The organism is Enterobacter sp. Crenshaw (assembly GCF_024734705.1).
GTDB classification, from domain to species: Bacteria; Pseudomonadota; Gammaproteobacteria; order Enterobacterales; family Enterobacteriaceae; genus Enterobacter; species Enterobacter asburiae_B.
Genome location: NZ_CP102932.1, coordinates 4,344,835 through 4,575,520, shown reverse-complemented (window position 1 = coordinate 4,575,520; position 230,686 = coordinate 4,344,835). Strand labels below are relative to the sequence as shown.

The 230,686-nt window shown below is 56.3% G+C and carries 193 protein-coding genes, 10 tRNA genes, 6 rRNA genes, 1 pseudogene and 1 riboswitch (2 of these 211 running past the window's edge); of the genes and pseudogenes, 132 read left to right on the top strand and 78 right to left on the bottom strand.

The window, feature by feature from the left end; genetic code table 11:
• Positions 1–1,249, top strand: the 3' end of a protein-coding gene (polA, locus tag NWV12_RS21805) for a DNA polymerase I (protein WP_048981038.1). The gene continues 1,544 nt to the left of window position 1, outside the view; the window shows 1,249 of its 2,793 coding nt (coding positions 1,545–2,793); its start codon lies off the left edge, out of view; its stop codon occupies positions 1,247–1,249.
• A gap of 311 nt (positions 1,250–1,560) precedes the next feature.
• Here the strand turns inward: polA and yihA are convergent, their stop codons facing one another.
• On the bottom strand, positions 1,561–2,190 hold the full coding sequence (gene yihA / locus NWV12_RS21800; RefSeq protein ID WP_029741470.1) for a ribosome biogenesis GTP-binding protein YihA/YsxC: 630 nt from the start codon (positions 2,188–2,190) through the stop codon (positions 1,561–1,563).
• A 577-nt stretch (positions 2,191–2,767) separates the two neighbouring features.
• Here yihA and yihI point away from each other — a divergent pair.
• The gene (gene yihI, locus NWV12_RS21795) at positions 2,768–3,283 is read left to right on the top strand and encodes a Der GTPase-activating protein YihI (RefSeq protein WP_032644299.1); all 516 of its coding nucleotides are present in this window, start codon (positions 2,768–2,770) and stop codon (positions 3,281–3,283) included.
• 188 nt (positions 3,284–3,471) lie between these two features.
• The gene (gene hemN / locus NWV12_RS21790) at positions 3,472–4,845 is read left to right on the top strand and encodes an oxygen-independent coproporphyrinogen III oxidase (RefSeq protein WP_048981036.1); all 1,374 of its coding nucleotides are present in this window, start codon (positions 3,472–3,474) and stop codon (positions 4,843–4,845) included.
• A gap of 72 nt (positions 4,846–4,917) precedes the next feature.
• On the opposite strand, the gene NWV12_RS21785 is transcribed toward hemN, so the two are convergent.
• The 4 genes from NWV12_RS21785 to glnA form a co-directional block, all read right to left on the bottom strand.
• Positions 4,918–5,028 carry a YshB family small membrane protein gene (locus tag NWV12_RS21785; protein WP_023333898.1) on the bottom strand — a complete coding sequence of 37 codons (111 nt, stop codon included), beginning with the start codon at positions 5,026–5,028 and terminating at the stop codon, positions 4,918–4,920.
• 111 nt (positions 5,029–5,139) lie between these two features.
• A complete protein-coding gene (glnG, locus tag NWV12_RS21780) occupies positions 5,140–6,552 on the bottom strand; it encodes a nitrogen regulation protein NR(I) (protein ID WP_023309765.1) in 1,413 nt (470 codons plus the stop codon).
• 11 nt (positions 6,553–6,563) lie between these two features.
• Complete coding sequence (glnL, locus tag NWV12_RS21775) at positions 6,564–7,613, bottom strand: nitrogen regulation protein NR(II) (protein ID WP_048981034.1); 1,050 nt, start codon at positions 7,611–7,613, stop codon at positions 6,564–6,566.
• Positions 7,614–7,784: 171 nt separating this feature from the next.
• Entirely contained in the window at positions 7,785–9,194 is a 1,410-nt protein-coding gene (gene glnA / locus NWV12_RS21770; RefSeq protein WP_023309763.1) for a glutamate--ammonia ligase, read from the bottom strand.
• 378 nt (positions 9,195–9,572) lie between these two features.
• On the opposite strand from glnA, the gene typA reads away from it, so the two are divergent.
• Entirely contained in the window at positions 9,573–11,396 is a 1,824-nt protein-coding gene (typA, locus tag NWV12_RS21765) for a ribosome-dependent GTPase TypA (RefSeq protein WP_023333895.1), read from the top strand.
• Positions 11,397–11,478: 82 nt separating this feature from the next.
• Here the strand turns inward: typA and NWV12_RS21760 are convergent, their stop codons facing one another.
• Together NWV12_RS21760 and NWV12_RS21755 are read right to left on the bottom strand one after the other, a co-directional pair.
• Positions 11,479–14,325, bottom strand: a complete 2,847-nt coding sequence (locus NWV12_RS21760; RefSeq protein WP_048981032.1) for an intestinal colonization autotransporter adhesin MisL — start codon at positions 14,323–14,325, stop codon at positions 11,479–11,481.
• A gap of 71 nt (positions 14,326–14,396) precedes the next feature.
• Positions 14,397–15,014, bottom strand: a complete 618-nt coding sequence (locus tag NWV12_RS21755) for a transcriptional regulator (protein WP_033146969.1) — start codon at positions 15,012–15,014, stop codon at positions 14,397–14,399.
• Between the two features lie 544 nt (positions 15,015–15,558).
• Between NWV12_RS21755 and NWV12_RS21750 the strand changes: the two genes are divergently transcribed.
• The 6 genes from NWV12_RS21750 to fabY all read left to right on the top strand — a co-directional run bounded on the left by NWV12_RS21750 (position 15,559) and on the right by fabY (position 19,752).
• Complete coding sequence (locus tag NWV12_RS21750) at positions 15,559–16,302, top strand: transcriptional regulator (protein ID WP_048981030.1); 744 nt, start codon at positions 15,559–15,561, stop codon at positions 16,300–16,302.
• Positions 16,299–16,769, top strand: a complete 471-nt coding sequence (locus NWV12_RS21745) for a hypothetical protein (RefSeq protein ID WP_033146967.1) — start codon at positions 16,299–16,301, stop codon at positions 16,767–16,769. Before NWV12_RS21750 ends, NWV12_RS21745 begins: the two co-directional genes overlap by 4 nt.
• An 88-nt stretch (positions 16,770–16,857) precedes the next feature.
• On the top strand, positions 16,858–17,457 hold the full coding sequence (yihX, locus tag NWV12_RS21740; protein ID WP_039264189.1) for a glucose-1-phosphatase: 600 nt from the start codon (positions 16,858–16,860) through the stop codon (positions 17,455–17,457).
• Positions 17,451–18,332, top strand: coding sequence for a virulence factor BrkB family protein (locus NWV12_RS21735; RefSeq protein ID WP_033146965.1), 882 nt, complete (start codon positions 17,451–17,453; stop codon positions 18,330–18,332). The genes yihX and NWV12_RS21735 overlap by 7 nt, the downstream gene beginning before the upstream one ends.
• Entirely contained in the window at positions 18,329–18,766 is a 438-nt protein-coding gene (dtd, locus tag NWV12_RS21730; RefSeq protein WP_008501836.1) for a D-aminoacyl-tRNA deacylase, read from the top strand. Before NWV12_RS21735 ends, dtd begins: the two co-directional genes overlap by 4 nt.
• A gap of 44 nt (positions 18,767–18,810) precedes the next feature.
• Positions 18,811–19,752: a fatty acid biosynthesis protein FabY gene (fabY, locus tag NWV12_RS21725; protein ID WP_039264191.1), complete on the top strand. Its 942-nt coding sequence runs from the start codon at positions 18,811–18,813 to the stop codon at positions 19,750–19,752.
• 8 nt (positions 19,753–19,760) lie between these two features.
• On the opposite strand, the gene NWV12_RS21720 is transcribed toward fabY, so the two are convergent.
• Positions 19,761–20,681 carry an alpha/beta hydrolase gene (locus tag NWV12_RS21720; protein ID WP_048981029.1) on the bottom strand — a complete coding sequence of 307 codons (921 nt, stop codon included), beginning with the start codon at positions 20,679–20,681 and terminating at the stop codon, positions 19,761–19,763.
• 223 nt (positions 20,682–20,904) lie between these two features.
• Here NWV12_RS21720 and NWV12_RS21715 point away from each other — a divergent pair, with 223 nt between their 5' ends.
• Together NWV12_RS21715 and NWV12_RS21710 are read left to right on the top strand one after the other, a co-directional pair.
• Entirely contained in the window at positions 20,905–21,123 is a 219-nt protein-coding gene (locus NWV12_RS21715) for a ribbon-helix-helix protein, CopG family (protein WP_249425976.1), read from the top strand.
• Positions 21,124–21,125: 2 nt separating this feature from the next.
• Entirely contained in the window at positions 21,126–21,497 is a 372-nt protein-coding gene (locus NWV12_RS21710) for a type II toxin-antitoxin system VapC family toxin (protein WP_080298642.1), read from the top strand.
• Positions 21,498–21,536: 39 nt separating this feature from the next.
• On the opposite strand, the gene fdhE is transcribed toward NWV12_RS21710, so the two are convergent.
• The 4 genes from fdhE to fdnG are packed head-to-tail and all read right to left on the bottom strand — an operon-like array spanning position 21,537 to position 27,060.
• Positions 21,537–22,466, bottom strand: coding sequence for a formate dehydrogenase accessory protein FdhE (gene fdhE, locus NWV12_RS21705; RefSeq protein WP_029741588.1), 930 nt, complete (start codon positions 22,464–22,466; stop codon positions 21,537–21,539).
• The gene (fdoI, locus tag NWV12_RS21700; RefSeq protein ID WP_010436852.1) at positions 22,463–23,098 is read right to left on the bottom strand and encodes a formate dehydrogenase cytochrome b556 subunit; all 636 of its coding nucleotides are present in this window, start codon (positions 23,096–23,098) and stop codon (positions 22,463–22,465) included. Before fdoI ends, fdhE begins: the two co-directional genes overlap by 4 nt.
• On the bottom strand, positions 23,095–23,997 hold the full coding sequence (gene fdxH / locus NWV12_RS21695; RefSeq protein WP_008501831.1) for a formate dehydrogenase subunit beta: 903 nt from the start codon (positions 23,995–23,997) through the stop codon (positions 23,095–23,097). Before fdxH ends, fdoI begins: the two co-directional genes overlap by 4 nt.
• Positions 23,998–24,009: 12 nt before the next feature.
• On the bottom strand, positions 24,010–27,060 hold the full coding sequence (fdnG, locus tag NWV12_RS21690) for a formate dehydrogenase-N subunit alpha (protein WP_094935278.1): 3,051 nt from the start codon (positions 27,058–27,060) through the stop codon (positions 24,010–24,012).
• 373 nt (positions 27,061–27,433) lie between these two features.
• On the opposite strand from fdnG, the gene fdhD reads away from it, so the two are divergent.
• Together fdhD and NWV12_RS21680 are read left to right on the top strand one after the other, a co-directional pair.
• Positions 27,434–28,270, top strand: coding sequence for a formate dehydrogenase accessory sulfurtransferase FdhD (gene fdhD / locus NWV12_RS21685; RefSeq protein WP_039264196.1), 837 nt, complete (start codon positions 27,434–27,436; stop codon positions 28,268–28,270).
• A 114-nt stretch (positions 28,271–28,384) separates the two neighbouring features.
• Entirely contained in the window at positions 28,385–28,597 is a 213-nt protein-coding gene (locus NWV12_RS21680; protein ID WP_033146958.1) for a DUF1471 domain-containing protein, read from the top strand.
• A gap of 39 nt (positions 28,598–28,636) precedes the next feature.
• On the opposite strand, the gene NWV12_RS21675 is transcribed toward NWV12_RS21680, so the two are convergent.
• Positions 28,637–28,960: an AzlD domain-containing protein gene (locus NWV12_RS21675; protein WP_033146957.1), complete on the bottom strand. Its 324-nt coding sequence runs from the start codon at positions 28,958–28,960 to the stop codon at positions 28,637–28,639.
• Complete coding sequence (locus NWV12_RS21670; RefSeq protein WP_048981027.1) at positions 28,960–29,619, bottom strand: AzlC family ABC transporter permease; 660 nt, start codon at positions 29,617–29,619, stop codon at positions 28,960–28,962. Before NWV12_RS21670 ends, NWV12_RS21675 begins: the two co-directional genes overlap by 1 nt.
• A 103-nt stretch (positions 29,620–29,722) precedes the next feature.
• Between NWV12_RS21670 and NWV12_RS21665 the strand changes: the two genes are divergently transcribed.
• From NWV12_RS21665 to NWV12_RS21650, 4 genes are all read left to right on the top strand, one after another.
• Positions 29,723–30,271 (top strand): helix-turn-helix domain-containing protein, encoded by a 549-nt coding sequence (locus tag NWV12_RS21665; RefSeq protein ID WP_033146956.1) that lies wholly within the window; start codon positions 29,723–29,725, stop codon positions 30,269–30,271.
• Positions 30,272–30,288: 17 nt separating this feature from the next.
• Positions 30,289–31,284: a LacI family DNA-binding transcriptional regulator gene (locus tag NWV12_RS21660; protein ID WP_048981025.1), complete on the top strand. Its 996-nt coding sequence runs from the start codon at positions 30,289–30,291 to the stop codon at positions 31,282–31,284.
• Positions 31,285–31,388: 104 nt separating this feature from the next.
• Positions 31,389–33,512, top strand: a complete 2,124-nt coding sequence (locus NWV12_RS21655; protein ID WP_048981024.1) for an alpha-galactosidase — start codon at positions 31,389–31,391, stop codon at positions 33,510–33,512.
• Positions 33,513–33,556: 44 nt separating this feature from the next.
• The gene (locus tag NWV12_RS21650; RefSeq protein ID WP_048981022.1) at positions 33,557–34,831 is read left to right on the top strand and encodes an MFS transporter; all 1,275 of its coding nucleotides are present in this window, start codon (positions 33,557–33,559) and stop codon (positions 34,829–34,831) included.
• Here the strand turns inward: NWV12_RS21650 and rhaM are convergent.
• The 5 genes from rhaM to rhaB form a co-directional block, all read right to left on the bottom strand.
• Positions 34,819–35,133 (bottom strand): L-rhamnose mutarotase, encoded by a 315-nt coding sequence (gene rhaM, locus NWV12_RS21645; protein ID WP_048976990.1) that lies wholly within the window; start codon positions 35,131–35,133, stop codon positions 34,819–34,821. The two genes, NWV12_RS21650 and rhaM, sit on opposite strands and share 13 nt — an antisense overlap.
• Positions 35,130–36,278 (bottom strand): lactaldehyde reductase, encoded by a 1,149-nt coding sequence (gene fucO / locus NWV12_RS21640; protein WP_101744699.1) that lies wholly within the window; start codon positions 36,276–36,278, stop codon positions 35,130–35,132. Before fucO ends, rhaM begins: the two co-directional genes overlap by 4 nt.
• A 41-nt stretch (positions 36,279–36,319) precedes the next feature.
• Entirely contained in the window at positions 36,320–37,150 is an 831-nt protein-coding gene (gene rhaD / locus NWV12_RS21635; RefSeq protein WP_048981019.1) for a rhamnulose-1-phosphate aldolase, read from the bottom strand.
• Between the two features lie 116 nt (positions 37,151–37,266).
• Positions 37,267–38,526, bottom strand: a complete 1,260-nt coding sequence (gene rhaA, locus NWV12_RS21630; RefSeq protein WP_048981017.1) for an L-rhamnose isomerase — start codon at positions 38,524–38,526, stop codon at positions 37,267–37,269.
• Entirely contained in the window at positions 38,523–39,992 is a 1,470-nt protein-coding gene (gene rhaB, locus NWV12_RS21625) for a rhamnulokinase (RefSeq protein WP_048981015.1), read from the bottom strand. The genes rhaA and rhaB overlap by 4 nt, the downstream gene beginning before the upstream one ends.
• A 301-nt stretch (positions 39,993–40,293) precedes the next feature.
• On the opposite strand from rhaB, the gene rhaS reads away from it, so the two are divergent.
• Both rhaS and rhaR read left to right on the top strand, forming a co-directional pair.
• Positions 40,294–41,130, top strand: a complete 837-nt coding sequence (rhaS, locus tag NWV12_RS21620) for an HTH-type transcriptional activator RhaS (RefSeq protein WP_048981012.1) — start codon at positions 40,294–40,296, stop codon at positions 41,128–41,130.
• 73 nt (positions 41,131–41,203) lie between these two features.
• A complete protein-coding gene (gene rhaR, locus NWV12_RS21615; protein WP_048981010.1) occupies positions 41,204–42,052 on the top strand; it encodes an HTH-type transcriptional activator RhaR in 849 nt (282 codons plus the stop codon).
• Here the strand turns inward: rhaR and rhaT are convergent, their stop codons facing one another.
• A complete protein-coding gene (gene rhaT / locus NWV12_RS21610) occupies positions 42,053–43,087 on the bottom strand; it encodes an L-rhamnose/proton symporter RhaT (protein WP_048981008.1) in 1,035 nt (344 codons plus the stop codon).
• 288 nt (positions 43,088–43,375) lie between these two features.
• On the opposite strand from rhaT, the gene sodA reads away from it, so the two are divergent.
• Both sodA and yiiM read left to right on the top strand, forming a co-directional pair.
• Positions 43,376–43,996 (top strand): superoxide dismutase [Mn], encoded by a 621-nt coding sequence (gene sodA / locus NWV12_RS21605; protein ID WP_004203668.1) that lies wholly within the window; start codon positions 43,376–43,378, stop codon positions 43,994–43,996.
• A gap of 71 nt (positions 43,997–44,067) precedes the next feature.
• On the top strand, positions 44,068–44,742 hold the full coding sequence (gene yiiM / locus NWV12_RS21600; protein ID WP_047059165.1) for a 6-hydroxyaminopurine reductase: 675 nt from the start codon (positions 44,068–44,070) through the stop codon (positions 44,740–44,742).
• A 53-nt stretch (positions 44,743–44,795) separates the two neighbouring features.
• On the opposite strand, the gene cpxA is transcribed toward yiiM, so the two are convergent.
• Positions 44,796–46,169: an envelope stress sensor histidine kinase CpxA gene (gene cpxA, locus NWV12_RS21595; RefSeq protein ID WP_023309731.1), complete on the bottom strand. Its 1,374-nt coding sequence runs from the start codon at positions 46,167–46,169 to the stop codon at positions 44,796–44,798.
• Positions 46,166–46,864, bottom strand: coding sequence for an envelope stress response regulator transcription factor CpxR (cpxR, locus tag NWV12_RS21590; RefSeq protein WP_006179159.1), 699 nt, complete (start codon positions 46,862–46,864; stop codon positions 46,166–46,168). The genes cpxA and cpxR overlap by 4 nt, the downstream gene beginning before the upstream one ends.
• A 150-nt stretch (positions 46,865–47,014) precedes the next feature.
• Between cpxR and cpxP the strand changes: the two genes are divergently transcribed.
• From cpxP to NWV12_RS21560, 6 genes are all read left to right on the top strand, one after another.
• On the top strand, positions 47,015–47,521 hold the full coding sequence (gene cpxP, locus NWV12_RS21585) for a cell-envelope stress modulator CpxP (RefSeq protein ID WP_032662714.1): 507 nt from the start codon (positions 47,015–47,017) through the stop codon (positions 47,519–47,521).
• Positions 47,522–47,673: 152 nt separating this feature from the next.
• On the top strand, positions 47,674–48,567 hold the full coding sequence (gene fieF / locus NWV12_RS21580; protein ID WP_023309697.1) for a CDF family cation-efflux transporter FieF: 894 nt from the start codon (positions 47,674–47,676) through the stop codon (positions 48,565–48,567).
• Between the two features lie 174 nt (positions 48,568–48,741).
• Entirely contained in the window at positions 48,742–49,704 is a 963-nt protein-coding gene (gene pfkA, locus NWV12_RS21575; protein ID WP_023309696.1) for a 6-phosphofructokinase, read from the top strand.
• A gap of 209 nt (positions 49,705–49,913) precedes the next feature.
• Complete coding sequence (locus NWV12_RS21570; protein WP_023309695.1) at positions 49,914–50,903, top strand: sulfate ABC transporter substrate-binding protein; 990 nt, start codon at positions 49,914–49,916, stop codon at positions 50,901–50,903.
• Between the two features lie 107 nt (positions 50,904–51,010).
• On the top strand, positions 51,011–51,754 hold the full coding sequence (locus NWV12_RS21565; protein ID WP_048981006.1) for a CDP-diacylglycerol diphosphatase: 744 nt from the start codon (positions 51,011–51,013) through the stop codon (positions 51,752–51,754).
• 73 nt (positions 51,755–51,827) lie between these two features.
• Positions 51,828–53,132, top strand: coding sequence for an SLC13 family permease (locus NWV12_RS21560; protein WP_048981005.1), 1,305 nt, complete (start codon positions 51,828–51,830; stop codon positions 53,130–53,132).
• A 99-nt stretch (positions 53,133–53,231) separates the two neighbouring features.
• Here the strand turns inward: NWV12_RS21560 and tpiA are convergent, their stop codons facing one another.
• On the bottom strand, positions 53,232–53,999 hold the full coding sequence (gene tpiA, locus NWV12_RS21555) for a triose-phosphate isomerase (protein ID WP_014172206.1): 768 nt from the start codon (positions 53,997–53,999) through the stop codon (positions 53,232–53,234).
• 111 nt (positions 54,000–54,110) lie between these two features.
• Entirely contained in the window at positions 54,111–54,707 is a 597-nt protein-coding gene (locus NWV12_RS21550) for a DUF1454 family protein (RefSeq protein ID WP_048978879.1), read from the bottom strand.
• 112 nt (positions 54,708–54,819) lie between these two features.
• On the opposite strand from NWV12_RS21550, the gene NWV12_RS21545 reads away from it, so the two are divergent.
• Positions 54,820–55,239, top strand: a complete 420-nt coding sequence (locus NWV12_RS21545; protein ID WP_023293600.1) for a DUF805 domain-containing protein — start codon at positions 54,820–54,822, stop codon at positions 55,237–55,239.
• Here the strand turns inward: NWV12_RS21545 and fpr are convergent, their stop codons facing one another.
• The 4 genes from fpr to NWV12_RS21525 all read right to left on the bottom strand — a co-directional run bounded on the left by fpr (position 55,240) and on the right by NWV12_RS21525 (position 59,623).
• On the bottom strand, positions 55,240–55,986 hold the full coding sequence (fpr, locus tag NWV12_RS21540) for a ferredoxin--NADP(+) reductase (RefSeq protein ID WP_048978880.1): 747 nt from the start codon (positions 55,984–55,986) through the stop codon (positions 55,240–55,242).
• Positions 55,987–56,082: 96 nt separating this feature from the next.
• Positions 56,083–57,093 carry a class II fructose-bisphosphatase gene (gene glpX / locus NWV12_RS21535; protein WP_032662725.1) on the bottom strand — a complete coding sequence of 337 codons (1,011 nt, stop codon included), beginning with the start codon at positions 57,091–57,093 and terminating at the stop codon, positions 56,083–56,085.
• A gap of 154 nt (positions 57,094–57,247) precedes the next feature.
• A complete protein-coding gene (glpK, locus tag NWV12_RS21530; RefSeq protein ID WP_023309688.1) occupies positions 57,248–58,756 on the bottom strand; it encodes a glycerol kinase GlpK in 1,509 nt (502 codons plus the stop codon).
• A gap of 21 nt (positions 58,757–58,777) precedes the next feature.
• On the bottom strand, positions 58,778–59,623 hold the full coding sequence (locus NWV12_RS21525) for an MIP/aquaporin family protein (protein WP_014885705.1): 846 nt from the start codon (positions 59,621–59,623) through the stop codon (positions 58,778–58,780).
• A 399-nt stretch (positions 59,624–60,022) separates the two neighbouring features.
• Here NWV12_RS21525 and zapB point away from each other — a divergent pair, with 399 nt between their 5' ends.
• A complete protein-coding gene (gene zapB, locus NWV12_RS21520) occupies positions 60,023–60,262 on the top strand; it encodes a septal ring assembly protein ZapB (RefSeq protein ID WP_010436935.1) in 240 nt (79 codons plus the stop codon).
• Positions 60,263–60,847: 585 nt separating this feature from the next.
• Here the strand turns inward: zapB and rraA are convergent.
• The 7 genes from rraA to priA all read right to left on the bottom strand — a co-directional run bounded on the left by rraA (position 60,848) and on the right by priA (position 68,813).
• Positions 60,848–61,333 carry a ribonuclease E activity regulator RraA gene (rraA, locus tag NWV12_RS21515; RefSeq protein WP_023309687.1) on the bottom strand — a complete coding sequence of 162 codons (486 nt, stop codon included), beginning with the start codon at positions 61,331–61,333 and terminating at the stop codon, positions 60,848–60,850.
• 92 nt (positions 61,334–61,425) lie between these two features.
• Positions 61,426–62,346, bottom strand: a complete 921-nt coding sequence (gene menA / locus NWV12_RS21510) for a 1,4-dihydroxy-2-naphthoate polyprenyltransferase (RefSeq protein WP_033146936.1) — start codon at positions 62,344–62,346, stop codon at positions 61,426–61,428.
• A gap of 68 nt (positions 62,347–62,414) precedes the next feature.
• Complete coding sequence (gene hslU, locus NWV12_RS21505) at positions 62,415–63,749, bottom strand: HslU--HslV peptidase ATPase subunit (protein ID WP_023309685.1); 1,335 nt, start codon at positions 63,747–63,749, stop codon at positions 62,415–62,417.
• A gap of 9 nt (positions 63,750–63,758) precedes the next feature.
• Positions 63,759–64,289, bottom strand: coding sequence for an ATP-dependent protease subunit HslV (gene hslV, locus NWV12_RS21500; protein WP_008501802.1), 531 nt, complete (start codon positions 64,287–64,289; stop codon positions 63,759–63,761).
• 94 nt (positions 64,290–64,383) lie between these two features.
• On the bottom strand, positions 64,384–65,379 hold the full coding sequence (ftsN, locus tag NWV12_RS21495; RefSeq protein WP_048978883.1) for a cell division protein FtsN: 996 nt from the start codon (positions 65,377–65,379) through the stop codon (positions 64,384–64,386).
• Positions 65,380–65,472: 93 nt separating this feature from the next.
• Positions 65,473–66,498 carry a DNA-binding transcriptional regulator CytR gene (cytR, locus tag NWV12_RS21490; RefSeq protein WP_023309683.1) on the bottom strand — a complete coding sequence of 342 codons (1,026 nt, stop codon included), beginning with the start codon at positions 66,496–66,498 and terminating at the stop codon, positions 65,473–65,475.
• 119 nt (positions 66,499–66,617) lie between these two features.
• Entirely contained in the window at positions 66,618–68,813 is a 2,196-nt protein-coding gene (gene priA, locus NWV12_RS21485; RefSeq protein ID WP_029739193.1) for a primosomal protein N', read from the bottom strand.
• A gap of 200 nt (positions 68,814–69,013) precedes the next feature.
• Here priA and rpmE point away from each other — a divergent pair, with 200 nt between their 5' ends.
• Complete coding sequence (gene rpmE, locus NWV12_RS21480; RefSeq protein WP_003862040.1) at positions 69,014–69,226, top strand: 50S ribosomal protein L31; 213 nt, start codon at positions 69,014–69,016, stop codon at positions 69,224–69,226.
• Between the two features lie 48 nt (positions 69,227–69,274).
• On the opposite strand, the gene metJ is transcribed toward rpmE, so the two are convergent.
• Positions 69,275–69,592, bottom strand: coding sequence for a met regulon transcriptional regulator MetJ (gene metJ, locus NWV12_RS21475; protein ID WP_007369220.1), 318 nt, complete (start codon positions 69,590–69,592; stop codon positions 69,275–69,277).
• Positions 69,593–69,868: 276 nt separating this feature from the next.
• Between metJ and metB the strand changes: the two genes are divergently transcribed.
• From metB to katG, 4 genes are all read left to right on the top strand, one after another.
• Positions 69,869–71,029: a cystathionine gamma-synthase gene (gene metB / locus NWV12_RS21470; RefSeq protein WP_048978884.1), complete on the top strand. Its 1,161-nt coding sequence runs from the start codon at positions 69,869–69,871 to the stop codon at positions 71,027–71,029.
• Positions 71,030–71,031: 2 nt separating this feature from the next.
• Positions 71,032–73,464: a bifunctional aspartate kinase/homoserine dehydrogenase II gene (locus tag NWV12_RS21465; protein ID WP_048976555.1), complete on the top strand. Its 2,433-nt coding sequence runs from the start codon at positions 71,032–71,034 to the stop codon at positions 73,462–73,464.
• Between the two features lie 226 nt (positions 73,465–73,690).
• Positions 73,691–74,578 (top strand): methylenetetrahydrofolate reductase, encoded by an 888-nt coding sequence (gene metF, locus NWV12_RS21460; protein WP_033146931.1) that lies wholly within the window; start codon positions 73,691–73,693, stop codon positions 74,576–74,578.
• Between the two features lie 147 nt (positions 74,579–74,725).
• Positions 74,726–76,906, top strand: a complete 2,181-nt coding sequence (katG, locus tag NWV12_RS21455; protein WP_033146930.1) for a catalase/peroxidase HPI — start codon at positions 74,726–74,728, stop codon at positions 76,904–76,906.
• A gap of 82 nt (positions 76,907–76,988) precedes the next feature.
• Here katG and NWV12_RS21450 read toward each other — a convergent pair whose 3' ends face one another.
• The 5 genes from NWV12_RS21450 to argE form a co-directional block, all read right to left on the bottom strand.
• Entirely contained in the window at positions 76,989–78,092 is a 1,104-nt protein-coding gene (locus tag NWV12_RS21450) for a glycerol dehydrogenase (RefSeq protein ID WP_008501794.1), read from the bottom strand.
• Between the two features lie 12 nt (positions 78,093–78,104).
• On the bottom strand, positions 78,105–78,767 hold the full coding sequence (gene fsa, locus NWV12_RS21445; RefSeq protein WP_048978885.1) for a fructose-6-phosphate aldolase: 663 nt from the start codon (positions 78,765–78,767) through the stop codon (positions 78,105–78,107).
• A 128-nt stretch (positions 78,768–78,895) separates the two neighbouring features.
• Positions 78,896–79,660, bottom strand: a complete 765-nt coding sequence (locus NWV12_RS21440) for an AraC family transcriptional regulator (protein WP_048978886.1) — start codon at positions 79,658–79,660, stop codon at positions 78,896–78,898.
• A 94-nt stretch (positions 79,661–79,754) separates the two neighbouring features.
• Positions 79,755–82,406: a phosphoenolpyruvate carboxylase gene (gene ppc, locus NWV12_RS21435; RefSeq protein ID WP_023309665.1), complete on the bottom strand. Its 2,652-nt coding sequence runs from the start codon at positions 82,404–82,406 to the stop codon at positions 79,755–79,757.
• 271 nt (positions 82,407–82,677) lie between these two features.
• A complete protein-coding gene (argE, locus tag NWV12_RS21430; RefSeq protein ID WP_008501790.1) occupies positions 82,678–83,829 on the bottom strand; it encodes an acetylornithine deacetylase in 1,152 nt (383 codons plus the stop codon).
• A gap of 88 nt (positions 83,830–83,917) precedes the next feature.
• Here argE and argC point away from each other — a divergent pair, with 88 nt between their 5' ends.
• The 4 genes from argC to oxyR all read left to right on the top strand — a co-directional run bounded on the left by argC (position 83,918) and on the right by oxyR (position 88,412).
• The gene (gene argC / locus NWV12_RS21425; RefSeq protein WP_032662767.1) at positions 83,918–84,922 is read left to right on the top strand and encodes an N-acetyl-gamma-glutamyl-phosphate reductase; all 1,005 of its coding nucleotides are present in this window, start codon (positions 83,918–83,920) and stop codon (positions 84,920–84,922) included.
• 6 nt (positions 84,923–84,928) lie between these two features.
• A complete protein-coding gene (gene argB, locus NWV12_RS21420) occupies positions 84,929–85,705 on the top strand; it encodes an acetylglutamate kinase (protein WP_090420882.1) in 777 nt (258 codons plus the stop codon).
• Between the two features lie 78 nt (positions 85,706–85,783).
• Positions 85,784–87,157 (top strand): argininosuccinate lyase, encoded by a 1,374-nt coding sequence (gene argH, locus NWV12_RS21415; protein ID WP_101744698.1) that lies wholly within the window; start codon positions 85,784–85,786, stop codon positions 87,155–87,157.
• A 337-nt stretch (positions 87,158–87,494) separates the two neighbouring features.
• Positions 87,495–88,412 (top strand): DNA-binding transcriptional regulator OxyR, encoded by a 918-nt coding sequence (gene oxyR, locus NWV12_RS21410; RefSeq protein ID WP_023309664.1) that lies wholly within the window; start codon positions 87,495–87,497, stop codon positions 88,410–88,412.
• On the opposite strand, the gene sthA is transcribed toward oxyR, so the two are convergent.
• Positions 88,395–89,795, bottom strand: coding sequence for a Si-specific NAD(P)(+) transhydrogenase (gene sthA / locus NWV12_RS21405; RefSeq protein ID WP_008501785.1), 1,401 nt, complete (start codon positions 89,793–89,795; stop codon positions 88,395–88,397). The two genes, oxyR and sthA, sit on opposite strands and share 18 nt — an antisense overlap.
• Positions 89,796–89,991: 196 nt before the next feature.
• On the opposite strand from sthA, the gene fabR reads away from it, so the two are divergent.
• Together fabR and NWV12_RS21395 are read left to right on the top strand one after the other, a co-directional pair.
• A complete protein-coding gene (fabR, locus tag NWV12_RS21400) occupies positions 89,992–90,630 on the top strand; it encodes an HTH-type transcriptional repressor FabR (protein ID WP_008501784.1) in 639 nt (212 codons plus the stop codon).
• Between the two features lie 9 nt (positions 90,631–90,639).
• On the top strand, positions 90,640–90,999 hold the full coding sequence (locus tag NWV12_RS21395) for a YijD family membrane protein (RefSeq protein ID WP_008501783.1): 360 nt from the start codon (positions 90,640–90,642) through the stop codon (positions 90,997–90,999).
• Positions 91,000–91,079: 80 nt separating this feature from the next.
• Here the strand turns inward: NWV12_RS21395 and trmA are convergent, their stop codons facing one another.
• Complete coding sequence (trmA, locus tag NWV12_RS21390) at positions 91,080–92,180, bottom strand: tRNA (uridine(54)-C5)-methyltransferase TrmA (RefSeq protein WP_048978888.1); 1,101 nt, start codon at positions 92,178–92,180, stop codon at positions 91,080–91,082.
• Positions 92,181–92,284: 104 nt separating this feature from the next.
• Positions 92,285–92,461, top strand: a riboswitch (cobalamin riboswitch).
• A gap of 65 nt (positions 92,462–92,526) precedes the next feature.
• On the opposite strand from trmA, the gene btuB reads away from it, so the two are divergent.
• The 9 genes from btuB (at position 92,527) to NWV12_RS21345 (ending at position 100,882) form a co-directional block, all read left to right on the top strand.
• The gene (gene btuB, locus NWV12_RS21385; RefSeq protein ID WP_048978889.1) at positions 92,527–94,374 is read left to right on the top strand and encodes a TonB-dependent vitamin B12 receptor BtuB; all 1,848 of its coding nucleotides are present in this window, start codon (positions 92,527–92,529) and stop codon (positions 94,372–94,374) included.
• Complete coding sequence (gene murI, locus NWV12_RS21380; RefSeq protein ID WP_023309660.1) at positions 94,319–95,170, top strand: glutamate racemase; 852 nt, start codon at positions 94,319–94,321, stop codon at positions 95,168–95,170. Before btuB ends, murI begins: the two co-directional genes overlap by 56 nt.
• Positions 95,171–95,553: 383 nt before the next feature.
• A 16S ribosomal RNA gene (locus tag NWV12_RS21375) occupies positions 95,554–97,093 on the top strand.
• A gap of 70 nt (positions 97,094–97,163) precedes the next feature.
• Positions 97,164–97,240: transfer RNA gene (locus tag NWV12_RS21370), tRNA-Ile, on the top strand.
• A 42-nt stretch (positions 97,241–97,282) separates the two neighbouring features.
• Positions 97,283–97,358, top strand: a tRNA-Ala gene (locus NWV12_RS21365).
• A 171-nt stretch (positions 97,359–97,529) separates the two neighbouring features.
• A 23S ribosomal RNA gene (locus NWV12_RS21360) occupies positions 97,530–100,435 on the top strand.
• Positions 100,436–100,505: 70 nt separating this feature from the next.
• Positions 100,506–100,621 (top strand): 5S ribosomal RNA (rrf, locus tag NWV12_RS21355).
• The 16S, 23S and 5S rRNA genes sit together here with 4 tRNA genes alongside, the layout of an rRNA operon.
• A gap of 55 nt (positions 100,622–100,676) precedes the next feature.
• A tRNA-Asp gene (locus NWV12_RS21350) sits at positions 100,677–100,753 on the top strand.
• A 53-nt stretch (positions 100,754–100,806) separates the two neighbouring features.
• A tRNA-Trp gene (locus NWV12_RS21345) sits at positions 100,807–100,882 on the top strand.
• Between the two features lie 97 nt (positions 100,883–100,979).
• Here the strand turns inward: NWV12_RS21345 and hdfR are convergent.
• Positions 100,980–101,801 carry an HTH-type transcriptional regulator HdfR gene (gene hdfR / locus NWV12_RS21340; protein WP_023309659.1) on the bottom strand — a complete coding sequence of 274 codons (822 nt, stop codon included), beginning with the start codon at positions 101,799–101,801 and terminating at the stop codon, positions 100,980–100,982.
• A 118-nt stretch (positions 101,802–101,919) separates the two neighbouring features.
• Here hdfR and NWV12_RS21335 point away from each other — a divergent pair, with 118 nt between their 5' ends.
• Positions 101,920–102,258 carry a DUF413 domain-containing protein gene (locus tag NWV12_RS21335; RefSeq protein WP_023309658.1) on the top strand — a complete coding sequence of 113 codons (339 nt, stop codon included), beginning with the start codon at positions 101,920–101,922 and terminating at the stop codon, positions 102,256–102,258.
• A 30-nt stretch (positions 102,259–102,288) separates the two neighbouring features.
• On the opposite strand, the gene NWV12_RS21330 is transcribed toward NWV12_RS21335, so the two are convergent.
• Positions 102,289–103,809, bottom strand: coding sequence for a YifB family Mg chelatase-like AAA ATPase (locus tag NWV12_RS21330; RefSeq protein ID WP_039264268.1), 1,521 nt, complete (start codon positions 103,807–103,809; stop codon positions 102,289–102,291).
• A 341-nt stretch (positions 103,810–104,150) separates the two neighbouring features.
• Here NWV12_RS21330 and ilvL point away from each other — a divergent pair, with 341 nt between their 5' ends.
• The 7 genes from ilvL (at position 104,151) to ilvA (ending at position 110,701) form a co-directional block, all read left to right on the top strand.
• A complete protein-coding gene (gene ilvL / locus NWV12_RS21325; RefSeq protein WP_001311244.1) occupies positions 104,151–104,249 on the top strand; it encodes an ilv operon leader peptide in 99 nt (32 codons plus the stop codon).
• Positions 104,250–104,335: 86 nt separating this feature from the next.
• On the top strand, positions 104,336–104,386 hold the full coding sequence (gene ilvX, locus NWV12_RS21320) for a peptide IlvX (protein WP_166792073.1): 51 nt from the start codon (positions 104,336–104,338) through the stop codon (positions 104,384–104,386).
• Between the two features lie 2 nt (positions 104,387–104,388).
• Positions 104,389–106,035, top strand: coding sequence for an acetolactate synthase 2 catalytic subunit (gene ilvG, locus NWV12_RS21315; protein ID WP_045889364.1), 1,647 nt, complete (start codon positions 104,389–104,391; stop codon positions 106,033–106,035).
• The gene (gene ilvM / locus NWV12_RS21310; RefSeq protein ID WP_024907956.1) at positions 106,032–106,295 is read left to right on the top strand and encodes an acetolactate synthase 2 small subunit; all 264 of its coding nucleotides are present in this window, start codon (positions 106,032–106,034) and stop codon (positions 106,293–106,295) included. The genes ilvG and ilvM overlap by 4 nt, the downstream gene beginning before the upstream one ends.
• An 18-nt stretch (positions 106,296–106,313) precedes the next feature.
• A complete protein-coding gene (gene ilvE, locus NWV12_RS21305) occupies positions 106,314–107,243 on the top strand; it encodes a branched-chain-amino-acid transaminase (protein WP_023309654.1) in 930 nt (309 codons plus the stop codon).
• A 60-nt stretch (positions 107,244–107,303) separates the two neighbouring features.
• The gene (gene ilvD / locus NWV12_RS21300; RefSeq protein ID WP_033146918.1) at positions 107,304–109,154 is read left to right on the top strand and encodes a dihydroxy-acid dehydratase; all 1,851 of its coding nucleotides are present in this window, start codon (positions 107,304–107,306) and stop codon (positions 109,152–109,154) included.
• Positions 109,155–109,156: 2 nt separating this feature from the next.
• Complete coding sequence (gene ilvA, locus NWV12_RS21295) at positions 109,157–110,701, top strand: threonine ammonia-lyase, biosynthetic (RefSeq protein WP_024907958.1); 1,545 nt, start codon at positions 109,157–109,159, stop codon at positions 110,699–110,701.
• On the opposite strand, the gene ilvY is transcribed toward ilvA, so the two are convergent.
• Complete coding sequence (ilvY, locus tag NWV12_RS21290) at positions 110,698–111,588, bottom strand: HTH-type transcriptional activator IlvY (RefSeq protein WP_023333829.1); 891 nt, start codon at positions 111,586–111,588, stop codon at positions 110,698–110,700. The two genes, ilvA and ilvY, sit on opposite strands and share 4 nt — an antisense overlap.
• A gap of 152 nt (positions 111,589–111,740) precedes the next feature.
• On the opposite strand from ilvY, the gene ilvC reads away from it, so the two are divergent.
• Positions 111,741–113,216 carry a ketol-acid reductoisomerase gene (gene ilvC / locus NWV12_RS21285; RefSeq protein WP_023333828.1) on the top strand — a complete coding sequence of 492 codons (1,476 nt, stop codon included), beginning with the start codon at positions 111,741–111,743 and terminating at the stop codon, positions 113,214–113,216.
• A gap of 93 nt (positions 113,217–113,309) precedes the next feature.
• On the opposite strand, the gene ppiC (NWV12_RS21280) is transcribed toward ilvC, so the two are convergent.
• Positions 113,310–113,591, bottom strand: a complete 282-nt coding sequence (gene ppiC, locus NWV12_RS21280; RefSeq protein WP_023309650.1) for a peptidylprolyl isomerase PpiC — start codon at positions 113,589–113,591, stop codon at positions 113,310–113,312.
• Positions 113,592–113,641: 50 nt separating this feature from the next.
• Entirely contained in the window at positions 113,642–113,923 is a 282-nt protein-coding gene (gene ppiC, locus NWV12_RS21275; protein ID WP_101744696.1) for a peptidylprolyl isomerase PpiC, read from the bottom strand.
• Positions 113,924–114,035: 112 nt separating this feature from the next.
• Here ppiC (NWV12_RS21275) and rep point away from each other — a divergent pair, with 112 nt between their 5' ends.
• Entirely contained in the window at positions 114,036–116,060 is a 2,025-nt protein-coding gene (gene rep / locus NWV12_RS21270) for a DNA helicase Rep (protein WP_101744695.1), read from the top strand.
• A gap of 59 nt (positions 116,061–116,119) precedes the next feature.
• On the opposite strand, the gene gppA is transcribed toward rep, so the two are convergent.
• Positions 116,120–117,604: a guanosine-5'-triphosphate,3'-diphosphate diphosphatase gene (gene gppA / locus NWV12_RS21265; protein WP_048975637.1), complete on the bottom strand. Its 1,485-nt coding sequence runs from the start codon at positions 117,602–117,604 to the stop codon at positions 116,120–116,122.
• A gap of 6 nt (positions 117,605–117,610) precedes the next feature.
• Positions 117,611–118,879 (bottom strand): ATP-dependent RNA helicase RhlB, encoded by a 1,269-nt coding sequence (rhlB, locus tag NWV12_RS21260; RefSeq protein WP_023309646.1) that lies wholly within the window; start codon positions 118,877–118,879, stop codon positions 117,611–117,613.
• A 144-nt stretch (positions 118,880–119,023) separates the two neighbouring features.
• Here rhlB and trxA point away from each other — a divergent pair, with 144 nt between their 5' ends.
• The 17 genes from trxA (at position 119,024) to NWV12_RS21175 (ending at position 134,184) form a co-directional block, all read left to right on the top strand.
• Entirely contained in the window at positions 119,024–119,353 is a 330-nt protein-coding gene (gene trxA / locus NWV12_RS21255) for a thioredoxin TrxA (protein ID WP_006179218.1), read from the top strand.
• Positions 119,354–119,698: 345 nt separating this feature from the next.
• Positions 119,699–120,958 carry a transcription termination factor Rho gene (gene rho, locus NWV12_RS21250; RefSeq protein WP_008501566.1) on the top strand — a complete coding sequence of 420 codons (1,260 nt, stop codon included), beginning with the start codon at positions 119,699–119,701 and terminating at the stop codon, positions 120,956–120,958.
• Between the two features lie 242 nt (positions 120,959–121,200).
• Complete coding sequence (gene wecA, locus NWV12_RS21245; RefSeq protein ID WP_048979296.1) at positions 121,201–122,304, top strand: UDP-N-acetylglucosamine--undecaprenyl-phosphate N-acetylglucosaminephosphotransferase; 1,104 nt, start codon at positions 121,201–121,203, stop codon at positions 122,302–122,304.
• A 13-nt stretch (positions 122,305–122,317) separates the two neighbouring features.
• Positions 122,318–123,364 carry an ECA polysaccharide chain length modulation protein gene (gene wzzE / locus NWV12_RS21240; protein WP_033146914.1) on the top strand — a complete coding sequence of 349 codons (1,047 nt, stop codon included), beginning with the start codon at positions 122,318–122,320 and terminating at the stop codon, positions 123,362–123,364.
• Between the two features lie 56 nt (positions 123,365–123,420).
• Positions 123,421–124,551: a non-hydrolyzing UDP-N-acetylglucosamine 2-epimerase gene (wecB, locus tag NWV12_RS21235; protein WP_065419804.1), complete on the top strand. Its 1,131-nt coding sequence runs from the start codon at positions 123,421–123,423 to the stop codon at positions 124,549–124,551.
• Positions 124,548–125,810 carry a UDP-N-acetyl-D-mannosamine dehydrogenase gene (gene wecC, locus NWV12_RS21230; RefSeq protein WP_033146912.1) on the top strand — a complete coding sequence of 421 codons (1,263 nt, stop codon included), beginning with the start codon at positions 124,548–124,550 and terminating at the stop codon, positions 125,808–125,810. The genes wecB and wecC overlap by 4 nt, the downstream gene beginning before the upstream one ends.
• A complete protein-coding gene (gene rffC / locus NWV12_RS21225; protein ID WP_033146911.1) occupies positions 125,807–126,484 on the top strand; it encodes a dTDP-4-amino-4,6-dideoxy-D-galactose acyltransferase in 678 nt (225 codons plus the stop codon). The genes wecC and rffC overlap by 4 nt, the downstream gene beginning before the upstream one ends.
• 4 nt (positions 126,485–126,488) lie before the next feature.
• A complete protein-coding gene (rffA, locus tag NWV12_RS21220) occupies positions 126,489–127,619 on the top strand; it encodes a dTDP-4-amino-4,6-dideoxygalactose transaminase (protein ID WP_048979294.1) in 1,131 nt (376 codons plus the stop codon).
• 1 nt (position 127,620) lies between these two features.
• Positions 127,621–128,871 (top strand): lipid III flippase WzxE, encoded by a 1,251-nt coding sequence (wzxE, locus tag NWV12_RS21215; protein ID WP_048979293.1) that lies wholly within the window; start codon positions 127,621–127,623, stop codon positions 128,869–128,871.
• The gene (locus NWV12_RS21210) at positions 128,868–129,947 is read left to right on the top strand and encodes a TDP-N-acetylfucosamine:lipid II N-acetylfucosaminyltransferase (RefSeq protein WP_048979292.1); all 1,080 of its coding nucleotides are present in this window, start codon (positions 128,868–128,870) and stop codon (positions 129,945–129,947) included. The genes wzxE and NWV12_RS21210 overlap by 4 nt, the downstream gene beginning before the upstream one ends.
• Complete coding sequence (gene wzyE / locus NWV12_RS21205) at positions 129,944–131,296, top strand: ECA oligosaccharide polymerase (RefSeq protein ID WP_033146908.1); 1,353 nt, start codon at positions 129,944–129,946, stop codon at positions 131,294–131,296. The genes NWV12_RS21210 and wzyE overlap by 4 nt, the downstream gene beginning before the upstream one ends.
• A gap of 12 nt (positions 131,297–131,308) precedes the next feature.
• Entirely contained in the window at positions 131,309–132,049 is a 741-nt protein-coding gene (gene wecG, locus NWV12_RS21200; RefSeq protein ID WP_029739560.1) for a lipopolysaccharide N-acetylmannosaminouronosyltransferase, read from the top strand.
• 197 nt (positions 132,050–132,246) lie between these two features.
• Positions 132,247–133,632 (top strand): amino acid permease, encoded by a 1,386-nt coding sequence (locus NWV12_RS21195; RefSeq protein ID WP_023309635.1) that lies wholly within the window; start codon positions 132,247–132,249, stop codon positions 133,630–133,632.
• Between the two features lie 102 nt (positions 133,633–133,734).
• Positions 133,735–133,811 (top strand) — tRNA-Arg (locus tag NWV12_RS21190).
• 67 nt (positions 133,812–133,878) lie between these two features.
• Positions 133,879–133,954, top strand: a tRNA-His gene (locus NWV12_RS21185).
• A gap of 22 nt (positions 133,955–133,976) precedes the next feature.
• Positions 133,977–134,062 (top strand) — tRNA-Leu (locus tag NWV12_RS21180).
• Between the two features lie 45 nt (positions 134,063–134,107).
• Positions 134,108–134,184: transfer RNA gene (locus NWV12_RS21175), tRNA-Pro, on the top strand.
• A 507-nt stretch (positions 134,185–134,691) separates the two neighbouring features.
• On the opposite strand, the gene NWV12_RS21170 is transcribed toward NWV12_RS21175, so the two are convergent.
• The 5 genes from NWV12_RS21170 to hemC all read right to left on the bottom strand — a co-directional run bounded on the left by NWV12_RS21170 (position 134,692) and on the right by hemC (position 140,185).
• The gene (locus tag NWV12_RS21170) at positions 134,692–135,903 is read right to left on the bottom strand and encodes an MFS transporter (RefSeq protein WP_048980557.1); all 1,212 of its coding nucleotides are present in this window, start codon (positions 135,901–135,903) and stop codon (positions 134,692–134,694) included.
• Between the two features lie 172 nt (positions 135,904–136,075).
• Positions 136,076–137,275, bottom strand: a complete 1,200-nt coding sequence (gene hemY / locus NWV12_RS21165; protein WP_039264255.1) for a protoheme IX biogenesis protein HemY — start codon at positions 137,273–137,275, stop codon at positions 136,076–136,078.
• Between the two features lie 2 nt (positions 137,276–137,277).
• Positions 137,278–138,486, bottom strand: a complete 1,209-nt coding sequence (gene hemX, locus NWV12_RS21160; protein WP_048980558.1) for a uroporphyrinogen-III C-methyltransferase — start codon at positions 138,484–138,486, stop codon at positions 137,278–137,280.
• Between the two features lie 20 nt (positions 138,487–138,506).
• Positions 138,507–139,247 (bottom strand): uroporphyrinogen-III synthase, encoded by a 741-nt coding sequence (gene hemD, locus NWV12_RS21155; RefSeq protein ID WP_047059115.1) that lies wholly within the window; start codon positions 139,245–139,247, stop codon positions 138,507–138,509.
• Positions 139,244–140,185 carry a hydroxymethylbilane synthase gene (gene hemC / locus NWV12_RS21150; protein ID WP_048980559.1) on the bottom strand — a complete coding sequence of 314 codons (942 nt, stop codon included), beginning with the start codon at positions 140,183–140,185 and terminating at the stop codon, positions 139,244–139,246. Before hemC ends, hemD begins: the two co-directional genes overlap by 4 nt.
• A gap of 350 nt (positions 140,186–140,535) precedes the next feature.
• On the opposite strand from hemC, the gene cyaA reads away from it, so the two are divergent.
• Entirely contained in the window at positions 140,536–143,079 is a 2,544-nt protein-coding gene (cyaA, locus tag NWV12_RS21145) for a class I adenylate cyclase (protein WP_023309629.1), read from the top strand.
• A gap of 95 nt (positions 143,080–143,174) precedes the next feature.
• On the opposite strand, the gene cyaY is transcribed toward cyaA, so the two are convergent.
• Positions 143,175–143,495 (bottom strand): iron donor protein CyaY, encoded by a 321-nt coding sequence (gene cyaY / locus NWV12_RS21140; RefSeq protein WP_023333807.1) that lies wholly within the window; start codon positions 143,493–143,495, stop codon positions 143,175–143,177.
• Between the two features lie 135 nt (positions 143,496–143,630).
• Between cyaY and NWV12_RS21135 the strand changes: the two genes are divergently transcribed.
• The 8 genes from NWV12_RS21135 to corA all read left to right on the top strand — a co-directional run bounded on the left by NWV12_RS21135 (position 143,631) and on the right by corA (position 150,591).
• Complete coding sequence (locus NWV12_RS21135) at positions 143,631–143,834, top strand: lipoprotein (RefSeq protein ID WP_014885650.1); 204 nt, start codon at positions 143,631–143,633, stop codon at positions 143,832–143,834.
• Positions 143,835–143,869: 35 nt separating this feature from the next.
• The gene (gene dapF, locus NWV12_RS21130) at positions 143,870–144,694 is read left to right on the top strand and encodes a diaminopimelate epimerase (protein WP_008501545.1); all 825 of its coding nucleotides are present in this window, start codon (positions 143,870–143,872) and stop codon (positions 144,692–144,694) included.
• Complete coding sequence (locus NWV12_RS21125) at positions 144,691–145,398, top strand: DUF484 domain-containing protein (protein ID WP_023309626.1); 708 nt, start codon at positions 144,691–144,693, stop codon at positions 145,396–145,398. The genes dapF and NWV12_RS21125 overlap by 4 nt, the downstream gene beginning before the upstream one ends.
• The gene (gene xerC, locus NWV12_RS21120) at positions 145,395–146,297 is read left to right on the top strand and encodes a tyrosine recombinase XerC (protein WP_033146901.1); all 903 of its coding nucleotides are present in this window, start codon (positions 145,395–145,397) and stop codon (positions 146,295–146,297) included. The genes NWV12_RS21125 and xerC overlap by 4 nt, the downstream gene beginning before the upstream one ends.
• Positions 146,297–147,013 (top strand): 5-amino-6-(5-phospho-D-ribitylamino)uracil phosphatase YigB, encoded by a 717-nt coding sequence (gene yigB, locus NWV12_RS21115; protein WP_033146900.1) that lies wholly within the window; start codon positions 146,297–146,299, stop codon positions 147,011–147,013. Before xerC ends, yigB begins: the two co-directional genes overlap by 1 nt.
• A gap of 107 nt (positions 147,014–147,120) precedes the next feature.
• On the top strand, positions 147,121–149,283 hold the full coding sequence (uvrD, locus tag NWV12_RS21110) for a DNA helicase II (RefSeq protein ID WP_033146899.1): 2,163 nt from the start codon (positions 147,121–147,123) through the stop codon (positions 149,281–149,283).
• A 149-nt stretch (positions 149,284–149,432) separates the two neighbouring features.
• Entirely contained in the window at positions 149,433–149,489 is a 57-nt protein-coding gene (ysgD, locus tag NWV12_RS21105) for a YsgD/CorL family protein (protein WP_212743980.1), read from the top strand.
• 151 nt (positions 149,490–149,640) lie between these two features.
• The gene (gene corA, locus NWV12_RS21100) at positions 149,641–150,591 is read left to right on the top strand and encodes a magnesium/cobalt transporter CorA (RefSeq protein ID WP_008501540.1); all 951 of its coding nucleotides are present in this window, start codon (positions 149,641–149,643) and stop codon (positions 150,589–150,591) included.
• Positions 150,592–150,668: 77 nt separating this feature from the next.
• On the opposite strand, the gene rarD is transcribed toward corA, so the two are convergent.
• Positions 150,669–151,565, bottom strand: coding sequence for an EamA family transporter RarD (gene rarD, locus NWV12_RS21095; protein WP_023309622.1), 897 nt, complete (start codon positions 151,563–151,565; stop codon positions 150,669–150,671).
• Between the two features lie 51 nt (positions 151,566–151,616).
• The gene (gene yigI, locus NWV12_RS21090) at positions 151,617–152,084 is read right to left on the bottom strand and encodes an acyl-CoA thioesterase YigI (protein WP_048980561.1); all 468 of its coding nucleotides are present in this window, start codon (positions 152,082–152,084) and stop codon (positions 151,617–151,619) included.
• Between the two features lie 163 nt (positions 152,085–152,247).
• Between yigI and pldA the strand changes: the two genes are divergently transcribed.
• From pldA to rhtC, 3 genes are all read left to right on the top strand, one after another.
• A complete protein-coding gene (pldA, locus tag NWV12_RS21085; RefSeq protein WP_023333803.1) occupies positions 152,248–153,117 on the top strand; it encodes a phospholipase A in 870 nt (289 codons plus the stop codon).
• A gap of 90 nt (positions 153,118–153,207) precedes the next feature.
• A complete protein-coding gene (gene recQ, locus NWV12_RS21080) occupies positions 153,208–155,037 on the top strand; it encodes an ATP-dependent DNA helicase RecQ (protein WP_048980564.1) in 1,830 nt (609 codons plus the stop codon).
• Positions 155,038–155,098: 61 nt separating this feature from the next.
• Entirely contained in the window at positions 155,099–155,719 is a 621-nt protein-coding gene (gene rhtC / locus NWV12_RS21075; protein ID WP_048980565.1) for a threonine export protein RhtC, read from the top strand.
• Here the strand turns inward: rhtC and rhtB are convergent.
• Positions 155,716–156,336, bottom strand: a complete 621-nt coding sequence (gene rhtB / locus NWV12_RS21070) for a homoserine/homoserine lactone efflux protein (RefSeq protein ID WP_008501533.1) — start codon at positions 156,334–156,336, stop codon at positions 155,716–155,718. The genes rhtC and rhtB overlap by 4 nt on opposite strands.
• 110 nt (positions 156,337–156,446) lie before the next feature.
• Between rhtB and pldB the strand changes: the two genes are divergently transcribed.
• The 3 genes from pldB (at position 156,447) to NWV12_RS21055 (ending at position 159,253) form a co-directional block, all read left to right on the top strand.
• Positions 156,447–157,439 carry a lysophospholipase L2 gene (gene pldB, locus NWV12_RS21065; protein ID WP_033146896.1) on the top strand — a complete coding sequence of 331 codons (993 nt, stop codon included), beginning with the start codon at positions 156,447–156,449 and terminating at the stop codon, positions 157,437–157,439.
• A 31-nt stretch (positions 157,440–157,470) separates the two neighbouring features.
• Positions 157,471–158,271 carry a sugar/pyridoxal phosphate phosphatase YigL gene (yigL, locus tag NWV12_RS21060; RefSeq protein ID WP_029741831.1) on the top strand — a complete coding sequence of 267 codons (801 nt, stop codon included), beginning with the start codon at positions 157,471–157,473 and terminating at the stop codon, positions 158,269–158,271.
• Between the two features lie 82 nt (positions 158,272–158,353).
• Positions 158,354–159,253 carry a carboxylate/amino acid/amine transporter gene (locus tag NWV12_RS21055; protein WP_048980567.1) on the top strand — a complete coding sequence of 300 codons (900 nt, stop codon included), beginning with the start codon at positions 158,354–158,356 and terminating at the stop codon, positions 159,251–159,253.
• On the opposite strand, the gene metR is transcribed toward NWV12_RS21055, so the two are convergent.
• Positions 159,141–160,094: an HTH-type transcriptional regulator MetR gene (gene metR, locus NWV12_RS21050; protein ID WP_023309616.1), complete on the bottom strand. Its 954-nt coding sequence runs from the start codon at positions 160,092–160,094 to the stop codon at positions 159,141–159,143. The two genes, NWV12_RS21055 and metR, sit on opposite strands and share 113 nt — an antisense overlap.
• Positions 160,095–160,209: 115 nt before the next feature.
• Here metR and metE point away from each other — a divergent pair, with 115 nt between their 5' ends.
• Positions 160,210–162,471 carry a 5-methyltetrahydropteroyltriglutamate--homocysteine S-methyltransferase gene (gene metE, locus NWV12_RS21045; protein WP_048980569.1) on the top strand — a complete coding sequence of 754 codons (2,262 nt, stop codon included), beginning with the start codon at positions 160,210–160,212 and terminating at the stop codon, positions 162,469–162,471.
• 46 nt (positions 162,472–162,517) lie between these two features.
• Here metE and NWV12_RS21040 read toward each other — a convergent pair whose 3' ends face one another.
• Positions 162,518–163,324: a dienelactone hydrolase family protein gene (locus NWV12_RS21040; RefSeq protein WP_023333795.1), complete on the bottom strand. Its 807-nt coding sequence runs from the start codon at positions 163,322–163,324 to the stop codon at positions 162,518–162,520.
• 255 nt (positions 163,325–163,579) lie between these two features.
• Here NWV12_RS21040 and udp point away from each other — a divergent pair, with 255 nt between their 5' ends.
• The 9 genes from udp to tatD all read left to right on the top strand — a co-directional run bounded on the left by udp (position 163,580) and on the right by tatD (position 171,490).
• The gene (udp, locus tag NWV12_RS21035; protein ID WP_003860792.1) at positions 163,580–164,341 is read left to right on the top strand and encodes a uridine phosphorylase; all 762 of its coding nucleotides are present in this window, start codon (positions 163,580–163,582) and stop codon (positions 164,339–164,341) included.
• 139 nt (positions 164,342–164,480) lie between these two features.
• On the top strand, positions 164,481–165,938 hold the full coding sequence (rmuC, locus tag NWV12_RS21030; protein ID WP_048980571.1) for a DNA recombination protein RmuC: 1,458 nt from the start codon (positions 164,481–164,483) through the stop codon (positions 165,936–165,938).
• A gap of 66 nt (positions 165,939–166,004) precedes the next feature.
• Positions 166,005–166,760, top strand: coding sequence for a bifunctional demethylmenaquinone methyltransferase/2-methoxy-6-polyprenyl-1,4-benzoquinol methylase UbiE (ubiE, locus tag NWV12_RS21025; protein ID WP_023309612.1), 756 nt, complete (start codon positions 166,005–166,007; stop codon positions 166,758–166,760).
• A gap of 13 nt (positions 166,761–166,773) precedes the next feature.
• Positions 166,774–167,379, top strand: coding sequence for a ubiquinone biosynthesis protein UbiJ (ubiJ, locus tag NWV12_RS21020; RefSeq protein WP_032644779.1), 606 nt, complete (start codon positions 166,774–166,776; stop codon positions 167,377–167,379).
• Complete coding sequence (gene ubiB / locus NWV12_RS21015) at positions 167,376–169,016, top strand: ubiquinone biosynthesis regulatory protein kinase UbiB (protein ID WP_048980573.1); 1,641 nt, start codon at positions 167,376–167,378, stop codon at positions 169,014–169,016. Before ubiJ ends, ubiB begins: the two co-directional genes overlap by 4 nt.
• 76 nt (positions 169,017–169,092) lie before the next feature.
• Entirely contained in the window at positions 169,093–169,347 is a 255-nt protein-coding gene (tatA, locus tag NWV12_RS21010; protein WP_024908000.1) for a Sec-independent protein translocase subunit TatA, read from the top strand.
• Between the two features lie 3 nt (positions 169,348–169,350).
• A complete protein-coding gene (gene tatB, locus NWV12_RS21005; RefSeq protein ID WP_048980574.1) occupies positions 169,351–169,893 on the top strand; it encodes a Sec-independent protein translocase protein TatB in 543 nt (180 codons plus the stop codon).
• Positions 169,894–169,895: 2 nt separating this feature from the next.
• Positions 169,896–170,666, top strand: coding sequence for a Sec-independent protein translocase subunit TatC (tatC, locus tag NWV12_RS21000; protein WP_023309607.1), 771 nt, complete (start codon positions 169,896–169,898; stop codon positions 170,664–170,666).
• A gap of 41 nt (positions 170,667–170,707) precedes the next feature.
• Positions 170,708–171,490 (top strand): 3'-5' ssDNA/RNA exonuclease TatD, encoded by a 783-nt coding sequence (gene tatD, locus NWV12_RS20995; RefSeq protein ID WP_048980576.1) that lies wholly within the window; start codon positions 170,708–170,710, stop codon positions 171,488–171,490.
• On the opposite strand, the gene rfaH is transcribed toward tatD, so the two are convergent.
• Positions 171,487–171,978, bottom strand: coding sequence for a transcription/translation regulatory transformer protein RfaH (gene rfaH, locus NWV12_RS20990; protein WP_033146887.1), 492 nt, complete (start codon positions 171,976–171,978; stop codon positions 171,487–171,489). The genes tatD and rfaH overlap by 4 nt on opposite strands.
• A 173-nt stretch (positions 171,979–172,151) precedes the next feature.
• On the opposite strand from rfaH, the gene ubiD reads away from it, so the two are divergent.
• Entirely contained in the window at positions 172,152–173,642 is a 1,491-nt protein-coding gene (ubiD, locus tag NWV12_RS20985) for a 4-hydroxy-3-polyprenylbenzoate decarboxylase (protein ID WP_161496003.1), read from the top strand.
• 42 nt (positions 173,643–173,684) lie between these two features.
• A complete protein-coding gene (gene fre, locus NWV12_RS20980) occupies positions 173,685–174,386 on the top strand; it encodes an NAD(P)H-flavin reductase (RefSeq protein WP_008501516.1) in 702 nt (233 codons plus the stop codon).
• A gap of 182 nt (positions 174,387–174,568) precedes the next feature.
• Here the strand turns inward: fre and fadA are convergent, their stop codons facing one another.
• Positions 174,569–175,732: an acetyl-CoA C-acyltransferase FadA gene (gene fadA, locus NWV12_RS20975; RefSeq protein WP_008501515.1), complete on the bottom strand. Its 1,164-nt coding sequence runs from the start codon at positions 175,730–175,732 to the stop codon at positions 174,569–174,571.
• A 9-nt stretch (positions 175,733–175,741) separates the two neighbouring features.
• Positions 175,742–177,931 carry a fatty acid oxidation complex subunit alpha FadB gene (gene fadB, locus NWV12_RS20970; protein WP_048980578.1) on the bottom strand — a complete coding sequence of 730 codons (2,190 nt, stop codon included), beginning with the start codon at positions 177,929–177,931 and terminating at the stop codon, positions 175,742–175,744.
• Positions 177,932–178,121: 190 nt separating this feature from the next.
• Between fadB and pepQ the strand changes: the two genes are divergently transcribed.
• The 12 genes from pepQ to NWV12_RS20910 all read left to right on the top strand — a co-directional run bounded on the left by pepQ (position 178,122) and on the right by NWV12_RS20910 (position 190,661).
• The gene (pepQ, locus tag NWV12_RS20965; protein WP_033146884.1) at positions 178,122–179,453 is read left to right on the top strand and encodes a Xaa-Pro dipeptidase; all 1,332 of its coding nucleotides are present in this window, start codon (positions 178,122–178,124) and stop codon (positions 179,451–179,453) included.
• Positions 179,453–180,067 carry an IMPACT family protein gene (locus tag NWV12_RS20960; RefSeq protein ID WP_029739673.1) on the top strand — a complete coding sequence of 205 codons (615 nt, stop codon included), beginning with the start codon at positions 179,453–179,455 and terminating at the stop codon, positions 180,065–180,067. The genes pepQ and NWV12_RS20960 overlap by 1 nt, the downstream gene beginning before the upstream one ends.
• Before the next feature lie 41 nt (positions 180,068–180,108).
• Complete coding sequence (gene trkH, locus NWV12_RS20955) at positions 180,109–181,560, top strand: Trk system potassium transporter TrkH (RefSeq protein WP_023309600.1); 1,452 nt, start codon at positions 180,109–180,111, stop codon at positions 181,558–181,560.
• A gap of 10 nt (positions 181,561–181,570) precedes the next feature.
• Positions 181,571–182,116, top strand: a complete 546-nt coding sequence (gene hemG, locus NWV12_RS20950) for a menaquinone-dependent protoporphyrinogen IX dehydrogenase (protein WP_048980580.1) — start codon at positions 181,571–181,573, stop codon at positions 182,114–182,116.
• 354 nt (positions 182,117–182,470) lie between these two features.
• Positions 182,471–184,012: ribosomal RNA gene (locus NWV12_RS20945) — 16S ribosomal RNA — on the top strand.
• 69 nt (positions 184,013–184,081) lie between these two features.
• Positions 184,082–184,158 (top strand) — tRNA-Ile (locus NWV12_RS20940).
• Between the two features lie 42 nt (positions 184,159–184,200).
• Positions 184,201–184,276, top strand: a tRNA-Ala gene (locus tag NWV12_RS20935).
• A 171-nt stretch (positions 184,277–184,447) separates the two neighbouring features.
• Positions 184,448–187,353 (top strand): 23S ribosomal RNA (locus tag NWV12_RS20930).
• 71 nt (positions 187,354–187,424) lie between these two features.
• Positions 187,425–187,540 (top strand): 5S ribosomal RNA (rrf, locus tag NWV12_RS20925).
• 124 nt (positions 187,541–187,664) lie between these two features.
• Positions 187,665–188,693: a UDP-N-acetylmuramate dehydrogenase gene (gene murB, locus NWV12_RS20920; protein WP_048981467.1), complete on the top strand. Its 1,029-nt coding sequence runs from the start codon at positions 187,665–187,667 to the stop codon at positions 188,691–188,693.
• Complete coding sequence (gene birA, locus NWV12_RS20915) at positions 188,690–189,652, top strand: bifunctional biotin--[acetyl-CoA-carboxylase] ligase/biotin operon repressor BirA (RefSeq protein WP_033146880.1); 963 nt, start codon at positions 188,690–188,692, stop codon at positions 189,650–189,652. The genes murB and birA overlap by 4 nt, the downstream gene beginning before the upstream one ends.
• A 16-nt stretch (positions 189,653–189,668) precedes the next feature.
• Complete coding sequence (locus NWV12_RS20910; protein WP_048981466.1) at positions 189,669–190,661, top strand: glycosyl hydrolase family 8; 993 nt, start codon at positions 189,669–189,671, stop codon at positions 190,659–190,661.
• Between the two features lie 48 nt (positions 190,662–190,709).
• On the opposite strand, the gene bcsG is transcribed toward NWV12_RS20910, so the two are convergent.
• From bcsG to bcsE, 3 genes are read right to left on the bottom strand one after another with little or no spacing between them, the layout of a single operon-like run.
• Positions 190,710–192,389: a cellulose biosynthesis protein BcsG gene (gene bcsG, locus NWV12_RS20905; RefSeq protein WP_033146878.1), complete on the bottom strand. Its 1,680-nt coding sequence runs from the start codon at positions 192,387–192,389 to the stop codon at positions 190,710–190,712.
• A complete protein-coding gene (gene bcsF, locus NWV12_RS20900) occupies positions 192,382–192,579 on the bottom strand; it encodes a cellulose biosynthesis protein BcsF (protein WP_024908822.1) in 198 nt (65 codons plus the stop codon). The genes bcsG and bcsF overlap by 8 nt, the downstream gene beginning before the upstream one ends.
• A complete protein-coding gene (bcsE, locus tag NWV12_RS20895) occupies positions 192,573–194,135 on the bottom strand; it encodes a cellulose biosynthesis c-di-GMP-binding protein BcsE (RefSeq protein WP_033146877.1) in 1,563 nt (520 codons plus the stop codon). The genes bcsF and bcsE overlap by 7 nt, the downstream gene beginning before the upstream one ends.
• A gap of 175 nt (positions 194,136–194,310) precedes the next feature.
• Between bcsE and bcsR the strand changes: the two genes are divergently transcribed.
• The 9 genes from bcsR to NWV12_RS20850 all read left to right on the top strand — a co-directional run bounded on the left by bcsR (position 194,311) and on the right by NWV12_RS20850 (position 210,175).
• On the top strand, positions 194,311–194,499 hold the full coding sequence (gene bcsR / locus NWV12_RS20890; protein WP_008503237.1) for a cellulose biosynthesis protein BcsR: 189 nt from the start codon (positions 194,311–194,313) through the stop codon (positions 194,497–194,499).
• Between the two features lie 11 nt (positions 194,500–194,510).
• Positions 194,511–195,263 (top strand): cellulose biosynthesis protein BcsQ, encoded by a 753-nt coding sequence (gene bcsQ / locus NWV12_RS20885; protein ID WP_023333774.1) that lies wholly within the window; start codon positions 194,511–194,513, stop codon positions 195,261–195,263.
• The gene (gene bcsA / locus NWV12_RS20880; RefSeq protein ID WP_029740462.1) at positions 195,260–197,875 is read left to right on the top strand and encodes a UDP-forming cellulose synthase catalytic subunit; all 2,616 of its coding nucleotides are present in this window, start codon (positions 195,260–195,262) and stop codon (positions 197,873–197,875) included. The genes bcsQ and bcsA overlap by 4 nt, the downstream gene beginning before the upstream one ends.
• A gap of 10 nt (positions 197,876–197,885) precedes the next feature.
• Positions 197,886–200,306 (top strand): cellulose biosynthesis cyclic di-GMP-binding regulatory protein BcsB, encoded by a 2,421-nt coding sequence (gene bcsB / locus NWV12_RS20875; protein ID WP_045143092.1) that lies wholly within the window; start codon positions 197,886–197,888, stop codon positions 200,304–200,306.
• 6 nt (positions 200,307–200,312) lie between these two features.
• Positions 200,313–201,419, top strand: a complete 1,107-nt coding sequence (bcsZ, locus tag NWV12_RS20870; protein WP_033146873.1) for a cellulose synthase complex periplasmic endoglucanase BcsZ — start codon at positions 200,313–200,315, stop codon at positions 201,417–201,419.
• On the top strand, positions 201,401–204,883 hold the full coding sequence (bcsC, locus tag NWV12_RS20865) for a cellulose synthase complex outer membrane protein BcsC (RefSeq protein ID WP_048976746.1): 3,483 nt from the start codon (positions 201,401–201,403) through the stop codon (positions 204,881–204,883). Before bcsZ ends, bcsC begins: the two co-directional genes overlap by 19 nt.
• A gap of 119 nt (positions 204,884–205,002) precedes the next feature.
• Entirely contained in the window at positions 205,003–207,009 is a 2,007-nt protein-coding gene (gene hmsP / locus NWV12_RS20860; protein ID WP_048981465.1) for a biofilm formation regulator HmsP, read from the top strand.
• 159 nt (positions 207,010–207,168) lie between these two features.
• Entirely contained in the window at positions 207,169–208,455 is a 1,287-nt protein-coding gene (locus NWV12_RS20855; protein WP_023309587.1) for a dicarboxylate/amino acid:cation symporter, read from the top strand.
• 226 nt (positions 208,456–208,681) lie between these two features.
• A complete protein-coding gene (locus tag NWV12_RS20850) occupies positions 208,682–210,175 on the top strand; it encodes a pitrilysin family protein (protein ID WP_033146870.1) in 1,494 nt (497 codons plus the stop codon).
• Positions 210,176–210,238: 63 nt separating this feature from the next.
• Here NWV12_RS20850 and NWV12_RS20845 read toward each other — a convergent pair whose 3' ends face one another.
• Positions 210,239–211,168 (bottom strand): sugar kinase, encoded by a 930-nt coding sequence (locus NWV12_RS20845; RefSeq protein WP_048981464.1) that lies wholly within the window; start codon positions 211,166–211,168, stop codon positions 210,239–210,241.
• A 229-nt stretch (positions 211,169–211,397) separates the two neighbouring features.
• On the opposite strand from NWV12_RS20845, the gene pdeH reads away from it, so the two are divergent.
• Together pdeH and NWV12_RS20835 are read left to right on the top strand one after the other, a co-directional pair.
• On the top strand, positions 211,398–212,171 hold the full coding sequence (gene pdeH, locus NWV12_RS20840) for a cyclic-guanylate-specific phosphodiesterase (RefSeq protein WP_023309584.1): 774 nt from the start codon (positions 211,398–211,400) through the stop codon (positions 212,169–212,171).
• A 65-nt stretch (positions 212,172–212,236) separates the two neighbouring features.
• Complete coding sequence (locus NWV12_RS20835; protein ID WP_048981463.1) at positions 212,237–214,279, top strand: AsmA family protein; 2,043 nt, start codon at positions 212,237–212,239, stop codon at positions 214,277–214,279.
• Between the two features lie 60 nt (positions 214,280–214,339).
• On the opposite strand, the gene NWV12_RS20830 is transcribed toward NWV12_RS20835, so the two are convergent.
• The 3 genes from NWV12_RS20830 to NWV12_RS20820 form a co-directional block, all read right to left on the bottom strand.
• Complete coding sequence (locus tag NWV12_RS20830) at positions 214,340–215,662, bottom strand: MFS transporter (protein WP_023309582.1); 1,323 nt, start codon at positions 215,660–215,662, stop codon at positions 214,340–214,342.
• Between the two features lie 260 nt (positions 215,663–215,922).
• Positions 215,923–216,948: an inner membrane protein YhjD gene (gene yhjD / locus NWV12_RS20825; protein ID WP_048981470.1), complete on the bottom strand. Its 1,026-nt coding sequence runs from the start codon at positions 216,946–216,948 to the stop codon at positions 215,923–215,925.
• A gap of 52 nt (positions 216,949–217,000) precedes the next feature.
• Entirely contained in the window at positions 217,001–217,900 is a 900-nt protein-coding gene (locus NWV12_RS20820; RefSeq protein ID WP_033146867.1) for a LysR family transcriptional regulator, read from the bottom strand.
• Positions 217,901–218,019: 119 nt separating this feature from the next.
• Here NWV12_RS20820 and NWV12_RS20815 point away from each other — a divergent pair, with 119 nt between their 5' ends.
• The gene (locus tag NWV12_RS20815; protein ID WP_048981462.1) at positions 218,020–218,778 is read left to right on the top strand and encodes an SDR family NAD(P)-dependent oxidoreductase; all 759 of its coding nucleotides are present in this window, start codon (positions 218,020–218,022) and stop codon (positions 218,776–218,778) included.
• A 97-nt stretch (positions 218,779–218,875) separates the two neighbouring features.
• Here the strand turns inward: NWV12_RS20815 and NWV12_RS22140 are convergent.
• Positions 218,876–218,974, bottom strand: a pseudogene (locus NWV12_RS22140) (lysozyme); the annotation flags it as partial.
• Positions 218,975–219,045: 71 nt separating this feature from the next.
• Positions 219,046–219,585, bottom strand: a complete 540-nt coding sequence (locus NWV12_RS20810) for a GNAT family N-acetyltransferase (protein WP_047059898.1) — start codon at positions 219,583–219,585, stop codon at positions 219,046–219,048.
• 148 nt (positions 219,586–219,733) lie between these two features.
• On the opposite strand from NWV12_RS20810, the gene NWV12_RS20805 reads away from it, so the two are divergent.
• Positions 219,734–221,323 carry an STY4199 family HEPN domain-containing protein gene (locus tag NWV12_RS20805; RefSeq protein WP_032662140.1) on the top strand — a complete coding sequence of 530 codons (1,590 nt, stop codon included), beginning with the start codon at positions 219,734–219,736 and terminating at the stop codon, positions 221,321–221,323.
• Between the two features lie 120 nt (positions 221,324–221,443).
• Here the strand turns inward: NWV12_RS20805 and NWV12_RS20800 are convergent, their stop codons facing one another.
• From NWV12_RS20800 to NWV12_RS20790, 3 genes are all read right to left on the bottom strand, one after another.
• Entirely contained in the window at positions 221,444–223,093 is a 1,650-nt protein-coding gene (locus NWV12_RS20800; protein ID WP_045355923.1) for an alpha,alpha-trehalase, read from the bottom strand.
• 182 nt (positions 223,094–223,275) lie between these two features.
• Complete coding sequence (gene gorA, locus NWV12_RS20795) at positions 223,276–224,628, bottom strand: glutathione-disulfide reductase (protein ID WP_029740254.1); 1,353 nt, start codon at positions 224,626–224,628, stop codon at positions 223,276–223,278.
• A gap of 71 nt (positions 224,629–224,699) precedes the next feature.
• The gene (locus NWV12_RS20790) at positions 224,700–225,542 is read right to left on the bottom strand and encodes a 23S rRNA (adenine(2030)-N(6))-methyltransferase RlmJ (RefSeq protein WP_032640380.1); all 843 of its coding nucleotides are present in this window, start codon (positions 225,540–225,542) and stop codon (positions 224,700–224,702) included.
• A gap of 214 nt (positions 225,543–225,756) precedes the next feature.
• Between NWV12_RS20790 and prlC the strand changes: the two genes are divergently transcribed.
• Both prlC and rsmJ read left to right on the top strand, forming a co-directional pair.
• On the top strand, positions 225,757–227,799 hold the full coding sequence (gene prlC, locus NWV12_RS20785; protein ID WP_048976969.1) for an oligopeptidase A: 2,043 nt from the start codon (positions 225,757–225,759) through the stop codon (positions 227,797–227,799).
• 7 nt (positions 227,800–227,806) lie between these two features.
• Positions 227,807–228,559: a 16S rRNA (guanine(1516)-N(2))-methyltransferase RsmJ gene (gene rsmJ, locus NWV12_RS20780; RefSeq protein WP_047059892.1), complete on the top strand. Its 753-nt coding sequence runs from the start codon at positions 227,807–227,809 to the stop codon at positions 228,557–228,559.
• Between the two features lie 97 nt (positions 228,560–228,656).
• Here rsmJ and uspA read toward each other — a convergent pair whose 3' ends face one another.
• Positions 228,657–229,094, bottom strand: a complete 438-nt coding sequence (gene uspA, locus NWV12_RS20775) for a universal stress protein UspA (protein ID WP_003861223.1) — start codon at positions 229,092–229,094, stop codon at positions 228,657–228,659.
• Between the two features lie 282 nt (positions 229,095–229,376).
• Between uspA and uspB the strand changes: the two genes are divergently transcribed.
• On the top strand, positions 229,377–229,712 hold the full coding sequence (gene uspB, locus NWV12_RS20770; protein ID WP_003861224.1) for a universal stress protein UspB: 336 nt from the start codon (positions 229,377–229,379) through the stop codon (positions 229,710–229,712).
• Positions 229,713–229,766: 54 nt separating this feature from the next.
• Here uspB and pitA read toward each other — a convergent pair whose 3' ends face one another.
• On the bottom strand, positions 229,767–230,686 hold the 3' portion of the coding sequence (pitA, locus tag NWV12_RS20765; RefSeq protein WP_023309552.1) for an inorganic phosphate transporter PitA. The gene runs 580 nt beyond the window's last position; 920 of the gene's 1,500 nt are visible here — the last part of the coding sequence; the start codon falls outside the window, past its right edge; it ends in the stop codon at positions 229,767–229,769.

Sequence of the window (230,686 nt, the reverse complement as noted above, 5' to 3'; positions counted from 1 at the left end):
GCCAAAACTGCAGAAGCATGAAGGTCCGCTGAACGTGTTCCAGCATATCGAGATGCCGCTAGTACCCGTTCTGTCCCGCATTGAACGCAACGGCGTGAAGATTGACCCAACGGTGCTGCATAACCACTCCGGGGAGCTGGCGCAGCGTCTGACCGAGCTCGAGCAAAAAGCGCATGAGCTTGCAGGCGAGCCGTTTAACCTCTCTTCGCCGAAGCAGCTGCAAACCATTCTGTTTGAAAAGCAGGGCATCAAGCCGCTGAAGAAAACTCCTGGCGGCGCGCCGTCAACCTCTGAAGAGGTGCTGGAAGAGCTGGCGCTGGATTACCCGCTGCCAAAAGTGATTCTTCAGTACCGTGGCCTCGCGAAGCTGAAGTCTACCTACACCGACAAGCTCCCGCTGATGATCAACCCGAAAACGGGTCGTGTGCACACGTCGTACCATCAGGCTGTCGCGGCGACCGGTCGTCTCTCATCAACCGATCCCAACCTGCAGAACATCCCGGTACGTAACGAAGAAGGCCGCCGTATTCGACAGGCTTTCATCGCACCAGAGGATTATCTGATTGTCTCTGCTGACTACTCGCAAATTGAGCTGCGCATTATGGCGCATCTGTCCCGCGACAAAGGCCTGCTGACCGCGTTTGCTGAAGGGAAGGATATCCACCGGGCAACTGCGGCGGAAGTCTTCGGCTTGCCGTTGGATAGCGTGACCAACGAGCAGCGCCGCAGTGCTAAGGCGATCAACTTCGGTCTGATTTACGGCATGAGTGCATTTGGTCTTTCGCGCCAGCTCAATATTCCGCGCAAAGAGTCGCAGAAGTATATGGATCTCTACTTCGAGCGTTATCCGGGCGTGCTGGAATACATGGAACGCACCCGCGCGCAGGCGAAGGAAAAAGGTTACGTCGAAACCCTGGATGGCCGCCGCCTCTACCTACCGGACATCAAATCCAGCAACGCGGCGCGTCGCGCTGGCGCAGAGCGTGCGGCGATCAACGCCCCGATGCAGGGTACTGCGGCGGACATTATTAAGCGTGCAATGATCGCCGTTGATGCCTGGCTGGAAAAAGAGAAGCCTCGCGTGAAGATGATCATGCAGGTACACGATGAACTGGTATTTGAAGTGCACAAAGACGACCTCGACGCCGTGTCGAAGAAGATCCACGAACTGATGGAAAGCAGCATGACGCTTGACGTGCCGTTGCTGGTGGAAGTGGGAAGTGGCGAAAACTGGGATCAGGCTCACTAAGGGTTCTTCGCATAACGCGCTTTTTATGTAAGTTTGCAACATAACAACGCGCGTTTTGTGACAATCATTAGAATTCCCTATGTAAAGAATGAAAAAAAACTACAAAAAGTGCTTTTTCTGCAGCACAAAAAGGGGTAGAGTTGTCGGCGTAGGGTACAGAGGTAAGATGTTCTATCTTTCAGACCTTTTACTTCACGTAATCGGATTTGGCTGAATATTTTAGCCGCCCCAGTCAGTAATGACTGGGGCGTTTTTTATTGCGTCAAAGAAAAATTCAGGCAAAAAAAACGCGGCTATCGCCGCGCTCGGTATTACTCTTCTTCCGCTTCCGTCGCGGGTTCCAGCTCGCTAAACCAGGTATCGAGCTTCTGACGCAGCTTGTCCACGCCCAGCTTTTTCAGCGAGGAGAACGGCTCAACCTGCACATCACCGTTGAATGCCAGCACCGCTTCGCGAACCATGTTCACCTGCGCTTTACGCGCGCCGCTCGCCAGCTTATCGGCTTTCGTCAGCAGCACCAGCACGGCGATATCGCTTGCTACAGCCCAGTCGATCATCTGCTGATCCAGATCTTTCAGGGGATGGCGAATATCCATCAGCACCACCAGACCTTTCAGGCACAGGCGTTTTTCCAGGTATTCACCCAGCGCACGCTGCCACTTGATTTTCATCTCTTCCGGTACCTGCGCGTAACCGTAGCCCGGTAAGTCGACCAGGCGTTTGCCCTCTGCGACTTCAAACAGGTTGATCAGCTGGGTACGGCCAGGTGTTTTTGAGGTGCGCGCCAGGCTCTTCTGATTGGTCAGCGTATTCAGGGCGCTGGATTTCCCCGCATTGGAGCGGCCAGCAAATGCCACTTCAATACCGGTATCAGAAGGAAGGTGGCGAATATCGGGCGCACTGGTGACAAAATGCGTCTGTTGGTAGTTCCAGGTAGTCACGTGGTCGTCTCCAAAATCGTAATCTGAAGGGGATTATACCCGAATGCAGCCAAAAGGCTTTTCTGATTGCTATGAGCTGTAGGCGAATGCCCCAACCGGTGTGAGAGATCGGCCAGTGATGCTATGGGAGATTTCAGAGAATTCGCAGGCGTCAAAAAAGCCAAACTGTTTTAAATCATAAGCTTATTTCCGGGTAATTGTCTGAAAAATCCTTTTTGTACCGTTTCGTTGCTTGTTAGTTTAACGGAACAAGGTAAAGTGTGCGTCAGGGCGAGGAAGCCAACAGGAAATCGACTTAAGGATTAGGGTCAGGAGCGCCAGGAGGCGAAGACGCAGGATTGTCAGGATGACCAACGCCTGGAGGCGTTTTAAAAGGAAATGGAACCGTATCACGGACGGTATTAGCCAAGGGATAAACAGGGTTTGTTGTTGGCAAACACGGAAAGTCTGACCCGCTAAGGGTTGTGAGTCAGGAAAAAAGGCGACAGATTGCTCTGTCGCCTTTTTTCTTTGCTTGCTTTCTGCTAGATTTCGCCGCAATTCTATACTGAAGAAAACGACTTAAAGATAAAACATCATGAAAAAACCAACCTCCGCTGCGGGCGCGAAACGCCCTGCAAAAGCACGCCGCAAAACGCGCGAAGAACTGAACCAGGAAGCGCGCGATCGCAAACGCGACAAAAAACATCGCGGTCACGCTGCGGGTAGCCGTGCCAACGGTGGTGGTGCAGCGGGTGCTTCTGCAAAAGGCAAACAGCAGAAAGACCCTCGTATCGGCAGTAAAACTCCCATTCCACTGGGCGTGACAGACACCCCGGTCACTAAGCAGCACAAACCAAAGAGCGAGAAACCTATGCTTTCACCGCAGGCTGAGCTGGATTTGCTGGAGAACGATGAGCGCCTGGACGCGCTGCTGGAACGTCTTGAAGAGGGTGAAACCCTGACCGCTGAAGAGCAGTCATGGGTGGATGCCAAACTGGATCGTATCGATGAACTGATGCAGAAGCTGGGCCTGTCATACGACGATGACGAAGATGAAGAAGAAGACGAGAAGCAGGAAGATATGATGCGTCTTCTGAAGGGTGGAAACTAACATTTGCACCCGGCAGGCACGATAGTCCTGCTTATAACCCTTCCGGTTATATGTTATCTGGTGTGGTTATTCGTTAAACTACGGCGGTTGTCGCGGCGACAGAAGTGGCTGCGCACCCGAATGATGGCCCGCGATGGGGCCAGAACGGGCCGCCGTATACGAACGCGACACCAACGGAAGGAGTGAGCATGTCAGCACCAACTATCGACTGGGATTTGGCCCTAATCCAGAAATATAACTATTCCGGGCCGCGTTATACGTCATACCCCACCGCGCTGGAGTTCTCCGATGCCTTCGGCGAGGCTGATTTCCAGCAGGCTGTCGCGCGCTATCCTGAGCGTCCGCTGTCGCTCTACGTCCATATTCCGTTCTGCCACAAGCTCTGCTACTTCTGCGGCTGCAATAAAATCGTTACCCGTCAGCAGCACAAAGCCGACCAATATCTTGATGCGCTTGAACAAGAAATTGTGCATCGCGCGCCGCTTTTTGCTGGCCGTCACGTCAGCCAGCTGCACTGGGGCGGCGGTACGCCAACCTATCTGAATAAAGCGCAAATCAGCCGCCTGATGACCCTGCTGCGCGGCAATTTCAGTTTTAACGCCGACGCTGAAATCTCGATCGAAGTCGATCCGCGTGAAATTGAGCTGGATGTACTGGATCACTTACGCGCCGAAGGCTTCAATCGTCTGAGTATGGGCGTGCAGGATTTCAATAAAGAGGTTCAGCGTCTGGTGAACCGCGAGCAGGACGAAGAATTTATCTTTGCCTTACTCAATCACGCGCGCGAGATTGGTTTCACCTCGACCAATATTGACCTGATTTACGGCCTGCCAAAGCAAACGCCGGAAAGCTTCGCCTTCACCCTGAAGCGCGTGGCCGAACTCAACCCGGACCGCCTGAGCGTCTTTAACTATGCGCATCTGCCGACGCTCTTTGCCGCTCAGCGAAAAATCAAAGATGCCGATCTTCCTTCTGCCCAGCAGAAGCTGGATATCCTGCAGGAAACCATTACCTCGCTGACCGAAACCGGCTATCAGTTTATCGGGATGGATCACTTTGCCCGTCCGGATGACGAGCTGGCGATTGCGCAGCGTGAAGGTGTTCTGCACCGTAACTTCCAGGGCTACACAACCCAGGGCGATACCGATTTGCTGGGGATGGGCGTCTCCGCTATCAGCATGATTGGCGACTGTTACGCGCAGAACCAGAAAGAGCTGAAGCTTTACTACCAGCAGGTTGATGAAATGGGCAACGCGCTGTGGCGCGGCATTGCGTTAACGCGCGACGACTGCATCCGACGCGATGTGATTAAGGCGCTAATCTGCAATTTCCGTCTCGATTTCAGCGACGTTGAGTCGCAGTGGGATCTGCACTTCAGCGATTATTTTGCGGAAGACCTGAAGCTGATTGCACCGCTGGCGAAAGACGGGCTGGTGGATGTGTCGGAGAGCGCGATTGAGGTCACGCCGAAAGGGCGTCTGTTGATCCGTAATATCTGCATGTGCTTTGACGCGTATCTACGTCAGAAAGCGCGACTGCAGCAGTTCTCGCGGGTGATTTAAGGCGCATTGCAAAATGCACAAAACGTAGGCCGGGTAAGGCGAAGCCGCCACCCGGCTTTTACGTTCAACTCGCTAGCTAAACAGCCCCACCAACGCCGCACACAACATGGCCGCAACGGCTGTCTGTGGCGTGTGGCTTTCAGCGGCTCCGCTAGAGAGCATATTCACGATTGTTTCCAGCATGATGTTCACCCCCAATTTCCGGGCACGATCATACAAAACTCATCGGAACAGTAAAGCGCAAAATAACGGCAATTTGCGCTCAATGAATAACCTTTACACAGCGGCGTGCGATCACTCCATTCCCAGCTCTTTAAGCTTGCGCGTCAGGGTATTACGTCCCCATCCCAGCAGGCGAGCGGCTTCCTGCTTATGGCCCTGCGTATGACGAAGCGCGGTGGTTAACAGCGTACGCTCCATCTCTGGCTGAGCTTCAGACAGCAGGTTTTGATGACCGGAACGCAGCGCGCGGTCGGCCCACTGCGCCAGCAGCGTCGCCCAGCTGTCCGGCAGCGCGTGCCCGGTACTGCTTTCAGGCGCGGTCGCTTCAAACAGCTCGGCCGGTAAATCCTGAATCAGCACTTCCTGCCCGGCGGCCATCACGGTTAACCAGCGGCAGGTATTTTCCAGCTGACGCACGTTGCCCGGCCACGCCAGACGCGTCAGAGCGGCATCGGTTTCCGGGTGAAGCTGCTTGGCTTCCACACCCAGCTCGCGGGCGGCCACCTGCAGGAAATGACGCGCCAGGCGGGGAATATCTTCCCGACGCTCACGCAGCGGCGGCAGATGAACGCGGATGACGTTCAGACGGTGGAATAAATCCTCACGGAATTTTCCTTCCTGCACGCGTTGCTCCAGGTTCTGGTGGGTCGCGGCGATAATACGCACGTCCACCTTCACTGGCGCATAGCCGCCCACGCGATAAAACTGCCCGTCGGCCAGCACGCGCAGCAGGCGTGTCTGGACATCCAGCGGCATATCGCCAATTTCATCCAGGAACAGCGTACCGCCGTCAGCCTGTTCAAACCGCCCCTGGCGAATGGTATTGGCGCCGGTAAATGCCCCTTTTTCATGGCCGAACAGTTCGGACTCAATCAAATCCTTCGGGATCGCCGCCATATTCAGGGCGATGAACGGCGCTTTTGCCCGCGGGCTGTGGCGGTGCAATGCATGCGCCACAAGCTCTTTACCGGTTCCCGACTCACCGTTAATCAATACGCTGATGGACGAGCGGGACAAACGACCGATAATGCGAAACACGTCCTGCATCGCCGGCGCTTCACCGATGATATCTGTCGTTGGCCCAAAATCGGGTGCGTGGCGCGGCTGTTGCTGCTCCTGATAATGGCTAATCGCGCGCTCAACCAGCGCCACCGCTTCGTCGATATCAAAGGGTTTGGGCAGGTAATCAAACGCCCCTTGCTGATAGGCGCTCACTGCGGCATCCAGATCGGAGTGCGCAGTCATTATGATGACCGGAAGCATAGGGTGGCGTTGTTTGATCTGCTTTAACAGCGCCAGCCCGTCCATGCCCGGCATACGAATATCCGAAAGCAGAACATCTGGCGTTTTGGTGGTGAGTGCGTCGAGCACTTCGCTGCCGCTCTCAAACGTCGTGCAGCTTAATCCTGCCCCAGTGAGCGCGCGTTCAAGCACCCAACGGATGGAGCTATCGTCATCGACTACCCAGACTATCCCTCGTTGCATAAACGTCACCTTTATTTTTTAATCGGCAGGAAAACCGAAAACTCGGTATGTCCCGGCCAACTGGTAAATTCAATTTTCCCGGAGTGTTGATCGATCAAACTGCGGGCAATGGATAAGCCCAGGCCGGTCCCGCCTTCGCGACCGCTTACCATCGGGTAGAACAGGGTGTCCTGCAAATGCGATGGAATGCCGGGCCCGTTATCCTCAACGTCGATACGGGCCGCCAGCCGGTAGCGCACGCCGTGTAACGTGAGCTGGAAGGCGGTGCGGGTGCGTAAAATAATCTCGCCGCCTCCAGGCCCAAGCGCCTGCAGGGCATTGCGCACAATATTCAACAGGACCTGCTCAATCTGGTCCGGGTCATGGGCCAGTTCCGGCAGGCTTGGATCGTAATCACGTACCAGCGTGACGTTCTCCGGCAGCTCCATTGAGACGAGCTTCACCACCCGCTCAGCCACTTTATGGATGCTTTCAGTAACGTGCATTCCCGGCTGCTGCGGGCCGAGAAGACGGTCTACCAGATTCCGCAGACGGTCCGCCTGCTCAATGATGACGTTGGTGTACTCCGCCAGCGCGGGATCGGGCAGCGCCTTGGTCAGAAGCTGCGCCGCGCCGCGTAATCCACCCAGCGGGTTTTTGATTTCATGCGCCAGACCGCGCACCAGGTCACGGGCGGCTATCTGCTGCGCGTGCTGAAGCTGCTCCTGGCTCAGTCGACGCTGATTATCCATCGGCGCCATTTCCAGCAGGATCAGGCCTTCGGGAAGACGTTGCGCGGTTAGCGACAGAATGTGCGAGCGCCCGTCGATCACCAGCGTCACTTCGTTATCGGTAAACCCCTGGCCGGCCTGCAAACTTTCCTGCATCAGGCCAATATTCAGTGAAAAATAGCTCAGGAGTTCAGGAAGCGGGGTGCCGAACAGTTTACGTGCGCTTTGGGCGAGCAGCTGCTGCGCGGCCGGGTTGGCGTAATGAACGGCCAGCTCGTCATCGACCAGCAATATGCTGTTAATCAAAGAATTGAGGATCTGCCCAGCATCGGGCAGCGTGCCAGTTGCCATTCAGCAGTCTCCTGGAGTCGTTTGCACTAATTTAGTGCAGTATAGCGTTTTCGGCGTAAAAAGCGCGTGAGATCAGGTTGTTGGTGGAGAAAAAAGCCCATCCGGAGATGGGCTAAAAGTTTCCACGGCAACTACCCCCGGCGCTTATCACGCCGGGTAAAACAACTTTAATTAAACGCTGTAGTACAGCTCGAACTCTACCGGGTGTGGCGTCATACGCACGCGGTCGTTCTCTTCCATACGCAGGGCGATGTAAGCATCGATAGCGTCGTCAGTGAATACGCCACCTGCAGTCAGGAACTCGCGGTCTGCGTCCAGCGCCTGCAGGGCTTCTTCCAGAGAGCCAGCAACCTGTGGGATCTCTTTCGCTTCTTCTGGCGGCAGGTCGTACAGGTTTTTGTCCATCGCTTCGCCCGGGTGGATCTTGTTCTTGATACCGTCCAGACCGGCCATCAGCAGTGCTGCGAAGCACAGGTATGGGTTAGCCGCTGGGTCCGGGAAGCGAACTTCGATACGACGTGCTTTAGGAGAAGCCACCACCGGAATACGGATAGAAGCAGAACGGTTACGTGCAGAGTAGGCCAGCATCACTGGCGCTTCGTAGCCCGGGACCAGACGCTTGTAGGAGTTCGTGGTTGGGTTCGCCAGGGCGTTGATCGCTTTAGCGTGTTTGATAACACCACCGATGTAATACAGCGCCTGCTCGGACAGACCGGCATATTTGTCGCCAGAGAACAGGTTGGTACCGTTCTTGGACAGAGACATGTGGCAGTGCATACCGGAACCGTTATCGCCAAACATTGGTTTTGGCATGAAGGTCGCGGTTTTACCGAAACGGTGCGCAACGTTGTGCACAACGTATTTGTAGATCTGAATTTCGTCCGCTTTTTTGGTCATGGTGTTGAAGCGGGTTGCCACTTCGTTCTGACCAGCAGTCGCCACTTCGTGGTGGTGAGCTTCAACAACCAGGCCCATCTCTTCCATCACCAGACACATAGTGGAACGAATGTCCTGTGCAGAGTCGACCGGAGGAACCGGGAAGTAACCGCCTTTCACGCCAGGACGGTGACCTTTGTTACCGCCTTCGTATTTGGTGGAGGAGTTCCATGCACCTTCGATGTCGTCGATAGCCACGTGGGAGCCAGAAATAGAGGCACCGAAACGGATGTCATCGAACAGGAAGAATTCTGGCTCTGGCCCGAACAGAACGGTGTCTGCGATGCCGGTAGAACGCAGGTACTCTTCAGCGCGTTTCGCGATAGAACGTGGGTCGCGGTCGTAGCCCTGCAGCGTGCCTGGCTCGAGGATGTCGCAACGGATGATCAGGGTTGGTTCTTCGAAGAACGGATCAATGACCGCAGTGGTCGCGTCTGGCATCAGAACCATGTCGGATTCGTTAATGCCTTTCCAGCCACCAATGGAGGAGCCGTCAAACATTTTGCCTTCTTCAAAGAATTCGGCGTTCACCTGATGAGCAGGGATTGTGACGTGCTGTTCTTTACCTTTGGTATCGGTGAAGCGCAGATCAACAAACTTCACTTCATGTTCGTTCAGCATCGTCAAAACGTGTTCAGCGGACATACTTAACTCTCCAGATTGGTCATTGTCGTCGTGGTAACGAGGTCTTCAATTTCTGTTTGTACTGGCTGGTGCCATGTATTTTTTATAAAGCGAAATCTGTGCCAACTTTTAAATCACCCCAAAAAGGCGTTATCATGCGCACCATAGTGCAAAAGGGCTGCACCACAATGGATTTGTTGCACCAGTATAGTGCTTCAATGTGAACATTGAGCACCATATTGGTGCAATTTACGTTAAAGTGCCCTTTTACCGCTCCGTGAAAGCGATCACAAAGCATCTCTGCAATACTTGTTTGCGGGGGATGTTTGTGATCCTGTTTTGTAGTGCGATTAATCCGTGTACAATAACGCGCTATTTCTAAATGCCTGAGGCAAAGTTGTGATCGAAAATTTGCGTAACATCGCCATCATCGCGCACGTTGACCATGGTAAAACTACCCTGGTCGACAAGCTGCTGCAGCAATCCGGTACGTTTGATGCGCGTGCCGAAACCCAAGAACGCGTGATGGACTCCAACGATTTGGAGAAAGAGCGTGGGATTACCATCCTCGCGAAAAACACCGCGATTAAATGGAATGACTACCGTATCAACATCGTTGATACCCCAGGGCACGCCGACTTCGGTGGTGAAGTTGAACGTGTAATGTCCATGGTAGACTCCGTTCTGCTGGTCGTTGACGCAATGGATGGCCCAATGCCACAGACGCGCTTCGTGACCAAAAAAGCTTTTGCCCATGGTCTGAAGCCAATCGTTGTTATCAACAAAGTTGACCGCCCTGGCGCGCGTCCTGACTGGGTTGTTGACCAGGTCTTCGACCTGTTCGTTAACCTCGACGCGACCGACGAGCAGCTGGACTTCCCTATCGTTTACGCCTCTGCGCTGAACGGTATCGCAGGTCTGGACCACGAAGACATGGCTGAAGACATGACCCCGCTGTATCAGGCGATTGTTGACCGTGTTCCTGCACCAAACGTCGATCTCGACGGCACCCTGCAGATGCAGATCTCTCAGCTCGACTACAACAACTACGTTGGCGTAATCGGCATTGGTCGTATCAAGCGCGGTAAAGTGAAGCCTAACCAGCAGGTTACTATCATCGATAGCGAAGGCAAAACCCGTAACGGTAAAGTCGGTAAAGTACTGACTCACCTGGGTCTTGAGCGTATCGAGAGTGACGTTGCGGAAGCGGGCGACATCATCGCTATCACCGGTCTGGGTGAACTGAACATCTCCGACACCATCTGCGATCCGCAGAACGTCGAAGCGCTGCCAGCCCTGTCCGTTGATGAACCAACCGTATCCATGTTCTTCAACGTCAACACCTCTCCGTTCTGTGGTAAAGAAGGTAAATTCGTTACCTCTCGTCAGATCCTTGACCGCCTGAACAAAGAGCTGGTGCACAACGTTGCGCTGCGCGTTGAAGAAACCCAGGATGCTGATGCATTCCGCGTTTCTGGTCGTGGTGAGCTGCACCTGTCTGTTCTGATCGAAAACATGCGTCGTGAAGGTTTCGAAATGGCGGTTTCCCGTCCGAAAGTAATCTTCCGCGAAATCGACGGCCGTAAACAAGAGCCGTTCGAAAACGTAACGCTGGACGTTGAAGAGCAGCACCAGGGTTCTGTGATGCAGGCTCTGGGTGAGCGTAAAGGCGACCTGAAAAACATGAATCCAGATGGCAAAGGCCGCGTACGTCTCGACTACGTGATCCCAAGCCGTGGTCTGATCGGCTTCCGTTCAGAGTTCATGACCATGACCTCCGGTACCGGTCTGCTGTACTCCACCTTCAGCCACTACGACGACGTTCGTCCGGGCGAAGTGGGCCAGCGTAACAACGGCGTGCTGATCTCCAACGGTCAGGGTAAAGCGGTTGCGTTTGCGCTGTTCGGTCTGCAGGATCGCGGCAAGCTGTTCCTGGGTCACGGTGCTGAAGTTTACGAAGGCCAGATCATCGGTATTCACAGTCGTTCTAACGACCTGACCGTAAACTGCCTGACCGGTAAGAAACTGACCAACATGCGTGCGTCCGGTACTGACGAAGCAACGGTTCTGGTTCCACCGATCAAGATGACTCTGGAGCAGGCTCTGGAATTCATCGATGATGACGAACTGGTAGAAGTGACTCCACAGTCAATTCGTATCCGTAAACGTCACCTGACCGAGAACGATCGTAAACGTGCTATGCGCGGTGCGAAAGAAGAGTAATACGGTCAATCCGTAGGCCGGGTAAGCGTGAGCGCCACCCGGCAACTAAAAAGCCGCTGATCTCTCAGCGGCTTTTTTATTGTTATTTGAAGCTGTATTTCACCCCCAGCATCCCCTGGGTATCGCTGTAGCCTGTGTCGCCTATCTGCTGAGCCACATTGCCCCAAACGCTAAGCTGCGGCGTAATCTGCCCCTCTACGCCCGTCTTTAACTCGCCGATATTGCGAGCACCGCGCAGTTCATTGCTGACGTCATCCATGCGGATGCGCGTGGTCTGGGTATTGTGGATCCAGTTCGCCTCGATAAACGGCTGGAAGGTACGGGATTTACCGTCGTCAATCGCGTTATGTCCGCTGATATAGGCCTTCACGCCGAGACGTGTCATCAGGTTCCCCTGAGTCTCGTCTTTCACCCGCGTGCCGTTGCGTTCGCGATGGTCATCAGCCTGTACGTCCATCCAAACGGCCTGCGCTTTCGGCTGGATCCAGTAGCTGTTGCGGCCGCTTTCGCCCACCTTAACGCTATAGCCAGCTTCTACAGAGGCGGTTACGCCGCTGGAGCGATAATTCTCAGTCGCCTGATCCTGCCCCATCACCTTATTGTCGAACCAGTTATACAGCATCCAGCTATCAACGTAGGTTCCACTTTTATCCGCGTCGTTTGCGTACCAGGTACCGTACAGACCGACGCTATAGCCATTCACTTCGCCACGCGAGTGGTATCCGGTCAGACTGGAAATGCTCCGGCTCTGACTGTTGCCGTAGCCCGCCATCAGGCCGAGATGCCACCGATCCAGGCCGTCGGTGCTCCACTGGGCGACATCACCACCCAGCTGCAGCACGTAGCGGTTGGCGGTCGTTTTTAACTGGCCGCTGCCGTCTCTGAAACGCGTATGGCCACCGACGTTACGCATCCACAGGCTCGTCACTTTTTGCTCGCCGGTGAGCAGGTCGGTGTACTGCGTTTCACCCAGACGGTCGTGCAGGCGGGTCATAAACAGCGTATTTGCCGCATAGCTGTTCGCCTGATAGCTACCAAATTCAGGGCGATACTGATGCTCGCTTTTCGGTGGTGCAGCAGGGGGGACCGGTTCCTGCGGCGGAATCACCGGGTCGACGGGCGGGTCCACAGGGTCAACAGGTGGGTCTACCGGGTCGACCGGCGGGTCAACGGGCTCAACCAGGCTGGTCAGAAACCAGTTTTTACCTTTTTGCACAACGTTATAGTCATAACCCCCCGCCACGATACGGCTGGCCTTCTCAAACGTCCCGTCAGAGTTGCCGCCAACGCTGACGATTTCTATCCCTTCAATGGTTTGTGCGCCAGTACCGCCAATGTTGTTCACTTCCACCCCGGTATGGCCGGAGGTGTTGCCTTCAACGATCAGTTTGTCCGTTTCCGATGTGTCGTCAAACAGCACGGTATTGAAAACCAGCTTGCCGCCGTTGCCGATAAAATCGTCACTGATGGTCAGGGTTTGCCACGCCGCATCATCAGCATGCTGGAAATTAATCGTACCGCCCGCATTCAGCGTCAGGCTGGTCAGCGTGGAGCTGTCGCGCATATTCCACACGGCATCATTCATCGTAAGCGCGATAGTCCCGGTACCGTTGGCGTTGCTCTCAATGTAAGACGCCCCGTTCCAGAGAGAGTTGTCCTGCATGGTGAGCGCGATCGCGCTGTTTTGCGCTGCGGCAGTGCTGGTGGCCGCGACGCCGCCAGCGGAGAGGATGTCACCGTTGAGGGTGAATTTTCCGCCCGCGGAGGCATCAATCACGCCACCGTTGCTGGCGTTCAGGGCATAGCTACCGCTGTCGCGCTGGCCTGCGGTGGTAATGGTTGCGCCACCCCCGAGCGTTATCACGCCGCGTGACCAGGCATACATCCCGTGCGGCGCTTGCGCGGAGCTGCTGGTTTTCTCGCTGCTGTTGACCGCAATGGTGACGTTATCACCAAGATTCACCGCGCCTGTGTACGCATAGACGCCATGCGCACTGGCACCGTTGGTGGTGATGGTCGCGCCTTCATCAAGGGTGATGGTTGACGAGCCGGTAGAATACACCCCGGAGGCGCTGGCCGCGTCGGTGGTAATCGTCGCGTTTTTTCCCAGCTCAATTTTGGATGCAGAGCCCGCATACAGGCCGTAGGCCGATGTGCCGTACGTTTCGATGGTGGCCTCACTCCCCAGACGAACATAAGAGCCGCTCTGGTTGGTACGAATCCCCTCGGCGTAGGTACCACGCGTCACAATATGCGCACGATCGCCGACGATAACGTTATTTTGGGCCTTTGAAGCATCATTCAATGCATAGGCGCTAATGCCGCGACCGGTACTGCCGATGGTTTCAATATAGAGATCGTCACCCACATAAATATTGGCGGAGCCAAGAGAGCCCTGGCTGAAGGAGCTGTACCCGGCATTGATGCCGTCACCGCTTTGGCCATTAACGTAAATGTGGGTGCGGTCTCCGGTAATAATAAACACCGGGTTGTCCGGCGTGTTCATACCATGGGTACGAATGCCGTCGACGTCTTTACCATTATTGGCAGCCACTTTTGACTGGGTGCGAATAGTCAGATCGTCACCAAATATTACCCCCGGGCTGCCGGACGTGGAGTTCTGAATAACGGTGACTGAATGCTCAAAGGCTTCCGCCCCCGGTCCTTCGAGGGTGATCCCATCTCCGTAGATCGGGATATTACCCGGGCTGTACTGGTAGACATAGTTAGGATCGCCGGTATTTTTGCTAAAGTTCGCGTTTGCCGTTGCAGGAATTAGCGCCTGTATTTCTGCAGGCAACTCCGTTACTGCTCCGGAGGCAGGTAAATTAGCAAAATCTATTACCGCTGCATGCGCGGTAAATAACGCTGACGATAACGCCAGTGAAATCGCAACTGCGACAGGTGAGTGTTTCATTAAATATGGCATGACTGCCCCCTTTCTTTCAGGCGTAGAACATCCTCCACGCGATTAATTGTGGGTATGCTAAGAGGTTGAAATTACAAAATAGAAACGAGAATTTTATGAATGCTGGTACCTAACTTCCTCTCAAGTCGTATTTTATGAACATAAATTTTTTTAACATCAATGCTGTCTGTTTTTATAATCTCCTGGAGGCATGCTCCTGATAAAAACCTGTTAAGCAAAGTAAATTCGACAGCATTCAACTTACTTCCACGTCTGCTATTTACCCGTCTTCCGGAAAAAAGGTGGTTGATTTTATCCTGCAATATAACGTCATTATCGTCTGAATAAATAACTCCCTTTATTTCACTGTGGTGAGTGAGTAAGTAATTAGCCAATGCCTCTAGTTTACGGTCCGAGATTATAACGATGTTCATGTTAGTTATCGCCAGGCGTTCAATCCATTGCGGATCGGCCAGTACGCGCAGGTTGTACATCGAAAAGTCTACAAAAATAAACCCTCGTGACAGGTGATTCTTGTTCCTGCGTAATATTTTATTTACAACTGCAATCTGCAGGAAATGATTACCAACCGGCCAAACTGCGAACGAGGCATTACCACAATATTGTGATCGTACTGCGTTATCTGGAAATAACTGACAGGACAATTCACAGCTTATACAGCGGGCAACTGTTTTCGACGATGTTATCATCCAGTCCACTCCTGTCTTTTTTCATTGTCAATATTTCATTGCCGTTCAAATGTGTCAATCTTGAAACATATCCAGTTATCCTGTCTTGTTTATGAAAAAGAGTATCAGGGAAATAAATTCCTGGGCTTATCTATTCAGTCAGTCCGTCGTCATAGCGAAAAATATCACCTGGCAGAAGTGCTCCAGGAATATTTGTCACTCCTTTAAGATTATTCGGCAAAAAAAATCCAGGAAGGAGGTACACGAAATAGCACTAATAGCTAAAGATTCGTTTCCTCAGTCTGCCGCAACGTCAGTCTTTTCTCTGGTTGCGGCTCAATATAATTATTTGGGCTGGAGAAGTGTAATGAAATCTCATTATGTCGTTTTAGATGAGGTAAACCTAAGAAAAGCGCCTTGTAACCAATTGAAAAATAATATGTTGTTTTTAATCTTAGATGGGGCGGTATCGCGTCCTAATCCATCTGACCTATACTGTTGTTAAATATACGTATATGTTTTTGGTGTATAGAGTTATGTATTGTTATTTCTGAGGAAAGGAAAATTGTATCTCATTAACAAGTTGGTCGAGTATGACCCAGAAAACAAAACCCTGGTAAATCATATTACCGGGCGAACGATACAATTGCAGCTTCCTGCCAATCTCTGTTTTCTTTATCTCATCACCCATCCTGGAAAAATAATTTCGCAAAATAAGTTAATGGTGGTGGGATGGGGGGAGCGCAATGACGTCACAACACCGAATACCTTTTACCAGGCCATTTTGACATTACGCAATGCGCTTGCTGAGGTGGGGTTGCCGCGCGATACGGTAAAAACGATTTCTCGCCGCGGGCTTACGCTTTCCGAAGCCACCCAGGTTGAAGTATTTACCCCAACCGCTGAGCCCGTGATGGTTAATAACGAGGCGGAAATAGCTGATGATACCGCGATGCAGATGCCGGTCTGGTTGATAATAACCACCGCTGTGCTTTTGCTGATCGCGCTTATCAACGGGGGGATATTATATAAGCATTACCAGAACATGCCGTTTAGCCACTACATGCCACTTTCAACGGGCAGTACGAACAACGCCTGCCAGCTTTTTTATGCACCTAATGAACCTGTTCAGGATCATTACTTGCGCCTGTTAAAAAATCATCCCGGTCTGTGCGCCGAAAAAAGATACGTTTTTCTGATCGGCTATAGTAAAACGGAGCGAATCGCGGCGTTTGTCTGTAATAACGATGCGCGACGGGATGCGGCAGCATTATGTACCACGCATTATTTTTGGGCGCATGAGCAATGAAGACATTCCGGAACCGTATTATTTTTCTGGCGGCGTTTCTGGGGGCCGCTATCACCAGCGGCTGGTTAGCGTATTCGCATTTCTCGAGTTCGCCGATACGCTGTACGGGGGATGTGGAATGGACGATTGGTAAAAACCGATTTGTGGGTACGGTCTCCTGGCGGATGCAGCATCGGGAGGGATCCACCGTCATTAACGGTAAATTATTTGGTCAGACGGTTTCTGAAGTTAACCGGACCATCTATTTTCACTACAGCTATCATCAGAACGCGCGCGTATTAAATAACGATCGTATTGTTAAAACCTTCGCCGATAATGCGGATGAGGCTGATATCAACGCCACGCTGCCGGGTTTTTATCGCACGCCGGGAAGAGAGCTGAGCCTGATGATCGATGAGTATCGGGGGGCCTGGCTTTTTGCCGCGTCAAACGTCCCTTCACTTTACTGTCGTAAAAGCGCGCCGTAGAAATCGATCGCACACCTTAGACAGCACGCATAGTCAAATCTCTTTATTCCCGCTACAGTTATCTCTCCACGGCGAGCAGGAGATAAACATGCTTTATATCTTTGATTTAGGAAACGTAATCGTCGATATCGATTTTAATCGCGTGCTGGGTGCATGGAGCGACTTTAGCCGCGTTCCGCTGGCGACACTGAAGCAGAATTTCGCGATGGGCGAGACCTTCCATCAGCATGAACGCGGCGAGATCGGTGATGAAGAATTCGCTGAACGTTTCTGCCAGGAGATGGACCTACCGTTAAGCTACGAGCAGTTTTCTCACGGCTGGCAGGCAGTATTTGTCGCCATCCGGCCTGAAGCGATCGACATCATGCATAAGCTCCGCAAGCAGGGCCATCGGGTCGTTGTGCTGTCAAATACCAACCGTCTGCACACCACGTTCTGGCCTGAGGAATACCCTGAAGTTAAGGCGGCGGCCGACAAGATTTATCTTTCGCAAGAGATGGGGATGCGTAAGCCTGAAGCGCGAATTTATCAGGCTGTTCTCCAGTCGGAAGGATTCACCGCGGCCGATGCGGTCTTTTTTGACGACAACGCCGATAATATAGAGGGAGCTAACCAGTTGGGTATTACGTCAATTCTGGTGACCGGAAAAGAGACGATACCAAACTACTTTGCGAAGCAGCTATGCTAAAAACCGTTCATCAAAAAGCCACGCATCATACTCGCCCCCTGAGGGCCTGGCTGAAACTGCTCTGGCACCGTATTGATGAGGACAACATGACCACGCTGGCGGGTAACCTCGCCTACGTGTCGTTGCTCTCATTAGTGCCGCTTGTGGCGGTCATCTTTGCCCTGTTTTCCGCCTTTCCGATGTTTGCGGACGTCAGCCTGCAGCTTCGTCATTTTGTCTTCGCGAATTTCATCCCTGCAACCGGGGATGTCATCCAGAACTACATTGAGCAGTTTGTTGCCAATTCCAGCAAGATGACGGCAGTGGGGGCGTGCGGTCTTATCGTTACCGCGCTGCTGTTGATGTACGCCATTGATAATGCGCTGAACACTATCTGGCGGAGTAAAAAAGCGCGGCCAAAGGTCTATTCCTTTGCCGTGTACTGGATGATTCTTACGCTGGGGCCGCTGCTGGCCGGGGCGAGCCTGGCGATCAGTTCGTATCTTCTCTCCTTGCGCTGGGCGAGTGATTTAAACGGCGTAATTGATAATGCGCTTCGCATCTTTCCGCTGATCCTGTCGTGGCTTTCTTTCTGGCTGCTCTATAGCGTCGTGCCGACCACGCGCGTACCTAACCGCGATGCGGTTGTGGGAGCGCTGGTGGCGGCGTTGCTTTTTGAGCTCGGTAAAAAAGGATTTGCCCTCTACATCACCATGTTTCCGTCCTATCAGCTGATTTACGGCGTGCTGGCGGTGATCCCCATTTTGTTTGTCTGGGTCTACTGGACCTGGTGTATCGTCTTGCTTGGTGCCGAAATAACTGTCACTCTCGGTGTGTACCGCGAACTTAAAAAAGCAGCAGAAGCTGAAAAACAATTAGAAGCAGACCAACCATGATTGCATTGATACAGCGCGTAACCCGTGCCAGCGTCACCGTGGAGGGAGAGGTGACGGGTGAAATTGGCCCAGGACTTTTGGTGTTGTTAGGTGTCGAAAAGGATGACGACGAACAAAAAGCCAACCGCTTGTGTGAGCGAGTGCTGGGCTACCGTATTTTCAGCGATGCGGAAGGCAAGATGAACCTGAACGTCCAGCAGGCGGGCGGCAGCGTGCTGGTGGTTTCCCAGTTTACGCTGGCTGCGGATACCGAGCGCGGCATGCGCCCGAGCTTCTCCAAAGGTGCCGCGCCGGATCGTGCAGAAGCACTTTACGAGTACTTTGTTGAGCGTTGTCGCCAGCAGGAAATGAATACGCAAACCGGACGATTCGCTGCAGATATGCAGGTTTCGCTGGTGAACGATGGCCCCGTCACATTCTGGCTCCAGGTATGAGCCAACTGGCGGCGTGGCCGCGGGTAACAAGAGAGAGTACAGCTATGTATCACCTTCGAGTACCGCAAACGGAAGAAGAGTTAGACGCTTATTACCAGTTCCGCTGGGAAATGCTGCGCAAGCCACTGCATCAGCCAAAAGGATCGGAACGCGACGCCTGGGATGCGATGGCCCACCATCAGATGGTGATGGACGAAGAGGGTAACCTCGTCGCCGTCGGGCGCTTGTATATCAACGCCGATAACGAAGCGTCGATTCGCTTTATGGCGGTTCATCCCTCCGTTCAGGACAAAGGTCTGGGAACGCTAATGGCGATGACCCTTGAGTCCGTCGCCCGTCAGGAAGGCGTTAAGCGCGTTACCTGTAGCGCCCGCGAAGATGCCGTAGATTTTTTCGCCAAGCTCGGCTTTGTGAATCAGGGGGAAATCACGACCCCACAAACCACGCCGATTCGTCATTTTTTGATGATCAAACCCATCGCCACGCTGGATGATATTCTTCATCGCGCCGACTGGTGTGGACAGCTGCAGCAGGCCTGGTATCAGCACATTCCGCTCAGCGAAAAAATGGGCGTGCGCATTCAGCAGTACACCGGACAAAAATTTATTACCACCATGCCGGAAACCGGCAATCAAAACCCGCACCACACTCTGTTTGCCGGAAGTCTGTTTTCCCTCGCGACGCTCACCGGCTGGGGCCTCATCTGGCTGATGCTTCGCGAGCGCCATCTGGGCGGCACCATTATTCTTGCTGATGCTCACATCCGCTATAGCGCACCGATAAGCGGCAAGCCGAGCGCCGTGGCCGATCTGGGGTCACTGGGCGGCGATCTGGACCGCCTGGCGCGCGGCCGCAAAGCCCGCGTACAAATGCAGGTTGAACTGTTTGGCGATAAAACACCGGGTGCGGTGTTTGAAGGCACCTACATTGTTCTTCCAGCGAAGCCCTTCGGCGCGTATGAAGAGGGTGGGAACGAGGAGGAGTAATCTTCTGTTCACTCTCCTCGGGCGTGGTTAATCCGCCCGGCGATATCCCGCATAACGTCTCGCGCTGACTGGCTGACGCCGCCAAGCTGAAAGAAGCCATGGATGACGCCCAGCCAGCGCTGAGCGGTACACTTCACACCCTGCTCAGTCAGATGCTGATACAACATTTCTCCCTCATCGCACAGCGGATCGTACTCTGCTGTAATGATATGCACTGGCGGAAGCCCGTAAAAATCATCGCGCCACAGCGGGCTGGCTTCCGGATGCTGGCGGTCAGTCTCTGCAAGATACATTTCATACCCGCTGAGCAGGGTATCGCGGGTGATAATATAATCCGTGCCATTGAGAGCATAGCTTTCAAAACTGGCGGTGGCGTCGAGCATGGGATAGATAAGAATAAGCTGTACAGGTTGCCACAGCCCTTTAACCTTAAGCCTCAGCGCCGTTACCAGCGCCAGATGCCCTCCTGCGCTGTCTCCACAGAGGGTGAGCCGGTTCTTATCCACGCCTAATTTGTCCGCATACTTCCAGACCAGATCTGCACCTCTTTCAGCATCGTCATGTGCGGCGGGGAAGGTATGCTCCGGCGCCAACCTGTACTGAACCGCGATCACCCGGCAATTGCCGTAGCAGGCTAACTGACGGAGTTGGTTGTCATGGGTATCAAAGCCGCCGCTGATAAAGCATCCGCCGTGATAGTAGATGGCAGCAGGCAATATTTCAGGGGCATTAAGAGGTGAAAATACCCGAATGGTAAGGCCCTCAAGCACTAGCGCTTCTACCTGAACGCGCGTTTCTGTCTTCCCGGCAAGCCCCGTGCTGGCAATGTACCCTGCTCGTCGTACCTCAATGGTCTGTCGACGTGACGAAGGCCGGCCTGCAGCGATAAATCCCTGAACCAGCTGCGCAATACCCTGTTCCAGTGCCATGAAAACTCCCTTTAACTGTATGGATATACAGCTTTATAACCTGGTTTGATTCAAAAGAAAATAAGAAAATTGTCGAGGACTAAAAATCTGGAAAGCGCTTCGCAAATAGCAGGAAAACTATAGCTACGGGCTTTAACCCTTCTGAATGAAAGCGTATGTTGCCTTGAAAATAGACAATAGTGATATACTAAGGTGATATATAAGTCTTTCCGCGGATCTTGATATGGGCAGAATTCTGATCGATTTGTCTGATGACGTAATTCAACGACTGGATAATCTGAAGCAGCTGCGTAACCGTCCTCGTGCCGAATTGCTTCGGGAAGCCATTGAGCAATATCTCGACCAGCAGAGTTCATCGGTTATCCGCGATGCGCTTGGCTTGTGGGGAAACCAGCAGGAAGATGGGCTTGAGTATGAACGCAAGCTGCGTGAGGAGTGGTAATCATGGAGCACATGGCAGTGTTCGATACCAATATACTCATCGATCTTTTTAATAATCGCGTTGAGGCTGCGGATGCAATTGATCGCACAGCTTCTCATCGAGCCATTAGTCTGATCACATGGATGGAAGTCATGGTGGGGGCCCGCAAACATGGTCACGAAGCGAAAACTGCGACAGTGATGGGCGTATTTGAGATTATTGATATCACCCGAGATATCGCTGAAAGAAGTGTAATTCTGCGCGAGAAGCATGGAATGAAACTGCCTGATGCTATCATTCTGGCCACAGCTCAGAGCAGAAATTGTCCGTTGATTTCTCGAAACACGAAAGACTTTTCGGGCATTACTGGAGTCGTTTCACCTTACCAACTATAGGCCGGGCAAGCTTACGCCGCCCGGCACTGTCAGAGGGAATTACTCCCCTTCGCCCGGGAACAGGAACGGGTTGATCGAGCTGCGGGCAAAGCCCTCCTGCTCCATCTTCGCATCCAGAATCAGCGAGGCGAGATCGTCGGCCACGGCTTCGACTTTCGGGTCTTTTTCCTGATAAAGAATCTTCAGGTAAGTGCCGCAGTCGCCGCAGCTTTCGGCTTTCACCGCCGCTTCTTCATTTTCCAGCGACCAGTAGTTCAGATCGCGGGTCTGCTCGCAGTTGCTGCACTTGATGCGCACCACGTGCCACTCGGTTTCACACAGGTTGCAGTGCAGGTAGCGCAGCCCCTGAGTGGTGCCGATTTGCACCATGCTCGATACCGGCATGGAGCCGCAGACCGGGCAGAACTGGCGCGCCTCGCCGTATTCGGCGCGGGCTTTACCGGGGATCAGGCTTGCCATTTGCGCCCAGTAGAGCGACAGCGCGGCCCAGATAAACGGCGCTTTATCGCTGCTCACCAGAGCGAAGTCGGAGGCAAACAGCGCGCTCGCCATCTCTTCCAGCTCAAGTTCGGACGCTTTTTCCAGATTCTCAATGACCGCCAGCGCGGTGCCGCTCATCTCCGGCTTCAGCTCGGCAATCAGCGAATGCAGTAGTTTTTGCCAGTGCTTGTCGCGCGGCAGGACGTGAATGTCCAGCGGCGGCTTGCCCTGCGCGTTGGCTTCTTTGATGCGCGCGGTCAGATCCATTTGCAGCGGGTGGTCGTACAGCACCACTTCCTGCGCGTGGGCAACCAGCGCGGCAAAGCGCAGAAAATCACCCAGCGGGTTGTTCTCTGCCAGCTCGCGCAGACGCTCTGCGCGGCGGTTGTAGAGGTTCTTGAGTCTGGGGAATAACAACGGCGGAATATAATCCGCCGTGCGTTTCTCGCTCGACCCCAGCTCATCTTGCGGGATTATGCGAATACTCATTCAGATGACTTTTCCTGTTTCTGGCGGACTTCACGGTACCAGCGCGGGTGATGTTTCTTCGCCCACGTACTGGTTACCCATCCTTCCACCATCGCGGTAATGGTGCCTTTCACCCAAAGGGCGGCGTAGATATGCACCATGATAACCACAATTAACGCCACTGCGGCAAATGAATGCAGCATCAGCGCAAATCGGATCACCGGGATTGAGAAAGCAGGCGCAAAGTACGGACGCCAGATGATCACGCCGCTCACCAGCAACAGGACCAGGAAGATAATCGCCGCCCAGAATACGCATTTCTGGCCGAAGTTATAACGCCCGGTATCACCCACTTCCTCGTTGACGACGATCTTACGAATATTCTTCGCCCAAAAGATATCATCCCGATTGATTAGGTTATGGTGCCAGTAGCGGAAAAACATGATGATAAACGAGGCAAACATCACCACACCCACGAACGGGTGAAGGATGCGCGCCAGCTGTGGCGTACCCAGTACCTGCATCAGCCAGTTGAAGGACGGGAAGAAGAACCCCAGCCCGCTTATCGCCGCCAGCATGAAGCAGAAGGCGGTGACCCAGTGGTTGATGCGTTCCGGCGCGGTGTAGCGCACGATGGTGTCACGTTTTCTCATTTGCGCACCTCGTCTTTCTCTTCATGCAGGTTGTCGTCTTCCTCTTCCGCGCGGTTCGGACCAACGCCGACGTAGTGGAAGATGCTCGCTGCGAAGGTGGCAGCAAAACCGACCGCTGCCAGTGGTTTCCAGATGCCTTTCCAGAACTTCACGGTGGCGCTGATTTCCGGGTTCTCCGGCAGGCCGTGATACAGGTTCGGCTTGTCGGCGTGGTGCAGCACGTACATGACGTGCGTACCGCCAACTCCGGCCGGATCGTACAGGCCCGCGTTGTCGTAACCGCGGGTTTTCAGCTCGCCCACGCGCTCTGCCGCCAGCGTTTTCATATCCTCTTTGGAGCCAAAGTGGATTGCGCCGGTTGGGCAGGTCTTCACGCACGCTGGCTCCTGGCCGACGGTGACGCGGTCAACGCACAGCGTGCATTTGTAGACGCGGTTGTCTTCCGGGTTCAGGCGCGGTACGTCGAACGGGCAGCCCGCGATGCAGTAGCCGCAGCCGATGCACTGTTCAGACTGGAAGTCGACGATGCCGTTGGCATACTGAATGATAGCCCCTTCTGACGGACATGCCTTCAGGCAGCCCGGATCCGCACAGTGCATACAGCCGTCTTTGCGGATAAGCCATTCCAGTTTGTCGTTCTGCTCAACTTCCGAGAAACGCATCACCGTCCAGGACTTGGCGGTCAGGTCCGCCGGGTTGTCGTACACCCCGACGTTGTGACCCACTTCGTCACGCAGGTCGTTCCACTCCGAGCACGCCACCTGACAGGCTTTACAGCCGATACAGGTGGTCACGTCGATAAGCTTCGCCACTTCCTGCTGGTGGTCCCGCGCCTGAGGCGCGGGCGTGAAACCGTTTGTCGCGGAACGACGGATAATGTCTTGAGATTGATAAGCCATAAGTCGTCTCCGTTACACCTTTTCCACGTTCACGAGGAAGGCCTTAAACTCCGGCGTCTGCGTGTTCGCATCGCCGACGAACGGCGTCAGGGTATTCGCAATGAACCCTTTCTTCGCCACGCCCTCATAGCCCCAGTGGATCGGAATACCGATGGTATCCACCTGCTGACCGTGAACGTTCAGCGTGCGAATACGCTTGGTCACCACCGCCTTGGCCTTGATATAGCCGCGGTTAGAGGAGACCTTCACGGTATCGCCATGGGCAATGCCGAGCTTGCCCGCCAGCTTCTCGCCGATCTCCACAAACTGTTCCGGCTGCGCGATGGCGTTAAGCAGCGCGTGCTTGGTCCAGTAGTGGAAGTGCTCGGTCAGACGGTAGGTGGTGCCCACATACGGGAACTTGTCCTTTTTACCCAGCGCTTCGAAATCGCCCTTGAAGATACGGGCTGCCGGGTTAGAGACCACGTTCGGGTGCAGCGGGTTGGTACCCAGCGGCGTCTCAAACGGCTCGTAGTGTTCCGGGAACGGACCTTCCGCCATCTTATCGATAGCAAACAGACGCCCCATCCCTTCAGGCTGCATGATAAACGGCCCAACGTCGCTGCCCGGTGCGGCAGTGCTGTAGTCCGGAATATCCACGCCGCCCCATTTCGCGCCGTCCCACTTCAGAAGCTGACGCTTCGGATCCCACGGGTTACCCTGCGGGTCAGCGGATGCGCGGTTATAGAGGATACGGCGGTTGAGCGGCCACGCCCATGCCCAGCCCAGCGTATTGCCAAGGCCCGACGGGTCGGCGTTGTCGCGGTTGGCCATCTGGTTGCCTTTTGGCGTCCAGCTACCGGCAAAGATCCAGCAGCCGCTTGACGTGGTGCCGTCATCGCGCAGGTGCGCGAAGGTGCTGAGCTGATCGCCTTTCTTCGCCAGCACGGTACCGGTGGCCGGGTCGATAACGTCTGCCAGCGCCTTACCGTTGCTCTCCATCGCCACTTCTTCCGGCGCAGGGTTTTCCGGCGTCGAGTAGTTCCAGGTCATGTTCAGCACCGGTTCCGGGTTCGCGCCGCCTTCCTCCGCATACATCTTACGCAGGCGTAAGAAGATACCGGCCAGGATCTCGCCGTCGTTCATGGCGATGCCTGGGGCGTCCGCACCTTTCCAGTGCCACTGCAGCCAGCGTCCGGAGTTGACGATAGAACCGTTCTCTTCCGCGAAGCAGGTCGACGGCAGACGGAACACTTCGGTCTGAATCTTCGACGGATCGACGTCGTTCGATTCACCGTGGTTCTGCCAGAAGGTTGAGGTCTCGGTATTGAGCGGGTCAATCGTCACCAGGAACTTCAGCTTCGACAGAGACTCAACAACCTTGTTCTTGTTCGGGAACGAGGCAACCGGGTTAAAGCCCTGGCACAGATAGCCGTTCACTTTGCCCTGGTGCATCATCTCGAAATACTGCAGAACGTCGTAACCTTTGTCCCACTTCGGCAGCCAGTCAAAGCCCCAGCTGTTTTCAGCCGTCGCTTTGTCGCCGAAGAAGGCTTTCATCATCGAGACGAAGAACTTCGGATAGTTGCCCCAGTAGTTTACCTGGCCTTCGAGCAGCGGTTTAGGCGTGCTGGCCGTCAGGTAGGTTTGCAGGTCGGTCTGTTTCTCGCTTGGCAGGTTCATGTAACCCGGCAGGCTTTGAGACAGCAGGCCGAGGTCGGTCAGACCCTGAATATTGGAGTGACCGCGCAGGGCGTTCACGCCGCCGCCTGCCATCCCCATGTTGCCGAGCAGGAGCTGAACCATCGCCATGGTACGGATGTTCTGCGCGCCGATGGAGTGCTGCGTCCAGCCGAGGGCGTACAGGAACGACGCGGTTTTATCTTTCGCGCTGGTCTCGGCGATAAGCTCGCACACCTTCAGGAAGTCTGCCTTCGGCGTACCGCAGATATTCTCAACCACCTCCGGCGTATAGCGGGAAACGTGCTCTTTCAGCAGGTTCCACACGCAGCGCGGATGTTGCAGGGTGGTGTCGCGCTTCGCAAAGCCTTTTTCATCCAGCTCGTAGTTCCAGCTGGTTTTGTCGTATTTGCGTTTTTCGGCGTCGTAACCGCTGAACAGGCCATCTTCGAAGTGGTAATCCTCACGCACGATCAGGCTGGCGTTGGTATAAGCTTCGGTGTATTCGCGGTTATATTTTTCGTTGGTCATCAGGTACAGCAATACGCCTGACAGGAAAGTGATGTCAGTACCTGAACGAATTGGGGTGTAGAAATCCGCCACTGACGCAGTACGCGTAAAGCGGGGATCGATCACAATCAGTTTCGCACCGTTGTGGATTTTGGCTTCCATCGCCCAGCGGAACCCGACAGGGTGCGCTTCAGCGGCGTTACCGCCCATCACCACGATGAGGTTGGCGTTCTTGATGTCGACCCAGTGGTTGGTCATCGCACCGCGACCAAATGTTGGAGCAAGACTTGCTACCGTTGGTCCGTGTCAGACACGCGCCTGGTTGTCGACCGCGAGCATACCGAGTGCGCGCGTAAATTTCTGGGTTAAATAACCGGTTTCGTTGCTGGAAGCAGAGGCACACAGCATCCCGGTGGAGAGCCAGCGGTTGACCGTGACGCCGTCGGCGTTCTTCTCAACAAAGTTGGCATCGCGGTCTTCTTTAATGTGTTTTGCGATGCGGTCGAACGCCTCTTCCCAGCTGATTTGCTGCCATTTATCGGAGCCAGGTGCGCGATATTCAGGGAACTTGAGGCGGCTTTCGGAGTGGATAAAGTCCACCAGACCGGCCCCTTTCGGGCACAATGCGCCGCGGTTGACCGGATGATCCGGGTCGCCTTCGATATGGAAAATAGACGCTTTGGCGTTTTTAGCACCGTCGCCGAGGCTATACATCAACAGCCCGCAACCGACAGAGCAGTACGTGCAGGTATTACGGGTTTCACGGGTGCGCAGCAGTTTATACTGCCGCGTTTCCGCCAGCGCTACGCCGGGCGCAAAGCCCAGTGCCGCTGCCGTGGTGCCTGCCATACCGCCAGCGCAGATCTTAAAGAACTGCCTTCTGCTGACCTGCATGGGTCACTCCTTGTTTCGACATTGCTTACATATGTAGTTTTAACTTCGCGGTTGAGAATTGACCGCAAAGGAGAAAAATTTGCGTTAATCCCTCAATTCCACGAGGGATATCATCAGAATACCACAATGTCGGTACAGCTGTTCTAATGGCGTTAATACAAAGTGAACGTATTATCACCCTGTTGACTATAAAGTGTGATATTAATCACATTATTAACCCCGCATGTTAAAGGGGTGTAGCATGCGTTTTGTTGTACCTCTCACAAGTGAGTAGGTAAACTTGATGCTGAAAAGTTGATCCATACTATGCGTAAGCCCTGTTGTTTGTGATGCAATAGCAGGCTCACCTCCGTGGTTGTTCAGGAATACCGCTGTGTCTAAACAAAACCGTGCTCCCCACTCGTCCCCCCTGCCTGCGGGCATTGTGGAACTGTCGGTACACAGACCGCCCCACATTACCCATGCCACGCCGGATTTTCTGGCGGAAGAGGTGCCCGTTGCGCTCGTTTACAACGGTATCTCCCATGTGGTGATGATGGCTTCGCCGAAAGATCTCGAGCTGTTCGCCATCGGTTTTTCCCTCTCGGAAGGCATCATTGACCATCCGCAGGAGATCTACGGCATGGACGTGGTGCAGGCTTGCAACGGCCTTGAAGTGCAAATCGAACTCTCCAGCCGCCGCTTTATGGGGCTGAAAGAGCGCCGCCGCGCGCTGGCCGGGCGTACCGGCTGCGGCGTGTGTGGCGTTGAGCAGCTCAATGATATTGGCAAACCCGTTGCGCCACTGCCGTTTACTCAGACCTTTAATCTGGCTCACCTCGACCATGCGCTCGAGCACCTGAACGATGTACAGCCCATCGGCCAGCTGAGCGGCTGCACGCACGCGGCGGCATGGGTGTTGCCGTCGGGCGATATTGCCGGGGGCCACGAGGACGTGGGCCGCCACGTGGCGCTGGACAAGCTGCTCGGTCGCCGTGCGCGTGAAAGTGATGTCTGGATGCAGGGGGCTGCACTCGTTTCCAGTCGCGCCAGCTATGAGATGGTGCAAAAATCGGCGATGTGCGGTGTGGAAATTCTGTTCGCGGTGTCGGCGGCGACCACGCTGGCGGTGGAGGTGGCGGAACGCTGCAACCTGACGCTGGTGGGCTTCTGCAAGCCGGGAAGGGCGACGATTTATACCCATCCGCAGCGATTAATTGTTAATCAATAATTTTGAATGATAATAGCAAATCCTTCCGCTTTTAGTTGTTCGAGATGAGGTCTAGTATTTATCTCATCAAGGCACGGTGCCTTACCTAAACAACTTAATGAAAGGGTTTATATCATGAAAAGCATCAAAACTTTTGTCGCTGTAATCGCTCTGGCTACTTCTTTCGGTTCTTTCGCTGCACAGACCGTGACCGCTACCGCCTCTACCATTGATGGCGCAGAAGCTAAAATCGCGGCTCAGGCTCAGGATGCTGGCGCATCATCTTACAAAATTACCCAGGCGTTCTCAGGTAACCGCGTACACATGACTGCTGAACTGACTAAATAAGCTGTCACACCGTCGAAAGAGCGCCCCCGGGGCGCTTTTTTAGTTTATGCCCGCCACGCGCAGCAGCGCGGTTACCACTGCCGCCGCCACGATCACCACAATTAACGGCATCTTTCGCCAGGCCAGAAATACCGCAAACGCCACGCCCAGCACGCGCGCCATGCCGGCAAAGTGGTCACCTTCATAAAACGTGGTCGCCAGCGCCACGGAAAACAGCAATACCGTTGCCGCATCTGACAGCAGCGCCTGTGAACGCTCTGACAATGCCAGCCTGCTGCCCAGTTTCGCCCCGCCAAGACGCATCAGATACGTTCCCGCAGACAAAATGGCGATACCGAGAATAAAAAACGTCATATTTCCCATTATTTTTTCCTCGCAGCGAGACCCAGTAAGGAGAGCAGCACCGGTAATCCCACCGGGGCAAACGGCACGGCGGCCAGTGACAGCGCGGCGCCGCTGCAGGCGCGGATCAGCGTGGTACGGTTTTTAAACGCGGGAACCACCAGCGCCAGCAATATGGCCGGGAATACCGCATCCAGCCCGATGGTTTCCGGATCCGGCAGCAGCTTGCCGACCATGGCGCCCAGCAGGGCCCCCAGCGGCCAGACAATCGCCACGCCTAAACCACATAGCCAGTACGCCGCTTTGCGCTGTTCGGGCGTTTTTTGCGACAGGCCAAACACCACGCTTTCGTCATTCATGATGTGGCAGCCCAACAGGCTCAGGCCGCGTTTGCCGACCAGCTCACGCACCGTCACGCCAAACGGCACGTGCCGCGCGTTGACCAGCAACCCCGCGGCTGCGGCCGCCAGCGGGTTACCGCCGCTTGCCACGATGCCAATAAACATAAACTCTGACGCGCCCGCGAGTACGGTGATGGAGAGTAAAAACGGTACCCAGACCGGGAAACCGTAGGCCATCGCCAGGGAGCCGTATGACATCCCGACCACGCCGACCGCGAGGCAGACCAGGATGATTGCTTTTATGGTGTCGCCTTTCAGGCAAGAGAGATGATGCTTCATACATTTTTAGCCATATCGAACGGGTATCCATTATAATGAACGCAACAGAAGTGTTTTTCAAGATGAACGATTCGTTCGATTTAAAGAACAAAGAGGCCGTTTTATGACGCAGCCAATCAGCGTAATCGCCAAAAGCCTGGTGCGAGAACGCCTGCGAACCGGGCTTTCACTGGCGGAAATCGCTCGCCGTGCCGGGATCGCAAAATCCACGCTTTCTCAGCTAGAGTCAGGCAACGGTAACCCGAGCCTCGAAACGCTGTGGTCGCTTTGCGTGGCGCTGGATATTCCTTTTGCCCGCCTGCTTGAACCACAGCAGCCTACCACTCAGGTGATCCGTCGTGGTGAAGGTACGAAGGTCGTTGCCGGACAGGCCAACTACGAGGCGATACTGCTGGCGGCATGTCCGCCTGGCGCGCGACGCGACGTATACCTCCTGCTTACCCAGCCGGGCGCAGACCGCATTTCCCAGCCGCATCCGCCGGGGTCCGTTGAACACATTATTGTGACGCAGGGGCGCGCGTTAGTCGGCCTGATCGACGCGGCGGAAGAACTCGGCCCGGGAGATTACATCTGTTATCCCGCCGATCTGCCGCATATCTTTAAGGCGCTGGAGCCGGATACGCACGCGCTGCTGGTGGCGGAACAAAACTAACAGAGATACGGAAACTCATGTCGCTTAAAGCCATTGCTAAAGAACTGGGGCTGTCAGTCACTACCGTCAGCCGCGCCCTCAACGGATATGACGACGTCTCCGCCGAGACGCGCGCACGCGTGGAAGCGGAGGCTCAGCGCCGTGGTTACCGACCAAACACCTTTGCCCGCCGCCTGAAGATGGGCAAAATTGACGCCGTCGGGCTGGTGTTTCCCGTACATCCTGTTCCGCTCAATAACAGCGTATTTATGGACATGGTCGGCGAAATTAGCCATGAACTGGCGCGACATGAGATCGACTTATTGCTCATCGCCGACGACGATCTGGCGGATAAGCACAGCTATATGCGCATGGTGCAAAGCCGACGCGTCGACGCGCTGATCGTGGCGCACACGCTGGATCACGATCCGCGTCTTGTGCAGCTTCAGGCCGCCGGTTTTCCTTTCCTGGCGCTTGGGCGCAGCCACCTCCCGCAGCCGTATGCGTGGTTTGACTTCGACAACTATGCCGGTACCTGGCAGGCGACCCGCTGGCTGATCGAGAAAGGCCATCAGCGTATCGCGCTACTTGGCGAGAGCAACAATCAGGCGTTTATCACCCAGCGCCGTCAGGGTTATCTCGACGCCCTGCGGGAAGCCGGGCTTTCCAGCGAATGGCTGCGCGCCATGCCGCCTTCGCGCCGCGTCGGGTATGCCACCACGAAAGAACTGCTTGCCCTGCCGCAGCCGCCAACGGCCATCATCACCGACTGCAACACCCACGGTGACGGCGCGGCGATGGCGCTGGCGCAGCTGGGGCGTTTATCCGGCGACAACGCCGTCTCGCTGGTGGTCTATGACGGCCTGCCGCAGGACAGCATCGTTGATATTGAGGTGGCGTCGGTGATCCAATCCACCCGTCAGGGCGTCGGGAAACAGATTGCCGATATGGTGCGTCAGCTGATTAACGGCGACGATATTGAACAGCTTCAGGTGCTCTGGCAGCCTGAATTCTCTCCGGGCCAGACGGCCTAAATACCGCAAAATTTTAAACCCGATCACAGAACCGAAACGTTTTGGTTTGTATCCGAAACGTTTCGGATCAACACTCAGATCATCCCGATGACAGGAGATGTCTGATGCAAGATCCCGTTTTACGACTCGAAACCACGACGGTAGACGTGGTGATCAAAACCCATCCGTTCGCCGAAATTCTCTACTGGGGGCCTCACCTTCAGCACTTTTCGCCGCAGGATGTTGCTATGCTCGCACGTCCTGTTGCCAACGCCAGGCTTGACGTCGACTCCCCGGTCACGCTGATGGCCGAGCTGGGGCATGGTCTGTTTGGTTCGCCTGGCATTGAGGGTCATCGCCAGGGGCTGGACGGTTCCCCGGTGTTCAAAACCACGCAGGTGCATCAGGACGTAAACACCCTGACCATTACCGCCGAAGATGAGCATGCGGGCTTGCGCCTGACCAGCGAGCTGGTGCTGGATGCCAGCGGCGTGCTGGTGGTTCGTCACGGTTTAACGAACCTGAAAGCGATCCCCTGGCAGGTGGACCGTTTCGCCGTCACGCTGCCGGTGGCCGAGCGCGCGCAGGAGGTGATGGCCTTCCACGGACGCTGGATCAGGGAGTTTCAGCCGCACCGCGTTAAGCTTGAACACGACGGCTTCGTGATTGAAAACCGTCGGGGTAAAACCTCCCACGAGCACTTCCCGGCGCTGATTGCCGGTACGCCGTCGTTCAGCGAAATGCAGGGCGACGTCTGGGGCGTGCATCTGGGCTGGAGCGGTAATCACCGCCTGCGCGCGGAAGCGAAAACCGACGGTCGTCGCTATCTTCAGGCCGAAGCGCTCTACCTGCCGGGTGAAATGGCGGTTGAGGAGGGCGATACGCTCTGGACGCCGCGCCTGTACGCCAGCTACTCCACGCAGGGCCTGAACGGCATGAGCCAGCCGTTTCATCGCTACCTGCGCAACAACGTCATCCGCTTCCCGGAAAACAAACCGCGCCCGGTGCACCTCAATACCTGGGAAGGGATCTACTTCAACCACGATCCGGACTACATTAAGCGCATGGCCGACGAGGCTGCCGCGCTGGGCGTGGAGCGTTTCATCATTGATGACGGCTGGTTCAAAGGCCGTAACGACGACCATGCCGCGCTGGGCGACTGGTATCTGGACGAGAAAAAATACCCGAACGGCCTGACGCCGGTGATCGACCACGTCAAACGGCTCGGCATGGAGTTTGGCATCTGGGTTGAGCCGGAGATGATCAACCCGGATTCAGATTTGTACCGTGCGCATCCTGACTGGGTACTGGCGCTGCCGGGCTATCCCCGGGCGACCGGACGACACCAGCTGGTGCTCAATCTCAGCATCCCGGAGGCCTTTGATTACCTGGTAGAGCGCATGAGCTGGCTGCTGGGCGAGCATGCGGTCGACTACGTAAAGTGGGACATGAACCGCGAGCTGGTGCAGCCTGGACACAACGGTAAAGCCGCCGCCGACGCCCAGACCCGTCAGTTTTACCGCCTGCTGGACGTGCTGGGCGAGCGCTTCCCGCATATTGAGTTTGAATCCTGCTCCTCCGGCGGCGGTCGCATTGATTATGAGGTACTGACCCGCAGCCACCGCTTCTGGGCGTCCGACAACAACGACGCGCTGGAGCGCAGCACCATCCAGCGCGGCATGAGCTACTTCTTCCCGCCGGAGGTGATGGGCGCGCATATCGGTCATCATCAATGCCACGCCACCTTCCGCCAGCATAGCATCCAGTTTCGCGGGCTGACGGCTCTGTTTGGCCATATGGGGCTGGAGCTGGATCCGCTCACCGTGGACGCACGGGAGCGCGAAGGCTATCGCCATTACGCCGCGCTGCACAAGCAGTGGCGGGAGGTCATTCATCGCGGCACCCAGTGGCGAATTGATATGCCGGACGCCACCACGCTGGCGCAGGGTATTGTTAGCGAAGATAAGGCGCAGGGGCTGTTTATGGTCAGCCAGCTCGCGATGCCGGACTACAGCCTGATGATGCCGCTGCGCATGGCGGGGCTGGAGGCCAGCGCGCGGTACCGCGTCACGCTGCTCGATCACCCGAATATTCAGATTACGGGCGAGGGAGGGCACACCATGCGCAAGCTGCCGGCGTGGATGGAAACGCCGCAAACGGTGAGCGGCGAGTGGCTGATGCAGGCGGGCATTGCGCTGCCGATTCTGGATCCGGAAACCGCCATTCTGATTGGCGTTGAACGCGTGTAAGGGTGACGGGCCGGGCAGTCGGCCCTCCGTTGAGGATAAAAATAATGAACACAACAACCTGTACCCACAAAGACAACCCTAACTTCTGGATCTTTGGACTGTTCTTCTTTCTCTACTTCTTCATCATGGCCACCTGCTTTCCGTTCCTGCCGATTTGGCTGTCGGACATCATCGGCCTGAATAAAACCCACACCGGGATTGTCTTCTCCTGCATCTCGCTGTCGGCTATCGCCTTCCAGCCAGTGCTGGGCGTAATTTCGGACAAGCTGGGGCTGAAAAAACACCTTCTGTGGATCATCGCGGTGCTGCTGTTTCTGTTCGCGCCGTTCTTCCTGTACGTCTTCGCGCCGCTGCTGAAAGCCAATATCTGGCTGGGCGCGCTGAGCGGCGGGCTGTATATCGGTTTTGTATTTTCGGCCGGATCGGGGGCGATTGAAGCCTACATTGAGCGCGTGAGCCGCAACAGCTTCTTTGAGTACGGCAAGGCGCGGATGTTTGGCTGCCTCGGCTGGGGCTTGTGCGCCTCAACGGGCGGCATCCTGTTCGGCATCGATCCGTCGTACGTTTTCTGGATGGGATCGGGAGCGGCATTGCTGCTGATGCTGCTGCTGGTGGTGGCGAAGCCAAAGCCCAACCAGACGGCGCAGGTCATGGATGCCCTGGGCGCGAACCAGCCGCAAATCACCGCCAAAACCGTGTTCAACCTGTTCCGCCAGCGCAGAATGTGGATGTTTATCCTCTATGTGATTGGCGTGGCCTGCGTGTATGACGTTTTCGACCAGCAGTTTGCCACCTTCTTTAAAACCTTCTTCGCCACGCCGCAGGAAGGGACCCGCGCCTTTGGTTTCGCAACGACTGCGGGGGAAATCTGTAACGCCATCATTATGTTCTGTTCGCCGTGGATCATTAACCGCATCGGCGCGAAGAACACGCTGCTGATCGCCGGGGTGATTATGGCGACGCGCATTATCGGCTCCTCGTTCGCCACCACCGCCGTGGAGGTGATTGCCCTCAAGATGCTGCACGCGCTGGAAGTCCCGTTCCTGCTGGTGGGCGCATTTAAGTACATCACCGGGGTGTTTGATACCCGACTGTCAGCGACTATCTATCTGATCGGCTTCCAGTTCGCCAAGCAGTCGGCGGCCATTTTCCTCTCCGCTTTTGCCGGGAATATGTATGACCGGATCGGCTTCCAGGAGACGTATCTGATGCTGGGCTGTTTCGTACTGGCGATTACGGTGGTGTCGGCGTTTACGCTGAGCAGCAGGCAGGAGATCGCCGCCGCGGGGGCAGCAGCGTTAACACATCAGTCCAGGTAAAAGACCTCTTTCAGCTCGGTACTCACCGGGCTGTTATCCGGGTTCGACGGCATGACGTCGCCCATATGTTTCCACCAGCGCTGGCAGACGTCGGTATTCGCTACCGCGCTCCAGCGCTCCTCCGATTCAATCTCTACGGTCGCGAACAGCAGGCTGCGGGCCCTATCGAGATAAATGGCGTAGTGGTGTGCGCCGTGGTCTTTCAACACCTTTTCCAGCTCCGGCCAAATTGGATTGTGGCGGCGCGCGTACTCCTCGTGCGCGTCCGGGTTTACCTGCATCATAAAGGCTTTGCGGATCATAGTGCCTCCAGGTACAGCTCGCGGACCTCATCACGGCTGGCGGCGCGCGGATTGCATGGCGCACACGGATCGGCGAGCGCTTTATCCAGCCAGCCTTCAATATCGGCTTTGGTCACGCCGAGCTGGCTAAAGCCCGCAGGGATGCCGACGCGAGCGCTCAGGTCGCGAATCGCCTGAATGGCGGACATGCTGGCGGCTTCATCGCTCATGCCGCGGGTATCGACGCCCATCGCCTGCGCCACGCGGGCAAAACGCGCGACCGCGTTCGGGCGGTTAAAGCTTTCGACGATCGGCAGCAGGATGGCGTTGCATACGCCGTGCGGCAGGTTGTGCGTCGCGCCCGGCTGGTGCGCCAGGGCATGCACAAGGCCGAGACCCGCACTGTTAAACGCCATGCCCGCCAGATACTGACCAAATGCCATCTGCTCGCGCGCCTCAAGGTTATGACCGTCTTCGACCGCTTCCGGCAGCCACAGGTTGATCAGGCGAATTGCTTCCAGCGCGTTGGCGTCGGTCAGCGGGTGCGCGCCAACGGACACGTAGGCTTCAATGGCGTGGGTCAGGGCATCCATACCGGTTGCGGCGGTCACGGAGGCGGGAATATCGAGCATCACGCTGGCATCGTCTACGGCGATGTCCGGGATGATGTTCGGGTCGATAATCACCTCTTTCACCTGCCGCGCGGAGTTGATGATCACCGCATTGCTGGTCATCTCCGCCGCGGTGCCTGCGGTGGTATTAATTGCCACCAGCTGCACGCCCGCATTTTTCACCTTGCCGACGCCGGAATAATCGGTTGAGGGGCCGGGGTTGGCGGTGAGGATTTTGATCGCCTTGGCGGTATCAATCGGGCTGCCGCCGCCGAAGGCAATCACGTAATCACACTCCGCGTCCCGGTAAGCCGAAATTCCTTTTTGCACAAGCGCTTCCGTCGGGTTCGGGAACACCTCATCGAACAGGTGATACGACATCTGATGGGCGTCCAGCGCGGTAAACAGGCTGTCGAGCAGGCCCAGCTTCACCAGCTGGCCGTCGGTGACAATCAGCGCTTTTCCCCACTGCTTGTTCGCAACCAGGTTAACCATATCGCCGATTGCGCCCGCGCCGTGAAGGCTGATTTTTGGAAGTGCCAACATAAAGCTCATGATAATTCTCCTTAACGATCAACGTTTGTCCTGCGAAGGCGTTATGCGTACAAATCCAGCGCGGATTGCAGCGGGCTCACGCCAAAGCGCTTGCCGAGGGCGATGAGTTCTTCCTGGGAAATGGTCTGCTTCATGCCGCCCATGGAGTACACCTTCACCAGCACTTCCGCTGATTTCTCAGCGGTGTCGATCAGGCCAAAGGTTTCATCCAGCGTTGGGCCGCTGCCGAACACGCCGTGGAACGGCCACAGCACCAGAGTATGTTTTTGCATATCAACGGCGGTTGCCTGGCCGATTTCGTCGGTACCCGGCACCATCCACGGCAGAATGCCCACGCCGTCCGGGAACACCACCAGACACTCGGTACTGCCTTCCCACAGCTTGCGGGTGATGAAGTCGGCGCTGTTTTCCAGCACGTAGGTCAGGGCGATCAGGTTGGTGGCGTGGCAGTGCATGATCACGCGGTCTTTGCCGTTCGTCGCCCTGATGCGCTCGCAGTGGGAGAGGAAGTGAGCCGGCAGTTCGGAGGTGGGCACCGCCTCGTCGGTCAGGCCCCAGAGAATGTGGTAGCCCGCGCCGTCGCTGTCCACTTTCACCACGCCGAGGTTGGCCTCCGGGTCGAGCTGGACGTTACGGAAGAACTTGCCGGAACCGGTGACGATAAACGGCGTGTTGGCGAGCAGCGGCATCGGCTGGCTCAGCGCGATATAGCGCGGCTTCTGGTGGAAATCGGCCGCGAACGGTTCAATATCCACGTCGTCCAGGCGCAGCGTCAGGTTGCCGCCGTTGCGCTCGTCCCAGCCTTTCAGCCAGGCGTCGGAGGTGGCTTTGATCATGCCCTGGACGAACCAGGAAGTGGTGATGGTCTGCATAGTCTTCATTTTCCAGTTATCGCGGTGAGGTTGAACCCTCACCCCGGCCCTCTCCCACAGGGAGAGGGGGTAAAAGTTCCCTCTCCCTGTGGGAGAGGGTTAGGGTGAGGGCAAAATTACCCGCGCTGACTCAACACGTCTTTCTCGTATGCCCGCACGTTGTCCAGCCACTGGCTGCCCGCCGGGGCGTCGTTACGCTGGCAGTACATCTCCCACACCGCCTGCCACGGCAGGGATTTCTGCTCTTCCAGCAGCGCCAGACGCGCGGTGTAGTCGCCGTTAGCCTCCAGCTGTTTCAGCGCGGCGACAGGCTCCAGCAGCGCGCGCAGCAGGGCTTTCTTCATGTTGCGGGTGCCGATAACCCACGCTGCGATGCGGTTGATGGAAGCATCGAAGAAGTCGAGGCCGATGTGTACGCGCTCAAAGAGGTCGTGACGGATGATTTCGCTGGCAATCGCCTGGGTTTCGTCATCCAGCAGCACCACGTGGTCGCTGTCCCAGCGCACCGGACGGCTGACGTGCAGCAGCAGGCGCGGCACGTAGAGCATGGCGGCGGAGATTTTGTCGGAGATCACCTCGGTTGGGTGGAAGTGGCCGGCATCCAGACACAGCGCAGTCTGGCGGCTGGTGGCGTAACCCATGTAGAATTCGTTCGAGCCCACGGTGTAGCTCTCGGCGCCAATGCCGAACAGCTTGCTCTCTACGGCGTCGATGTGGTACGCCGGGTCCAGCTTCTCGCTGATGGCCTCATCCAGCGCGGCCAGCAGGCGCTGGCGCGGGGCCAGACGGTCGACGGTGATATCCTTCATGCCGTCCGGGATCCAGATGTTCATCACCGACGGCGTGCCGAGCTGCTCGCCGAAATAGGCCGAAACGCGGCGGCTGGCCTTCACGTGGTCGATCCAGAACTGGCGGATGTCGTCGTCCGCGTGGGCGAGGGTAAAACCGTCCGCGCTCAGCGGATGTGAGAAACAGGACGGATTAAAGTCCAGGCCCAGCCGGTTGGCTTTGGCCCACTCCACCCAGTTCTTAAAGTGTTCCGGTTTGATTTCATTGCGCGCCACCGGCTCGTCGGATTCGAGGTAAATCGCATGCAGGTTCAGGCGTTTTGGCCCCGGGATCAGGCTCAGCGCCAGCTCCAGGTCGGCGCGCAGTTCGGTCGCGTTACGCGCTTTGCCCGGGTAGTTACCGGTGGCCTGAATACCACCCGTCAGGGAACCGCCTGGGTTCTCGAAACCGGCGACGTCATCGCCCTGCCAGCAGTGCATGGAGACGGGCAGACGGTCGAGCTGGCGCAGCGCCTCTTCGACATCCACGCCGACGGCGGCGAAACGCTGTTTAGCCAGGCCCCAGGCTTGTTCTAATTGAGTTGTCATGCGCAAAGCTCCTTAGTCAGTCGGTTTTGCTGAAACTGCGCCCGAAAGCGAGCAATTTCACGGCAGGGATTGGGGGGGAAGGTGGTCAGGCTGGCGTTAGCCGCCACCACCGAACGGAAGTCGTCAACGCTGGAAAGTTCGTCCAGGGTCATCAGCTGAATGCCGATATTCCCGAGCGTGGAGGCCTCCACGGGACCCGCCACCACGGTGATACCGCAGGCATCGGCGCAGAGCTGGTTCAGCAGCTGGTTCTGGCAGCCGCCGCCCACGATATGCAGCTGGCTAAACGGTTTTCCGCGAAGGCTCGCCAGCTCGCTGAGGATGTCGGCATACAGCAGGGCGAGGCTGTCAAAAATGCAGCGCGCCAGTTCGGAAGGGCTCGACGGCACCGGCTGCCCGCCCTCGACGCAGGCGGCCTGAATTTCGGCGCTCATGTGCGCCGGGTTGATAAAGCGGTCATCGTTCGGGTTGATCAGGAACGTACAGGCCTTCAGCTTCTCGGTTTCGGCGATAAGCGCGGGCAGGTCGGTAACGTTCTGCTCTTTCAGCACCCGCTGGAGCAGCCACAGCCCCATGATGTTTTTCAGTACTCGGTAGCGGCCTTCGGCACCGCCTTCGTTGGTAATATTTGCCGCCATCGCGGCATCGCTGGCGTACGGGGTTTTGCTCTCAAAGCCCATCAGCGACCAGGTGCCGGACGAGAGGTAAGCCGCGTCTTTGCTTGCAAGTGGGGACGCTATTACCGCGCTGGCGGTATCGTGGCTGGCGACGGCAACGACAGGGATTGCGTTCCCCTGGGGGCAAATCCAGTGACCGATCACGTTACCCGGGTGGGTGGGTGTGCCGAACCAGGAAGGCGACGCCCCCGTCCAGGCCAGCAGATGTTCATCCCAGCTATCCGAGTTGATATTGACCAGCTGCGTGGTGGTGGCGTTGGTATATTCCCAGTTCATGTTGCCGGTCAGGCGATAGCTCAGGTAGTCCGGGATCAGCAGCGCATGGGCCACGTCCGCGACCAGCTCCGGCTGTTGCTCGACCAAAGCACGCAGCTGATAAAGCGTGTTAAACGGCAGAAACTGAATGCCGCTGCGCCCGTAGATGTTGTCCTTGCCAAGCTGGGCGATCGCGTTCGCCATCAGGCCGTCGGTGCGGCTGTCGCGATAAGAAACCGGCAAGCCGACGCGCTCGCCATGGCTATCAAGCAGAACGAAGTCCACGCCCCAGGTATCAATGCCGATGCTGTCGATGCGAATGCCATCGTTGCAGACGTTGTTCAGTCCGGTACGGATCTCTGCCTCCAGGGCATCGATATCCCAGGTATCAAAACCGTCCTGCTTTTGCAGGCAGTTGGCGAAACGGTGCATTTCGCGAAGCGAAAGCGCGTGCTGCTCACGGTCCCAGCTCGCGAGCATTACGCGGCCGCTGGATGCGCCTAAATCGACAGCCACACAATGGCGAAAAGTCATGGTCGGGTCCTTTCTTAAGTCATTAGCGGTGAGTGTAAAAAAGGGAAGAAAAAGTCACCTTCTCACCACTGACAGGCCAAATCTCGCGCTGGCAAGAAAGCAAAGGTGAATGTGAGGGCGTTCACAGTTTCCAGCAGTGACGGGATGCTCAGGCAGTGTGACGCTGAGCGCATTTCCCGATCTTTCCCCCTGTTTCTTGAAAAATGGACAGCTTTTGCGAGGTTTACTGCCAAAAATTGAAGGTGAGTGTGGGAGGCCTTAATTACTATTTTGAGAACATTTTTCATTGGTGGGGGCCGTTATGACCGTACTGCACTGCGTGGATTTTTTTCCTTCAGGAGGTTCGCCTGTCGCGATTGAGCCACGGCTTCCTCAGGCTGCGTTCCCGGAGCATCATCATGATTTTCACGAAATTGTGATTGTTGAGCGCGGGACGGGTATTCATGTTTTCAATGGCCAGCCTTATACCATCAGCGGCGGTACGGTGTGCTTCGTGCGCGACCACGACCGGCACCTGTATGAACATACCGACAACCTGTATCTGACGAATGTGCTTTACCGTTCCCCGGACGCGTTCCAGTTTCTTTCGGGGCTGAGCCAGCTGTTGCCCCAGGAGCAAGACGGACACTATCCGTCGCACTGGCGGGTGAATCAGTCCATCCTGCAGCAGGTGCGTCAGCTGGTGAGCCAGATGGAGAAGAGCGAGGACTGGCAGGAGACGCACGCCATTGCCACGCGCGAACTGCTGTTTATGCAGCTTCTGGTGCTGCTGCGCCGCAGCAGCCTGGTGGAAGGGCTGGAAGATAACAACGCGCGCCTGAACCATCTGCTGGCCTGGCTGGAAGATCATTTTGCCGAGGATGTCTGCTGGGAAACCCTTGCGGATGATTTTTCCCTGTCGTTGCGTACCCTGCATCGCCAGCTTAAACAGCACACCGGACTGACGCCGCAACGCTACCTTAACCGTCTGCGCCTGATCAAAGCGCGTCATCTTTTACGTCATACCGACGATAGCGTCACGGATATTGCCTATTGCTGCGGTTTTGGCGACAGCAATCACTTTTCAACGCTGTTTCGCCGGGAATTTAACTGGTCTCCGCGCGATATTCGCCAGGGAAAAGACGCGATGCTTCAGTAACGCGAGGGCAGTCACCGTTTTATTTCCGCAAAAAAGCTAATAGTGTCAGGTTATTCGGCGTAGAGGTCGTGGTGTGGCTGCTCAGTTAATTCTTCGCAAAGATGATTTTTTTGCCTCCGCGAGTCAGGCCGTCACGGTGGCCGATCGCTACCCGCAGGACGTCTTTGCCGAACATACCCACGAGTTTTGCGAGCTGGTGCTGGTTTGGCGCGGTAACGGCCTGCACATCCTCAACGACCGTCCCTACCGCATCACGCGCGGAGACCTGTTCTACATTCGCGCGGATGATAAACACTCCTACGCCTCGGTTAACGACCTGGTGCTGCAGAACGTTATTTACTGTCCGGACAGGCTCAAGCTTAACGTGGACTGGACCGCGAGCATTCCGGGCTTTCTTGATGCTAAGTGTTCTCCGCACTGGCGCTTAAGCAGTAGCGGCATGGCTCAGGTACGGCAGGTTATTTCTCAACTGGAGCAGGAGAGCCAGAAGAACGACCCCGTTGCTAACCAGCTGGCGGAGTTGCTTTTCGCCCAGCTGGTGATGACGTTGAAGCGCCATCGTTACGCCACTGATAACCCCTCCGCCACAACGCAGGAAGCGCTGCTGGATAAGCTCATCACCCGGCTTGCGGGCAGCCTGAATAAAAACTTTGTACTGGAGAAATTCTGCGAGCAGGAACAGTGCAGCGAGCGCGCGTTGCGCCAGCATTTCCGCACCCTGACCGGGATGACGGTGAACCACTACCTGCGCCAGCTGCGCATCTGCCATGCACAATATCTCCTCCAGCATACGGAGTGGATGGTCAGTGATGTGGCGATGCGCTGCGGCTTTGAGGACAGTAACTACTTTTCAGTGGTGTTTAACCGCGAGGTGGGGATGACGCCGGTACAGTGGCGTCATCGCAGTCGAAAGGGGGCGTAATCAGTTTGCCATGCCGAGGCCGACGATATTGGCAGCGATAATAATCACCACGCAGCCGAGGCTTAGTACGCCAACCGGACGACGTCCGGCGTTCGTCCACTCTTTCAGCACCAGCCCAACCAGCCCGCCGCAAAGTACGTAGAAACTCATGTGCAGCATCCAGCTTATATAGTCGTATTGCGCCGGAATGCTGGCGTGGCCCCAGGCGTAGAAGAAGAACTGCAAATACCACATCAGGCCGCCCAGAGCGGAGAGCAGCATGTTGGTGATGATGAGCGATGTTGCCAGCGAGAAATCGGTTTTTACCGACAGGTTTTTTACTTTTGCCAGACGAATGGAGCAGAAGCCCAGGTTAACCATCGCGCCGCCACCCATAATCACGACATAGCTTGGCAGCGCAACGTACAGCGGATCGACGCCCAGCGCGGCAGCCGCTTCGTGCATCGGTTTGGCGGCGTTCATGGCGAACGACATGCCGGCCGAGAAAATGCCGCACATCACCGCCAGCAGCAGACCTTTCTTCAGGTTAAAATCTTCAGCTTTAATGCCCATCTTGCGCTCTTTCAACTGCCCCGCGCGCGTCACAATTCCTACACCAATGACCGCCACCAGCACGCCCAGGAGCGTCATCCGCCCACCCTGAGTATTAATAAGCACGTCGAAGTTGCCGTTGAGAATTGGCGTCATCAGGGTACCGACGATCAGCGTGATGCCAATCGCGATACCAATCCCCATCGACATGCCGAGATAACGCATGGTGAGGCCATAGTTGATGTTGCCGACGCCCCACATCGCGCCGAACAGGAACACCGGCAGCAGGGTGGCGGCGCTGAAGGAGGAGAAGTAGCCCCAGAAATCGGGCAGCAGCATGGCGCTAATGGTCCAGGGCAAAATCAGCCAGGACACGATACCGCCAACGGACCACATGGTTTCCCATGACCAGCCTCTCACTTTTTTAAACGGAGCATAGAAACAGGCTGCACTGGCAGCGCCTATCAAATGCCAGAAGATACCCATCGTAATCGCATGATTCATTTTTACACCCTCATCGTTTTTATTGTCAGTGGCTTCCCACCGACTTGAGGAGTGTAAAAATTAGGCGGTTTGGGGACCTTCAGAAGGTTGCCGCAGATGTGTTCTGGATGGCAATCAGCACGTTAACCGCGTGAGCAGACTCACAATTTCGCGATTAATCGAAAAACGAATAACCTTATAAAAACTACGGCATTGATAATCATTTTCAATATCATTTAATTAACTATAATGAACCAACTGCTTACGCGGCATTAACAGCTGTGCCGCCCGACAATAATGGAGAGGATTATGAGTTATACACTGCCATCCCTGCCGTATGCCTACGACGCACTGGAACCGCATTTCGACAAGCAGACGATGGAAATCCATCACACTAAACACCACCAGACCTATGTGAACAACGCGAACGCCGCGCTGGAAAGCCTGCCAGAGTTCGCTAACCTGTCTGCTGAAGAGCTGATCACCAAGCTGGACCAGCTGCCAGCGGACAAGAAAACCGTTCTGCGTAACAACGCTGGCGGCCACGCTAACCACAGCCTGTTCTGGAAAGGCCTGAAAACCGGTACCACCCTGCAGGGCGACCTGAAAGCGGCTATCGAGCGCGACTTCGGTTCCGTTGACAACTTCAAAGCGGAATTCGAAAAAGCCGCTGCAACCCGTTTCGGCTCTGGCTGGGCGTGGCTGGTTCTGAAAGGCGACAAGCTGGCGGTGGTTTCTACTGCTAACCAGGACTCCCCGCTGATGGGTGAAGCGATTTCTGGCGCATCCGGCTTCCCAATCCTGGGTCTGGACGTGTGGGAACACGCTTACTACCTGAAATTCCAGAACCGTCGTCCGGACTACATCAAAGCCTTCTGGGACGTGGTGAACTGGGACGAAGCAGCAGCGCGTTTCGCCGCTAAAAAATAAGGTTGCATAGACACCTGTGAGAAGCGAGTCTTATGACTCGCTTTTTTTGTATCTGCGTAATGGAGGCAGCAATGCATTACCCGGTGAACGTGTTTACAGGCAAGGTAAGGGAGTACGACGGCAGCCGCCCAAGTGCCATCGCCAAAATTCAGGTCGACGGTGAGTTGACGTTAACCGACCTCGGGCTTGCGGGTGACGAGCAGGCCGAAAAGAAAATCCACGGCGGGCCCGATCGCGCGCTGTGCCACTACCCGCGTGAACACTATCAGCACTGGAAAACCGAGTTTCCCGAGCAGGCGGACCTCTTTGTTGCTCCCGCGTTTGGCGAGAATCTCTCCACCGAAGGGCTCACCGAAAAGAACGTGTTTATCGGTGATATCTACCGCTGGGGCGATGCCCTGATTCAGGTGACGCAGCCACGCTCGCCGTGCTTCAAGCTCAACTACCACTTCGGTATTCAGGATATGTCGGCCCAGCTGCAAAAAGCGGGTAAAACCGGCTGGCTGTATCGCGTGGTGCTGGCTGGGCAGGTTTCAGCGGACGCGCCGCTTGAGCTGGCGTCGCGCCTGAGCGATGTGTCTGTTTATGACGCCTGCGCCATTGCCTGGCATATGCCGTTTGACGACGAACAGTATCACCGCCTGCTGTCGGCGGCGGGATTATCCATCAGCTGGACAAGAACGATGCAGAAGCGGCGTTTAAGCAGCAAGATCGAGGATAATTCGCGGAGATTGTGGGGGAAATAGTCCTCCGCAGAAAGTAGGCCGGGTAAGGCGAAGCCGCCACCCGGCACTAACGTCTACGAACGCTTATACAACGGTAGCCACAGCGTTAAACGTAGTCCACCCAGCGGGCTGTCGTCGGCTTTCACCCAGCCACGGTGCTGCTGCATGGCCGTTTCAACAATCGCCAGACCCAGTCCCGTGCCGCCCGATTCCCGGTCGCGCGCCTCATCGGTACGATAGAACGGACGGAAAATCTGCTCGCGGTCTTCCGGGCTCACGCCTGGGCCGTCATCATCGACAATGACGGTGATCCCGTCTTTATCCACCGAGAACGCCACCTCAATCTTCGTATGCGAGTAGCGCAGGGCGTTACGCACGATGTTCTCCAGCGCGCTTTCCAGCGTGTTGGGGTTTCCGTACAGCGGCCACGGGCCCGGCGGGAAGTTGACGGTAAAGGATTTACCCATCTGTTCCGCTTCGAACGCCGCGTTGTCCAGCACCTCGTGCCAGAGGTGATTCGCTTTCACCGTTTCGCTGACCAGCGCGTTTTTCTGCTGATTGCGCGACATGACCAGCAGGTCGTTGATCATGCTGTCCAGGCGGTGCGCTTCCGTTTCAATACGCTCCAGCTCTTTGCTCTCACCGCTGCGGCGGCGCAGCAGCGCGGTGCCAAGCTGCAAGCGCGTAAGCGGGGTACGCAGCTCGTGCGAGATATCCGACAGCAGACGTTGCTGTGCGGTCATCATACGATCGAGGGCGCTCACCATCTGGTTAAAACTGGTTCCGGCGGCAAGGAACTCCTGCGGACCTGCTTCCAGTTCAGGGTGTTGTCGCAGGTTACCCTGCGCCACTTCATCGGCGGCATTCTTTAGCTTACGCGCCGGTTTTGCCAGGCTCCACGCCAGCCATAACAGCAGCGGTGAGCTGACCAGCATGGTGACAATCAGCAGCAGGAGAGGGCGGTCAAACAGCAGGTTGATAAAATCAGACTGGGAGTTGCTCGCCGGACGGATCAGGTAGAGCTGATAATTATCCTCTCCGTCTCTGACGGAGAAAGGCCCCACCATCTCTACGCGGCCATATTTCTTCTTCTGGGGATGATCGGCGTTATCCGCCTGGCCAATGAAGTTGCGGATAATCTGCATTTCATTGCGATCGGCCCCAATGACGCGGCCTTCGCTGGTCACCAGCAGCAGGCGTTGTCCGGGCGGCGCCCACTTGTCGATAGCGCGAAACAGCCTGCGCCACCACATTAAATCGTTTGGCGGATCGTTTGCCAGCTCGGCTTCCACGTGCTGCTCGATCATCACGCCCTGACGTTGCTCGCTGTCGAGAAGCTCCGTCATCTGGCGTGAGTCGAGTTTTGGCAACATCAAAACGAGCATTAAAACCAGTGCCAGCGTCAGCCAGAAGATGGCGAAGATGCGGGCGGTTAAGCTTCCTATCATGAAGCGGAAACCATCAGATAACCGCGACCACGCAGGGTTTTAAACCATGGGTGACCATCTTTACGCTCCGGCAGCTTACGGCGCAGGTTAGAGATGTGCATGTCGATGGCGCGGTCAAACGGGGTGAGGCGTTTGCCCAGCACTTCCTGGCTTAGATGTTCACGCGAAACCACCTGGCCGAGGTGCTGCGCCAGCAGATACAGCAGGGTGAACTCCGTGCCGGTCAGTTCCAGCGTCTGGCCATCAAAGCTTGCTTCCTGACGGCCCGGGTTGAGGCTCAGGGAGTCGACTTCAAGGGTGGGTGAGCTGTTGTCGGTATTTTGCTGCTGCTCGCTCCAGTGGGAACGACGCAGGATAGCGCGAATACGGGCAACCAGTTCACGGTCGTTAAACGGCTTGGGTAAATAGTCATCCGCGCCCAGCTCAAGGCCGAGTACGCGGTCAAGTTCGCTGCCGCGCGCGGTCAGCATAATAACGGGAGTCTGGTGTGTCTGGCGAAGCTCTTTCAACGTATCAATACCGTTTTTCTTCGGCATCATCACGTCGAGCAAAAGTAAATCGATGCTGTCGTCAAGGAGACTCAGCGCCTGCTCGCCATCATGGGCAACCAGGACGTTGAAACCTTCCATGTCGAGCAACTCCTTTAAAAGGGATGTGAGCTCTCGGTCATCATCAACTAACAGGATTTTATTCATTGTTTAAATACCTCCGAGGCAGAAATTACGACATCAAGGCTGTCTAATCCATGACTTTACGTTGTTTTACACCCCCTGACGCATGTTTGCAGCCTGAATCGTAGACTGTCTCTCGTTGAATCGCGACACGAAAGATTTTGGGAGCAAGTGATGCGCAAAGTTACCGCTGCCGTCATGGCCTCAACGCTGGCGTTCAGTGCGTTTAGCCAGGCTGCTGAAGCTATCATCAGCGATAACAGTCCCTTACAAGAGGGCGCAACGCAGAACAGCAGCCAAAGCCATATGTTTGACGGCATAAGTTTAACCGAACATCAGCGTCAACAGATGCGAGATCTGATGCAGAGGGCACGACACGACCAGCCCCCTGTTAATGTTAGCGAAATGGAGACAATGCATCGCCTTGTCACCGCAGAAAATTTTGACGAAAGCGCTGTTCGCGCTCAGGCCGAAAAAATGGCACAGGAACAGGTTGCCCGCCAGGTAGAGATGGCGAAGGTCCGCAACCAGATGTTCCATCTGCTAACGCCCGAGCAGCAAGCGGTTTTGAATGCCAGACATCAGCAGCGAATGGACCAGCTGCGTGAGGTTGCACGGATGCAGCGAAGCTCAGAAACGACGTTTTTCAGTAGCAATAGCAGTACCCGTAGTAACCAGTAAACCCTGTTTTCCTTGCCATAGACACCATCCCTGTCTTCCCCCACATGATGTGGGGGTTTTTTTTGCCCCGCATCCGCGCTGTTAACCGTTTATTCATCCTTAGACTCCCCATGCTTCCGTTATACTAGCGGCATGACATGACAGGAGCGTTTATGAATCAATCCTATGGAAGACTGGTAAGCCGGGCCGCCATTGCGGCGACCGTCATGGCCTCCAGCCTGTTACTGATTAAAATCTTTGCCTGGTGGTATACCGGCTCGGTCAGTATTCTGGCGGCGCTGGTGGACTCGCTGATGGACATTGCCGCCTCGTTGACCAACCTGCTGGTGGTGCGTTACTCGCTGCAGCCAGCGGATGAAGAGCACACATTTGGGCACGGCAAAGCGGAGTCGCTGGCCGCGCTGGCGCAAAGTATGTTCATTTCCGGCTCTGCGCTGTTCCTGTTTTTAACCGGCATTCAGCATCTCGTTTCGCCGACACCGATGAACGATCCCGGCGTGGGCGTAGTTGTGACGATCGTTGCGCTTATATGCACACTTGTTCTGGTAACGTTCCAGCGCTGGGTTGTTCGCAAAACGCAAAGTCAGGCTGTACGGGCGGATATGCTTCATTATCAATCTGATGTTATGATGAATGGGGCTATTCTTATTGCGCTCGGTCTGGCCTGGTATGGCTGGCATCGCGCCGATGCGTTATTTGCGTTAGGGATTGGTATCTATATTTTATATAGCGCCCTGCGGATGGGGTATGAAGCGGTGCAATCACTGCTTGACCGCGCCCTCCCGGACTCAGAACGTAATGAAATTTTTTCTATCGTGACCTCCTGGCCCGGCGTCAGCGGTGCACACGATCTTCGAACGCGGCAGTCAGGGCCGACCCGCTTTATTCAGATTCATATTGAAATGGAAGACAACCTGCCACTGGTTCAGGCTCACGTTATTGCTGAGCAGGTCGAGCAGGCGATTTTGCAGCGTTTTCCTGGTTCAGACGTCATCATTCACCAGGATCCCTGCTCGGTTGTACCCGGTCATGTTGGGCTTTCGTAATTCGTTGTAAAAAAGTGAGCCAGGCCAGCATTTTGTGTATAAATTACCGCCGTTTGGTCTGACCTGAATCAATTCAGCTGGAAGGGATTGATATACTATTTGCAGTATTCGTTGGTCGATAAGTTTCTTCCGGCAACAGATTTCAATTTTGCATTCCTAAGTTCAGAGGTAGTCATGATTAAGAAAATCGGTGTGTTGACAAGCGGCGGTGATGCGCCGGGCATGAACGCGGCAATTCGTGGTGTTGTCCGTGCAGCGCTGACGGAAGGCCTGGAAGTTTTTGGCGTTTATGACGGTTATCTGGGCCTGTATGAAGATCGTATGGTTCAGCTCGACCGTTACAGCGTGTCTGACATGATCAACCGTGGCGGTACTTTCCTCGGCTCTGCACGCTTCCCGGAATTCCGTGATGAACACGTTCGTGAAGTGGCTATCGAAAACATGAAGAAACGCGGCCTGGACGCCTTGGTGGTTATCGGCGGTGACGGCTCCTACATGGGTGCAAAACGTCTGACCGAAATGGGCTTCCCGTGCATCGGTCTGCCGGGCACCATCGACAACGACATCAAAGGTACTGACTACACTATCGGCTTCTTTACTGCACTGGGTACCGTTGTTGAAGCGATTGACCGTCTGCGTGACACCTCTTCTTCTCACCAGCGTATCTCTATCGTTGAAGTGATGGGCCGTTACTGCGGCGACCTGACGCTGGCGGCAGCCATTGCGGGCGGTTGTGAATTTATCGTCGTGCCAGAAGTCGAATTTAGCCGTGAAGATTTGGTGGCTGAAATCAAAGCGGGCATCGCGAAGGGTAAAAAACACGCGATCGTGGCTATCACCGAGCACATCTGCGACGTTGACGAGCTGGCGAAGTACATCGAAGCCGAAACCAAACGCGAAACCCGCGCGACCGTACTGGGTCACATCCAGCGCGGCGGTTCCCCAGGCCCTTACGACCGTATTCTGGCGTCCCGTATGGGCGCGTATGCTATCGATCTGCTGCTGCAGGGTCACGGCGGCCGCTGCGTCGGTATTCAGAACGAAAAACTGGTTCACCACGACATCATCGACGCGATTGAAAACATGAAGCGTCCGTTCAAAGGTGACTGGCTGGACTGCGCGAAAAAACTGTACTGATCGGTTCTGTTGCCCGGTGGCGCTGCGCTTACCGGGCCTACAAAAGCACGACTCGTAGGCCGGGTAAGGCGTAGCCGCCACCCGGCTTTTTTATGCGCGCACGCTTTTTTATTCCACTACGTTATAGCCAATCTTTTTTTATTCTTTAATCCTCGATTCGCTTTCTGGCACGCTGCATTCATCAAAACACTACACAAGAGAGCTGGGCGATGAATAAATGGGGCGTGGGTTTAACATTATTGCTGGCATCGACCAGCGTTCTGGCTAAGGATATCCAGTTACTGAACGTGTCATACGACCCGACGCGTGAACTGTACGAGCAATACAACAAAGCGTTTGCGGCACACTGGAAACAGGAAACCGGCGACAACGTGGTGGTTCGTCAGTCGCATGGCGGCTCCGGCAAGCAGGCGACGTCCGTGATAAACGGTATTGAAGCCGACGTGGTAACCCTGGCGCTGGCCTACGATGTTGACGCGATCGCCGAGCGTGGCCGCATCGACAAAAACTGGATCAAACGCCTGCCGGATAACTCCGCGCCATACACCTCGACCATCGTCTTCCTGGTGCGTAAAGGAAATCCGAAACAAATTAAAGACTGGAACGACCTGATCAAACCGGGCGTTTCTGTGATTACCCCGAACCCGAAAAGCTCCGGCGGCGCTCGCTGGAACTACCTGGGCGCGTGGGGTTATGCACTGCATCACAACAATGGCGACCAGGCCAAAGCGCAGGAATTCGTGAAGGCGCTGTATAAAAACGTTGAGGTGCTGGACTCCGGCGCGCGTGGCGCCACCAACACCTTCGTCGAGCGCGGGATTGGCGACGTGCTGATCGCATGGGAAAACGAAGCCCTGCTGGCCACCCACGAGCTGGGCAAAGACAAATTTGAGATCGTGACCCCGAGCGAATCGATTCTGGCTGAGCCGACCGTTTCCGTGGTCGATAAAGTGGTTGAGAAGAAAGATACCAAAGCGGTGGCGGAAGCCTACCTGAAGTATCTGTACTCGCCAGAAGGCCAGGAAATTGCGGCGAAAAACTTCTATCGTCCACGCGATGCGGCGGTCGCCAAGAAATACGAAGGGGAGTTCCCAAAACTGAAGCTATTCACTATTGACGATGTGTTCGGCGGCTGGACGAAAGCGCAGAAAGAGCACTTCTCCAATGGCGGTACCTTCGACCAAATTAGCCAGCGCTAACCATTAGCCTGTGACACGGTGACCCGGCGTGAGAAATCCGCCGGGTTTTTTATTTGGTCATCATTTTGCGTTACTCTTTTGCCTCTACTGAAAACAGGGAACGCGTTGTGAAAAAAATTATCTTATTGCTCCTCATTGTCATCGCCCTTGCTGCTGGCGGCGTGTACTGGATGAAGGCGGGTAATCCGAATACGTTGCGACATATCGTTCTCGACCAGTGTGTGCCGAATCAGATCCAGAACCGTAACCCTGCACCCTGTGCGCAGGTGAAAACGGATGCAGGCTATGTGGTATTTAAAGATCGCAACGGGCCGCTGCAATACCTGCTGATGCCGACATATCGCATCAACGGCACCGAGAGCCCGCTGCTGACCGAAGCTCATACGCCGAACTTTTTCTGGCTGGCGTGGCAGTCGCGCAGCTTTATGACCCTGAAGCGTGGATCCGAGGTGCCTGACAGCGCCATTTCGCTGACGATTAACTCCCCGACTGGCCGCACGCAGAACCATTTTCATATTCATATCTCCTGCCTGCGCCCGGACGTGCGCGAGAAGCTCAACGCGGCACAGGGAGAAATCAGCACCCAGTGGCTGCCTCTTCCCGGGGGGCTGGAAGGACATGAATATCTTGCTCGTCGCGTAACGGAGAATGAACTGGTCAAGCGCAGCCCGTTTATGATGCTGGCGGAAGAGCTGCCGGAAGCGCGCGACCATATGGGGCGTTTCGCGCTGGCAATGGCGCAGCAGTCGGATGGCTCTTTTGTTTTGCTGGCGACCGAGCGTAACCTGCTCACGTTTAACCGCGCGTCCGCGGAGGAACTGCAGGATCATCAATGCACTATCCTGAAGTAACCCCACCATAAATCGCGTTTACTCGGGCTGCCTGTCACCGTAGACTTGCTGAAAAATTCTACAGGAGACAGGTATGTCGCTCTGGTTAACGCATCCTCTGCTGCTGCCCTCACTGATCGTTGGCGTCACCATCGTGCTGTGGGCGACGTCGTTATTGCCGGAATTTATCACCGCGCTGCTGTTCTTCACGGCGGCGATGACCGCCAGAATCGCCCCGCCGGAGGTCATCTTCGGCGGTTTTGCCTCGTCTGCTTTCTGGCTGGTATTCAGTGGCTTTGTGCTTGGCGTGGCGATCCGTAAAACCGGACTGGCGGACAGGGCCGCCCGGGCGCTGTCGGCAAAGCTCACCGACTCCTGGGTGTTGATGGTGGCGAGCGTGGTGCTGCTGAGCTACGCGCTGGCGTTTGTGATGCCGTCGAACATGGGACGTATTGCGCTGCTGATGCCGATTGTCGCGGCGATGGCAAAACGCGCCGGTATCGCCGACGGCTCCCGCGCCTGGTTCGGGCTGGCGCTGGCGGTGGGGTTCGGGACTTTCCAGCTTTCGGCGACGATCCTGCCTGCAAACGTCCCCAATCTGGTGATGAGCGGTGCGGCGGAAGGCTCGTACGGCATCCATCTGAACTATGTCCCGTATCTGCTGCTGCACACGCCGGTGCTCGGTATCCTCAAAGGCCTAATTCTGATTGGCCTCATCTGCTGGCTATTTCCCGGCAGTCCAAAACCGCCGAAGGAACAGGCGCCGTCTGAGCCTATGGGGCGGGACGAAAAACGTCTTGCCTGGCTGCTGGCGGTGGTGCTGGGGATGTGGGTCACGGAGAGCTGGCACGGCGTGGGGCCGGCGTGGACGGGGCTGGCGGCGTCGGTCATCGTTATGCTGCCGCGCATTGGCTTTATCACCGGGGAAGAGTTTTCTGCGGGGGTGAACATGCGCACCTGTATTTACGTCGCGGGTATTCTCGGTCTGGCGATCGTGGTGACGCAAACCGGTATCGGAACGGCCGTGGGCGAGGCGTTGCTTCGCATTATGCCGCTGGATGCAGACAGGCCGTTCACCAGTTTCCTGGCGCTGACCGGTATTACCACGGCGCTCAACTTCATTATGACCGCCAACGGCGTTCCGGCGCTGTACACCACCCTGGCGCAGAGTTTTTCGGACGCGACCGGTTTTCCGCTGCTGTCGGTGATCATGATTCAGGTGCTGGGCTATTCCACGCCGCTGCTGCCGTATCAGGCGTCGCCGATTGTGGTAGCAATGGGGCTCGGGAAGGTGCCTGCAAGGGCGGGGATGGTGCTCTGTCTGGCGCTGGCTATCGCAACGTATCTGGTACTGCTGCCGCTGGATTATCTGTGGTTTAGTTTGCTGGGGAAAGTGTAGTTCGGTGCGAGGTGTTTCCCCTCACCCCCCCCCTCTCCCTAAGGGAGAGGGGGGAGAAGAGCGGCGGGTAAGCGCAAGCGCCACCCGCCACAAAGGCAATTACGCCTGTTTAGCCGCTTCTGCTGCCTTAACGATCACCGCGAAAGCGTCAGCTTTCAGGGATGCACCGCCAACCAGCGCGCCATCGATGTCTGGCTGGGTGAACAGCTCAGCAGCGTTGGAGGCGTTTACGGAACCGCCGTACTGGATAATCACTTGCTCAGCGACTTTCGCGTCGGCTTTAGCAATGTGGTCACGAATGAATTTGTGAACCGCCTGAGCCTGCGCAGGGGTTGCAGATTTGCCGGTACCGATCGCCCAGACTGGCTCGTATGCGATTACTGCGCCTTCGAACGCTGCCGCGCCCTGGGTTTTCAGCACTGCGTCGATCTGACGTGCGCACACTTCTTCGGTTTTGCCCGCTTCGTTTTCCGCTTCGGTTTCACCGATGCACAGAACCGGGATCAGACCCTGCTCTTTCAGCACGGCAAATTTCTTCGCGATGAACTCGTCGGATTCTTTGTGATAGGTGCGACGCTCGGAGTGGCCGATGATGATGTATTTCGCGCCGATATCTTTCAGCATTTCAGCGGAGGTTTCACCGGTGAATGCGCCAGACAGGTTAACGTCAACGTTCTGCGCGCCCAGAATGATGTGGCTGCCGTCAGCGGCGTGTTTAGCCAGATCCAGGTACATATCCGGCGGAGCGATAGCAACCGCGCAGCCCGTCACGCCAGCCAGCTCTTTACGCAGGTTCGCAACCAGTTCGTTTACCATGTGGCGGCTGCCGTTCAGTTTCCAGTTACCCATCACTAAAGGATGTCGCATTTCAATTCTCCACGCTAAATAAGCGAATTAAGGAATATGGCCACCCTGTCGGGCAGCATGGTCTGTGAATCAGTATAGAGATTTTCCCTCGAAAGGCTTTGCTTTTTGTCATTAATTCGCCCCGCCGAGAGTGTCAGATAGTGCCAGCTTAATCGGTTCAACAGCGAAGGTCAGTCCTTTTTCGCCGTTGTCCGCCACAACATAGCGGATTGCGCCTTCGGTATCAGCGTAGTAACGCTTGTTTTTCCCGGCGGTAAGGAGTTTTTGCAGCTTTTGCTGGCTTTGCTTTTTCGTCAGCGCAGGGGTAAAGGCCTGCAGTACCGCGCTCATGTACTCCAGCGCTTTCGCCTTAGCGGCTTTCTGCTCTGGCCCCTGTATCGGCAGCCAGGTGATTTGCATGCTTTTGATTTTTAACGTACCGCGCTCCAGCGCCGTGGAAGCATACAAATTCTCGTTAATCTTGCTTGCCGCACGGGTCAGTGTGGGGGTATCGCGTGAGCCATCAATGGCGCGAAACTCATCCAGCGGCAGCGTGGGGTTGGTCTGATTAAAGGTTTCACGAAACTGGCTGATGGACTGATCGAAGGACGGTGCGCCCGCCAGCAGATACGGTGCTGTGGTCGGGGCTGTGGTTTCGGCGGCGTGCAGGGGATAACCCGCGCTGACCAGCGCTAAACACAGTAAAAGAGAACGTGCCGAACTTTTCATCAACATTGCCCCTGGCCGTAAGTGCTCATGATTAAAACGATATCTGGTCGGCTTGTCAAAAGGTCACAACTCCAGGGTAAAATGCGCGCTATACGATAATAAGGAACCTTACATGACCATACAGCAGTGGCTGTTTTCATTCAAAGGGCGTATTGGACGCCGTGATTTCTGGATCTGGATGGTGACGTGGGTTGTCGCCATGCTGCTTTTGTTTTTCGTGGCTTACAACGCCTGGCTGAGCACGCAAACGGCGGCCTTCGCGCTGGTCTGCCTGCTATGGCCAACGGCGGCGGTTGTCGTAAAACGGCTGCACGATCGCGGACGTTCCGGCGCGTGGGCATTTCTGATTATTCTGGCGTGGATGCTGGTGGCGGGAAACTGGGCGATGCTGCCGTCCATCCTGCCGTGGGTTGTGGGCAGGCTGCTGCCGTCGGTCATCTTCGTGATGATGATTGTCGATCTGGGCGCGTTTATTGGCACCCAGAGCGAAAACAAATACGGTAAAGACACCGTTGAGGTGAAATACCGCTGATCACCAGTAGTGTTCGGCGGTCATATGGCCCGGCCGGCGGCGAAGATGTTTCGTCATCTGCCGGGTATCCTTCAGGAGCTGCTGCGTGTCACGTACCATCTGCGGGTTGCCGCACAGCATGACGTGGCTGGTTTCAGCGTTCAGCGGCAAACCTACTGCCTCTTCCAGGGCTCCACTCTCAATTAACGCCGGCACGCGGCCGGTAAGCGCTCCTGCTACGGTTTCGCGGCTGACAACCGTCTGAATCTTTAGCTTTCCGCCGTACTGCTGCTCCAGCGCCTGCATTTGCGGCAAATAGCTCAGGTCTGCAGCGTAGCGCGCAGCGTGAACCAGCACGATGTTTTTAAAGCGCTCCAGATCTTTGCCGTACTGCAAAATAGAGAGATAAGGGCCGATGGCCGTACCGGTTGCCAGCATCCAGAGCGTGTCGCAGTCAGGGATCTCTTCGAGCACAAAGAAGCCTGCCGCTTCACTCACAATTTGCACCTCGTCGCCGGGCTTAAGGGCGGCAAGGCGCGGGCTGAGCTTACCGTCAGGAACGGTGACCAGATAGAACTCGAGGTCCGGGTTATCAGGCGCGTTAACGTAAGAGTAGGCGCGCTGCACGCGCTCGCCGTCGACGTCCAGCCCCAGCTTCGCAAATTGCCCGGCTTTAAACGGGTGAACGGGAGCATGTACGGTGAGACTAAATAGCGCATCGGTCCAGAACTGTACCTTTGTGACTTTACCTGTTACCCAGTCCGCCATGATCTTCTCCTGTGCTGTTTCTCTGTTCTATCTTCCGTACTTGTGGTGACAATTTCCAGCCCGTCAGGGCCGGAAAGCTCTATCGATCAAACGGTTTTACAGAATGTGCGTCTGCACGTCCGGGTCTTTGCGGTCGAGATAGTGGATAGACTGGATGCGGCGAATGGTGCGTGATTTACCGCGGATCAGCAGGGTTTCAGTGGTGGCCATATTGCCCTTGCGGGTGATGCCGTCCAGCAGATCGCCTTTGGTGATGCCGGTCGCCGAGAAGACAACGTTATCGCTACGCGCCATCTCGTCCAGAGCCAGCACTTTATTGGCCTCGATGCCCATCGCTTCGCAGCGCGCCAGCTCGTTTTCCCCGATACGGCGGTTCTCTTCGCTGTCGCCTTTCACCTCATGGCGGGGCAGCAGACGGGCCTGCATATCGCCATCCAGCGCGCGGATCACTGCCGCGGAGACCACACCTTCCGGCGCGCCACCGATGCCGTACAGCACGTCGACTTCGCTGTCCGGCATGCAGGTCAGGATCGAGGCGGCAACGTCACCGTCAGGGATAGCAAACACGCGCACGCCGAGCTTTTGCATTTGCGCGATAGTGGCGTCGTGGCGCGGTTTCGCCAGAATGGTGACGGTGAGTTCGCTAAGGGGTTTGCCCAGGGCTTTGGCGATGTTGTGCAGGTTCTCTTCCAGCGGCAGGCTAAGGTCGATTGCGCCCTTCGCGCCTGGACCGACAATCAGCTTTTCCATGTACATGTCCGGCGCGTTCAGGAAGCAGCCCTTATCGCCGACGGCCAGCACCGCTAACGCATTGGCCTGACCCATCGCCGTCATGCGGGTGCCTTCGATCGGGTCAACCGCGATATCCACGGCATCGCCTTTGCCGGTACCGACTTTTTCACCGATGTAGAGCATCGGCGCTTCGTCGATCTCGCCTTCGCCGATCACGATGGTGCCGTCAATGTTGACCTGGTTAAGTACAATACGCATGGCATGGACGGCTGCGCCGTCTGCGGTATTTTTGTCGCCACGGCCCAGCCATTTATAGCCTGCAAGTGCGGCCGCTTCGGTGACGCGGGAAAACTCGATAGCAAGTTCACGTTTCATGAGGTACTCGTGCAATCAAAAGGAATTGCACGAAGTTTATCACAGAGTGGGTAAGGTGCGGTCTGTACTCCCCTCACCCTAACCCTCTCCCCAAAGGGGCGAGGGAACTTAAAACACCCTCTCCCCTTTGGGGAGAGGGCTGGGGTGAGGGGGATTACTCTTCGTGCTCTTCCCACGCCAGGGCGCGTTTCACCGCTTTTTTCCAGCCGCTGTAGCGGAAGTTACGCTCGGTGGTTTCGATGCCCGGGCGGAATTCGCGTTCGATAACCGCTTTTTCCTGCAGCTCGTCCAGGTTCTGCCAGAAGCCTACCGCCAGACCGGCAAGGTATGCCGCGCCCAGCGCCGTCACTTCACGCACTTCAGGGCGCTCAACGCGGGTGCCGAGAATGTCGGACTGGAACTGCATGAGGAAGTTATTCGCTACCGCACCGCCGTCCACGCGCAGGGCGTGCAGACGAATGCCGGAGTCAGCCTGCATCGCTTCCAGCACGTCGCGCGTCTGGTAGGCGATGGATTCGAGAGTAGCGCGAATAATGTGGTTAGAGTTCACACCGCGCGTCAGGCCGAAAATTGCGCCGCGTGCATACGGATCCCAGTACGGTGCGCCCAGACCGGTGAACGCAGGCACCACGTACACGCCGTTGGTGTCTTTCACTTTGGTCGCGAAGTACTCGGAGTCAAACGCATCGCTGATCAGCTTCATCTCGTCGCGCAGCCACTGAATGGATGCACCCGCCATGAACACCGCACCTTCCAGGGCATAGTTCACTTCGCCGCGCGGGCCGCAGGCGATGGTGGTCAGCAGGCCGTTTTCTGATTTCACCGCTTTCTCGCCGGTGTTCATCAGCATAAAGCAGCCGGTGCCGTAGGTGTTCTTCGCCATCCCTTCCTTGACGCACAGCTGGCCGAACAGCGCCGCCTGCTGGTCGCCGGCGATACCGGCGATAGGAATACGGGTGCCGCCTTTACCGCCGATGTTGGTCTGGCCGTATACTTCTGAAGACTTACGCACTTCAGGCAGCATCGCGCGCGGAATGTCCAGCGCGTCCAGCATCTTGTCATCCCACTCCAGGGTGTTGATGTTGAACAGCATGGTACGCGAGGCGTTGGTGTAGTCGGTCACGTGAACGCGTCCCTGGGTCATCTTCCAGATAAGCCAGGTATCGACGGTACCGAACAGCAGCTCGCCGCGTTTAGCACGCTCGCGTGAACCTTCTACGTGGTCGAGGATCCATTTCACTTTGGTGCCGGAGAAATACGGGTCAACCACCAGACCGGTGGCGCTGCGCACGTACTCTTCCATACCGTCACGCTTCAGCTGTTCGCAGATCTCGGATGTACGGCGGCACTGCCAGACGATAGCGTTGTAAATGGGCTTACCGGTTTCGCGTTCCCAGACAATCGTCGTTTCACGCTGGTTGGTAATACCAATCGCGGCAATCTCGTCGGAACTGATATCGGCTTTCGCCAGCACTTCGACCAGCGTGGAGCTTTGTGACGCCCAAATCTCCATCGGGTCGTGTTCTACCCAGCCTGGACGAGGATAAATTTGCTCAAATTCGCGCTGTGACACGCTGACGATGTTCGCGTCATGATCCATTACGACAGCGCGGGAGCTGGTAGTGCCCTGGTCGAGCGCAACGATATATTTTTTTTCGGTCATGGTATGTGTCCCGTAGTCAGATTACAGCGAAGCTTTTTGTTGTGCGGTAGAAGTCGTTTCCTTCTCCTCTTCCACACAGGTGTCGCACGGTAAGTGGCGACCAATTAATTTGCGGTAGCTAAATGCACCCAGCGCAGCCCCGACAACCGGCGCAAACAGCGGTACCAGGAAGTAAGGAATGTCTTTGCCACCGGTGAAGGCGACGTCGCCCCAGCCAGCGATAAAGGCGAAGGCTTTTGGTCCGATATCACGTGCTGGGTTCATCGCGAATCCGGTCAGCGGGCCCATGGATGCGCCAATCACCGCAATCAGCAAACCAATCAGCAGGGGTGCCAGCGGGCCGCGCGGAATGCCGTTTCCGTCGTCGGTCAGCGCCAGGATAACGCCCATCAGAATAGCGGTAATCACCATTTCAACTGCGAACGCCTGCACAAAATTAATATGCGGGTTAGGGTAGGTTGAGAAGATACCTGCCAGATCCAGACTTTCGACACTGCCGCGTACCATATGATGCGTCTGTTCGAAGTCGATGAAAAGATTGTAATAAAGCCCGTAAACTAACGCCGCTGCGCAAAACGCGCCGGCAAACTGAGAAAGAATGAAAGGAACAACTTTGCGTCCGTCAAAGCACGCGAACAGCCACAGTGCGATTGTCACCGCCGGGTTAAGATGTGCACCAGAAACCCCTGCAGTCAGGTAGATGGCCATCGCCACGCCCAGACCCCAGATGATACTGATTTCCCACTGACCAAAACTGGCACCCGCCACTTTCAGTGCAGCGACACAGCCCACTCCGAAGAATATCAACAACCCGGTACCAAGGAACTCGGCAATGCACTGGCCTTTTAAGGTTGATGTCTGACTCATAATCGGAATCCTGAAGAAATTGATGTTTATTGTTAGCATGGCCGCCCGTGACAGCCACGATGCCCTGTAGACATAGTGTTAATTTATCGTTAACGAGCAAAAACGAGAAATATCGAAATCAAAATGTGTGGTCTGTGTCAATAAAATGAGCGTTTTCGCGCCATAAAGCACATTTTTGCATCAGTACAGGAATGTGAGCTGAATCATTTCATTAACGAATCAGTTAACAATTTAGGGGTATATGACGCGAACACACCAGGACCAGACCTAAAAGTGTTGCAAACCGCGATCTGCGCGGTGTGTCGCTGGACACAGAGCGCCGCGCTCCATACAATCGACGGTATATGTCGTGCGCGTTTATGTTAAAGCGTCGCCTTGCAATTCAGGAGAGGTAGCATCATGTCTTTAGAAGTGTTTGAGAAACTGGAATCGAAAGTACAGCAGGCGATTGACACCATCACCCTGCTGCAGATGGAAATTGAAGAGCTGAAAGAAAAGAACAACAGCCTGGCGCAGGAAGTTCAGAACGCTCAGCACGGCCGCGAAGAACTGGAGCGCGAAAACAACCAGCTGCGCGAACAGCAGAACGGCTGGCAGGATCGCCTGCAGGCGCTGCTGGGACGTATGGAAGAGGTCTAATTCCCTACGGGATGAATTGAACAGGCCGGGTAAGGCGAAGCCGCCACCCGGCTTTTTTATGATTTGATGTCAGTCGGCGATCACCATAAAAAAGGCCGCCAAAGGCGGCCTTAACGCTACTTGTCCTGCGCTGTCATAGCAAAAGCAACGAACACATTGGGTTCATCACTCTTTACAACGAGTACGCTGGCGACAATGAACGCGATACATAAATAGCGTTTCATTATGCGGTCCCTGCAGCTAACCGCTCCACCGTTCACCACCGGTGATAAGCCGGTGGACACAAGCCCTGGTATTAGCCTGCTTTACGGTAGTGAATACACCTTTCCCTGGACCGATGCCCATTTGCGAGATGGCGGAAAGGGACGCTTCATCATAATGAGCATCAACCGTGGAGTTAAGGTATTCATAGACAATTAGGATTTTATAAAGGTTCTGAGGGGTTGCCCAAGGCTTGGACGAGAGTATGATGAAACTCCCTGGTGTTAGTCTGCAAAACTTCCCAACGGACCGCGAATCCTGAGGGGACAAAAAAACCGCCACATTGCTGTTGGCGGTTTTTTTATGGTTCTCGCTGACTTTTTACTACTCGATATCCAGCGGGTCTTCGGACAGGATAATGCCGGTATTATCGGCGTAGAGATGGTCCCCGGAGAAGAAGGTCACGCCGCCGAAATTGACGCGCACGTCGCTTTCGCCGATGCCGTCACCCGCCGCCCCTACCGGTATGGCCGCGATGGCCTGAATCCCGATATCCAGGTCTTCCAGATCGTCCACCTGACGTACGGAACCATACACCACAAGGCCTTCCCACTCATTCTGAACGGCAATGCCGGCCAGTTCAGCATCAATTAATGCACGGCGCACGGAACCGCCGCCGTCGACCACAAGAACGCGGCCGCGGCCATTCTGTTCGAGCAGATCGTACAGCAACCCGTTGTCCTCGAAACATTTCACCGTGACGATTTGACCGCCAAACGACGACCTCCCACCAAAGTTGGAGAACAGCGGTTCAACGACGTTGACATCTTCCTGGTAGATGTCACAAAGCTCGGAGGTATCGTATTTCATAGGTTTAACGCTCAGTTGCTGCGAATGTGTTCAGTATATCGTGCGAAATGCGTTGTTGGCAAAATCATCAATTGTTAATTGATATTTGTCAGCTAACGCAGCGTCTGGCTTAAAACAATCCCGATGACGAACAACAGGTTAGTCAGCAACGCGCCTTTTACCGTGCGCTCCAGCATTGGCGGCATGGCGGACGGGCTGAGTTCACGCATCACAAAGCGGGCCTGCTTAATCAGCAGCGGCGCGGCAAGCACAAACAGCCAGCCCCACAAGCTCTGCAAGGAAATCAGGTTAAACAGCGCCAGGCAAACCAGCGCGCCAATGAGCAAACAGGCGTGATAGCGGCGCGCATTGACCGGCCCCAGACGAACCGCCAGGGTGTTTTTGCCGTTCTCGCGATCGCTGTCGATGTCGCGCAGGTTGTTGATGTTGAGCACCGCCGTCGCCAGCAGACCGCAGGCGGTCGCGGGCAGGAACAGGGCAGGGATCACCGTATGCGCCTGCAGGTACCAGCTTCCCATCACGCTCAGCCAGCCGAAGAACACCAGTACGGAGATATCCCCGAGCCCAATATAACCGTAAGGACGCGTGCCGACGGTGTAGGTGATGGCCGCGATAATGGCCAGTAAACCCAGCACCAGGAAGCCAATGAAATCGCTGGTGGTCTTAGACGCCACCGTCACCAGCGCCAGGCCGGATACGCAGATCAGCACCACGGTGATAATCAGCGCGCGTTTCATCTGCGCCTGGGTAATCACCCCTTTCTGCATTCCGCGCAGTGGCCCTATGCGGTCCGGCTTGTCGCTGCCTTTTACCGCGTCGCCGTAGTCGTTGGCGAGATTAGAGAGAATTTGCAGCAGGCCGGCGGTAATCAGTGCCAGCGCGGCGACCAGCGGATCAAAATAACCCTGCCACCAGGCAAGGGCGGTGCCGACGATAATTGCGGCAAAGGCCAGAGGAAGCGTTTTAGGGCGCAGACTTTCGAGCCACGCCTGAGTACGGCTGATGTCAGTCATAAGTATTTAGCCAATAAAAATGGGGGCATTAGCCCCCATTAAACGTGATGAGAATCCAGTAACCGCGATTATAGGATAAAACGGCTCAGATCTTCATCTGCCACTAACGCATCCAGATGTTTACTCACATATTCTGCGTCAATGGTAACGGTTTGGCCGTTAAGGTCGCTCGCGTCATAAGAGATATCTTCTACCAGGCGTTCCAGCACGGTATGCAGGCGACGCGCACCGATGTTCTCGGTGGTTTCGTTGACCTGCCATGCGGCTTGGGCAATACGCTTGATACCGTCTTCGGTGAACTCGAGGTTCACGCCTTCGGTCGCCATCAGCGCTTTGTACTGTACGGTAGCAGAGGCGTTTGGCTCGGTCAGGATACGTTCGAAATCTTCGGTAGTAAGCGCCTGCAGCTCAACGCGGATAGGCAGACGCCCCTGCAGTTCGGGGATCAGATCCGACGGGCTGGCAACCTGGAACGCCCCTGAAGCGATAAACAGGATGTGGTCCGTTTTCACCATGCCGTGCTTGGTGGAGACTGTGCAGCCTTCAACCAGCGGCAGCAGGTCGCGCTGAACGCCTTCGCGGGACACGTCCGGGCCGGAGCTGTTGCCGCCGCGCTTACAAATTTTGTCGATTTCGTCGATAAACACGATACCGTGCTGCTCAACCGCGTCGATAGCGTCCTGCTTCAGCTCTTCCGGGTTTACCAGCTTCGCCGCTTCTTCTTCAATCAGCAGCTTCATCGCGTCTTTAATTTTCAGCTTACGCGCTTTCTGCTTCTGGCCGCCCAGGTTCTGGAACATGGACTGCAGCTGGCTGGTCATCTCTTCCATGCCCGGAGGTGCCATGATTTCCACACCCATTGGCGCGGCAGCGAGATCGATCTCAATCTCTTTGTCGTCCAGCTGGCCTTCACGCAGCTTCTTGCGGAATGCCTGGCGCGCCGCAGAAGGTTCCGCCTGCTGCTCTGCCTGGCCCCAGTTGTTTTTTGCCGGTGGGATCAGCACGTCGAGAATGCGCTCTTCGGCCATCTCTTCCGCGCGATAGCGGTTTTTCTCGATCGCCTGGACGCGCACCATCTTGATCGCCGAGTCGGTCAGATCGCGGATGATGGAGTCCACTTCTTTACCCACATAGCCCACTTCTGTGAACTTGGTGGCTTCAACTTTGATGAACGGCGCGTTAGCCAGCTTCGCCAGGCGACGGGCAATTTCGGTTTTACCGACGCCGGTCGGGCCGATCATCAGAATGTTTTTTGGCGTCACTTCGTGGCGCAGCTCTTCGTCAAGCTGCATACGACGCCAGCGGTTACGCAGGGCGATGGCCACCGAACGCTTGGCGTTATCCTGGCCGATAATGTGTTTGTTCAGTTCGCTGACAATTTCGCGTGGGGTCATTTCAGACATGGGAGATCCTTACGCTTTGGAGGTCAATTCTTCGATGGTGTGGTTGTGGTTGGTATAAATGCAGATATCACCTGCAATATCCAACGCCTTCACCGCGATATCACGCGCGTTCATGTCGGTATTCTCCAACAGCGCGCGGGCTGCAGCCTGGGCATAAGGGCCGCCAGAGCCGATGGCAATCAGATCATTTTCCGGCTGAATGACGTCACCGTTACCGGTGATGATCAGCGAGGCGGTTTCATCGGCCACGGCCAGCAGCGCTTCGAGCTTGCGCAGCATGCGGTCGGTACGCCAGTCTTTCGCCAGCTCAACGGCAGCTTTCACCAGATGACCCTGGTGCATTTCCAGTTTGCGTTCAAACAGTTCAAACAGCGTGAAGGCGTCCGCCGTGCCGCCTGCAAAACCGGCGATCACTTTGTCGTTGTAGAGGCGGCGCACTTTCTTCACGTTGCCTTTCATGACGGTATTACCCAGCGTGGCCTGGCCATCACCGGCGATTACCACATGGCCGTTACGGCGTACACTTACTATTGTTGTCACAAGCAGACCCCCTGGTTACAGAATCGGGAAACAGAAGCCCTGAGCCTGTGCTCAGGGCTGAATTAAATGATAGATGGGGGGGATTTCGGGGGTTTCAACCCCCGGAGGCGAGTCGAATGCAGTTTGTATGGCCGGCGATTTTCAAACGAGAAATGGTGCCATCGGCATTTTCTTTGCCTTTGACCGGACCAATCACCACGCGATTCCAGCCGTTATTGGTGGTAATACGCGAATCAAACCCTTCAAAGGCCAGCTGAGCACGTACCGTTTCCGCCTGCTCTGCGCCTTTGAACGAACCGCACTGTACCATCCAGCGGCGCTCGTCTTTTTTCTCAGCCGTCTGCTTCGGCGCTTCGGTCTCTTTGGTCACCGGCGCGGCCTGCTGCGTTTTCGGCTGCTGCGCGGTGGTATGCGCTGGCGTCTGGAGCAGATCCTGATACGGCTGAGCGGCCTGTTTCTGCGGCTGCGTTTTCGGCTGCTGCTGGACTGGCTGAGACTGCGCCGTACGCGTCGGCTGCTGGTATGGCTGTTCCGTTACCCGCGGCTGTGCTTTCGGCTGCTGCACCGGCTGGGTTTGCGCCCACTGCTGCTGTTGTTGCTGCTGGATCTGCTGTTGCGCCTGACGTCGCTGCAGCGTTTGCTGGCGCTGAGCCGGCGTCTGCTCATTCCACGGCACTTCGTTCAGCTGCGTAGGCTGCTGGCGCATATCGGCCTGCATTTGGGCCAGCAGCTGACGCTGTTCATCCGTCAGCTGATTCGCATTCTGCACTTCACCACCCGCAGAAGGTTCGGTTGGCGCACGCACCCCGGGCTGGCGGCTTTCCAGCTCTTTGATATAGCGCCAGCGCTCTTCAGGCTTCGGAGGAAGGCCATTTCCGGCAACTTTACTGGCCTGAAGCGCCTCAGACTCTTCTTTTTTATGGTGCGTGATAAAGTACAGGCCACCAATAAAGGCGACGACTACAGCCGCAGCAATAGCGACCATTGCTGGCGAGACAGCAGGCAGGTTACGTTGCTTTTTCCTTGAGCTACTCTTTTTGCGTCGCGAAGGTGCCGGCTGGCCGCGACGTACATAATCTCGTTGTGCCACTATCGTTTCGCTGTATTTATTCGTTCGTCAGTCCGCCATGTTACTTAAGCGGCGGGGCTTTGACCAGATAAGGGTATCCGAAAGACGTTTACTTTAAGTCAATGCCTGGGTAGTGCCGCGGACAATCAGTTCACAGTCCAGCAACCGCGAGCCGCTGCTAACTGTTTGACCGTGAAGCTGATCCAGCAGAAGCAGCATCGCTTCGCGGCCGATTTGGTAGCGCGGCTGAGCGACCGTTGAGAGCGGCGGATCGCAAAATTCTGAAAGCGAAATATTGTCGAATCCGATGATCGATAAATCTTTCGGTATCCGCAGGCCGCGGCGTTTGGCGTAAGATAATGCGCCCAGCGCCATCACGTCGCTGTGACAAAATACGGCGGTTGGCGGTTCAGGCAGGTCCAGAAGTTTCTCCAGCGCTTGTCCACCCGCGGCGAAGGTAAAGTCACCGCGCGCAATGTAGTGCGGATCGACGGTGACGCCGGTACGGCGCAGCGCTTGAACGTAGCCCTGTAAGCGATAGTGACACAGCGGCATCTCTTCCGGCCCGGCAATACAGCCAATGCGCTTGTGCCCCAGTTCCTGGAGATAGTTTACGGCGTTGAACGCGGCGGTGAGGTTATCAATGTGGACCGTCGGCAGCTCCAGCTCCGGCGCAAACTCGTTCGCCATCACCATCGGCGGTAAATTACGCTGCTCTTCAATGCTGGCATCAAACGGCAGGCGAGAGCCAAGCAGCAGCATGCCGTCGATCTGCTTGGTGATAATGAGATCGATGAAGGTTTTTTCCTGCTGGTTCTGATGAGCACAGTCGCCAATCAGCACCAGGTAACCCTGTTCCGCTGCGGTGACTTCAATACCGCGGATAATCTCGCTGAAGAAGGGGTCGCAGATATCCGGCACAATCACCAGAATGGTGCGCGACTCATTGCGTTTGACGTTACGCCCCATCGCCTGTGGGAAATAGCCCACTTCAAGCGCAGCCTGCTCTACCCGGTTACGGGTCGCCTGGGAGACTTTATCCGGGTTCATTAATGCGCGGGATACCGTTGCCGTAGAGACTTGTGCTTTCTGGGCAACGTCTTTCATGGTCGCCGGTGCAACCTCTTTCCTGGACTTCAACGTCTTCTCCTCGCCTGAACACCGAACTTCTGACATCACCATTTTTACAGATAGTTAATGGAATCGGTTACAGAATTTTCATAAAAAGTGTGAGGAGCGTTAAATTTTTCGATCCGTCTTCAGCCTTCGATGGGATCGACGTCCAGTACCCACTTCACTTTTCGCGCTTCCGGCAGCGTGTTGATGAGCGCCAGCGTGCCGCTGACGATATGCTGCAGGCGAACACGTGAGGGGTGCTGAAGTAAGATTTGCCAGCGGAAACGTCCGCCGCGCTTTGGTGCGAGTGCCGGCACCGGGCCCAGGATCCACAGCTGATTATCCACCAGCGGGCTGGCCTGCAGGAGGTTTCTCAGCTGCTGCAGGAAAAGCGGCGCCTGCTGGTTATTGTGATCTTCCGCGCGGATGATGACGTGGCTGGTCCACGGCGGCAGCTGCATAGTCTGTCGTTCGGCCAGCGCCTGCTCGGCAAAAGCGTCATAGCCTTTATGAAGCAGGGTTTGCAGCAGCGGATGCTCAGGGTGGTGCGTTTGCAACACCACTTCGCCCTGTTTACCGGCGCGACCGGCACGCCCTGCCACCTGGGTATATAGCTGGGCGAAGCGCTCGGCTGAGCGGAAATCTGCCGAGAACAACGCGCCGTCCACGTCCAGCAGGGCGACAAGCGTGACGTCCGGGAAGTGGTGGCCTTTCGCCAGCATCTGCGTACCAATCAGGATGCGCGCGCCACCGCGATGCACTTCCGCCAGCTGTTGTTCCAGCGCGCCCTTGCGGCTGGTGGTGTCCCGGTCGATACGCGAAATAGGCACGTCCGGGAAGAAAGGGCCAAGCGCCTGTTCCAGCTGTTCCGTCCCCAGACCGACCGGCACGATATGCGTTGAGCCACACGACGGGCACTGGCGCGGCACCGGGCGCTGGCTGTCGCAGTGGTGGCAGCGCAAATGCCGCTGGGCCTGGTGGAAGGTATAGTAGTGGTCGCAGCGCGGACACTCGGCAATCCAGCCGCAGTCGTGGCACAGCAGGGCGGGGGCGAATCCGCGGCGGTTCAGAAACAGAATGACCTGATTCCCCGCCTGCAAATGCTGGCGCATGCGGGTGATCAGTGCAGGCGCAAGCCCGGCCTGAACCTGCTGACCTTTCAGATCCAGCACGTGCTGAATGGCCGGACGGGCATTCCCCGCCCGACGGGTCAGGCGCAGCATGTGGTATTTGCGCTGGCGCACGTTGTGCAGCGTTTCGAGCGCCGGCGTGGCGGAGCCGAGAATAATGGGAATTTGCTCGCTGTGCGCGCGATAGACCGCCAGATCGCGGGCATGGTAGCGCCAGCCCTCCTGCTGTTTATAGGAGCTGTCGTGCTCTTCGTCGATCACGATAACGCCAAGATTTTTAAACGGCGTAAACAGCGACGAGCGGGTGCCGATCACAATCGCCGCTTCGCCGTTTTTCGCTTTCAGCCAGGCGCTGAGGCGTTCGCTGTCGTTCAGGCCGGAGTGCAGCACCTCAACCGGCGCGTTAAAGCGCTCGCGGAATCGGGCGATGGTTTGCGGCGTCAGGCCAATTTCCGGCACCATCACCAGCGCCTGTTTGCCCTGAGCCAGCACGTTTTCCAGCACGCTCAGGTAGACTTCGGTCTTGCCGGAACCGGTGACCCCCGCCAGCAGCCAGGCAGAGAAATGATCGGAGGCGCTATGAATCGCGCCCACGGCGGTGGCCTGCTCGGTATTCAGACGCAGGCGATCCCCTGAAACAGAGAAACTCTCCCGCCAGTCGTAAAGAGCGGGGGCTTCGCTAGCCAGTTCGCTCAGCCCTTTCTTTCTTAAGGCCTGTAGCGCCGTTTCGCTGACCTCAAGCTCGTCGACCTGATGTCGCCAGATTTTTCCCTGACGCAGCGCCGCCAGCGCCTGCTGCTGTTTCTGCGATCGCTTCAGGCTGTTGATGTCCACCGCCTGGCCCTGCTCGGTGGCAAACCAGTACCACATCGGCGCGTGGCTGGCGCTTTTGCCCTGGCGCAGCATGATCGGCAGGGCGTGGAACAGCACGTCGCCAATCGGGTGATGATAATAATCCGCCGCCCACAGCAGCAGTCGCCAGGTGCTGGTGGAGTAAACCGGCTCGCTGTCCAGCACCTCAACGACCGACTTCAGCTCGTTAAGCGGTAATTCGCTTTTATCGCTGACGGAGACGACGATCCCCACGCGCTGCTGTTTGCCAAACGGCACGGTCACGCGGCAACCCGCTTTGGCGCTCATGCTGTCGGGCAGCAGGTAGTCAAAGGTGCGGGGAAGCGGAACGGGCAGGGCAACGTGAGCGACGGGCATCGAATCTTCCTGACTTGAAAAGTGGCGCGTTAGTATACACATTAGTAAAAGCGGCGTGCGGATCAGTTTGCATACGTTGGTCAAATTCTGTATGATTCGCCGCCTTTGGTGTACTTTACGCCAAAGAACTTACAATCAACATCGCGTGGTGTCTGGCGTTAGGGCTGGAAGAGCGACGCGGCCTTAACTGAGGTTCTCCCATGAAAAAAGATATTCACCCGAAATACGAAATGATTACTGCAAACTGTTCTTGCGGTAACTCTATCCAGATCCGCTCTACCGTGGGTCACGATCTGAACCTGGACGTGTGCGGCAAATGCCACCCGTTCTACACTGGTAAGCAGCGTGACGTTGCAACCGGTGGCCGTGTTGACCGCTTCAACAAGCGTTTCAGCATCCCGGGCGCTAAATAAGTTTCCCGAAAAAAAGGCACCGCAAGGTGCCTTTTTTGTATCCGCTTCTCAGTATTCCCACGTATCCGGGTCAATACCCAGTTCACGCATGATCACCTTCGCCTCTTCCGGGATTTCATCACTGCGCTCTTTGCGCAGATCTTCATCGTTCGGCAACGGTTGACCGGTAAACGCATGCAGAAACGCTTCGCACAGCAGTTCGCTGTTGGTCGCGTGGCGCAGGTTGTTCACCTGACGACGCGTACGTTCATCGGTGAGGATCTTCAACACCTTCAGAGGAATGGAAACCGTAATTTTCTTTACTTGCTCACTCTTCTTACCGTGCTCAGCGTATGGGCTGATATATTCGCCGCTCCATTCAGCCATGAGATACCTTTAATCCTCTCAGTCATTTATTTAAAGGTGCAAAACCTGTAACCACCCGTTTTGAACCGCAATCTTGTCTAGTTTACCGTAGAGACGATACCGTGGCACGGATATTGCCGCTGCAGCGTGCACTAAAGCATATAATTTTAACGGCTATTTGAGCATTGCTCAATCTATACGCAAAGAAGTTTAGATGTCCAGATGTATTGACGTCCATACTTTCAGTGTTTACTCTGGTGCCTGACTTTTCACCTCATTCGCCAGGAAGCCCTCACCATGACGCGTAAACAGGCCACTATTGCAGTGCGTAGCGGATTAAATGATGACGAGCAGTACGGCTGCGTTGTCCCGCCGATTCATCTTTCCAGTACCTATAATTTCACCGGATTTAATGAACCCCGCGCGCATGATTATTCGCGTCGTGGCAACCCTACGCGTGACGTGACCCAGCGCGCGCTGGCCGAGCTGGAAGGTGGCGCAGGTGCAGTATTAACCAATACGGGGATGTCCGCCATTCACCTGGTGACCACGGTGTTCCTGAAACCGGGCGATCTGCTGGTCGCGCCGCACGACTGCTACGGCGGCAGCTATCGCCTGTTTGACAGCCTGGCGAAACGCGGCTGCTATCGCGTGCTGTTTGTCGATCAAAACGACGAACAGGCGCTGAAACAGGCCCTGGCAGAGAAACCGAAGCTGGTTCTGGTGGAAAGTCCAAGCAATCCATTGTTGCGCGTTGTCGATATTGCGAAAATTTGTCAGCTCGCAAGGGATGCGGGAGCGATAAGTGTAGTGGATAATACGTTCCTCAGTCCGGCCCTTCAGAACCCACTCGCACTGGGTGCCGATCTGGTATTGCATTCATGCACTAAATATCTGAACGGCCATTCTGATGTGGTGGCGGGCGTGGTGATTGCCAAAGATCCCGACGTTGTCACCGAACTGGCATGGTGGGCCAATAATATTGGCGTCACCGCGGGGGCCTTCGACAGCTATCTGCTGTTGCGCGGCATCCGCACGCTGTCGCCGCGCATGGACGTAGCGCAGCGCAATGCCCAGGCGATTGTCGATTTCCTGAAAACCCAGCCGCTGGTGAAAAAGCTTTATCACCCGTCGCTGCCGGAAAATCAGGGGCACGAGATTGCCGCGCGTCAGCAGAAAGGGTTTGGCGCGATGTTAAGTTTTGAACTGGACGGTGACGAGCAAACGCTGCGTCGCTTCCTGGGCGGGCTGTCATTGTTTACGCTGGCGGAATCCTTAGGTGGGGTTGAAAGCTTGATCTCCCACGCCGCGACCATGACGCACGCAGGTATGGCACCGGAAGCTCGTGCCGCCGCCGGAATTTCTGAGACGCTGCTGCGTATCTCAACCGGCATTGAAGATTCTGAAGATTTAATTGCCGATCTGGAAAATGCCTTCCGGATCGCAGCCAAGGGGTAATCATGAGTGTGATAGCGCAGGCAGGGGCGAAGGGTCGTCAACTGCACAAGTTTGGTGGTAGTAGTCTTGCTGATGTGAAATGTTACCTGCGCGTTGCAGGGATCATGACGGAATATTCACAGCCGGGTGACATGATGGTTGTCTCGGCGGCGGGCAGCACCACCAACCAGTTGATTAGCTGGCTGAAACTGAGCCAGACCGATCGCCTTTCTGCGCATCAGGTGCAACAGTCCTTACGCCGTTACCAGAGCGAGCTGATTGCCGGCCTGCTGCCTGCGGACGTGGCGGACGGGCTGATCGGCGCCTTTACGCATGACCTTGAGCGTCTGGCTGCCCTGCTGGACAGCGGAATTACCGACGCGGTGTATGCCGAAGTGGTGGGCCACGGTGAAGTGTGGTCCGCGCGCCTGATGGCCGCCGTGCTGCAACACTTGGGCGTGGAAGCGGCCTGGCTCGACGCGCGTGATTTCCTGCGCGCCGAACGCGCCGCGCAGCCGCAGGTGGATGAAGGGTTGTCCTACCCGCTGCTGCAACAGCTGCTGGTGCAGCACCCGGGCAAACGTATTGTCGTCACCGGCTTTATCAGCCGCAGCAACGCGGGCGAAACCGTGCTGCTGGGCCGTAACGGTTCGGACTACTCGGCAACGCAGATTGGTGCCCTGGCGGGCGTGTCCCGCGTCACCATCTGGAGCGACGTGGCCGGTGTGTACAGCGCGGACCCGCGTAAAGTAAAAGATGCCTGCCTGCTGCCGCTGCTGCGTCTCGACGAAGCCAGCGAGCTGGCGCGTCTGGCCGCGCCGGTACTGCACGCGCGCACGCTGCAGCCGGTTTCCGGCAGCGATATCGACCTCCAGCTGCGCTGCAGTTACACCCCGGATCAAGGCTCTACGCGTATTGAACGCGTGCTGGCGTCCGGTACCGGGGCGCGTATTGTCACCAGCCACGACGACATCTGCCTGATTGAGTTCCAGGTGCCTGCGGGCCAGGACTTCAAGCTGGCGCATAAAGATATCGACACGATCCTCAAACGCGCCCAGGTGCGTCCGCTGGCCGTTGGCGTGCATAACGATCGCCAGCTGTTACAGTTCTGCTATACCGCGGAAGTGGCGGACAGCGCGCTGAAAATTCTGGATGAAGCGGGCCTGCCGGGCGAGCTTCGCCTGCGTCAGGGGCTGGCGCTGGTGGCGATGGTGGGCGCGGGCGTCACCCGTAACCCGCTGCACTGCCACCGCTTCTGGCAGCAGCTGAAAGGCCAGCCGGTGGAGTTCACCTGGCAGTCGGAAGAGGGCATCAGCCTGGTCGCCGTCCTGCGCAAAGGGCCAACCGAGAGCCTGATTCAGGGTCTGCACACCTCCCTGTTCCGCGCGGAAAAGCGCATCGGCCTGGTGCTGTTCGGGAAAGGCAACATCGGTTCCCGCTGGCTGGAACTGTTTGCCCGCGAACAGGTGACGCTCTCGGCGCGTACCGGATTTGAATTCATTCTCGCGGGCGTGGTGGACAGCCGCCGCAGCCTGCTGAACTACGAAGGGCTGGACGCCAGCCGCGCGCTTGCGTTCTTTAATGATGAAGCGGTAGAGCAGGATGAAGAGTCGCTGTTCCTGTGGATGCGCGCGCACCCGTATGACGATCTGGTGGTGCTGGACGTTACCGCCAGCGAACAGCTTGCGGATCAGTATCTGGATTTTGCCAGCCACGGTTTCCACGTCATCAGTGCGAACAAGCTGGCAGGGGCGAGCAGCACTGATAAATACCGCCAGATCCACGACGCGTTTGAAAAAACGGGGCGCCACTGGCTTTATAACGCCACCGTTGGGGCTGGCCTGCCGGTTAACCACACCGTGCGTGACCTGATTGAAAGCGGCGACAGCATTCTGGCGCTGAGCGGTATCTTCTCCGGCACGCTCTCCTGGCTGTTCCTGCAGTTTGACGGCACCGTACCGTTCACCGACCTGGTGGATCAGGCGTGGCAGCAGGGCTTAACCGAGCCCGATCCGCGCGTTGACCTTTCCGGCAAAGACGTGATGCGTAAGCTGGTGATCCTGGCGCGTGAAGCCGGTTATGACATCGAACCGGATTCCGTACGCGTCGAATCGCTGGTGCCTGCCGGCTGTGAAGAAGGTTCTGTGGATCATTTCTTTGAAAATGGTGAAGAGCTTAACGAGCAGATGGTACAGCGTCTGGAAGCGGCGAACGAGATGGGGCTGGTACTGCGCTATGTGGCGCGTTTCGAGGCCAACGGAAAAGCGCGAGTCGGCGTCGAGGCGGTGCGTCCTGAACATCCGCTGGCGGCGCTGCTGCCGTGCGATAACGTCTTCGCCATCGAAAGCCGCTGGTATCGCGATAACCCGCTGGTGATCCGCGGGCCTGGCGCGGGTCGCGATGTCACCGCTGGAGCCATTCAGTCCGACATCAACCGTCTGGCTAAGCTGCTGTAAAGCCTGAATTTCCCTCTCCCTGTGGGAGAGGGTTAGGGTGAGGGCATCAGACCGCACTCACCCTCATCCTGAATTTCCCTCATATTCCCTGAGCAAACCTCACCGTTATTGTTGATTATTTATGTTGACGTCCCTCCGCTTTTCCGTCATTTTTACATCTGGACGTCTAAACGTATAGAAGTTCACAACACAACAAATAACGACATGCGATTGATAGAGGTAAGGTATGAGCTTTTTTCACGCCAACCAGCGGGAAGCACTGAATCAGAGCCTGGCCGAAGTAAACGGCCAGATTAACGTCTCTTTTGAATTTTTCCCGCCGCGCACCAGTGAAATGGAGCAAACTCTGTGGAGTTCTATCGATCGTCTCAGCAGCCTGAAGCCGAAGTTCGTCTCCGTGACTTACGGTGCTAACTCCGGCGAGCGTGACCGTACGCACAGCATCATTAAAGGCATCAAAGATCGTACCGGTCTGGAAGCGGCGCCGCATCTCACCTGTATCGACGCCACCCGCGACGAGCTGCGGGCCATCGCTCAGGATTACTGGAATAACGGCATTCGTCATATCGTCGCTCTGCGCGGTGACCTGCCGCCGGGCAGCGGTAAGCCGGACATGTATGCCGCCGATCTGGTCGCGCTGCTGAAAGAGGTGGCTGATTTTGATATCTCCGTTGCCGCTTATCCTGAGGTGCATCCGGAAGCGAAAAGTGCCCAGGCCGATCTGCTGAACCTCAGGCGTAAAGTGGACGCCGGCGCGAACCGTGCCATTACCCAGTTCTTCTTTGATGTGGAAAGCTACCTGCGATTCCGTGACCGCTGCGTCTCCGCGGGCATCGACGTTGAAATTATCCCGGGTATTCTGCCGGTCTCTAACTTCAAACAGGCGAAGAAGTTCGCCGATATGACCAATGTCCGCATTCCGCTGTGGATGTCCAAAATGTACGAAGGGCTGGACGATGACCCGGAAACCCGCAAGCTGGTGGGGGCCAATATCGCGATGGACATGGTGAAAATTTTAAGCCGTGAAGGGGTGAAAGATTTCCACTTCTATACGCTGAACCGCGCGGAGATGAGCTACGCCATTTGCCATACGCTGGGTGTTCGTCCGGCGTAATAAGCACAAAGCCCTCGTATCACGAGGGCTTTTTAGTTACGCGAATAGTTAAAAGGTATTAGCTATCGAATCTGTGGATTAATTCAACTATAACTTATTGCTAGTGGTGTATATCGTAACGGTAACACTGTAAAAGGGAGCATAGCGATGAGCACGTCAGACGAGACCAATAAAGCGGCATCGGTCGGCAAATGCCCGTTCCACCAGGGCGGCGTCGATCACAGCGCGGGGGCAGGTACAGGCAGCCGCGACTGGTGGCCAAAACAACTCCGCATCGATCTTCTTAATCAACATTCCAATCGTTCGAACCCGCTGGGTGAAGACTTCGACTACCGCAAAGAATTCAGCAAACTTGATTACTCCGCCCTTAAAGGCGACCTCAAAGCCCTTTTAACCGACTCTCAACCGTGGTGGCCTGCCGACTGGGGCAGCTATGCGGGCCTGTTTATCCGTATGGCCTGGCACGGCGCGGGGACCTATCGCTCCGTTGACGGGCGCGGTGGCGCAGGCCGCGGTCAACAGCGCTTTGCGCCGCTGAACTCCTGGCCGGATAACGTGAGCCTGGATAAGGCGCGCCGTCTGCTGTGGCCCATCAAGCAAAAATACGGCCAAAAAATTTCCTGGGCTGACCTGTTTATCCTCGCGGGTAACGTGGCGCTGGAGAACTCCGGCTTCCGTACCTTTGGTTTCGGTGCCGGGCGTGAAGACGTCTGGGAACCAGACCTGGACGTGAACTGGGGAGATGAAAAAGCCTGGCTAACCCACCGTGACCCGGAGGCGCTGGCGAAGCGACCGCTGGCCGCCACCGAAATGGGCCTGATTTATGTGAACCCGGAAGGGCCAAACGCCAGCGGTGAACCTCTGTCTGCTGCGGCTGCCATTCGTGCCACCTTCGGCAACATGGGGATGAACGACGAAGAGACCGTTGCGCTGATCGCGGGCGGCCACACCCTTGGCAAAACCCACGGCGCGGGTGAAGCCACGCACGTCGGCACCGACCCGGAAGCCTCGCCGATTGAAGCGCAGGGCCTGGGCTGGGCCAGCACGCACGGCACGGGAATTGGCGCAGATGCCATTACCTCCGGTCTGGAAGTCATCTGGTCGCAAACCCCGACCCAGTGGAGCAACTACTTCTTCGAAAACCTGTTCAAATACGAATGGGTGCAGACCCGCAGCCCGGCGGGGGCGATTCAGTTTGAAGCCGTGGATGCGCCGGAAATCATGCCCGATCCGTTCGACCCGTCGAAAAAACGCAAACCTACCATGCTGGTCACCGACCTGACGCTGCGTTTTGATCCGGAATTCGAGAAAATTTCCCGCCGCTTCCTGAACGATCCGCAGGCCTTCAACGAAGCCTTCGCGCGCGCGTGGTACAAGCTGACCCACCGCGATATGGGGCCAAAATCGCGTTACCTTGGCCCGGAAGTGCCGAAAGAAGATCTGATCTGGCAGGACCCGCTGCCGCAGGCGGTCTTCAATCCGTCGAAAGAAGACATTGAAAGCCTGAAGGCGGAAATCGCTGCCTCTGGCCTCTCCGTGAGCGAACTGATTTCCGTTGCCTGGGCGTCAGCGTCGACCTTCCGCGGCGGCGACAAGCGCGGCGGCGCCAACGGCGCGCGTCTGGCGCTGGCCCCTCAGCGCGACTGGGATGTGAACGCCGCAGCGGTTCGCGCGTTGCCGGCTTTGGAAGCTATCCAGCGCACCACCAACAAAGCCTCTCTGGCCGATATCATCGTGCTGGCGGGCGTCGTGGGCGTTGAGCAGGCGGCGAAAGCGGCAGGCGTTTACGTCAACGTTCCGTTTACGCCAGGGCGCGTGGATGCACGTCAGGATCAGACGGATATCGAGATGTTTAACCTGCTCGAACCGATTGCCGACGGCTTCCGCAACTACCGTGCGCAGGTGGATGTGTCCACCACTGAGTCGCTGCTGATCGACAAAGCCCAGCAGCTGACGCTGACCGCGCCTGAGCTGACGGTGCTGATCGGTGGCCTGCGCGTGCTGGGTGCAAACTTTGATGGCAGCAAGAATGGCGTGTTTACCGACCGCGAGGGCGTGCTGAGCAACGATTTCTTCGTGAATCTGCTGGACATGAACACCCAGTGGAAGGCAACCGACGAATCTAATGAACTGTTTGCCGGAAGCGATCGCGCCAGCGGTGAAGTGAAATACACCGCCACCCGCGCCGATCTGGTCTTCGGTTCTAACGCCGTCCTGCGCGCGCTGGCAGAGGTTTATGCCAGCAGCGATGCCAGCGAGAAGTTCGTCCGCGACTTCGTTGCCGCATGGGCGAAGGTGATGGATCTGGACCGGTTTGACCTGCAGTAACCGTTGTGCCGGGGGGCGCTAAGGCTTACCCGGCCTAGGGCAAAAAAATCCCCGCTGATGCGGGGATTTTTATTCACGCTATTTACTCCCACTCCTGCAGGAACCGCTGCCCATACTGGTCGGCCACCAGCAGCGCCGCATATACCTGATCCGGCGTTACGCCGCCGGGCATGTTGTGGATAGTTTCCCCTTCGGCACAGGAGGCTTCCGCGATCAAACGCATTTTGGCCGGAATATCCTCTTTGATATTTAGCTGTGCCAGCGTGATCGGCAGCCCAACGCTGTGACAAAGCGCGGCGACGGTCTCTATTTCTTCTACCGGCGCGTTTTCCAGCACCAGCTGCGTGAGCGTGCCAAACGCCACTTTTTCACCGTGATAGAAGTGGTGCGCGTCCGGTACCGCCGTCATTCCGTTATGAATAGCGTGTGCCGCCGCCAGCCCGCCGCTTTCAAAGCCTACGCCGCTGAGATAGGTGTTGGCTTCGATAATGCGTTCCAGCGCCGGTGTAACCACATGCTGTTCCGCGGCCAGCATGGCTTTTTCACCCTCTTCAACCAGCGTGTTGTAGCACAGCTCGGCCAGCGCGAGTGCAGCCTGCGTACATTTGCCGCCCGCCATGGTGGTTGCGCCGCTGCGCGAGCAGGCGCGTGCTTCAAACCAGGTTGCCAGCGCATCGCCAATCCCGGCGGCCAGCAGGCGTGCCGGCGCGCCCGCGACCACTTTGGTATCGACGATTACCATGTTCGGGTTGTGCGGCAGCATCAGGTAGCGATCGAACTCACCGCTGTCGGTGTAAATGACCGAAAGGGCGCTGCACGGCGCATCGGTGGAGGCGATTGTCGGGGCAATAGCGACCGGCACGTCCATAAAATGGGCCAGCGCTTTGGCGGTATCGAGCGTTTTACCACCGCCGATACCCAGCACCGCCAGGCAGTCGGCGCTGTCTGCCAGCTTTTTCAGCCGATCGATTTCATTTTGTGAACATTCGCCGCCAAACGGCGCGATTTCGGCGTGCAGTTCGGCTTTTTTAAAACTCTGACGCAGGGTCTCTTCGGCAAAACCCAGCACAAATTTATCGCCGACGACCAGCCAGCGATTGGCCAGGGGTTTCAGATAGTCGCCGAGACGGGTAAGCACATCAGCGCCCTGGATATATTTTCCCGGCGATTGAATGATACGGTCCATAACAGTTCTCCCTTAGAGGTTGAGGTTACCAAACGCGTTTTTCCAGTCCTGCTCGAACTTCTCTATGGCTGACTCTACCGCTGGCGTGCCGAGCATTTGTTGCGCTACGTCTAAGGGAAGCGTGATTGCCTCGCATCCCGCCAGCAGGCAGTCCAGCGCCTGCCGCGGCGTTTTGAAGCTGGCGGCCAACACTTTGCTTTCCGGCGCGTGCAGTTCCAGCAGGGATTGCAGCTCCTGGACCATGCGAATGCCGTCACCGCCCTGCGCGTCAACGCGGTTTACGTACGGCGCCACATATTTCGCGCCTGCCAGCGCGGCGAGCAGGCCCTGTGCCGCGCTGTAAACGGCGGTCCCCAGCGTGGTAACCCCCTCTTTTTTCAATGCCTTAATCGCGATGAGCCCCTGAGCCGTCACCGGGATTTTCACCACGATGCCCGGGACGGCGTTACTCAGACGTTTGGCCTCCGCCACCATCCCTTCGGCATCGCGGCTCATGGTTTGAGCAAACAGCGTGCCTTCCGGCCCGATGGCTTTTTGCAGACGCGGCAGCACGTCCCAGATGGATTCACGGCTGGCGGCAACGATGCTCGGATTGGTAGTGACGCCCGCAATGGGGAAGACCCGCGCCAGGCGTTCAACTTCCGCCACGTTGGCGGTATCCAGGTACAGTTCCATTATTTTTCCTTAAGTCAGAAAGGTTGAACAAAGGATAAGGCGCGGGCGAGCAGGGCGGATACAGGCCAATTTTGCCAAATACTGGACAAATGTAATGTCCTTAGCGAAGTGCGAGAGCGATCACAATGCTATTTTTTGGCGGTCAGCTCGCTGTGATACTGGCGACGATATTCGGAAGGAGAGCGTTCGGTGTGCTTGCGAAAGAGACGGCAGAAGTAATTGCTGTCTGTAAACCCACAGCGTGCGGCGATATCTTTGATTTTAAGATCGTAGCCTTTGAGCAGCTGGCGCGCGTGTTCGAGTCGCGTTTGCGTCAGGTATTCGTTGAACCCCACGTTGCCAATCTTCTGAAAGAGGTGGGAAAGGTAGTTCGGCGAGACGTAGAACGCCTGCGCGACGGATTCACGGGTTAACGCCGAAGCGTGATGTTCTTCGATGAATCGGCGAATAGCCTCAAACAGGGCGCGGCTGCGGCTGGCGGTGTGGATATCGCTGCCAAGCAGATCCCGGCAGTGGCTGAGCAAGCTTAATACCACCAGTATCGCGGTCTCTTGCTCATCCGGCTGCATCTGTAATTCGGTTAGCGTCTCCAGAAGAAAAGCACCCGTTCGCGGACCGCGGCGGGCAACCTGGAGCTGCTGCACAAGCGTATTGTCATGCTGTAACTCGATAGTCAGCAGCTGCTTACCGAAATGCATGCTCAGGGCGTTAGACGATGGATGCGTTAAGTGTCCAAAGGATGAAAATATCGCCTCACAGGGGGCATCAAGGGTAATGACGAGGCAGGGAGATGTTCGGGAATGCTGTTCAGACAGCGCTGAGAAATGAATCTGGCCCAGCGGTAGCGTACGGTTTACCAGGTCTGCCAGGATTCGGGTGATATCGGAATGCATGAGAAGACTACCGAAATGTGCCGGGTGGCGCTAACGCTTACCCGGCCTACCAGTCACAGGTCCGGGCAAGCGCGGCGCCGCCGGGCATAGAGTATTAGCCGGTGTTACGCATTCCCGCAGCAACGCCCGCAATCGTCACCATCAGCGCCTGTTCAACGCGCGGATCCGGCTCTTTACCTTCTTCTTCCGCCAGACGCGAACGGTGCAGCAGCTCTGCCTGCAGGACGTTCAGCGGGTCGGTGTAGATGTTACGCAGCTGAATAGACTCGGCAATCCACGGCAGGTCCGCCATCAGATGTGAGTCGTTGGCGATGTCCAGTACCACTTTGATGTCGCCTTCCAGCAGTTCGCGCAGCTCTTTACCCAGCGCCCACAGCTCTGGTTTCACCAGACGCTGGTCGTAGTATTCCGCCAGCCACAGGTCAGCTTTCGAGAAGACCATCTCCAGCATGCCCAGACGGGTAGAGAAGAACGGCCAGTCGCGGCACATGGTTTCCAGTTCGTTCTGTTTACCGTCTTCCACCACTTTTTGCAGCGCGGCACCGGCACCCAGCCAGGCGGGCAGCATCAAACGGTTCTGCGTCCAGGCGAAGATCCACGGTATCGCGCGCAGAGACTCTACGCCACCGGTCGGGCGACGCTTCGCAGGACGTGAGCCCAGCGGCAGTTTACCCAGCTCCTGCTCAGGCGTGGCCGAGCGGAAGTAAGGAACGAAATCTTTGTTTTCACGCACGTAGCCGCGGTACAGATCGCAGGAGATATCAGACAGTTCGTCCATGATATGGCACCAGGATGCTTTCGGCTCCGGCGGCGGCAGCAGGTTTGCTTCCAGGATCGCGCTGGTGTAGAGCGACAGGCTGCTGATGGTCACTTCCGGCAGACCGTACTTGAAGCGGATCATCTCGCCCTGCTCGGTGACGCGCAGGCCGCCTTTCAGGCTTCCCGGCGGCTGTGAAAGCAGCGCTGCGTGTGCAGGTGCGCCGCCACGGCCAATCGAGCCACCGCGTCCGTGGAACAGGGTCAGCTCAATACCGGCTTTCTCGCAGGTTTTGATCAGTGCGTCCTGCGCCTGATACTGCGCCCAGGATGCCGCCATCACGCCCGCATCTTTCGCGGAGTCGGAATAGCCAATCATCACCATCTGTTTGCCCTGAATAAAGCCGCGGTACCAGTCGATATTCAGCAGCTGGGTCATGACGTCGTTGGCGTTGTTCAGGTCGTCGAGGGTCTCAAACAGCGGGGCGACCGGCAGAGCGTAGTCGATTCCCGCTTCTTTCAGCAGAAGGTGAACGCCCAGCACGTCGGACGGGGTCTTCGCCATGGAGATCACATAGGCGGCCACCGATCCTTTCGGTGCGTCCACGATCGCTTTACAGGTGTTGAGCACTTCGCGGGTTTCGTTGCTTGGCTCCCAGTTGCGCGGCAGCAGAGGGCGCTTCGAGTTCAGCTCGCGGATCAGGAAGGCCTGTTTGTCGGCTTCGGACCAGCTTTCATAGTCGCCGATGCCGAGATAGCGGGTCAGTTCGCCCAGCGCTTCGGTATGACGGGTACTTTCCTGACGTACGTCGATACGCACCAGCGGCACGCCGAAACACTTCACGCGGCGCAGGGTGTCGAGCAGTTCGCCGTTAGCGATGATGCCCATCCCGCAGGCCTGCAGTGATTTATAACAGGCATACAGCGGCTCCCAGAGCTGTTCGTTCTGGCTGAGCAGACCTTCTGGTTTTGGCAGGCGCTGACCTTTCAGACGCGCTTCCAGCCAGGCCTGAGTGGCCATCAGCTGACCACGCAGTTTCTTCATCAGGAAACGGTACGGCTCGCTGGCGCCTTCTTCTCCGGCCAGCGCGCGCAGTTCCGGCGTCGCTTCAACCATCGACAGCTCGGAGATCAGCACCTGAATGTCTTTCAGGAACAGGTCGGTCGCTTTCCAGCGGCTCAGCAGCAGGACGTGACGGGTAATTTCCGCGGTCACGTTCGGGTTGCCGTCGCGGTCGCCGCCCATCCAGGAGGTGAAGCGGACCGGAACGAAGTCGACCGGCAGGCGGTAGCCGAGGTTCTCTTCCAGCTGTTCGTTCAGCTCGCGCAGATAGTTAGGCACCCCTTCCCACAGGCTGTTTTCCACCACTGCAAAGCCCCATTTGGCTTCGTCGACCGGGCTTGGGCGATGCTTACGAATTTCATCGGTGTGCCAGGACTGGGCAATCAGCTGGCGCAGACGGCGCATCAGCTGGTTACGTTCGTAGTCGGCAATATCTTTATTATCCAACTGCTTCAGACAGTTGTTCACTTCCACCATTTTGTGGATCAGGGTGCGACGGGTAATTTCAGTGGGGTGTGCGGTCAGCACCAGCTCCAGCGAAAGCGACTCCACCGCTTTTTTGATGGTGGCTTCGTTGAGGTCTGGCTGGTCTTTCAGTTTACGCAGGGTGCGGGCAATGACTTCCGGGTTGCTTGCCGCTTCGCCGTTTGGCGAAATGCTGTGGTATTGCTCAGCGGTGTTAGCCAGGTTCAGGAACTGGCTGAATGCGCGTGCAACGGGCAGCAGCTCATCGTTAGAGAGGTTCTGCAAGGTGGTGAGCAGCTCCTGACGACTGGCCTCGTTACCGGCACGGGAAGATTTAGACAGCTTGCGGATGGTTTCAACGCGGTCGAGGATGTTCTCCCCCAACGCGTCTTTGATGGTATCTCCAAGCACTTTGCCGAGCATACTGACATTACTACGCAACGCGGAATATTGTTCGTTCATAAAAACCCAGTCACCCCATCATTTTTGTTTATGCCCAGGCGAAAATCATCTGGACATTATTTTGTCATCTCCCTTTATAAAGCCACGTAAAACCCCCGTCGTCAATTGCTGCGAAAACGGTTCAGCAAACGAATAAATGCGGGCAATTTACGAAATTTAATTCGCATTGCGTCAGATAAGAGATGCTTATGGGAATGTGACGGAGATCATGCGATTTGTTGGCCTCACCCTGACCCTCTCCCACTGGGAGAGGGGACTCTTCGGTGCGGTTTTAATGCCAGCAGAAGTGATGCACAACCTGGGTAATCAGTTCGCGGGTTGGCTTGATGAAGCGGGTTTCCAGATATTCATCAGGCTGGTGGGCCTGGTTGATGGAGCCGGGGCCCAGGACCAGCGTAGGGCAAAGCGTCTGAATAAACGGCGCTTCGGTGCAGTAGTTCACCACGTCGGTTTTCTCACCGAGCAGCTTTTCCACCACCTCAACCAGCTGATGATCCGGCGGGCATTCGTAACCCGGGATCGGCGGATGCAGTTCGGAGACCGTCAGGCGGCCCGGCCAGCGCTCGCTCACCGGAGCCAGCGCTTCATTCAGCAGGCCGTCGAGATCGCTCAGCGTCATGCCCGGCAGCGGGCGGATGTCCATATGCAGTTCGCAGCAGGCGCAGATGCGGTTGGAGGCATCGCCGCCGTGCAGGCTGCCGAGGTTAAGCGTCGGATACGGCACGGTGAACGCCTCATAGTGATAGCGTTCTTTCAGATCGTCGCGCAGGGTCATGATGCGGCCGATGGCGTCATGCATCAGCTCGATGGCGTTCACGCCGCGCGCCGGATCGCTGGAGTGGCCGGACTGGCCCAGCACGCGCACGGCGGTAGAAATATGGCCTTTGTGCGCGCGAATCGGCTGCAGAGACGTCGGCTCGCCGATGATCGCGCAATCCGGGCGAATCGACGTATTTTCAGAGAAGTAGCGTGCGCCCGCCATGCTGGTTTCTTCGTCGGCGGTCGCCAGAATGTAGAGCGGTTTTTTCAGCTTCGTCACGTCCACGTCACGCAGCGCGTCGAGGATAAAGGCGAAGAAGCCTTTCATGTCGGCGGTGCCCAGACCATAGAGCTTGTTGTCGTGCTCGGTCAGGGTGAACGGATCGCGCGTCCAGCGGCCATCGTCAAACGGCACGGTGTCGGTATGGCCGGCCAGCAGCAGGCCGCCCGCACCGGTTCCGGTGCTGGCGAGCAGGTTAAATTTGTGGCGTGTTCCGGGAACGGGCTGAACCTCAACGTTAAACCCAAGATCGCTAAACCAACCCGCCAGCAGATTGATTAAAGACTCATTGCTCTGATCCAGCGCTTCTTCCGTTGCGCTGATGGACGGAGTGGCAATCAGGGCGCGGTAGATCTCGATAAATGGCGGTAAGTTCATTTTCATTGTTGACACACCTTAGGTCGTGATAGTATCAATATTCATGCAATAAATGTGAATAAAAATACATTAACGTTGAGCATAAAGGAACCCGATGTTGAATACGCTGATTGTAGGCGCTAGCGGTTATGCGGGCGCAGAGCTTGTAAGCTACGTGAATCGCCATCCACATATGACCATAACCGCTTTGACCGTGTCAGCGCAAAGCAATGATGCAGGAAAGTTAATTTCCGATTTGCATCCGCAGCTTAAGGGTCTTGTCGATCTGCCGCTGCAGCCCATGTCTGACATCAGCGAGTTTACCGACGGCGTCGACGTGGTGTTTTTAGCCACCGCGCACGAGGTCAGCCACGACCTGGCGCCGCAGTTCCTGGCGGCTGGCTGCGTGGTCTTTGACCTTTCCGGCGCGTTCCGCGTGAACGACGGTGCGTTTTACGAAAAATATTACGGTTTCACCCATCAGCATCCGGATCTGCTGGAAAAAGCGGTGTACGGACTGGCGGAGTGGAGCGCAGATAAACTGAAAGAAGCGGACCTGATTGCCGTTCCGGGCTGCTACCCGACGGCGGCGCAGCTTTCCCTGAAGCCGCTGATCGACGCAGGCCTGCTGGATCTGAGCCAGTGGCCGGTGATCAACGCCACCAGCGGCGTGAGCGGTGCAGGACGCAAGGCTGCTATCTCCAACAGCTTCTGCGAAGTGAGCCTTCAGCCGTATGGCGTGTTTAATCACCGTCATCACCCTGAAATCACGACGCATCTGGGCGCGGACGTCATTTTCACCCCGCATCTGGGCAGCTTCCCGCGTGGGATCCTCGAAACCATTACCTGCCGCCTGAAACCGGGCGTGACCAAAGAGCAGGTGAACGAGGCCTTCACGCAGGCGTATGCGGATAAACCGCTGGTGCGCCTGTACGATAAAGGCGTGCCGGCGCTGAAAAACGTGGTCGGCCTGCCGTTCTGCGACATCGGCTTTGCCGTGCAGGGCGAGCATCTCATCGTTGTCGCCGCAGAAGATAACTTACTCAAAGGCGCTGCCGCACAGGCAATGCAGTGTGCAAATATTCGTTTCGGTTTCCCGGAAACGCAGGCTCTTATTTAAGGTGTGATGATGAACCCATTAATTATCAAACTCGGTGGTGTACTGCTGGACAGCGAAGAAGCGCTGGAGCGTCTGTTTACCGCGCTGGTGAACTATCGCGAATCACACCAGCGTCCGCTGGTGATTGTGCACGGCGGCGGCTGCGTGGTGGATGAGCTGATGAAAGGGCTCAACCTGCCGGTGAAAAAGAAGAACGGCCTGCGCGTCACGCCTGCTGACCAGATTGACATCATTACCGGTGCGCTGGCGGGTACGGCGAACAAAACGCTGCTGGCGTGGGCGAAGAAACACCACATCGCGTCCGTCGGCCTCTATCTGGGCGATGGCGATAGCGTAAAAGTGACCCAGCTCGACGAAGAGCTCGGCCACGTTGGACTGGCGCAGCCGGGTTCGCCTAAGCTGATTAACACGCTGCTGGAAGGAGGTTTCCTGCCGGTGGTGAGCTCTATCGGCGTGACCGAAGAGGGCGAGCTGATGAACGTCAACGCTGACCAGGCGGCGACGGCACTGGCGGCAACGCTGGGTGCGGATCTGATCCTGCTCTCCGACGTGAGCGGCATTCTGGACGGCAAAGGCCAGCGCATTGCGGAAATGACGGCTGAGAAAGCCGAGCAGCTGATTGCCCAGGGCATTATTACCGACGGCATGATTGTTAAAGTGAACGCCGCGCTGGATGCCGCACGCACGCTGGGCCGCCCGGTGGATATCGCCTCCTGGCGTCACGCGGAACAACTGCCGGCGCTGTTTAACGGCACGCCGATTGGCACGCGTATTCTGGCGTAATCGATTTAATGTTTTGTAGGCCCGGTAAGCGCAGCGCCACCGGGCAATGAAATTCAAAGATATTTAAGGAAGCATGTTATGGCACTTTGGGGTGGGCGTTTTACACAGGCAGCGGATCAGCGGTTCAAACAGTTCAACGACTCTTTGCGCTTCGACTACCGCCTGGCCGAACAGGATATTGTCGGCTCTGTGGCCTGGTCCAGGGCGCTGGTGACGGTGGGCGTACTGACCGTAGATGAACAATTACAGCTGGAAGAAGCGCTGAACAACCTGCTGGAAGAGGTGCGTCTTAACCCGCAGCAGATCCTCGAAAGCGATGCTGAAGATATTCACAGCTGGGTGGAAGGCAAACTTATCGACAAAGTCGGCCAGCTGGGTAAAAAGCTGCATACCGGCCGCAGCCGTAACGACCAGGTCGCCACCGATCTGAAGCTGTGGTGCAAAGATACCGTTGGCGAACTGCTGACGGCTAACCGTCAGCTGCAGAGCGCGCTGGTGGAGACCGCGCAGAACAACCAGGACGCGGTGATGCCGGGTTATACCCACCTGCAGCGCGCGCAGCCGGTGACCTTCGCGCACTGGTGTCTGGCCTACGTCGAGATGCTGGCGCGTGACGAAAGCCGTCTGCAGGATACCCTGAAGCGTCTGGACGTCAGCCCGCTGGGCAGCGGCGCGCTGGCCGGTACGGCGTATGAAATCGACCGTGATCAGCTGGCAGGCTGGCTGGGCTTTGCTTCCGCCACCCGTAACAGCCTGGACAGCGTGTCCGACCGCGACCACGTGCTGGAGCTGCTCTCCAATGCGTCTATCGGGATGGTGCACCTGTCGCGCTTTGCCGAAGACCTGATCTTCTTTAACTCTGGCGAAGCGGGCTTCGTCGAGCTGTCCGACCGCGTGACCTCAGGCTCCTCCCTGATGCCGCAGAAGAAAAACCCGGACGCGCTGGAGCTGATCCGCGGCAAGTGTGGTCGCGTGCAGGGCGCGCTGACCGGCATGATGATGACCCTGAAAGGGCTGCCGCTGGCGTATAACAAAGACATGCAGGAAGACAAAGAAGGGCTGTTCGACGCGCTCGACACCTGGCTGGACTGTCTGCATATGGGCGCCCTGGTGCTGGACGGCATTCAGGTGAAACGTCCGCGCTGCCAGGAAGCGGCGCAGCAGGGCTATGCGAACTCTACCGAACTGGCGGATTATCTGGTGGCGAAAGGCGTACCTTTCCGTGAAGCGCACCACATTGTGGGTGAAGCGGTGGTGGAAGCCATTCGTCAGGGTAAACCACTGGAAGATCTGGCGCTGGCAGACCTGCAGAAGTTCAGCGCGGTTATCGGGGATGATGTGTATCCGATCCTTGCGCTGCAGTCTTGTCTGGATAAACGTGCCGCGAAAGGCGGCGTGTCGCCGAAGCAGGTGGCGCAGGCGATAGCGGATGCGAAAAACCGGTTGGTTTGATTTGGTTTGAACAGTGCGGGCTGGTGCCCTCACCCCGGCCCTCTCCCACGGGGAGAGGGAGCAAACACTAAAAATGGCAACTTCGGTTGCCATTTTGCTTTTATCCCCGGGCTCTTTTACGCAAAAAAAAAGCGGACCACGGGGTCCGCAAAAGTTCACGTTGGCTTTAGTTGTTCGAGTTTTGAGAGAAACTCGCTGACGGTGCGGGGACGTCAAGGGTCAAACACGTGCCGCCTCGTCTATGTGGTGTATTATTCAACAGAATGCTTGATAGGGATAATCGTTCGTTGCTATGCTATCTATCGCCATGAACTATCGTGGCGACGGAGGATGAATAATGAATATTCGTGATCTTGAATACCTGGTAGCGTTAGCCGAGCATCGTCACTTTCGCCGCGCGGCAGATTCCTGCCACGTCAGCCAGCCCACGCTGAGCGGTCAGATCCGCAAGCTGGAAGACGAGCTGGGCGTGATGCTGCTGGAGCGCACCAGTCGTAAGGTTCTGTTCACACAGGCAGGTCTGCTGCTGGTGGATCAGGCGCGCACCGTGCTGCGCGAGGTCAAAGTGCTCAAGGAAATGGCAAGCCAGCAGGGGGAGGCGATGTCCGGCCCGCTGCATATCGGCCTGATCCCAACCGTTGGCCCGTACCTGTTGCCGCACATCATTCCGATGCTGCACCAGACGTTCCCGAAACTCGAAATGTACCTGCATGAAGCGCAAACCCATCAGCTGCTGGCGCAGTTAGACAGCGGCAAGCTCGACTGCGCCATTCTGGCGCTGGTGAAAGAGAGTGAAGCCTTTATTGAAGTGCCGCTGTTCGATGAGCCGATGATGCTGGCGATCTATGAAGATCACCCGTGGGCGAACCGCGATCGCGTACCGATGGCCGATCTGGCCGGTGAAAAGCTGCTGATGCTGGAAGATGGCCATTGCCTTCGCGATCAGGCGATGGGCTTCTGCTTCGAAGCGGGTGCGGATGAGGATACCCATTTCCGCGCAACCAGCCTGGAAACGCTGCGTAATATGGTCGCGGCGGGAAGCGGTATTACGCTGCTGCCTGCGCTGGCCGTGCCGCGCGAGCGTAAGCGTGATGGCGTGGTTTATCTGCCGTGCATTAAGCCGGAGCCGCGTCGCACTATCGGCCTGGTGTATCGTCCGGGTTCACCGCTGCGCAGCCGCTATGAGCAGCTGGCAGAGGCCATCCGTGGTTCGATGGATGGCCATTTCGACAGCGCGTTAAAACAGGCGGTTTAAGCCGTTCAGCGCAGCTACCCGATAGGCTTCCGCCATGGTCGGGTAGTTAAAGGTGGTGTTAACGAAGTACTCAATGGTGTTACCACCGCCTTTCTGCTCCATTATCGCCTGGCCGATATGAATGATTTCCGCCGCGCGTTCACCAAAGCAGTGAATGCCGAGGATCTCTTTCGTTTCGCGATGGAACAGGATCTTCAGCGTTCCCACGCTCATCCCCACGATTTGCGCCCGCGCCAGATGTTTAAACTGTGCGCGACCCACCTCGTAAGGCACCTTCATTGACGTCAGCTGCTGCTCGGTTTTGCCGACTGAACTGATTTCCGGGATGGTATAGATCCCCGTCGGAATATCTTCGATCAGGTGCGCCGTCGCTTCGCCTTTTACCAGCGCCTGTGCGGCGATGCGTCCCTGGTCGTAAGCGGCTGAGGCCAGGCTTGGGTAGCCAATCACGTCGCCGACCGCGTAAACGTGCGGCAGGGCGGTCTGATACATGCTGTTGACCTTCAGCTGACCGCGGCTGTCGGTTTCAAGCCCGATATTTTCCAGCTGCAGTGAATCGGTGTTGCCGGTACGACCGTTGGCGTACAGCAGACAGTCTGCTTTCAGCTTCTTACCGGACTTCAGGTGCATGATCACCCCGTCGTCGCAGCCTTCGATCTTCTCGTACTCTTCGTTGTGGCGAATCACCACGCCGCTGTTCCAGAAGTGGTAGGAGAGAGAGTCCGACATCTCCTGATCGAGGAACGCCAGCAGGCGGTCACGGGTGTTGATCAGGTCAACTTTGACGTCCATTCCGCGGAAGATCGACGCATATTCGCAACCAATGACCCCTGCGCCATAGATAATGACGTGGCGAGGCTCATGGTGCAGGCTCAGAATCGAGTCGCTGTCGTAAACGCGCGGGTGCGAGAAGTCCACGTCGGCCGGATGGTAAGGGCGTGAGCCGCAGGCGATCACAAATTTTTCAGCCGTGATGGTTTCAACCGAACCGTCGTGGCATTCGAGTGCCAGGGTGTGTTCATCCACAAAATGCGCGTTGCCCTGCAAAATTTCACAGTGGTTACGCTCATAAAATCCCTGACGCATGCGTGTCTGCTGGTTAATAACGGTATCCGCATGATTCAGTATGTCAGCAAAGGATGAACGAAGAAGTCGGGAGTGGTCGCTGTAAAGAGGGTTCTGGTTAAATTCGATAATGCGGCTAACGGCGTGGCGGAGGGCTTTCGAAGGGATGGTGCCCCAGTGGGTGCAACCGCCGCCGACATTATGGTAGCGCTCGATGACCGCTACTCTGGCTCCCTGTTTCACCAGACCCATAGCAGCACCTTCGCCGCCGGGGCCGGAACCAATAACTATTGCGTCGTAATCGTAGGAATGTGGCATGGTAAGGCTTACCTGTTCTTATACATAAAAGCAACAGAATCATAACATCATTGCCAGAGTAACCCAATTATCGTTGTGCTTTTTTCGGGCAGTGGAGCACAAACCGCACGTAAACAATCATTCACAAAGCCAGGCAAACAGATTAATTTTATTCTCTGGTATAGTGCCATCAGGCCTTTGGAAGGATTCAACTATCGTGATGGGCGTAAGAGCACAACAAAAAGAGAAAACCCGGCGTTCGCTGGTGGAAGCCGCATTCAGTCAACTGAGTGCTGAGCGGAGTTTTGCCAGTTTGAGCCTGCGCGAAGTCGCACGCGAGGCCGGGATTGCGCCAACGTCCTTCTATCGTCATTTCCGTGATGTGGATGAACTGGGCCTGACCATGGTCGACGAGAGCGGTCTGATGCTGCGCCAGCTGATGCGCCAGGCGCGTCAGCGTATCGCCAAAGGGGGCAGCGTGATCCGCACCTCCGTATCGACCTTTATGGAATTTATCGGCAATAACCCCAACGCGTTTCGTCTGCTTCTGCGCGAGCGTTCGGGCACATCGGCGGCGTTTCGTGCCGCCGTCGCGCGTGAAATTCAGCACTTCATCGCGGAACTTGCCGACTATCTTGAACTCGAAAACCATATGCCGCGTGCGTTTACTGAAGCACAGGCCGAGGCGATGGTGACGATTGTTTTCAGCGCGGGTGCCGAAGCGCTGGATGTCAGCATTGAACAACGCAAGCAGCTCGAAGAGCGACTGGTATTGCAGCTCAGGATGATCTCCAAAGGCGCGTACTACTGGTATCGCCGTGAACAAGAGAAACTGGCACATCAAACCGAAGAGTGAAGGTGAGTAATGAAACAGTCAGGTCAGGATAAAGGGACGCTGTTGCTGGCATTGATCGCTGGCTTATCCATTAATGGTACGTTTGCCGCTATTTTTAGCTCAATTGTTCCATTTTCGATTTTCCCGCTTATTGCGCTGGTGCTGACGGTTTACTGCCTGCATCAACGTTACCTGAACCGCACCATGCCGGTGGGGTTACCGGGGCTGGCCGCTGCCTGCTTTATTCTGGGCGTATTGCTGTATAGCACGGTGGTTCGCGCGGAGTATCCGGATATCGGCTCTAACTTCTTCCCTGCGGTACTGTCTGTGGCGCTGGTGTTCTGGATTGGCTCGCGCATGCGTAGCCGTAAGAGCCAGTTACCGGAGTAATGAATTTATTTGTAGGGCAGGTAAGCGAAGCGCCACCTGCCAAAAACGCCGGATGGCGCTACGCTTATCCGGCCTACAGATCACCGTGCGGTAAGTAAAACGCCGCACTCCATATGGTGCGTATACGGGAACTGATCGAACAGCGCCAGACGTTCAATCTTGTGCGTCTGGCCTAATGTTTCGAGGTTCTTGCACAGCGTCTCCGGGTTGCAGGAGATGTACAAAATACGCGGGTACGCCTGCACCATCTTCTCGGTTTCGCTGTCCAGGCCACTGCGCGGCGGGTCGACAAAAATCGTCTCACACTGGTAGCTTTTCAAATCGATCCCTTCCAGGCGGTTAAACTGGCGAACGCCGTTCATGGCCTGCGTGAACTCTTCCGCGGCCATACGAATGATCTGCACGTTATCGATATGGTTAGCGGCAATGTTGTACTGCGCGGCAGCCACCGACGGCTTGGCGATTTCCGTTGCCAGAACGCGATCGAAATTACGCGCCAGCGCCAGCGAGAAGTTGCCGTTACCGCAGTAGAGCTCAAGCAGATCGCCCGTTGACCCTTCCGTCGCCTTCAGCGCCCACTCCAGCATCTGCACGTTCATCGCAGCGTTTGGCTGGGTAAAGCTGTTCTCGACCTGACGATACACCATCTCTTTACCTGCCACCGGCAGGCGCTCGTCGATGTAGTCCTGATCCAGCATGATTTTGGTTTTTGTCGCGCGGCCAATCAGGTGAACGTTGATGTTCTGCGCGCGCAGCGCATCGCGCAGCGCTTCTGCCTGCTCGCGCCACTCGTCATTGAGCGCTTTGTGGTACAGCAGGGAGACAATCGCCTGATTGCTTTGCGTGGTCAGGTAGTCAATCTGGAACAGCTTGTTACGCAGTACCGGATTGTTGCGCACGCCGTCCATTATCAGCGTCATCAATTGGTTAATGAGCTCGCTCGCCGCCGGAAAGCTGTCCACGCGAATACGGGATTTCGTCTGCTGATCGAAAATGATGTGGTACAGGTCGTCGCCGTCGTGCCAGATGCGGAATTCGGCGCGCATGCGGTAGTGGCTGACGGGAGAGCGGAACACCTCGGGAACGGGCGCGTTGAAAGGCGTCATCATACTTTGCAGGCGGACGACTTTCTCTGCCAGCTGCGCGTCGTACTGTTCTGTCGGGAGGTGTTCTGGGGTCATGATGCGTCCTGAGTGATAAAGAATTACGCGGGGATTGTAGGCATTGTTCAGGGGATGTCCAGATTTAATGGGCAATAGCTGTCTGGACATCCATACGTGTCTAATTGTAGCATTCTGTTTCCGGTCTCCTGAGAGTGAAAAGGGAATCCAGTGTAAATCTGGAGCTGACGCGCAGCGGTAAAGTCTGGCGGGATGAGTGTTGTAGACACTGTGAAAATGGGAAGTCTTCATCCTTATATAGCCACCTAGCCCGAAGACCTGCCGGGATCACGTCGCATTTGGTTTCATCATCGCGTGCTATCGATGAGGCCTGCGGCATCCTTCTTATATTGTGGATGCTTTAACAATGATTAAAAAAGTATCGCTGTTGACGGCGTTGTCCGTCACGGCATTTTCGGGCTGGGCGCAGGATAGCGCCGACTCGTTGGTGGTGACGGCAAATCGTTTCGAACAACCTGAAAAAACTATTCTGGCTGCAACCTCCGTTGTTACGCGTGCCGATATTGACCGTTGGCAATCAACCTCAGTCCTTGATGTTATGCGTCGCCTGCCCGGCGTGGATACGGCGCAAAATGGCGGGATGGGGCAACTCTCTTCTCTCTTTATACGTGGCACCAACTCCAGCCATGTCCTGATCCTTGTTGATGGGATCCGCCTTAACCAGGCGGGCGTTACGGGGTCGTCCGATCTCAGCCAGTTCCCGATCTCCCTGGTGCAGCGTATCGAATATGTTCGTGGACCGCGTTCGGCGGTATACGGCTCGGACGCGATTGGCGGAGTCGTAAACATTATTACCACTCGCGCGAAGGACGGTACCACGCTGAATGCAGGTGTAGGGTCGCATGGTTACCAGAATTATGGCGGCAGTACTCAGCAAACATTGGGCGACAGCACGCGCGTCACGCTTGCGGGTGATTACACCTATACCAAAGGGTTTGATGTGGTTGCGGACGGCAACAATGGTGGCCTTGCCCAGACCGATCGCGACGGCTTTATGAATAAAACGCTCTATAGTGCACTGGATCACGCATTCTCGGAGCAGTGGAGCGGATTTGTTCGCGGCTTTGGCTACAGCAACCGTACTGCCTACGACGGTTACTACAGTTCATTTACCCCTGACGTACTGGTCGATACCCGCCAGCTCTATAGTCAGACCTGGGATGCAGGATTGCGCTTCAACGATGACATCTTCCATTCACAGCTGCTCACCAGCTATAGTCACAGCAAGGACTATAACTACGACCCAAATTTGGGCCGCTACGATTTGACAGCCACACTGGATGAAATCAAGCAGTACAACGTCCAGTGGCTGAACTCCGTTGATGTTGGCCATGGAAACATTGGCGCGGGCGTTGACTGGCAGAAGCAGAGCACCGAGCCGGGTACAAACTACGTGACCAACGGCTACGACCTGCGTAACACCGGCGTTTACCTGACCGGGTTGCAGCAGTTTGGTGACTTCACTCTGGAAGGAGCGGTTCGCAGCGATGACAACTCTCAGTTCGGTCGCCATGGCACCTGGCAAAGTAGTGCGGCCTGGGAGTTCGTGGAGGGTTACCGCTTCGTTGCTTCTTATGGTACGGCCTATAAAGCACCGAATCTGGGTCAACTCTATGGTTTCTATGGCAATGACCATCTTGATCCCGAAGAGAGCAAGCAGTGGGAAGGTGCGTTTGAAGGCCTGACGGCCGGCGTGAGCTGGCGCGTCTCCGGCTACCGTAATGACGTCGATAATCTCATCGACTTCGATAATAACCTTCAGCAATATTACAACGTCGGTAAAGCGCGCATTAAAGGTGTGGAAGCGACAGCATCGTTTGATACGGGTCCGTTGACGCATACTGTAGGCTACGATTATGTGGATGCCCGCAATGCCGCAACCAACGAACTTCTGGACCGTCGTGCTAAACAGCAGGTGAAATATCAGCTCGACACGCAGATCTATGATTTCGACTGGAGCCTGACTTATCACTATCTCGGTACGCGTTACGACACTGACTTTGGTGCTTATCCGTCTGAGAAAGTAAAAATGGGCGGTGTCAGCCTGTGGGATGTCGCAGTTTCGTATCCTGTCACCTCACATCTCACAGTTCGTGGTAAAATAGCCAACCTGTTCGATAAAGATTACGAGACAGTTTATGGCTACCAAACTGCAGGACGGGAATACACCTTGTCTGGCAGCTACACCTTCTAATCCGCGTCCCACCGTGCTGGTGTTTGATTCCGGCGTCGGTGGGCTTTCGGTCTATGATGAGATTCGGCATCTCCTGCCGGATCTCCATTACATCTACGCCTTCGATAACGTCGCTTTCCCGTATGGGGAAAAGAGCGAAGATTTTATTGTTGAGCGTGTGGTTGAAATCGTCACCGCGGTACAAAAGCGCTATCCCCTTGCGCTGGCCGTCATCGCCTGTAATACGGCGAGCACCGTTTCTCTTCCCGCCCTGCGTGAAAAATTCCAGTTCCCGGTTGTGGGCGTCGTTCCTGCAATAAAGCCAGCCGCGCGCCTGACGGCGAACGGCATTGTGGGTCTGCTGGCAACGCGAGGCACGGTAAAGCGTCCTTATACCCGCGAACTGATCGACCGTTTTGCCAACGAATGCCAGATTGCGATGCTGGGTTCGGCTGAGCTGGTGGAGATGGCTGAAGCGAAGCTGCATGGAAAGGCGGTATCACTCGACGAGCTGCGTCGTATTCTCCGTCCGTGGCTGCGCATGCCTGAACCCCCGGATACCGTTGTGCTGGGCTGCACCCACTTCCCGCTATTACAGGAAGAGCTATTAGAGGTATTGCCGGAGGGGACGCGCCTGGTGGATTCCGGTGCGGCTATCGCTCGTCGTACGGCCTGGCTGCTGGAACATGAAGCGCCGGATGCGAAATCTACCGATGCGAATATCGCGTTTTGTATGGCCATCACGAAAGAGACTGAGCAACTTTTACCCGTTTTACGCCGTTATGGCTTTGAAACGCTCGAAAAACTGGCGCTGTAGCACGGTTTTGAGCAAAAAAGAGACGGTTGAAAGTTTTTTTTAAAAGAGGGGTTGTCAACGTCTGAGAACTCCCTATAATGCGCCTCCACTGACACGGAACAACGGCTTACAGGCCGCCGGGTTAGCGGGGTTCAGAGATGAACGCCGGCAGAGAAAAGCAAAAATAATCGCTTGACTCTGAATGAGGAAAACGTAATATACGGGACCTCGCAACGGTGAGCTTAACGCCGCGTTGCAACTGCTCTTTAACAATTTATCAGACAATCTGTGTGGGCACTCAAAGTGACATGGATTCTTAACGTCGCAAGACGAAAAATGAATACCAAGTCTCTGAGTGAACATACGTAATTCATTACGAAGTTTAATTCACGAGCATCAAACTTAAATTGAAGAGTTTGATCATGGCTCAGATTGAACGCTGGCGGCAGGCCTAACACATGCAAGTCGAGCGGTAGCACAGAGAGCTTGCTCTCGGGTGACGAGCGGCGGACGGGTGAGTAATGTCTGGGAAACTGCCTGATGGAGGGGGATAACTACTGGAAACGGTAGCTAATACCGCATAACGTCGCAAGACCAAAGAGGGGGACCTTCGGGCCTCTTGCCATCAGATGTGCCCAGATGGGATTAGCTAGTAGGTGGGGTAACGGCTCACCTAGGCGACGATCCCTAGCTGGTCTGAGAGGATGACCAGCCACACTGGAACTGAGACACGGTCCAGACTCCTACGGGAGGCAGCAGTGGGGAATATTGCACAATGGGCGCAAGCCTGATGCAGCCATGCCGCGTGTATGAAGAAGGCCTTCGGGTTGTAAAGTACTTTCAGCGGGGAGGAAGGCGATAAGGCTAATAACCTTGTCGATTGACGTTACCCGCAGAAGAAGCACCGGCTAACTCCGTGCCAGCAGCCGCGGTAATACGGAGGGTGCAAGCGTTAATCGGAATTACTGGGCGTAAAGCGCACGCAGGCGGTCTGTCAAGTCGGATGTGAAATCCCCGGGCTCAACCTGGGAACTGCATTCGAAACTGGCAGGCTAGAGTCTTGTAGAGGGGGGTAGAATTCCAGGTGTAGCGGTGAAATGCGTAGAGATCTGGAGGAATACCGGTGGCGAAGGCGGCCCCCTGGACAAAGACTGACGCTCAGGTGCGAAAGCGTGGGGAGCAAACAGGATTAGATACCCTGGTAGTCCACGCCGTAAACGATGTCGACTTGGAGGTTGTGCCCTTGAGGCGTGGCTTCCGGAGCTAACGCGTTAAGTCGACCGCCTGGGGAGTACGGCCGCAAGGTTAAAACTCAAATGAATTGACGGGGGCCCGCACAAGCGGTGGAGCATGTGGTTTAATTCGATGCAACGCGAAGAACCTTACCTACTCTTGACATCCAGAGAACTTTCCAGAGATGGATTGGTGCCTTCGGGAACTCTGAGACAGGTGCTGCATGGCTGTCGTCAGCTCGTGTTGTGAAATGTTGGGTTAAGTCCCGCAACGAGCGCAACCCTTATCCTTTGTTGCCAGCGGTTAGGCCGGGAACTCAAAGGAGACTGCCAGTGATAAACTGGAGGAAGGTGGGGATGACGTCAAGTCATCATGGCCCTTACGAGTAGGGCTACACACGTGCTACAATGGCGCATACAAAGAGAAGCGACCTCGCGAGAGCAAGCGGACCTCATAAAGTGCGTCGTAGTCCGGATTGGAGTCTGCAACTCGACTCCATGAAGTCGGAATCGCTAGTAATCGTAGATCAGAATGCTACGGTGAATACGTTCCCGGGCCTTGTACACACCGCCCGTCACACCATGGGAGTGGGTTGCAAAAGAAGTAGGTAGCTTAACCTTCGGGAGGGCGCTTACCACTTTGTGATTCATGACTGGGGTGAAGTCGTAACAAGGTAACCGTAGGGGAACCTGCGGTTGGATCACCTCCTTACCTTAAAGAACCTGCCTTTGTAGTGCTCACACAGATTGTCTGATGAAAAAACAGCAGTAAAAATCTCTGCAGGCTTGTAGCTCAGGTGGTTAGAGCGCACCCCTGATAAGGGTGAGGTCGGTGGTTCAAGTCCACTCAGGCCTACCAGACTCCTTTTAAAGGATGAGCGGTACAGAGATTGCAAACGATGGGGCTATAGCTCAGCTGGGAGAGCGCCTGCTTTGCACGCAGGAGGTCTGCGGTTCGATCCCGCATAGCTCCACCATCTTTTACTGCGAACACAAGAAAACTTCAGAGTGAACCTGAAAAGGTGCACTGCGAAGTTTTGCTCTTTAAAAATCTGGATCAAGCTGAAAATTGAAACGACACATCTTTAATGGTGTGTTCGAGTCTCTCAAATTTTCGCAATCAGAAGTGAAACATCTTCGGGTTGTGAGGTTAAGCGACTAAGCGTACACGGTGGATGCCCTGGCAGTCAGAGGCGATGAAGGACGTGCTAATCTGCGAAAAGCGCCGGCGAGGTGATATGAACCTTTGACCCGGCGATGTCCGAATGGGGAAACCCAGTGTGATCCGTCACACTATCGTTAACTGAATACATAGGTTAACGAGGCGAACCGGGGGAACTGAAACATCTAAGTACCCCGAGGAAAAGAAATCAACCGAGATTCCCCCAGTAGCGGCGAGCGAACGGGGAGCAGCCCAGAGTCTGAATCAGCTTGTGTGTTAGTGGAACGGTCTGGAAAGTCCGGCGATACAGGGTGACAGCCCCGTACACGAAAGCACACAGGTTGTGAACTCGAAGAGTAGGGCGGGACACGTGGTATCCTGTCTGAATATGGGGGGGACCATCCTCCAAGGCTAAATACTCCTGACTGACCGATAGTGAACCAGTACCGTGAGGGAAAGGCGAAAAGAACCCCGGCGAGGGGAGTGAAAAAGAACCTGAAACCGTGTACGTACAAGCAGTGGGAGCACCTTCGTGGTGTGACTGCGTACCTTTTGTATAATGGGTCAGCGACTTATATTCTGTAGCAAGGTTAACCGTATAGGGGAGCCGAAGGGAAACCGAGTCTTAACTGGGCGTTAAGTTGCAGGGTATAGACCCGAAACCCGGTGATCTAGCCATGGGCAGGTTGAAGGTTGGGTAACACTAACTGGAGGACCGAACCGACTAATGTTGAAAAATTAGCGGATGACTTGTGGCTGGGGGTGAAAGGCCAATCAAACCGGGAGATAGCTGGTTCTCCCCGAAAGCTATTTAGGTAGCGCCTCGTGAACTCATCTTCGGGGGTAGAGCACTGTTTCGGCTAGGGGGCCATCCCGGCTTACCAACCCGATGCAAACTACGAATACCGAAGAATGTTATCACGGGAGACACACGGCGGGTGCTAACGTCCGTCGTGAAGAGGGAAACAACCCAGACCGCCAGCTAAGGTCCCAAAGTCATGGTTAAGTGGGAAACGATGTGGGAAGGCACAGACAGCCAGGATGTTGGCTTAGAAGCAGCCATCATTTAAAGAAAGCGTAATAGCTCACTGGTCGAGTCGGCCTGCGCGGAAGATGTAACGGGGCTAAACCATGCACCGAAGCTGCGGCAGCGACGCTTATGCGTTGTTGGGTAGGGGAGCGTTCTGTAAGCCGTTGAAGGTGTGCTGTGAGGCATGCTGGAGGTATCAGAAGTGCGAATGCTGACATAAGTAACGATAAAGCGGGTGAAAAGCCCGCTCGCCGGAAGACCAAGGGTTCCTGTCCAACGTTAATCGGGGCAGGGTGAGTCGACCCCTAAGGCGAGGCCGAAAGGCGTAGTCGATGGGAAACAGGTTAATATTCCTGTACTTGGTGTTACTGCGAAGGGGGGACGGAGAAGGCTATGTTAGCCGGGCGACGGTTGTCCCGGTTTAAGCATGTAGGCGGAGGTTCCAGGTAAATCCGGTACCTTTTAACGCTGAGGTGTGATGACGAGGCACTACGGTGCTGAAGTAACAAATGCCCTGCTTCCAGGAAAAGCCTCTAAGCATCAGGTAACATCAAATCGTACCCCAAACCGACACAGGTGGTCAGGTAGAGAATACCAAGGCGCTTGAGAGAACTCGGGTGAAGGAACTAGGCAAAATGGTGCCGTAACTTCGGGAGAAGGCACGCTGATATGTAGGTGAAGCCCCTGCGGGTGGAGCTGAAATCAGTCGAAGATACCAGCTGGCTGCAACTGTTTATTAAAAACACAGCACTGTGCAAACACGAAAGTGGACGTATACGGTGTGACGCCTGCCCGGTGCCGGAAGGTTAATTGATGGGGTTAGCGGCAACGCGAAGCTCTTGATCGAAGCCCCGGTAAACGGCGGCCGTAACTATAACGGTCCTAAGGTAGCGAAATTCCTTGTCGGGTAAGTTCCGACCTGCACGAATGGCGTAATGATGGCCAGGCTGTCTCCACCCGAGACTCAGTGAAATTGAACTCGCTGTGAAGATGCAGTGTACCCGCGGCAAGACGGAAAGACCCCGTGAACCTTTACTATAGCTTGACACTGAACACTGGTCCTTGATGTGTAGGATAGGTGGGAGGCTTTGAAGCGTGGACGCCAGTCTGCGTGGAGCCGACCTTGAAATACCACCCTTTAATGGCTGGTGTTCTAACGTAGACCCGTGATCCGGGTTGCGGACAGTGTCTGGTGGGTAGTTTGACTGGGGCGGTCTCCTCCCAAAGAGTAACGGAGGAGCACGAAGGTTAGCTAATCCTGGTCGGACATCAGGAGGTTAGTGCAATGGCATAAGCTAGCTTGACTGCGAGAGTGACGGCTCGAGCAGGTGCGAAAGCAGGTCATAGTGATCCGGTGGTTCTGAATGGAAGGGCCATCGCTCAACGGATAAAAGGTACTCCGGGGATAACAGGCTGATACCGCCCAAGAGTTCATATCGACGGCGGTGTTTGGCACCTCGATGTCGGCTCATCACATCCTGGGGCTGAAGTAGGTCCCAAGGGTATGGCTGTTCGCCATTTAAAGTGGTACGCGAGCTGGGTTTAGAACGTCGTGAGACAGTTCGGTCCCTATCTGCCGTGGGCGCTGGAGAATTGAGGGGGGCTGCTCCTAGTACGAGAGGACCGGAGTGGACGCATCACTGGTGTTCGGGTTGTCATGCCAATGGCACTGCCCGGTAGCTAAATGCGGAAAAGATAAGTGCTGAAAGCATCTAAGCACGAAACTTGCCCCGAGATGAGTTCTCCCTGACCCTTTAAGGGTCCTGAAGGAACGTTGAAGACTACGACGTTGATAGGTCGGGTGTGTAAGCGCAGCGATGCGTTGAGCTAACCGATACTAATGAACCGTGAGGCTTAACCTTACAACGCCGAAGCTGTTTCGGCGGATGAGACAGAGACGATTTTCAGCCTGATACAGATTAACAGAATTTGCCTGGCGGCTTTAGCGCGGTGGTCCCACCTGACCCCATGCCGAACTCAGAAGTGAAACGCCGTAGCGCCGATGGTAGTGTGGGGTCTCCCCATGTGAGAGTAGGGAACTGCCAGGCATCAAATTAAGTAGTAAGCCGGTGCATAAATCCGGTGGTTACAGCAGTCTTCGGTGGAGCGGTAGTTCAGTCGGTTAGAATACCTGCCTGTCACGCAGGGGGTCGCGGGTTCGAGTCCCGTCCGTTCCGCCACTTATTAAGACATTAAGCCTGCCTTGTTGGCAGGCTTAATGGCAAAAAACTTTAGGGGCGTAGCTCAGTTGGTAGAGCACCGGTCTCCAAAACCGGGTGTCGCGAGTTCGAGTCTCTCCGCCCCTGCCATATAGAATCCTTTGCTTCGGCAAAGGATTTTTTTTGCCTGAAACACGGCAGATAATTCTCTTCTTAATTTCAGCCAGCATCCCTGCTGGCTGATGCATCAATCCATTACATTGATTTTTAAAAGATCTTTTATCTGAGATTGCTTATCACTGTTTTGCAGCCAAATTGCATACAGCGGCCTGGTAAGCGTGGTGGAATCCATCACGGTGTGCAGCCCTGCTTTAGTGTCTGCCCAGCGAACAGGTAACCAGGTACAACCTTTCAGCAGAGGCAGCTGCTGACAGGCGATCTCTGCCGAGCTGGTCGTTAACTGCGGAACATCATCAGGTGCAATCAGTCCCGTCTCGTGCTGCTGAAAATCCGGTCCCCATTCCAGGCGTAAATAAGTCAGGTCTGCCTTCATCATCGAAGGTTCGGACGCATAAAGTGCCAGGCCAAACTGGCCCACAATCTGGCTGCTAAATTCGTCCATCTTGGGGGCTTCGGTTGTGATCAGAAGATCAAGCTGGCGCTCATGAAGTTGCTTAACCAGCGACTGCCGTTGCGCAATCCTGGCTTCAAATTGCAAGTGGCCATGTGAATGATACAGCCGGGTAAGCCACTGACTTAGCATGCATTCCCACAGAGAAGCGCTTGCCCCTATCGAGAACTCATTATGCCTCGAAGTATGTGCCACCTCTTTACGTGCCGCCTGCCAGGTATTCATGAGCGTTTCTGCGTACGGCAGCAGTTTCTCACCGGCAGGCGTTAAGCGAATATTGTTGCGATGGCGGGTAAAAAGATTCACACCCAGTTGATTTTCCAGCTGTCGAATACGAAAACTGACTGCTGACTGCGTCAGGTAAAGGGCTTCAGCTGCTCGCCCAAAGTGGCGTGTTCTGCTCACTTCAAGGAAAGTTTTAAGCAATTCCGTATCCACATCTTTCTCCGCAAAATTATTTGTCGTTATGATTTAAATGTTTTGTTTTACACTCTGTCAAGCGTAACTAATACTCCGCGCCATAAATAGCTCGGCCAAAGAATTAGGAGCGTGTAGGATGGCGGAAAGCTTTACGACGACTAATCGTTTTTTCGACAATAAACATTATCCGCGCGGGTTCTCTCGTCACGGCGATTTCACCATCAAAGAAGCTCAACTGCTTGAGCGCCATGGTTATGCCTTTAACGAGCTGGATCTGGGGAAGCGTGAACCTGCTACCGAAGACGAGAAACAGTTTGTTTCTGTTTGCCGTGGTGAGCGTGAGCCGGAGTCTGAAGCGGAACGCGTATGGATTAAGTACATGGCGCGCATTAAGCGTCCAAAGCGCTTCCATACGCTGTCTGGCGGCAAGCCGCAGATGGAAGGTGCAGAAGACTACACCGAGTCTGATGACTAAAATGAAGAGAAGGGGCTACGGCCCCTTTTTTTATGCCAGCAATTTCTGCAAATGCAGCAGCAAACGATCGATAGCGCGGTAGCTCAGCGCCTCCTGCAAATGTTTCCTCTCAATGTCATTGCACCCCTCTACGTCAGCAATAGTTCTGGCCACCTTCAGCAAACGCTGCCACGCACGTATGGACAGCCCGAACCGCGTTAACGTCTCCTCCAGCCATCCCGCATCCTCAACGTTAAGTGAACAAAACTGCCGGATCCCGGCATTATCCAGCCGCGCATTCAGCCTGTTCTGACGAGCGTACTGCCGCGTCTGAGCAGCAATCACCCGTTCGCGTACCTCCGCTGAGCTTTCACCCGTTATGCCCGTTTGCCTGAGCAGACCCGGCGGGGGAAGGGGAATTTCGAGGGATAAATCGAAACGGTCGAGGAACGGGCCGGATAACTTACCCAGATAGCGCAACGTTTGCTCTGGTGTACAGCGGTTATGGTTGCCCTGGTAGTGACCCGTCGGGCTGGGATTCATCGCCGCGACCAGCTGAAACTGTGCGGGATAGCTTATTTTGGCTCTCGTGCGTGAGATATGTATCTCACCGGATTCAATGGGCTCCCTCAGTGCATCCAGCACACGGCGCTCAAATTCAGGCAGTTCATCAAGAAACAGAATGCCATTGTGTGCCAGCGAGATCTCTCCCGGCCCCGGAATCGCCCCGCCGCCGACCATTGCCGTCAGTGAAGCGCTATGATGCGGGGAACGAAAAGGACGACGGCGCCACTGTTTTTGCAACGACGTCGAACTGATAAGGCTATATATGGCGGCACTTTCCAGCGCTTCATGATTATTGAGCGGTGGAAGTAACCCACTCAACCTGCTTGCCAGCATGGTTTTACCCGTACCTGGCGGCCCAATTAACAGAAGATTGTGTCCACCTGCAGCCGTAATCTCCAGCGCCCGTTTCCCTTGCTCCTGTCCCATAATCTCGCTGAGATCCTCTGGAGCATCCGCTATAACATCATCACACTCCTCCGGCTCGGACAGTTCATGTCGTCCTTCCAGCCAGGCACAAACTTCCTGTAAATGCCCCGCGACGAGACACCCCTTCTCGGCGATAAGACTCACTTCTGATGCGTTTTCATTGGCGACAATGATTTGCCGCCCTGCTCGTATGGCTTCCAGCGCTCCCGATATCGCACCGGGAACGCCTCTTAACGCGCCTGTAAGCGCGAGTTCGCCAACGAACTCATACGAGCCTAGCCGTGTCGTATTAAGCTGCTCAGAAGCCGCGAGAAGGGCAATTGCGATAGGTAAATCGTATCGTCCCCCCTCTTTAGGCAGATCGGCGGGGGCAAGGTTGATGGTGATCTTCTTCGCGGGGAAGGTATAACCGCTATTTATTATTGCGCTGCGAACGCGATCCCTGGCCTCTTTAACCGTCGTTTCAGGTAACCCGACAAGCGTGAGTCCGGGTAGCCCATTGCTCAAATGAACCTCGACGGAAATAAGCGGTGCCTTTACCCCGAGAGCCGCACGCGTATAAACAACTGACAGTGACATTTGCACTACCTCCTGGTGTGACTATGCCATCACCTGTTTTGTCTGTTTAGCGTCATTTTGCGAATTTACACCGCCTGTTCAGGGATTTTAAGCGCACACTGAAACCCTTGCATAACCGTGGAAGCCTCCTCGCAGAATGTAAAAAGCCCCGTTTTGACGCTAAGAACCGCAGTGAAAAAATGAAAAATATTCATTTTCTAATTTCCGTATATAAAACAACGGTTTTAAGAAATATGATTCGCGGCCTAATCAAATCCGTCATAAATAAATCTTGTGTTTGATTTAAAAACTGTGATAACTCTTTAGGTATTCCTTCGAACAAGATGCAAAAAGAACTGAAAATGACAGCCCTTCTACGAGTGATTAGCCTGGTCGTGATTAGCGTGGTGGTGATTATTATCCCACCGTGCGGGGCTGCACTTGGACGAGGAAAGGCTTAGAAATCAAGCCTTAACGAACTAAGACCCCCGCACCGAAAGGTCCGGGGGTTTTTTTATGACTAAAAAACGTAAATGAGGAGCAGAGAATGACGACTAGCACAAAATTCTGTTTCTCCCGATTTATGACGGGGAACTAACTATGAATGGGGCACAGTGGGTAGTACATGCGTTGCGCGCGCAGGGAGTCGAAACCGTATTCGGTTATCCGGGTGGCGCAATTATGCCGATTTACGATGCACTGTATGACGGCGGCGTGGAACATCTCTTGTGCCGACACGAGCAGGGCGCAGCGATGGCAGCCATCGGTTATGCCCGCGCGACCGGTAAAACCGGCGTGTGTATGGCGACTTCAGGCCCGGGCGCAACGAACCTGATCACCGGCCTGGCTGACGCGCTGCTGGATTCCGTTCCCGTTGTCGCCATCACCGGGCAGGTGGCGTCTCCGTTCATCGGTACCGATGCTTTCCAGGAAGTTGACGTCCTCGGTTTATCGCTGGCCTGCACCAAACACAGCTTCCTCGTCCAGTCTCTGGAAGAGCTGCCGCGCGTAATGGCAGAAGCGTTCGATGTGGCAAACTCCGGTCGTCCCGGTCCGGTTCTGGTTGATATCCCGAAAGATATCCAGGTGGCACTCGGCGATCTGGAACCGCACTTCTCTACCGTTGAAAGCGACGATGCCTTTCCGGAAGCGGAAGTTGAAGAGGCCCGTCAGATGCTGGCCCAGGCGAAACAGCCGATGCTGTACGTCGGCGGTGGCGTAGGCATGGCGCAGGCCGTTCCTGCCCTGCGCGAATTTATCGCAACAACGCAGATGCCAGCGACCTGCACGCTGAAAGGTCTCGGTGCAGTCGACGCGGATTACCCCTACTATCTGGGCATGCTGGGGATGCACGGCACCAAAGCGGCAAACCTGGCGGTGCAGGAGTGCGATCTGCTCATCGCCGTAGGTGCCCGTTTTGACGACCGCGTCACCGGCAAGCTGAATACCTTTGCGCCGAACGCCAAAGTCATCCATATGGATATCGACCCGGCGGAGATGAACAAGCTGCGTCAGGCGCATGTCGCCTTGCAGGGCGATCTCAACGCGCTGTTACCGGCATTGCAGCAGCCGCTGGATATCAACGCATGGCGTCAGCACACCGCAGATATGCGCGCCGAGCATGCCTGGCGTTACGACCACCCCGGCGAGGCCATCTACGCGCCGCTGCTCTTGAAGCAGTTGTCGGACCGTAAACCGGCTGACAGCGTCGTCACCACCGACGTAGGCCAGCACCAGATGTGGTCCGCGCAGCACATGACCTACACCCGCCCGGAAAACTTCATCACCTCCAGCGGGTTAGGAACGATGGGCTTCGGTCTGCCGGCCGCCGTTGGCGCGCAGGTTGCCCGCCCGAACGATACCGTTATCTGTATCTCCGGTGACGGCTCCTTCATGATGAACGTTCAGGAGCTCGGCACCGTTAAGCGCAAGCAATTACCGCTGAAGATCGTGTTGCTCGACAACCAGCGTTTAGGAATGGTTCGCCAGTGGCAACAGCTGTTCTTCCAGGAGCGCTACAGCGAAACGACTCTCACCGATAACCCCGATTTCCTCACCCTGGCCAGCGCCTTCGGCATCCCTGGTCAGCACATCACCCGTAAAGATCAGGTTGAAGCGGCGCTCGACACCATGCTGAACAGCGATGGGCCTTACCTGCTTCATGTCTCAATCGACGAACTCGAGAACGTCTGGCCGTTGGTACCGCCTGGTGCCAGTAACTCACAAATGATGGAGAAATTATCATGATGCAGCATCAGGTCGCCGTACAGGCTCGCTTCAACCCGGAAACCTTAGAACGCGTTTTGCGTGTGGTGCGTCATCGTGGTTTTCAGATTTGCTCTATGAATATGGAGACGGCCACTGACGCCCGGAATATCAGTATCGAATTAACCGTTGCCAGCCCGCGGTCGGTCGACTTACTGTTTAGTCAGTTATCAAAGCTGGTAGACGTTGCCCATGTTGCCATCTGCCAGAGCACAACCACATCACAACAAATCCGCGCTTAAGCGTGACAGGACGAAAAAATGACGACAAAAAAAGCTGATTACATTTGGTTCAACGGTGAGATGGTTCGCTGGGAGGACGCGAAGGTCCACGTGATGTCCCACGCGCTGCACTACGGTACCTCCGTATTTGAAGGCATCCGCTGCTACGATTCTCACAAAGGGCCAGTGGTGTTCCGCCATCGCGAACACATGCAGCGTCTGCATGACTCAGCCAAAATTTATCGTTTCCCGGTTTCTCAAAGCGTTGACGAGCTGATGGAAGCCTGCCGCGACGTGATCCGTAAAAACAACCTGACCAGCGCCTATATTCGTCCGCTGGTGTTCGTGGGCGATGTCGGCATGGGCGTGAACCCGCCAGCTGGCTATACCACAGATGTGATCATTGCCGCGTTCCCGTGGGGTGCTTACCTGGGTGCAGAAGCCCTGGAGCAGGGGATCGACGCAATGGTCTCTTCCTGGAACCGCGTGGCGCCAAACACCATCCCGACCGCCGCGAAAGCAGGCGGTAACTATCTCTCCTCATTGCTGGTCGGTAGCGAAGCGCGCCGCCACGGCTATCAGGAAGGTATCGCCCTCGACGTAAATGGCTACATCTCAGAAGGTGCGGGTGAAAACCTGTTTGAAGTGAAAGACGGCATTCTGTTCACGCCGCCATTCACCTCGTCCGCGCTGCCGGGCATCACCCGTGACGCCATCATCAAGCTGGCGAAAGATCTGGGTATCGAAGTGCGCGAGCAGGTACTGTCCCGCGAATCCCTGTATCTGGCGGATGAAGTGTTCATGTCCGGTACCGCGGCTGAAATCACGCCGGTACGCAGCGTGGACGGTATCCAGGTGGGCGAAGGCCGCTGTGGCCCGGTCACCAAACGTATTCAGCAAGCGTTCTTCGGCCTCTTCACCGGCGAGACAGAAGATAAATACGGCTGGTTGGATCAGGTTAATCACTAAGCATAAATTTGGGACGGCACGCACCGTCCCATTAAATAGTCAGACGGGAGTCAATAAAGCATGCCTAAGTATCGTTCAGCCACCACCACCCACGGCCGTAATATGGCGGGAGCCCGCGCGCTGTGGCGCGCCACCGGAATGACCGACGCCGATTTCGGCAAGCCGATTATCGCCGTGGTGAACTCCTTCACCCAGTTTGTACCGGGCCACGTGCACCTGCGCGATCTCGGTAAGCTGGTTGCCGAGCAAATCGAAGCCTCCGGCGGCGTGGCAAAAGAGTTCAACACCATTGCGGTGGATGACGGTATCGCGATGGGGCACGGGGGCATGCTCTATTCACTGCCGTCGCGCGAGCTGATCGCCGACTCCGTAGAATATATGGTTAACGCCCACTGCGCCGATGCGATGGTCTGCATCTCCAACTGCGACAAAATCACCCCGGGGATGCTGATGGCCTCCCTGCGCCTGAACATTCCGGTGATCTTCGTCTCCGGCGGCCCGATGGAAGCGGGGAAAACCAAGCTCTCCGACAAAATCATCAAGCTCGACCTGGTCGATGCGATGATCCAGGGCGCGGACCCGAAAGTCTCTGACGAGCAGAGCGATCAGGTGGAACGCTCCGCGTGTCCGACCTGCGGCTCCTGTTCCGGTATGTTCACCGCCAACTCTATGAACTGCCTGACCGAAGCGCTGGGCCTGTCTCAGCCGGGCAACGGTTCGCTGCTGGCGACCCACGCCGACCGTAAGCAGCTGTTCCTCAACGCCGGTAAGCGCATCGTTGAGCTGACCAAACGCTACTACGAGCAGGACGACGCCAGCGCGCTGCCGCGCAACATCGCCAGCAAAGCCGCGTTCGAAAACGCGATGACGCTGGATATCGCCATGGGCGGCTCCACCAACACCGTTCTGCACCTGCTGGCCGCCGCGCAGGAAGCCGAAATCGACTTCACCATGAGCGACATCGATAAGCTCTCCCGCAAAGTCCCGCAGCTGTGTAAGGTCGCGCCGAGTACCCAGAAGTACCATATGGAAGACGTACACCGCGCGGGCGGCGTGCTGGGCATTTTGGGCGAGCTGGATCGCGCCGGGCTGCTGAACCGTGACGTGAAAAACGTGCTTGGCCTGACGCTGCCGGAGTCGCTGGACCAGTACGACGTGATGCTGACCAAAGACGACGCGGTGAAAAAGATGTTCCGCGCCGGTCCTGCCGGGATTCGCACCACCCAGGCATTCTCGCAGGATTGCCGCTGGGACACTCTGGACGATGACCGCGCCGAAGGCTGCATCCGCTCGCTGGAACATGCCTATAGCAAAGACGGCGGTCTGGCCGTGCTGTACGGTAACTTCGCGGAAAACGGCTGCATCGTGAAAACCGCAGGCGTGGACGACAGCATCCTGAAATTCACCGGTCCGGCGAAGGTATACGAAAGCCAGGATGAAGCGGTAGACGCCATCCTCGGCGGCAAAGTGGTGGAAGGCGACGTGGTTGTCATTCGCTACGAAGGGCCGAAAGGCGGTCCCGGCATGCAGGAGATGCTCTACCCAACCACCTTCCTGAAATCCATGGGACTCGGTAAAGCGTGTGCGCTGATCACCGACGGGCGTTTCTCCGGCGGTACTTCCGGCCTCTCTATCGGCCACGTTTCGCCGGAAGCGGCAAGCGGCGGCAACATCGCCATCATCGAAGACGGCGACCTGATCGAAATCGACATTCCGAATCGCGGCATTCAGCTGAAGCTGAGCGACCAGGAAATTGCGGCCCGTCGTGAAGCGCAGGAAGCCCGCGGCGACAAAGCCTGGACGCCGAAAGACCGCCAGCGTGAAGTCTCCTTCGCCCTGCGCGCCTACGCGAGCCTTGCCACCAGTGCAGATAAAGGCGCGGTGCGCGATAAATCTAAACTTGGGGGCTAATGATGGCCGAGTCACAACCCTTATCCGCCGCCCCTGAGGGGGCGGAATACCTGAGAGCGGTGCTACGCGCGCCGGTCTATGAAGCCGTGCAGGTCACGCCCCTGCAGAAAATGGAAAAACTCTCTTCGCGCCTCGACAACGTCATTCTGGTGAAGCGCGAAGATCGTCAGCCGGTGCACAGCTTTAAGCTGCGCGGCGCCTACGCGATGATGGCCGGGCTGACCGACGAGCAGAAAGCGCGCGGCGTGATTACCGCGTCTGCGGGCAACCACGCCCAGGGCGTGGCGTTCTCGTCTGCCCGTCTGGGGCTGAAAGCGCTGATCGTGATGCCGGTCGCTACCGCAGATATCAAAGTCGACGCGGTGCGCGGTTTCGGCGGCGAAGTGCTGCTCCACGGCGCCAACTTTGACGAAGCCAAAGCCAAAGCGATTGAACTGGCGCAGCAGCAGGGCTTTACCTGGGTGCCGCCGTTCGACCACCCGATGGTGATTGCCGGGCAGGGCACGCTGGCGCTGGAACTGCTGCAGCAGGATGCCCATCTCGACCGCGTCTTCGTCCCGGTAGGCGGCGGTGGCCTGGCCGCAGGCGTGGCGGTGCTGATCAAACAGCTGATGCCGCAGATCAAAGTCATTGCCGTTGAAGCGGAAGACTCTGCCTGCCTGAAAGCGGCGCTGGATGCCGGGCATCCGGTGGACCTGCCGCGCGTCGGGCTGTTTGCCGAGGGCGTGGCGGTGAAGCGCATTGGGGACGAAACCTTCCGCCTGTGCCAGGAGTATCTCGACGATATCGTTACGGTTGATAGCGACGCCATCTGCGCGGCGATGAAGGATCTGTTCGAGGATGTGCGTGCGGTGGCGGAACCGTCAGGCGCGCTGGCGCTGGCGGGGATGAAAAAATACATCGCGCAGCACAACATTCGCGGCGAGCGCCTGGCGCACGTGCTGTCTGGAGCGAACGTGAACTTCCACGGTCTGCGCTACGTTTCCGAGCGCTGCGAGCTGGGTGAACAGCGGGAAGCGCTGCTGGCGGTGACGATTCCTGAAGAGAAGGGCAGCTTCCTGAAGTTCTGCCAGCTGCTGGGCGGCCGTTCGGTGACGGAGTTCAACTACCGTTTTGCCGATGCCAAAGACGCCTGCATTTTTGTCGGCGTGCGTCTGAGCCGCGGCGTCGAGGAGCGCAAAGAGATCCTCAACCTGCTGCATGAGGGCGGCTATAGCGTGGTCGATCTTTCTGACGATGAGATGGCGAAGCTGCACGTGCGCTACATGGTCGGCGGGCGTCCATCGAAGCCGCTCAGGGAACGTCTGTTTAGCTTCGAGTTCCCGGAATCACCGGGCGCGCTGCTCAAGTTCCTGCACACGCTGGGCACGCACTGGAACATTTCCCTGTTCCACTACCGCAGCCACGGCACCGACTATGGCCGCGTGCTGGCGGCGTTCGAACTGGGCGAGCACGAGCCGGATTTCGAAACGCGGCTGAACGAGCTGGGCTATGAGTGTCACGACGAAACCCATAACCCGGCCTTCCGCTTCTTCCTGGCAGGCTAGTGGTTCGGCAATATCGTCCAGAACGCATCAATAAGCGGCTCATGCAGCCGCTTTTTTTGTGCGCACACGCCAAGCTCAAACGGCGTCTTCTCGTCGCTGCGCTCCAGAATCATCACGCGATTGCGCACCGGTTCCGGGCTGTTCTCCAGCACCACTTCCGGCAGCAGCGCCACGCCGCAGCCCAGCGCCACCATCGACACCATCGCCTCGTGGCCACTGACCGTGGCGTAAATCGACGGATTGCTGATTTTCTGACGGCGGAACCACAGCTCTATGCGGCGGCGCACCGGCCCCTGATCGGCCATGATAAACGGCACCGTCGACCAGTCCGGTTTTTCCACCGACACCTGGTTACGCACCGGGCAGGGCAGCGCCGGGGCAATCAGTACCACCGCCAGATTCTCCAGCATTGAGAATGCCACCGCGCCCGGCAGGGTTTCGGGTTTCCCTGCTATGGCGAGATCCGCTTCGCCCGTCACCACTTTTTCCATTGCGTCGGAGGCGTCGCCGGTGGTGAGCTTAATTTCAACCGACGGATGCGCCGCGCGGAAGCGGTCAAGGATGGGCGGCAGATGGCTGTAGGCGGCGGTCACGGAGCAGAAAATATGCAGCTCGCCGGAAAGCGACGGCCCCTGCTGGTCAATTGAGTGTCGCAGCTGCTGGTACTGTAGCAGCGTCTGCTGGGCAAAAATGCGCAGCTCTTCACCCGCTTCCGTGAGGGTGACGGTGCGGTTATCGCGCACGAACAGCGGCTGGCCGAGGTCCTCCTCAAGGCGCTGGATCTGGCGTGAAAGCGTGGAGGGGCTAACGTGCATCGCCCGGGCGCTGCGGCCAAAATGGCGGCTTTCCGCCAGGTGCAGGAACATTTTCAGATCGCGTAAATCCACCGATTCCACTCCCTCTTTTTACATTGCAAAAATTGCAATATGACGTTGTGAATATATCAATTTCCGCAATAAATTTCCTGTTGTAATGTGGGTACATTCTCGCTGAAACGCGAACCGAACAATAAGACACACAACATCACGAGGTATCACCCATGGCTAACTACTTTAATACACTGAACTTGCGCCAGCAGCTGGCGCAGCTGGGCAAATGCCGCTTCATGGCGCGCGATGAATTTGCCGATGGCGCGAGCTACCTTCAGGGTAAAAAAGTGGTCATCGTCGGCTGTGGCGCACAGGGTCTGAACCAGGGCCTGAACATGCGTGACTCCGGTCTGGATATCTCCTATGCCCTGCGTAAAGAAGCGATTGCCGAGAAGCGTGCTTCCTGGCGTAAAGCGACCGAAAACGGCTTCAAAGTGGGCACCTACGAAGAGCTGATCCCGCAGGCGGATCTGGTGGTTAACCTGACCCCGGACAAACAGCACTCTGACGTAGTGCGTTCCGTACAGCCGCTGATGAAAGACGGCGCCGCGCTGGGTTACTCCCACGGCTTCAACATCGTTGAAGTGGGCGAGCAGATCCGCAAAGACATCACCGTGGTGATGGTGGCACCGAAATGTCCGGGTACGGAAGTACGCGAAGAGTACAAACGTGGCTTCGGCGTGCCGACGCTTATCGCAGTTCACCCGGAAAACGATCCGAAAGGCGAAGGCATGGCGATTGCCAAAGCGTGGGCAGCGGCGACCGGCGGCCACCGTGCGGGCGTTCTGGAATCGTCCTTCGTTGCCGAAGTGAAATCTGACCTGATGGGAGAGCAGACCATTCTGTGCGGCATGCTGCAGGCCGGTTCTCTGCTGTGCTTTGACAAGCTGGTGGAAGAAGGCACCGACCCGGCCTACGCGGAAAAACTGATCCAGTTCGGCTGGGAAACCATCACCGAAGCGCTGAAGCAGGGCGGTATTACGCTGATGATGGACCGTCTGTCCAACCCGGCAAAACTGCGTGCTTACGCGCTGTCTGAACAGCTGAAAACCATCATGGCACCGCTGTTCCAGAAACATATGGACGACATCATCTCCGGCGAATTCTCTTCCGGCATGATGGCGGACTGGGCGAACGACGATAAAAACCTGCTGACCTGGCGTGAAGAGACCGGTAAAACCGCGTTCGAAACCGCGCCACAGTACGAAGGTAAAATCGGCGAGCAGGAGTACTTCGATAAAGGCGTACTGATGATCGCCATGGTGAAAGCAGGCGTTGAGCTGGCGTTCGAAACCATGGTGGATTCCGGCATCATCGAAGAGTCCGCGTACTACGAATCTCTGCACGAGCTGCCGCTGATCGCGAATACCATCGCCCGTAAGCGTCTGTACGAAATGAACGTGGTTATTTCTGATACCGCAGAATACGGTAACTACCTGTTCTCTTACGCCTGCGTACCGCTGCTGAAAGAGTTTATGACCACTCTGCAGACGGGCGATCTGGGTAAAGCGATTGCGGAAGGTGCCGTGGATAACGCGCAGCTGCGTGATGTGAACGAAGCGATTCGCAGCCACCAGATCGAGAAAGTGGGTCACAAACTGCGTGGCTACATGACCGATATGAAGCGTATTGCGGTAGCGGGTTAACACCTGGTGCGGGCTGATGCCCTCACCCCGCCCCTCTCCCACGGGGAGAGGGTGCAAACATTCAAGGCCTTCTCTAAGAGAAGGCCTTGCTGTTTATTTCCGATACAGTACTTTAATAATGTGGTAGCCGAACTGCGTGTGCAGCGGGCCGGTTGGCTCCAGCACCGGGCAGGAGAACACCACTTTATCGAACGCCGGAACCATCTGGCCCTGGCGGAACTCACCCAGATCGCCGCCGCGTTTGCCTGACGGGCAGATGGAGTGCTTCTTCGCCAGCTTGCCGAAGTCGGCACCGTTTTTAATCTGCTCCAGAAGGTCTAAAGCCAGTTTCTCTTCTTTAACAAGGATGTGCACTGCTGCTGCTGTTTTTGCCATGATCGTGCCTTGAATAGGTTGAAATAAATCGGGGCGCAATATACCACGCGTCAGCGGCGATAAAGCACCTTAATGATATGGTAGCCAAATTTGGTTTTTACCGGGCTGTAGGGCTTCAGGAGAGGGCAGCTAAAGACCGCCCGATCGAACGGGCCGACCATCGCACCTTGTTGAAACTCGCCGAGATCCCCGCCATTGCGCCCGGACGGGCATTTAGAGTAACGCTTCGCCAGATGATCAAAGCTGATGCCGCGCTCCAGCTTGACCAGGATCTCCTGAGCCAGTTTCTCTTCTTTTACCAGAATATGCAGGGCTGCTGCGGTCTTTTTCATGGTTCTGCTCTACGGGTTAAACGCGATTTCTCCACTTTATCATTAGCCGGTAAATCTGCGCCCGGCTTTCTGCTACAATCCACACCCCGTTCGAAGATTGAGCAACACTCCCATGCGTTTAAACCCTGGACAACAACAAGCGGTCGAATTCGTTACTGGACCATGCCTGGTGCTGGCAGGGGCCGGTTCGGGTAAAACCCGCGTGATCACCAACAAAATCGCCCATTTGATCCACAACTGCGGATATCAGGCGCGACACATTGCGGCGGTCACCTTTACCAATAAAGCGGCGCGCGAGATGAAAGAGCGCGTCGGCCAGACGCTGGGCCGTAAAGAGGCGCGCGGCCTGATGATCTCCACCTTCCACACCCTGGGGCTGGATATCATCAAACGCGAGTATGCGGCGCTGGGAATGAAGTCCAACTTCTCGCTCTTTGACGATACCGATCAGGTGGCGCTGCTCAAAGAGCTCACCGAGGGGCTGATCGAAGATGACAAAGTGCTGTTGCAGCAGCTGATCTCGACGATCTCGAACTGGAAAAACGATCTGATGACGCCGGCCCAGGCCGCGGCGATCGCCAAAGGCGAACGGGATCGGATTTTCGCCCACTGCTACGGTCTGTACGATGCGCATATGAAAGCGTGCAACGTGCTGGACTTTGACGATCTGATCCTGCTGCCCACGCTGCTGCTGCAGCGCAATGAAGAGGTGCGCGAGCGCTGGCAGAATAAAATCCGCTACCTGCTGGTGGATGAATATCAGGACACCAACACCAGCCAGTACGAGCTGGTGAAGCTACTGGTGGGGCAGCGCGCGCGTTTCACCGTGGTAGGCGACGACGACCAGTCGATTTACTCCTGGCGCGGCGCGCGCCCGCAAAACCTGGTGCTGCTGAGCAAAGATTTCCCGGCCCTGCAGGTGATTAAGCTGGAGCAGAACTACCGCTCCTCCGGGCGTATCCTGAAGGCGGCAAACATCCTGATTGCCAATAACCCGCACGTGTTTGAGAAGCGTCTCTTCTCCGAACTGGGCTACGGCACGGAGCTGAAAGTGCTCAGCGCCAACAATGAGGATCATGAAGCGGAGCGCGTGACGGGCGAACTCATCGCTCACCACTTCGTCAACAAAACCGAATATAAGGATTACGCGATCCTCTATCGCGGCAATCACCAGTCGCGCGTCTTTGAAAAGATGCTGATGCAGAACCGCATTCCGTACAAAATCTCGGGCGGCACGTCGTTCTTCTCGCGGCCAGAAATCAAAGATCTGCTGGCCTATCTTCGCGTGCTCACAAACCCGGATGATGACAGCGCGTTTCTGCGCATCGTGAATACGCCTAAACGCGAGATTGGCACGGCGACGCTGCAAAAGCTCGGCGAGTGGGCGATGACCCGCAACAAAAGTATGTTCACTGCCAGCTTCGACATGGGGCTGAGCCAGACGTTAACCGGACGCGGGTATGACTCGTTAACCCGCTTCACCCACTGGCTTGGCGAAGTGCAGCGTCTCGCGGAGCGCGAGCCGGTGGCGGCAGTGCGCGATCTCATTCACGGCATCGACTATGAGTCCTGGCTGTATGAAACCTCAGCCAGCCCGAAGGCGGCTGAGATGCGCATGAAAAACGTTAACCAGCTCTTCAGCTGGATGACCGAAATGCTGGAGGGCTCTGAAATCGACGAGCCGATGACCCTAACGCAGGTGGTCACCCGCTTTACCCTGCGCGACATGATGGAGCGCGGCGAGAGCGAAGAAGAGGCCGATCAGGTTCAGCTGATGACGCTGCATGCGTCAAAAGGGCTGGAGTTCCCGTATGTGTATCTGGTCGGCATGGAAGAGGGATTGTTGCCGCACCAGAGCAGCATTGATGAAGACAACGTCGACGAGGAGCGCCGTCTGGCCTACGTGGGGATCACCCGCGCGCAGAAAGAGCTGACGTTTACGCTGTGTAAAGAGCGCCGCCAGTACGGTGAACTGGTTCGCCCGGAGCCGAGTCGTTTCCTGCTGGAACTGCCGCAGGATGACCTGATCTGGGAACAGGAGCGCAAAGTGATTACCGCAGAAGAGCGGATGCACAAGGGACAGGCTAACGTGGCGAACATACGCGCTATGCTGGCAAAAGCCAAAGAAAAAGGATGAGTCCGGAGGGACCTGTTGGCCGGGTAAGGCGAAGCCGCCACCCGGCACTGTTCAGCGTATTACTTTACTTCCAGCACCCAGTGCACATAGCTCTGCCACTGGCACTCCTGCTCGATCATTTCAGCCCCTAATGGGTGACGATCAATCCAGTTCTCCGGCAGCGTCAGCGAAAGCTTCTCGTCATCGGCCACCAGATTAATGGCCGGCAGCAAATCATCGCGGCGGCGGCTGGCAAACAGAATCGCCAGACGCAGCAGGCGGCACAGATGCTCGGCCACGCGCGGCGGTACGGCGTTTTGCTGATGCAAAGAGGAGAGATCGACGGCGTTGGTCTGGTTCAGCAGCAGCGTGGCCAGCAATTTTTTCTGTGCAGGCGTATAGCCCGGTAAATCCAGGTTTCGCACCAGATACGCTGCATGAGCCGGTGCCTGCTTAAAATCAATGCTCAGCCCCACTTCATGTAGCGCACAGGCGCTCAGCAGTAAATCCCGGCTCAGATGGTCAAGATCCCAGACGTTAGCAACCTGATCGGCGAAGCGTGACGCCAGCTGCGATACGCGTCCTGCCTGATCGATATCAACCAGAAAACGACGCTGAACGTTGCGCAGGGTACGACTGCGGATATCCTGATCGACCGACAGATGTAACATCCCGTAGACCAGACCTTCGCGCAGCGCGCCGCCGGCCAGGGTCATACACTGGATGTTCAGCTCGGTGAAAATGGCGATAAGAATAGCCAGTCCGCTCGGGAAGACCAGCGCGCGTTCCAGCGTCAGGCCTTCAATTTCCAGCTCTTCCAGGCGTCCGCACTGAATGGCGCGCTGTTTCAGCTGCTGAAGTTTGGCAAGCGTAATCCGCTCGTCCATTCCCTGCGCCATCATGATTTCCTGCAGAGCCTGCACGGTACCCGAGGCACCCACGCAGACTTTCCAGCCGTGATAGCGCAGCTCGTCCATCACCGGGCGTAATACCTCGCGCGCGGCGTTTTCTGCCTCGTCGAAGTTCTCTTTCGCCAGGTTCCGATCGGTAAAGTAGCGCTCAAGCCAGGTCACGCAGCCCATCGACAGGCTGAACAGCGACGTTGCCTGCGCGCCCGTGCCGGTCACAAGCTCGGTACTGGCACCGCCGATATCCACCACCAGACGACGATCGTCACCTCCCGTGGTGTGCGCAACGCCCTGGTAAATCAGGCGAGCCTCTTCTTCACCGCTGATAACCTGTACCGGACAACCCAGAATTTCCTGCGCTCTGGCAATGAAATCCACGGCGTTGACCGCCAGGCGGAGTGTCGCAGTGGCGACCACGGTGATTTGGGCGTGCGGGATATCCTGCAGACGTTCGGCAAAGAGCCGCAGACACTGCCAGCCACGTTCCATGGCTTCAGGGGAGAGGTGATTATCGCTGCTCAGGCCCGCCGCGAGGCGGACCTTGCGCTTGATGCGCGTCAGCGTTTGTATGCTTCCCGCCACCTCGCGCACAACCAGCATATGAAAACTATTCGAACCGAGATCAATTGCCGCATAAAGCGAGGTGGAGCTGAGCATATTTTCTTAACCTGAACGACGACGATTACGCGGCGCGCCACCTGAACGACGCGGACCATTGCCGGAGCGTGGGCGGGTTAGACGCTTAGGCGGCGGCAGTTCGCTTAACAGCGCTTCCGGATTGTATTTGCTCTGCGGAATAGAGTGACCGATATACGTCTCAATGGCTGGAAGATTCAGCGCATACTCTTCACACGCAAGGCTAATCGAGTGACCGCTTGCGCCCGCACGACCGGTACGACCGATACGGTGTACGTAGTCTTCGCAGTCGTCTGGCAGATCGTAGTTAAAGACGTGCGTCACGGCCGGAATGTGCAGACCACGAGCAGCAACGTCGGTTGCGACCAGAATATCGAGATCGCCACGGGTAAACTCTTCAAGAATACGCAGGCGTTTTTTCTGCGCCACGTCGCCGGTCAGCAGACCAACACGGTGACCGTCTGCAGCCAGATGGCCCCAGATGTCTTCACAACGGTGTTTGGTGTTCGCGAAGATAATGGCGCGATCTGGCCACTCTTCTTCAATCAGCGTTTGCAGCAGACGCATTTTCTCTTCATTGGAAGGGTAGAAGAGCTCTTCTTTAATGCGGTGACCCGTTTTCTGCTCCGGTTCCACTTCGACATATTCGGCGTTGTTCATCTGTTCGAACGCCAGTTCGCGAACGCGGTATGAGAGGGTTGCAGAGAACAGCATATTCAGACGCTGATTGGCCGGAGGCATACGGCGGAACAGCCAGCGGATGTCTTTAATGAAGCCCAGATCGTACATGCGGTCAGCTTCATCGAGCACCACAACCTGGATTGCGCCGAGGTTGATGTGATTCTGTTTGGCGTAGTCGATAAGACGACCGGTGGTACCGATCAGGATATCCACACCGCTTTCCAGCACTTTCAGCTGTTTATCGTAGCCGTCGCCGCCATAGGCCAGGCCAAGCTTCAGTCCGGTAGACTGCGCCAGGGGTTCAGCGTCTGCGTGGATCTGTACCGCCAGTTCTCGCGTCGGTGCCATAATTAGCGCGCGCGGCTGGTTAACTTTGCGGTCTGCAATCGCTGGGTGAGAAAGTAAATAATGAAACGTTGACGTTAAAAACGCCATCGTTTTGCCGGTACCGGTTTGCGCCTGCCCGGCAACATCGCGACCGGCCAGCGTCAGCGGCAGCGCGAGGGCCTGAATGGGCGTGCAGTTATGAAACCCTTTATTTTCAAGGGCTTCAATCACCTTCGGGTGCAGCGCGAAGTCGGAAAACTTCTGTTCTGTTAAATGTGTTTTGCTCATAGTGTGGTAGAATATCAGCTTACTATTGCTTTACGAAAGCGTATCCGGTGAAATAAAGTCAACCTTTAGTTGGTTAATGCGACATCAACACGTCGTTGGTGGAGACAAAACCAACGTACCAGGCTTATTCCTGTGGAGTTATATATGAGCGATAAAATTATTCACCTGACTGACGACAGTTTTGACACGGACGTACTTAAGGCTGACGGGCTGATCCTCGTCGATTTCTGGGCTGAATGGTGTGGTCCTTGCAAAATGATCGCCCCGATTCTGGATGAGATCGCTGACGAATATCAGGGCAAACTGACCGTTGCCAAGCTGAACATCGACCAGAACCCGGGCACCGCACCAAAATACGGTATCCGTGGCATCCCAACCCTTCTGCTGTTCAAAAACGGCGAAGTGGCAGCGACCAAAGTGGGCGCACTGTCCAAAGGTCAACTGAAAGAGTTCCTGGACGCTAACCTGGCGTAAGGTTTCTCCGCTGTGCGTTCAGGGCTCCCGGCTAAATGATGTGGAACTCTGGACGCCCGGCTGAAGTCGTGCTAAGTTAGCTATGACTTCGTTTTAAACATATCTTGTTGTTTGAATCTTGTTTTACCCGATACTTCCCGTTGTTAACATGAACAGTGCGTGAAGTGGCTAAATTCCGGGCTTGTCACTCAATCCGTCTTGTCGTTTCAGTTCTGCGTTCTTTCCCTGTGACCAGACAGCGAACAGACATGAGTTGATGGCCGCTAAACAGGCATGGATGACCCTGCCATACCATTCACAACATTAAGTTCGAGAATCACCCCGAGTTTAAGAACCCACACCATTATGAATCTTACCGAATTAAAGAATACGCCGGTTTCTGAGCTGATCACTCTCGGCGAAAATATGGGACTGGAAAACCAGGCCCGTATGCGCAAGCAGGACATCATTTTCGCCATCCTGAAGCAGCACGCTAAGAGTGGCGAAGATATCTTTGGCGACGGTGTGCTGGAGATATTGCAAGACGGATTTGGTTTCCTCCGCTCTGCAGACAGCTCCTACCTCGCCGGCCCTGACGACATCTACGTATCCCCCAGCCAAATCCGCCGTTTCAACCTCCGCACTGGTGACACCATTTCAGGTAAGATTCGTCCTCCTAAAGAGGGTGAACGCTACTTTGCGCTGTTGAAAGTCAATGAAGTTAACTTCGACAAACCGGAAAACTCGCGTAATAAGATCCTCTTTGAGAACTTAACGCCGCTGCACGCGAACTCTCGCCTGCGCATGGAGCGTGGTAACGGTTCAACTGAAGACTTAACCGCGCGTGTTCTGGATCTGGCATCACCAATTGGTCGCGGCCAGCGTGGTCTGATTGTGGCACCGCCGAAGGCGGGTAAAACCATGCTGCTGCAGAACATCGCGCAGAGCATCGCTTATAACCACCCAGACTGCGTGCTGATGGTGCTGCTGATCGACGAACGTCCGGAAGAAGTGACCGAGATGCAGCGTCTGGTTAAAGGTGAAGTGGTTGCTTCTACCTTCGACGAACCGGCATCTCGCCACGTTCAGGTTGCGGAAATGGTTATCGAGAAGGCGAAACGCCTGGTTGAGCACAAGAAAGACGTGATCATCCTGCTTGACTCCATCACCCGTCTGGCGCGTGCCTACAACACCGTCGTTCCTGCGTCAGGTAAAGTGCTGACCGGTGGTGTGGATGCTAACGCCCTGCATCGCCCGAAACGCTTCTTCGGTGCCGCACGTAACGTGGAAGAGGGCGGCAGCCTGACCATCATCGCGACGGCGCTGATCGATACCGGTTCTAAAATGGACGAAGTAATTTACGAAGAATTTAAAGGTACAGGTAACATGGAACTGCACCTTTCTCGTAAAATCGCTGAGAAACGCGTCTTCCCGGCTATCGACTACAACCGTTCCGGTACCCGTAAAGAAGAGCTGCTCACCACGCAGGAAGAGCTGCAGAAAATGTGGATCCTGCGCAAAATCATCCATCCAATGGGTGAAATTGACGCGATGGAGTTCCTCATTAACAAACTGGCGATGACCAAAACCAACGACGATTTCTTCGACATGATGAAACGCTCGTAACGCAAATAAAGCCAGCGAACGCCACGTTTTTACGTGGCGTTTTCCTTTTATGGACTATACGCTAGTACCATCTACTCCCAATTTTGACCGGTCGGTGCGACAATAGGGTCGTTTGTGCAGCTAAAGAAATAATTGATTGAAAAATATACAAAGGGAGTAGTCAGAAGCCATCTTTATTACTTCTGAGGCTGTGGCTTCATGGTTATACTTCCAGGACTAACATTTGTTGAGAGCAATCCATTGTGAATCTATTCACCGCCGTTACTGAACTGATCAGTATTTTTTTATTCACAACCTGTTTTTTGTTCATTGCGCGCAAGGTGGCAAAACGAATAGGGTTGGTGGATAAGCCTAATTTTCGTAAACGCCATCAGGGACTTATTCCTTTAGTCGGCGGGATTTCTGTTTACGCAGGGATTTGCTTCACGTTTGGTATTGCCGATTATTATATCCCGCATGCCGCCCTCTACATTGCCTGCGCCGGTGTCCTTGTGTTAGTTGGGGCCCTTGATGACCGGTTCGATATTGCGGTGAAAATACGCGCTACCGTTCAGGCGGCCATTGGCGTGGTGATGATGATTGTGGGCGGACTGTATCTGCGAAGCCTCGGCTATGTATTTGGCCCCTGGGAGTTAGTCCTGGGTCCATTTGGCTTCTTCCTGACACTCTTTGCCGTCTGGGCGGCAATCAATGCTTTCAACATGGTGGATGGCATTGACGGCCTGCTCGGTGGGTTGTCATCCGTCTCGTTCGCCGCTATCGGCATTATTTTATGGTTTGATGGTCAGTACAGTCTGGCAATGTGGTGTTTTGCCATGATTGCCGCCATTCTGCCTTATATCCTCTTAAATCTCGGTGTGCTGGGCCGTCGCTATAAAGTCTTTATGGGGGACGCGGGCAGTACGCTGATTGGTTTTACGGTTATCTGGATCCTGCTTGAAACCACACAGGGTCAAACCCATCCGATAAGCCCCGTAACCGCGCTGTGGATTATTGCCATTCCATTAATGGATATGGTGGCGATTATGTATCGCCGCCTGCGCAAGGGGATGAGTCCTTTCTCTCCTGACCGCCAACATATTCATCATCTCATCATGCGTGCGGGTTTTACTTCTCGTCAGGCGTTTGTGCTGATTACGCTGGCCGCCGCTATTTTAGCCGCGATTGGTGTAGCTGCAGAATATTCTCATATTATTCCTGAGTGGGTTATGTTGGCATTATTCTTGCTGGCATTTTTCCTGTACGGCTACTGCATTAAGCGCGCCTGGAAAGTAGCGCGATTTATTAAACGTCTTAAACGCAGGATGCGTCGTAAGAGTAGCAAAAATACAACATTAACTAAGTAAAACCGGGACTATGATGACTCAACCGTTGGCGGGAGCGAAATCAGTGGTAACTGAGAATGAACTGGATATTCGGGGTTTGTTTCGCGTGTTATGGGCAGGCAAACTTTGGATTGCGGGGATCGCGCTGGGTTTTGCACTGTTAGCGCTGGCCTATACGTTCTTTGCAAAACAAGAGTGGAGCGCAACGGCAATTACAGACAAGCCAACGGTTAACATGCTCGGGGGATACTATTCCCAGCAGCAATTCCTGCGTAACCTGGACATCAAAGCCAGTCTTGCTACGCCAGACCAGGCTTCCGTTATGGATGAAGCCTATAAAGAGTTTGTGATGCAGCTGGCTTCGTGGGATACCCGACGCGATTTCTGGTCCCAGACGGATTACTACAAGCAGCGTCGGGTTGATAATACAAAAGCCGACGCCGCCCTGCTGGACGATCTGATTAACAATATTCAGTTTATGCCGGGCGACGCGCTGCGTAACGTGAATGACAGCGTCAAGCTGATTGCAGAAACCGCGCCGGATGCCAACAACCTGTTGCGTCAGTACGTCGCGTTTGCCAGCCAGCGTGCCGCAAGCCATCTTAACGAAGAGCTTAAAGGTGCCTGGGCGGCTCGTACCATCCAGATGAAAGCCCAGGTGAAACGTCAGGAAGAGGTGGCGAATACCATTTTCGGTCGCCGCGTGCATAACATTGAGCAGGCGCTGAAAATTGCGGAACAGCGCAATATTTCCCGTACTGAGACTGACGTGCCGGCCGATGAGCTGCCTGATTCAGAGATGTTCCTCCTTGGTCGTCCTATGTTGCAGGCGCGTCTGGAAAACCTCCAGGCCGTCGGTCCTGATTTTGACCTCGATTACGATCAAAATCGCGCGATGCTCAATACGCTTAATGTCGGTCCATCTCTGGACCCGCGTTTTCAGACCTATCGTTATTTGCGAACGCCTGAAGAGCCTGTAAAACGCGATAGTCCGCGTCGTGCATTCCTGATGATTATGTGGGGGATTGTAGGCGCACTGACGGGCGCTGGCGTGGCGTTAACGCGTCGTCGCAAAAACTAAGAACGCCGTCTACGATGAAGGCTGCGGCCTTCATCGCCTAATCGAAGAGAATCGATGTGAAAGTACTAACCGTATTTGGCACCAGGCCGGAGGCCATTAAGATGGCACCTCTGGTTCATGCGCTGGCCTGCGATCCTGATATTGAAGCGAAAGTGTGCGTCACTGCTCAACACCGTGAGATGCTCGATCAGGTGTTAACGCTCTTCTCCATCGTCCCGGATTACGACCTTAATATTATGAAACCGGGGCAAGGATTAACGGAGATAACCTGTCGCATTCTGCAAGAGCTTAAGCCGATCCTGGAGTCATTCAAGCCTGACGTGGTGCTGGTTCACGGTGACACCACCACAACCGTGGCGACAAGCCTGGCCGCGTTTTACCAGCGAATTCCCGTGGGGCATGTTGAGGCGGGTCTGCGTACCGGCAATCTTTATTCGCCGTGGCCGGAGGAGGCCAACCGCACGTTAACGGGTCATCTGGCGATGTACCACTTTGCGCCAACGGAAAACTCCCGTCAGAACCTGCTGCGTGAAAATATCGCCGATAACAAAATCTTTGTGACCGGCAATACGGTCATTGACGCGTTAATTTGGGTACGTGACCGCGTCCTGGCAAATAGCGAGCTTCAGAAAGAGCTCGCTGCCCGCTATCCGTTCCTTCACAACGGTAAAAAAACCATTCTGGTTACTGGCCACCGTCGCGAAAGCTTTGGCCGGGGTTTCGAGCAAATCTGTCACGCGCTGGCTGAAATCGCCGCGCAGAACGATGATGTGCAAATTGTCTATCCAGTACACCTTAACCCTAACGTCAGCGAGCCGGTTAACCGGATCCTGGGCCATGTCGACAATGTCCTTCTGATTGAACCTCAGGACTACATGCCGTTTGTCTGGCTGATGAACCACGCCTGGCTGATCCTCACCGATTCCGGCGGAATTCAGGAAGAAGCGCCATCCCTCGGCAAACCGGTGCTGGTGATGCGTGAAACGACCGAACGTCCGGAAGCCGTCAAAGCCGGTACGGTGCGGCTGGTCGGCACCAACGCGCAGCTCATCGTCGAAGAGGTCACGCGCCTGCTGCATGACGATGAAGCGTATCAGGCGATGAGCCGGGCCCATAATCCGTACGGAGACGGGCAGGCTTGTGGCCGTATTTTGCAAGCACTTAAACACAATCGGGTATCGCTATGAGTTTTACTACCATCTCGGTCATTGGTCTTGGCTACATTGGCTTGCCTACTGCGGCCGCGTTTGCCTCTCGTCAGAAACAGGTTGTCGGTGTGGATATCAACGCACGGGCGGTAGAAACCATTAACCGTGGCGAGATTCATATTGTGGAGCCCGATCTTGACCGCGTGGTGAAAGAGGCGGTGGAGGGGGGCTTCCTGCGTGCCAGCACGACGCCAGTTGAAGCGGATGCCTACCTGATTGCCGTCCCCACTCCATTTAAAGGCGACCACGAGCCCGACATGGCGTTCGTCGAGGCGGCGGCAAAATCCATCGCGCCTGTGCTGAAGAAAGGGGCGCTGGTGATCCTGGAATCAACATCTCCGGTCGGCGCTACCGAGCAGATGGCACAGTGGCTGGCCGACGCGCGCCCTGATTTAAGCTTCCCGCAGCAGGCGGGTGAACAGGCGGATATCAACATCGCTTACTGTCCGGAGCGCGTGTTACCGGGTCAGGTGATGGTCGAACTGATTAAAAACGACCGCGTCATTGGCGGTATGACGCCCGTCTGTTCCGAACGTGCCAGCGCGCTGTACAAGATTTTCCTGGAAGGTGAATGCGTGGTGACCAACTCCCGCACTGCCGAGATGTGCAAGCTGACGGAAAACAGCTTCCGCGACGTCAATATCGCCTTTGCGAACGAACTGTCGCTGATCTGTGCCGATCAGGGGATTAACGTCTGGGAGCTGATTAGTCTGGCGAATCGCCATCCGCGTGTGAACATTCTCCAGCCAGGTCCGGGCGTGGGCGGACACTGTATCGCCGTCGACCCGTGGTTTATCGTGGCGCAAAATCCGGCGCAGGCGCGTCTGATTCGCACCGCGCGTGAAGTGAACGACAGCAAGCCTCACTGGGTGCTCAATCAGGTTAAAGCGACGGTAGCGGATTGTCTGGCAGAGAGCGGCAAGCGCGCCAGCGAGCTGAAAATTGCCTGCTTTGGTCTGGCATTCAAACCCAATATTGACGATCTGCGTGAAAGCCCGGCGATGGAAATTGCCGAGATGATTGCCGAATGGCACAAGGGTGAAACGCTGGTGGTTGAGCCGAATATCCATGAATTACCGGCAAAACTGGCGGGGCACTGCACGCTGACGGCGCTGGACGACGCGCTGGCGACGGCGGACGTGCTGGTGCTGCTGGTAGATCATAAAGAGTTTAAAGCGACGTCCGGCGATGCCGTTCGTCAGCAGTATATTGTGGATACCAAAGGTGTCTGGCGTTGAACAGCCTGAATGGGGTGCTCGAGTCCCTGCAGTGGGAGAGTGCTTTTTTCGGCCTGCCGTCGGCCATCGTGCGTCTGCGCGATGACGCGCCGGTGCTGGCTGAACCGGATTTTATCGCCTGGCAACGGGTGCAGGCTAAGATCCCGACGGAGCGTGCCGATCTGCTTGATGCGCTGCAGCAACACGGCTTTCAGCTGGTTGAAGGTGAGGTAGACCTTTCCATTACCCTTACCCGGCACGATGCGTCCGGCGCGGAAATTGCAACAGAGCAGGACATCCCCGCGCTGCGTCAGATGGCGGCCCAGGCATTTGCTCAGAGCCGCTTTCGTGCGCCCTGGTATGCACCTGACGATAGCGGACGTTTCTATGCCCAGTGGATAGAAAATGCGGTCAAAGGCACCTTTGACCACGTCTGCCTGGTTTTTCGTGCAGGGGACGGTCAAATCCAGGGGTTCGTCTCGCTGCGTAAGCTCAACGAGCGCGAGGCGCGTATCGGCTTATTAGCCGGGCGCGGCATGGGTGAGAAACTCATGCAGGCGGCGCTGCACTGGGCGCAGCAGCAACAGCTTGTGACGCTGCGGGTCGCGACCCAACTGGGCAACACCGCCGCGCTTAAACGTTATATTGCGAGTGGTGCCAACATCGACGCCACCGCCTACTGGTTATACAGGTGACAAGATGATTCCATTTAACGCACCACCCGTTGTCGGAACTGAACTCGACTATATGCAGTCTGCCATGGGCAGCGGCAAACTCTGTGGTGACGGCGGTTTTACCCGTCGCTGTCAGCAGTGGATGGAACAGCGTTTTCGCAGCGCCAAAGTGCTGCTGACCCCATCCTGTACGGCATCGCTGGAAATGGCGGCACTGTTGCTGGATATCCAGCCCGGTGATGAAGTGATTATGCCGAGCTATACCTTCGTTTCCACCGCGAACGCCTTTGTCCTACGCGGAGCGAAAATCGTCTTTGTGGATATCCGTCCGGATACCATGAACATTGATGAGACGCTGATTGAAGCGGCGATCACTGACAAAACGCGCGCGATCGTGCCGGTTCACTACGCGGGCGTGGCCTGTGAAATGGACACCATCATGGCCATCGCCAAAAAACATAATCTGTTCGTGGTGGAAGATGCCGCGCAGGGCGTGATGTCCACCTACAAGGGACGCGCGCTGGGCACGATCGGCCACATTGGCTGCTTCAGCTTCCACGAAACCAAAAACTACACGGCGGGTGGAGAAGGTGGCGCGACGCTGATTAACGACCGGGCTCTCGTGGAGCGTGCGGAAGTGATCCGCGAAAAAGGCACCAACCGCAGCCAGTTCTTCCGGGGACAGGTAGATAAATACACCTGGCGCGATATCGGCTCCAGCTATCTGATGGCGGATCTGCAGGCGGCGTATCTGTGGGCGCAGCTGGAAGCGGCGGAACGTATCAACCTTCAGCGTCTTTCCCTGTGGCAAACGTATTACGATGCGCTTGCGCCTCTGGCCAAAGCCGGGCGTATTGAGCTGCCGATCATCCCGGCGGATTGCGTCCACAACGCGCATATGTTCTACATAAAGCTGCGCGATAACGACGACCGCAGCGAGCTCATCGCCTGGCTGAAAGAGGCCGAAATTATGGCGGTGTTCCACTACATCCCGCTGCACTCCAGCCCGGCCGGCGAAGCGTTTGGCACGTTCGCGGGTGAAGATCGTTACACCACCAAAGAAAGTGAGCGTTTGCTTCGCCTGCCACTGTTCTACAACCTCGCGCCTGTTAACCAGCGTACGGTAATTAATACCCTTCTGAGTTATTTCGGCTGATATGTCTCTGGCAAAAGCATCGGTGTGGACCGCCGCGTCCACGCTTGTAAAAATTGGCGCCGGGCTGCTGGTCGTCAAGCTGTTGGCCGTCTCATTTGGCCCCTCTGGTGTGGGGCTGGCGGGTAATTTCCGCCAGCTTGTCACCGTCCTTGGCGTGCTGGCCGGTGCCGGTATCTTCAACGGCGTCACCAAATACGTTGCGCAGTATCACGATGATGCGGCTCAGCTGCGAAGAGTGGTGGGTACCTCTTCGGCGATGGTCACGGGTTTTTCGACCCTGATGGCGATTGTCTTTCTGCTGGCGGCGGCGCCCATCAGCCAGGGATTGTTCGGTCATACCCATTATCAGGGGCTGGTGCGTCTGGTCGCGTTGGTTCAGATGGGTATTGCCTGGGCTAACCTGCTGCTGGCGCTGATGAAAGGTTTTCGTGATGCCGCCGGGAACGCGCTTGCCTTAATCCTGGGCAGCGTCATCGGCGTGATTGCCTATTACTTTTGCTATCGCCTGGGCGGCTATGAAGGCGCACTGCTGGGGCTGGCGCTGGTCCCGGCACTGGTTGTTGTACCTGCGGCATTTATGCTGATGCGTCGGGGCGTCATCCCTCTGAGCTACCTGAAACCGCAATGGGACACGATGCTTGCCAGCCAGCTGGGTAAATTTACCCTGATGGCGCTCATCACCTCCGTCACGCTGCCGGTAGCCTACGTGATGATGCGAAATTTGCTGGCGGCGCATTATAGCTGGGATGAAGTGGGGATCTGGCAGGGCGTAAGCAGTATTTCCGACGCCTATCTCCAGTTTATTACGGCTTCCTTTAGCGTTTACCTGCTGCCAACCTTATCGCGTCTGACGTCCGGACAGGATATTACCCGTGAGATTTTCCGATCGCTGCGCTTTGTGCTGCCAGCCGTCGCGGCGGCCAGCTTTACCGTCTGGTTACTGCGCGATGTCGCCATCTGGCTGCTGTTCTCGGCGAAGTTCACCGCCATGCGCGATCTCTTTGCCTGGCAGCTGGTGGGTGATGTACTGAAAGTGGGTGCTTACGTTTTTGGCTATCTGGTGATTGCAAAAGCGTCCCTGCGGATGTATATCCTGGCGGAAATTAGCCAGTTTGCGTTACTGACAGCATTTTCACACTGGCTGATACCCGCGCACGGTGCGCTGGGGGCGGCTCAGGCCTACATGGCAACCTATATCGTTTATTTCGCCGCCTGTTGCGGCGTATTTTTATTGTGGCGTAAACGCGCATGACTGCACTGATTCACATCCTGGGATCGGATATCCCACACCATAACCAGACCGTTTTGCGGTTCTTCAACGACGAGCTCGCATCGGGTAATCCTGATGCGCGTGAGTTTATGGTTGCAGGTCAGGATAAGGGCCTGAGCGAGGCGTTTCCGGCGCTGACGATTCGCTTCTGGCCGGATAAGGCCGCGCTGGCGAAGGCGGTCGTTGCCAGAGCCAAGGCGGATCGTAAGCAACGTTTCTTTTTCCACGGGCAGTTCAATACCGGCCTGTGGCTGGCGCTGCTTAACGGGGGGATTAAACCCTCCCAGTTCAGCTGGCATATCTGGGGAGCCGATCTCTACGAAGTCTCCCGCGGCTGGAAATTCCGTCTTTTCTATCCGCTGCGCCGCATGGCGCAGGGGCGCGTGGGCTGTGTGTTTGCCACCCGTGGCGATCTCAACTATTTTGCTAAACAGCACCCGAACATGCGCGGAGAACTGCTCTATTTCCCAACCCGCATGGATCCGGCGCTGAACGCCATGGCGAATGACGCGGTGCGTGAAGGCAAGCTAACGATCCTGGTGGGGAATTCCGGCGATCGCAGTAACGAACACGTCGCAGCGCTCAGGGCGGTGCATCAGCAGTTCGGCGACACGGTGAACGTGGTGGTGCCGATGGGCTATCCCGCCAACAACGACGCCTATATTGCTGAGGTCCGCCAGCAGGGACTTGCGCTGTTTAGCGCAGAAAATTTGCACATCCTCAGCGATAGGCTGGAATTTGATGAGTATCTTGCGCTGCTGAGAAAATGCGATCTTGGCTATTTCATCTTCGCCCGACAGCAGGGAATCGGCACGCTGTGTCTGCTGATTCAGGCGGGTGTACCGTGCGTGCTCAACCGCGACAACCCGTTCTGGCAGGACATGGCCGAGCAGCATATTCCGGTGCTGTTTACCTCAGACACGCTGAATGTCGAGGTGGTACGGGAAGCCCAACGCCAGCTCACGCTGGTGGATAAAAATAGCATCGATTTTTTCAGCCCGAATTACCTCACGCCGTGGCATCGCGCGCTGCGTATCGCTTCAGGAGACAAAGCATGAGTCAGTTGCAATTCAGCGGCTTACTGGTTGTCTGGCTTCTGAGCGCCCTGTTTATCGCCACGCTTACCTGGTTTGAATTCCGCCGGGTGCGGTTCAACTTTAACGTTTTCTTCTCGTTACTGTTTCTGCTGACCTTCTTTTTCGGCTTCCCGCTGACCAGCATTCTGGTCTTCCGTTTTGACGTGAGCGTCGCGCCGCCGGAAATCCTGCTCCAGGCGCTTCTGGCGGCGACCTGCTTCTATGCCGTCTACTACGTCACCTATAAAACGCGTCTGCGTTCAGCGCAGGCTGCTGTCCCGCGTCGGCCGCTTTTTACCATGAATCGGGTTGAGACCCACCTGACGTGGGTGATGCTGATGACCATCGCCCTGGTCAGCGTCGGTATCTTCTTCATGCATAACGGCTTTCTGCTGTTTAAGCTCCACTCCTACAGCCAGATTTTTTCGGCCGAAGTCTCGGGCGTGGCGCTTAAGCGTTTCTTCTATTTCTTCATCCCGGCGATGCTGGTGGTCTTTTTCCTGCGCCAGGACAGCAAAGCGTGGCTGTTCTTTCTGGTCAGCACCGTCGCGTTTGGCATTCTGACCTACATGATTGTGGGCGGCACGCGCGCGAACATTATCATCGCCTTCGCCATCTTCCTGTTTATCGGCATCATCCGCGGCTGGATCTCGCTGTGGATGCTGGTTGCGGCAGGCGTGTTTGGCATTGTGGGGATGTTCTGGCTGGCGCTGAAGCGCTACGGGATGAACGTAGCGGGCGATGAGGCGTTTTACACGTTCCTCTACCTGACGCGCGATACCTTCTCGCCGTGGGAAAACCTGGCATTGCTGCTGCAAAACTATGACAAGATTGATTTCCAGGGGCTGGCGCCGATTGTTCGCGACTTCTACGTCTTTATCCCTTCCTGGCTATGGCCGGACCGGCCCGGCGTGGTGCTTAACACGGCGAATTACTTTACCTGGGAAGTGCTGAACAACCATTCCGGTCTGGCAATCTCGCCAACGCTGATTGGTTCCCTGGTGGTGATGGGGGGGGCGTGGTTCATTCTGCCCGGGGCGGTTGCCGTGGGGCTGATTATCAAGTGGTTCGACTGGCTTTACCTGCGCGGCAACGAAGAGACCAACCGCTATAAAGCCGCCATTTTGCACAGTTTCTGCTTTGGTGCCATTTTCAATATGATCGTTCTGGCGCGCGAAGGGCTGGACTCGTTCGTTTCGCGCGTGGTGTTCTTCATGGTTGTTTTCGGCCTCTGCCTGTTGCTGGCCAAACTGTTGTACTGGCTGTTTGACAGCGCAGGTCTTGTGCACAAGCGCGAGCGGCAGGGCAGCACAACGCTGTCGCAAGTCTGAGTAAGGATAGTAATGACTGATAAAATTTCTGCACCGCGCTACGCGCTACGTGGCCTGCAGCTTATTGGCTGGCGCGACATGCAGCACGCGCTGGACTTTCTGTTCGCCGACGGCCAGATGAAATCCGGTACGCTGGTGGCCATCAACGCGGAAAAAATGCTGGCGGTTGAGGATAATGCGGAAGTCAAAAGCCTGATTGAAGCGGCTGAATTTAAATACGCGGACGGGATCAGCGTGGTCCGCTCTATCCGTAAAAAGTATCCTGACGCTAATGTATCCCGCGTGGCGGGGGCCGATCTCTGGGAGCAGCTTATGGCCCGGGCAGGTGCGCAGGGTACGCCCGTGTTCCTGATTGGCGGAAAGCCGGAGATACTGGCCCAGACGGAGGAGAAACTGCGTCGTCAATGGAATGTTAATATTGTCGGCAGCCAGGATGGTTACTTCAAACCGGAAGATCGACAGGCTCTGTTTGAGCGCGTTCGTGACAGCGGGGCGAAAATTGTCACCGTGGCGATGGGCTCCCCGCGCCAGGAGATCCTGATGCGCGACTGCCGTCTGGTCTGTCCGGATGCCCTCTACATGGGCGTCGGCGGCACGTACGACGTCTTTACCGGCCACGTTAAGCGTGCGCCAAAGGTCTGGCAAAATCTGGGGCTGGAGTGGCTGTACCGCCTGCTATCGCAACCGACGCGCATTAAACGACAGATCCGTCTGCTTCGCTACCTCGCCTGGCATTACACCGGGAAAATGTAATCAAAATGTAGCGCGATATGCTATTCGCGCTGCAACTCGCCTGCAAAACTGCTGATAATCTGTGCAATGCATTCATTTTTTTAATGCATCGTTTGCCATTTGGCAGATTTTAGGAAACCATTCGCTCCGTATTTTAGTACCCCTAAAAAACAATACCCGGTATTAAGCCGGGAAACAGCAAACACAATCGAGGATCTATGGCAGAGAAACAACCGGAGCTACAGCGTGGGCTGGAAGCTCGTCATATTGAACTGATAGCGCTGGGCGGCACTATCGGCGTAGGCCTGTTTATGGGCTCCGCAAGCACGCTCAAATGGGCAGGCCCTTCCGTATTACTGGCGTATATTATCGCCGGGCTGTTTGTTTTCTTCATTATGCGTTCCATGGGCGAAATGCTCTTCCTGGAGCCGGTAACCGGCTCTTTCGCCGTTTACGCGCATCGCTATATGAGCCCGTTCTTCGGCTACCTGACGGCCTGGTCATACTGGTTTATGTGGATGGCGGTGGGCATCTCAGAGATCACCGCGATAGGGGTCTACGTCCAGTTCTGGTTCCCGGACATGGTCCAGTGGATACCCGCGCTCATTGCCGTGGGGCTGGTGGCGCTGGCAAACCTGGCCGCCGTGCGCCTTTACGGTGAAATTGAGTTCTGGTTCGCAATGATCAAAGTCACCACGATTATCGTGATGATTGTCGTCGGCCTGGGCGTGATTTTCTTCGGCTTTGGCAACGGTGGACACGCTATCGGCTTCGGCAACCTGACCGAAAACGGCGGCTTCTTCGCCGGCGGCTGGAAGGGCTTCCTGACGGCGCTGTGTATCGTTGTGGCCTCGTATCAGGGCGTGGAGCTGATCGGTATTACCGCCGGTGAAGCGAAAAACCCGCAGGTCACGCTGCGTAGCGCGGTGGGCAAAGTGCTGTGGCGTATCCTGATTTTCTATGTGGGCGCGATCTTCGTCATCGTGACCATCTTCCCGTGGAACGAAATTGGCACGACGGGTAGCCCGTTTGTATTAACCTTCGCCAAAATTGGTATCACGGCGGCGGCGGGTATCATCAACTTTGTGGTCCTGACGGCAGCGCTGTCAGGCTGTAACAGCGGGATGTACAGCTGCGGGCGTATGCTCTATGCGCTTTCGAAGAATAACCAGCTGCCTGCGGCGATGAGTAAAGTTTCACGTGCCGGCGTACCGGTGGCGGGTGTGGCGGTCTCCATTGTAATCCTGCTGATTGGCTCTTGCCTGAATTACATCATTCCTAACCCGCAGCGCGTGTTCGTTTACGTCTACAGCGCCAGCGTACTGCCGGGCATGGTGCCGTGGTTTGTTATCCTCATCAGCCAGCTGCGTTTCCGTCATGCGCATAAAAAAGCGATTGAAAGCCATCCGTTCCGCTCAATTCTGTTCCCCTATGCGAACTATTTGACGATGGCGTTCCTGATTTGCGTATTAATCGGCATGTACTTTAATGAAGATACCCGCATGTCGCTGTTTGTCGGGATGATCTTCCTGGCGGCTGTAACGGCTGCATATAAGCTTTTTGGCCTGGGTCGCCGCGGCACCACGCAGAAAGTGGAGGAATAAGCGGCAAAATGTGCAAACCATAACCAAACGCGCATTTTTTTCAAAAAAGCACTAGACAGCGGGGACGGAGGTACGTAATATCCAGCCCCGCAACGGCGCTAAGCGCCCGTAGCTCAGCTGGATAGAGCGCTGCCCTCCGGAGGCAGAGGTCTCAGGTTCGAATCCTGTCGGGCGCGCCATTTTAGTCCCGGCGCTAGAGCTGCGGTGGTCTGAGAAGTAGTCAGTACCGCGTGAAAGAATACAGTGGTGGCTATAGCTCAGTTGGTAGAGCCCTGGATTGTGATTCCAGTTGTCGTGGGTTCGAATCCCATTAGCCACCCCATTATTTGAAAGAGTTGTGAATTGCGAAGGTGGCGGAATTGGTAGACGCGCTAGCTTCAGGTGTTAGTGTCCTTTGGATGTGGGGGTTCGAGTCCCCCCCCTCGCACCACGACTTTTTAAATGAATTGAACTAAAAATTCAAAAAGCAGTACATCGGCGAGTAGCGCAGCTTGGTAGCGCAACTGGTTTGGGACCAGTGGGTCGGAGGTTCGAATCCTCTCTCGCCGACCAATTTTGAACCCCGCTTCGGCGGGGTTTTTTGTTTTCTGCGAGCTCTCATTCCTGTAGTCATGCCCCGACAGAGCCCTTTTTCTTTGTCGCAATCCAGCGACATGCAACTCATTGAAAATTAAACAAATAATTATTTATGGGTTTTGCTGTCTCCTCCTGGCGACATATTCCCGCCTTTTCCCGATACGTTGTAGAGCCTAAGACGGCGCCAGGCAGCATAATTTCCTTTTATCTTAAAATGTTGCGTCATGTAAAAGTTCTGGGTGTCATGTTGGCACGTTACGTGCAATAATATGCGTGTAGATGCTCATTCCATCTCTTATGTTCGCCTTAGTGCCTCATAAACTCAGGAATGACGCAGAGCCATTTACGGTGCTTATCGTCCACTGACAGATGTCGCTTCGGCCTCATCAGACACCATGGACACAACGTTGAGTGAAGCACCAAATATGTTGTCTTACAGACCTGTTTTAACGCCTGCTTTTATAGCAGGCGTTTTTTTATGCCTTATTCCCGATACAGGCGCATGATCAGGGCAACCATCAGCAGGGCCGATACAGAGACAGCATAGAGCGCCTGTACGGAGCCAAACCCTGAAGCTACCGCCGCTGCAATGCCGGTGAAAAGAGAGGCGCTGAGCGTTTGCCAGCGCCAGGCTTTACCGCTGGCCGAAGCGGTTTGCGTGAGAGGAAAACTACTGAGTACCCCAAACGTGCCCGCTGCGAAGAGAACATTCGAGGCCAGATGCGCGATAAAGATCATCCCCAGCGCGCATATCGTCCACCCGGACAAAAAAGGCAGCATGCCATAAGCGGCCAGAAAGATGCTCAGGCAAACGATTATTCGCGGCGTGTGGGCCGCAAAGCGCGTCAGGCTCTCTTTTTTTAGCAGCAGGGGGCCACAAAGCTGCCCCAGACTCCTCGCGAAAAGCAGAGGCAAAGCAAGGCCCGCCGCATCCTGAGGACGGAGCTGCTGGGCCAGTGCCGGAAGCAGCGCCATCGCCGGTGAGCCGACGGCGGCCAGCGCCGGCAGGATGAGCAGGCTGCGTTTCTGCCGAACGGTCAACGCCTGCCAGCGTAATGTTGCAGAAACTCCCCTTTCCATAGCGGTGGGATGTGGTGCCGGAGAAAACCGGCGCCCAGCCAGCCATAGCAGTACCACTGACCCGAGAAAGGTGGCGGCATCAATGGCCAGCAGGGTAAACACGGACGTCTTCTGAAACAGCACCACGCCCAGGCCGGTCCCTAACAACACCTGAGAAGCAAAAATCACATTTTCCAGACAGGTTGCAGCGGGCAGCTCCGCTTCGCTAAGTCCGCGCTTAAAGAGCAAAGTCAGCGCGGGCCAGCTCATCCCGCTGAGCAGGGCTTCGGTGGATTGCACGGCGAGCAATGCGGCAACGCTGTGGTAACCCACACCAAGCAGGGGAAAGAGCAGGGCGAGCAGGCCCAGCCCCTCGGTCAGTATCAGCAGGGATATCGGCGAAAAGCGCGAGCACAGCTTTTCGCCGAAGATACTGCCGATGAACCCTGGTACCGTAGCGAAAAGAAAAGCGAGTGTGAGCAGAGCGGGCGGGGCTGACCACGCCAGCAGCAAACCGAAGACCACGACCTGGGTTAAGCCATTCCCCAGTGAAGAAAAGATAAAAGCACAGGCAAGCAGGCGCAGCCAGCGGTGGCAGCGCAGCGCCTGGATAAGCGCATACAAAAGCGAGTTCATGGAGATTTCCTTTCAAAAACGATTTAGTCCACGCTGCAAAATGTGCGCGTGTGTGAAAAAAGGTTAATGAAAAGACATGGTTACATTGGCGGGTTCGTTTGCAGATGTGTGTGTAAAGAATGTAGCAGGAGAAAGGCGATAAAAAAAGGAGGCCCTCTGGCCTCCTTTTTATTTACTGCTGCGCACCGTTATTTTGCAGCGTTAACAGCAATCCGTCACGCCGCATGGCGGCTGCCTCTTCCGGCTTGTGCTGCTTGTCCAGCGTATCGGCAAGCCACGCGTAGTCAAACGCGTCCGGACGCTGCTTCAGCGCCGCGCGGAAGGCGAGGCTCGCCTCCTGCCATTCTCCGTGCTTCATCAGCGACTGACCGAGCGTGCTCCACAGCAGCGGGCGGTCACCGACGGTTTTAATCTGCTGACGCAGCACTTTTTCGATTTGCTCAGGATTATTGGTTTTCAGACGCGGGATCACCATCACCAGACGATCGTCATACTGGCGCTTCAGGCCATCGAGGAGGATCTCCTGAGCCGTGTCATGATCGTCACATTCAATAAGATGTTCCGCCATGGCGACCTGCAGAGGAACCTGCTGGCGCGTCTTACGGCTCTGATTCTTCCACCACGTTTTCAGACCGTCGCTGCCCAGGTCGGCGCGCGCCTGATCCATCAGGCCAATCCATGCCAGACGCTGAAGCTCATCACGATGTTCATCGTCGCCCACCTCGGCCTTCGCCATCGACGGAATGATGTCCAGCAGCGAGCCCCAGGCGCCGGTACGAATATACGCCTGCTCGGCAAGACGCAGCACTTCCGGATGACGTGGCGCAACTTCCAGCAGGCGATCGATACCGTGACGCGCCGCGTGATTTTCATTGCGCGCCAGCTGCAGGCGAACGCGCGTGATTTCTACAGGAATCGGGTCGCCGTGAGCCAGCTCTGCCGCCCGCTCCAGATGCTGATTGGCGCGGGCTTCGTCACCGCGCTGCTGCGCCGCTTCGGCAGCGAGCAGATAATTCACTACCGGCTGTTCGGCATGGTCGGCGTTTTTCGACATCAGCTTTTCAACCTGCTGATAGTCACCCTCGGCAAGCTTAAGCAGCGCCTGTTCGGTCTGCTTGCGGGCGCGGCGGCGTTTACGACCAACGAACCAGCCGCGCGTGTGGGCACCGGTGCGGAAAATACGGCGCAGGATCCACTCGATCGCAAACAGCACCACCACGCCGAGGATCAGAATGATCGTCAGGCCGGTTACGCTGGTTTCAATGTTGTAGTTATCCGTCTGGATCAGGACGTAACCCTGATGACCCGCAAGCATAGGTCCCAGCACGATCCCGGCGATCAGCAGGATGAAGAGTAAGAGAACTTTTAGCATCATTACTCTCCTTGTGGTGCGCTTTCAGGCGCCGGAGCCGGAGCCGGAGCCGGAGCAGGTGCCGCTCCGTCCGTCGGCTCTGCCGGTACGCCCGGCTGCGCCAGCAGGTTACGTACGCGCGTCTGCATCAGTTTCTCCAGAATCGGCTGGCTGGCCAGCTTATCCGGCACGTTCATGGTGATGTTCTGCTGGCTCAGCTTATCAATGTCTTCGAGGAAGGCGGTGGTCGTCGCATCATCGGTGTTGTAGTAGGCGCGTACCCACGTCGAGACGTTATCCAGCGCCTGTTTGTATGTCTCTTCCTGATGACGCGGCACGGCCTGAGCCGCCACCAGCAGGCGGGAACGAATGTTCTCGCGCAGATAGATATCCTGGTTCGGCGCCAGCAGCGGCACGGCGGTTTCGTCGCGACGGCGGATAGTGATGAAGCTGTCCATAAAGTTCTGCCAGCTTTTCTGCAGGTTTATGCGCCATTCGCTCAGGGAGCTGGAAAGCTCGGTACCGTCGGAATCCATCGGGGAATCGTCGTCGTTGTTATCCGCCAGCTGCAGGTTATCAATCTGATTCGACAGCTGGTTCACCTTGAGGATAATGCCGTCGTAATCCACCTGCGAGACGGCGGAGAGGCTGGCGATGTCCTCGGTGATCGCGCGGCGGGCCGCGATAAGGCTCGGGTCGTTCATGTCTGCCAGGCTCGCGTCGGCGCTTTTCAGCAGCGCGGCGGCAGTGGTGACGTCCTGATCGCTCCAGAGCTTACGTCCGGCGAGCTTCACCAGGAAGTCAGCTTGCGAGAGCAGCCAGGTTTTGGCATCGGTACCGGAAATCGTGGCGACTTTCTGCTGCACGTCGCCCAGCTGTTTAGCCAGCTCTTCCTGTTTGCTGTTCGCCTCGGCAAGCGCGGCGGCCTGCTGCTTAATCACCGTTTCGAGCTCGGTTTTCTGCGTCTCCTGCGCTTTTTGCAGGGCAGTGAGCTGATTCACCAGCGCATCGCTGGTGGACGTCTGGTTAGCACCCTGTTGCTTCACCAGGCCGTACAGGCCAACCCCTGCTGCCAGCGCAATGGCAATGGCAATCGCGCTCAGCGCGAGGCTCGTTTTGTTGCTGCCGTTTTTCTTCTCAGCGGTTTTCTCAGTCGTCTCTGGCTGTGGCGTCGTCTCCACAGTCTCCCTGGTCTCTTCAACCACGGCGGAGGATTTGTCGTGTTCCGTCATTATGGCTTCCCATTTGAGAGTTATTGTAATGCGCGCAGCAGCGCATCGTTGTCGGCGTTATCAGCGATCCGAATATCCTGCCAGCCCAGTTCCCGGGCCTGGTTCGCCAGACGCTCACTGACGACCAGAAGCCGACAGCGGAGTAACCAGTTTTCGCGATACCAAAGCGGTATCAGCGACCAAAGCTGTTGTAACATTTCACCGCTGGTGACCACCAGCGTATTAATGCCGCGCGCGTGCCAGCGCATCGCCTCTTCCGCGCCATCGTAGTGTTTTGCACAGCGCTGATAGCACTCAATGAACGTCACGTCTGCACCACGTTCACGCAGCGTTTCGCCCAGCAGTTCGCGGCCACCGTTGCCGCGCAAAATGAGCGCACGCTTTCCGGCAATAGTTTGTAATTCAGGTAATTGTAGCAAGACTTCGCTGATTTCCCGATCTAACGGGTAACGAACGTCCGCGCTGCTTACGGTATGCAGCGCCAGTGCCGTTGTGCGGCCAATCGCGAAATAGCGGGGGGCAAGTGGCCAGGCTAAACCCTGCTGTTGCAGCTGCGCGTGGGCAAATTCCACGGCATGTTGCGACAGCGCAAACAGCAGGTCGCCTTCCTGAAGGGTATTCATCTGGTCGGCGAGCGCGGAGAGCTCCCGACCGGGGGAGAATTCAATGAGCGGAAAACTCCAGGCCACCTGCCCAAGTGTGCGCAGACGGCTCACTAACTGCTCTCCTGCGGGAGAAGGGCGGGTGACAAGAATACTCATGCAGGGGGCTCTCCATTATAAACGTCAGCCAGAATCTCGCGGGCGCCGTTATCCAGCAGCTCTTCCGCCAGCGACACGCCAAGCTGCTCGGCATCTTGCGCTTTACCGCGACGTTCGCCGCGTACCATCTGGGAACCGTCCGGAGCGCCCACCAGCGCGCGCAGCCACAGTTCACCTTCTGTTAATTCAGCATAGCTGCCAATCGGTACCTGACATCCTCCTTCGAGGCGGGTATTCATCGCACGCTCGGCTTTTACGCGGATAGCGGTCTCGTCATGGTTCAGCGGTGCGAGCAGTGCGCGGGTACGCGCATCGTCCAGACGGCACTCGATGCCGACGGCACCCTGGCCCACGGCCGGGAGCGACAGCTCTGGCGGCAACGCCACGCGAATGCGCGACTCCAGCCCCAGACGCTTGAGGCCGGCAACGGCGAGGATAATGGCATCGTAATCGCCGTTATCCAGCTTGCCCAGACGCGTTCCGACGTTACCGCGCAGCGAGCGAATGATCAGGTCAGGACGGCGCTCTGCCAGCTGACACTGACGGCGTAAACTGGACGTGCCAACCACGCTACCCTCCGGCAGCGCGTCGAGCGAGTCAAAGTGGTTAGAGACAAACGCATCGCGCGGATCTTCGCGCTCGCAGATGGTCACCAGCCCTAGCCCTTCCGGGAACTCGACGGGCACGTCTTTCATTGAATGTACGGCGATATCGGCGCGGTTCTCAAGCAATGCCAGTTCCAGTTCTTTGACAAACAGACCTTTGCCGCCCACTTTCGCCAGGGGCGTGTCGAGGATCACGTCACCGCGCGTGACCATCGGCACCAGCTCGACGCGCAATCCACTGTGGCAGGCTTCAAGGCGCTGCTTCACATAATGTGCCTGCCAGAGCGCGAGGGGGCTTTGGCGTGTGGCAATTCTCAAAACATTGTCTAACATGCTTGTTACCGTCATTATCAATCGCTAACCATCCTAACATTGTTGACTCTGGGATGGCAGTTTTACGGTTGATGAAGCGTGAGAGGGACAAGGCGACGTATTCGTCAGCCATAGCCGTATTCAGGAATTTACACGTACAGAACGGTGCTACACTTGTATGTAGCGCATCTTTCTTTACGGTCAACCGGCAAGGTGTTAAATTGATCACGTTTTAGACCATTTTTTCGTCGCTACCACCAAAAATGATAAGGGCGAAAAAGGGTAACGGTTATCTTTTTGAAATACTGCGGGTCCGCTGTTATTCGTGTTTTGAATAGCTTGCGACACCCGGAAACATCAGGCGATACGTCTTGTACCTCTATATTGAGACTCTGAAACAGAGACTGGATGCCATTAATCAACTGCGTGTGGATCGCGCGCTTGCTGCCATGGGCCCTGCTTTCCAGCAGGTATACAGTCTGCTGCCGACATTATTGCACTATCACCATCCGCTGATGCCTGGCTACCTTGACGGTAACGTTCCCCAGGGCATTTGCCTTTTCACGCCTGATGAAACCCAACAGCATTACCTGAACGAGCTGGAACTCTACCGCGGCATGCCGCCACAGGAGTCTCCAAAAGGTGAACTGCCGATTACCGGCGTTTACTCTATGGGGAGCACCTCATCGGTAGGGCAAAGCTGTTCTTCGGACCTGGACATCTGGGTCTGCCATCAGTCCTGGCTCGATAACGACGAGCGTCAGCTGCTGCAGCGCAAGTGCAGCCTGCTGGAGAGCTGGGCGGCCTCGCTCGGCGTGGAAGTAAGCTTCTTCCTGATTGATGAAAACCGTTTCCGCCATAACGAAAGCGGCAGTCTGGGTGGTGAGGACTGCGGCTCGACTCAGCACATCTTACTGCTGGATGAATTTTACCGTACTGCCGTGCGTCTGGCCGGGAAGCGTATTCTGTGGAATATGGTCCCGTGCGAAGAAGAAGAGCATTACGATGACTACGTCATGTCGCTTTACGCGCAGGGCGTACTGACGCCAAACGAATGGCTGGATCTTGGCGGCCTCAGCTCTCTGTCAGCCGAAGAGTACTTTGGCGCAAGCCTCTGGCAGCTCTATAAGAGTATCGACTCACCGTACAAAGCGGTGCTGAAAACGCTGCTGCTGGAAGCCTATTCCTGGGAATACCCTACGCCGCGCCTGCTGGCGAAAGATATCAAGCAGCGTCTGCACGACGGGGAGATCGTCTCCTTCGGGCTGGACGCCTACTGCATGATGCTGGAGCGCGTGACCGAATACCTGAAAGCCATTGATGACACCACGCGTCTTGACCTGGTGCGTCGATGTTTCTATCTCAAAGTCTGTGAGAAATTGAGCCGCGAGCGCGCCTGCGTGGGCTGGCGTCGTGAAGTGGTCAGTCAGTTAGTGAAAGAGTGGGGATGGGACGAAGCGCGTCTGTCCATGCTCGACAACCGGGCCAACTGGAAAATCGATCAGGTGCGTGAAGCGCACAACGAACTGCTCGATGCGATGATGCAAAGCTACCGTAACCTGATCCGCTTTGCGCGCCGTAACAACCTCAGCGTTTCCGCCAGCCCGCAGGACATCGGGGTATTGACCCGTAAGCTGTACGCCGCGTTTGAAGCGCTGCCGGGCAAAGTCACCCTGGTTAATCCGCAGATTTCGCCAGACCTGTCAGAACCGAATCTGACCTTTATCTATGTGCCGCCGGGCCGCGCAAACCGCACCGGGTGGTATCTGTATAACCGTGCGCCAAGCATGGACTCAATCATCAGCCATCAGCCGCTGGAGTATAACCGCTACCTGAACAAGCTGGTGGCCTGGGCCTGGTTTAACGGCCTGCTGACCTCGCGCACGCGCCTGTTTATCAAAGGCAACGAGGTGGTAGATCTCGCTAAGCTGCAGGAGATGGTCGCGGATGTGTCGCACCACTTCCCGCTGCGTCTGCCTGCCCCAACGCCGAAAGCGCTCTACAGCCCGTGCGAAATTCGCCATCTGGCGATTATCGTCAACCTGGAATACGACCCGACGGCGGCCTTCCGCAATCAGGTGGTTCACTTTGACTTCCGCAAGCTGGACGTTTTCAGCTTTGGCGAGCAGCAAAACTGCCTGGTGGGCAGCGTGGATCTGCTGTACCGCAACTCGTGGAACGAAGTGCGTACCCTGCATTTCAACGGCGAGCAGGCGATGATCGAAGCGCTGAAAACCATTCTCGGCAAGATGCACCAGGATGCCGCACCGCCGGACAGCGTTGAGGTGTTCTGCTACAGCCAGCACCTGCGCGGTTTAATTCGTACCCGCGTGCAGCAGCTGGTTTCTGAGTGTATCGAACTGCGTCTGTCCAGCACCCGTCAGGAAACCGGGCGTTTTAAAGCGCTGCGCGTCTCCGGTCAGACCTGGGGCCTGTTCTTCGAACGTCTGAACGTGTCGGTACAGAAGCTGGAAAACGCCATCGAGTTCTACGGCGCGATTTCACACAACAAGCTGCATGGCCTGTCGGTGCAGGTGGAAACCAACCACGTTAAGCTCCCGCAGGTGGTGGACGGATTCGCCAGCGAAGGGATTATTCAGTTCTTCTTTGAAGAGTCGGGCGACGATGCCGGGTTCAACATCTACATTCTGGATGAAACCAACCGCGCCGAGGTGTATCACCACTGTGAAGGCAGTAAAGAGGAGCTGGTGCGCGACGTCAGCCGCTTCTACTCCTCTTCGCATGACCGTTTCACCTACGGCTCAAGCTTTATCAACTTTAACCTGCCGCAGTTCTACCAGATTGTGAACGTCGACGGACGTACGCAGGTGATCCCGTTCCGTACACAGGCCGTAACGCCAGCCGCGCCTGCCAATCAGGACACCGCGCCGCTGTTGCAGCAGTATTTCTCCTGAGCCTTTTCGCTCGCCCGGTGGCGGCTACGCCTTACCGGGCCTACAACAGTTCGAACCCGTAGGCCGGGTAAGCGCAGCGCCACCCGGCAACAAAACTACCTGAAACTCACAGCCTCACCCGCCTGCGCGGTCGCCGCCTGTTCCAGCAGATCCCAGAACGGTACGCCGCTACGGTCGCAAACCCATTCCCCGTCCTTCAGATCGAAATGATAGCCGCCCTGTTTCGCGGCCAGCCACACCTGGTGAAGCGGCTCCTGGCGGTTAATAATAATTTTGCTGCCATTTTCGAAGCTCAGGGTCAGAATGCCGCCGTTGATTTCACAATCGATATCGCTGTCGCCATCCCAGTCGTCAAGACGCTCTTCGATGGTCATCCACAGGTTGTCGGCAAGGCGATGGAATTCACTGTCGTTCATGGTTTTGTTCCTGTTTTTCGTGATGCCGGCAGTATAACCCTAAATAATTCCCGTTGCAGGAAAGCGGCAAACTCTTGCTTTTGTGTCTTCTCCTGCGATGATAGAAACAGATTTGAACTTACGGGCAACTTTATAATGAAAAACGCTTTCCGAACGCTTGCCGTTCTCATCACGCTGTTTAGCCTGACTGGCTGCGGACTGAAGGGACCACTGTACTTCCCACCTGCGGATAAAACCGCGCCGCCGCCGACGAAACCCGTGCAAAGCGGCATTGAGTCTACCACGCCAAATACTAACGATCGTGGCGACAACGGTGGCCCGACTCAGGTTAATCTCTGACGACAACGTTCTGTACCCGCGCAATGGAGCAAATGATGCAGTTCTCTAAAATGCATGGCCTTGGCAACGATTTTATGGTCGTCGACGCGGTAACGCAGAATGTGTTTTTCTCCCCGGAACTGATCCGTCGCCTGGCGGATCGGCATCTGGGCGTGGGGTTCGATCAGCTGCTGGTGGTCGAGCCACCGTACGATCCCGACCTCGATTTCCACTACCGTATTTTTAACGCGGACGGCAGCGAAGTTAATCAGTGCGGCAACGGCGCGCGCTGTTTTGCCCGCTTTGTCCGCCTGAAAGGGCTGACCAACAAGCGTGATATTCGCGTCAGCACGGCCAATGGCCGCATGGTGCTCAGCGTCACCGATGATGAGCTGGTGCGCGTGAATATGGGCGAGCCTAACTTCGAGCCCTCCGTCGTGCCGTTTCGCGCAAACAAAGCGGAAAAGACCTATATTATGCGTGCGGCCGAGCAGACAGTATTGTGCGGCGTCGTCTCAATGGGTAACCCACACTGCGTGATTCAGGTTGATGATGTGGAAACCGCCGCGGTCGAAACGCTCGGCCCGGTACTGGAAAGCCACGAACGTTTCCCGGAGCGCGCGAACATCGGCTTTATGCAGGTGGTGAAGCGCGAGCACATTCGCCTGCGGGTTTACGAGCGCGGCGCGGGCGAGACGCAGGCCTGCGGAAGCGGCGCCTGTGCTGCGGTGGCCGTGGGCATCTCTCAGGGGTTACTGGCAGAAGAGGTTCGCGTGGAATTACCGGGCGGTAGGCTTGATATCGCCTGGAAAGGACCGGGTCATCCACTGTATATGACTGGCCCGGCGGCACATGTCTATGACGGGTTTATCCATCTATGAAACAACCAGGGGAAGAACTGCAGGAAACAGTGACGGAACTGGACGACAGAGCTGTTGTTGATTATCTGCTGCGCAATCCTGAGTTTTTTATTCGCAATGCACGCGTCGTCGAAGAGATGCGCGTGCCGCATCCGGTTCGCGGGACCGTGTCGCTGGTCGAATGGCACATGGCGCGCTCGCGCAACCACATCAATCAGCTAGAAGAGAACATGACGCTGCTGATGGAGCAGGCCAGCACCAACGAAAGCCTGTTCTATCGTCTGCTACACCTGCAGGCGCGTCTGGCGTCCGCGCACAGTCTTGACGAGTTCCTCAGCCGCTTCCACCGCTGGGCTCGCGAGCTGGGGCTGGCGGGCGCAACGATTCGGCTTTTCCCTGACCGCTGGCGCATTGGCGCACCGTCGGGGTTCACCCATCTGGCGCTCAGCCGTCAGGCGTTTGAACCGCTGCGCATTCAGCGTCTGGGCCATGAGCACCACTATCTGGGGCCGCTGAACGGGCCTGAGCTGCTGGTGGTGTTACCGGAAGCCAAAGCGATTGGCTCGGTGGCGATGTCGCTGATGGGGCGCGATGGCGATCTGGGTGTCATGTTATTTACCAGCCGCGATGCGCATCACTATGAGCAGGGGCAAGCCACGCACCTGCTGCAGGAGATCGCCCTGATGCTGCCCGAGCTGCTGGAGCGCTGGATTGAGCGCGTATGATGGACGGACTGCTCGCCACTGACGTCTCGCGCTTTCTGCGCTATTTGGGCGTGGAGCGTCAGCTTAGCCCCATTACCCTGCTCAACTACCAGCGTCAGCTTGATGCCATCATGCAGATCGCCGACGAAATCGGCCTGAAAAGCTGGCAACAATGTGACGCTGCGACGGTACGCGGGTTCGTCGTGCGTAGCCGTAAAAAAAATCTCAGCCCGGCGAGCCTGGCGCTCAGGCTCTCAGCGCTTCGCAGTTTCTTCGACTGGCTGGTCAGCCAGGGGGGCTTAAAAGCCAACCCGGCAAAGGGGATCGCCACGCCGAAAGCGCCGCGCCATCTGCCTAAAAATATCGACGTCGACGACGTAAACCGCCTGCTGGATATCGACCTTAACGATCCGCTCGCCGTGCGCGACCGCGCGATGCTGGAGGTGATGTACGGTGCCGGGCTGCGTCTGTCCGAGCTGGTTAATCTTGATATCAAACACCTCGATCTGGAGTCCGGTGAAGTGTGGGTAATGGGTAAGGGCAGCAAAGAGCGCCGCCTGCCGATTGGCCGCAATGCGGTTTCCTGGATTGAGCACTGGCTTGACCTGCGCGGGCTGTTTGGCAGCGAAGAGGATGCGCTGTTCCTGTCGAAGCTCGGCAAACGGATCTCGGCGCGTAACGTCCAGAAGCGCTTTGCGGAGTGGGGCATTAAGCAGGGGCTGAACAGCCACGTTCACCCGCACAAGCTGCGCCACTCCTTTGCGACACACATGCTTGAGTCGAGCGGCGATCTGCGCGGCGTGCAGGAACTGCTTGGCCACGCGAATCTGTCGACCACACAAATTTATACCCACTTAGACTTCCAACACCTTGCCTCGGTGTATGACGCGGCGCATCCACGCGCCAAACGGGGGAAATAATGCGTTTTTACCGCCCACTTGGTCAGATCTCAGCCCTGACGTTTGACCTTGATGACACCCTTTACGACAACCGCGAGGTGATCCTGCGTACCGAGCAGGAGTCGCTGGCGTTTGTGCAGAACTACCATCCCGCGCTGAAAGCGATACAGAACAAGGACTTTCAGAAGCTTCGTCAGTCCCTGCGGGAAACCGAGCCGGACATTTACCACGACGTGACCGAATGGCGTCGTCGTGCGGTCGAGCAGGCGATGCTCAATGCTGGCCTGAGCGCGCAGGACGCGGCCATCGGTGCCGAAGCGGCCATGGAAAACTTTGCCAAATGGCGCAGCCGTATCGACGTGCCGCAGGAGACTCACGACACGCTGGCGAAGCTTGCCGAAAAGTGGCCGCTGGTGGCCATCACCAACGGCAATGCCCAGCCCGAGCTGTTTGGCCTCAGCGATTACTTTGAATTTGTGCTGCGCGCGGGCCCGCACGGGCGAGCGAAGCCGTTTAATGATATGTACCATCTGGCGGCGGATAAGCTTAACCTGCCGCTGGGTAACATTCTGCACGTGGGGGATGACCTGACCACGGACGTGGCCGGTGCTATTCGCTGCGGGATGCAGGCCTGCTGGATCAAGCCGGAAAATGCGGAGCTGATGACCGCAACCGACAGCCGTCTTCTGCCGCACGTGGAAATTTCACGGTTGGCATCCCTCACGACGCTGATATAATCACCAGTAATATTGTATAAATTACCAGGGGTTTGCAGTTGTAGGCCCGGTAAGCGAAGCGCCACCGGGCGCTTCGCTGTGTTCCTGAATACTATGTGACGGTGCCAATGGACGTTTCTTACCTGCTCGACAGCCTTAATGACAAACAGCGTGACGCGGTTGCCGCCTCGCGCACCAACATGCTGGTGCTGGCTGGGGCGGGCAGTGGTAAGACGCGCGTGCTGGTTCACCGTATCGCCTGGCTGCAGAGCGTGGAGAACTGCTCCCCGTACTCCATCATGGCGGTGACGTTTACCAACAAGGCGGCAGCAGAGATGCGCCACCGTATCGCCCAACTGATGGGCACCAGCCAGGGCGGCATGTGGGTTGGCACCTTCCACGGCCTGGCGCACCGCCTGCTGCGCGCGCACCATATGGACGCCAACCTGCCGCAGGATTTCCAGATCCTCGACAGCGAAGACCAGCTCCGCTTGCTGAAGCGCCTGATCAAGGCGATGAACCTCGACGAGAAGCAGTGGCCGCCGCGTCAGGCGATGTGGTACATCAACGGCCAGAAGGACGAGGGGCTGCGCCCGCACCACATTCAGAGCTTCGGCAACCCGGTCGAGCAGACCTGGCAGAACGTCTACAAGGCCTATCAGGAAGCGTGCGATCGCGCCGGTCTGGTGGATTTCGCCGAGCTGCTGCTGCGCGCCCACGAGCTGTGGCTCAACAAGCCGCACATCCTGCAGCACTACCGCGAACGCTTCACCAATATCCTGGTGGACGAATTCCAGGATACCAACAACATCCAGTACGCGTGGATCCGCCTGCTGGCCGGTGATACCGGCAAGGTGATGATCGTGGGCGATGATGACCAGTCGATCTACGGCTGGCGCGGGGCGCAGGTGGAAAACATTCAGCGCTTCCTCAACGATTTCCCCGGCGCGGAAACTATCCGTCTGGAGCAGAACTACCGTTCAACCAGCAACATCCTGAGCGCGGCCAACGCCCTGATTGAAAACAACAACGGGCGTCTGGGTAAAAAGCTGTGGACCGACGGCGTCGACGGCGAACCGATTTCGATTTACTGCGCCTTCAACGAGCTCGACGAAGCCCGCTTCGTGGTGAACCGCATCAAAACCTGGCAGGACAACGGCGGCGCGCTGGAGCAGTGCGCCATTCTCTACCGCAGCAACGCCCAGTCGCGCGTGCTGGAAGAGGCGCTGCTGCAGGTGAGCATGCCGTACCGCATTTATGGCGGTATGCGCTTCTTCGAACGTCAGGAAATCAAAGATGCGCTGTCGTATCTGCGCCTCATTGCGAACCGTAACGACGACGCGGCGTTTGAACGCGTGGTCAATACGCCGACCCGCGGGATTGGCGACCGCACGCTGGACGTGGTGCGTCAGGCCTCGCGCGATCGCCAGCTGACGCTGTGGCAGGCGTGCCGCGAGCTGCTGCAGGAAAAAGCGCTCGCCGGACGTGCCGCCAGCGCATTACAGCGCTTCCTTGAGCTGATTGACGCTCTGGCGCAGGAAACCGCCGACATGCCGCTGCACGTGCAGACCGACCGGGTGATTAAAGACTCCGGCCTGAGAACCATGTACGAGCAGGAGAAAGGCGAGAAGGGCCAGACCCGTATTGAGAACTTAGAGGAACTGGTCACGGCAACGCGCCAGTTCAGCTACAACGAAGAAGACGAAGATCTGATGCCGCTGCAGGCGTTTCTGTCCCACGCTGCGCTGGAAGCGGGAGAAGGGCAGGCGGACACCTGGCAGGATGCGGTTCAGCTGATGACCCTGCACTCCGCCAAAGGTCTGGAGTTCCCGCAGGTGTTTATCGTCGGGATGGAAGAGGGGATGTTCCCGAGCCAGATGTCGCTGGATGAAGGCGGCCGTCTGGAAGAGGAACGTCGTCTGGCCTACGTGGGCGTGACGCGCGCGATGCAAAAGCTGACGCTAACCTACGCCGAAACCCGCCGTCTGTACGGTAAAGAGGTTTATCACCGTCCGTCGCGCTTTATCGGCGAACTGCCGGAGGAGTGCGTGGAAGAGGTGCGTCTGCGGGCGAGCATCAGCCGTCCGGTCAGCCATCAGCGCATGGGCTCGCCGATTGCGGAAACCGATACCGGCTACAAGCTGGGCCAGCGCGTGCGCCATTCGAAGTTTGGCGAAGGCACCATTGTGAATCTGGAAGGCAGCGGCGAGCACAGCCGCCTGCAGGTGGCGTTCCAGGGGCAGGGGATCAAATGGCTGGTGGCGGCCTATGCGAAGCTGGAAACAGTCTAACATTCAGAAAAATATCATTATTTTGTAATAATCTGCTAGCCTTATACAGCGAAGGTCAATTAATGCCCTTCAGCGTTCCGTTGCGTGTTGACGCCATAGTTATAGCTGGCGTAACATGCGCGCACGATTACGCTAAGAGGACATTCGCCTTGGACACACCCAGTAGATACTGGCTCAATTCCCTGTCATCCAGGAACAACTCCTAAGGCTATCTCCTCTTGCTGATGGCCTTAGTGGTTGTCAGCGACCTGCATTATTCCCGTCGCGCTGAGTCAGGCTGTTTAATGGTCTGAAACCCAATTTGTTTCTGTGTGCCCACCGAACTGTCCGATATTTTTTGCATTGGGAGTCCCGGTCATGTTGAGCGCATTTCAACTCGAAAATAACCGACTGACTCGGCTTGAAGCCGAAGAGTCACAGCCCCTCATTGATGCCGTATGGGTGGATCTGGTCGAGCCGGACGACGATGAACGCCTTCGCGTACAATCTGAACTGGGGCAAAGCCTGGCAACCCGCCCGGAACTGGAAGACATCGAAGCATCCGCGCGTTTTTTTGAAGACGAAGACGGTCTGCATATTCACTCCTTCTTCTTCTTTGAAGATGCGGAAGACCACGCGGGTAACTCCACCGTGGCGTTTACCATTCGCGACGGCCGTCTGTTTACTCTGCGCGAGCGCGAGCTGCCGGCATTCCGTCTCTACCGCATGCGCGCCCGCAGCCAGGCAATGGTGGACGGTAACGCTTACGAGCTGCTGCTCGATCTGTTCGAGACCAAAATTGAACAGCTGGCGGACGAAATTGAAAACATCTACAGCGATCTGGAAAAGCTGAGCCGCGTGATCATGGAAGGCCATCAGGGCGATGAGTACGACGAAGCGCTCTCCACGCTGGCGGAACTGGAAGATATCGGCTGGAAGGTGCGTTTGTGTCTGATGGATACCCAGCGCGCGCTGAACTTCCTGGTGCGCAAGGCGCGTCTGCCGGGCGGTCAGCTGGAGCAGGCGCGGGAGATCTTACGAGATATCGAATCCCTGCTGCCGCACAACGAATCTCTGTTCCAGAAGGTGAACTTCCTGATGCAGGCGGCGATGGGCTTTATCAACATCGAGCAGAACCGCATCATCAAGATCTTCTCGGTGGTGTCCGTGGTGTTCCTGCCGCCGACGCTGGTGGCGTCCAGCTACGGGATGAACTTTGAGTTTATGCCGGAGCTGAAGTGGAGCTTTGGTTACCCGGGGGCGATAATCTTTATGATCCTCGCGGGGCTGGCGCCGTATCTGTACTTTAAGCGTCGTAACTGGCTGTAAAAATCTGGCGGGTGGCGCTGCGCTTACCCGCCCTACGATCGAATTCCCTCTCCCTGTGGGAGAGGGGTAGGGCAACATCACAGCCCTTTGCGCACCCTGCGCTGGGTATAAATCGCATCGGCGACGAAAATCGCCAGCGCCACCCAGATAAAGGCGAACGTCACCATCTTATCCGCCCCCGGCACTTCGCCGTAGAACACCACTGCCAGCAGGAACATCAGCGTCGGGCCAATGTACTGGAAGAAGCCCAGCGTGGAGAGACGCAGACGCGTCGCGGCACCGGTGAAGCACAGCAGTGGAATGGTGGTCACCACGCCCGCCGCCATCAGCATCAGGTTCAGCGACCACGGGTTGCTGCCCATATGACTGGTGGCGCTGTCGGCGATGCCGAAGAGATAAATCGCCGCCACGGGCAGCAGCCACAGGGTTTCAAACAGCATCCCCGTCTGCGCTTCCACCGCAATCTTCTTACGCACCAGGCCGTAGAACGCAAAGCTGAACGCCAGGCCGAGGGCAATAATCGGCAGCGAGCCGAAGGTCCAGAGCTGCACCAGTACGCCGCAGAAGGCCAGAATCACCGCCACCCACTGCATCCGGCGGAAGCGCTCACCGAGGAAAATCATCCCCAGCACGATATTCACCAGCGGGTTAATGAAGTACCCCAGGCTCGCTTCGAGCATGTGATGATTATTCACCGCCCAGATAAACAGCAGCCAGTTGCCGCCAATCAGCACCGCGGAGAGCGCCAGCAGGAAAATCTTTTTCGGGGTTTGCAGCAGCGTTTTGACGCCCGACCACTGACGGCTGAGGCTCATCAGCGCAATCATAAAGAAGAATGACCAGATAACGCGGTGAGTCAGGATCTCATCGGCCGGAACGTAGGCGATAAGCTTGAAATACGCCGGGGCGATACCCCAAATAAAATAAGCGGCAAGGGCGAGTAAAACGCCCTGCCGCGTCTGTTTAGCATCCATCGGGAAAATCCGTTACAAAAAAGTGAATTAATTTTACCCGATTTTGCCGCCTCAACCCACCATATAAGTGGCGGTTGCGCTGGCGATATATACCTGCTCTTCGTTGTGTAATTCAACGCGCGCCACGGCAACTTTATTTCCCGCGCGCAGCAGGCTGCTGGTACAGGTAAAGCGATTTCCGCGCCCCGGGCGAAGATAGTCGACGCGCAAATCAATGGTGCCCATGCGCGCCAGACGCTGGCGGAGTTCGTCTTCGTTGATGGTGTCATGGCGGGTCAGCGTGCTGCCCACGCAGACCAGACCTGCCGCCACGTCCAGCGCGGCGGCAATCACGCCGCCGTGCAAAATACTTTGCGCCCAGTTACCCACCATCATCGGCTGGTTGTTGAAGCTCAGCTGGGCAAAATCTTTCTCGTAACGCTCCAGCTCCAGTCCCAGCGCGCGGTTAAACGGCATATGGTAAACAAAAATCTCGCCCACGAGTTTTAACACTTCTTCGGCGGTAAGCATGGCTGACATGAGGCATCACATCCTTATTGTTAACGAAATGTTGATTTTATGCCTCGGCAACAAGGAATTCCACTTTCAGAAACGAGGATGCAGCAGTTGTCGCAGAAGTCTGTAGAATGTTCGCCACATAACTATTCAGCTAATTTTACTCTTTTGCAGGAGAACACCACCGATGCGGACGTATCTGGCCTGGTTACTGGCGGCGGTTGCGCTGCCCCTCACAGCATATGCGCAGGAAGCGACGATCAAAGAGGTGCATGATAAACCTGCCGTTCACGGTAGTATTATCGCGAACCTTCTTCAGGAGCATGACAATCCGTTCACGCTCTATCCGTATGACACCAACTATGTGATTTATACCCAGACCAGCGATCTCAACAAAGAGGCGATAAGCTCCTATAACTGGTCTGATAATGCGCGTAAAGATGAGGTGAAGTTCCAGCTCAGCCTCGCGTTCCCGTTCTGGCGCGGTATTCTGGGGCCGAACTCGGTGCTCGGGGCGTCTTACACGCAGAAATCCTGGTGGCAGCTGTCTAACAGCGGAGAGTCCTCGCCGTTCCGTGAAACCAACTATGAGCCGCAGCTGTTCCTCGGTTTTGCAACGGATTATGAGTTTGCGGGCTGGACGCTGCGTGACGTCGAAGTGGGCTTTAACCACGATTCCAACGGTCGCTCTGACCCTACCTCGCGCAGCTGGAACCGTGCCTATACGCGTCTGATGGCGCAGAACGGTAACTGGATGGTGGAAGTGAAGCCGTGGTATGTGGTGGGCGAAACCGATGACAACCCGGATATCACCAAATATATGGGCTACTACCAGCTCAAAGTCGGCTATCAGTTGGGTGATGCCGTGCTCAGCGCCAAAGGCCAGTACAACTGGAACACCGGCTACGGCGGTGCGGAAGTGGGCTTAAGCTATCCAATGACGAAGCATGTCCGTATCTATACGCAGGTGTACAGCGGTTACGGCGAGTCGCTTATCGATTACAACTTCAACCAGACCCGCGTCGGCGTGGGCGTGATGCTGAACGATATTCTCTAGGCTGTTCGAATGTTTTTGCGTTAAACGTTGAAGTTTCTCTCTCAGGCGCTGAAAATAGCGCCTGTTTCATTTCTGGCATATGGGGTTAACGTGGCGCAGGCGGAAGTATTGAATCAGGAGTCGCTGGCTAAACAGGTTTTGCATGAAACCTTTGGCTACCAGCAGTTCCGCCCCGGCCAGGAAACCATCATTGAAACGGTGCTGGAAGGTCGTGATTGCCTGGTGGTGATGCCGACCGGTGGCGGCAAGTCCCTTTGTTATCAGGTGCCCGCGCTGGTGCTTAACGGCCTGACGGTCGTGGTATCCCCCCTTATTTCTCTGATGAAAGACCAGGTTGACCAGCTGCTCGCCAACGGCGTGGCGGCGGCCTGTCTCAACTCGACCCAAACCCGGGAGCAGCAGCAAGAGGTGATGGCCGGTTGTCGTACCGGGCAGATCCGCCTGCTGTATATCGCGCCGGAACGCCTGATGCTGGATAACTTCCTCGACCACCTGGCGCACTGGAATCCGGTCCTGCTGGCGGTGGATGAAGCGCACTGTATTTCCCAGTGGGGACACGATTTCCGCCCGGAATACGCGGCCCTCGGCCAGCTGCGTCAGCGCTTCTCCGAGCTGCCGTTTATGGCGCTTACCGCCACGGCGGATGACACCACCCGTCTGGACATCGTTCGTCTGCTCGGGCTGAACGACCCCTATATTCAGGTCAGCAGCTTCGACCGCCCTAACATCCGCTATATGCTGATGGAAAAATTCAAGCCGCTGGATCAGCTCCTGCGCTACGTCCAGGAGCAGCGCGGCAAGTCCGGCATCATCTACTGTAACAGCCGTGCGAAGGTGGAAGACACCGCCGCGCGCCTGCAAAACCGCGGCTTTAGCGCCGCCGCCTATCACGCCGGATTAGAGAACCACATCCGCGCCGACGTGCAGGAGAAATTCCAGCGCGATGACCTGCAGATCGTGGTCGCAACGGTGGCGTTTGGGATGGGGATCAACAAGCCCAACGTGCGCTTTGTGGTGCACTTCGACATCCCGCGCAATATCGAATCCTACTATCAGGAAACCGGCCGCGCCGGGCGTGACGGTCTGCCTGCGGAAGCGATGCTGTTTTACGATCCGGCCGATATGGCGTGGCTGCGCCGCTGTCTGGAAGAGAAGCCGCAGGGACAGCTGCAGGATATCGAGCGCCACAAGCTCAACGCGATGGGCGCGTTTGCCGAAGCGCAAACCTGCCGTCGTCTGGTTCTGCTCAACTACTTTGGTGAAGGGCGCCAGGAGCCGTGCGGCAACTGCGATATCTGTCTCGATCCGCCGAAGCAGTACGATGGTCTGATGGACGCGCGTAAAGCGCTCTCGACCATTTACCGTGTGAATCAACGCTTCGGGATGGGCTACGTGGTGGAGGTGCTGCGCGGGGCCAATAACCAGCGTATCCGCGATATGGGCCACGACAAGCTGCCCGTCTACGGTATTGGCAAGGAGCAGAGCCACGAACACTGGGTGAGTATCATTCGCCAGCTGATCCACCTCGGCTTCGCCACGCAGAACATTGCCCAGCACTCCGCCCTGCAGCTGACTGAGGCGGCGCGTCCGGTCCTGCGCGGTGACGTTGAACTCAAGCTCGCCGTGCCGCGCGTCATCGCCCTGAAGCCACGCGTGATGCAGAAATCCTACGGCGGCAACTACGACCGCAAGCTGTTTGCCAAACTGCGCAAGCTGCGTAAGGCCATCGCCGACGAAGAAAACATCCCGCCTTACGTGGTGTTCAACGACGCGACGCTGATCGAGATGGCCGAGCAGATGCCGCTCAGCGCCAGCGAGATGCTCAGCGTCAACGGCGTGGGAACGCGCAAGCTGGAGCGCTTCGGTAAAGAGTTTATGGCGCTCATCCGCTCTCACGCCGACGGTGATGATGAGGAGTAGTCAGCCGGGCGAAAAAGTGCCAGGATGATGACTCACTAAATTATTTCCCCGCGAGCTAATTATGTTAATGCTATTTCTCACCGTGGCGTTAGTGCACATCGTTGCGCTGATGAGCCCCGGTCCGGACTTTTTCTTCGTATCACAAACGGCCGTCAGCCGCTCCCGCAAAGAGGCGATGATGGGCGTGCTCGGTATCACCATGGGCGTTATGGTCTGGGCGGCCGTTGCGCTGCTCGGTCTGAACCTTATCCTGGCGAAGATGGCCTGGCTGCATAACATCATTATGGTCGGCGGCGGGCTGTACCTGTGCTGGATGGGCTACCAGATGCTGCGCGGGGCGCTGAAGAACGAAGAGAAAAAACCGCAAGAGCCGAAGGTCGAGCTGGCTACGGGCGGTCGCAGCTTTGTAAAAGGGCTGCTGACCAATCTGGCGAACCCAAAAGCGATTATCTATTTCGGCTCGGTGTTCTCGCTGTTTGTCGGCGATAGCGTCGGCGCGGGCGCACGCTGGGGCATCTTCCTGCTGATCGTCGTTGAAACCTTTGCCTGGTTTACCATCGTAGCCAGCCTGTTCGCCTTACCGGCAATGCGCCGCGGCTACCAGCGTATCGCGAAGTGGATTGACGGCTTCGCCGGCGCGCTGTTCGCCGGCTTCGGCATTCATCTCATCATTTCTCGCTAAGCATGACGCGCTGACGCAAGCAGCGCGCCAACCAGCATAAACAGCGAACCAAAGACTTTATTCAGGGCCTTCATCTGCTTAGGCCCTTTAATCCATGCCGCAATTCGCTGCGCCAGCGTCGCGTAACCAATCATCACGATGATGTCGACGATAATGGTGGTCGCGCCCAGCACCACGTACTGCATCACCTGCGGCTGATGCGGAACGATAAACTGCGGGAACAGCGCGGCGAGGAAAACGATGCTCTTCGGGTTGGTCAGGTTGACGAACACCGCACGCTTAAACAGATGGCCGCGGTTTTGCGTCTGAGCCAGCGTATTCAGGTTGATGGAGCCTGCCGCGCGCCACTGCTGGATGCCGAGCCAAATCAGATACGCTGCCCCGGCCCATTTCAGCACCTCAAAGGCCAGCACGGAGCGGGAGAACAGGGTCCCCAGACCGATCCCGACCAGCACAATATGAATGCCCAGCCCGGTCTGCAAACCGGCAATCGACGCTGCCGCACCGCGGTAGCCGTGGTTGATGGAGGTGGTCATGGTGTTAATAGCACCCGAACCCGGAGAAAGGCTGAGGATAATGGATGTCAGCAGGTAGGCGAACCACCATTCGAAGGTCATTTGAAACTCCCGAACCGTCTATTTTTATGCCACAATACGCTATTATTGAGTCATTTTGTGACCGGTGACGAAAAAAACGATATTCCCTGGATTACGTGAGTGGAAACCCAATGTTTCAGCAGAAAAAGGACTGGGAAACACGAGAAAACGCTTTTGCTGCTTTCTCTATGGGGCCGCTGACCGATTTCTGGCGGCAGCGTGAGGAAGATGAGTTTACGGGCATCGGGGGCGTCCCGGTGCGTTTCGTTCGTTTCCGAAATGAAAAAAATGACCGGGTGATAGTGGTCTGCCCTGGGCGTATTGAAAGCTACGTTAAATATGCCGAGCTGGCCTATGACCTGGTCCATATGGGGTTCGATGTCCTGATCATCGACCATCGTGGACAGGGGCTGTCCGGACGTATGCTGCCGGACACGCACCGTGGGCACGTCGATCGCTTCAGCGATTACGTCGACGATTTTGCCGCGTTCTGGCAGCAGGACGTTCAGCCCGGCCCCTGGCGCAAGCGGTATATTCTTGCGCACTCCATGGGCGGCGCCATTTCGACGCTGTTTTTGCAGCGTTACGCGCACCAGTGCGACGCCATTGCGCTCACCGCGCCGATGTACGGTATCGTGATCCGTTTTCCTGACTGGATGGTGCGCCATCTTCTTGACTGGGCTGAGGGCCATCAGCGCATTCGTGAAGGTTATGCCATTGGCACAGGACGCTGGCGCGCGCTGCCGTTCGCCATCAACGTCTTAACCCACAGCCGGCAGCGTTATCGCCGCAACCTGCGCTTTTATGCCGATGAACCGCGCTTGCGCGTCGGCGGCCCGACCTGGCACTGGGTGCGGGAGGGGATTCTGGCCGGTGAGCAGGTGCTGGCGGGCGTAGGCGATGATGACACGCCGACGCTTCTGATCCAGGCGGAAGAAGAGCGTGTGGTGGATAACCGCATGCATGACCGCTATTGTGAACTGCGCGCTGCAGCCGGTCACCCTTGTGAAGGGGGTAAACCGCTGGTCATTAACGGCGCGTTCCATGAGATCCTTTTTGAAAAGGACGCTATGCGCTCAGTCGCGCTTAACGCCATTGTTGAATTTTTCAACAGGCATAATTGATTCTTGTTTTCCACCAGAGGTTGAAATCCCTATGTACCAGGTTGTTGCATCTGATTTAGATGGCACGCTGCTTTCCCCCGACCACACCCTGTCGCCTTACGCGAAAGAGACCTTAAAACTCCTGACTGCACGTGGCGTGAACTTTGTGTTCGCCACCGGCCGCCACCACGTGGACGTGGGGCAGATCCGCGATAATCTTGAGATCAAATCGTACATGATCACCTCCAACGGTGCGCGCGTGCATGATACCGACGGCAACCTGATCTTTACCCACAACCTGGATCGCGATATCGCCGCCGATCTGTTCGGCGTGGTGCATAACAACCCGGCTATCGTCACTAACGTTTACCGCGACGACGACTGGTTCATGAACCGCCACCGCCCGGATGAAATGCGTTTCTTCAAGGAAGCGGTATTCAACTACTCCCTCTACGAACCGGGCCTGCTGGAGCCGGAAGGGATCAGCAAGGTGTTCTTCACCTGTGACAGCCACGAAGAGCTGCTCCCGCTGGAACAGGCGATCAACGCCCGCTGGGGCGATCGCGTCAACGTAAGCTTCTCAACCCTGACCTGTCTGGAAGTGATGGCGGGCGGCGTCTCTAAAGGTCACGCGCTGGAAGCGGTTGCGAAACGTCTGGGCTTCGGGCTGAAAGACTGTATCGCCTTCGGTGACGGCATGAATGACGCCGAGATGCTTTCGATGGCGGGCAAGGGCTGCATCATGCAGAACGCGCACCAGCGTCTGAAGGATCTGCATCCTGAGCTGGAAGTTATTGGTTCTAACGCTGACAACGCGGTACCGAAGTATCTGCGCAAACTGTTCCTTGAATAATCTTCATTCGGTTGTTTATTGCTCAGTTGTCAACTAAAGAGTTCGCTACAATGCCTCTCCTTCTTTCTGAGAGACAAGCATTGTGGCGCTACTCATTATCACCACCATTCTGTGGGCCTTCTCCTTTAGCCTGATTGGCGAATATCTTGCCGGTTCGGTCGACAGCTACTTCTCGGTGCTGATGCGCGTGGGGCTGGCGGCGCTGGTGTTCCTGCCGTTTCTGCGCGCGCGCGGGCAATCGCTGAAAACGATTGTGCTGTATATGCTGGTGGGAGCGATGCAGCTCGGCATCATGTATCTTTTCAGCTTCCGGGCCTACATCTACCTGTCCGTCTCCGAATTCCTGCTCTTTACCGTGCTGACGCCGCTCTATATCACGCTGATTTACGACCTGCTCAGCAGACGCCGTCTGCGCTGGGGATACCTGCTGAGCGCGGCGCTGGCGGTGATCGGCGCGGCGATTATTCGCTATGACAAAGTCAGCGATCACTTCTGGACCGGGCTGATGTTCGTCCAGCTCGCCAACATCAGCTTCGCCATCGGCATGGTGGGCTACAAACGTCTGATGGAAACCCGACCGATGCCGCAGCACAACGCGTTTGCCTGGTTCTATATGGGCGCCGCGATTGTCGCGGTAGCGGCGTGGTTTATGCTCGGTAATCCGCAAAAGCTGCCGACCACCGCCGTGCAGTGGGGCGTTCTGGTCTGGCTGGGCGTAGTGGCGTCAGGGCTGGGGTACTTCATGTGGAACTACGGCGCTACGCAGGTAGACGCCGGTACGCTGGGGATCATGAACAACGTGCATGTTCCGGCAGGGCTGCTGGTCAACCTCGCCATCTGGCAGCAACAGCCGCACTGGCCGAGCTTTATTATTGGGGGAGCGGTGATCCTGGCTTCGCTGTGGGTCCATCGCCGATGGGTCGCTCCGCGCTCCGCACAAACGGAAGATGGTCGCACGCGTGGTTCCGCGCTGAGCGAATAAACGCCTCCGTAATCGGCTGACGCTGCTCGCCATCGCGCACGGCGGCGTACAGTCGGCTCCACAATCCTTCACCCAAGGTTTTGGTCTGCACCAGACCCTGGCGTTCAAAACTCTCCACCACCCAGTGCGGCAGCGCCGCGATACCCATTCTGGCCGCCACCATCTGAATCAGCAGCAGGGTGTTATCCACGCTTTTCAGCTGCGGGCTAATGCCTGCCGGCTGCAGGAAGTGGCGCCAGATATCCAGGCGGCTGCGCTGCACCGGATAAATCAGCAGCGTCTCTGTCGCCAGGTCTTCCGGCGTGATGCGCGTTTTGGCGGCCAGCGGGTGGTCCGGCGCCAGCACCAGGCGCACTTCATAATCAAACATCGGCGAATAGTGCAGGCCGCTGCGCGGCAGGATGTCAGAGGTCATGACCAGATCCAGCTCGCCCTGCTGCAGCGACGGCTGCGGGTCAAAGGTCACGCCGGATTTGAAGTCCATCTCCACCTGCGGCCACTTCTGACGGAAGTTCTCAAGCGCGGGGGTCAGCCACTGAATACAGCTGTGGCACTCAATGGCGATACGCAGCTTGGTCTGCTGCGGTTCGTTACACGCCTGCAGCGCGCTGGCGATTTGCGGCAGTACCTGATTCGCCAGCTGAAGAAGAATTTCACCCTGCGGCGTAAAACGCAGGGGCTGGCTCTTACGCACAAAAAGACGGAAGCCGAGGCGTTGTTCCAGATCGCTGAACTGGTGAGAAAGGGCGGACTGGGTCTGGTGCAGCGTGGCCGCAGCCGCCGCGAGCGAACCGCAGTTCCGCAACGCTTGTAGCGTTTTCAGGTGTTTAATCTCGATCATGAAAGTCCTTCACTTCGCCATGAACATATTGCGCTTGAGGAATATACAGTACCTGCCAATTATAGAAGTGTAAACATCTGGACGTCTAAATAACGAATTTCACAAGGGGCACACCATGACAATCCGTAATCACACTCTCGGTTTCCCTCGCGTCGGCCTGCGTCGCGAGCTGAAAAAAGCACAAGAAAGCTACTGGGCGGGTAATGCCACCCGCGAAGAACTGCTGGCGGTAGGACACGAGCTGCGCGCCCGCCACTGGGATCATCAAAAACAGGCGGGCATTGACCTGCTGCCGGTGGGCGATTTCGCCTGGTACGACCATGTTCTGACGACCAGCCTGCTGCTTGGCAACGTGCCGGCTCGTCATCAGAACAAAGATGGATCGGTAGATATCGATACCCTGTTCCGCATCGGACGTGGCCGCGCGCCGACGGGGGAGCCAGCGGCAGCGGCGGAAATGACCAAGTGGTTTAACACCAACTATCACTATATGGTGCCGGAATTCGTCAAAGGTCAGCAGTTCAGGCTGGCCTGGACGCAGCTTCTGGACGAAGTGGATGAAGCGCTGGCGCTGGGCCACCAGGTGAAGCCGGTGCTGCTCGGGCCGGTAACGTACCTGTGGCTGGGCAAAGTAAAGGGCGAGCCGTTTGACCGACTCAGCCTGCTGAAAGATATTCTGCCGGTCTACAAACAGGTATTGAGTGAGCTGGGCAAACGCGGCATTCAGTGGGTGCAAATCGACGAACCGGCGCTGGTGCTTGAGCTGCCGCAGGCATGGCTGGATGCCTTCAAACCGGCGTATGACGCGCTCACCGGTCAGGTAAAACTCCTGCTGACGACCTATTTTGAAGGCGTGACGCCGAACCTGAAGACCATTACCGCGCTGCCGGTCCAGGGCCTGCACGTTGACCTCGTACACGGTAAAGATGATGTGGCGGAGCTGCACAAGCGTTTGCCAGCGGACTGGCTGCTCTCTGCTGGTCTGATCAACGGACGTAACGTCTGGCGCGCCGATCTCACCGAGAAATACGCACAAATCAAAGACATCGTCGGCAAACGTGAGCTGTGGGTGGCCTCGTCCTGTTCGCTGCTGCACAGCCCGATCGATCTGAACGTAGAGACCCGTCTGGATGCCGAGGTGAAAAGCTGGTTTGCCTTCGCCCTGCAAAAATGTGAAGAGCTGACGCTGCTGCGCGACGCGCTGAACAGCGGCGAAACGGCGGCGATTACCGAATGGAGCGCCCCGATCCAGGCACGTCGTCACTCGGCGCGCGTGCATAACCCGGCGGTGGAAAAACGCCTGGCGGCCATCACCGCCCGGGACAGCCAGCGGCAGAGCCCTTACGAGGTGCGCGCCGAAGCGCAGCGCGCCCGCTTTAATCTGCCCGCGTGGCCGACCACCACAATTGGCTCTTTCCCGCAGACTACGGAGATCCGCGGCCTGCGTCTGGACTTTAAGAAGGGCAATCTGGATGCGAATCACTACCGCACCGGCATCGCCGAACACATCAAGCAGGCGATTATCGAGCAGGAACGCCTGGGGCTGGACGTGCTGGTGCACGGCGAGGCCGAGCGTAACGACATGGTGGAATATTTTGGGGAGCACCTGGACGGCTTCGTCTTTACCCAGAACGGCTGGGTGCAGAGCTACGGCTCCCGCTGCGTGAAGCCGCCGGTGGTTATCGGTGACGTCAGCCGCCCGGAAGCGATCACCGTGGAGTGGGCGAAGTATGCCCAGTCCCTGACCGACAAGCCGGTAAAAGGGATGCTCACCGGTCCGGTGACCATTCTCTGCTGGTCGTTCCCGCGTGAAGACGTGACTCGTGAAACCATCGCCAAACAGATCGCCCTGGCGCTGCGTGATGAGGTGGCGGATCTGGAAGCGGCAGGCATTGGCATTATTCAGATTGACGAACCGGCCCTGCGCGAAGGCTTGCCGCTGCGCCGCAGCGACTGGGATGCCTACCTGCAGTGGGGCGTGGAGGCGTTCCGCATCAACGCCGCGGTGGCGAAGGACGACACCCAGATCCACACCCACATGTGTTACTGCGAATTCAACGACATCATGGATTCGATTGCCGCGCTGGATGCCGATGTGATCACCATCGAGACCTCGCGTTCAGACATGGAGCTGCTGGAGTCGTTTGAAGAGTTCGACTACCCGAATGAAATCGGGCCGGGCGTGTACGACATTCACTCCCCGAACGTGCCGAGCGTGGAGTGGATTGAAGCCCTGCTGAAAAAAGCGGCCCAGCGCATTCCGGCAGAGCGCCTGTGGGTGAACCCGGACTGCGGACTGAAAACCCGCGGCTGGCCGGAGACGCGCGCGGCGCTGGCGAACATGGTGAAGGCGGCGCAGAACCTGCGTCAGGCTTGATGATGCGTAGGCCCGGTAAGGCATAGCCGCCACCGGGCTTTTTTTATTACGCTTTCTTACCGCCGTACTGGCTAAACCACGCCAGCATTCTCTGCCAGCCATCTTTGGCTGATTCTGCGTGATAGCTCGGACGATAATCGGCGTTAAACGCGTGCCCGGCATCCGGATACACCACGATCTCCGCCTTCGCATTGGCCGCACGGAGCGCATGGCGCATGGTCTCTACCGAATCCAGCGAAATACCGGTGTCCTGACCGCCGTAAAGCCCTAACACGGGGGCGTTTAGCTCCGTGGCGATATCGACGGGATGTTTCGGTGAATTCAGCGTTTTCTCACCCACCAGTTTGCCGTACCAGGCGACAGCGGCTTTGAGCTGCGGGTTATGCGCGGCATACAGCCAGCTAATGCGTCCACCCCAGCAGAAACCGGTGACCAGAAGACGATGCGGATCGCCGCCGTTGCGCGCCGCCCAGCTGGCGACGTGGTCGAGATCGGCCAGCACCTGCGCGTCCGGGACTTTACTGACCAGGTTGCTGAGCAGTGTTGGAATATCGCTGTAGTCGTTCGGATCGCCCTGACGGAAGTAGAGCTCTGGCGCAACGGCCAGATACCCTTCCAGCGCCAGTCGGCGGCAGAGGTCGCGAATGTGTTCGTGAACACCAAATATCTCCTGAATCACAATCACGATGGGCAGCGGACCGTCTGCCGATTTTGGCCGTGCGTGATAAGCAGGCATATTCTCCCCCTGCGAGGGAATGGAGGTCTCGCCCGCGGTAATTGCCGCTTCTGGCGTCGACACGATGGTTGAAGCATGTGGGGCCGCAGCAGGTGCAAAACCGGTTTTTTCAGTCATGGCATTCTCCGTACCAATGAGTTAGCGCAAAGGTAAATATAGACACCAGGTTAACAACTCACAGTGCCTTAAACGGTCTATCTTTTGTGCAGCATCTGGCGTTATAACTTGTTAATGTGATGTAAATCACTTTTTTATGGAAATTCAATGTAATCATTTTCATTCATGGTGAGGTGTGTCACGAAAATATGCTTACTGCTTCTGTAAAGTACCGTTTTACTTCTTCTGACTAACCGACCCACAGAGGAGTCACCTATGTCTAAGTCTGATGTTTTTCATCTCGGCCTCACCAAAAACGATTTACAAGGGGCTACGCTCGCTATCGTCCCTGGCGATCCTGAGCGTGTGGAAAAGATCGCCGCGCTGATGGATAAGCCGGTCAAGCTGGCTGCCCATCGTGAGTTCACCACCTGGCGCGCAGAGCTGGATGGCAAAGCGGTGATCGTGTGCTCTACCGGTATCGGTGGTCCGTCTACCTCTATTGCTGTTGAAGAGCTGGCACAGCTGGGCATCCGTACTTTCCTGCGTATCGGCACCACCGGCGCTATCCAGCCGCACATCAACGTCGGCGACGTGCTGGTCACGACCGCGTCCGTTCGTCTGGACGGCGCAAGCCTGCACTTTGCACCGATGGAATTCCCGGCAGTGGCTGATTTCGAATGCACCACCGCGCTGGTTGAAGCTGCGAAATCCGTGGGCGCAACCACCCACGTGGGCGTCACCGCCTCTTCCGACACCTTCTACCCGGGCCAGGAGCGTTACGACACCTTCTCAGGCCGCGTGGTAAGCCGTTTCAAAGGCTCAATGGAAGAGTGGCAGTCCATGGGCGTGATGAACTACGAAATGGAATCCGCAACGCTGCTGACCATGTGCGCAAGCCAGGGTCTGCGTGCCGGTATGGTGGCGGGCGTGATCGTCAACCGCACCCAGCAGGAGATCCCGAACGCCGAAACCATGAAGCAGACCGAAAGTCATGCAGTGAAAATCGTGGTGGAAGCAGCGCGTCGCCTGATCTAATCCTCTCTTCTGAAATCAAAGGCCGACGCGTTCGGCCTTTATTTTTTGCGTAGCGCCTCGCAGGAAAACCCTTTCAAACTGGACGTTTATACAGCACAATTCTATTTTGTGCGGGTAATACGTTGATGCAGGGGGCATTGTGGATATCTCGATCCTGATTTACGCGGTGATTGCGCTGGTGGGCTTAGGGATTGGCTGGCTGATTTCCAGCTACCAGCATGCGCAGCAGAAGGCCGACCAGTTGGCCGAGCGAGAAGAGATGGTCGCCGATTTAAGCGCGGCAAAACAGCAGCTTGCTTTGAGCGAACACTGGCGCGACGAGTGCGAACTGCTCAACAACGAGCTGCGTAACCTGCGAGACATTAACACCTCGCTGGAGGCCGATCTCCGCGAAGTCACTACCCGCCTTGAATCCACCCAGCTGCATGCGGAAGACAAAATCCGCCAGATGATCAACAGCGAGCAGCGCCTCAGCGAACAGTTTGAGAACCTCGCCAACCGAATTTTTGAGCACAGCAACCGCCGCGTTGACGAACAGAACCGCCAGAGCCTGAACAGCCTGCTGACGCCGCTGCGCGAACAGCTGGACGGTTTTCGCCGTCAGGTGCAGGACAGCTTTGGTCAGGAAGCCCGCGAGCGGCACACGCTGGCGCATGAGATTCGCAATCTTCAGCAGCTGAATGCGCAAATGGCGCAGGAAGCGGTCAACCTGACCCGCGCGCTGAAAGGGGATAACAAAACCCAGGGCAACTGGGGAGAAGTGGTGCTGACCCGCGTGCTTGAGGCCTCTGGTCTGCGCGAAGGATACGAATACGAAACGCAGGTGAGTATCGAAAACGATGCCCGCTCGCGTATGCAGCCGGATGTCATCGTGCGGCTGCCGCAGGGTAAAGATGTGGTGATTGACGCCAAAATGACGCTGGTGGCGTATGAACGCTACTTTAATGCGGACGATGACTACACCCGCGAGTCTGCGCTTCAGGAGCACATTGCCTCCGTGCGTAATCATATTCGCCTGCTTGGCAGAAAAGACTACCAGCAGCTGCCGGGTCTGCGCTCGCTGGACTATGTCCTGATGTTCATCCCGGTAGAACCCGCGTTCCTGCTGGCACTCGACAGACAGCCTGAACTTATCACCGAAGCGCTCAAAAATAACATTATGCTGGTCAGCCCCACCACGCTGCTGGTGGCGTTACGCACCATTGCGAACCTGTGGCGCTATGAGCACCAGAGCCGCAACGCGCAGCAGATTGCCGATCGCGCCAGCAAGCTGTACGACAAAATGCGCCTCTTCGTGGACGACATGTCTTCAGTCGGTCAGAGCCTGGATCGTGCGCAGGATAACTACCGCCAGGCGATGAAAAAACTCACCTCCGGACGCGGCAATCTGCTGGCACAGGCTGAATCATTCCGCAGCCTGGGGGTTGAGGTTAAACGCGAGATTAATCCGGAATTGGTCGAACAGGCCACCGCCCAGGACGATGAGTTTCGCCTGCGAGAAGGTTCGGACGAACAAAAGACAAACAGTGAAGACAACACGTTAGCAGCGGATTTATCACCAGACGAGACTCCAGCGCGTTTCTTTCGCGGTGGTTGAAACGTAGGGCAAACGCGCCCAATCTGTTACACTTCACGAACATTTTACTGATAAGCAGGCTCTGAGATGGCTGACGATTCACAAGACACAACGCACTTTGGCTTTCAGACTGTCGCCAAAGCGCAGAAAGCTGACATGGTGGCCCACGTATTTCATTCCGTGGCGGCGAAGTACGATGTGATGAATGACCTGATGTCGTTCGGCATTCATCGCTTGTGGAAGCGCTTCACCATTGACTGCAGCGGCGTACGTCGTGGACAAACGGTGCTGGATTTAGCCGGTGGCACGGGCGATTTAACCGCGAAATTCTCCCGTCTGGTGGGCGAAACCGGTCGCGTAGTTCTCGCCGATATTAATGACTCCATGCTGAAAATGGGACGCGAAAAGCTGCGTAACATCGGCGTGGTGGGGAATGTGGAGTATGTACAGGCAAATGCTGAAGCGCTGCCATTCCCGGACAATACCTTTGACTGCATCACGATCTCTTTCGGTCTGCGTAACGTGACCGATAAAGAAAAAGCGCTGCGCTCCATGTACCGCGTGCTGAAGCCGGGTGGACGTCTGCTGGTGCTCGAGTTCTCTAAACCGATCATTGAGCCGCTGAGCAAAGCCTACGACGCCTATTCCTTCCACGTGCTGCCGCGTATTGGTGAGCTGGTGGCTAACGACGCTGAAAGCTACCGCTATCTGGCGGAATCTATCCGTATGCACCCGGATCAGGACACATTAAAAGCCATGATGCAGGACGCGGAATTTGAGAACGTTGAATATTTCAACCTGACGGCGGGTGTCGTCGCGCTGCATCGCGGTTACAAATTCTGAGTGGAGGTGTCCCGTGCCCTTTAAACCCTTAGTCTCCGCAGGCATCGAGAATGTACTGAACGCTTTTCTGTATCGCGCCCCTGCGCTGAAAGCTGCACGTCAGCGGCTTAACGGAAAGGTATTACGTATTGTTTTAAAAGAGTTCTCGACGCCGCTTGTGCTGGTATTCAGCGAACGCCAGCTTGACGTTCTGGGGGCGTGGGAAGGTGAAGCCGACTGCTCGGTCATCACGCACATGAGCGTGCTGCCAAAACTGCGCGATCGCCAGCAATTAACGGCGCTTATCCGCAGCGGTGAGCTGGAAGTGGAGGGCGACATTCAGGTCGTGCAGAACTTCGTTGCGCTCACCGATCTGGCGGAGTTCGACCCGGCAGAGCTGCTCGCGCCTTTTATTGGCGACATTGCCGCCGAAGGCATCGGGAAAGTCCTTCATGGTGGCGCCTCCTTTGCGCGTAAAAGCCTTCAGCGCCAGCAACGCTATGCGGCGGAAGTGCTGACTGAGGAGTGGCGAATGGCGCCCGGGCCACTGGAAGTTGCATGGTTTGCGGAAGAGACCGCTGCTGTTGAACGTGCGGTTGATGCGTTAACCAAACGGCTGGAAAAACTGGAGGGCAAATGACGCCTGGTGAAATTCGGCGCCTCTATTTTATTATTCGCACCTTTTTGAGCTACGGGCTCGACGAGCTTATCCCCAAAATGCGTATCACGCTGCCGCTTCGTATCTGGCGGCGGATGCTCTTCTGGATGCCCAATCGCCATAAAGGTCAACCGCTGGGTGAGCGTCTGCGCCTGGCGCTGCAGGAGCTCGGCCCGGTTTGGATTAAATTCGGACAGATGCTGTCGACCCGCCGCGATCTCTTCCCGCCTCTGATTGCCGATGAGCTTGCGATGCTGCAGGATCGCGTCGCACCGTTTGACGGCGCGCGCGCGAAAAAGCAAATTGAAGAGGCGATGGGAAATGTCCCCGTCGAGACCTGGTTTGACGATTTCGACATTAAGCCACTGGCATCGGCCTCTATCGCGCAGGTGCACACCGCGCGTCTGAAAGAAAACGGCAAAGAAGTCGTTATTAAAGTCATTCGTCCGGACATCCTGCCAGTCATCAAAGCGGACATGAAGCTGATTTATCGGCTGGCGCGCTGGGTGCCACGCTTGCTGCCGGACGGGCGTCGCCTTCGTCCACTGGAAGTGGTGCGGGAATATGAAAAAACGCTGATTGATGAGCTTAACCTGCTGCGCGAATCGGCAAACGCCATTCAGCTGCGTCGCAACTTTGAAAACAGCCCGATGCTCTATGTACCTGAAGTCTATTCTGACTATTGCAGCCAGAACATGATGGTGATGGAACGTATCTACGGTATTCCGGTTTCGGATGTGGTCGCCCTGGAGAAACAGGGAACGAACATGAAGCTCCTGGCTGAACGAGGCGTACAGGTCTTCTTTACCCAGGTGTTCCGCGACAGCTTTTTCCATGCGGACATGCATCCGGGCAATATCTTCGTGAGCTACGAACATCCTGAGGATCCGAAGTATATCGGTATCGACTGCGGGATTGTGGGGTCGCTGAACAAAGAAGATAAACGGTATCTGGCTGAGAACTTCATCGCGTTTTTCAACCGCGACTACCGTAAGGTGGCCGAGCTGCACGTCGATTCCGGCTGGGTGCCGCCGGACACCAACGTCGAAGAGTTCGAGTTCGCGATCCGGACCGTTTGTGAACCGATTTTTGAAAAACCGCTGGCGGAAATTTCCTTCGGGCATGTGCTGTTAAACCTGTTCAACACGGCTCGCCGCTTTAATATGGAAGTTCAGCCACAGCTAGTTTTACTCCAGAAAACATTACTTTACGTCGAAGGTGTAGGCCGACAGCTCTATCCTCAGTTAGACTTGTGGAAGACCGCGAAACCTTTCCTTGAATCCTGGATTAAGGATCAGGTTGGCATTCCGGCGCTGGTGCGCTCGCTGAAAGAGAAAGGCCCGTTCTGGATAGAAAAAATGCCTGAAATTCCTGAACTGGTTTATGACAGTTTGCGTCAGAGCAAGAACCTTCAGCACAGCATGGATAAAATCGTCCGCGAACTTCAGTCCAGCCGTGTTCGCCAAGGACAGTCACGCTATCTCTTTGGGATTGGCGCAACGCTGCTGCTGAGCGGTACGCTGCTGCTGATCAACCGTCCGGACTGGCAGATGATGCCCGCCTGGCTGATGGCTGGCGGGGTGGTAGTCTGGCTAGCAGGCTGGCGAAAAACGCGCTGAGCGTGCGTCGCTATCGACGGGTCGCATACGTATAATGCGGCCTGACTCATTAATCATCTATCCCTGAGGAACATGTATGGGTGGTATCAGTATCTGGCAATTGTTGATCATTGCCGTCATCGTCGTGCTGCTGTTTGGCACCAAAAAGCTCGGTTCTATTGGTTCCGATCTGGGCGCGTCTATCAAAGGCTTCAAGAAAGCGATGAGCGATGATGAGAGCAAGCAGGATAAAACCAGCCAGGACGCTGACTTTACTGCTAAATCCATCGCCGACAAGCAAGAAGAAGCCAAAAAGGAAGACGCTAAACGCCACGATAAAGAGCAGGTGTAAGCCGTGTTCGACATTGGTTTTAGTGAGCTCCTGCTGGTCTTTGTGATTGGCCTGATTGTGCTGGGGCCGCAGCGTCTGCCGGTGGCAGTGAAAACCGTTGCGGGCTGGGTTCGTGCGCTGAGATCTCTGGCATCGACCGTTCAGAATGAACTGGCGCAGGAGCTTAAGCTGCAGGAATTTCAGGAAAGCCTGAAAAAGGTCGAGAAGGCGAGCATGGATAACCTGACGCCGGAACTGAAAGCGTCAATGGATGAGCTGCGCGAAGCGGCAGAATCGATGAAGCGCTCCTATAGCGTTAACGATCCTGAAAAAGCGAGCGATGAAGCGAACACCATCCATAACCCGGTGGTGAAGGGCAGCGAGGAGCAGCGCGAGGGCGTAACGCCTGCCAGCGCTGAACATCAGGCTGCCGCGCCAGAACAGACGCCTCAGGAAACCGAAGTGAAAAAACAGGCGCAGCCGGAAGAGTCGGTAGCAAAAACGGCGGAAGTGAAGCCCGCTGCGTCCGTTTCCGAATCATCCCCCTCGTCGAGTGATAAAGCGTAAACATGGCAGTAGATGATACTCAACCGCTGATTACGCACCTCATTGAGCTGCGTAAGCGCCTGTTAAACTGCATTATTGCGGTTTTACTCATATTCCTGTGCCTGGTCTATTTTGCCAACGATATCTATCAGGTGGTCTCTGCGCCGCTGATCAAGCAGATGCCGCTGGGCGCAACGATGATTGCAACAGACGTTGCTTCGCCGTTCTTTACCCCCATCAAGCTGACCTTCTGGGTGTCGTTGATTGCCTCTGCGCCGGTCATTCTTTACCAGGTGTGGGCGTTTGTGGCGCCCGCGCTGTATAAGCATGAACGCAAGCTGGTTATCCCGCTGCTGGTGTCCAGCTCGCTGCTGTTCTATATCGGCATGGCGTTTGCCTATTTCGTTGTCTTCCCGCTGGCCTTCGGCTTCCTGACGCATACCGCGCCGGAAGGGGTCCAGGTGTCGACGGATATCGCCAGCTACCTCAGCTTTGTGATGGCGCTGTTTATGGCGTTTGGCGTGGCATTCGAAGTGCCGGTGGCCATTGTGCTGCTTTGCTGGGTAGGGGTTACGACCCCGGATGACCTGCGTAAGAAGCGTCCGTATATCCTTGTGGGCGCATTTGTTGTTGGCATGCTGCTGACACCGCCGGATGTGTTCTCGCAGACGCTGCTGGCCATACCGATGTACTGTCTGTTTGAGGTCGGCGTTTTCTTCTCGCGTTTCTACGTGGGTAAAGGACGTCGAGCGGATGACGAAGACGATACGTCCGACAAGACCACTGAAGAGTAAAACCAGCCGCCCGTCAGGGCGGTTGTTATATGGGGATTTGCATGTTTGATATCGGACTCAACCTGACCAGCTCGCAGTTTGCGAAAGACCGTGATGAGGTGGTTGCGCGTGCTTTTGCCGCCGGGGTGAAAGGACTGCTGCTGACGGGCACCAACCTGCATGAGAGCGAGCAGGCGCATCAGCTGGCGCAACGATACGATCGCTGTTGGTCTACTGCTGGCGTGCATCCTCACGACAGCAGCCAGTGGACCGAGGAAAGTGGCGATACCCTGTACAGGCTGGCAAAGACGCCAGACGTTGTGGCGATCGGCGAATGCGGTCTCGATTTCAACCGTAACTTTTCCACGCCTGAAGAGCAGGAAAAGGCGTTTACTGCACAGCTTGCGCTGGCGGCAGAGCTTGGAATGCCCGTGTTTATGCACTGCCGCGACGCGCATGAGCGTTTCCTGGCACTTCTGGATCCGTGGCTGGAGAAACTGCCCGGCGCGGTATTGCACTGTTTCACCGGTTCACGGCAGGAAGCGCTGGATTGCCTGGCGCGAGGGCTTTATCTGGGTATTACCGGCTGGGTGTGCGATGAGCGTCGCGGGCTTGAACTTCGTGAGCTATTGCCGGTAATCCCGGCTGACCGGCTGCTCCTCGAAACCGATGCGCCTTATCTGCTACCGCGCGATATGAAACCCAAACCGGCATCTCGGCGAAATGAGCCCGCGTATCTGGGACACATTGTTGAGAGCGTCGCGAAGTGGCGCGGAGAGGATCCGCACTGGCTTTCGGCGCAGACGGATGACAACGTGCGTAATCTGTTCGGGATAAACGTTTAAAGTTTGCGGAAGTCGGTGTTTTTAACGCTCTGCAGCACCTGCTTGTTCAGCAGATTGAGCAACAGCATAGAGCGCGCTTCCCCGTCTGGCTCGGCAAAAATCGCCTGCAGGCCTTCGAAAGCGCCTTCGGTAATCACGACGCTATCGCCGCTGTAAGGGGTTTCGGGGTCGGTGATCCCTTCAGGTTGTTGATAAATTGACAGCTGATGAATGACCGTCGACGGAACCGTTGCCGGGTGGGCACCAAAACGAACGAAGTGGCTGACGCCGCGCGTTGCGCTGATGGTGGTGGTGTGGATGACTTCCGGGTCGAACTCCACAAACAGGTAGTTCGGGAACAACGGCTCACTGACGGTTGTGCGCTTCCCGCGCTGCATTTTTTCAAGCGTGATCACGGGTGTCAGGCAATTTACAGACTGACGTTCAAGATGTTCCTGCGCGCGCTGAAGTTGCCCGCGTTTGCAATACAGTAAATACCAGGCCTGCATAATCACTCTTTCCCTTAGTTCGGGGCGCAAGCATATCAAAACCCTGGCGGGATCGCTAAGTTGATTATAATGGGGGAAAATGGAACAGAACGCATAAGTTCACGCTTATTTAACAAAATTACAGCATCAAGCAGGCTTACGCCGTATAATGAAGCGCTTACAGAGAGGCCATGATTAACTGCATGAAATACCACGATCTCCGCGACTTCCTGACGCTGCTGGAAAAGCAGGGTGAACTCAAACGTATTACACTTCCTGTCGATCCTTATCTGGAGATGACAGAAATTGCTGACCGCACCCTGCGTGCCGGTGGCCCCGCATTACTGTTTGAAAATCCGAAAGGTTACTCCATGCCGGTGCTGTGCAACCTGTTTGGTACACCGCGTCGTGTTGCACTGGGAATGGGGCAGGAAGACGTCTCTGCGCTGCGTGAAGTCGGTAAACTGCTGGCGTTTCTGAAAGAGCCGGAGCCACCGAAAGGCTTCCGCGATCTGTTCGACAAGCTGCCGCAGTTTAAGCAGGTGCTGAACATGCCCACCAAACGCCTGCGCGGTGCGCCGTGCCAGCAGAAAGTGCTCGAAGGCGATGCGGTTGATCTGACTAAAATCCCCATCATGCAGTGCTGGCCTGAAGATGCCGCTCCGCTTATCACCTGGGGGCTGACCGTTACGCGCGGCCCGCACAAAGAGCGGCAAAACCTCGGTATTTACCGCCAGCAGTTGATTGGCAAGAATAAACTCATCATGCGCTGGCTGTCGCATCGCGGCGGCGCGCTGGATTTCCAGGAGTGGTGCGCTGCGCATCCGGGGGAGCGTTTCCCGGTGTCTGTCGCCTTAGGCGCCGATCCGGCCACCATTCTGGGAGCCGTCACGCCGGTGCCGGATACGCTCTCTGAATATGCATTTGCAGGCCTGCTGCGCGGAACGAAAACCGAAGTCGTGAAGTGTATCTCTAACGATCTCGAAGTTCCGGCCAGTGCGGAAATTGTGCTGGAAGGTTACCTTGAGCAGGGTGAAATGGCGCCAGAAGGCCCTTACGGCGACCACACCGGCTATTACAACGAAGTGGATAACTTCCCTGTGTTTACCGTGACGCACATTACGCAGCGTGAAGATGCGATTTATCACTCCACGTATACCGGACGTCCACCGGATGAACCGGCGGTGCTGGGCGTGGCGCTGAATGAAGTGTTTGTGCCGATCCTGCAAAAGCAGTTCCCGGAAATTGTTGATTTTTATCTGCCGCCTGAAGGATGCTCGTATCGCATGGCGGTGGTCACGATGAAGAAGCAGTATCCTGGTCATGCTAAACGCGTGATGATGGGCGTATGGTCTTTCCTGCGCCAGTTTATGTATACCAAATTTGTTATTGTCTGCGATGATGACGTTAACGCCCGCGACTGGAATGACGTAATCTGGGCCATTACCACGCGAATGGACCCGGCGCGCGATACGGTGTTAGTCGAAAATACGCCGATAGATTACCTGGATTTTGCCTCGCCGGTTTCCGGCCTTGGCTCAAAGATGGGACTGGATGCCACAAATAAATGGCCTGGCGAAACCGACCGTGAATGGGGTCGCCCGATCAAAAAAGATCCTGCAGTGACCGCGCGAATTGACGCGATCTGGGACGAGCTGGCCATAATGAATAACGGTAAACCCTGAGCTGACCGTTAAGCCCTATAGACTTCCCGACAGAGAGAGCGAATGACAACCTTAAGCTGTAAAGTGACCTCGGTAGATGCCATCACCGACACCGTATATCGCGTCCGTTTAGTGCCAGAAGCGCCATTCTCTTTCCGCGCGGGTCAGTACCTGATGGTTGTGATGGATGAGCGTGATAAGCGTCCTTTCTCTATGGCCTCAACGCCAGCGGAGCAGGAATTTATTGAGCTTCATATTGGTGCGTCAGAGCTTAACCTGTATGCGATGGCGGTGATGGATCGGATCCTGAAGGAACGTGAAATCGTGGTGGATATTCCGCACGGCGATGCGTGGCTGCGCGATGACGAAGACCGTCCGCTGATCCTGATCGCTGGTGGTACGGGCTTCTCTTATGTGCGCTCTATTCTGTTGACCGCCCTGGCGCGTAACCCGGACCGTGACATCACCATTTACTGGGGTGGCCGCGAAGAGAAACATCTGTACGACCTGTCTGAGCTGGAAGCGCTGAGCGTAACCCATCCTAACCTGCGCATTGAGCCGGTGGTTGAGCAGCCGGAAGAGGGCTGGCGTGGTCGCAGCGGGACGGTGCTGACGGCGGTGCTGCAGGATCACGGCACGCTGGCAGGGCACGATATCTATATCGCTGGCCGTTTTGAGATGGCGAAAATTGCCCGCGACCTGTTCTGCAACGAACGTGACGCGCGTGAAGACCGCCTGTTTGGCGATGCGTTTGCCTTCATTTAAATAAAAAACCCGCCCCTGACAGGCGGGAAGAACGGCAACTAAACTGTCTCTCTTCGCCAATGACGCCATAACTGCGTTGGCTGCGCTCGTTCACCCGAATCACTTACTTGAGTAAGCTCATCGGGATTCGCTCGCTTGCCGCCTTGTTCTGACGCCATTGGCTTTGAGATACTTTTCCTGATTTACACTCTCTCAAACACCGTCGCGATACCCTGACCCAGCCCGATACACATCGTTGCCAGACCAAACTGGGCATCTTTGCGTTCCATCAGGTTGATAAGCGTCGTGCTGATACGCGCCCCGGAGCAGCCCAGCGGGTGACCGAGGGCGATTGCGCCGCCGTTGAGGTTAATCTTCTCGTCGATCTGCTCCATCAGCCCCAGATCTTTAATGCACGGCAGGATCTGCGCGGCGAACGCTTCGTTCATTTCAAACAGGTCGATGTCGCTGGCGGTTAATCCCGCTTTTTTCAGCGCCAGCTTCGAGGCCGGAACCGGGCCGTAGCCCATGATTGAAGGATCGCAGCCCACGACCGCCATCGAACGTACCCGAGCGCGAGGAGTTAAGCCCAGCTCGCGGGCGCGGCTTTCGCTCATCACCAGCATCGCGGCGGCACCGTCTGACAGCGCCGACGAAGTACCTGCCGTTACCGTACCGGTGACCGGATCAAACGCAGGGCGCAGGGTAGAAAGCGCTTCTACGGTGGTTTCCGGGCGGATGACTTCGTCGTAGCTGAACTGCTTCAGTACACCATCAGCGTCGTGGCCGCCGGTCGGGATGATCTCATTCTTAAAGGCACCGGACTGCGTCGCCGCCCATGCGCGAGCGTGAGAGCGCGCGGCAAAGGCATCCTGCATTTCACGGCTAATGCCGTGCAGACGAGAGAGCATCTCGGCGGTCAGACCCATCATCCCCGCGGCTTTCGCCACGTTACGGCTCATGCCAGGATGAAAATCGACCCCGTGGCTCATCGGCACGTGCCCCATGTGCTCGACGCCGCCCACCAGGCAGGCCTGCGCATCACCGGTCATGATCATCCGCGCCGCGTCGTGCAGCGCCTGCATTGATGAACCGCACAGGCGGTTCACGGTGACAGCCGGAACCGAATGCGGGATCTCCGCCAGCAGCGACGCGTTACGGGCGATGTTGAAACCTTGCTCCAGGGTCTGCTGCACGCAGCCCCAGTAGATATCGTCCAGCGCAGCAGGATCCAGCGCCGGGTTACGCGCCAGCAGGCTACGCATCAGATGCGCGGAGAGGTCTTCCGCACGCACGTTACGGAATGCACCGCCTTTTGAACGGCCCATCGGGGTGCGAATCGCATCAACAATGACAACCTTTTCCATTGTGACTCCTTAAGCCGTTTTCAGCTCGCCAACCGGACGGGCTGGCTCAACTGCTGGATAGTAGGGTTCGTTATGGCGCGCTTTGTTACGCAGCCCTTCCGGCACCTCATAAAGCGGGCCGAGGTGCTGATACTGCTGAGCCATATCGAGATAGCGGGCGCTGCCGAGCGTGTCCAGCCAGCGGAACGCGCCGCCGTGGAACGGAGGGAAGCCCAGGCCGTACACCAGCGCCATATCGGCTTCTGCCGGGCTGGCGATGATGCCTTCTTCAAGGCAACGCACCACTTCGTTGATCATCGGGATCATCATGCGGGCGATGATCTCATCGTCGGTGAAGTCGCGTTTCGGCTGGCTTACATCGGCCAGCAGGCCGTCCACCACGGCATCTTCTTCTTTCTTCGGTTTGCCTTTGCTGTCTTCTTTATAGCGCCAGAAGCCCAGGCCGTTTTTCTGGCCGAAGCGGTTAGCGTCGAACAGAGCGTCAATGGCGTCGCGATAATCTTTCTGCATACGCTGCGGGAAGCCTGCCGCCATCACCGCCTGAGCGTGGTGAGCGGTATCAATGCCGACCACGTCCAGCAGATACGCCGGGCCCATCGGCCAGCCGAACTGTTTTTCCATCACTTTGTCGATTTTGCGGAAGTCCGCACCGTCGCGCAGCAGCTGGCTGAAACCGGCGAAGTAAGGGAACAGCACGCGGTTGACGAAGAAGCCCGGGCAGTCGTTAACAACGATCGGCGTTTTGCCCATCTTGCTGGCCCATGCCACCACTTTAGCGATGGTTTCGTCAGAGGTTTTTTCCCCGCGGATCACTTCGACCAGCGGCATACGGTGTACCGGGTTGAAGAAGTGCATCCCGCAGAAGTTTTCCGGACGCTTCAGCACGCTCGCCAGTTCGCTGATTGGAATGGTGGAGGTGTTAGAGGCCAGCACGGTCTCAGGACGAACCCTGTCTTCCGTTTCTGCCAGCACCGCTTTTTTGACTTTCGGGTTCTCGACGACGGCTTCGACTACTATGTCCACGCGGTCGAAACCGCTGTATTCCAGCACGGGCTGAATGGTGGAGATCACGCCTGCAAGCTTCAGCCCGTCAATTTTTCCGCGCTCCAGCTGTTTATTCAGCAGCTTGGCCGCTTCGGTCATGCCCAGCGTCAGGGATTTCTCGCTGATGTCTTTCATCACTACCGGCACGCCTTTCCAGGCCGACTGGTAAGCGATGCCGCCACCCATAATGCCGGCGCCGAGTACCGCCGCATGTTTTGGCGTCTCAACGTTTTTGGTCAGCTGCTTGGCTTTACCCTTCACGAACTGATCGTTGAGGAAGATACCGACCAGCGCGCGAGCTTCATTGGTGTGCGCCAGCGGGACAAAGCTCTGATTTTCGAGCTTCAGCGCGTCATCGCGTCCGAGACGAGCAGCCGCTTCAATGGTTTTCACCGCCGTGATCGGCGCCGGGTAGTGTTTACCCGCCGTCTGCATCACCATGCCTTTGGCGATGGTGAAGCTCATGGTGGCTTCAATCTTGCTGAGTTTTAACGGCTCCAGCTTCGGCTGGCGTTTGGCTTTCCAGTCGAGATCGCCGTTAATGGCCTGACGCAGAATGGCGAGTGCGCCTTCAACCAGTTTCTCTGGCTTCACGACGCCGTCGACCAGGCCGATTTTCTGCGCCTGTTCTGCGCCGACATCTTTACCTGCGGCAATGATCTCCAGCGCGCTGTCGGCACCCAGCATGCGCGGCATACGCACGGAGCCGCCAAAGCCCGGCATGATGCCCAGCCTGGTTTCCGGCAGGCCGATGCGCAGGTCCGGCGTTGCCAGACGGTAGTCGGTCGCGAGTACGCATTCGCAGCCGCCGCCCAGCGCATAGCCGTTAACGGCGGAAATGGTCGGGACAGGCAGATCTTCCAGACGATTAAAGACGCTGTTGGCAAAGTGCAGCCACTGGCTCAGCTGTTCTTCCGGGACCAGGAACAGCGAAAGAAACTCGGTGATATCGGCACCGACAATAAAGGCCGCTTTGTTCGAACGCAGCAGCAGCCCTTTTAATTCAGGTTGTTTTTCAAGAACATCCAGCGCCTGGCCAAGACTGGCCACCGTCGCGGTATCAAGCTTGTTCACTGAGCCGGGGGCATCGAACACCAGTTCGGCAATGCCATCTTCCAGCCAGTTGAGGTACAGGGTGTCGCCTTTGTAGAGCATGTCAGTCTCCTGAATCCAGCAATTGGATCTGGTCATACCAGATGAGTCGGAGTGTGGGATTTATGTTAATAAAATGCAAATTACTCATTAAGAAAATGCTGCATTGATCACGGTCGGTGGAAATCACGCAGCCGGAGTGAGGTGTGCTAAGATGCGATGACTTGAGGTCAAAAAAACGAAAGGAAGAATGATGGACTCACTGGCTTCGCTTTATAAAAATCATATCGTTACCCTACAGGAACGTACCCGCGATGTACTGGCCCGCTTTAAGCTGGATGCGCTGCTGATCCACTCCGGCGAGCTGATGAATACCTTTCTGGATGACCACGCTTATCCGTTTAAGGTGAACCCGCAGTTTAAAGCCTGGGTGCCGGTGACTCAGGTTCCAAATTGCTGGCTGCTGGTGGATGGCGTGAACAAGCCGAAACTGTGGTTCTACCTGCCGGTCGATTACTGGCACAACGTAGAACCGCTGCCGACCTCTTTCTGGACGGAAGAGATTGATGTGATTGCACTGCCGAAAGCGGACGGCATTGGCAGCCAGCTGCCTGCCGCGCGGGGCAACATCGCCTATATTGGCCCTGTTCCGGAGCGCGCGCTGGGTCTGGATATTCCGGCAGACAAACTCAATCCGAAAGGCGTGCTGGATTACCTGCACTATTACCGCGCGTATAAAACCGACTACGAACTTTACTGCATGCGTGAAGCGCAAAAAACGGCGGTGAATGGCCACCGTGCCGCGCACGAAGCGTTCCAGTCGGGGATGAGCGAGTTCGACATCAATCAGGCCTATCTGACCGCGACAGGCCACCGTGATACCGACGTGCCGTACAGCAATATCGTCGCGCTGAATGAGCACGCGTCCGTGCTTCACTACACCAAGCTGGATCACCACGTACCGTCGGAGATGCGCAGCTTCCTGCTTGACGCAGGCGCCGAGTACAACGGTTACGCGGCCGACCTGACCCGTACCTGGGCGGCGAATGCGGATACCGATTTCGCGCAGCTGATTAAAGACGTAAACGATGAACAGCTGGCGCTGATTGGCACCATGAAGGCGGGAACCAGCTATGTGGATTACCACATCCAGTTCCATCAGCGTATCGCAAAACTGCTGCGTAAACATCAGATTGTGAAAGACATGAGCGAAGAGGCGATGGTCGAGAACGATCTGACTGGGCCATTCATGCCGCACGGTATCGGCCACCCGCTAGGCCTGCAGGTTCACGACGTTGCGGGCTTTATGCAGGATGACACCGGGACGCACCTGGCGGCACCGTCTAAATATCCTTACCTGCGCTGCACCCGTATTCTGGAGCCGCGTATGGTGTTGACGATTGAACCGGGGATCTACTTTATCGAATCCCTGCTGGCGCCGTGGCGTGAAGGCCAGTTCAGCAAACACTTCAACTGGGAAAAAATTGACGCGCTGAAGCCGTTTGGCGGTATTCGCATCGAAGATAACGTTGTGGTTCACGAAAACGGTATTGAGAACATGACGCGAGACCTGAAGCTGGCCTGATGGAAAGCTGGCTGATACCGGCTGAACCGGTCACCTTTGTTGAGGAAATCAAGAAAAGCCGCTTTATTACGCTGCTGGCGCATACCGACGGCGTAGAGGCGGCAAAGGCGTTTGTCGAATCCGTTCGGGCTGAGCATCCTGACGCGCGTCATCACTGCGTGGCGTGGGTGGCAGGGCCGCCGGACGATTCACAACAGCTGGGGTTTTCCGACGACGGTGAACCGGCGGGCACGGCCGGTAAACCCATGCTTTCGCAGCTGATGGGCAGCGGCGTGGGTGAAATTACCGCCGTGGTGGTGCGCTACTACGGCGGCATCCTGTTGGGCACGGGTGGGCTGGTAAAAGCGTATGGCGGCGGAGTTCAGCAGGCACTGAATATGCTCACAACTATCCGCAAAACGCCGCTCACTGAATATACTTTGTTGTGCGATTACGCTCAGCTATCGGGCATTGAAACGCTGCTCAAACAGTTTAACGGCGTGATTGCGCACAGTGATTACCAGGCAATGGTGCAATTACGCGTGGCGCTTCCTCAGGCGGAGCTGGCTGCTTTTTCAGCAAAACTGGCTGATTTTAGTCGTGGTTCGTTGCAATTGCTGCCGATTGAAGAATAATCCCCACCTCACTTTTTTGAATACCAAAGGAAGCGGCAGAGATGCATTTTCGTGCCATAACCCGAATCGTTGGACTGCTGGTCATACTCTTTTCCGGGACGATGATTCTCCCAGGACTGGTGGCGCTTATCTACCGGGACGGCGCGGGGCGGGCATTTACCCAGACCTTCTTTGTCGCGCTGGCGATCGGCTCGCTGCTGTGGTGGCCAAACCGTCGTCAGAAAGGTGAGCTGAAATCTCGCGAAGGATTTCTGATTGTGGTCCTGTTCTGGACGGTGCTGGGGAGCGTCGGTTCGCTGCCCTTCATCTTCTCTGAACAGCCTAACCTGAGCATCACGGATGCCTTTTTTGAATCGTTCTCCGGTTTAACAACCACCGGGGCGACGACGCTGGTGGGGCTGGATTCCCTCCCGCACGCCATTCTCTTTTATCGTCAGATGCTGCAGTGGTTCGGGGGGATGGGGATCATCGTCCTGGCAGTGGCTATTCTTCCTATTCTGGGCGTTGGCGGCATGCAGCTTTATCGCGCCGAAATGCCCGGGCCGCTGAAAGATAACAAGATGCGCCCGCGTATTGCCGAGACGGCGAAAACCCTCTGGCTTATCTATGTCTTACTGACGGTGGCCTGTGCGCTGGCGCTATGGTTTGCCGGGATGCCCGCTTTCGACGCCATCGGACACAGCTTTGCGACGATCGCGATCGGTGGATTCTCCACTCACGACGCCAGCGTCGGCTACTTCGACAGCCCTACGATTAACACTATTATTGCCATTTTCCTGCTGATTTCAGGCTGTAACTATGGCCTGCACTTCTCTTTACTGAGCGGGCGCAGCCTGAAAGTGTACTGGCGTGACCCTGAGTTCCGCATGTTCATTGGCGTCCAGCTTACGCTGGTGATCATCTGTACCCTGGTGCTGTGGTTCCATGATGTTTACAACTCCGCGCTGACCACGCTAAATCAGGCGTTCTTCCAGGTGGTATCGATGGCGACGACCGCCGGGTTTACCACGGACAGCATCGCGCGCTGGCCGCTGTTCCTGCCGGTGCTGCTTTTATGCTCGGCATTTATCGGGGGCTGTGCGGGTTCTACGGGCGGCGGCCTGAAGGTAATTCGTATTCTGCTGCTGTTTAAGCAGGGGAACCGTGAGCTGAAGCGCCTAGTCCACCCGAACGCGGTTTACAGCATCAAACTCGGGAACCGCGCGCTGCCGGAACGTATCCTCGAAGCGGTGTGGGGATTCTTCTCGGCGTATGCGCTGGTCTTTATCGTCAGTATGCTGGCGATTATCGCGACGGGGGTGGATGATTTCTCCGCCTTTGCGTCCGTCGTAGCGACATTGAATAACCTCGGGCCCGGCCTGGGCGTTGTGGCGGATAACTTTGCCAGCATGAACCCGGTCGCGAAATGGATCCTCATCGCCAATATGCTGTTTGGTCGTCTTGAGGTCTTTACGCTGTTGGTGCTGTTCACCCCTACATTCTGGCGCGAGTAAGGAGCCGTTGATGAAAACATTGATTCTTTTCTCTACGCGAGACGGACAAACGCGTGAGATTGCCGCCTGTCTGGCGTCGGAATTAAAAGAGCTGGGTATTTACTCTGATGTGGTGAACCTGAACCGTGCGGAGCAGATTGCCTGGCAGGAGTACGATCGCGTGGTAATTGGCGCGTCAATTCGTTACGGGCATTTCCATCCGGCGCTGGATCGCTTTGTGAAAAAGCACACGGCGGTGCTCAACAAATTGCCTGGTGCGTTTTACTCGGTCAACCTGGTCGCACGTAAAGCCGAGAAGCGTACGCCGCAGACCAACAGCTACACGCGCAAGTTTTTACTCAGCTCGCCGTGGCAGCCAGACCTGTGCGCCGTCTTTGCCGGCGCGCTGCGCTACCCTCGCTACCGCTGGTATGACCGCTTTATGATCCGCCTCATTATGAAGATGACGGGGGGTGAAACCGATACGCGTAAAGAAGTGGTTTATACCGACTGGTCGCAGGTGGCCAGTTTTGCGCGGGAAATCGCACATTTAACGGGCGATTCGCGACATAAATAAGCGTTAAGTTTGAAAAGTGAGCGAACGAAAAGTTTTTTGTATTTTATGCTTGTCACGTCGGAATAACTCCCTATAATGCGCCTCCACTGACACGGAACAACGGCACACACGCCGCCGGGTCAGCAGAGAAAAGCGAAATTAATCACTTGACTCTGAAGCGGGAAAGCGTAATATGCACACCCCGCGCCGCTGCGAAAAGCGAAGCGGCACTGCTCTTTAACAATTTATCAGACAATCTGTGTGGGCACTCAAAGTGACATGGATTCTTAACGTCGCAAGACGAAAAATGAATACCAAGTCTCTGAGTGAACATACGTAATTCATTACGAAGTTTAATTCACGAGCATCAAACTTAAATTGAAGAGTTTGATCATGGCTCAGATTGAACGCTGGCGGCAGGCCTAACACATGCAAGTCGAGCGGCAGCGGAAAGTAGCTTGCTACTTTGCCGGCGAGCGGCGGACGGGTGAGTAATGTCTGGGAAACTGCCTGATGGAGGGGGATAACTACTGGAAACGGTAGCTAATACCGCATAACGTCGCAAGACCAAAGAGGGGGACCTTCGGGCCTCTTGCCATCAGATGTGCCCAGATGGGATTAGCTAGTAGGTGGGGTAACGGCTCACCTAGGCGACGATCCCTAGCTGGTCTGAGAGGATGACCAGCCACACTGGAACTGAGACACGGTCCAGACTCCTACGGGAGGCAGCAGTGGGGAATATTGCACAATGGGCGCAAGCCTGATGCAGCCATGCCGCGTGTATGAAGAAGGCCTTCGGGTTGTAAAGTACTTTCAGCGGGGAGGAAGGCGACAAGGTTAATAACCTTGTCGATTGACGTTACCCGCAGAAGAAGCACCGGCTAACTCCGTGCCAGCAGCCGCGGTAATACGGAGGGTGCAAGCGTTAATCGGAATTACTGGGCGTAAAGCGCACGCAGGCGGTCTGTCAAGTCGGATGTGAAATCCCCGGGCTCAACCTGGGAACTGCATTCGAAACTGGCAGGCTAGAGTCTTGTAGAGGGGGGTAGAATTCCAGGTGTAGCGGTGAAATGCGTAGAGATCTGGAGGAATACCGGTGGCGAAGGCGGCCCCCTGGACAAAGACTGACGCTCAGGTGCGAAAGCGTGGGGAGCAAACAGGATTAGATACCCTGGTAGTCCACGCCGTAAACGATGTCGACTTGGAGGTTGTGCCCTTGAGGCGTGGCTTCCGGAGCTAACGCGTTAAGTCGACCGCCTGGGGAGTACGGCCGCAAGGTTAAAACTCAAATGAATTGACGGGGGCCCGCACAAGCGGTGGAGCATGTGGTTTAATTCGATGCAACGCGAAGAACCTTACCTACTCTTGACATCCAGAGAACTTTCCAGAGATGGATTGGTGCCTTCGGGAACTCTGAGACAGGTGCTGCATGGCTGTCGTCAGCTCGTGTTGTGAAATGTTGGGTTAAGTCCCGCAACGAGCGCAACCCTTATCCTTTGTTGCCAGCGGTTAGGCCGGGAACTCAAAGGAGACTGCCAGTGATAAACTGGAGGAAGGTGGGGATGACGTCAAGTCATCATGGCCCTTACGAGTAGGGCTACACACGTGCTACAATGGCGCATACAAAGAGAAGCGACCTCGCGAGAGCAAGCGGACCTCATAAAGTGCGTCGTAGTCCGGATTGGAGTCTGCAACTCGACTCCATGAAGTCGGAATCGCTAGTAATCGTAGATCAGAATGCTACGGTGAATACGTTCCCGGGCCTTGTACACACCGCCCGTCACACCATGGGAGTGGGTTGCAAAAGAAGTAGGTAGCTTAACCTTCGGGAGGGCGCTTACCACTTTGTGATTCATGACTGGGGTGAAGTCGTAACAAGGTAACCGTAGGGGAACCTGCGGTTGGATCACCTCCTTACCTTAAAGAACCTGCCTTTGCAGTGCTCACACAGATTGTCTGATGAAAAACGGCAGTAAAAATCTCTGCAGGCTTGTAGCTCAGGTGGTTAGAGCGCACCCCTGATAAGGGTGAGGTCGGTGGTTCAAGTCCACTCAGGCCTACCAAACTCCTTTTAAAGGATGAGCGGTACAGAGATTATAAACGATGGGGCTATAGCTCAGCTGGGAGAGCGCCTGCTTTGCACGCAGGAGGTCTGCGGTTCGATCCCGCATAGCTCCACCATCTTTTACTGCGAACACAAGAAAACTTCAGAGTGAACCTGAAAAGGTGCACTGCGAAGTTTTGCTCTTTAAAAATCTGGATCAAGCTGAAAATTGAAACGACACATCTTAATTGGTGTGTTCGAGTCTCTCAAATTTTCGCAATCAGAAGTGAAACATCTTCGGGTTGTGAGGTTAAGCGACTAAGCGTACACGGTGGATGCCCTGGCAGTCAGAGGCGATGAAGGACGTGCTAATCTGCGAAAAGCGCCGGCGAGGTGATATGAACCTTTGACCCGGCGATGTCCGAATGGGGAAACCCAGTGTGATCCGTCACACTATCGTTAACTGAATACATAGGTTAACGAGGCGAACCGGGGGAACTGAAACATCTAAGTACCCCGAGGAAAAGAAATCAACCGAGATTCCCCCAGTAGCGGCGAGCGAACGGGGAGCAGCCCAGAGTCTGAATCAGCTTGTGTGTTAGTGGAACGGTCTGGAAAGTCCGGCGATACAGGGTGACAGCCCCGTACACGAAAGCACACAGGCTGTGAACTCGAAGAGTAGGGCGGGACACGTGGTATCCTGTCTGAATATGGGGGGACCATCCTCCAAGGCTAAATACTCCTGACTGACCGATAGTGAACCAGTACCGTGAGGGAAAGGCGAAAAGAACCCCGGCGAGGGGAGTGAAAAAGAACCTGAAACCGTGTACGTACAAGCAGTGGGAGCACCCTTGTGGTGTGACTGCGTACCTTTTGTATAATGGGTCAGCGACTTATATTCTGTAGCAAGGTTAACCGTATAGGGGAGCCGAAGGGAAACCGAGTCTTAACTGGGCGTTAAGTTGCAGGGTATAGACCCGAAACCCGGTGATCTAGCCATGGGCAGGTTGAAGGTTGGGTAACACTAACTGGAGGACCGAACCGACTAATGTTGAAAAATTAGCGGATGACTTGTGGCTGGGGGTGAAAGGCCAATCAAACCGGGAGATAGCTGGTTCTCCCCGAAAGCTATTTAGGTAGCGCCTCGTGAACTCATCTTCGGGGGTAGAGCACTGTTTCGGCTAGGGGGCCATCCCGGCTTACCAACCCGATGCAAACTACGAATACCGAAGAATGTTATCACGGGAGACACACGGCGGGTGCTAACGTCCGTCGTGAAGAGGGAAACAACCCAGACCGCCAGCTAAGGTCCCAAAGTCATGGTTAAGTGGGAAACGATGTGGGAAGGCACAGACAGCCAGGATGTTGGCTTAGAAGCAGCCATCATTTAAAGAAAGCGTAATAGCTCACTGGTCGAGTCGGCCTGCGCGGAAGATGTAACGGGGCTAAACCATGCACCGAAGCTGCGGCAGCGACACTTAGGTGTTGTTGGGTAGGGGAGCGTTCTGTAAGCCGTTGAAGGTGTGCTGTGAGGCATGCTGGAGGTATCAGAAGTGCGAATGCTGACATAAGTAACGATAAAGCGGGTGAAAAGCCCGCTCGCCGGAAGACCAAGGGTTCCTGTCCAACGTTAATCGGGGCAGGGTGAGTCGACCCCTAAGGCGAGGCCGAAAGGCGTAGTCGATGGGAAACAGGTTAATATTCCTGTACTTGGTGTTACTGCGAAGGGGGGACGGAGAAGGCTATGTTAGCCGGGCGACGGTTGTCCCGGTTTAAGCATGTAGGCGGAGGTTCCAGGTAAATCCGGTACCTTATTAACGCTGAGGTGTGATGACGAGGCACTACGGTGCTGAAGTAACAAATGCCCTGCTTCCAGGAAAAGCCTCTAAGCATCAGGTAACGCGAAATCGTACCCCAAACCGACACAGGTGGTCAGGTAGAGAATACCAAGGCGCTTGAGAGAACTCGGGTGAAGGAACTAGGCAAAATGGTGCCGTAACTTCGGGAGAAGGCACGCTGATATGTAGGTGAAGCCCCTGCGGGTGGAGCTGAAATCAGTCGAAGATACCAGCTGGCTGCAACTGTTTATTAAAAACACAGCACTGTGCAAACACGAAAGTGGACGTATACGGTGTGACGCCTGCCCGGTGCCGGAAGGTTAATTGATGGGGTTAGCGGCAACGCGAAGCTCTTGATCGAAGCCCCGGTAAACGGCGGCCGTAACTATAACGGTCCTAAGGTAGCGAAATTCCTTGTCGGGTAAGTTCCGACCTGCACGAATGGCGTAATGATGGCCAGGCTGTCTCCACCCGAGACTCAGTGAAATTGAACTCGCTGTGAAGATGCAGTGTACCCGCGGCAAGACGGAAAGACCCCGTGAACCTTTACTATAGCTTGACACTGAACACTGGTCCTTGATGTGTAGGATAGGTGGGAGGCTTTGAAGCGTGGACGCCAGTCTGCGTGGAGCCGACCTTGAAATACCACCCTTTAATGGCTGGTGTTCTAACGTAGACCCGTGATCCGGGTTGCGGACAGTGTCTGGTGGGTAGTTTGACTGGGGCGGTCTCCTCCCAAAGAGTAACGGAGGAGCACGAAGGTTAGCTAATCCTGGTCGGACATCAGGAGGTTAGTGCAATGGCATAAGCTAGCTTGACTGCGAGAGTGACGGCTCGAGCAGGTGCGAAAGCAGGTCATAGTGATCCGGTGGTTCTGAATGGAAGGGCCATCGCTCAACGGATAAAAGGTACTCCGGGGATAACAGGCTGATACCGCCCAAGAGTTCATATCGACGGCGGTGTTTGGCACCTCGATGTCGGCTCATCACATCCTGGGGCTGAAGTAGGTCCCAAGGGTATGGCTGTTCGCCATTTAAAGTGGTACGCGAGCTGGGTTTAGAACGTCGTGAGACAGTTCGGTCCCTATCTGCCGTGGGCGCTGGAGAATTGAGGGGGGCTGCTCCTAGTACGAGAGGACCGGAGTGGACGCATCACTGGTGTTCGGGTTGTCATGCCAATGGCACTGCCCGGTAGCTAAATGCGGAAAAGATAAGTGCTGAAAGCATCTAAGCACGAAACTTGCCCCGAGATGAGTTCTCCCTGACCCTTTAAGGGTCCTGAAGGAACGTTGAAGACTACGACGTTGATAGGTCGGGTGTGTAAGCGCAGCGATGCGTTGAGCTAACCGATACTAATGAACCGTGAGGCTTAACCTTACAACGCCGAAGCTGTTTCGGCGGATGAGACAGAGACGATTTTCAGCCTGATACAGATTAAACAGAATTTGCCTGGCGGCTTTAGCGCGGTGGTCCCACCTGACCCCATGCCGAACTCAGAAGTGAAACGCCGTAGCGCCGATGGTAGTGTGGGGTCTCCCCATGTGAGAGTAGGGAACTGCCAGGCATCAAATAAGTAGAAAGGCCATCCGCAAGGATGGCCTTTTTGCGTTTATACGCTGCACAAACTAATCCCCCAACGCCCTGCTTATACGGTAAACTACCTGCGTTTTTGCATCAGGATAGCGTCTATGAACCACTCCCTTAAGCCCTGGAATACCTTTGGCATTCAACGCAATGCTAAACAAATTGTACGTGCCGATACTGCACAGCAAATGCTGGATGCATGGCAAAGCGCAACTGAAAATAACGAACCCGTACTGATTCTGGGCGAAGGAAGTAATGTCCTGTTTCTCGATGATTTTGCGGGAACGGTGATCGTTAACCGCATCATGGGAATTGATGTGGAAGAGCGTGCCGACAGCTGGCACCTGCACGTGGGGGCCGGTGAAAACTGGCATCATCTGGTGCAATTCACCCTCGAAAAAGGGATGCCGGGCCTGGAAAACCTTGCGCTTATTCCAGGCTGCGCCGGATCGTCACCTATTCAAAACATCGGTGCCTACGGCATCGAACTGAAACATGTCTGTGAATATGTCGACTGCATCGAACTGGCGACCGGAACGGCAAAGCGTTTAACGGCGGAACAGTGCCGGTTTGGCTATCGTGACAGTATCTTCAAACATGAATATCAGGATCGCTACGTGATTGTCGCCGTGGGCCTGCGCCTGTTGAAGAACTGGCAGCCCGTGTTGACCTACGGAGATTTAACGCGTCTCGATCCGGCTACCGTAACCGCCCGCGACGTTTTTGATTCCGTTTGCCATATGCGGATGACCAAACTTCCCGATCCAAAAGTAAACGGAAACGCAGGAAGCTTCTTCAAAAACCCGGTTATCAGCAGCGAAAATGCAAAAGTCTTTCTTGAAGGATGGCCAGCCGCGCCACATTACCCTCAGGCGGATGGCAGCGTGAAGCTTGCCGCAGGATGGCTTATCGATCAATGCCAGCTAAAAGGCACTTCAGTAGGCGGTGCTGCCGTTCACCAGCAGCAGGCTCTGGTGCTGATTAATCAACGCGATGCGACCAGCGATGATGTTGTACAGCTGGCTCATTATGTTCGTCAGCGTGTGGGCGAAAAATTTAACGTCTGGCTGGAGCCAGAAGTTCGCTTCATTGGCTGCACAGGTGAAGTTAATGCCGTGGAGGCTATCGCGTGAAGGACAATACCGTTCCCTTAACCCTGATTAGCATCCTTGCTGACGGTGAGTTTCATTCTGGCGAGCAGCTGGGTGAGCAGCTTGGCATGAGCCGTGCTGCTATCAATAAACATATCCAGACGCTTCGCGACTGGGGTGTTGATGTGTTCACGGTTCCCGGAAAAGGCTACAGCCTGCCGGAGCCGATTCAATTGCTGAATGAAGAAGCGATCCGCAGCCAGATCGGACACGGCAATGTTGCGGTGCTGCCGGTGATTGATTCGACGAACCAGTATCTTCTGGATCGTCTGCCTGAGCTGAAATCCGGCGATGCCTGCGTTGCTGAATATCAACAGGCCGGTCGCGGCCGTCGCGGTCGCAAATGGTTTTCGCCATTTGGCGCTAACCTCTATCTGTCCATGTACTGGCGACTCGAGCAGGGCCCGGCCGCTGCCATTGGTCTGAGTCTGGTCATCGGCATCGTCATGGCGGAAGTGCTGCACGATCTGGGGGCGGATAAAGTACGCGTTAAATGGCCTAATGACCTCTACCTCAACGATCGTAAACTTGCCGGTATTCTGGTCGAACTGACGGGAAAAACGGGCGATGCGGCGCAAATCGTCATCGGCGCAGGCCTCAACATGGTAATGCGCAATGTACAAAATGATGTGGTGAATCAGGCCTGGACTAACCTCCAGGAGGCGGGGATCGTCATCGATCGCAACACCCTTGCCGTGCGTATGATTAAAGAGTTGCGCAGTTCACTCACGCTTTTTGAGCAGGAAGGGCTGGCATCGTTCCTGTCTCGTTGGGAAAAGCTGGATAACTTCATCAACCGCCCGGTGAAATTGCTGATTGGTGATAAAGAGATCTACGGAACTTCCCGCGGTATTGATGCACAGGGCGCGCTGCTTCTGGAGCAGGATGGCGTGATCAAACCCTGGATGGGCGGTGAGATTTCACTGCGAAGTGCCGAATAACCGGATCGAGTTAATTATGCGAAAACCCGTCTGCGCAACGCTGGCCGTCATGATGAGTGTGCTGTTTTCGCCTCTCTCTCATGCGGATCGGGCCTGGGAGAGTTACAAGGCCCGCTTTTTCAAACCGGAAGGCCGTATTGTTGATACCGGTAATGGCGGCGTGTCGCATACGGAAGGTCAGGGTTTTGCCATGCTGATGGCGGTGGCCAACGACGATAAAGCCACGTTCGATAAGCTCTGGCAATGGACAGACAGTCAGCTAAAGAACAAAGAAAATGGTCTGTTTTACTGGCGCTATAACCCCGCAGAGTCCAACCCGGTCGCCGACAAAAACAACGCTGCAGATGGCGACGTGCTGATTTCCTGGGCGTTGCTGAAAGCCGACGCCCGCTGGCATGACAAGCGCTACAGCGCTGCATCGGATGCAATTACCAAAGCACTGATTGACCACAGCGTGATCCGCTATGCCGGTTACCGCGTGATGCTGCCCGGCGTCCAGGGGTTTAAGCTTGAGGGTGAAGTGGTCCTTAATCCTTCCTATTTCGTGTTTCCGGCCTGGCAGGCCTTCTCCAGACGCAGTCATTTGCCGGTCTGGCGCGATTTGATTAAGGACGGGAAACGCCTGCTGGGTAAAATGGGTTCGGGTAAAGCGAATCTACCCACTGACTGGGTTTCACTGGCACCAGGTGGCAAGCTGGTTCCTGCAAAAGGCTGGCCACCGCGAATGAGCTATGACGCGATTCGTGTTCCGCTGTACGTTGCCTGGTCTGATAAGCAAAGCCCGCTGCTGACGCCGTGGAAGGCCTGGTTCGGTCAGTTCCCCCGGGAACAAACGCCCGCCTGGGTTAACGTCGCGACCAATGAATATGCGCCCTACATGATGGAAGGCGGCCTGCTGGCCGTACGTGATTTCACGATGGGGCAGTCTTCCGGTGAACCCGAAATCACCTCTAAAGACGACTACTATTCGGCAAGTCTGAAAATGCTGGTGTGGATCGCCCAGCAATAATGTCGACATTATCCCTCTCCCCGATGGGGAGAGGGACGTCATACCGTGTTACTGCGGATACGGTACCCAATCCCCGCCGTTCAGGCGAACGTAAGGTTTGTTTTGATATTGAATGACGACCGCGTTAGCGTTTTCTGAGACTTCTGCCGTTTGCGGCAGGTTGCTGGTGAGCTGATCCCAGTTCACGCTATCCTCCACAAACAGCTTCCCGTCAACGGCGCGGGCAACCAGCTCTGAGATCGCCAGATAGCTGGTTGGCTGTGTAATCTCAATCGGTGCGCCCTGATGCGGTGCCTTCATCCCAAAGAATTTGATGCCGGCAGGCACATTGGTGATGGACGGGCTTGGGATATCACGCAGACCCGAGACCTGCATTCTGTCACCTTTCAGCGCTCCACCGTGCTCAGGCACCACAACCACCATCACTTTACGGCCCGATTTTTCCAGCTCCGTGAAGAACGCGTCCAGCTCGTCAAAGAACTTCTGCGCACGCACTTTATAATCAGCCGTTTTGCTCACGCCCGGGAAATGGTTACCGTCGTGGAGCGGCAGGGTATTAAAGAACGTCGCGCTGCGCGGATTACTGTCTTTTTCGATGGTCTGCAGCCAGCGCTGCAGGACGGCAGTATCGTCATAAACGGGCGAGCCGTCGAAGCCCAGCAGAGAGACAGGAAGACCGGTTTGATCCATCAGCGGTGCCTGCATGCCGCCCTGTTCGCGCACCTCTTTCAGGAAGTTACCGAACTGGCCGTTATGCCCTAGCATCAGGTGCTGCGTAAAGCCCAGCTTAGCGAGGTTATCGAACAGATAACACTGGTTGCCGGCGGGTTGATACAGGTTTTTATGCGATGTCTGACCGCAGCTTGCACGCAGCAGGCGGATCGCCGCCGGGCCGCTGTACGAGGTGGCAGAGTTGAAATCTTTAAACTGAATATCGAAGTGTGACCACAGCGGATGAGACATCAAACCGGCGGCGTCCACGTCGGCCCAGGAGAGAGAACAGATGTTGATCACCAGCAGTTCAAACGGCTGAGCATCCGCAGGCAGCGCGTCCGGGAATTTAGTCTGTCGCTTGTCTTCCGCGGTATAGAAACTGGAGAGCCAGGCGTTCAGGTTGGTAGAGGTCGGCGGTGCGGTCTGGGTTGGGATATCGCCCACCACAGGCGTATCGCCTGCCGTTGTGACGGTTGCCGCCGCGCTTCCCCCTGTGGTGGTCACCGTGGTGGTCGGTTGACCGGCAGGCCACAGGGAAAAGTTCGGCCCAGCCAGCGTCAGCACGTTAAGCCAGATCATAATCGCGACGACAAACACCGTGACGCGGATCCACTGTGACAGGAACAGCCAGGCAACCAGCAGCACAAATACCGCGCCAATCATCTGCCAGTTAATAAAGCGCTCGGTCAGATCGAGGACATAGCTGGCGCTAAAGCCCGCCACCTGCGACCCCTGGCTCATAATGCTGTCCGGCCCCGGTAGCCAGGTATCATGCCAGAACAGCGCAAAGCCGACAGGTATAGCGACCCAGTGGCGCAAGCGATGTAACCTGATATTCGGCAGTGGCATCAGCAGGAAGGCCATAAACACGAGGTTGAGAAGGGGATGGAAATTCAGATAGCCTGCCCACAGCAGGCCAAACTTCACCAGAAAGTAGAAGTTCCAGCCGGAAAGGCCGCGCCAGTATTGCCAGAGCGGCGAGGGTGACGAAGCGGTATAGGTAGAATTAGTCATGTTTTCGGTCTGCCTTGACGTGTGATGCCCGTGTCAGTGTTCCGGCTGGTTTTACATAGCGAGGTTTAATAAACAGCACTCTGGCCGTATCACGGATACGGCGGATGGAATGGCGCGCATAGTAGCCAAGCGGGAAAAAGATCAGCGCACAGAATATAACCAGTTGAATGATATCGCTGATGTTCATGATGATGCGTTCTCCGCGTTGTCTGTTAATAAGCGAAGGGGTTCCGGAACCCGACGCCAGACGTGTCCATCATGCCTGGCATTGAGGATCGGTTTGGCATCGCTCTTGATAGCGAGCGGCTTAACCCATTGTTCAGGCTGGAGCGCACGCATCTGCACCAGCTCCGCGCTAATCGTATTATCTTCGAACCAAATCATACGGTTCGAGAAAATATCCCCTGTAGGCAGAGGGAAGATGTGGTTAAGCGCCGTATCGAGATCGTTTACCCGGCAGAAGGACAAAAACAGCACCAGGCGATTGTCGCCAATGGTCATGATGTCCCCTGTACGGTTCGGGCGACATAAGGTGAGAGCCTGTTCAACGCGAATACCCGGCACGGGACGCAGAGCAACCATGACCCCTTTTCCGTCAGCAGGAAGAAGCGTGTTGTTCATCATGTTGCCCACGGCGTCGCAGAAGGTATCCCATTTTTGGTACCCACGCAGCTTCATCGGCTGCGTCATGGAGAGCAGCGTGGAAATATCTTCCGGTACGTGGCGGCTAAACTGCTGGCCCTGAACGCTTTCGATAAGCGTCAGGCAGCGTGACAACGGCGCATTCCATGGAATAACCATATTGGCGCCGCAGCCGAGAAGCAGGCGCTCATCGGTGGCGCGCAGGCTGGTATTATTTTCGCGCACGATGATTTTCAACGCACTGCCGCGCTGGCGGCGTAAGGTGTGGATTTGTCGTGCCAGCGTCTCAATCTGGTTATTCTGCATCAGCGAGAAAATAAGGGTTGCCGCCTGGGTTGTGCGGGCTTCATGGAAAAGGGCTTCGTTAGAATCAAACAATGTCCAGTTTTCCGACAGGGCGGGTGCCCCCTCTAAAACCGCGATATGGCTCAGGATGCGTTTTTCATCACTGCGCGGCTGCACCACGGTTTCTTCCTGCTGCGCCAGGTGCCACTCGCCCTCAATATGTTTCAGCGTAAGCTGTTGCCTGGCACTCACGCCTTTTTCATTACACCAGAATGCAATATCGTAGAGATAGCTGCCTGCCTGGTCACGAATGCTTGCCAGACCGAACAGGGAGCGATATTCGCCCATTAAAAGTGAGAACAGCTTGTCATTATTACTGCCGGGATTGACTATCAATAGCGTGCAATTTTGAAATTTTGCCCATTTATTGATTTTTTCCAGCCAGGGCAGCAGTTTTTCAGCGGGCATATTTTGCAGGACGTTATTTGCGCATTTCAGAATCACAAAATAGTGATCCGGATCAATAGAGCACTGAACGTCGCGGGACAAAAAGTATAGACTATCGGCTTCCGATGTCATGGAAAATAATCGCACCGTCTGGGGGCCGCGACCACTTTCAAGCGTAATAATTTTCTTCGGATCTTCGCCCATGCTAATGACGGCCACGCGGGAATCCTTATCCTGAGCAGCAATTGTCTGGTTTACCAGACTGATAGCATCTTCATTACGGTCCGTATTAATCCACCAGACTCCTCCGACTGGCATGTGGCTCAATTCGTCCCATAATGACTGGATGCCAATAGAAAATATGGAGTCCACGGTGTCCCTCTTTTCGTCTAATTTATCTGTATCTCAGTTTACTAGCGAAAGCGTAGAAATAAACCTAACATTGAAATTAAAGAACATCAGATTTAGCATGTAAATGAAATTTGTCAGGGCAGGAAGCCCCGCAACTTCTTTAGCGTGCGATTTTCCTTAAAGGGATGGAAAAAGAATGGATAATAACGAACCTGGAACCCCAGTCGACTCGACTCTGGGTTACACATTCCAAAACGATTTTCTGGCGCTGACGCAGGCCTTTTCTTTACCTGAAATAGATTACACCGATATTTCCCAGCGGGAACAGTTGGCCGCGGCTATTAAACGCTGGCCGTTATTAGCTGAATTCGCCCATCAACAATAAGGGAGCCATTGATGGCCATACTCGGATTACAGGGTGTCCGTGGCGGTGTGGGTACCACATCAGTTACCGCGGCGCTGGCGTGGTCATTACAGCTTTTAGGTGAATCGGTGCTGGTTATTGACGCCTGCGCCGATAATTTGTTGCGTATGTCGTTTAACGTCGACTTTTCTCGTGAAGAGGGCTGGGCCCGCGCGCTGCTTGATGATAAAGACTGGCAGGATGCGGGGATGCGCTATACCTCCCAGCTCGATCTGCTGCCGTTTGGGCAACTAACCACCACGGAACGCGAGAATGAAGCCGCGTATCAGCGCCTGTTTTCGCAGTTCACGCTGGCGCTGCAAACCCTGAAAGAAAAGGGGCACTACAAGTGGATCCTGCTGGATCTGCCGCACGGCGCCGGCACGCTGACCCGACAGCTTATCGCTCAGTGCGATCATATACTTTCCATCGTCAACGTCGATGCGAACTGCCATATCCGCCTGCATCAGCAGGGGCTGCCTCAGAACGCTCATCTTCTGATTAACGATTTGCGCATTGGCAGCCAGATCCAGGACGATCTGTATCAGGTCTGGCTGCAAAGCCAGCGCCGTCTGCTTCCCATTGTCATCCATCGTGATGAGGGGATGGCGGAATGCCTAGCGTCTAAGCAACCGCTCGGCGAATACCGCAGCGATTCACTGGCGGCAGAAGAGATCCTGACGCTGGCTAACTGGTGTCTGCTGAACTTCGCCAACAGGGCGGAGCATGCAGGGAGTTCTGTATGAGTCGTCTCGCCAGCTGGTTACTCATCCCACCGGTCAGTTCGCGTTTGAGCGAACATTACCGGCATTTCCGCCGGCACGGTGCTTCGGCATTTAGCGCCGCGCTCGGCTGTTTTTGGATGATTCTGGCCTGGATGTTTATTCCACTCGAACACCCGCGCTGGCAGCGCATACGTGCCCGGCACAGTGAGCTATATCCGCATATTAATCCCAATCGGCCGCGTCCTTTGGATCCGGCGCGCTATCTCATTCAGGCCATCTGGCTGGTGGTCACGTCATCCCGCTCAGAGAAAATAACGCCGCACTGGCGCAGCTTCTCCCGCGTGCAGCAGTTACGTGAACGCTACCACCAGTGGCTGGACAGACTGCCCAACAGCGTAAGCGATAAGACCAGCCATCTGGATAACCACAAAGAGCTCGGGCATCTCCACCCGGGCCTGCGGCGTTTTATCCTCGGCGTGATCGTCGTGTTCTCGCTCATTCTGGCGCTGGTCTGTATTACGCAACCTTTCAACCCTCTGGCGCAGTTCACCTTCCTGATCCTGCTGTGGGGCGTGGCGCTGCTGGTCCGCCGTATTCCGGGCCGCTTCTCGGCGCTGATGCTGATTGTGCTGTCGTTGACCGTCTCCTGTCGCTACATCTGGTGGCGTTATACCTCAACCCTGAACTGGGACGACCCGGTCAGCCTGGTGTGCGGCCTGGTGCTGCTGTTTGCCGAAACCTACGCCTGGATCGTGCTGGTGCTGGGCTATTTCCAGGTCATTTGGCCGCTCAACCGCCAGCCGGTTCCGCTGCCTAAAGACACCGCGCAGTGGCCGTCTGTTGATCTCTTTGTACCGACCTATAACGAAGATCTGAGCGTGGTGAAAAACACCATTTATGCCGCGCTGGGCATCGACTGGCCGAAAGACAAGCTCAAGGTCTGGATCCTGGATGACGGCAACCGTCCGGCTTTCCGCCAGTTCGCAGAGGAGGTCGGCGTCGAGTACATCGCTCGTCCGACTCACGAGCATGCGAAAGCCGGGAACATCAACAACGCGTTGAAGTATGCCACAGGGGAGTTTGTCTCGATCTTTGACTGTGACCACGTGCCGACACGCTCGTTCCTGCAGATGACCATGGGCTGGTTCCTGAAGGAGAAAGAGCTGGCGATGATGCAGACGCCGCACCACTTCTTCTCGCCGGATCCGTTTGAACGTAACCTTGGCCGCTTCCGCAAAACCCCGAACGAAGGCACGCTATTCTATGGCCTGGTGCAGGACGGAAACGACATGTGGGATGCCACCTTCTTCTGCGGCTCCTGTGCGGTTATCCGCCGTAAGCCGCTGGATGAAATTGGCGGTATCGCCGTCGAAACGGTCACTGAAGATGCGCATACCTCTTTGCGCCTGCACCGTCGTGGCTATACCTCGGCGTATATGCGTATTCCGCAGGCTGCCGGTCTGGCAACGGAGTCACTGTCGGCGCACATTGGTCAGCGTATTCGCTGGGCGCGCGGCATGGTGCAGATCTTCCGTCTCGATAACCCACTGATTGGGAAAGGGCTCAAGCTGGCGCAACGTCTCTGCTACGTCAACGCCATGTTCCACTTCTTATCCGGTATTCCGCGGCTGATCTTCCTGACCGCGCCGCTGGCGTTCCTGCTCCTTCACGCTTATATCATTTACGCCCCGGCGCTGATGATTGCGCTGTTTGTTCTGCCGCACATGATCCACGCGAGCCTGACTAACTCGAAGATACAGGGTAAATACCGCCATTCCTTCTGGAGTGAAATCTACGAAACGGTGCTGGCCTGGTATATCGCACCGCCGACGATGGTGGCGCTGATTAACCCGCACAAAGGGAAATTTAACGTCACCGCCAAGGGCGGCCTGGTGGAAGAGGAGTACGTCGACTGGGTGATCTCCCGTCCGTATATCTTCCTGGTATTGCTGAATATCGTTGGCGTCATCGCCGGTATCTGGCGTTACTTCTACGGCCCGGAAAACGAAATCCTGACCGTCTTTGTGAGTATGGCCTGGGTCTTCTACAACCTGATTATCCTCGGCGGCGCGGTGGCGGTGTCGGTGGAGAGCAAGCAGGTTCGTCGTGCGCATCGCGTTGAAATCTGCATGCCTGCGGCGATCGCCCGTGAAGATGGCCATCTCTTCTCCTGTACCGTGCACGACTTCTCTGACGGTGGCCTAGGGATCAAAATCAACGGCCAGGCGAAGGTGCTGGAAGGCCAGAAAGTTAACCTGCTGCTTAAGCGCGGTCAGCAGGAGTATGTCTTCCCGACGCAGGTTGTGCGCGTGGCGGGCAATGAAGTCGGTTTGCAGCTGATGCCGTTGACCAAAAAGCAACATATCGATTTTGTGCAGTGTACGTTTGCCCGCGCGGATACGTGGGCTCTCTGGCAGGACAGCTTCCCGGAAGATAAACCTCTGGAAAGCCTGCTGGATATTCTGAAGCTGGGGTTCCGTGGCTATCGTCACCTTGCAGAATTCGCCCCGTCGTCGGTGAAATTAATTTTCCGGTCACTTACTTCGCTGGTTTCCTGGGTCGTGTCGTTCATTCCTCGTCGTCCTGAGCGGGATGAGGCGAAGCAGGCGGACCCGGTTATGGCTCAACAATGATGATAACGCGATGAAAACAAAACTTTCCTGGTTATGTGCAGTGGCAATGGGGATGAATGTCCTCCCCGCAACAATGGCTAACGCAGCTCCTGGTAACGCAGCGGCAACCCCTGCGCCAACGGTACCTGTCGTCGCGCAAGCAACCGATCCGGTTGTCACCGCGGCACCTGGTCAAACAGAAAATATCATGCCGAACCAGCCAACGGAGGGGAACACCCTGCCGGCAGACGGCCAGGTCATCGGGCAGGTGATGCCTGGCGTCCGGGGGGCGAATGCGCCCGTCGTCGCAGACAATGCGCCGTCGCGGGACGTGAAGCTGACCTTCGCGCAAATTGCGCCGCCTCCGGGCAGTATGGTGCTGCGCGGCATCAACCCTAACGGCGGCATTGAGTTTGGCATGCGCAGCGATGAGGTCGTTTCTAATGCGGTGCTGAACCTGGAATACACGCCGTCGCCGTCTCTACTGCCGACGCAGTCTCAGCTGAAGGTCTACCTGAATGATGAGCTGATGGACGTACTGCCGGTCACCAAAGAGCAGCTGGGCAAGAAAACCCAGGCGCAGGTGCCGATCAACCCGCTGTTCATCACCGACTTTAACCGTATCCGTCTGGAATTTGTCGGTCACTACCGCGATGTCTGCGAAAACCCTGCCAGCAACACGCTGTGGATGGACGTCGGGCGTAACTCCTCGCTGCAGATGACCTACCAGTCGCTGGCGCTGAAAAACGATCTCTCGGCATTCCCGGTTCCGTTCTTTGATCCGCGTGATAACCGTCCGCTCACGCTGCCGATGGTGTTTGCATCGTCACCGGACGTGACCGAGCAGCTGGCGGCCACCATTGTGGCGTCCTGGTTTGGTTCACGCGCCGGCTGGCGTGGACAGAGCTTCCCGGCGATGTATGACAAACTGCCGGACAGAAATGCCATTGTGTTTGCGACCAACGCGAAACGCCCGGCCTTCCTGCGCGATCATCCGGACGTCAAAGCGCCGACCGTTGAGATGATAAGCCACCCGGAAAACCCTTACGTGAAGCTGCTGGTGGTGTTTGGCCGTGATGATAAAGATCTGGTGCAGGCAGCAAAAGCGATTGCCCAGGGCAACGTCCTTTTCCGTGGCAACAGCGTTGTAGTGGATGAGGTCAAACCGCTGCTGGCGCGTAAACCTTATGATGCGCCAAACTGGGTGCGTACCGACCGTGCGGTGACATTTGGCGAACTGAAAACCTATGAAGAACAGCTGCAGGCGACGGGGCTTGAGCCAGCACCGATTAGCCTGTCACTGAATCTGCCGCCGGATCTGTATCTGCTGCGTACCAACGGCATTGATATCAATCTGAACTACCGTTATACCGCGCCAGCGACCAAAGACAGCTCGCGCATGGATATCAGCCTGAACAACCAGTTCCTGCAATCGTTCAGCCTGCAAAGCACGCAGGATACTAACCGCCTGATGCTTCGCCTGCCGGTGTTGCAGGGGCTGCTGGACGGTAAAACGGATGTCTCCATTCCGGCACTGAAGCTTGGCGCGATAAACCAGCTGCGCTTTGACTTCCAGTACATGAACCCGACGCCTGGCGGTTCGGCGGAAAACTGCATCACCTTCCAGCCCGTACAGAACCACGTCGTGATTGGCGATGAGTCGACCATCGACTTCTCGAAGTACTATCACTTCCTGGCGATGCCGGATCTGCGCGCCTTTGCTAACGCGGGCTTCCCGTTCAGCCGCATGGCCGATCTCTCTGAGTCCATCGTTGTAATGCCAAAAGCGCCAAGCGAAGGGCAGGTCACGACCCTCCTGGATACCATGGCGACCGTTGGGGGGCAGACGGGATTACCGGCGATTAACGTCACGTTGACGGACGATGGCAGCCAGATCCAGAACAAAGATGCTGACATCATGGTGATCGGCACTATTCCGGATAAGCTGAAGGATGACAAACGTATCGACCTGCTGGTGAAAGCGGCCCAGTCCTGGGTTAACACGCCGCTGCGTCAGACCGAGTTCCCGAGCATTATGCCGGATATGAACGACCGTCAGGCCAGCGCGCAGACGACGGTAACGTCTCAGGGGGCAATGGCCGCGGTGGTGGGCTTCCAGTCACCTTACAACGAACAGCGTAGCGTGGTGGCTCTCCTGGCGGACAGCCCACGCGGATATGAACTGCTCAATACGGCCATGAACGACAGCGGTAAACGTGCCGCGATGTTTGGTTCCGTGTCGGTGATCCGTGAGTCCGGCGTCAATAGCCTGCGCGTGGGCGACGTGTACTACGTGGGCCATCTGCCGTGGTTCGAACGCCTGTGGTATGCGCTGGCTAACCATCCGGTTCTGCTCGCTATCCTGGCGGCGGTCAGCGTGGTCTTGCTGGCATGGGTGCTGTGGCGTCTGCTGCGTATCATCAGCCGTCGTCGCCTGAACCCGGATGAGTAAGATGTGATGAAAGCCTTTCGCTGGTGTGCATTAGCAGCGTTGATGCTGGCGGCGCTTCCTCTTCGCGCCGCCTGTACCTGGCCTGCCTGGGAGCAGTTTAAAAAGGATTACATCAGTGAGGGCGGGCGTGTCGTTGATCCCAGCGACACGCGCAAAATTACGACCTCGGAAGGGCAAAGCTACGCCTTGTTCTTTGCCCTTGCGGCGAACGATCGCAGCGCGTTTGATCAGCTGCTGACCTGGACGCGCGATAATCTTGCCAGCGGCAATCTCAACGACCATCTGCCCGCCTGGCTATGGGGCCAGAAAGATAAAGAGACGTGGGCGGTGATTGATACCAACTCCGCCTCTGACGCCGATGTCTGGATCGCCTGGTCTCTGCTCGAAGCGGGCCGGTTATGGAAACATCCGGACTATACCCGCACGGGTAAGGCGCTGCTGAAACGCATTGTCAGTGAGGAAGTGGTGAAAGTGCCGGGGCTCGGCGCAATGCTGCTTCCCGGTAAAGTCGGTTTTGCCGATGAAAACGTCTGGCGTTTTAACCCCAGCTATCTTCCTCCGCAGTTAGCGAGTTATTTCACGCGCTTTGGTCCGCCGTGGACCCAGCTTCGTGAAACCAATCAGCGTCTGCTGCTGGAGAGCGCGCCGAAAGGGTTTTCGCCGGACTGGGTTCAGTATCAGAAAAACAAAGGCTGGCGGTTACAGCAGGATAAATCGCTGGTGGGCGGCTACGACGCCATCCGCGTTTATCTCTGGGTGGGAATGATGAGTGATAAAGATCCTCAGAAAGCCCGGCTGCTGACGCGCTTCCAGCCGATGGCGGCAAAGACAATGAAACGGGGTGTGCCGCCGGAGAAAGTGGATGTGGCGACGGGTAAACGCACCGGGAATGGCCCGGTCGGGTTCTCTGCCGCCATGCTGCCGTTTTTACAACAACGTGATGCCCAGGCGGTTCAGCGCCAGCGCGTTGCGGACCATTTTCCCGATAACAATGCCTATTACAGCTACGTGCTGACTCTCTTTGGGCAAGGATGGGATCAGCATCGTTTTCGCTTCACCGCAAAAGGTGAATTAATACCGGATTGGGGCCAGGAATGCGCAAGTTCACAGTAAATCTACTCACTTTATCGCTTGGCCTGGCACTGATGCCGATGGCTGAAGCCGCCAACTCTCCGCAGCAGAAACAGCTGCTGGAACAGGTTCGGCTGGGCGAATCGACACAGCGTGAGGATTTGGTTCGTCAGTCGCTTTACCGTCTTGAGCTGATTGACCCGAACAACCCTGACGTCATTGCCGCACGCTTTCGCTACCTGCTGCGCCAGGGCGATAACGCCGGTGCGCAAAAAGAGCTGGATCGTCTGAAAGGGATTGCGCCGGGCTCGAGTGCATACCAGTCATCACGCAACACGATGCTGCTGTCCACGCCGGATGGCCGCCAGCAGCTCCAGCAGGCGCGTTTGCTCGCCACCACGGGACACACGCAGGAGGCGATTGCAGCCTATGACAAGCTGTTTGACGGCAACCCGCCGGGCGGCGACGTGGCGACGGAATACTGGAACGTCGTGGCGAAAGACCCCGCTCGCCGGAATGCGGCCATTAACCAGCTCAAGAAAATCAACACCAGCAGCCCCGGAAATACACAGCTGCAGGCGACGCTGTCCCAGCTTTTGTTCCAGAGCGGACGCCGTGACGAAGGCTTTGCGGTATTGCAGGATATGGCTAAATCGACCAACGGGCGCAGCCAGGCGTCTGATATGTGGTATGACCAAATCAAAGGCCAGCCTGCCAGCAGCGCCAGCGTCAGCGCGCTGCAAAAATACCTGAGCGTATTCAGTGACGGCGATAGCGTCGCGGCGGCGCGTGCCCAGCTCGAAGAACAGCAAAAACAGCTCGCTGACCCGGCGTTCCGCGCGAAAGCGGAAGGGCTGGCGGCGGTGGATGCCGGGCAGGGAAGTAAGGCGGTCGCGGAACTGCAAAAAGCCGTCAGCGCCAACCATGCCGACAGTGAAGCGGTAGGTGCCCTTGGCCAGGCCTATTCCCAGAAAGGCGACCGCGCCCGCGCGGTGGCGCAGTTTGAAAAGGCGATTGCCCTCGATCCCCAGAGCGATAACCGGGGTAAATGGGACAGTCTGCTGAAGGTCAACCGCTACTGGCTGCTGATCCAGCAGGGCGATGCGGCCCTGAAGGCGAATAACCCTGCGCAGGCGGAGCGTTACTATCAGCAGGCGCGCAGTATCGACAATACCGACAGTTATGCCGTGCTGGGGCTGGGCGATGCCGCCGCGGCGCGTAAAGATAATGACGCGGCGGAACGTTACTATCGCCAGGCGCTGCGTATGGACAGCGGCAACAGCAATGCGGTCCGCGGCCTGGCTAATATTTACCGCGCGCAGTCCCCGGAGAAGGCCTCGCAGTTTATTCAGTCTCTCTCCGCCAGCCAGCGCCGGAGCATTGATGATATTGAACGCAGTCTGACTAACGAGCAGCTCTCCGCTCAGGCAGAACAGCTGGAAAATCAGGGAAAATACGCCCAGGCGGCAGAGATTCAGCGCCGTCGTCTGGCGCTCTCTCCCGGCGACGTTTGGATAACCTATCGTCTCTCGCGCGATCTCTACAGCGCGGGTCAGCGCAGCCAGGCGGATACCCTGATGCGTCAGCTTGCCAGCCAGAAACCGACCGATCCGGATCAGGTGTACGCCAGCGGGCTCTATCTTTCCGGCAACGATCAGGACCGCGCCGCGCTGGCGCATCTGGACACGCTGCCGCGCAGCCAGTGGAACGGCAATATTCAGGAGCTTGCCGACCGCCTGCAAAGCAATCAGGTGCTGGAAACCGCCAACCGTCTGCGCGACAGCGGAAAAGAGCAGGAGGCGGAAAACCTTCTGCGTCAGCAGCCGACCTCCACCCGCATCGACCTGACGCTGGCTGACTGGGCGCAGCAGCGTGGCGATCTGGCGTCGGCGAAAACGACGTATAACGCCGTTCTGCAGCGTGAACCGCAGAACGAAGACGCGATCCTCGGCCTGACCGAGATTTACAGCGCGCAGGGCGACAAAGATGCCGCGCGCGCAGAGCTGGCGAAACTGCCCGCCGCGCAAAACGGCCAGCCGCTGTCGCTCAACATGCAGCGCCGGATCGCGATGGCGCAGGCAGGTCTGGGCGATTCCGCTGCCGCAGAACAGACCTTCAACAAAATCATTCCGCAGGCTAAATCGCAGCCCGGCTCCATGGAAAACGCGCTGGTGTTACGTGATGCCGCGCGTTTCCAGGCGCAAAACGGTCAGCCTCAGCAGGCGCTGGAAACCTATAAAGACGCGATGGTGTCGACGGGTATCACCACGACGCGTCCGGCGGACAACGACAGTTTCACCCGTCTGACGCGTAACGATGAAAAAGACGACTGGCTGAAGCGCGGCGTGCGCAGCGATGCCGGTGACTTGTACCGTCAGCAGGATGTTAACGTCACGCTGCAGCACGACTACTGGGGCTCCAGCGGCACGGGCGGCTATTCTGACCTGAAAGCGCACACTACCATGCTGCAGGTGGATGCTCCGCTGTCTGACGGGCGCATGTTCTTCAGAAGCGATCTGGTCAACATGGACGCCGGTTCATTTGATAACAATAACGGGACCTACGATCCAAAATGGGGGACCTGCTACGAAACGCCGTGTAGCGGCAACACCCATCAGTCCGACAATGGCGCAAGCGTCGCCGTCGGCTGGCAGAATAAAACCTGGGCGATGGATATTGGCACCACGCCAATGGGCTTTGACGTCGTCGACGTGGTGGGCGGCATCAGCTACAGCAGCGATCTGGGCCCCATCGGCTATACCGTTAACGCCCATCGCCGCCCCATCTCCAGCTCTCTGCTGGCGTTCGCCGGGCAAAAAGATACCAACACCGGCACCACCTGGGGCGGCGTACGTGCCACCGGTGGCGGCGTAAGCATGAGCTATGACAAAGGGGAAGCGAACGGCGTCTGGTCAAGCCTGAACGCGGAAACGCTGACGGGTAAAAATGTGGAAGATAACTGGCGCGTCCGCTGGATGACGGGTTACTACTACAAGCTCATTAATAAAAACAACGAGCGCCTGACGGTCGGCGTCTCCAATATGCTCTGGCACTACGACAAAGACCTGAGCGGTTATACCCTGGGTCAGGGCGGCTACTACAGCCCGCAGGAGTATGTCTCCTTCGCACTGCCGGTGACCTGGCGTAAACGCACGGAGAACTGGTCCTGGGAGCTGGGCGGCTCGGTGTCCTGGTCTCACTCGAAAACCAAAGACGAACTGCGCTACCCGATCCAGAATCTGATCCCGACCGATGAGCCAGACCGCTATACCGACCGGGGCGTGATGGAAACCGGCAGCAGTTCCTCTGGCACGGGTTATACCGCGCGGGCCATTATCGAACGCCGCGTAACGTCCAACTGGTTTGTGGGCATGGGCGTGGATATTCAGGAAGCGAAAGACTATACCCCAAGCCATGCGCTGATCTATGTGCGTTACTCTGCTGCAGGCTGGCAGGGCGATATGGACTTACCGCCGCAGCCGCTCATCCCTTACGCGGACTGGTAATCGGATTATCCTTAATCCATTTGTAAGTCTCTCTTAATAGCGCGGCAATCGGGTATACTCAGGCGCGCCAGGTTTACACCCTGGCGCGCCCTGCGCTTCGAGTTTTGTGGAGAGTCATTTTGCGTGTCAGCCGTTCCTTAACAATCAAACAGATGGCGATGGTTTCTGCCGTCACCATGCTGTTTGTACTGCTCTTCTGCGTAATTTTGCTGTTTCATTCCGTACAGCAGAATCGCTATAACACGGCTTCGCAGTTAGAAAGTATCGCGCGCTCGGTGCGCGGCCCGCTCTCTGCCGCTATCCTGAAAGGGGATATTCCCGAAGCGGAAACCATTTTAAAACGCATTCAGCCTGCCGGCGTCGTTAGCCGCGCCGATGTCGTCTTGCCCAACCAGTTTCAGGCGCTGCGGATGAGCTTTATCCCGGAGCGTCCCGTCCCGATGATGGTGATGCGCCTGTTTGAACTGCCGGTGCAGATTTCGCTGCCCGTTTATTCGCTTGAACGCCCTGCCAATCCGCAGCCGCTGGCCTACCTGGTATTACAGGCGGATTCCTACCGCATGTATAAATTCGTCATGAGCTGGGTGGTTACGTTAGTGACCACTTGCTTACTTATGACGCTTATTCTCAGCGTGGCGCTCACCTGGTGCATTAACCGGCTGATTGTTCATCCGCTGCGCCGTATCGCCCGCGAGCTGAATACGCTTGCGCCGCAGGATCAGATGGGGCATCAGCTTGAGCTGCCGCGTCTGCATCATGACGATGAGATAGGCATGCTGGTGCGCAGCTACAACCTCAACCAGCAGCGCATTCAGCGCCAGCAGGATGAGTTAAACAGCAGCGCCACGCGCTTCCCGGTGTCGGAGCTTCCCAATAAAGCCTTCCTGATGGCGATGCTGGAGCAGACCGTTGCCCGTCAGCAAACCACGGCGCTGATGGTTATCGCCTGTGAAACCCTGCAGGATACGGCTGGCGTGCTCAGGGAGAGCCAGCGCGAAATGCTGCTGCTGACCCTGGTGGAAAAAGTGAAGTCTGTCCTTGCCCCGCGCATGGTGCTGACCCAGGTCAGCGGTTACGACCTTGTGGTGATTGCCAACGGCGTAAAAGAACCCTGGCATGCGATCACTTTAGGTCAGCAAGTACTCACTGTCATTAATGAGCGGTTGCCCATTCAGGGTATCCAGCTTCGTCCAAGCGCCAGTATCGGTATTGCGATGTACTATGGCGATTTAACGGCAGAGCAGCTTTATCATCGCGCGTTCTCGGCGGCGTTCACCGCCCGGCGCAAAGGGAAAAATCAGATCCAGTTCTTCGCGCCGGAAGAGATGGAAAAGGCGCAGCAGCGCCTGACGGAAGAGAGCGACATCCTGACCGCGCTGGATAACCGCCAGTTTGCCCTCTGGCTACAGCCGCAGGTGAATTTGCTGACGGGAGAAGTGAAAAGCGCCGAGGCACTGCTGCGCGTGCAGCAGCCGGATGGTTCATGGGAGCTGCCGGAAGGGCTGATTGAGCGCATTGAATCCTGCGGCCTGATGGTTACCGTCGGCTACTGGGTGCTGGAGGAGTCCTGCCGTCAGCTTGCCGCCTGGCAGGAGCGCGGCGTGACGCTGCCGCTGTCGGTCAATTTGTCTGCCCTGCAGCTTATGCACCCGACCATGGTTTCAGAGATGCTGGAGCTGATCCATCGTTACCGAATCAAGCCTGATACGTTAACTCTGGAAGTGACGGAGAGCCGTCGCATCGACGACCCTAATCAGGCAGTCGCAATTCTGAAACCGCTGCGTAATGCCGGCATTCGCATTGCGCTGGACGATTTTGGCATGGGATACGCCGGGCTGCGTCAGCTTCAGCACATGAAAACCCTTCCGGTGGATGTGCTCAAAATTGATAAAGCGTTTGTCGACGGTCTGCCTGGCGACAGCAGCATGGTGCAGGCGATTATCCAGATGGCGCGCAGCCTCAACCTGCATCTTATTGCCGAGGGAATTGAAACCGAAGCGCAACGCGCCTGGCTGGCAGAGGCGGGCGTGGAGAGCGGACAAGGCTTCCTTTTTGCCCCTGCTGTTCCTTCGGATGTCTTTGAAGAACGATACCTTTCTGGTGCTGACAATAGCGCAAAAGTGTAATTTTGTTGCTGGCTTGTGCGAGCCAGCTCAAAGTTCTTAACATTTGTGTTTCAAATTTGAACTGAGTTTATTTCTGTCCTGTTATGTGGGTGTTATTTTAAAGCCGCAGGTTAACCATAACCTTACAAAGCCTGTGGTTTTTCTTCCCAAGGACACCTTATGAAAACCTCACTCTTCAAAAGTCTTTATTTCCAGGTCCTGACAGCCATCGCCATCGGTATTCTGCTGGGTCACTATTACCCTGAGCTGGGCGCGCAAATGAAACCGCTTGGCGACGCGTTCGTTAAGCTCATCAAAATGGTCATCGCTCCGGTGATCTTCTGTACCGTCGTGACGGGCATCGCTGGCATGGAAAGCATGAAGGCGGTAGGTCGTACCGGTGCAGTGGCGCTTCTCTATTTTGAAGTGGTCAGTACCCTTGCGCTGATTATCGGTCTGATCATCGTCAACGTGGTGCAGCCGGGCGCGGGGATGAACGTAGACCCGTCAACGCTGGATGCCAAAGCGGTCGCGGTATATGCCGAGCAGGCGAAGGATCAGGGTGTGGTGGCCTTCCTGCTGGACGTGATTCCGGGCAGCGTCATTGGCGCGTTCGCCAGCGGAAACATCCTGCAGGTTCTGCTGTTTGCCGTGATGTTTGGCTTTGCTCTGCACCGTCTGGGCAGCAAAGGCCAGCTTATCTTTAATGTGATCGAAAGCTTCTCCCAGGTGATTTTCGGCATCATCAATATGATCATGCGTCTGGCGCCGATCGGTGCTTTCGGCGCGATGGCCTTCACCATCGGTAAATATGGCGTCGGTACGCTGGTGCAGCTGGGTCAGCTGATTATCTGCTTCTATATCACCTGTATCCTTTTCGTGGTCGTGGTGCTGGGCTCCATCGCCCGCGCGACGGGTTTCAACATCTTCAAATTTATCCGTTACATCCGCGAAGAGCTGCTGATCGTTCTGGGGACTTCCTCTTCAGAATCGGCGCTGCCGCGTATGCTCGACAAGATGGAAAAGCTGGGGTGCCGTAAATCGGTGGTCGGGCTGGTGATCCCGACGGGCTACTCCTTCAACCTGGACGGTACCTCGATATACCTGACGATGGCGGCCGTGTTTATCGCTCAGGCGACCAACAGCCATATGGATATTTTCCATCAGATTACCCTGCTGGTGGTGCTCCTGCTCTCCTCTAAAGGCGCGGCAGGCGTGACGGGCAGTGGCTTTATCGTGCTGGCTGCTACTATTTCCGCTGTGGGTCACCTGCCGGTGGCGGGTCTGGCGTTGATTCTCGGTATCGACCGCTTCATGTCAGAGGCGCGTGCGTTAACCAACCTGGTGGGTAACGGCGTGGCGACGGTGGTGGTGGCGAAATGGGTGAAAGAGCTGGATCACAAAAAGCTCGACGATACTCTGAATAACCGTTCAACTGACAGCAAAAATCCTGGCTTAACCTCTTAATCTTGTCACAAATGCCCGTATTCCCTTGTCGGGATGCGGGCTCCTGCGCATAATAACTGTTCGTACCTGTCATAATTCGACAAGATTTTTTTGGGTATATTTCACTTCTGACCGTGACGTTTTGCCGAACGCGCGGTCTAATCGACGTGTTTTCATCGTCATCTTTAAGAGTGAAGCGCGTCGCGAAACACTCTTTTTTAACCAGGAATGTTGATCAGGGGTTCACATGCAGGGCACAAAAATTCGACTCTTAACCGGCGGTTTGCTGATGATGGCAGCAGCCAGTTATGTGCAGGCAGATGCGCTCCAGCCAGACCCGGCCTGGCAACAAGGGACATTAGCGAACGGTTTTCAGTGGCAGGTTTTAGCCACTCCGCAACGTCCCAGTGACCGTGTAGAAATCCGTCTGTCCATTAATACCGGTTCCCTCGCGGAAAGCACTCAGCAAACCGGTTTTAGCCATTTTATTCCCCGGCTGGCGCTCACGCAGAGCGGCAGCCTGCAAGCGGTTCAGGTGCGTTCGCTTTGGCAGCAGGCCATCGATCCGAAACGCCCGCTCCCTCCGGCTGTGGTCTCGTATGACTACACCATGTTTAACCTGAGCCTGCCTAATAACCGTAACGACCTCCTTAAAGAAGCGCTTACGTATCTCTCCGATGCCTCTGGCAATCTGGCGATTACGCCGGACACCGTCAACTATGCGCTGAGCAACAGCGACATGGTGGCAACCTGGCCCGGGGATACCAAAGAGGGCTGGTGGCGTTACCGCCTGAAGGGCTCGACGCTGCTGGGACATGACCCGGCCGAACCGCTGAAACAGCCGGTGGACGCCGAACAGGTAAAATCGTTCTACCAGAAGTGGTATACCCCGGACGCGATGACGCTGATCGTGGTGGGTAACGTGGACAGCCGCGCGGTGGTGGAGCAGATCAACAAAGCGTTTGGTGATTTGAAAGGCAAGCGTGAAACGCCAGCCCCTGTCCCGACGCTCTCTCCGCTGCGTGCAGAGCCTGTCAGCATTATGACGGACGCCGTGCGTCAGGATCGCCTCTCCGTCATGTGGGATAACGCCTGGCAGCCCATCCGCGAGTCCGCGGCGATGCTGCGCTACTGGCGTGCCGATCTGGCGCGTGAAGCGCTGTTCTGGCACGTTCAGCAGACGCTGAGCAAGAACAACGTGAAGAATATCGGTCTTGGCTTTGACTGCCGCGTGCTGTTCCAGCGTGCGCAGTGTGCCATCAACGTTGAGTCGCCGGGCGATAAGTTGAATGCCAATCTGGGCGTGGTCGCAAAAGAGCTGGCAAAAGTGCGTAAAGAGGGGCTTTCCGAAGAGGAATTCAACGCTCTCGTGGCGCAGAAAAAACTCGAGCTGCAGAAGCTGTTTGCGACCTACGCTCGCGCCGATACCGACATTCTGATCAGCCAGCGTATTCGTTCCCTGCAGAATCAGGTGGTGGACATTGCGCCGGAACAGTACCAGAAACTGCGTCAGGACTTCCTGAACGGTCTGACCGTCGAGATGCTCAATCAGGACCTCCGTCAGCAGCTGTCGCAGGAGATGGCGTTGATCCTCCTGCAACCGAAGGGCGAGCCGGAATATGACATGAAGGAACTTCAGAAGACCTGGGATTCCATTATGGCTACCGCGCCGCAGCCAGCGCAGGCCGCCACGGCTGATGATTTACATCCGGACGCGACGGATATTCCGCAAGGGCAGTAATGCTTAAACATTCCCTCTCCCTGTGGGAGAGGGTTAGGGTGAGGGCATCAGCCCGCACCCTCCTTAAACAGGCATCGCCTCACGCGGAATAATCGCCCCGCGATACTGAATCACCGTGCTGGCCGTCAGGTGACCACGCTGTGCCGCCGCTTCCGGCGTTCCACCCGTCAGACGTACCGCCAGATAGCCCGCGCTGAATGAATCACCGGCCGCCGTGGTATCAATCACTTTCTCTCTGGCAAGCTTCACCGCCGGAACGTCAACCAGCGCTTCGCCCGCCACCGCGACCAGGCACGAATCCGCCCCGCGCTTAATCACCACTTCGCTCACGCCAGCCGCCTGCGTGCGTGCAATCACGTCCTCTACCGGTTTCTCACCCCACAGAGCGTCTTCATCGTCGAGCGTCAGGAAGGCGATGTCGGTGCACTGCAGCATCTGCTGATAGATCTGCTGCGTCTCTTCGCGGCTGGCCCACAGGCGCGGGCGGTAGTTGTTATCGAAAATAACCTTGCCGCCGTTTGCACGGCATTCGCGCAGCAGCGAGAGCAGCTTTTCACGGCTGGTAGGGCTCAGGATCGCCAGGCTAATCCCGCTCAGATAGAGGTAGTCAAAGGTCGCCAGCTCTTCGCAGATGGCCGCGGCCGCGTCGCTCTCCAGCCAGAATTTGGCCGCGGCTTCGTTACGCCAGTAATAAAACGTGCGTTCGCCGGTGCTGTCGGTTTCGATGTAATAAAGCCCCGGGAGGCGGTTCTCCATACGTTGAATCAGCGACGTTTCGACATGTTCACTCTGCCAGGCCTCCAGCATTTGCTGGCTGAAGCTGTCCGTACCCAGGGCGGTCACGTAGTTCACGGTGAGCGCCTCAGGCGCGACCTGACGGGCAATATAAACGGACGTGTTTAACGTATCGCCACCAAATCCGCGGCTGACTTCCGCGCCTTTTTGTGACAGCTCAATCATGCATTCGCCAATCACGGCAATTTTTTTGGACATAGTCGTGAACCTGAACAGAAGAATTATCAGCAGTGTGCGCTGAGTGAATTAACCGGTCAACTATATTAAAACAACGTTCCATTATTTTATTTGAGCCAGCGCGTGTTCCCGCGCATTTCTGTCATCTTAATTTCATTTTCCCGGTGAATTGAACATAAAGTTCTCAATTGTCGCGCCGATAATCCTGTGACGAGTCCAGAAAGGCTATCCCAACAACAGGACATCTGAAATGAAGTCAGAGCAGGTTATCCAGCGGCTGAGCACTACGCCTGAGGCAAGTATTGAGAACTTGCAGGAGCATCGCTACTGGCTGCAATGTGAGCGTGCGTACACCTATCAGCCGATCTACCGAACAGATGGTCGACTGATGGCAATTGAAATTTTGACCGTCGTTACGCATCCCTCAAACCCTACTCAGCGCATCGCGCCGGATCGCTATTTTGCCGAAGTTGCCGTTCGCCAGCGCCTGGACGTGCTGGAAGAGCAGCTTCGTATGCTGGCGACGAAGCAGCCCTTTTTCGAACAGCACGATATCCTCGCCTCGGTGAACGTCGATGGCCCAACCCTGCTGGCGCTGCGCCAGAACGCAAAATTGCAGGAGCTGATCGCCACCCTGCCGTGGATGCGCTTTGAGCTGGTGGAGCATGTCCGCCTGCCGCAGGACTCCTCGTTTGCGTCGATATGCGAATACGGCCCGCTGTGGCTGGATGACTTTGGCACCGGCATGGCGAACTTCTCCGCCCTGAGTGAAGTACGCTACGACTACATCAAAGTGGCCCGCGACCTGTTCATTATGCTGCGTCAGACCCCGGAAGGGCGGAATCTGTTTACGCTGTTATTACAGCTGATGAACCGCTATTGCCAGGGCGTGATTGTTGAAGGTGTGGAAACACTGGAAGAGTGGCGTGATGTGCAAAACTCTCCCGCAGCGGCGGCGCAAGGCTATTATCTCTCCCGCCCGGTACCCATGGATCGCCTCGATAGCGTTATAACGACCCTCTGATAAGCCCGCTTCCCTTTGTCTGGACTATAGTTTTACAGGACAGGTCATCAGGAAAGGGGATAAAAATGACGAGAACAACCAGGGTAATCTCCTGGACAGCAGGGATTTTCTTGTTGTTGATCGTGGTCGTCGCCATCATTATTGCGACGTTTGACTGGAACCGTCTCAAGCCGACCATCAACCAGAAAGTCTCAACCGAACTGAACCGCCCCTTCGCCATACGCGGCGATTTAGGGGTGGTATGGGAGCGTCAGAAAGAGGAGCCCGGCTGGCGCAGCTGGATCCCCTGGCCTCACGTCCATGCCGACGACATCATTCTCGGCAACCCGCCGGATATCCCGGACGTCACCATGATCCACCTGCCGCGCGTTGAAGCCACGCTGGCTCCGCTGGCGCTCCTCACCAAAACGGTTTATCTGCCGTGGATCAAACTTCAGCAGCCCGATGCGCGCTTGATCCGACTCTCAGAAAAAAACAACAACTGGACGTTTAACCTTGCCAGCGACAGCGAAAAAGATCCGAATGCCCAGCCTTCTTCCTGGTCATTCCGTCTCGACAATATTCTTTTCGATCGCGGGCGGATCGCCATCGACGATAAAGTCAGCAAGGCGGACGTGGAGATCCTCGTCGATCCGCTTGGCAAACCGCTGCCGTTTAGCGAGGTCACGGGCACGAAAGCAAAAGGCGACGCGGCAAGCGTGGGGGACTATGTCTTCGGCCTGACGGCAAAAGGACGCTACAACGATCGGCCTCTCAGCGGTAAAGGGAAAATAGGCGGCATGCTGGCGCTGCGGAGCGAAGGCACGCCGTTCCCGGTGCAGGCGGACTTCCGTTCCGGTAATACCCGCGTGGCGTTCGTGGGCACGGTCAACGACCCGATGAATATGGGGGGCGTCGATCTTCAGCTTAAATTTGCCGGCGATTCGCTGGGCGAGCTGTATGAACTGACCGGCGTGCTGCTGCCGGATACCCCGCCGTTCGAAACGGACGGGCATCTGGTCGCCAAAATCGATACCGAAAAAGCGTCCGTTTTTGACTACCGGGACTTCAACGGCCGTATCGGCGACAGCGACATCCACGGCGCGCTGACCTACACCACCGGAAAACCGCGCCCGAAACTGGAAGGGGATGTCGAGTCCCGTCAGCTGCGTCTGGCCGATCTTGGTCCGCTGATTGGCGTGGATTCGGGTAAAGGTACCAGGTCGAAAGAGGTCAAAAAGGATGTTCAGCCTGCGGGCAAAGTGCTGCCATACGATCGCTTCGAAACCGACAAATGGAACGTGATGGATGCGGATGTGCGCTTCAAAGGCGGAAAAATTGAACATGGCAGTACGCTGCCGATCAGCAATCTTTCGACCCATATCCTCCTCAAAAATGCCGACCTGCGCCTGCAGCCGCTGAAGTTCGGCATGGCGGGCGGGACAATTTCCTCGAACATTCATCTGGAAGGCGATAAGAAGCCGATGCAGGGACGGGCGGAGATCCAGGCGCGTCGATTGAAGCTGAAAGAGCTGATGCCGAACGTAGAGCTGATGCAGAAAACCCTCGGTGAAATGAACGGTGATGCCGACATTCGCGGCGTGGGGAACTCGGTGGCGGCGCTGCTGGGCAGCGGCAATGGTAACCTGAAGCTGCTGATGAACGACGGGCTGGTCAGCCGCAACCTGATGGAGATCCTGGGGCTGAACGTCGGTAACTACGTCATCGGGCAAATTTTTGGTGATGACGAGGTGCGGGTGAACTGCGCGGCGGCAAATCTGGATCTGGTTAACGGCGTGGCGCGTCCGCAGATATTTGCCTTCGACACGGAAAACGCGGTGATTAACGTGACCGGGACCGCCAGCATGGCCTCGGAGCAGCTTGATTTGACGATTGACCCGGAAAGTAAGGGGATCCGCATCATCACTCTGCGCTCGCCGCTTTACGTGCGCGGGACCTTCAAAAACCCTCAGGCGGGCGTTAAGCCCGGACCGCTGATTGCGCGCGGTGCGGTGGCTGCGGCCCTGGCGACGCTGGTCACCCCGGCCGCAGCGCTGCTGGCGTTGATTTCGCCGTCAGAAGGCGAGGCGAATCAGTGCCGGACTATTTTGTCGCAGATGAAGAAGTAGCTCCCTTCCTCCCTCTCCCTGTGGGAGAGGGCCGGGATGAGGGCATCAGGCCGCAGTGAATTACAGAGCCTGGTGCTTCGTCTCGTGCGTCAGCAGCAGCGCAATCAGCGTCAGAGCCGCCATGGCCGCCAGATAGACGCCCACATAGAACAGACCATAGTTCGCTTGCAGCCAGGTGGCAATATACGGCGCAACGGACGCGCCCAGAATAGAGGCAACGTTGTAGGAGAACGACGCGCCGGTATAACGCACTTCCGTCGGGAACAGCTCAGGCAGCAGCGCGCCCATCGGGCCGAAGGTCAGCCCCATCAGGCTCAGGCCAATCAGCAGATAGGCCATCACCAGCGCCGGGCTACCGGAACCCAGCAGCGGCGGGAAGACGAACAGAGCAAACAGAATGATCAGCGTGGTGATCGTAATCATGCTCGCACGACGACCGAATTTGTCCGCCAGCAGGCCCGCAATCGGTACCATCACGCCAAACCCGATCACCGCCATCATCAGCATCCATAGCACTTCGTTACGCGGCAGGCCCAGGCCAACCGGCGCGGCGGCGGTACTGAACGTCATGGAGTAGACGGTCATGATGTAGAACAGCGTATAGGTTGCCAGCATGATGAACGTGCCCAGTACGGTCACGCGGACGTGTTTGGTCAGCAGCGTACCCAGCGGCACTTTCACCTGCTTGTTCGCCGCGGCCACTTTCGCAAAAACTGGGGTCTCATGCAGCGAAACGCGCACATACAGGCCAATCAGCACCAGCACGGCTGAGAAGATAAACGGGAGACGCCAGCCCCAACTCATGAACTGTTCATCCGTCAGCAGCCAGGAGAGCAGCAGGAACGTCCCGTTGGCAAAGAAGAAGCCAATCGGCGCGCCCAGCTGCGGGAATGAACCGTACAGCGCGCGCTTGCGCGCCGGGGCGTTCTCGGTGGCCAGCAGCGCCGCGCCGCCCCATTCACCGCCCAGCCCCAGACCCTGACCAAAACGCGCCAGCGCCAGCAGGACCGGCGCCAGAATGCCGATGGTTTCATAGGTCGGCAGCAGACCGATGGCCACGGTAGAGATGCCCATCGTCAGCAGCGAGGCCACCAGGGTGACTTTGCGGCCAATGCGATCGCCAAAGTGTCCAAACAGCGCAGAGCCAATTGGACGCGCAACAAACGCGATGGCAAAGGTCGCCAGAGACTGCAGCGTGGCCGCCGTCGGATCGCCCTGCGGGAAGAAAATATGCGGGAAGACGATGACCGCGGCGGTGGCATAAATATAAAAGTCGAAGAACTCAATGGCGGTGCCAATCAGCGAGGCGACGACAACTTTATTGCGCGAGTTTACCGGAACGTTTTCCGTTCCTGAGTCGAGTGTGGTGGCTGTTGCTTGCATAATATTTTCTTATTTTTGTCGAACGAAAGGCCATATTACGCACAGCAAAAGCGACATTTCAATCTGTAACAAAGCCGCGCGCTGATGATAAAAGCAACAAAAAGCGGATAATTTTCAGGCCAGCGAAAACACGTCTATGAAATGCTTCACAGATTTTAAATATCAGTCAATTAAACTGGTTTTCAGTTAAATAAAAGTTACGGACTGGATTTATATGCTGAAATGATGAATCGGGCTGAAATTTCAGCCCGAGAGCGGGGCTAGCGGTGCGTTTTACCGGGCATTCGCGTGTCGCCTTTGTACTCGGCGGTAGCAATCCATGCCGCGCAGAACAGGGTCAGGCGTGCGAAGAAGTAGAAGAAGGCCATCAGTCCCAGCACCGAGCCAAACGCCGCGCCGGAAGGGGATTTCACCAGCGACGGCAGCGTGTAGGTCATCACGATTTTAATCACCTCAAAGCCGATCGCCGCAATCAACGTGCCGCGGATCAGCGCCTTCTTGCGCGGACGATGGCGGGGCAAGCGCCAGAAGATCCAGAAGAACAGCAGGTAGTTGGCGAAGATGGAAATGGCCAGCCCAATGCCGCGCCAGGCGGGCTTGAGCCATTCGATGTAATCAAGGTACAGCGCGGAGATGATCATCTGCTGCGCCGAGCCCGCCACGGAGGTAATGGAAAGCGTCACGATCAGCGCGACGAGCAGGCCAATCAGCGAAACAAAATCGCGGAGATACTTTACCCAGATTTTCTCCTGGTCCTGCGGCTTACGCTCCCAGACGTCGCGCGACTGGGCGCGAATTGCCTCGCGCAGGTTGCCCATCCAGTTAACGCCGGAGTAAAGGGCAATCAGCAAACCGACGATGCCGACGGTGGTACGCTGCTGAACGGCGGTATTGATGGTGCTTTTGAGCGTGCTGGCAAGGGTCGGGTCACTGACGTTATTCAGGATCTTAGTGAAGATATCCTGCAGCAGCGTCGGGTGCGACGCGAGCACAAAACCGGCTGCCGCAAACGACACCATCAGGATGGGTATCATCGACAGGAAGGAAAAATAGGTGATGGCGGCACCAAACTGGTTCCCCATGCGGTCATTAAACCGTTCTGTGGCGCGTATCAGGTGCGCAATCATGGGAAGCTGCTGGATCTTTTCTGCCATGCTGGTAACCGTACCCAGCGCTTTGCTGGCTGTTCCCGGCGTTGCGGGCGCTTCAGGCTCGGTTTCCATCTTTTTGATGGGGTCATACTCTAAATGTTGAGTCGGTCGTTGCGGATTGTTTTCCGGCGTCACGCGCATTTTCCTTTTCGTTGAGCTGGATGTGTTTTTGAATTATAGCTTGCGGCTAGTCCACGTAAGCTTTTGTGAGTTCGGTAAGCCACTCCATGAACAGATGGACCCGGCGGGAGAGGTTGCGGCGGTGAGGGTAAATCAGGGAGACGGGCATCGCTTCGGCCCGGTATTGCGGGAGGATCTCAATCAGTTTCTTCGCGCGCAGTAAATCGCGCACCCCAACCCGCGGAACCTGAATAATGCCCAGCCCGGCGAGACAGGCAGCCTGGTAAGTTTCCGTGCTGTTGACGGTTAACACCCCGCCCGTTTTTATCCACTGCGTCGTACTGCCATTATAAAACTCAAAGCCCTGCGGGCGGGTTCCCAGCATCGCGGCGTAGTGGATGACGGCGTGCGAGCCTAAATCGTCCAGGGTTTCCGGGTAGCCAAATCGCGCCAGATAATCCGGGCTGGCGCAGTTAATCACCGACAGCTTGCCCAGCGGACGGGCAATCAGCCCTGAATCCTTCAATGTGCCGACGCGCACCACGCAATCAAACCCTTCGCGGATCACATCCACCAGACGATCGCTGCTGCTGAGCTCGAGTTCAATGCCCGGATAGTGCTGCAGAAAAGCAGGCAGTTTGGGGATGACTAAATTTCGAGCAACGCCGACGGGCATATCCACGCGGAGCCGACCGCTGATGCTGGAGGGATCGTGCTGAAACATACCGTCGAGTTCATCAAGGTTTGCCAGCAGATCTTTTGCCCGTTCGTAATAGACCATGCCGTCCTGCGTCAGGCTGACGCGGCGCGTGGTGCGGTGCAATAGCTGGGTGCCAAGCCGGTTTTCCAGGGCCTGAATTTGCCGCGAGACGCTGCCTTTCGGCAGGGTTAATGTTTCGGCCGCGCGGGAAAAACTCTCCAGTTCCGCGACGCGGACGAACAACTGCATTGCGTGAATTTTATCCATAGAGGAAGCTCATTGTTGTTTCTGTTGAAACAGTGAAGCGTTTTAACCCATCTTTATTGATTTTCTATCACCTAATAAGCTCTTTCTCAATCTCCTTAACAGCCAAAACGAGGTTTATGATGAGTGAACGTATCGCATTAGTGACGGGTGGTAGCCGTGGTCTGGGTAAAAACGCTGCGTTAAAGCTGGCGGCAGACGGAACGGGAATTGTCCTGACATACAATCGTAGCCAGCAGGAAGCGCTGGATGTTGTGCATGAAATTCAGGAAAAAGGCGTCAACGCAGCGGCATTACAGCTCAACGTCGGGGATATCGCGAGTTTTGATCATTTTGCCCGACAGCTTCAGGAAACCCTTAAGACCGTCTGGCAGCGCGAAACCTTTGACTATTTATTGAACAATGCCGGAACGGGTTTATATGCGCCCTATGCCGACACGACGGAAGCCCAGTTTGATGAAGCGCTGAACATTCATTTCAAAGGACCTTTCTTCCTGACCCAGCGCCTGCTGCCGCTGCTTAACGACGGGGGGCGTATCCTCAACGTCTCCAGCGGGCTGGCCCGTTTTACCCAGCCGGGCTCTGGGACCTACGCGGCCATGAAGGGAGCGATGGAAGTGCTGACGCGTTATCAGGCGAAAGAGCTGGGCGCGCGCGGAATTTCCGTCAATATCATTGCACCGGGCGCGATTGAAACCGACTTTGGCGGCGGACGCGTGCGCGACAACGCGGAGCTGAATCAGCTGCTGGCGTCGCAGACGGCGCTGGGACGGGTGGGGCTGCCGGACGATATTGGCGATGCCATTGCGGCACTGCTCAGCGATAAATTGGGCTGGATGAATGCGCAACGTATTGAAGTATCAGGTGGTATGTTCCTGTGATGCACGGGCTTAAGGGGAAGGAACCTCTTAAGGAAACCCTTAATATGGATGTGTCTGCATACTGACAGTGATAAAGAACGCAGGCAGCCATAGCCGATAACCCCTTTTCATCACGATATTTCTCCAGAGAAAGACCCTGATGTTTATTTATTAACGCAATGGCGGCAGAAAATATTTTCAGCGAATGACGTTTGATATTCGTTTCCTCTTAATAGCGACACTGAAGAGGAAACGACGTCCGGGAAATATCTGCTAAAAAGCGGTTGGTCAGGAATTATTATTCAGGTATTCCTGCTGTAATAAACCAAATAGCCAGTCATTTTGCCAGCGCCCCGCAAGGTAATAGCTCTCGCGTAATTCACCTTCCAGACGAAAGCGGGCTTTTTCCAGCAGGCGTCTTGACGCAACATTTCCCGCGGTGACGGTGGCGGTGAGTCGCCGTATACCGCCCTGATGAAAAGCGTAATCGCAAAGCGCTTTCAGGGATTCAAAGCCGTAACCTTTCCCCTGCGCCTCGGGTGCGAAAAGGAAGCCCACTTCGGCGCAGTCCTCCTCCCGATGAATATACCCGGTAACGCCCAGCGGGGCCTGTGAGGCGGTGTCACGCACGACGAGACAAAGCCAGTGCGCGCTGCCCGGTGCCCATGGGGCCAGGCGCGAATCAAACGCCTCGCGGATCGCCGCGACGGGGCGGCCTTCCGCCACAAAGCGCATTACGTCCGGGTGCTGCTGTAGCGCCAGAAAAAAGGGCCAGTCTTGCTCCTGCAGGGGCGAACAGGTCAGGCGAGAGGTAATTAAAACCGGCATTCAGATTCTCCTGAAACATTTTAAATCATTTTAGGGTTGTCACTTTATTTCAACAGAAAGTCAGGTATGGTTAACCGCGTATAAATAAAAAGAATAAAGGGCGTTTCGTGCCCATTCCGGATGTCTTCGTTGTCGCTTAAGGAAAACAATGACTCTCAGCACATCACATCATATTCGCGAACAGTTTGAACACTGTCTGGCGGTCATTCGCCATGCGTCGGTGGAAATTTTACTCCTTCTGAATGTACATGCTTCTGAGGGAAAAGATCCACGCTGGTTTCTGGAACAACTCGACAGCGCGCGATTAGCTCTGGGCGGCTGGGGAGCCGTTGCGAAAAAACTCAACCTCAATGATGCCGAGATGTCGGAATTTACGCTCCAGCTGCGCCTGCTGCAGCAGCGCGTTCCGCAGTATGAAAGCGGACAGGATGTGAGTGAAAACCAGCTTATTGCGGCGATGCGGTTTGTGACCGCGCTGGAACATCTTCGCCTGCAGCAGCCGCTGTTGACCTACAGCACCGACCTGGCACCGGGAAGCGAACTCCAGCAGCAGCAGGCGCACAAGCAGGTACGCGCGATTGAGCTGATGATTAAAGGACTCATCCAGCAGGCCTGGCCCGATCAGGTGCGGCTGAACAACCATCTTAAGACCCTGTTTAACGCTGACCGCGTGCGGCGCTGGCTGAAGCTTGGCGAGATCAACGATGTCCTCAGCGGCATGATGTTCAGTGAACTGGCGCAGATGCTGGTGGATAAAAAAGAGTTCAGCCGCTATTACGCTTCGCTGTTCAGCGACCCGTCCATGCTGACGCTGCTGGTTGAACCGCGCAAAACGCTGCAAACCTTCCTCGATGACATCCGGCAAATCCGCAACAGCATCACCGTTCAGAAAACGCTAAGCTCGGCGCAAATCCAGCTGCTGGATAACTACTACGCGCAGATCGCGCGGCCCGTTCAGCGCGCGTTTGAAGAGGGGAGAACGCGCGTCAATCCGGCCGGATTCATGGCGGTAGATGCCAGCGAATTGCATACCTTCTGGGAAAAGGCGCAGAAAATGGATCGGGTCACTGGTGGAGATCTGTTTGAAGTCCGTGACACCATTGAAAAGCCGACCCAGCGCGCGCCGCGTACCCCCGAACAACGCGAGCAGCTCATTTCCGGTGCGCTATGGGGGGCGGTTGGCGTCATGGTGATTGCTATCGTGGCGGGGGGCTTCTGGCTAGTGACCAGCAGCAAACCGCAGCCTGCAACCGCCAGCGCGGCTGAAGCGGCTCCTCCGCAGGAAATGCGCGAGACGCCTTCCTCGCGCGAAACGCTCACGCGCATGGGGGTCACCTGGGACGAGAATAATTTCCGCTCGGCCATTAACCGCAACGATACCCGCGTGACCCTGCTATTTTTGCAGGGCGGTATGGACTGGAAGCTGTCCTGGACCGAAGAGGCGATGTCGGCAGGCTATGACGATGTGCTGGAGCTGATGCTACGCTACCGCCAGAACATGGTGGAAGAGAAGCCGTGCCGTCGCTTCATCAACACGCTCAGCCACGCCATGTCGAACGGTGAGTCTCTGACCTCGGTTCGTAAAGAGTATCTCAAAGCTTTCTGCACCGTGCCTGCCGTAGTGAAACGCCAGCAGCACGATCTCGACATGGCCACTCGCCGCGCGCAGTCGCAGCCGGATGCCACCACGAAAAAATGGCAGTCCATTCAGACTGCCATTTATGAGGTGATTCGCTAAAATTTTTCCCCTCACCCCAGCCCTCTCCCCATAGGGGCGAGGGAGATGAAGAGCGCACCGTGCAGTCCCCTCTCCCTTTTAGGGAGAGGGTTAGGGTGAGGGCACCAGACCGCACCCCGCTTAAGGCTCCCCATACAACCCAATCAGCCGCCGCACCACGCCGTTCGTCCAGCCAAAACCGTCCTGCAGCGGATACTCACCCCCGCCACCTTCGCGCGGCGTGCTGCTGGCGATGTGGTACTTCTCAATCAGCTTGTGATGCGTCTTATAAAAATGGTTCACCGTATGCAGCCAGCTCCAGGCGATCTCATCGCCCAGCGAGTCGTTGCCGTACTGCTTGAACCCCTGAATCGCCATCCACTGCAGCGGCGCCCAGCCGTTGGGTTTATCCCACTGCTCGCCGGTTTCGTACTCGGTCGCCAGAATTCCGCCCGGGGTCAGCAGCCGCGATTTGACCGCATCAGACAAACGTTCTGCCTGCTCGTGCGTCGCCATTCCAACATACAGCGGCACAATGCTGGCGGCAGAAAACAGCGCCAGCTCTTCGCGTCGCCAGTCGTAATCGCGGTAGCAGCCGCTCTCCTCATCCCACAGATAGCGGTTCACCGCCGCGCGGCGATCGTTGGCTTTCTGGCGGAACGCCTCTGCCGTCTCTTTATCCCCTTTCGACGCCGAGATGTTGGCGATAGCGCTTTCCAGCTTGAACAGGAAGGCGTTCAGATCGATGGGGATAAACTGCGTCGTGCGGATGCTGGCGAGCCGCGACGGATCGCGCAGCCAGCGGGACGAATAATCCCAGCCGGACGCCGCCCCCGCGCGCAGATCGCGATACACCTCATTGGGCGGACGACCCGAGTGGCGCGCGGTTTCAACGTCCTCGATCCACGATTCGTCGCGCGGGGTATCACGGTCGTCCCAGTAGCGGTTGAGCAGTGAACCGTCCGGCATACGCACGGCGCTGCGGTAAGCCTGGTTAAGCAGCAGCGACTCCGCGCCGTCCATCCAGAAGGCGTATTCCATTTTGAGGTGATCCAGATAGCGTTTCGCACCGCGCACGCCGTCCTCCTCGAACAGCTCCACCATCAGGGCAAAGACCGGCGGCTGTGAGCGGCTGAGGTAATAGGTGCGGTTGCCGTTGGGGATATGCCCGTAGCGTTCAATCAGCCAGGCGAAGTTGTCCGCCATACATTTGAGCAGATCGTTACGGCCGCTCTCCGCCAGCCCCAGCATGGAGAAATAGGAATCCCAGTAGTAGGTCTCGCTGAATCGCCCGCCGGGGACGATATAGGCCTGCGGCAGGGCCAGCAGGGAAGACCAGGGAATATGATCCTGCGGCTCGCGCGTCAGCACCGGCCACAGGTTATCAATATGCTCTTTCAGGGAGAGTCCCGGGTCGGAGACATATTCTGTGCCGTACGTTTCCGGCATCCAGAAGTGGTTCTCCACAAACTGGCGCAGGTCGAAATCCCGGTGGCGTCTGACCTTGCGGTAGCGGATCAGGATATCCAGCGGATCCATCTTCGGCGCGCAGTCGGGAAAGGTTTTACTGTCCGCAAACAGCCGCGTCGACTGCACATGCTCGAACAGTTCAAGATAGCGGTCTGCGGGCGTCAACGCATCGGAGGCGGGTAGCCCCTCGATCATTTCGGGTTCCGGCTCCGCCTCAATCATTTCATCCAGTTTCAACTCGCAGGGATCGGTCTCGTAGCGCAGCTCTTCTGCAATCTCGAACTCGATGTTCTCGGTAGCCTGTAGTTTCTGGTTGAACATGGTGATAGGGACCTCCGGTTGTGTGTTCAAAAGACAGGTTTATCCGGGCGTCTTATAAGCGTAGACATTCGCTTCGGTAGATGGGGAGGGATATGTGCGGTAGATCACTATTTTCGGAGCATTCGTTTTGCAACGATTTATGAATGTTAAAAAAAATGCCCCTCCGGAGAGGGGCATCAGGATTAACGCATGGTCACAAACTCTTCCGCGGCCGTCGGGTGGATGGCCACCGTGTTGTCGAAGTCTTTCTTGGTTGCGCCCATCTTCAGCGCCACGGCGAAGCCCTGCAGGATCTCGTCCATGCCGAAACCGATGCCGTGGATACCGACAATCTTCTCTTCCGGACCTACGCAGACCAGCTTCATGCGGCACGGCTGACGGTGAGAGGTGACGGCGGTGTACATCGCGGTAAACGCCGATTTATACACTTTCACCTGGTCGTCGCCGTACTGTTCGCGCGCCTGCGGCTCGGTTAAGCCGACGGTGCCGATTGGCGGATGGCTGAAGACCACGGTCGGGATGTTGCTGTAGTCCAGATGCTCGTCCGGCTTGTTGTTGAACAGGCGCTCGGAGAGACGACGACCCGCCGCAACGGCGACCGGCGTCAGCTCAACCGCGCCGGTGTTGTCGCCGACCGCATAAATGCCCGGTACGCTGGTGTTCTGGAATTTATCGACGACGATATAGCCTTTTTCGTCGGTTTTCACGCCCGTCACGCCCAGGTTGAAGTTATCGTTCGCAGGTTCACGGCCAATCGCCCAGATCAGGCAATCGACGGTCTGGCTGCGGCCATCTTCCAGCTCAAGCGTCAGGCTACCATCCGCGTTTTTCACCACCGCTTTTGGCACGGCGTTGGTGTGCAGGGTCGGGCCTTCCGTGTTCATCACTTCAACCAGCGTATCGACAATCAGCGGGTCAAAGCTGCGCAGCGGCGCGTGTTTACGTACGAACAGGTGCGCTTCCGCGCCCAGGCCGTTAATCACGCCAGCCAGTTCCACCGCGATATAGCCCGCGCCAACAACGGCAACGCGTTTTGGCAGGGCAGGCAGCTCGAAGAAACCGTCGGAGTCGATGCCGTATTCCACGCCCGGGATGTTCGGGTGGCTCGGACGACCGCCGGTGGCGATCAGGATGCGATCGGCGGTGATCGTCTCGCCGTTCACTTCGATCGTTTTCGCGTCCACAAAGCGGGCGAAACCGTGGATAACATCGACGTTATTTTTACCCAGCACGTTGTCGTACGAGGTGTGAATACGGTCGATGTAGGCGGTACGGCTGGCGATCAGTTTGTCCCAGTCGAAGCGGTTGATGGTGGTGTCAAAGCCGTAGTCCGGGCCATACATATGGATAGCTTCACGGATCTGCGCCGCATGCCACATCACTTTCTTCGGTACACAACCCACGTTCACGCAGGTGCCGCCCAGCGCTTTGGCTTCAATCAGCGCGCACTTCTGGCCGTACATGGCCGCACGGTTGATGGAGGCGATGCCGCCGCTGCCGCCGCCGATTGCGATGTAGTCATAATGCTTAGTCATTGCTTTTGTCCTTAATCGTGAATTGCCGCGATTGTATACCTGAAATCAATAGTTTCCACCGATGACTGCGATTACTCCGGCACGATCCAACTGACGGTGGCGTGGCCTGTACCGGCGGGCACCAGCGTTTTATGCAGCCACGGCAGCACGTTGTTCATCTGCGCTTCGAGCTTCCACGGCGGGTTGATCACAATCATGCCGGAGGCGGTCATGCCGCGCTGATCGCTGTCAGGGCGTACCGCCAGCTCGATCTGCAGGATCTTGCGGATGCCGGTCGCTTCCAGGTCTTTGATCATGCGTTTGATCTGCGCGCGCAGCACCACCGGGTACCACAGGGCATAGGTGCCGGTAGCAAAGCGTTTGTAGCCTTCGTGGATGCCGGTTACCACCGCCTGATAGTCGGTTTTGATTTCGTACGGCGGGTCGATCAGCACCAGGCCACGACGGGAAACCGGCGGCAGTTTGGCCTTCAGCTGCTGGTAACCGTCGGCTTTTTCCACGCGGGCGCGGCTGTCTTTCTGGAATTCGGAACGCAGCAGCGGGAAGTCGCTCGGATGCAGCTCGGTCAACTGGAGGCTGTCCTGCTCGCGCAGCAGCTGGCGTGCAATCAGCGGTGAGCCAGGGTAGTAGCGCAGCTGGCCGTTGCGGTTGAAGTGATTCACCACGCCGATGTAAGGCTCCAGCTCGGCAGGCAGGTCGTCCTGCTGCCAGATGCGGGCAATCCCTTCCAGATATTCACCGGTACGCTCGGCATGCTCGCCGCTCAGCTGATAACGGCCCGCGCCCGCGTGCGTGTCCAGATAGAGAAACGGCTTCTCTTTCTCTTTGAGCGATTCGATGATCAGGCTCTGAACGGTGTGTTTAAGGACGTCGGCGTGGTTGCCTGCGTGGAAGCTGTGGCGATAACTGAGCATGGATGAATGTGTTCCAGGTAGTAAACGTAGGCCCGATAAGCGTAACGCCATCGGGCAAAAATAGAGCGTATCGCCACAGTATACAGAAAAGTTTCCACCGCCGCGAAAGCGCAACGTCCGGCATTGAAATCCTCTACACTTAACCCCATTCTAGATCCCATATGCACAGCGCCGGATGCGCGCTTCATTCATCTATTTCAACAGGACAGCGTTTATGACCAATCCATTACTGACGCCTTTTTCGTTGCCGCCGTTTTCTAAAATCCTCCCTGAGCATGTTGTTCCAGCCGTTACGCAATCGCTGGACAACTGCCGCGCGGCGGTAGAAAGCGTGGTAGCGCAGGGCGCGCCGTACACCTGGGAAAATCTGTGTCAGCCGCTGGCCGAAGTGGACGACGTGCTGGGGCGTATCTTCTCCCCGGTGAGCCACCTGAACTCGGTAAAAAACAGCCCGGAACTGCGCGAAGCCTACGAGCAGACCCTGCCGCTGCTCTCTGAGTACAGCACCTGGGTTGGGCAACACGAAGGGCTCTACAAAGCCTACCGCGACCTGCGCGACGGCGACCACTATGCCGAACTGAACACGGCGCAGAAAAAATCGGTCGATAACGCCCTGCGTGATTTTGAGCTGTCCGGGATTGGCCTGCCAAAAGAGAAGCAGACCCGCTACGGCGAAATTGCCGCGCGTCTGTCCGAGCTGGGCAACCAGTACAGCAACAACGTGCTCGACGCCACCATGGGCTGGACGAAGCTGATTACCGACGAAGCTGAGCTGGCCGGTATGCCGGAAAGCGCGCTGGCGGCGGCAAAAGCCCAGGCTGAAGCGAAAGAGCAGGAAGGCTTCCTGTTGACGCTGGATATCCCGAGCTATCTGCCGGTGATGACCTACTGCGACAACCAGGCCCTGCGCGAAGAGATGTACCGCGCGTACAGCACCCGCGCCTCCGATCAGGGGCCGAATGCCGGTAAGTGGGACAACAGCCCGGTAATGGCGGAAATCCTCGCCCTGCGTCACGAGCTGGCGCAGCTGCTGGGCTTCGAAAACTACGCCGATAAATCCCTCGCCACCAAAATGGCGGAGAACCCGCAGCAGGTGCTCGACTTCCTGACCGATCTGGCGAAACGCGCCCGTCCGCAGGGTGAGAAAGAGCTGGCCCAGCTGCGCGCCTTCGCGAAAGCGGAGTTCGGCGTGGACGAGCTGCAGCCGTGGGATATCGCGTACTACAGCGAAAAACAGAAGCAGCACCTCTACAGCATCAGCGACGAGCAGCTGCGCCCGTACTTCCCGGAAAACAAAGCCGTTAACGGCCTGTTCGAAGTGGTAAAACGCATCTATGGCATCACCGCCAAAGAGCGTACCGATATCGACGTCTGGCACCCGGACGTGCGCTTCTTCGAGCTGTATGACGAGAAAAACGAGCTGCGCGGCAGCTTCTACCTCGATCTCTACGCGCGTGAGAACAAGCGCGGCGGGGCGTGGATGGACGACTGCGTAGGCCAGATGCGTAAAGCCGACGGTTCCCTGCAAAAACCGGTCGCCTACCTGACCTGTAACTTCAACCGTCCGGTAAGCGGCAAACCGGCGCTGTTCACCCACGACGAAGTGATCACCCTTTTCCACGAGTTCGGTCATGGTCTGCACCACATGCTGACCCGTATCGAAACCGCAGGCGTAGCCGGTATCAGCGGCGTGCCGTGGGATGCGGTCGAGCTGCCAAGCCAGTTTATGGAAAACTGGTGCTGGGAGCCGGACGCGCTGGCGTTTATCTCCGGTCACTATGAGACCGGCGAGCCGCTGCCGAAAGCGCTGCTGGACAAAATGCTGGCGGCGAAAAACTACCAGGCGGCGATGTTCATTCTGCGCCAGCTGGAGTTCGGCCTGTTCGATTTCCGCCTGCACGCCGAGTTTAGCCCGGAGCAGGGTGCGAAAATCCTTGAGACCCTGGCCGAGATTAAAAAGCAGGTTGCCGTTATTCCAGGGCCAACCTGGGGCCGCTTCCCGCATGCCTTCAGCCATATCTTCGCCGGCGGCTACGCGGCGGGCTACTACAGCTACCTGTGGGCCGACGTGCTGGCTGCGGATGCCTTCTCCCGCTTCGAAGAAGAGGGGATCTTCAACCGCGAAACCGGCCAGTCTTTCCTCGATAACATCCTGACCCGCGGCGGGTCTGAAGAGCCAATGGTGCTGTTCAAACGCTTCCGCGGCCGCGAGCCGCAGCTGGACGCGATGCTTGAGCATTACGGGATCAAAGGCTGATTGTTACGTGAAGATCTGCTTAGTAGATGAAACAGGCGCCGGAGACGGCGCCTTATCTGTTCTGGCGGCCCGCTGGGGGCTGGAGCACGATGAAGAAAACCTGATGGCGCTGGTGATGACGCCGGAACATCTCGAATTACGCAAGCGCGACGAACCGAAGCTCGGCGGGATTTTCGTCGATTTTGTCGGCGGCGCGATGGCGCACCGGCGCAAGTTCGGAGGCGGTCGCGGCGAAGCGGTGGCCAAAGCGGTCGGCATCAAAGGGAGCTACCTCCCGGACGTGGTCGATGCCACGGCGGGGCTGGGGCGCGATGCGTTTGTGCTGGCGTCCGTCGGCTGTCGCGTGCGGATGCTGGAGCGTAATCCGGTGGTCGCTGCGCTGCTCGACGACGGGCTGGCGCGAGGCTACGCGGACCCGGAAATCGGCCCCTGGCTACAGGATCGTTTGCAGCTGATCCACGCCTCCAGCCTGACGGCATTGACGGACATCACCCCGCGCCCGCAGGTGGTCTATCTCGACCCTATGTTCCCGCATAAGCAGAAAAGCGCGCTGGTGAAGAAAGAGATGCGGGTGTTTCAGTCGCTGGTGGGGCCTGATTTGGATGCCGATGGCCTGCTGGAGCCGGCTCGTCAGCTTGCCACGAAGCGGGTGGTGGTAAAGCGCCCGGACTATGCGCCGCCGCTGGCGGACGTTGCGACCGCTAACGCGGTGACCACCAAAGGGCACCGGTTTGATATTTATCCGGGTACGCCGGAATAAAAAAAGCCGGGTGGCGGCTTCGCCTTACTCGGCCTGTGTCCTCGATCTATCCCCTCTCCCTTTGGGAGAGGGTTAGGGTGAGGGGAGTTTAACGCACTTACTCGTCTTCTTCGTCACGCAGTGGAACAATCAGCATATCCACGTGAACGGTGTTAATCAGCTGGCGCGCTGAAGACATCAGCTTGCTCCAGAAGTCCTGATGGTGACCGCAAACCACCAGGTCCATATCGTATTTCTTGATCGCATCAACCAGCACCTGGCCCAGGTCGCCGCTGCCGCTCAGGGTTTCGGTAATCGGATAGCCCGCGTTGGTGGAGAGTTCGCTCAGGGCATGGTGAGTCTCTTCGGAAATGCGTTTCTGCATATCGCCAAGATTCACGTCGATCAGACCGGTGTAGAGGTCGGAGTAATTCACGTCAACGTGAATCAGCGAAACTTTCGCGTTGTAGGGACGTGCCATGGATACCGCTTTATCAACCAGCACTTTGCTCTCCGGAGAGAGGTCTACCGCGATGAGAATGTGTTTGTAAGCCATAGTGTTACTCCTTCCTTAAGTTATCGATGACTAAGTGAGAATGCCGTCGTCTGATACTTTCATTACGGCCCAGTTAAACATATTTTTCAAGCTTTGGTGTTGATAACGATTAACCTTGTGGCAAAAAAATTAACGGATCTCCTACACTGTTAAATGAGCCGTTCGGATATTAAAACGCGAACCGGATCGATTTTGGTCATTCTTTCACTGAACTGTCTGTCAGGGCATTGGGGTGCGGTAGCTCAGGAGCCTTGCTTCGTGGGCGGACGCCGGGGAGGATGTATGATTAGCACCGTCGCATTGTTTTGGGCGTTATGCGTGGTTTGCATAGTGAATATGGCGCGCTACTTCTCATCGTTACGTGCGCTGTTAGTGGTACTTCGTGGTTGCGATCCGTTGCTTTATCAGTATGTGGACGGTGGAGGGTTCTTCACCTCGCATGGACAGCCCAGCAAGCAGATGCGTCTGGTGGGGTACATCTACTACCAGCGCTACCGCGATCATCACGATGAAGAGTTTATTCGTCGCTGCGAGCGCCTGCGTCGTCAGTTCATTTTGACCAGCGCCCTGTGCGGGCTGGTCGTAGTCAGTATGATTGCATTGATGATTTGGCACTGAGCATAAAAAAAGCGGGTCAGCTTCCTGACCCGCTTTTTTGTCGCCTTCAACCGATTAAATCAGCTTCAGCGAAATCCAGTACAAACCGCCAGACAGCAGGATGGATGCCGGAAGGGTGAACACCCAGGCCATCAGAATGTTGGTCACGGTTTTGCGCTGCAGACCGCCACCGTCAACAATCATGGTACCTGCCACGGATGAAGAGAGTACGTGGGTGGTGGATACCGGCATACCGGTGTAGCTCGCCAGACCGATAGACACTGCCGCCGTCATCTGCGCGGACATACCCTGCGCATAGGTCATGCCTTTCTTACCGATCTTCTCGCCGATGGTGGTCGCCACACGACGCCAGCCAATCATCGTACCGATACCAAGCGCCAGCGCGACGGCCATGATGATCCAGATTGGCGCGTACTCAATGGTGTTGAGCATATCGCTTTTCAGTTTCTTCAGCAGACGTTTGTCGTCACCATTCACCTCTGGCAGCTTCGCGACTTTATCGGTCACATCAGAGATACAGAGCATGATACGACGCAGCTGACCACGCTGTTCTACAGCCAGTTTGTCGTAGCTTTCGATATCGCCCAGCATGCCTTTCGCACGTTCCAGCGCGTTAATCGCGTTTGCCGGATGGCAGTGGAACTCGCCAGGCGCGGTGGTTGCACCGGCTTCCGGAGAAGGGATCAATTGATCAACGCCGGTCGCTTTTTTCAGCAGGTCAGGATGCTGCTGGAAATAGGTTTCAACGTTGTTGACCGCATCGCGGGTACGGGTGATTTCGTAACCCGAGGCGTTCATGTTCACCACGAAGCCTGCCGGTGCGACGCCGATCAGAACCAGCATCACCAGACCAATGCCTTTCTGCCCGTCGTTCGCGCCGTGAGAGAAGGCCACGCCGATCGCAGAAATGATCAGGGCGATACGCGTCCAGAACGGCGGCTTTTTCTTGCCGTCTTTCTTCTCACGCTCTGCTG

Bases quoted from the DNA above. Each gene is read 5' to 3' on its own strand.
- yihI (WP_032644299.1), top strand. From the start codon at position 2,768: ATGAAAAAACCAACCTCCGCTGCGGGCGCGAAACGCCCTGCAAAAGCA.
- hemN (WP_048981036.1), top strand. From the start codon at position 3,472: ATGTCAGCACCAACTATCGACTGGGATTTGGCCCTAATCCAGAAATAT.
- NWV12_RS21785 (WP_023333898.1), bottom strand. From the start codon at position 5,028: ATGCTGGAAACAATCGTGAATATGCTCTCTAGCGGAGCCGCTGAAAGC.
- glnG (WP_023309765.1), bottom strand. From the start codon at position 6,552: ATGCAACGAGGGATAGTCTGGGTAGTCGATGACGATAGCTCCATCCGT.
- glnL (WP_048981034.1), bottom strand. From the start codon at position 7,613: ATGGCAACTGGCACGCTGCCCGATGCTGGGCAGATCCTCAATTCTTTG.
- glnA (WP_023309763.1), bottom strand. From the start codon at position 9,194: ATGTCCGCTGAACACGTTTTGACGATGCTGAACGAACATGAAGTGAAG.
- NWV12_RS21760 (WP_048981032.1), bottom strand. From the start codon at position 14,325: ATGCCATATTTAATGAAACACTCACCTGTCGCAGTTGCGATTTCACTG.
- NWV12_RS21755 (WP_033146969.1), bottom strand. From the start codon at position 15,014: ATGATAACATCGTCGAAAACAGTTGCCCGCTGTATAAGCTGTGAATTG.
- NWV12_RS21745 (WP_033146967.1), top strand. From the start codon at position 16,299: ATGAAGACATTCCGGAACCGTATTATTTTTCTGGCGGCGTTTCTGGGG.
- yihX (WP_039264189.1), top strand. From the start codon at position 16,858: ATGCTTTATATCTTTGATTTAGGAAACGTAATCGTCGATATCGATTTT.
- NWV12_RS21735 (WP_033146965.1), top strand. From the start codon at position 17,451: ATGCTAAAAACCGTTCATCAAAAAGCCACGCATCATACTCGCCCCCTG.
- dtd (WP_008501836.1), top strand. From the start codon at position 18,329: ATGATTGCATTGATACAGCGCGTAACCCGTGCCAGCGTCACCGTGGAG.
- fabY (WP_039264191.1), top strand. From the start codon at position 18,811: ATGTATCACCTTCGAGTACCGCAAACGGAAGAAGAGTTAGACGCTTAT.
- NWV12_RS21720 (WP_048981029.1), bottom strand. From the start codon at position 20,681: ATGGCACTGGAACAGGGTATTGCGCAGCTGGTTCAGGGATTTATCGCT.
- NWV12_RS21715 (WP_249425976.1), top strand. From the start codon at position 20,905: ATGGGCAGAATTCTGATCGATTTGTCTGATGACGTAATTCAACGACTG.
- NWV12_RS21710 (WP_080298642.1), top strand. From the start codon at position 21,126: ATGGAGCACATGGCAGTGTTCGATACCAATATACTCATCGATCTTTTT.
- fdhE (WP_029741588.1), bottom strand. From the start codon at position 22,466: ATGAGTATTCGCATAATCCCGCAAGATGAGCTGGGGTCGAGCGAGAAA.
- fdoI (WP_010436852.1), bottom strand. From the start codon at position 23,098: ATGAGAAAACGTGACACCATCGTGCGCTACACCGCGCCGGAACGCATC.
- fdxH (WP_008501831.1), bottom strand. From the start codon at position 23,997: ATGGCTTATCAATCTCAAGACATTATCCGTCGTTCCGCGACAAACGGT.
- NWV12_RS21680 (WP_033146958.1), top strand. From the start codon at position 28,385: ATGAAAAGCATCAAAACTTTTGTCGCTGTAATCGCTCTGGCTACTTCT.
- NWV12_RS21675 (WP_033146957.1), bottom strand. From the start codon at position 28,960: ATGGGAAATATGACGTTTTTTATTCTCGGTATCGCCATTTTGTCTGCG.
- NWV12_RS21670 (WP_048981027.1), bottom strand. From the start codon at position 29,619: ATGAAGCATCATCTCTCTTGCCTGAAAGGCGACACCATAAAAGCAATC.
- NWV12_RS21665 (WP_033146956.1), top strand. From the start codon at position 29,723: ATGACGCAGCCAATCAGCGTAATCGCCAAAAGCCTGGTGCGAGAACGC.
- NWV12_RS21660 (WP_048981025.1), top strand. From the start codon at position 30,289: ATGTCGCTTAAAGCCATTGCTAAAGAACTGGGGCTGTCAGTCACTACC.
- NWV12_RS21655 (WP_048981024.1), top strand. From the start codon at position 31,389: ATGCAAGATCCCGTTTTACGACTCGAAACCACGACGGTAGACGTGGTG.
- NWV12_RS21650 (WP_048981022.1), top strand. From the start codon at position 33,557: ATGAACACAACAACCTGTACCCACAAAGACAACCCTAACTTCTGGATC.
- rhaM (WP_048976990.1), bottom strand. From the start codon at position 35,133: ATGATCCGCAAAGCCTTTATGATGCAGGTAAACCCGGACGCGCACGAG.
- fucO (WP_101744699.1), bottom strand. From the start codon at position 36,278: ATGAGCTTTATGTTGGCACTTCCAAAAATCAGCCTTCACGGCGCGGGC.
- rhaD (WP_048981019.1), bottom strand. From the start codon at position 37,150: ATGCAGACCATCACCACTTCCTGGTTCGTCCAGGGCATGATCAAAGCC.
- rhaA (WP_048981017.1), bottom strand. From the start codon at position 38,526: ATGACAACTCAATTAGAACAAGCCTGGGGCCTGGCTAAACAGCGTTTC.
- rhaB (WP_048981015.1), bottom strand. From the start codon at position 39,992: ATGACTTTTCGCCATTGTGTGGCTGTCGATTTAGGCGCATCCAGCGGC.
- rhaS (WP_048981012.1), top strand. From the start codon at position 40,294: ATGACCGTACTGCACTGCGTGGATTTTTTTCCTTCAGGAGGTTCGCCT.
- rhaT (WP_048981008.1), bottom strand. From the start codon at position 43,087: ATGAATCATGCGATTACGATGGGTATCTTCTGGCATTTGATAGGCGCT.
- sodA (WP_004203668.1), top strand. From the start codon at position 43,376: ATGAGTTATACACTGCCATCCCTGCCGTATGCCTACGACGCACTGGAA.
- yiiM (WP_047059165.1), top strand. From the start codon at position 44,068: ATGCATTACCCGGTGAACGTGTTTACAGGCAAGGTAAGGGAGTACGAC.
- cpxA (WP_023309731.1), bottom strand. From the start codon at position 46,169: ATGATAGGAAGCTTAACCGCCCGCATCTTCGCCATCTTCTGGCTGACG.
- cpxR (WP_006179159.1), bottom strand. From the start codon at position 46,864: ATGAATAAAATCCTGTTAGTTGATGATGACCGAGAGCTCACATCCCTT.
- cpxP (WP_032662714.1), top strand. From the start codon at position 47,015: ATGCGCAAAGTTACCGCTGCCGTCATGGCCTCAACGCTGGCGTTCAGT.
- fieF (WP_023309697.1), top strand. From the start codon at position 47,674: ATGAATCAATCCTATGGAAGACTGGTAAGCCGGGCCGCCATTGCGGCG.
- pfkA (WP_023309696.1), top strand. From the start codon at position 48,742: ATGATTAAGAAAATCGGTGTGTTGACAAGCGGCGGTGATGCGCCGGGC.
- NWV12_RS21570 (WP_023309695.1), top strand. From the start codon at position 49,914: ATGAATAAATGGGGCGTGGGTTTAACATTATTGCTGGCATCGACCAGC.
- NWV12_RS21560 (WP_048981005.1), top strand. From the start codon at position 51,828: ATGTCGCTCTGGTTAACGCATCCTCTGCTGCTGCCCTCACTGATCGTT.
- tpiA (WP_014172206.1), bottom strand. From the start codon at position 53,999: ATGCGACATCCTTTAGTGATGGGTAACTGGAAACTGAACGGCAGCCGC.
- NWV12_RS21550 (WP_048978879.1), bottom strand. From the start codon at position 54,707: ATGAAAAGTTCGGCACGTTCTCTTTTACTGTGTTTAGCGCTGGTCAGC.
- NWV12_RS21545 (WP_023293600.1), top strand. From the start codon at position 54,820: ATGACCATACAGCAGTGGCTGTTTTCATTCAAAGGGCGTATTGGACGC.
- fpr (WP_048978880.1), bottom strand. From the start codon at position 55,986: ATGGCGGACTGGGTAACAGGTAAAGTCACAAAGGTACAGTTCTGGACC.
- glpX (WP_032662725.1), bottom strand. From the start codon at position 57,093: ATGAAACGTGAACTTGCTATCGAGTTTTCCCGCGTCACCGAAGCGGCC.
- glpK (WP_023309688.1), bottom strand. From the start codon at position 58,756: ATGACCGAAAAAAAATATATCGTTGCGCTCGACCAGGGCACTACCAGC.
- NWV12_RS21525 (WP_014885705.1), bottom strand. From the start codon at position 59,623: ATGAGTCAGACATCAACCTTAAAAGGCCAGTGCATTGCCGAGTTCCTT.
- zapB (WP_010436935.1), top strand. From the start codon at position 60,023: ATGTCTTTAGAAGTGTTTGAGAAACTGGAATCGAAAGTACAGCAGGCG.
- rraA (WP_023309687.1), bottom strand. From the start codon at position 61,333: ATGAAATACGATACCTCCGAGCTTTGTGACATCTACCAGGAAGATGTC.
- menA (WP_033146936.1), bottom strand. From the start codon at position 62,346: ATGACTGACATCAGCCGTACTCAGGCGTGGCTCGAAAGTCTGCGCCCT.
- hslU (WP_023309685.1), bottom strand. From the start codon at position 63,749: ATGTCTGAAATGACCCCACGCGAAATTGTCAGCGAACTGAACAAACAC.
- priA (WP_029739193.1), bottom strand. From the start codon at position 68,813: ATGCCCGTCGCTCACGTTGCCCTGCCCGTTCCGCTTCCCCGCACCTTT.
- rpmE (WP_003862040.1), top strand. From the start codon at position 69,014: ATGAAAAAAGATATTCACCCGAAATACGAAATGATTACTGCAAACTGT.
- metJ (WP_007369220.1), bottom strand. From the start codon at position 69,592: ATGGCTGAATGGAGCGGCGAATATATCAGCCCATACGCTGAGCACGGT.
- metB (WP_048978884.1), top strand. From the start codon at position 69,869: ATGACGCGTAAACAGGCCACTATTGCAGTGCGTAGCGGATTAAATGAT.
- NWV12_RS21465 (WP_048976555.1), top strand. From the start codon at position 71,032: ATGAGTGTGATAGCGCAGGCAGGGGCGAAGGGTCGTCAACTGCACAAG.
- metF (WP_033146931.1), top strand. From the start codon at position 73,691: ATGAGCTTTTTTCACGCCAACCAGCGGGAAGCACTGAATCAGAGCCTG.
- katG (WP_033146930.1), top strand. From the start codon at position 74,726: ATGAGCACGTCAGACGAGACCAATAAAGCGGCATCGGTCGGCAAATGC.
- NWV12_RS21450 (WP_008501794.1), bottom strand. From the start codon at position 78,092: ATGGACCGTATCATTCAATCGCCGGGAAAATATATCCAGGGCGCTGAT.
- fsa (WP_048978885.1), bottom strand. From the start codon at position 78,767: ATGGAACTGTACCTGGATACCGCCAACGTGGCGGAAGTTGAACGCCTG.
- NWV12_RS21440 (WP_048978886.1), bottom strand. From the start codon at position 79,660: ATGCATTCCGATATCACCCGAATCCTGGCAGACCTGGTAAACCGTACG.
- ppc (WP_023309665.1), bottom strand. From the start codon at position 82,406: ATGAACGAACAATATTCCGCGTTGCGTAGTAATGTCAGTATGCTCGGC.
- argE (WP_008501790.1), bottom strand. From the start codon at position 83,829: ATGAAAATGAACTTACCGCCATTTATCGAGATCTACCGCGCCCTGATT.
- argC (WP_032662767.1), top strand. From the start codon at position 83,918: ATGTTGAATACGCTGATTGTAGGCGCTAGCGGTTATGCGGGCGCAGAG.
- argB (WP_090420882.1), top strand. From the start codon at position 84,929: ATGATGAACCCATTAATTATCAAACTCGGTGGTGTACTGCTGGACAGC.
- argH (WP_101744698.1), top strand. From the start codon at position 85,784: ATGGCACTTTGGGGTGGGCGTTTTACACAGGCAGCGGATCAGCGGTTC.
- oxyR (WP_023309664.1), top strand. From the start codon at position 87,495: ATGAATATTCGTGATCTTGAATACCTGGTAGCGTTAGCCGAGCATCGT.
- sthA (WP_008501785.1), bottom strand. From the start codon at position 89,795: ATGCCACATTCCTACGATTACGACGCAATAGTTATTGGTTCCGGCCCC.
- NWV12_RS21395 (WP_008501783.1), top strand. From the start codon at position 90,640: ATGAAACAGTCAGGTCAGGATAAAGGGACGCTGTTGCTGGCATTGATC.
- trmA (WP_048978888.1), bottom strand. From the start codon at position 92,180: ATGACCCCAGAACACCTCCCGACAGAACAGTACGACGCGCAGCTGGCA.
- btuB (WP_048978889.1), top strand. From the start codon at position 92,527: ATGATTAAAAAAGTATCGCTGTTGACGGCGTTGTCCGTCACGGCATTT.
- murI (WP_023309660.1), top strand. From the start codon at position 94,319: ATGGCTACCAAACTGCAGGACGGGAATACACCTTGTCTGGCAGCTACA.
- NWV12_RS21335 (WP_023309658.1), top strand. From the start codon at position 101,920: ATGGCGGAAAGCTTTACGACGACTAATCGTTTTTTCGACAATAAACAT.
- NWV12_RS21330 (WP_039264268.1), bottom strand. From the start codon at position 103,809: ATGTCACTGTCAGTTGTTTATACGCGTGCGGCTCTCGGGGTAAAGGCA.
- ilvL (WP_001311244.1), top strand. From the start codon at position 104,151: ATGACAGCCCTTCTACGAGTGATTAGCCTGGTCGTGATTAGCGTGGTG.
- ilvG (WP_045889364.1), top strand. From the start codon at position 104,389: ATGAATGGGGCACAGTGGGTAGTACATGCGTTGCGCGCGCAGGGAGTC.
- ilvM (WP_024907956.1), top strand. From the start codon at position 106,032: ATGATGCAGCATCAGGTCGCCGTACAGGCTCGCTTCAACCCGGAAACC.
- ilvE (WP_023309654.1), top strand. From the start codon at position 106,314: ATGACGACAAAAAAAGCTGATTACATTTGGTTCAACGGTGAGATGGTT.
- ilvD (WP_033146918.1), top strand. From the start codon at position 107,304: ATGCCTAAGTATCGTTCAGCCACCACCACCCACGGCCGTAATATGGCG.
- ilvA (WP_024907958.1), top strand. From the start codon at position 109,157: ATGGCCGAGTCACAACCCTTATCCGCCGCCCCTGAGGGGGCGGAATAC.
- ilvC (WP_023333828.1), top strand. From the start codon at position 111,741: ATGGCTAACTACTTTAATACACTGAACTTGCGCCAGCAGCTGGCGCAG.
- ppiC (WP_023309650.1), bottom strand. From the start codon at position 113,591: ATGGCAAAAACAGCAGCAGCAGTGCACATCCTTGTTAAAGAAGAGAAA.
- ppiC (WP_101744696.1), bottom strand. From the start codon at position 113,923: ATGAAAAAGACCGCAGCAGCCCTGCATATTCTGGTAAAAGAAGAGAAA.
- rep (WP_101744695.1), top strand. From the start codon at position 114,036: ATGCGTTTAAACCCTGGACAACAACAAGCGGTCGAATTCGTTACTGGA.
- gppA (WP_048975637.1), bottom strand. From the start codon at position 117,604: ATGCTCAGCTCCACCTCGCTTTATGCGGCAATTGATCTCGGTTCGAAT.
- rhlB (WP_023309646.1), bottom strand. From the start codon at position 118,879: ATGAGCAAAACACATTTAACAGAACAGAAGTTTTCCGACTTCGCGCTG.
- trxA (WP_006179218.1), top strand. From the start codon at position 119,024: ATGAGCGATAAAATTATTCACCTGACTGACGACAGTTTTGACACGGAC.
- rho (WP_008501566.1), top strand. From the start codon at position 119,699: ATGAATCTTACCGAATTAAAGAATACGCCGGTTTCTGAGCTGATCACT.
- wzzE (WP_033146914.1), top strand. From the start codon at position 122,318: ATGACTCAACCGTTGGCGGGAGCGAAATCAGTGGTAACTGAGAATGAA.
- wecC (WP_033146912.1), top strand. From the start codon at position 124,548: ATGAGTTTTACTACCATCTCGGTCATTGGTCTTGGCTACATTGGCTTG.
- rffA (WP_048979294.1), top strand. From the start codon at position 126,489: ATGATTCCATTTAACGCACCACCCGTTGTCGGAACTGAACTCGACTAT.
- wzxE (WP_048979293.1), top strand. From the start codon at position 127,621: ATGTCTCTGGCAAAAGCATCGGTGTGGACCGCCGCGTCCACGCTTGTA.
- NWV12_RS21210 (WP_048979292.1), top strand. From the start codon at position 128,868: ATGACTGCACTGATTCACATCCTGGGATCGGATATCCCACACCATAAC.
- wzyE (WP_033146908.1), top strand. From the start codon at position 129,944: ATGAGTCAGTTGCAATTCAGCGGCTTACTGGTTGTCTGGCTTCTGAGC.
- wecG (WP_029739560.1), top strand. From the start codon at position 131,309: ATGACTGATAAAATTTCTGCACCGCGCTACGCGCTACGTGGCCTGCAG.
- NWV12_RS21195 (WP_023309635.1), top strand. From the start codon at position 132,247: ATGGCAGAGAAACAACCGGAGCTACAGCGTGGGCTGGAAGCTCGTCAT.
- NWV12_RS21170 (WP_048980557.1), bottom strand. From the start codon at position 135,903: ATGAACTCGCTTTTGTATGCGCTTATCCAGGCGCTGCGCTGCCACCGC.
- hemY (WP_039264255.1), bottom strand. From the start codon at position 137,275: ATGCTAAAAGTTCTCTTACTCTTCATCCTGCTGATCGCCGGGATCGTG.
- hemX (WP_048980558.1), bottom strand. From the start codon at position 138,486: ATGACGGAACACGACAAATCCTCCGCCGTGGTTGAAGAGACCAGGGAG.
- hemD (WP_047059115.1), bottom strand. From the start codon at position 139,247: ATGAGTATTCTTGTCACCCGCCCTTCTCCCGCAGGAGAGCAGTTAGTG.
- hemC (WP_048980559.1), bottom strand. From the start codon at position 140,185: ATGTTAGACAATGTTTTGAGAATTGCCACACGCCAAAGCCCCCTCGCG.
- cyaY (WP_023333807.1), bottom strand. From the start codon at position 143,495: ATGAACGACAGTGAATTCCATCGCCTTGCCGACAACCTGTGGATGACC.
- NWV12_RS21135 (WP_014885650.1), top strand. From the start codon at position 143,631: ATGAAAAACGCTTTCCGAACGCTTGCCGTTCTCATCACGCTGTTTAGC.
- dapF (WP_008501545.1), top strand. From the start codon at position 143,870: ATGCAGTTCTCTAAAATGCATGGCCTTGGCAACGATTTTATGGTCGTC.
- NWV12_RS21125 (WP_023309626.1), top strand. From the start codon at position 144,691: ATGAAACAACCAGGGGAAGAACTGCAGGAAACAGTGACGGAACTGGAC.
- xerC (WP_033146901.1), top strand. From the start codon at position 145,395: ATGATGGACGGACTGCTCGCCACTGACGTCTCGCGCTTTCTGCGCTAT.
- yigB (WP_033146900.1), top strand. From the start codon at position 146,297: ATGCGTTTTTACCGCCCACTTGGTCAGATCTCAGCCCTGACGTTTGAC.
- uvrD (WP_033146899.1), top strand. From the start codon at position 147,121: ATGGACGTTTCTTACCTGCTCGACAGCCTTAATGACAAACAGCGTGAC.
- corA (WP_008501540.1), top strand. From the start codon at position 149,641: ATGTTGAGCGCATTTCAACTCGAAAATAACCGACTGACTCGGCTTGAA.
- rarD (WP_023309622.1), bottom strand. From the start codon at position 151,565: ATGGATGCTAAACAGACGCGGCAGGGCGTTTTACTCGCCCTTGCCGCT.
- yigI (WP_048980561.1), bottom strand. From the start codon at position 152,084: ATGTCAGCCATGCTTACCGCCGAAGAAGTGTTAAAACTCGTGGGCGAG.
- pldA (WP_023333803.1), top strand. From the start codon at position 152,248: ATGCGGACGTATCTGGCCTGGTTACTGGCGGCGGTTGCGCTGCCCCTC.
- rhtC (WP_048980565.1), top strand. From the start codon at position 155,099: ATGTTAATGCTATTTCTCACCGTGGCGTTAGTGCACATCGTTGCGCTG.
- rhtB (WP_008501533.1), bottom strand. From the start codon at position 156,336: ATGACCTTCGAATGGTGGTTCGCCTACCTGCTGACATCCATTATCCTC.
- pldB (WP_033146896.1), top strand. From the start codon at position 156,447: ATGTTTCAGCAGAAAAAGGACTGGGAAACACGAGAAAACGCTTTTGCT.
- yigL (WP_029741831.1), top strand. From the start codon at position 157,471: ATGTACCAGGTTGTTGCATCTGATTTAGATGGCACGCTGCTTTCCCCC.
- metR (WP_023309616.1), bottom strand. From the start codon at position 160,094: ATGATCGAGATTAAACACCTGAAAACGCTACAAGCGTTGCGGAACTGC.
- metE (WP_048980569.1), top strand. From the start codon at position 160,210: ATGACAATCCGTAATCACACTCTCGGTTTCCCTCGCGTCGGCCTGCGT.
- NWV12_RS21040 (WP_023333795.1), bottom strand. From the start codon at position 163,324: ATGACTGAAAAAACCGGTTTTGCACCTGCTGCGGCCCCACATGCTTCA.
- udp (WP_003860792.1), top strand. From the start codon at position 163,580: ATGTCTAAGTCTGATGTTTTTCATCTCGGCCTCACCAAAAACGATTTA.
- ubiE (WP_023309612.1), top strand. From the start codon at position 166,005: ATGGCTGACGATTCACAAGACACAACGCACTTTGGCTTTCAGACTGTC.
- ubiB (WP_048980573.1), top strand. From the start codon at position 167,376: ATGACGCCTGGTGAAATTCGGCGCCTCTATTTTATTATTCGCACCTTT.
- tatA (WP_024908000.1), top strand. From the start codon at position 169,093: ATGGGTGGTATCAGTATCTGGCAATTGTTGATCATTGCCGTCATCGTC.
- tatC (WP_023309607.1), top strand. From the start codon at position 169,896: ATGGCAGTAGATGATACTCAACCGCTGATTACGCACCTCATTGAGCTG.
- tatD (WP_048980576.1), top strand. From the start codon at position 170,708: ATGTTTGATATCGGACTCAACCTGACCAGCTCGCAGTTTGCGAAAGAC.
- rfaH (WP_033146887.1), bottom strand. From the start codon at position 171,978: ATGCAGGCCTGGTATTTACTGTATTGCAAACGCGGGCAACTTCAGCGC.
- fre (WP_008501516.1), top strand. From the start codon at position 173,685: ATGACAACCTTAAGCTGTAAAGTGACCTCGGTAGATGCCATCACCGAC.
- fadA (WP_008501515.1), bottom strand. From the start codon at position 175,732: ATGGAAAAGGTTGTCATTGTTGATGCGATTCGCACCCCGATGGGCCGT.
- fadB (WP_048980578.1), bottom strand. From the start codon at position 177,931: ATGCTCTACAAAGGCGACACCCTGTACCTCAACTGGCTGGAAGATGGC.
- pepQ (WP_033146884.1), top strand. From the start codon at position 178,122: ATGGACTCACTGGCTTCGCTTTATAAAAATCATATCGTTACCCTACAG.
- NWV12_RS20960 (WP_029739673.1), top strand. From the start codon at position 179,453: ATGGAAAGCTGGCTGATACCGGCTGAACCGGTCACCTTTGTTGAGGAA.
- trkH (WP_023309600.1), top strand. From the start codon at position 180,109: ATGCATTTTCGTGCCATAACCCGAATCGTTGGACTGCTGGTCATACTC.
- hemG (WP_048980580.1), top strand. From the start codon at position 181,571: ATGAAAACATTGATTCTTTTCTCTACGCGAGACGGACAAACGCGTGAG.
- murB (WP_048981467.1), top strand. From the start codon at position 187,665: ATGAACCACTCCCTTAAGCCCTGGAATACCTTTGGCATTCAACGCAAT.
- NWV12_RS20910 (WP_048981466.1), top strand. From the start codon at position 189,669: ATGCGAAAACCCGTCTGCGCAACGCTGGCCGTCATGATGAGTGTGCTG.
- bcsG (WP_033146878.1), bottom strand. From the start codon at position 192,389: ATGACTAATTCTACCTATACCGCTTCGTCACCCTCGCCGCTCTGGCAA.
- bcsR (WP_008503237.1), top strand. From the start codon at position 194,311: ATGGATAATAACGAACCTGGAACCCCAGTCGACTCGACTCTGGGTTAC.
- bcsQ (WP_023333774.1), top strand. From the start codon at position 194,511: ATGGCCATACTCGGATTACAGGGTGTCCGTGGCGGTGTGGGTACCACA.
- bcsA (WP_029740462.1), top strand. From the start codon at position 195,260: ATGAGTCGTCTCGCCAGCTGGTTACTCATCCCACCGGTCAGTTCGCGT.
- bcsB (WP_045143092.1), top strand. From the start codon at position 197,886: ATGAAAACAAAACTTTCCTGGTTATGTGCAGTGGCAATGGGGATGAAT.
- bcsZ (WP_033146873.1), top strand. From the start codon at position 200,313: ATGAAAGCCTTTCGCTGGTGTGCATTAGCAGCGTTGATGCTGGCGGCG.
- bcsC (WP_048976746.1), top strand. From the start codon at position 201,401: ATGCGCAAGTTCACAGTAAATCTACTCACTTTATCGCTTGGCCTGGCA.
- NWV12_RS20855 (WP_023309587.1), top strand. From the start codon at position 207,169: ATGAAAACCTCACTCTTCAAAAGTCTTTATTTCCAGGTCCTGACAGCC.
- NWV12_RS20850 (WP_033146870.1), top strand. From the start codon at position 208,682: ATGCAGGGCACAAAAATTCGACTCTTAACCGGCGGTTTGCTGATGATG.
- NWV12_RS20845 (WP_048981464.1), bottom strand. From the start codon at position 211,168: ATGTCCAAAAAAATTGCCGTGATTGGCGAATGCATGATTGAGCTGTCA.
- pdeH (WP_023309584.1), top strand. From the start codon at position 211,398: ATGAAGTCAGAGCAGGTTATCCAGCGGCTGAGCACTACGCCTGAGGCA.
- NWV12_RS20835 (WP_048981463.1), top strand. From the start codon at position 212,237: ATGACGAGAACAACCAGGGTAATCTCCTGGACAGCAGGGATTTTCTTG.
- NWV12_RS20830 (WP_023309582.1), bottom strand. From the start codon at position 215,662: ATGCAAGCAACAGCCACCACACTCGACTCAGGAACGGAAAACGTTCCG.
- NWV12_RS20820 (WP_033146867.1), bottom strand. From the start codon at position 217,900: ATGGATAAAATTCACGCAATGCAGTTGTTCGTCCGCGTCGCGGAACTG.
- NWV12_RS20815 (WP_048981462.1), top strand. From the start codon at position 218,020: ATGAGTGAACGTATCGCATTAGTGACGGGTGGTAGCCGTGGTCTGGGT.
- NWV12_RS20810 (WP_047059898.1), bottom strand. From the start codon at position 219,585: ATGCCGGTTTTAATTACCTCTCGCCTGACCTGTTCGCCCCTGCAGGAG.
- NWV12_RS20805 (WP_032662140.1), top strand. From the start codon at position 219,734: ATGACTCTCAGCACATCACATCATATTCGCGAACAGTTTGAACACTGT.
- NWV12_RS20800 (WP_045355923.1), bottom strand. From the start codon at position 223,093: ATGTTCAACCAGAAACTACAGGCTACCGAGAACATCGAGTTCGAGATT.
- gorA (WP_029740254.1), bottom strand. From the start codon at position 224,628: ATGACTAAGCATTATGACTACATCGCAATCGGCGGCGGCAGCGGCGGC.
- NWV12_RS20790 (WP_032640380.1), bottom strand. From the start codon at position 225,542: ATGCTCAGTTATCGCCACAGCTTCCACGCAGGCAACCACGCCGACGTC.
- prlC (WP_048976969.1), top strand. From the start codon at position 225,757: ATGACCAATCCATTACTGACGCCTTTTTCGTTGCCGCCGTTTTCTAAA.
- uspA (WP_003861223.1), bottom strand. From the start codon at position 229,094: ATGGCTTACAAACACATTCTCATCGCGGTAGACCTCTCTCCGGAGAGC.
- uspB (WP_003861224.1), top strand. From the start codon at position 229,377: ATGATTAGCACCGTCGCATTGTTTTGGGCGTTATGCGTGGTTTGCATA.